Source organism: Cryobacterium aureum (genome assembly GCF_002954245.1).
Classification (GTDB): Bacteria; Actinomycetota; Actinomycetes; order Actinomycetales; family Microbacteriaceae; genus Cryobacterium; species Cryobacterium aureum.
This window is the reverse complement of record NZ_PPTG01000025.1, coordinates 114,150-276,908: the sequence shown is the minus strand read 5'-3', so window position 1 is coordinate 276,908 and position 162,759 is coordinate 114,150. Positions and strand designations below refer to the sequence as shown.

At 64.2% G+C, this 162,759-nt stretch carries 157 protein-coding genes, 2 tRNA genes and 5 pseudogenes; 80 read left to right on the top strand and 84 right to left on the bottom strand.

The annotated features are described in order from the left end of the window. Nucleotides 1-193: 193 nt before the first annotated feature. The 5 genes from CJ028_RS10215 to CJ028_RS20950 form a co-directional block, all read right to left on the bottom strand. On the bottom strand, nucleotides 194-1,651 hold the full coding sequence (locus CJ028_RS10215) for a DUF5719 family protein (protein WP_129590457.1): 1,458 nt from the start codon (nucleotides 1,649-1,651) through the stop codon (nucleotides 194-196). Continuing rightward, the gene (locus CJ028_RS10210; RefSeq protein WP_105035131.1) at nucleotides 1,641-4,697 is read right to left on the bottom strand and encodes a glycosyltransferase family 2 protein; all 3,057 of its coding nucleotides are present in this window, start codon (nucleotides 4,695-4,697) and stop codon (nucleotides 1,641-1,643) included. Before CJ028_RS10210 ends, CJ028_RS10215 begins: the two co-directional genes overlap by 11 nt. A 202-nt stretch (nucleotides 4,698-4,899) precedes the next feature. Continuing rightward, on the bottom strand, nucleotides 4,900-5,217 hold the full coding sequence (locus CJ028_RS10205) for a WhiB family transcriptional regulator (RefSeq protein ID WP_105035130.1): 318 nt from the start codon (nucleotides 5,215-5,217) through the stop codon (nucleotides 4,900-4,902). A gap of 216 nt (nucleotides 5,218-5,433) precedes the next feature. Continuing rightward, nucleotides 5,434-6,399 carry a UDP-glucose 4-epimerase GalE gene (gene galE / locus CJ028_RS10200; protein WP_105035129.1) on the bottom strand — a complete coding sequence of 322 codons (966 nt, stop codon included), beginning with the start codon at nucleotides 6,397-6,399 and terminating at the stop codon, nucleotides 5,434-5,436. A gap of 39 nt (nucleotides 6,400-6,438) precedes the next feature. Beyond that, a complete protein-coding gene (locus CJ028_RS20950; protein WP_161498956.1) occupies nucleotides 6,439-6,585 on the bottom strand; it encodes a hypothetical protein in 147 nt (48 codons plus the stop codon). 92 nt (nucleotides 6,586-6,677) lie between these two features. On the opposite strand from CJ028_RS20950, the gene CJ028_RS10195 reads away from it, so the two are divergent. Further along, on the top strand, nucleotides 6,678-7,634 hold the full coding sequence (locus CJ028_RS10195) for a GlxA family transcriptional regulator (protein ID WP_105035128.1): 957 nt from the start codon (nucleotides 6,678-6,680) through the stop codon (nucleotides 7,632-7,634). Between the two features lie 175 nt (nucleotides 7,635-7,809). Here CJ028_RS10195 and CJ028_RS10190 read toward each other — a convergent pair whose 3' ends face one another. Together CJ028_RS10190 and manA are read right to left on the bottom strand one after the other, a co-directional pair. Then, a complete protein-coding gene (locus CJ028_RS10190) occupies nucleotides 7,810-8,901 on the bottom strand; it encodes an FUSC family protein (protein ID WP_105035127.1) in 1,092 nt (363 codons plus the stop codon). Between the two features lie 94 nt (nucleotides 8,902-8,995). Next, entirely contained in the window at nucleotides 8,996-10,276 is a 1,281-nt protein-coding gene (gene manA / locus CJ028_RS10185; RefSeq protein ID WP_105035126.1) for a mannose-6-phosphate isomerase, class I, read from the bottom strand. 124 nt (nucleotides 10,277-10,400) lie between these two features. On the opposite strand from manA, the gene CJ028_RS10180 reads away from it, so the two are divergent. The 5 genes from CJ028_RS10180 (at nucleotide 10,401) to CJ028_RS10160 (ending at nucleotide 16,714) form a co-directional block, all read left to right on the top strand. Then, nucleotides 10,401-11,579 (top strand): acyl-CoA dehydrogenase family protein, encoded by a 1,179-nt coding sequence (locus CJ028_RS10180; protein WP_105035125.1) that lies wholly within the window; start codon nucleotides 10,401-10,403, stop codon nucleotides 11,577-11,579. A 234-nt stretch (nucleotides 11,580-11,813) separates the two neighbouring features. Further along, entirely contained in the window at nucleotides 11,814-13,277 is a 1,464-nt protein-coding gene (locus CJ028_RS10175; RefSeq protein WP_105035124.1) for a phytoene desaturase family protein, read from the top strand. 95 nt (nucleotides 13,278-13,372) lie between these two features. Next, entirely contained in the window at nucleotides 13,373-13,810 is a 438-nt protein-coding gene (locus CJ028_RS10170; protein ID WP_105035123.1) for an SRPBCC family protein, read from the top strand. 107 nt (nucleotides 13,811-13,917) lie between these two features. Continuing rightward, nucleotides 13,918-15,408, top strand: a complete 1,491-nt coding sequence (locus tag CJ028_RS10165; protein WP_105035122.1) for an O-antigen ligase family protein — start codon at nucleotides 13,918-13,920, stop codon at nucleotides 15,406-15,408. 22 nt (nucleotides 15,409-15,430) lie between these two features. Further along, a complete protein-coding gene (locus CJ028_RS10160; RefSeq protein WP_105035121.1) occupies nucleotides 15,431-16,714 on the top strand; it encodes an O-antigen ligase family protein in 1,284 nt (427 codons plus the stop codon). A gap of 455 nt (nucleotides 16,715-17,169) precedes the next feature. Here CJ028_RS10160 and CJ028_RS10155 read toward each other — a convergent pair whose 3' ends face one another. The 3 genes and pseudogenes from CJ028_RS10155 to CJ028_RS10145 all read right to left on the bottom strand — a co-directional run bounded on the left by CJ028_RS10155 (nucleotide 17,170) and on the right by CJ028_RS10145 (nucleotide 19,502). Next, nucleotides 17,170-17,586, bottom strand: coding sequence for a hypothetical protein (locus CJ028_RS10155; protein ID WP_105035120.1), 417 nt, complete (start codon nucleotides 17,584-17,586; stop codon nucleotides 17,170-17,172). A gap of 243 nt (nucleotides 17,587-17,829) precedes the next feature. Further along, nucleotides 17,830-18,567 (bottom strand): annotated as a pseudogene (locus tag CJ028_RS10150) (ABC transporter ATP-binding protein); the annotation flags it as partial. A 2-nt stretch (nucleotides 18,568-18,569) separates the two neighbouring features. Beyond that, the gene (locus tag CJ028_RS10145) at nucleotides 18,570-19,502 is read right to left on the bottom strand and encodes an ABC transporter permease (RefSeq protein ID WP_105035118.1); all 933 of its coding nucleotides are present in this window, start codon (nucleotides 19,500-19,502) and stop codon (nucleotides 18,570-18,572) included. A gap of 146 nt (nucleotides 19,503-19,648) precedes the next feature. Here CJ028_RS10145 and CJ028_RS10140 point away from each other — a divergent pair, with 146 nt between their 5' ends. Beyond that, entirely contained in the window at nucleotides 19,649-20,863 is a 1,215-nt protein-coding gene (locus tag CJ028_RS10140) for a glycosyltransferase family 2 protein (protein ID WP_105035117.1), read from the top strand. Here the strand turns inward: CJ028_RS10140 and CJ028_RS10135 are convergent. From CJ028_RS10135 to CJ028_RS21200, 4 genes are all read right to left on the bottom strand, one after another. Then, nucleotides 20,860-22,341, bottom strand: a complete 1,482-nt coding sequence (locus CJ028_RS10135) for a glycosyltransferase family 4 protein (RefSeq protein ID WP_161498954.1) — start codon at nucleotides 22,339-22,341, stop codon at nucleotides 20,860-20,862. The two genes, CJ028_RS10140 and CJ028_RS10135, sit on opposite strands and share 4 nt — an antisense overlap. Continuing rightward, entirely contained in the window at nucleotides 22,334-23,470 is a 1,137-nt protein-coding gene (locus CJ028_RS10130; RefSeq protein ID WP_161498953.1) for a glycosyltransferase family 4 protein, read from the bottom strand. Before CJ028_RS10130 ends, CJ028_RS10135 begins: the two co-directional genes overlap by 8 nt. Nucleotides 23,471-24,243: 773 nt before the next feature. Further along, nucleotides 24,244-26,052 carry a hypothetical protein gene (locus tag CJ028_RS10125; RefSeq protein WP_105035114.1) on the bottom strand — a complete coding sequence of 603 codons (1,809 nt, stop codon included), beginning with the start codon at nucleotides 26,050-26,052 and terminating at the stop codon, nucleotides 24,244-24,246. Between the two features lie 86 nt (nucleotides 26,053-26,138). Next, entirely contained in the window at nucleotides 26,139-28,475 is a 2,337-nt protein-coding gene (locus CJ028_RS21200) for a LasA N-terminal domain-containing protein (RefSeq protein WP_205683995.1), read from the bottom strand. 171 nt (nucleotides 28,476-28,646) lie between these two features. Here CJ028_RS21200 and CJ028_RS10115 point away from each other — a divergent pair, with 171 nt between their 5' ends. The 7 genes from CJ028_RS10115 to CJ028_RS10085 all read left to right on the top strand — a co-directional run bounded on the left by CJ028_RS10115 (nucleotide 28,647) and on the right by CJ028_RS10085 (nucleotide 36,379). Next, entirely contained in the window at nucleotides 28,647-29,786 is a 1,140-nt protein-coding gene (locus tag CJ028_RS10115; RefSeq protein ID WP_167395136.1) for a glycosyltransferase family 4 protein, read from the top strand. Next, entirely contained in the window at nucleotides 29,783-30,640 is an 858-nt protein-coding gene (locus CJ028_RS10110) for a glycosyltransferase family 2 protein (RefSeq protein WP_105035113.1), read from the top strand. The genes CJ028_RS10115 and CJ028_RS10110 overlap by 4 nt, the downstream gene beginning before the upstream one ends. Before the next feature lie 105 nt (nucleotides 30,641-30,745). Next, complete coding sequence (locus tag CJ028_RS10105; RefSeq protein WP_105035155.1) at nucleotides 30,746-31,198, top strand: GtrA family protein; 453 nt, start codon at nucleotides 30,746-30,748, stop codon at nucleotides 31,196-31,198. Beyond that, complete coding sequence (locus CJ028_RS10100) at nucleotides 31,195-32,031, top strand: glycosyltransferase family 2 protein (RefSeq protein WP_105035112.1); 837 nt, start codon at nucleotides 31,195-31,197, stop codon at nucleotides 32,029-32,031. The genes CJ028_RS10105 and CJ028_RS10100 overlap by 4 nt, the downstream gene beginning before the upstream one ends. Continuing rightward, a complete protein-coding gene (locus tag CJ028_RS10095) occupies nucleotides 32,031-34,322 on the top strand; it encodes a hypothetical protein (protein WP_105035111.1) in 2,292 nt (763 codons plus the stop codon). Before CJ028_RS10100 ends, CJ028_RS10095 begins: the two co-directional genes overlap by 1 nt. Nucleotides 34,323-34,418: 96 nt before the next feature. Continuing rightward, on the top strand, nucleotides 34,419-35,414 hold the full coding sequence (locus tag CJ028_RS10090; RefSeq protein WP_105035110.1) for a glycosyltransferase: 996 nt from the start codon (nucleotides 34,419-34,421) through the stop codon (nucleotides 35,412-35,414). Beyond that, nucleotides 35,411-36,379 carry an NAD-dependent epimerase/dehydratase family protein gene (locus CJ028_RS10085; protein ID WP_105035109.1) on the top strand — a complete coding sequence of 323 codons (969 nt, stop codon included), beginning with the start codon at nucleotides 35,411-35,413 and terminating at the stop codon, nucleotides 36,377-36,379. Before CJ028_RS10090 ends, CJ028_RS10085 begins: the two co-directional genes overlap by 4 nt. Before the next feature lie 14 nt (nucleotides 36,380-36,393). Here the strand turns inward: CJ028_RS10085 and CJ028_RS10080 are convergent, their stop codons facing one another. The 3 genes from CJ028_RS10080 to CJ028_RS10070 are packed head-to-tail and all read right to left on the bottom strand — an operon-like array spanning nucleotide 36,394 to nucleotide 39,173. Further along, nucleotides 36,394-37,647 carry an acyltransferase family protein gene (locus CJ028_RS10080; RefSeq protein WP_105035108.1) on the bottom strand — a complete coding sequence of 418 codons (1,254 nt, stop codon included), beginning with the start codon at nucleotides 37,645-37,647 and terminating at the stop codon, nucleotides 36,394-36,396. A gap of 50 nt (nucleotides 37,648-37,697) precedes the next feature. Further along, nucleotides 37,698-38,558 (bottom strand): glucose-1-phosphate thymidylyltransferase RfbA, encoded by an 861-nt coding sequence (gene rfbA / locus CJ028_RS10075; protein ID WP_105035107.1) that lies wholly within the window; start codon nucleotides 38,556-38,558, stop codon nucleotides 37,698-37,700. A 3-nt stretch (nucleotides 38,559-38,561) separates the two neighbouring features. Next, nucleotides 38,562-39,173, bottom strand: a complete 612-nt coding sequence (locus CJ028_RS10070) for a dTDP-4-dehydrorhamnose 3,5-epimerase family protein (RefSeq protein WP_105035106.1) — start codon at nucleotides 39,171-39,173, stop codon at nucleotides 38,562-38,564. A gap of 71 nt (nucleotides 39,174-39,244) precedes the next feature. Between CJ028_RS10070 and rfbB the strand changes: the two genes are divergently transcribed. The 9 genes from rfbB (at nucleotide 39,245) to CJ028_RS10025 (ending at nucleotide 46,497) form a co-directional block, all read left to right on the top strand. Further along, nucleotides 39,245-40,231 (top strand): dTDP-glucose 4,6-dehydratase, encoded by a 987-nt coding sequence (gene rfbB / locus CJ028_RS10065; protein ID WP_105035105.1) that lies wholly within the window; start codon nucleotides 39,245-39,247, stop codon nucleotides 40,229-40,231. 1 nt (nucleotide 40,232) lies between these two features. Then, complete coding sequence (gene rfbD / locus CJ028_RS10060; RefSeq protein WP_105035104.1) at nucleotides 40,233-41,081, top strand: dTDP-4-dehydrorhamnose reductase; 849 nt, start codon at nucleotides 40,233-40,235, stop codon at nucleotides 41,079-41,081. Between the two features lie 46 nt (nucleotides 41,082-41,127). Continuing rightward, nucleotides 41,128-42,327: a glycosyltransferase family 4 protein gene (locus tag CJ028_RS10055; RefSeq protein ID WP_338064136.1), complete on the top strand. Its 1,200-nt coding sequence runs from the start codon at nucleotides 41,128-41,130 to the stop codon at nucleotides 42,325-42,327. Nucleotides 42,328-42,446: 119 nt separating this feature from the next. Further along, nucleotides 42,447-43,589 carry a glycosyltransferase family 4 protein gene (locus CJ028_RS10050; protein ID WP_105035103.1) on the top strand — a complete coding sequence of 381 codons (1,143 nt, stop codon included), beginning with the start codon at nucleotides 42,447-42,449 and terminating at the stop codon, nucleotides 43,587-43,589. Nucleotides 43,590-43,592: 3 nt separating this feature from the next. Next, nucleotides 43,593-44,009, top strand: coding sequence for a GtrA family protein (locus tag CJ028_RS10045; RefSeq protein WP_105035102.1), 417 nt, complete (start codon nucleotides 43,593-43,595; stop codon nucleotides 44,007-44,009). 101 nt (nucleotides 44,010-44,110) lie between these two features. Then, nucleotides 44,111-44,422: a helix-turn-helix domain-containing protein gene (locus CJ028_RS10040; RefSeq protein WP_105035101.1), complete on the top strand. Its 312-nt coding sequence runs from the start codon at nucleotides 44,111-44,113 to the stop codon at nucleotides 44,420-44,422. 3 nt (nucleotides 44,423-44,425) lie between these two features. Beyond that, complete coding sequence (locus CJ028_RS10035) at nucleotides 44,426-45,694, top strand: HipA domain-containing protein (protein ID WP_105035100.1); 1,269 nt, start codon at nucleotides 44,426-44,428, stop codon at nucleotides 45,692-45,694. 147 nt (nucleotides 45,695-45,841) lie between these two features. Continuing rightward, nucleotides 45,842-46,099 (top strand): type II toxin-antitoxin system Phd/YefM family antitoxin, encoded by a 258-nt coding sequence (locus tag CJ028_RS10030; protein ID WP_161498952.1) that lies wholly within the window; start codon nucleotides 45,842-45,844, stop codon nucleotides 46,097-46,099. Further along, entirely contained in the window at nucleotides 46,096-46,497 is a 402-nt protein-coding gene (locus CJ028_RS10025) for a type II toxin-antitoxin system VapC family toxin (protein ID WP_161498951.1), read from the top strand. Before CJ028_RS10030 ends, CJ028_RS10025 begins: the two co-directional genes overlap by 4 nt. Before the next feature lie 175 nt (nucleotides 46,498-46,672). Here the strand turns inward: CJ028_RS10025 and CJ028_RS10020 are convergent, their stop codons facing one another. The 3 genes from CJ028_RS10020 to CJ028_RS10010 form a co-directional block, all read right to left on the bottom strand. Continuing rightward, on the bottom strand, nucleotides 46,673-48,040 hold the full coding sequence (locus CJ028_RS10020) for an LCP family protein (protein WP_240607182.1): 1,368 nt from the start codon (nucleotides 48,038-48,040) through the stop codon (nucleotides 46,673-46,675). Then, nucleotides 48,037-48,504, bottom strand: coding sequence for a 5-(carboxyamino)imidazole ribonucleotide mutase (purE, locus tag CJ028_RS10015; RefSeq protein WP_105035152.1), 468 nt, complete (start codon nucleotides 48,502-48,504; stop codon nucleotides 48,037-48,039). Before purE ends, CJ028_RS10020 begins: the two co-directional genes overlap by 4 nt. Nucleotides 48,505-48,587: 83 nt before the next feature. Then, the gene (locus CJ028_RS10010) at nucleotides 48,588-49,724 is read right to left on the bottom strand and encodes a 5-(carboxyamino)imidazole ribonucleotide synthase (protein WP_105035097.1); all 1,137 of its coding nucleotides are present in this window, start codon (nucleotides 49,722-49,724) and stop codon (nucleotides 48,588-48,590) included. 131 nt (nucleotides 49,725-49,855) lie between these two features. Between CJ028_RS10010 and CJ028_RS10005 the strand changes: the two genes are divergently transcribed. Continuing rightward, nucleotides 49,856-50,386: a GtrA family protein gene (locus CJ028_RS10005; protein WP_105035096.1), complete on the top strand. Its 531-nt coding sequence runs from the start codon at nucleotides 49,856-49,858 to the stop codon at nucleotides 50,384-50,386. On the opposite strand, the gene CJ028_RS10000 is transcribed toward CJ028_RS10005, so the two are convergent. Together CJ028_RS10000 and CJ028_RS09995 are read right to left on the bottom strand one after the other, a co-directional pair. Beyond that, nucleotides 50,363-50,941 carry a PH domain-containing protein gene (locus CJ028_RS10000; RefSeq protein ID WP_105035095.1) on the bottom strand — a complete coding sequence of 193 codons (579 nt, stop codon included), beginning with the start codon at nucleotides 50,939-50,941 and terminating at the stop codon, nucleotides 50,363-50,365. The two genes, CJ028_RS10005 and CJ028_RS10000, sit on opposite strands and share 24 nt — an antisense overlap. 8 nt (nucleotides 50,942-50,949) lie before the next feature. Then, nucleotides 50,950-51,771, bottom strand: coding sequence for a biotin--[acetyl-CoA-carboxylase] ligase (locus CJ028_RS09995; protein WP_105035094.1), 822 nt, complete (start codon nucleotides 51,769-51,771; stop codon nucleotides 50,950-50,952). 203 nt (nucleotides 51,772-51,974) lie between these two features. Between CJ028_RS09995 and CJ028_RS09990 the strand changes: the two genes are divergently transcribed. Next, nucleotides 51,975-53,579: an acyl-CoA carboxylase subunit beta gene (locus tag CJ028_RS09990; RefSeq protein ID WP_105035093.1), complete on the top strand. Its 1,605-nt coding sequence runs from the start codon at nucleotides 51,975-51,977 to the stop codon at nucleotides 53,577-53,579. Then, entirely contained in the window at nucleotides 53,579-53,818 is a 240-nt protein-coding gene (locus tag CJ028_RS09985; protein WP_105035092.1) for an acyl-CoA carboxylase epsilon subunit, read from the top strand. Before CJ028_RS09990 ends, CJ028_RS09985 begins: the two co-directional genes overlap by 1 nt. A 418-nt stretch (nucleotides 53,819-54,236) precedes the next feature. Here the strand turns inward: CJ028_RS09985 and CJ028_RS09980 are convergent, their stop codons facing one another. From CJ028_RS09980 to CJ028_RS09965, 4 genes are read right to left on the bottom strand one after another with little or no spacing between them, the layout of a single operon-like run. Next, a complete protein-coding gene (locus CJ028_RS09980; protein WP_105035091.1) occupies nucleotides 54,237-55,283 on the bottom strand; it encodes a DUF8320 family protein in 1,047 nt (348 codons plus the stop codon). Beyond that, nucleotides 55,283-56,662, bottom strand: a complete 1,380-nt coding sequence (locus CJ028_RS09975; protein ID WP_129590455.1) for a sensor histidine kinase — start codon at nucleotides 56,660-56,662, stop codon at nucleotides 55,283-55,285. The genes CJ028_RS09980 and CJ028_RS09975 overlap by 1 nt, the downstream gene beginning before the upstream one ends. Next, complete coding sequence (locus tag CJ028_RS09970; protein ID WP_105035089.1) at nucleotides 56,655-57,362, bottom strand: response regulator transcription factor; 708 nt, start codon at nucleotides 57,360-57,362, stop codon at nucleotides 56,655-56,657. Before CJ028_RS09970 ends, CJ028_RS09975 begins: the two co-directional genes overlap by 8 nt. Nucleotides 57,363-57,400: 38 nt before the next feature. Next, on the bottom strand, nucleotides 57,401-58,717 hold the full coding sequence (locus tag CJ028_RS09965) for a class I SAM-dependent RNA methyltransferase (protein WP_105035088.1): 1,317 nt from the start codon (nucleotides 58,715-58,717) through the stop codon (nucleotides 57,401-57,403). 84 nt (nucleotides 58,718-58,801) lie between these two features. Between CJ028_RS09965 and CJ028_RS09960 the strand changes: the two genes are divergently transcribed. Beyond that, a complete protein-coding gene (locus CJ028_RS09960) occupies nucleotides 58,802-59,452 on the top strand; it encodes a Maf family protein (RefSeq protein WP_105035087.1) in 651 nt (216 codons plus the stop codon). A gap of 85 nt (nucleotides 59,453-59,537) precedes the next feature. Further along, on the top strand, nucleotides 59,538-61,310 hold the full coding sequence (locus CJ028_RS09955) for an acetyl/propionyl/methylcrotonyl-CoA carboxylase subunit alpha (RefSeq protein ID WP_105035151.1): 1,773 nt from the start codon (nucleotides 59,538-59,540) through the stop codon (nucleotides 61,308-61,310). Between the two features lie 49 nt (nucleotides 61,311-61,359). Here CJ028_RS09955 and CJ028_RS09950 read toward each other — a convergent pair whose 3' ends face one another. Next, nucleotides 61,360-62,796: an NAD(P)H-quinone dehydrogenase gene (locus CJ028_RS09950; RefSeq protein ID WP_105035086.1), complete on the bottom strand. Its 1,437-nt coding sequence runs from the start codon at nucleotides 62,794-62,796 to the stop codon at nucleotides 61,360-61,362. Between the two features lie 182 nt (nucleotides 62,797-62,978). Here CJ028_RS09950 and CJ028_RS09945 point away from each other — a divergent pair, with 182 nt between their 5' ends. After that, the gene (locus CJ028_RS09945) at nucleotides 62,979-63,812 is read left to right on the top strand and encodes a purine-nucleoside phosphorylase (RefSeq protein WP_105035085.1); all 834 of its coding nucleotides are present in this window, start codon (nucleotides 62,979-62,981) and stop codon (nucleotides 63,810-63,812) included. Between the two features lie 446 nt (nucleotides 63,813-64,258). After that, entirely contained in the window at nucleotides 64,259-65,941 is a 1,683-nt protein-coding gene (locus CJ028_RS09940) for a phospho-sugar mutase (protein WP_105035150.1), read from the top strand. A gap of 119 nt (nucleotides 65,942-66,060) precedes the next feature. Here the strand turns inward: CJ028_RS09940 and CJ028_RS09935 are convergent, their stop codons facing one another. From CJ028_RS09935 to CJ028_RS09915, 5 genes are all read right to left on the bottom strand, one after another. Then, nucleotides 66,061-66,753: a hypothetical protein gene (locus tag CJ028_RS09935; RefSeq protein ID WP_105035084.1), complete on the bottom strand. Its 693-nt coding sequence runs from the start codon at nucleotides 66,751-66,753 to the stop codon at nucleotides 66,061-66,063. A 273-nt stretch (nucleotides 66,754-67,026) separates the two neighbouring features. Continuing rightward, nucleotides 67,027-68,079 carry an NAD(P)-dependent alcohol dehydrogenase gene (locus tag CJ028_RS09930; RefSeq protein ID WP_105035083.1) on the bottom strand — a complete coding sequence of 351 codons (1,053 nt, stop codon included), beginning with the start codon at nucleotides 68,077-68,079 and terminating at the stop codon, nucleotides 67,027-67,029. 124 nt (nucleotides 68,080-68,203) lie between these two features. After that, on the bottom strand, nucleotides 68,204-68,479 hold the full coding sequence (locus CJ028_RS09925; protein ID WP_105035082.1) for a PTS sugar transporter subunit IIB: 276 nt from the start codon (nucleotides 68,477-68,479) through the stop codon (nucleotides 68,204-68,206). Continuing rightward, a complete protein-coding gene (locus tag CJ028_RS09920) occupies nucleotides 68,476-68,916 on the bottom strand; it encodes a PTS sugar transporter subunit IIA (protein WP_105035081.1) in 441 nt (146 codons plus the stop codon). Before CJ028_RS09920 ends, CJ028_RS09925 begins: the two co-directional genes overlap by 4 nt. Nucleotides 68,917-68,987: 71 nt before the next feature. Next, the gene (locus CJ028_RS09915; protein WP_105035080.1) at nucleotides 68,988-70,106 is read right to left on the bottom strand and encodes an adenosine deaminase; all 1,119 of its coding nucleotides are present in this window, start codon (nucleotides 70,104-70,106) and stop codon (nucleotides 68,988-68,990) included. Between the two features lie 198 nt (nucleotides 70,107-70,304). Here CJ028_RS09915 and uriH point away from each other — a divergent pair, with 198 nt between their 5' ends. Next, nucleotides 70,305-71,276, top strand: coding sequence for a uridine-preferring nucleoside hydrolase UriH (gene uriH, locus CJ028_RS09910; protein WP_105035079.1), 972 nt, complete (start codon nucleotides 70,305-70,307; stop codon nucleotides 71,274-71,276). 176 nt (nucleotides 71,277-71,452) lie between these two features. On the opposite strand, the gene CJ028_RS09905 is transcribed toward uriH, so the two are convergent. Next, entirely contained in the window at nucleotides 71,453-72,292 is an 840-nt protein-coding gene (locus tag CJ028_RS09905) for an alpha/beta fold hydrolase (RefSeq protein ID WP_105035078.1), read from the bottom strand. 2 nt (nucleotides 72,293-72,294) lie between these two features. Beyond that, a complete protein-coding gene (locus CJ028_RS09900) occupies nucleotides 72,295-72,516 on the bottom strand; it encodes a hypothetical protein (RefSeq protein ID WP_105035077.1) in 222 nt (73 codons plus the stop codon). 222 nt (nucleotides 72,517-72,738) lie between these two features. Here CJ028_RS09900 and CJ028_RS09895 point away from each other — a divergent pair, with 222 nt between their 5' ends. The 3 genes from CJ028_RS09895 to CJ028_RS09885 are packed head-to-tail and all read left to right on the top strand — an operon-like array spanning nucleotide 72,739 to nucleotide 76,128. Continuing rightward, nucleotides 72,739-73,539 (top strand): DUF4349 domain-containing protein, encoded by an 801-nt coding sequence (locus CJ028_RS09895; RefSeq protein ID WP_161498950.1) that lies wholly within the window; start codon nucleotides 72,739-72,741, stop codon nucleotides 73,537-73,539. 37 nt (nucleotides 73,540-73,576) lie between these two features. Continuing rightward, a complete protein-coding gene (locus CJ028_RS09890; RefSeq protein ID WP_439099036.1) occupies nucleotides 73,577-74,785 on the top strand; it encodes an acyl-CoA dehydrogenase family protein in 1,209 nt (402 codons plus the stop codon). Beyond that, nucleotides 74,782-76,128 (top strand): threonine/serine exporter family protein, encoded by a 1,347-nt coding sequence (locus CJ028_RS09885; protein WP_105035075.1) that lies wholly within the window; start codon nucleotides 74,782-74,784, stop codon nucleotides 76,126-76,128. The genes CJ028_RS09890 and CJ028_RS09885 overlap by 4 nt, the downstream gene beginning before the upstream one ends. Nucleotides 76,129-76,189: 61 nt before the next feature. Here CJ028_RS09885 and CJ028_RS09880 read toward each other — a convergent pair whose 3' ends face one another. After that, nucleotides 76,190-76,435 (bottom strand): hypothetical protein, encoded by a 246-nt coding sequence (locus tag CJ028_RS09880; RefSeq protein ID WP_105035074.1) that lies wholly within the window; start codon nucleotides 76,433-76,435, stop codon nucleotides 76,190-76,192. A 180-nt stretch (nucleotides 76,436-76,615) separates the two neighbouring features. Here CJ028_RS09880 and CJ028_RS21720 point away from each other — a divergent pair, with 180 nt between their 5' ends. From CJ028_RS21720 to CJ028_RS09865, 3 genes are all read left to right on the top strand, one after another. Next, nucleotides 76,616-76,738 carry a hypothetical protein gene (locus CJ028_RS21720; RefSeq protein ID WP_255408738.1) on the top strand — a complete coding sequence of 41 codons (123 nt, stop codon included), beginning with the start codon at nucleotides 76,616-76,618 and terminating at the stop codon, nucleotides 76,736-76,738. Between the two features lie 77 nt (nucleotides 76,739-76,815). Further along, nucleotides 76,816-77,739 carry a metal-dependent hydrolase gene (locus tag CJ028_RS09870; RefSeq protein ID WP_240607181.1) on the top strand — a complete coding sequence of 308 codons (924 nt, stop codon included), beginning with the start codon at nucleotides 76,816-76,818 and terminating at the stop codon, nucleotides 77,737-77,739. A gap of 240 nt (nucleotides 77,740-77,979) precedes the next feature. Further along, nucleotides 77,980-79,242 (top strand): acyl-CoA dehydrogenase family protein, encoded by a 1,263-nt coding sequence (locus CJ028_RS09865; protein ID WP_105035071.1) that lies wholly within the window; start codon nucleotides 77,980-77,982, stop codon nucleotides 79,240-79,242. Nucleotides 79,243-79,348: 106 nt separating this feature from the next. Here the strand turns inward: CJ028_RS09865 and CJ028_RS09860 are convergent, their stop codons facing one another. The 9 genes from CJ028_RS09860 to CJ028_RS09820 form a co-directional block, all read right to left on the bottom strand. Further along, nucleotides 79,349-80,572 (bottom strand): acetyl-CoA C-acetyltransferase, encoded by a 1,224-nt coding sequence (locus CJ028_RS09860; protein WP_105035070.1) that lies wholly within the window; start codon nucleotides 80,570-80,572, stop codon nucleotides 79,349-79,351. Nucleotides 80,573-80,660: 88 nt separating this feature from the next. Next, nucleotides 80,661-81,335: a 3-oxoacid CoA-transferase subunit B gene (locus CJ028_RS09855; protein ID WP_105035069.1), complete on the bottom strand. Its 675-nt coding sequence runs from the start codon at nucleotides 81,333-81,335 to the stop codon at nucleotides 80,661-80,663. Continuing rightward, nucleotides 81,335-82,129, bottom strand: coding sequence for a CoA transferase subunit A (locus tag CJ028_RS09850; protein ID WP_105035068.1), 795 nt, complete (start codon nucleotides 82,127-82,129; stop codon nucleotides 81,335-81,337). Before CJ028_RS09850 ends, CJ028_RS09855 begins: the two co-directional genes overlap by 1 nt. Nucleotides 82,130-82,141: 12 nt before the next feature. Continuing rightward, nucleotides 82,142-83,449, bottom strand: coding sequence for a bifunctional 3-oxoadipate enol-lactonase/4-carboxymuconolactone decarboxylase PcaDC (gene pcaDC, locus CJ028_RS21815; protein WP_105035067.1), 1,308 nt, complete (start codon nucleotides 83,447-83,449; stop codon nucleotides 82,142-82,144). Then, a complete protein-coding gene (locus CJ028_RS09840) occupies nucleotides 83,446-84,981 on the bottom strand; it encodes a lyase family protein (protein ID WP_105035066.1) in 1,536 nt (511 codons plus the stop codon). Before CJ028_RS09840 ends, pcaDC begins: the two co-directional genes overlap by 4 nt. Continuing rightward, nucleotides 84,974-85,561, bottom strand: coding sequence for a protocatechuate 3,4-dioxygenase subunit alpha (gene pcaG, locus CJ028_RS09835; protein WP_105035065.1), 588 nt, complete (start codon nucleotides 85,559-85,561; stop codon nucleotides 84,974-84,976). The genes CJ028_RS09840 and pcaG overlap by 8 nt, the downstream gene beginning before the upstream one ends. Nucleotides 85,562-85,620: 59 nt before the next feature. Next, nucleotides 85,621-86,439, bottom strand: a complete 819-nt coding sequence (gene pcaH / locus CJ028_RS09830) for a protocatechuate 3,4-dioxygenase subunit beta (RefSeq protein ID WP_105035064.1) — start codon at nucleotides 86,437-86,439, stop codon at nucleotides 85,621-85,623. A 35-nt stretch (nucleotides 86,440-86,474) separates the two neighbouring features. Continuing rightward, nucleotides 86,475-87,656 carry a 4-hydroxybenzoate 3-monooxygenase gene (locus tag CJ028_RS09825; RefSeq protein WP_105035063.1) on the bottom strand — a complete coding sequence of 394 codons (1,182 nt, stop codon included), beginning with the start codon at nucleotides 87,654-87,656 and terminating at the stop codon, nucleotides 86,475-86,477. Nucleotides 87,657-87,768: 112 nt separating this feature from the next. Then, the gene (locus CJ028_RS09820) at nucleotides 87,769-88,533 is read right to left on the bottom strand and encodes an IclR family transcriptional regulator (protein ID WP_161498949.1); all 765 of its coding nucleotides are present in this window, start codon (nucleotides 88,531-88,533) and stop codon (nucleotides 87,769-87,771) included. Between the two features lie 212 nt (nucleotides 88,534-88,745). Between CJ028_RS09820 and CJ028_RS09815 the strand changes: the two genes are divergently transcribed. The 4 genes from CJ028_RS09815 to CJ028_RS09800 are packed head-to-tail and all read left to right on the top strand — an operon-like array spanning nucleotide 88,746 to nucleotide 92,183. Then, the gene (locus CJ028_RS09815; protein WP_105035061.1) at nucleotides 88,746-89,708 is read left to right on the top strand and encodes an ABC transporter substrate-binding protein; all 963 of its coding nucleotides are present in this window, start codon (nucleotides 88,746-88,748) and stop codon (nucleotides 89,706-89,708) included. 51 nt (nucleotides 89,709-89,759) lie between these two features. Further along, nucleotides 89,760-90,563 carry an ABC transporter permease gene (locus tag CJ028_RS09810; RefSeq protein WP_105035060.1) on the top strand — a complete coding sequence of 268 codons (804 nt, stop codon included), beginning with the start codon at nucleotides 89,760-89,762 and terminating at the stop codon, nucleotides 90,561-90,563. Next, a complete protein-coding gene (locus CJ028_RS09805; RefSeq protein WP_105035059.1) occupies nucleotides 90,560-91,333 on the top strand; it encodes an ABC transporter permease in 774 nt (257 codons plus the stop codon). Before CJ028_RS09810 ends, CJ028_RS09805 begins: the two co-directional genes overlap by 4 nt. Further along, nucleotides 91,323-92,183: an ABC transporter ATP-binding protein gene (locus tag CJ028_RS09800; RefSeq protein WP_240607180.1), complete on the top strand. Its 861-nt coding sequence runs from the start codon at nucleotides 91,323-91,325 to the stop codon at nucleotides 92,181-92,183. The genes CJ028_RS09805 and CJ028_RS09800 overlap by 11 nt, the downstream gene beginning before the upstream one ends. A 61-nt stretch (nucleotides 92,184-92,244) precedes the next feature. Here the strand turns inward: CJ028_RS09800 and CJ028_RS09795 are convergent, their stop codons facing one another. Together CJ028_RS09795 and CJ028_RS09790 are read right to left on the bottom strand one after the other, a co-directional pair. Then, nucleotides 92,245-93,255, bottom strand: coding sequence for a PDR/VanB family oxidoreductase (locus CJ028_RS09795; RefSeq protein WP_105035058.1), 1,011 nt, complete (start codon nucleotides 93,253-93,255; stop codon nucleotides 92,245-92,247). A gap of 12 nt (nucleotides 93,256-93,267) precedes the next feature. After that, nucleotides 93,268-94,389, bottom strand: coding sequence for an aromatic ring-hydroxylating dioxygenase subunit alpha (locus CJ028_RS09790; protein WP_105035057.1), 1,122 nt, complete (start codon nucleotides 94,387-94,389; stop codon nucleotides 93,268-93,270). Nucleotides 94,390-94,486: 97 nt separating this feature from the next. On the opposite strand from CJ028_RS09790, the gene CJ028_RS09785 reads away from it, so the two are divergent. Beyond that, nucleotides 94,487-95,089: a PadR family transcriptional regulator gene (locus CJ028_RS09785; RefSeq protein ID WP_105035056.1), complete on the top strand. Its 603-nt coding sequence runs from the start codon at nucleotides 94,487-94,489 to the stop codon at nucleotides 95,087-95,089. A 7-nt stretch (nucleotides 95,090-95,096) separates the two neighbouring features. On the opposite strand, the gene CJ028_RS09780 is transcribed toward CJ028_RS09785, so the two are convergent. From CJ028_RS09780 to CJ028_RS09755, 6 genes are all read right to left on the bottom strand, one after another. After that, a complete protein-coding gene (locus CJ028_RS09780; RefSeq protein WP_105035055.1) occupies nucleotides 95,097-96,650 on the bottom strand; it encodes an acyl-CoA synthetase in 1,554 nt (517 codons plus the stop codon). A 105-nt stretch (nucleotides 96,651-96,755) separates the two neighbouring features. Then, on the bottom strand, nucleotides 96,756-97,754 hold the full coding sequence (locus CJ028_RS09775) for an ABC transporter substrate-binding protein (protein ID WP_105035054.1): 999 nt from the start codon (nucleotides 97,752-97,754) through the stop codon (nucleotides 96,756-96,758). Nucleotides 97,755-97,804: 50 nt separating this feature from the next. Beyond that, on the bottom strand, nucleotides 97,805-98,260 hold the full coding sequence (locus tag CJ028_RS09770) for a MaoC family dehydratase (protein ID WP_105035053.1): 456 nt from the start codon (nucleotides 98,258-98,260) through the stop codon (nucleotides 97,805-97,807). A 25-nt stretch (nucleotides 98,261-98,285) separates the two neighbouring features. After that, nucleotides 98,286-99,437 (bottom strand): acyl-CoA dehydrogenase family protein, encoded by a 1,152-nt coding sequence (locus CJ028_RS09765; RefSeq protein WP_105035052.1) that lies wholly within the window; start codon nucleotides 99,435-99,437, stop codon nucleotides 98,286-98,288. After that, on the bottom strand, nucleotides 99,434-100,318 hold the full coding sequence (locus CJ028_RS09760; RefSeq protein ID WP_105035051.1) for an amidohydrolase family protein: 885 nt from the start codon (nucleotides 100,316-100,318) through the stop codon (nucleotides 99,434-99,436). The genes CJ028_RS09765 and CJ028_RS09760 overlap by 4 nt, the downstream gene beginning before the upstream one ends. Next, nucleotides 100,318-101,259 carry an SDR family NAD(P)-dependent oxidoreductase gene (locus CJ028_RS09755; RefSeq protein WP_276309378.1) on the bottom strand — a complete coding sequence of 314 codons (942 nt, stop codon included), beginning with the start codon at nucleotides 101,257-101,259 and terminating at the stop codon, nucleotides 100,318-100,320. Before CJ028_RS09755 ends, CJ028_RS09760 begins: the two co-directional genes overlap by 1 nt. A gap of 106 nt (nucleotides 101,260-101,365) precedes the next feature. Between CJ028_RS09755 and CJ028_RS09750 the strand changes: the two genes are divergently transcribed. The 3 genes from CJ028_RS09750 (at nucleotide 101,366) to CJ028_RS09740 (ending at nucleotide 103,069) form a co-directional block, all read left to right on the top strand. Then, on the top strand, nucleotides 101,366-101,968 hold the full coding sequence (locus CJ028_RS09750; RefSeq protein ID WP_240607179.1) for a MarR family winged helix-turn-helix transcriptional regulator: 603 nt from the start codon (nucleotides 101,366-101,368) through the stop codon (nucleotides 101,966-101,968). A 114-nt stretch (nucleotides 101,969-102,082) separates the two neighbouring features. Then, a complete protein-coding gene (locus tag CJ028_RS09745; RefSeq protein WP_129590454.1) occupies nucleotides 102,083-102,472 on the top strand; it encodes a hypothetical protein in 390 nt (129 codons plus the stop codon). Between the two features lie 126 nt (nucleotides 102,473-102,598). Continuing rightward, entirely contained in the window at nucleotides 102,599-103,069 is a 471-nt protein-coding gene (locus CJ028_RS09740; protein ID WP_105035049.1) for a hypothetical protein, read from the top strand. A 30-nt stretch (nucleotides 103,070-103,099) separates the two neighbouring features. Here the strand turns inward: CJ028_RS09740 and CJ028_RS09735 are convergent, their stop codons facing one another. The 4 genes from CJ028_RS09735 to CJ028_RS09720 form a co-directional block, all read right to left on the bottom strand. Continuing rightward, entirely contained in the window at nucleotides 103,100-103,756 is a 657-nt protein-coding gene (locus tag CJ028_RS09735; RefSeq protein WP_105035048.1) for a response regulator transcription factor, read from the bottom strand. Beyond that, nucleotides 103,753-105,207, bottom strand: a complete 1,455-nt coding sequence (locus CJ028_RS09730) for a sensor histidine kinase (RefSeq protein WP_105035145.1) — start codon at nucleotides 105,205-105,207, stop codon at nucleotides 103,753-103,755. The genes CJ028_RS09735 and CJ028_RS09730 overlap by 4 nt, the downstream gene beginning before the upstream one ends. Nucleotides 105,208-105,307: 100 nt before the next feature. Further along, nucleotides 105,308-105,958: a CoA transferase subunit B gene (locus tag CJ028_RS09725; protein ID WP_105035047.1), complete on the bottom strand. Its 651-nt coding sequence runs from the start codon at nucleotides 105,956-105,958 to the stop codon at nucleotides 105,308-105,310. A gap of 11 nt (nucleotides 105,959-105,969) precedes the next feature. Beyond that, nucleotides 105,970-106,686 (bottom strand): CoA transferase subunit A, encoded by a 717-nt coding sequence (locus CJ028_RS09720; RefSeq protein ID WP_105035046.1) that lies wholly within the window; start codon nucleotides 106,684-106,686, stop codon nucleotides 105,970-105,972. Between the two features lie 171 nt (nucleotides 106,687-106,857). On the opposite strand from CJ028_RS09720, the gene CJ028_RS09715 reads away from it, so the two are divergent. Both CJ028_RS09715 and CJ028_RS21970 read left to right on the top strand, forming a co-directional pair. Further along, nucleotides 106,858-107,697, top strand: coding sequence for an IclR family transcriptional regulator (locus tag CJ028_RS09715; protein WP_105035045.1), 840 nt, complete (start codon nucleotides 106,858-106,860; stop codon nucleotides 107,695-107,697). A 366-nt stretch (nucleotides 107,698-108,063) separates the two neighbouring features. Beyond that, nucleotides 108,064-108,219: pseudogene (locus CJ028_RS21970) on the top strand (helix-turn-helix domain-containing protein); the annotation flags it as partial. A gap of 89 nt (nucleotides 108,220-108,308) precedes the next feature. Here CJ028_RS21970 and CJ028_RS22085 read toward each other — a convergent pair. Further along, nucleotides 108,309-108,440: pseudogene (locus CJ028_RS22085) on the bottom strand (IS256 family transposase); the annotation flags it as partial. Further along, nucleotides 108,427-109,113: pseudogene (locus CJ028_RS21365) on the bottom strand (helix-turn-helix domain-containing protein); the annotation flags it as partial. The pseudogenes CJ028_RS21365 and CJ028_RS22085, both read right to left, overlap by 14 nt. A gap of 299 nt (nucleotides 109,114-109,412) precedes the next feature. On the opposite strand from CJ028_RS21365, the gene CJ028_RS09700 reads away from it, so the two are divergent. From CJ028_RS09700 to CJ028_RS09640, 13 genes are all read left to right on the top strand, one after another. Next, nucleotides 109,413-110,432, top strand: a complete 1,020-nt coding sequence (locus CJ028_RS09700; RefSeq protein ID WP_240607178.1) for an ABC transporter substrate-binding protein — start codon at nucleotides 109,413-109,415, stop codon at nucleotides 110,430-110,432. Beyond that, nucleotides 110,429-111,256 (top strand): ABC transporter ATP-binding protein, encoded by an 828-nt coding sequence (locus tag CJ028_RS09695; protein WP_105035042.1) that lies wholly within the window; start codon nucleotides 110,429-110,431, stop codon nucleotides 111,254-111,256. The genes CJ028_RS09700 and CJ028_RS09695 overlap by 4 nt, the downstream gene beginning before the upstream one ends. Beyond that, nucleotides 111,253-112,053 carry an ABC transporter permease gene (locus CJ028_RS09690; RefSeq protein ID WP_105035041.1) on the top strand — a complete coding sequence of 267 codons (801 nt, stop codon included), beginning with the start codon at nucleotides 111,253-111,255 and terminating at the stop codon, nucleotides 112,051-112,053. The genes CJ028_RS09695 and CJ028_RS09690 overlap by 4 nt, the downstream gene beginning before the upstream one ends. Then, nucleotides 112,050-112,850, top strand: a complete 801-nt coding sequence (locus CJ028_RS09685) for an ABC transporter permease (protein WP_105035040.1) — start codon at nucleotides 112,050-112,052, stop codon at nucleotides 112,848-112,850. Before CJ028_RS09690 ends, CJ028_RS09685 begins: the two co-directional genes overlap by 4 nt. A 55-nt stretch (nucleotides 112,851-112,905) precedes the next feature. Continuing rightward, nucleotides 112,906-113,577 carry an N-carbamoylsarcosine amidohydrolase gene (locus CJ028_RS09680; protein WP_105035039.1) on the top strand — a complete coding sequence of 224 codons (672 nt, stop codon included), beginning with the start codon at nucleotides 112,906-112,908 and terminating at the stop codon, nucleotides 113,575-113,577. Continuing rightward, nucleotides 113,574-114,422, top strand: a complete 849-nt coding sequence (locus CJ028_RS09675) for an aldo/keto reductase (protein WP_105035038.1) — start codon at nucleotides 113,574-113,576, stop codon at nucleotides 114,420-114,422. The genes CJ028_RS09680 and CJ028_RS09675 overlap by 4 nt, the downstream gene beginning before the upstream one ends. A gap of 165 nt (nucleotides 114,423-114,587) precedes the next feature. Beyond that, nucleotides 114,588-116,051, top strand: coding sequence for a Rieske 2Fe-2S domain-containing protein (locus CJ028_RS09670; protein WP_105035037.1), 1,464 nt, complete (start codon nucleotides 114,588-114,590; stop codon nucleotides 116,049-116,051). 2 nt (nucleotides 116,052-116,053) lie between these two features. Next, on the top strand, nucleotides 116,054-116,659 hold the full coding sequence (locus CJ028_RS09665) for a 3-phenylpropionate/cinnamic acid dioxygenase subunit beta (RefSeq protein WP_105035036.1): 606 nt from the start codon (nucleotides 116,054-116,056) through the stop codon (nucleotides 116,657-116,659). Further along, complete coding sequence (locus CJ028_RS09660; RefSeq protein ID WP_105035035.1) at nucleotides 116,656-116,961, top strand: hypothetical protein; 306 nt, start codon at nucleotides 116,656-116,658, stop codon at nucleotides 116,959-116,961. Before CJ028_RS09665 ends, CJ028_RS09660 begins: the two co-directional genes overlap by 4 nt. A gap of 75 nt (nucleotides 116,962-117,036) precedes the next feature. Next, on the top strand, nucleotides 117,037-117,231 hold the full coding sequence (locus CJ028_RS09655; protein WP_105035034.1) for a ferredoxin: 195 nt from the start codon (nucleotides 117,037-117,039) through the stop codon (nucleotides 117,229-117,231). Continuing rightward, nucleotides 117,228-118,460: an NAD(P)/FAD-dependent oxidoreductase gene (locus CJ028_RS09650; protein WP_105035033.1), complete on the top strand. Its 1,233-nt coding sequence runs from the start codon at nucleotides 117,228-117,230 to the stop codon at nucleotides 118,458-118,460. The genes CJ028_RS09655 and CJ028_RS09650 overlap by 4 nt, the downstream gene beginning before the upstream one ends. Beyond that, on the top strand, nucleotides 118,460-119,209 hold the full coding sequence (gene phtC / locus CJ028_RS09645; protein ID WP_105035032.1) for a 3,4-dihydroxyphthalate decarboxylase: 750 nt from the start codon (nucleotides 118,460-118,462) through the stop codon (nucleotides 119,207-119,209). Before CJ028_RS09650 ends, phtC begins: the two co-directional genes overlap by 1 nt. Further along, nucleotides 119,167-120,006 carry an IclR family transcriptional regulator gene (locus tag CJ028_RS09640; RefSeq protein ID WP_276309377.1) on the top strand — a complete coding sequence of 280 codons (840 nt, stop codon included), beginning with the start codon at nucleotides 119,167-119,169 and terminating at the stop codon, nucleotides 120,004-120,006. The genes phtC and CJ028_RS09640 overlap by 43 nt, the downstream gene beginning before the upstream one ends. A 349-nt stretch (nucleotides 120,007-120,355) precedes the next feature. Here CJ028_RS09640 and CJ028_RS09635 read toward each other — a convergent pair whose 3' ends face one another. Then, nucleotides 120,356-120,640: a hypothetical protein gene (locus tag CJ028_RS09635; RefSeq protein ID WP_105035031.1), complete on the bottom strand. Its 285-nt coding sequence runs from the start codon at nucleotides 120,638-120,640 to the stop codon at nucleotides 120,356-120,358. Between the two features lie 131 nt (nucleotides 120,641-120,771). Here CJ028_RS09635 and CJ028_RS09630 point away from each other — a divergent pair. From CJ028_RS09630 to CJ028_RS09620, 3 genes and pseudogenes are all read left to right on the top strand, one after another. Further along, nucleotides 120,772-121,010, top strand: a pseudogene (locus CJ028_RS09630) (recombinase family protein); the annotation flags it as partial. A gap of 42 nt (nucleotides 121,011-121,052) precedes the next feature. Next, nucleotides 121,053-121,382, top strand: coding sequence for a hypothetical protein (locus CJ028_RS09625; RefSeq protein WP_105035030.1), 330 nt, complete (start codon nucleotides 121,053-121,055; stop codon nucleotides 121,380-121,382). Continuing rightward, complete coding sequence (locus CJ028_RS09620) at nucleotides 121,382-122,734, top strand: MFS transporter (protein ID WP_105035029.1); 1,353 nt, start codon at nucleotides 121,382-121,384, stop codon at nucleotides 122,732-122,734. The genes CJ028_RS09625 and CJ028_RS09620 overlap by 1 nt, the downstream gene beginning before the upstream one ends. A 249-nt stretch (nucleotides 122,735-122,983) precedes the next feature. Here CJ028_RS09620 and CJ028_RS09615 read toward each other — a convergent pair whose 3' ends face one another. The 5 genes from CJ028_RS09615 to galU all read right to left on the bottom strand — a co-directional run bounded on the left by CJ028_RS09615 (nucleotide 122,984) and on the right by galU (nucleotide 126,096). Continuing rightward, complete coding sequence (locus CJ028_RS09615; protein WP_105035028.1) at nucleotides 122,984-123,265, bottom strand: hypothetical protein; 282 nt, start codon at nucleotides 123,263-123,265, stop codon at nucleotides 122,984-122,986. Nucleotides 123,266-123,326: 61 nt separating this feature from the next. Beyond that, a tRNA-Ala gene (locus CJ028_RS09610) sits at nucleotides 123,327-123,402 on the bottom strand. Nucleotides 123,403-123,467: 65 nt separating this feature from the next. Next, the gene (locus tag CJ028_RS09605) at nucleotides 123,468-124,397 is read right to left on the bottom strand and encodes a hypothetical protein (protein WP_105035027.1); all 930 of its coding nucleotides are present in this window, start codon (nucleotides 124,395-124,397) and stop codon (nucleotides 123,468-123,470) included. A 105-nt stretch (nucleotides 124,398-124,502) separates the two neighbouring features. Continuing rightward, nucleotides 124,503-125,162, bottom strand: coding sequence for a GNAT family N-acetyltransferase (locus CJ028_RS09600; protein WP_105035026.1), 660 nt, complete (start codon nucleotides 125,160-125,162; stop codon nucleotides 124,503-124,505). Nucleotides 125,163-125,202: 40 nt separating this feature from the next. Then, nucleotides 125,203-126,096, bottom strand: a complete 894-nt coding sequence (gene galU / locus CJ028_RS09595) for a UTP--glucose-1-phosphate uridylyltransferase GalU (RefSeq protein ID WP_105035025.1) — start codon at nucleotides 126,094-126,096, stop codon at nucleotides 125,203-125,205. Between the two features lie 34 nt (nucleotides 126,097-126,130). On the opposite strand from galU, the gene CJ028_RS09590 reads away from it, so the two are divergent. The 3 genes from CJ028_RS09590 (at nucleotide 126,131) to mscL (ending at nucleotide 127,681) form a co-directional block, all read left to right on the top strand. Beyond that, nucleotides 126,131-126,709 (top strand): 5-formyltetrahydrofolate cyclo-ligase, encoded by a 579-nt coding sequence (locus tag CJ028_RS09590; protein WP_105035024.1) that lies wholly within the window; start codon nucleotides 126,131-126,133, stop codon nucleotides 126,707-126,709. Between the two features lie 107 nt (nucleotides 126,710-126,816). After that, entirely contained in the window at nucleotides 126,817-127,194 is a 378-nt protein-coding gene (locus CJ028_RS09585; RefSeq protein WP_105035023.1) for an FmdB family zinc ribbon protein, read from the top strand. Between the two features lie 4 nt (nucleotides 127,195-127,198). Next, the gene (mscL, locus tag CJ028_RS09580; RefSeq protein ID WP_240607177.1) at nucleotides 127,199-127,681 is read left to right on the top strand and encodes a large conductance mechanosensitive channel protein MscL; all 483 of its coding nucleotides are present in this window, start codon (nucleotides 127,199-127,201) and stop codon (nucleotides 127,679-127,681) included. A gap of 3 nt (nucleotides 127,682-127,684) precedes the next feature. On the opposite strand, the gene CJ028_RS20665 is transcribed toward mscL, so the two are convergent. The 3 genes from CJ028_RS20665 to CJ028_RS09570 all read right to left on the bottom strand — a co-directional run bounded on the left by CJ028_RS20665 (nucleotide 127,685) and on the right by CJ028_RS09570 (nucleotide 132,781). Beyond that, nucleotides 127,685-127,918 (bottom strand): hypothetical protein, encoded by a 234-nt coding sequence (locus CJ028_RS20665; RefSeq protein ID WP_129590453.1) that lies wholly within the window; start codon nucleotides 127,916-127,918, stop codon nucleotides 127,685-127,687. Further along, a complete protein-coding gene (locus tag CJ028_RS09575; protein ID WP_105035022.1) occupies nucleotides 127,915-131,685 on the bottom strand; it encodes an ATP-binding protein in 3,771 nt (1,256 codons plus the stop codon). The genes CJ028_RS20665 and CJ028_RS09575 overlap by 4 nt, the downstream gene beginning before the upstream one ends. A 79-nt stretch (nucleotides 131,686-131,764) precedes the next feature. Next, nucleotides 131,765-132,781 (bottom strand): magnesium and cobalt transport protein CorA, encoded by a 1,017-nt coding sequence (locus CJ028_RS09570; protein ID WP_105035021.1) that lies wholly within the window; start codon nucleotides 132,779-132,781, stop codon nucleotides 131,765-131,767. A gap of 50 nt (nucleotides 132,782-132,831) precedes the next feature. On the opposite strand from CJ028_RS09570, the gene CJ028_RS09565 reads away from it, so the two are divergent. Next, nucleotides 132,832-133,518 (top strand): 4'-phosphopantetheinyl transferase family protein, encoded by a 687-nt coding sequence (locus CJ028_RS09565; RefSeq protein WP_105035020.1) that lies wholly within the window; start codon nucleotides 132,832-132,834, stop codon nucleotides 133,516-133,518. A 440-nt stretch (nucleotides 133,519-133,958) separates the two neighbouring features. On the opposite strand, the gene CJ028_RS09560 is transcribed toward CJ028_RS09565, so the two are convergent. Beyond that, complete coding sequence (locus tag CJ028_RS09560; protein WP_105035019.1) at nucleotides 133,959-135,284, bottom strand: M1 family metallopeptidase; 1,326 nt, start codon at nucleotides 135,282-135,284, stop codon at nucleotides 133,959-133,961. 18 nt (nucleotides 135,285-135,302) lie between these two features. Further along, nucleotides 135,303-139,250, bottom strand: a complete 3,948-nt coding sequence (locus CJ028_RS09555; RefSeq protein WP_105035018.1) for a Pls/PosA family non-ribosomal peptide synthetase — start codon at nucleotides 139,248-139,250, stop codon at nucleotides 135,303-135,305. Between the two features lie 145 nt (nucleotides 139,251-139,395). Here CJ028_RS09555 and CJ028_RS09550 point away from each other — a divergent pair, with 145 nt between their 5' ends. The 4 genes from CJ028_RS09550 to CJ028_RS20940 all read left to right on the top strand — a co-directional run bounded on the left by CJ028_RS09550 (nucleotide 139,396) and on the right by CJ028_RS20940 (nucleotide 140,657). After that, the gene (locus CJ028_RS09550; RefSeq protein ID WP_105035017.1) at nucleotides 139,396-139,656 is read left to right on the top strand and encodes a hypothetical protein; all 261 of its coding nucleotides are present in this window, start codon (nucleotides 139,396-139,398) and stop codon (nucleotides 139,654-139,656) included. Nucleotides 139,657-139,857: 201 nt separating this feature from the next. Beyond that, the gene (locus CJ028_RS20945; protein WP_161498946.1) at nucleotides 139,858-140,013 is read left to right on the top strand and encodes a hypothetical protein; all 156 of its coding nucleotides are present in this window, start codon (nucleotides 139,858-139,860) and stop codon (nucleotides 140,011-140,013) included. Nucleotides 140,014-140,138: 125 nt separating this feature from the next. Then, entirely contained in the window at nucleotides 140,139-140,324 is a 186-nt protein-coding gene (locus CJ028_RS09545) for a hypothetical protein (protein ID WP_129590452.1), read from the top strand. Continuing rightward, the gene (locus CJ028_RS20940; RefSeq protein WP_161498945.1) at nucleotides 140,325-140,657 is read left to right on the top strand and encodes a hypothetical protein; all 333 of its coding nucleotides are present in this window, start codon (nucleotides 140,325-140,327) and stop codon (nucleotides 140,655-140,657) included. A 690-nt stretch (nucleotides 140,658-141,347) separates the two neighbouring features. On the opposite strand, the gene CJ028_RS09535 is transcribed toward CJ028_RS20940, so the two are convergent. Next, nucleotides 141,348-142,154, bottom strand: coding sequence for a class I SAM-dependent methyltransferase (locus CJ028_RS09535; protein WP_205683994.1), 807 nt, complete (start codon nucleotides 142,152-142,154; stop codon nucleotides 141,348-141,350). Between the two features lie 124 nt (nucleotides 142,155-142,278). On the opposite strand from CJ028_RS09535, the gene CJ028_RS09530 reads away from it, so the two are divergent. Further along, on the top strand, nucleotides 142,279-143,052 hold the full coding sequence (locus CJ028_RS09530; RefSeq protein ID WP_105035014.1) for a helix-turn-helix transcriptional regulator: 774 nt from the start codon (nucleotides 142,279-142,281) through the stop codon (nucleotides 143,050-143,052). A gap of 64 nt (nucleotides 143,053-143,116) precedes the next feature. Continuing rightward, nucleotides 143,117-143,494 carry a site-specific integrase gene (locus tag CJ028_RS09525; RefSeq protein ID WP_161498944.1) on the top strand — a complete coding sequence of 126 codons (378 nt, stop codon included), beginning with the start codon at nucleotides 143,117-143,119 and terminating at the stop codon, nucleotides 143,492-143,494. A 129-nt stretch (nucleotides 143,495-143,623) separates the two neighbouring features. Here CJ028_RS09525 and CJ028_RS09520 read toward each other — a convergent pair. From CJ028_RS09520 to CJ028_RS09500, 5 genes are all read right to left on the bottom strand, one after another. Continuing rightward, nucleotides 143,624-143,698, bottom strand: a tRNA-Arg gene (locus tag CJ028_RS09520). 125 nt (nucleotides 143,699-143,823) lie between these two features. Beyond that, on the bottom strand, nucleotides 143,824-144,216 hold the full coding sequence (locus tag CJ028_RS09515) for a VOC family protein (RefSeq protein WP_105035012.1): 393 nt from the start codon (nucleotides 144,214-144,216) through the stop codon (nucleotides 143,824-143,826). Nucleotides 144,217-144,326: 110 nt separating this feature from the next. Beyond that, nucleotides 144,327-144,824: an HNH endonuclease gene (locus CJ028_RS09510; protein ID WP_092112504.1), complete on the bottom strand. Its 498-nt coding sequence runs from the start codon at nucleotides 144,822-144,824 to the stop codon at nucleotides 144,327-144,329. Nucleotides 144,825-145,171: 347 nt separating this feature from the next. Beyond that, entirely contained in the window at nucleotides 145,172-145,990 is an 819-nt protein-coding gene (locus tag CJ028_RS09505; RefSeq protein ID WP_240607176.1) for a C40 family peptidase, read from the bottom strand. 267 nt (nucleotides 145,991-146,257) lie between these two features. Beyond that, entirely contained in the window at nucleotides 146,258-146,977 is a 720-nt protein-coding gene (locus CJ028_RS09500) for an iron-dependent transcriptional repressor DtxR (protein WP_105035011.1), read from the bottom strand. Nucleotides 146,978-147,108: 131 nt separating this feature from the next. On the opposite strand from CJ028_RS09500, the gene serC reads away from it, so the two are divergent. After that, nucleotides 147,109-148,227: a phosphoserine transaminase gene (gene serC, locus CJ028_RS09495; protein ID WP_105035010.1), complete on the top strand. Its 1,119-nt coding sequence runs from the start codon at nucleotides 147,109-147,111 to the stop codon at nucleotides 148,225-148,227. A gap of 171 nt (nucleotides 148,228-148,398) precedes the next feature. On the opposite strand, the gene CJ028_RS09485 is transcribed toward serC, so the two are convergent. Together CJ028_RS09485 and CJ028_RS09480 are read right to left on the bottom strand one after the other, a co-directional pair. After that, on the bottom strand, nucleotides 148,399-148,980 hold the full coding sequence (locus CJ028_RS09485; RefSeq protein WP_240607175.1) for a DUF3027 domain-containing protein: 582 nt from the start codon (nucleotides 148,978-148,980) through the stop codon (nucleotides 148,399-148,401). After that, the gene (locus tag CJ028_RS09480) at nucleotides 148,973-149,353 is read right to left on the bottom strand and encodes a cold-shock protein (RefSeq protein WP_092112494.1); all 381 of its coding nucleotides are present in this window, start codon (nucleotides 149,351-149,353) and stop codon (nucleotides 148,973-148,975) included. Before CJ028_RS09480 ends, CJ028_RS09485 begins: the two co-directional genes overlap by 8 nt. A gap of 93 nt (nucleotides 149,354-149,446) precedes the next feature. Between CJ028_RS09480 and CJ028_RS09475 the strand changes: the two genes are divergently transcribed. The 3 genes from CJ028_RS09475 (at nucleotide 149,447) to CJ028_RS09465 (ending at nucleotide 153,386) form a co-directional block, all read left to right on the top strand. After that, a complete protein-coding gene (locus CJ028_RS09475; RefSeq protein ID WP_240607174.1) occupies nucleotides 149,447-149,722 on the top strand; it encodes a hypothetical protein in 276 nt (91 codons plus the stop codon). A gap of 29 nt (nucleotides 149,723-149,751) precedes the next feature. Continuing rightward, entirely contained in the window at nucleotides 149,752-151,614 is a 1,863-nt protein-coding gene (locus CJ028_RS09470) for a helicase-associated domain-containing protein (protein WP_129590451.1), read from the top strand. 116 nt (nucleotides 151,615-151,730) lie between these two features. After that, nucleotides 151,731-153,386, top strand: a complete 1,656-nt coding sequence (locus CJ028_RS09465) for a DNA repair helicase XPB (RefSeq protein WP_105035005.1) — start codon at nucleotides 151,731-151,733, stop codon at nucleotides 153,384-153,386. A gap of 99 nt (nucleotides 153,387-153,485) precedes the next feature. Here the strand turns inward: CJ028_RS09465 and CJ028_RS09460 are convergent, their stop codons facing one another. Both CJ028_RS09460 and folP read right to left on the bottom strand, forming a co-directional pair. After that, complete coding sequence (locus CJ028_RS09460) at nucleotides 153,486-154,208, bottom strand: pyrimidine reductase family protein (protein ID WP_105035004.1); 723 nt, start codon at nucleotides 154,206-154,208, stop codon at nucleotides 153,486-153,488. Further along, nucleotides 154,208-155,122, bottom strand: a complete 915-nt coding sequence (gene folP / locus CJ028_RS09455; RefSeq protein WP_105035003.1) for a dihydropteroate synthase — start codon at nucleotides 155,120-155,122, stop codon at nucleotides 154,208-154,210. The genes CJ028_RS09460 and folP overlap by 1 nt, the downstream gene beginning before the upstream one ends. A gap of 140 nt (nucleotides 155,123-155,262) precedes the next feature. On the opposite strand from folP, the gene CJ028_RS09450 reads away from it, so the two are divergent. The 3 genes from CJ028_RS09450 to CJ028_RS09440 all read left to right on the top strand — a co-directional run bounded on the left by CJ028_RS09450 (nucleotide 155,263) and on the right by CJ028_RS09440 (nucleotide 158,150). Then, nucleotides 155,263-155,955, top strand: coding sequence for a response regulator transcription factor (locus CJ028_RS09450; protein WP_092112483.1), 693 nt, complete (start codon nucleotides 155,263-155,265; stop codon nucleotides 155,953-155,955). Between the two features lie 46 nt (nucleotides 155,956-156,001). After that, nucleotides 156,002-157,735 carry a sensor histidine kinase gene (locus tag CJ028_RS09445; RefSeq protein ID WP_105035002.1) on the top strand — a complete coding sequence of 578 codons (1,734 nt, stop codon included), beginning with the start codon at nucleotides 156,002-156,004 and terminating at the stop codon, nucleotides 157,733-157,735. Between the two features lie 124 nt (nucleotides 157,736-157,859). After that, nucleotides 157,860-158,150, top strand: a complete 291-nt coding sequence (locus CJ028_RS09440; protein WP_105035001.1) for a WXG100 family type VII secretion target — start codon at nucleotides 157,860-157,862, stop codon at nucleotides 158,148-158,150. 232 nt (nucleotides 158,151-158,382) lie between these two features. Here CJ028_RS09440 and groL read toward each other — a convergent pair whose 3' ends face one another. From groL to CJ028_RS09415, 5 genes are all read right to left on the bottom strand, one after another. Beyond that, nucleotides 158,383-160,011, bottom strand: coding sequence for a chaperonin GroEL (groL, locus tag CJ028_RS09435; protein WP_092341848.1), 1,629 nt, complete (start codon nucleotides 160,009-160,011; stop codon nucleotides 158,383-158,385). Nucleotides 160,012-160,153: 142 nt separating this feature from the next. Further along, nucleotides 160,154-161,209, bottom strand: a complete 1,056-nt coding sequence (locus tag CJ028_RS09430) for a DUF3048 domain-containing protein (RefSeq protein ID WP_105035000.1) — start codon at nucleotides 161,207-161,209, stop codon at nucleotides 160,154-160,156. Between the two features lie 71 nt (nucleotides 161,210-161,280). Further along, entirely contained in the window at nucleotides 161,281-161,484 is a 204-nt protein-coding gene (locus CJ028_RS09425; protein ID WP_035834941.1) for a cold-shock protein, read from the bottom strand. A 283-nt stretch (nucleotides 161,485-161,767) separates the two neighbouring features. Continuing rightward, entirely contained in the window at nucleotides 161,768-162,331 is a 564-nt protein-coding gene (locus tag CJ028_RS09420; RefSeq protein ID WP_105034999.1) for a LytR C-terminal domain-containing protein, read from the bottom strand. Nucleotides 162,332-162,413: 82 nt separating this feature from the next. Beyond that, nucleotides 162,414-162,731 (bottom strand): DUF3263 domain-containing protein, encoded by a 318-nt coding sequence (locus tag CJ028_RS09415; protein WP_105034998.1) that lies wholly within the window; start codon nucleotides 162,729-162,731, stop codon nucleotides 162,414-162,416. Between the last annotated feature and the right edge of the window lie 28 nt (nucleotides 162,732-162,759).

Genomic DNA, 162,759 nt, shown 5'->3' with positions numbered 1-162,759 from the left:
GAGCCGATGCCCCGCCCCGCCCGCGCAGGCCGCATACCCGGTCGGGGCCCGGGCCCCGACCGCGGGCCCAGTTTATAAACTGGGCCCAGGGACGGGGCCCGGGCCCCAACCCTGAGGTGGGGCCCGACACGACCTCCGAAGTCGGCCCGAGGTCCAAATCTGGTTTCAGGGCCTGCGCCCGGTTGTAAGAGGACTAGTGCGTGTACACGCGGATCGACGACGCCAGCGGTCCGGGCGGATTCAGCGCGAACGACGACAGCATCCCGTCGCCGGAGTAATTTACGAGCGCCCAGAGTTCAGACCCACCGCTCACCACGTAGCGCTCTCCGTTCAGAAGCGGCACCGTGGCGCTGCCCCCGGCGTCCACCGTGAGGTCTGCCGGAGTGCCTGCGGAGGGGGTGAGGGTGAGTGCGGCATCCGCTGCCCCACTGTTGACGAGGTGCAGCGTTGGCGAAGGGCCCTCGGCGACGGCCACCACGAAGGAACCCTCGAGCGGTGACGAGGCCGAGAACCAGCCGAAGTCCTTGCCGCCGGTGCTGTCGGTGGCGGTGCGGGCGGCCGCGACGATCGGCTCATCAGAGCGCAGTTGCACCGAGAAGCTGCCAACGGCCAGCGGTGCGAGCGGAATCTCGGTGGCGATGCCGGGCTCGACGTCCACCTGGGTCGACGTGCCGGCACCAGACCCGTCGGCGCTCGTCACGCCGATCTGCACCGTCGCCGCGACAGTTCCCGGCACGAACACCCGAATCGACGGGGTGTCGGCGTTGAAGCCCTCACCCGTCGTCACGGTCTCATCACTGACGGCGGCCATGACGCGCACTCCGGCAATGATCTGGTTGGTGGCCGGGGTCGCCGTGGTGCCGATGATCTCGACTCCACCCGGCTCGATCCCGCGAATGCTGCTCTGCTCCAGTGACGCAGCAACCTGCCCGCCGCGCGAGGAGACGTGCAGAACAGGCGATTTCACGTTCGGCGCGAGGCCGGCCAGCGAGATGACCCGCTGCTCGCCCGGCTGCACCAGAATGCCGGTGGCGCCGGGTGCGTCGACGAGTCCGCTCTCGCCGGAAACCGTCACGTCGACGGTCGCGAGTACGGGGGTCGGGTTGCTCAGCAGCAGCAGGCTGGTGCGCCCGATGTCGGTCGACCCGCCCACGATCCAGCTGTCGCTGGCCGCCTCGGCACAGGCAGCGACGGCGAGCCCGCCGATCGTGTCGGTGGCGGCAACCTGCGACTGGCTGCCGGCCATGAGCGGCGGCACGGTGATGCCATCCTGCACGGGAACGGTCAGCAGCAACGGCGGCTGCCGACTGTTCGAATCGTCGACGGCGGTGATCTCGGTCACCTGCGGGCGAATCTGCTCCAGCGACGAAGCCTCAAACGCTCCATACACAGCGGATGCCGCCCCCACACTCGACGCGGACTGCGCCTGGGTTGAGTCCTCGGCGAGGGTCAGCAGCGGGCCGGGGCAGACCCGCTGCTGCTCACTGGGCAGCGGCGCGATCTCGCTGGACTGCGGGCTTCGTTCAACGGTCGGCGGGGTCAGGAGGGTGGCCGCGCCGAGAGTCGCAACGACCACGCCGATGCCGACGAGGCCGAGCACACCGCGTCCGGCCCGGCCGCCGATACGGGCGAGTTGGCTTTTATCGGGCATTGTCGTTCTCCGGTCGGTCGGCGGCAGCTGGTTGGACTGCGGGTTCGGTGCCTGCATCATCCTCGGAGAACCCATCGTCTGATTCCAGGCCGGTTCCGACGCCGGTCTCCCGGTCCATCGCAAGGTCGGCTTCGAGGTCGGTGCCGAGCGGCACGTCCAGTTCCTCGTCACGATCAGAAGCCACAGCACCCTTCACCCGCCGCACCCGCTTGGGCTTCTGTTTGGCGTTGGCGCGCGCTGCCCGGCGAATCGCATCGCGGTTGGCTTGGCGCACGGCTTCGCGGCCGGCCCCGATCGGCAGCGACAGCAGCACCGCGCTGCCCACCACGGCGAGGGCGATTAGCAGGGTTACCAGACCGAAAACGCCGCCGGCGCGCGCCGGTATGGGGGTCGAGGCGGCAGCATCCGTCTCGCCGAACTGCCACAGGCGACCGAACTCGGTATCGCCGACCGGGGCCAGGCTCGAGTTGCCGTCGAGGGCGGTTTCGGTGCGCAGCGCGGTGTCGGCCGCGTCGACGCCGGCGCCGCCGGGCTGCAGCACAATAAAGCGGATGCCGAAATCGGCTAGGTCAGCATTAGTGTCGAGTCCGCTGTGCGAGGCCAGGTTTCCGGCGAGCTCCGCGAGCGCTTTCGCCCGGTCGCTGAGGGTCGCATCGGTGCTGTCCAGGGTAGATTGCTGGTTGAGGGTCGCGCCGACACCGCGCTCAATCGTGGCGAGCAGCCCGCCATCGGCCTGCGGGGTGAGCTTGAGCGTGCCGACCCTGTTGTCGATCTGGGCTTCGGCGGCGACGAAGGCGGGCTGGGTCTGCCCGGTTCCCTCGCGCACGGCGGCGGTGTCGAGGTGCAGCGAGGCGACGAGAGGCAGGACGACCACGGCCAGGGCGAGCGCGGCGACCACACCGGGCGTCGATGCGAAGCGGCGCAGCGAGCGCAGGCCGATCACGAGGGCGCCGACCAATCCGAGCCAGTACAGGCTGAGGCCGTTGCCGGTCCAGACGCGCACCGGTTCGGAACCGATCGCGGCGAGCACGAGCTGGTTGGCGGCGAGCGCGGTGCCGAATCCGAGCAGCGCCACGAGCCAGGCGCCGCCGGCGAGGCGCGCGCCGGGCAGTAACAGTGCGAGCAGGGCGAGCACGGCGAGGGGTGCGAGCAGAATCGGCACGAACAGCTGCGGGTCCAGGCCCACCACCCCGAACCGGTCGAGTGCGCCGGCCCAGCCGTCGCTGCTGGGCAGTCCGAGCAAGAGTTGCAGGGTGGGGGCTTGGCCGCTCGGCACGGGCAGGCCCGGGTCGGCGACCAGGTTCAGCCAGTCACCGCGCAGTCCTTGGTTGACCAGCAGGGGCAGCGCCAGCGCGAGCGCCGGCAGCGGAATACCAATGAAGCGCATCACCCGGCGGCCGGCCAGGGCCACGCTGAGGGCCCAGACCACGAGCAGGGCCGGGGAGAGCGAGGGCGCGCAGGCGACCACGGCCGCGAACAATAGGGCGGCGGAGGCCGAAGCCGACCAGGTGCGCGCCGCGGCGAACCAGGCGAAGAACAGCCATGGCAGCAGCAAGTGCACCAAAATGGCCGCCGGCCGGCCGTCGGCGAGGGCGATCAGAAAGGTCGGAGCCAGCACCCAGAGCGCGGCGGCCAGGGCACGCAGGCTGCCGCGGTCGGTCAACCGGGTCGCGGCCATCCAGGCCCCGACGGCGGCCAGCGGAAAGGCGAGCGCATAGACCAGTACGAGGGCGAACGACGGCGACCAGAAAGCGATCGATCCGAGCACGGCCACCACCGCGGCGAACGGGTCGGCAGCGCCGACGAAACCGAGTCCCAGGTCGCGCCAGCCATAGCCGACGCTCGCCCACAATTCGGGCAGGGTCGGGGACAGCTGCAGCAGCCCGCCGCCGGTGAGAGTGTCGGCTCCGAGCAGCGGCACCATCATAATGATGCCGACAACCGCAGCAGCGAGCATGGTCCAGGCGCCACCGCCGGAGAAGAATCGAATCTCAGGGCGTTCGCCGTGCAGGCCGAACAGGCTCGCCTCGCGCTTGAGCGAGTGGCGCCTGCGCACCTCAGCCGAGGGAACCCGCAGCGTGGAGATGGCATCCCAGCCGAGCGTGCGGGTTCTCGCAAAGGAGCGCCGGGCGTTGCCGACGCGCATCCCGTTGAACGCTGCGCCGAACGCCGCTGCGAATTCGCCCACGATCGCGCCGGGTTCCTTGCGCAATAGTTGGCCGAGCGAGCGCAGAAAGGCCAGCGGCAGCAGCGACAGCCAGTGAAAAACCAGGGCGCCGGCGGGCGCGTAGACCAGGCGGCGGTGCAGCTGAGCCGAGCGTTCGGCGCGCACGCGGCGTCGACGGAGGCGACCGCGGGATGACTGGTTCGGCCCGGCGACGCCGTCACCGGCCGAAGCCACGCGGGCCGCCGGAACGACCGACACCCGGTACCCGGCGAGCCGCACCCGCACGCAGAAGTCGAGGGAATCATCCACTGTGGGCAGGGCCGGATCGAACCCGCCGAGCTGTTCCCACACCGTGTGGCGCACGAGCAGGCCGCCGGCACTGACGGCGAGCACGTCGCTCAGGCCGTCGTGCTGGCCCTGATCGAGTTCACTCTCAACCAGGGTGACGGTGGCTCCAGTCGGCGTCATCGACTCACCAAAGTTGTGGATATATTCGCCGGCGATCCATTCCATCACCTTCGGCCCGGCGACGGCCACCGAGGGGGCGATTTCGAGGGCGTCGACGAGCACCTCGAGGGCGGTCGGGTCGGGCGCGCTGTCCTGGGCGAGCAGCCAGAGCAGCTCGCGATCGTGCGTGGGCGGCGGGCTCACGCGCACGGCGGCAGCGATCGCCTGCCCGAAGTTCAGATCGTCGTCGGCGGCGATGAACTGCGTCGGCCCGAATTCGGCGAGCATCTTCGCGGACGCATCGGTCGAGCCGCAGTCCACGGTGATGACAATGTCGGGTTTACGGGTCTGCAGCGACAGCGCCTTGAGAGTTCGCTCAAGGTGTTTCGCGCCGTTTCGGGCGACAAGGATGGCGGTGACTCTCGGTTGCATAACAAAACCAGCCTAGGTCGGGATCGGCCAGTGGCCCTGAACCGAGAGGGCGCGCCTCAAATATTAGCGAGGCAATAACCGAGTGGATGCGGCGGCACCGTCTCAGAGATAACGTCGCGTTGGTCCTCGCGCGGGGCTCGTCTGCCGGCCAAGGCACGCGCGCGGTGCCGCCAGCGCGGCGCTGGCATCCGTTCGCGAAGAGTTACGCGCGCTTTCGCAGTTTGCGGCGTTCGCGCTCGGAGAGTCCGCCCCAGATGCCGAACCGCTCGTCGTTGCCAAGCGCGTATTCGAGGCACTGGTTGCGCACCTCGCAGCCGGAGCAGATTTTCTTGGCGTCGCGGGTGGAGCCGCCCTTTTCGGGAAAGAACGCCTCGGGGTCGGTCTGGGCGCAGAGCGAGTCGGCTTGCCAGGCCAGAAGGTTCTCGTCGCCGAGATCTTGTCGTACTCCCGGAACACCGAGGGTGACGGGGTCAACGAACCAGTCCTCTGGTACTCCGGAACGATAGTCGGGTATAGCCATATCGTCTCCCAGCGCTCGCTACGCACCATTTAGTGCTGCACCTAATTACACCGGTGTAATTCGCTAACGTCAAGTCGCAGATCGTAAACCCTCAATACGGGCTGGAGGGTTGCGACGCGCCGATGACGGCGAACTCGGGCATTCGGGGGGTACGCAGCCTCGAAACAACGTTGCGAACGTAGCACGATCGGACGCGTAGTCGGCGTGTCGTAACCCTCAGTGCGTGGCGGCGCGCGACGAATCCCAGGCGCTTTGCACCATCTTCTCGAGGGTGTGGCGCATGCTCCAGCGCAGGTCGCGGGCGGCGAGCGCGCCGGAAGCCACGATGCGGTCGGGGTCGCCGACACGGCGCGGGCCAATCTCGGGCGTGAAATCGATGCCGGTGACCCGGCGCACGGTCGCCATGATCTCGCCGACCGAGACGCCGTCGCCGCTGCCGAGATTGTAGACCGGTTCGATGGCCTCTCCCGCGTCCAGGCGGCGGGCCGCGACCAGATGGGAGAGCGCCAGGTCGGCCACGTGAATATAGTCGCGCACGCAGGTGCCGTCGGCCGTGGCATAGTCGTCGCCGTTGATGCGCGGGGTGCGACCATCCAGCAGCGCCGCGAAGACTAGGGGAAAGAGGTTGTGCGGGCTGGTGTCACTCAACGAGATGTCGCCGGAGCCGACCACGTTGAAGTAACGCAGCGAGGTGTGACGCAGGCCGGTTGCAACGGCCTGGTCACGCAGCAGCCATTCGCCGATCAGCTTGGATTCGCCGTACGGCGATTCCGGGCTCTTCGGTGTTTCTTCGGTGACCAGGTCGGTGTGCGGCGTTCCGTAGACGGCGGCGCTCGAGGAGAACACGATGCGGTCGATCTCGGCGGAGCTCATGGCGGCGAGCAGTGTGGCCGTTGCCGTCACGTTCTGTTCGTAGGTGTGCAGCGGGCGCTTCACCGAGACGCCGGCGTACTTGAAGCCGGCTACATGTACGACGCCGTGCACGTGGTGCTCGTGGAAGGCGTGCAGCAGTGTGCCGCCGTCGAGCACATTGGCCCGAATGAATGGAACCTCGGCCGGTACGAACGATTCGTGCCCGCTCGAGAGATTATCGAGCACGACCACGTCGAGGCCTTCAGCCTGGAACGCGCGCACCACATGCGAGCCGATGTAGCCCGCCCCGCCGGTTACCAACCACGCCATGAAGCCCCGCTCGCTCGTGCGGCACTCGCTGCGCCACCGCTACAGGCTAGCGCCAACGAACGGAGCCTCGTATTGGTCAGTGACGTGAGGATTTTTCCGGCCGTAGCCGTCGAGTAGAACGGAGCGGATCGTGGCAACAATTCCGGCGACCGCGAGGACGATGAGAAGGAAGATAAAGATGAACATGGCAGAAACTCTATGTATTGTGCTTATCTGCCGCGAGTGGCAGACTCTACATCCTTCGGCACATTCCTGCCAAGTTTCACGAATGGATGCCCATGCTCCAGAAAATCGTCTGCGTCACCCTCCCCGGTCTGGCGCCGTTCGAATTCGGCGTGATCTGCGAGGTGTTTGGCATCGACCGCAGCGCCCAGGGCGGGCCAGCATTCGACTTTCACGTCGTCGCAGCTGAGCCAGGACCGATCCGCACCAAGATCGGCTTTGACATCGTCGTGCACGACGACCTGGCAGCCGCCGCCGACGCCGACCTCATCGCTATCCCCGGCTACGAGTCCGGCGGGCCCATCGACCCCCGCGTCCTGCAGGTCGTGCGCGACGCCGAGGCCCGCGGCGCCTGGGTGCTCAGCGTGTGCAGCGGGGCCTTCGTGCTCGCCCACGCCGGCATTCTCGACGGACGCCGCAGCACCACCCACTGGATGTACACCGACGCCCTCGCCCGATCCTTCCCGCAGACCACCGTCGACCCCGACGTGCTCTTCGTCGACGACAACCACGTCGTCACCGGGGCCGGCACCGCCGCCGGCATCGACGCCGCCCTGCACATCGTGCGCACCGAGCTCGGCGTGACCGCCGCGAACGTCATCGCCCGCCGCATGGTCGTGCCGCCGCAGCGCGACGGCGGCCAATCGCAGTATATCGAAGCGCCGGTCGTGGACTGCCAGGACGAATCCTTCGCCGCCGTCACCGAGTGGATGCTGCGCCACCTCGACCAGGAATTGCCGGTCGGTCTGCTCGCCCGCAAGTCGCTCATGTCGCCGCGAACCTTCGCCCGCCGGTTTCGGGCCGAGCTCGGCACAACGCCCACCCGCTGGCTCAACCGGCAGCGGCTGCTGCGGGCGCAGGAACTGCTCGAAGACTCTTCGCGCAGCCTCGAGGCGATCGCCGTCGACACCGGCTTTGGCGGGGCCGCCGTGATGCGCCACCACTTTTTGCAGGTTCTGCAGACCACCCCCACCGCCTACCGCCGGGCCTTCGGCCCGCGCAAGGCAGGCTAGCCGCCGCTTCCGTTCGGCTGCGCACACGCCGCGCGCCACTCGGGAGTTGCGCCAGTACGCGGGAGCTCCGCCAGTACGCGGGACATCGAGCAGCAGGCATCCGTTCGGCTGCAGCGCTCTGCGCACCCGGAAACACCTGCGAAACGGCTGCGAAACGGCTGCGAAACGGCGAAACTCAACCGGCGGTGGCAGGAGCAGGGTCGCGGTCTGCTTTCGGGCTCAGGGCCACCAGAATACGCTTCAGATCGATCACGATGGCAGCCGTTGGACTCAGCGATGCCGCTCCCGCACCGATCTCCTGCTGCATCTTGCCTAGGATCAGGTCCACCGCCGCATCGGCATGAACCAGCAGCTCGGTATCGTCGACCTCGGTGCCGACGGCCGCCGCAACGGCGTGCAGGGCATCGCTGAGAACCGGGCGAAGTTCCAGCGGCAGCTCGAAGGAGATCGGCTTGCCCCAGACCATGCCGGCCAAAACCTCGGTGAGATCTCGAAGATGGAATGTGACGATTTCCAGCGCGACCAGAGCGTCATACTCGGCGTCGACGCTGGTGCGATTAAACCTCGCCCGTGGGTTTCCCCTCCGGCTCTCGTCGGCCGTCTGTACGGCGGTGCGCACCTGCCGTGCCGCCGTATTGAGCGTCTCCCCCCGCGTGGCCCAGTCATCGCGGGCCGGGGGCCAACTCCCGACCAAGGCGTTGCCGATCTCGGTGAGGTGCGTCGCCAGCGTTCTCCGCAATCCCGACAGGCGTTCCCGCGCCGGGCCGATGGCGAGGGGAGGCAGAATCAGCAGATTGACCATCAGGCCGACGACGATTCCCAGGCAGATCTGGGTGGCATAGCCGATCGAGTAGCCGTCAGCGTCAGGGCCGCCGATGATCAGTACGAACAAGGCGGTGATCGGCACGTGTTCGCCGCCCACACCCATCCATTTCATGCCGCCGATCAGGGTGCCAAGGCCGACCACGAACGAGAGGGTCCAGACATTGGGTTCACTCACGACGAGCACGATGCCGGCCAGGCCGATGCCGATGACCACCCCGGCCACGGTCTGGGCTGCACTGCGCAGTGATCGCATGAGCGTGGGGTGCATGCTCAGCAGAGCACCCAACGGCGCGTAGTACGGAAACTCCTTGGCGGTCCCCGGCATGAGCGGAGCCAGCGACCAGGCGATGGCCACGGCGACACAGATCTTGGCGACCTGCAGTGCTCGGGGGCGCATGAGGTGTTTGGTGACCCAGGTGCGCGGCATCGTTATGGTTCCCATCAGTTGCGGAGGCCCTCCAGCGTTCGTCTCCGGCTGGAGGCTAGGCGAGGAGCCTGATGAGATTCTGGGAAGCCGCCCGGCATCGCCGAGCAGGCTAGGCGCCGGGCATCGCCAGAAACACCTCGCCGGTGCCCGCAAACGTCAGGGTTCCCTCGTCGGGCGTCACGTACACAGCCTGGCCGCGCTTCAGAGCACGAGACGCCCCCGCCCCAGCGACCAGAAACCCGCCCGCCGTGCAGATCGCAATGGCCGGGCCGGTGAGGGTGATCTGTCGCATGGTGACCGGCGTCGCCGACGCGGCCGCAGCATCCGCTTCTATGTGCACGAGCGCGAAATCAGGCACCCCGGGGCGATAGACCGAGACGCCGTCGCCGAGCACGACCGGAGCGAGGTACGGCGCCGGGCCCTCCCCGAAGTCGAGCACCGCGAGCAGCTCCTCGATGTCGATGTGCTTCGGAGTGAGCCCGCCGCGCAGCACGTTGTCGGAGGCCGCCATCAGCTCCACGCCGAGCCCCGACAGATACGCGTGGATGTTGCCGACCGGCAGATACAACACCTCGCCGCGTTTCAGGGACACCCGGTTGAGCAGCAGGGCCAGCACGATGCCGGGATCGCCCGGGTATTCGGCGGCGAGCGCGCGCACCGTCGCCAGCTCGCGCGCATAGCCGATGATCGCTCCCCCGCCCGCCAGAAACTCGGCGTGCGTAGCGAGCGCGACCACCCGTTCGACCAGCCACTCCACCTCGCCGGAATCGCCGCCGCGCCCGTCGCGCAGCAGCCAGTCGACCGTGTCGCGCAGTCCCCCGGCGAGGTGATTCTCGAGAGAGTCGATGGCCGCGGCCTGCGGGTTCTCGGTCGCGAGATCCAGCAGGCGCAGCTCGGCGATGATGCCGCGCACCTCGGGCAGCGGGCGGAATCCGCAGAGCGCTTCGAACGTGTCACTCAGGGCAAAGATGAGTTCGGGCTTGTGGAACGGGTCCCGAAAGTTGCGATTGCCGGCGTCGACGGCGATGCCGGCCTCGTTCTCCAGCTCGAATCCGGCGCGGGCCTGCTCCGTCGTCGGGTGTGCCTGCAGCGACAGCGGGCGTCCGGCGGCCAGGATTTTCAGCAGAAAGGGCAGGCGCGGGACATCCGCTTGCCGCGTCGCCCACCCAGCGCCGAGCGCCACCTCTGGCGCAGAAGCAATCCACTCGGCGAGGTTCGAAAAACCGCCGACCTGCGACGGATCCTCGATCAGCGAGGGCGAACCGGCGTGGGCCCCTAGCCACAATTCGGCCTCAGGCGAACCCGATGGCGTGCGGCCGAGCAGATCGGCGATCGCGTGCGTGGACCCCCAGGCGTAATTGCGCGGCTCGTTGGTGATGCCCACAAACATGTTCGGCTCCTTCTGACAGTGTTTAGACCAAACTACCAACCGACTTCGAGCATTCAGCCAGCGACCCTAGGCTGACCACCAGCCTCGGTCGCGCGTCGACCGCCCATCTTGCAACGGAGCATCCATGACCTTTGAGCTACTCGGCAGCGACTTCTTCGGCTACGAAAACCTTCTCACCGCGCCCGAGCAGGAGGCCATCGTGAAACTGCGCGCCTACCTCGAGAAAGAAGTTCGTCCGATCGCAAACGGATGCTGGGACCGCGCTGAATTCCCCACCCAGGTTATCAAGCCGCTCGCCGAGCTCGGCCTGTACTCCTTCGGCTGGGACGAGACCAAACCGTTCGCGAATTCGGCCGTGTTCCGTGGCTTTGCGGCGCTGGAACTGGCGCGAGTGGACGCATCCGTTGCCACCTTCGTTGGAGTTCAGAACGGCCTGTCAGCCGGGTCGCTCGCGGCCTGCGGCTCGGCCAAGCAGCGCGCCGAGTGGATTCCGCGTCTCGCCTCGGGCGAGATCGTGGGAGCATTCGGGCTCACCGAACCGCTGAGCGGCTCCGACGCGGCGCAGGGCCTGCAGACAACGGCCACCCGCACGGGCGACAGCTGGACCCTGAACGGCGCCAAGCGCTGGATCGGCAACGCCACCTTCAGCGACGTGACCATCATCTGGGCCAAGGACACCGCCGACAGCAGGGTGAAGGGGTTCATCGTTCCCACCGACACGCCCGGCTACGCGGCCACCAAGATCGAGGGCAAGATCAGCCTGCGCGCCGTGCAGAACGCGGACATCACCCTGACCGACGTGGTGGTGCCGGAGCGTCTGCGCCTGCAGAACGCCAACTCGTTCAAGGACACAGCGAAGGTGCTGCGGGCTACCCGCGCCGAGGTGTCCTGGGCGGCAGTCGGCAACGCAATCGGGGCCTACGACGCGGCCGTCGCCTATGCGCACGAGCGCGAGCAGTTCGGTAAGCCGATCGGCGGGCACCAGCTGGTGCAGGACCTCTTGGTCAAGAGCCTCGGCAACATCACCGCGAGCCTCGGCATGGTCGTGCGGGTATCGCAGCTGCAAGACGAAGGCGTGCAGCGCGACGAGCACTCCGCGCTCACCAAGGCCTACACGACCAGCCGTATGCGGGAGAGCGTGGCGTGGTGCCGCGAGCTGTTCGGCGGCAACGGAGTCACCCTCGAATACAACGTGGCCCGGCACTTCGCCGACGCCGAGGCCATCTACTCCTACGAGGGCACCCAGGAGATGAACACCCTCATCGTTGGGCGCACCATCACCGGGCAGGCCGCCTTCGTCTGACCCCCGCATCGGCCGGCGCCCCGGCCGCACGCTATGCCGGTAGATTTCGCGACACGCCGCGCGGGGCATCCGTTTTGCGCGGCGTGTCGCACATTTACCGGCGTCACGTACCAAAGCGGATGCCCGCGCCGCCGAATAACGCCGCACCCCTGAAAGTGCCGCGCAAGCTGCGCAGAACCGCACCCCGGGCTACGGTGGCGGAATGAGATCACACCAGTCCGGCCCGGACCCGAGGTGACGACCGACCAGGGGCTCGACGCGATCGTCGTCGGATCCGGCCCGAACGGACTCGCCGCCGCCGTCACCCTCGCCCGCGCCGGCCTCAAGGTGCGCGTCTACGAGCGCAACGCGCAGATCGGCGGCGGCGCAGCGACCGCCGAACTCACTCTGCCCGGGTTCCACCACGATGTCGGCAGCGCCGTGCATCCGCTCGCCCTCGCCTCCGAGTTCTTTCAGAAGTTCGCACTCAAAGACCGCATCGACCTGAAAGTACCCGAGATCTCCTACGGACATCCGCTGCCCGGCGGCCGCGCCGGCGTGGCCTGGCACGACATCGAACGCACCGCAGCGGGGCTCGGCCGCGACGGCCCGGCCTGGCTGCAACTGCTCGGGCCGCTCGTGCAGAACGTGCACGCCATCGCCGAACTCACCGGGGATGCGCTGCTGCGCGTGCCGCGGCATCCGTTCACGCTGGCGCGGTTCGGGCTGCGCACCCTGGAGCAGGGCGGCCCGGCCTGGAACTGGCGCTTCACCGGCGAGACCGCCCCGGCGCTGCTCACCGGAACGTTCGCGCACTCCATCGGACGGCTGCCTAGCCCCTCGACTGCCGGTGCCGGCCTCGTTCTGGCCGCGCACGCGCACGCCGGGGGCTGGCCGATTCCGACCGGAGGCAGCGGCGCCATCGTGCGGGCCCTCGCCGATGACCTGCTCGCCCACGGCGGCGAGATCATCACCAATGCGGAGATCACCAGATTGAAAGAGCTGCCGCCAGCACGCGTGACGCTACTCGACGTGACGCCCCGGGCGCTCGTCGAGCTCGCCGCCGGGGCCCTGCCCGACCGGTACACCACCACGCTCAGCCGGTTTCGGTACGGCAACGCCGTCGCCAAGGTGGATTTTGCACTGAGTGAACCGGTGCCCTGGACCGCCACAGACCTGCGGCGAGCGCCGACCCTGCACGTGGGTGGCACCCGCGCCGACCAGGCCCGCGCCGAGAACCTGGTCGCCCATGGGCGGCACTCCGACTCCCCCTACGTGCTCGCTGCGCAGCCGAGCATTCTCGATTCCACCCGCGCTCCCGCCGGAAGGCACGTGCTCTGGGCGTACACGCACGTCCCGGCCGGGTCAACCCGCGACCAGACCGAGCAGATCACCCGGCAGATCGAACGCTTCGCTCCGGGCTTTCGCGACACGATTCTGGCCTCCGCCAGCCAGACCGCCGCGCAGATGCAGAACAACAATCCCAATCACATCGGTGGAGACATCGCGTCCGGAGCCATCAGCATGGCCCAGCTCGTGCGTCGCCCGGTGCTCTCCGCAGACCCGTGGCGAACCCCTCTCGATGGCGTCTACCTGTGCTCCTCGTCGACGTCGCCCGGCCCCGGCGTGCACGGAATGTGCGGCTACCGCGCCGCCCTCAGCGCCCTGGCTCACGAATACAACATCACGACGCCTCCCACCCTCTCTCCCCCTCAATGACCCCTCCATTCCGCGAGAGCGGGAAAAGTGCTGCTTCAGCCACCGCGAAGTAACACTTTTTCCGCTCTCGCGATCAGGACTGATAAGGAGCTCCCATGGCCGTGAACCACCGAACGTTCGACTGCACTCCCGAGCAGGTCTTCGCGGTGCTCGAAAACGGATGGCTCTACCCCACCTGGGTCGTCGGCGCGAGCCGCATGCGCGACGTCGATGCCAGCTGGCCCGCCGTCGGCAGCCGCCTGCACCACTCGGTCGGAGTCTGGCCAGCCCTGCTCGACGACAGCACCTCCGTGCTCGAATGGCAGGCGCCCCGTCACGTCATGCTCAAGGCGCGGGGCTGGCCGATCGGTGAGGCGCACGTGTCGATCGACATTCAAACCCGCGAGAACGGATGCCTAGTGCGCATCACCGAAGACGTCGTCGCCGGCCCAGCCCGCCTCGTCCCCACCCCCCTGAGCGACCTGGCCATCAGCTACCGCAACACCGAGACCCTGCGCCGCCTCGCCTACCTGGCCGAGGGCCACGCCGAGTAGCCCCACGTCTCGCGAGAGCGGGAAAAACGTTGCTTCAGCTACCCCGAAGCAGCAATTTTCCCGCTCTCGCGTGAAGGATGGGGAAGGGAGAACGGTAATCTGAAGCCATGCCCACCGTGCAGAGCCGCCTCGTCATTCGACTCTTCGCGACCTTCGTCTGGTTCACCGTTCTGGCCGGCCAGTTCTGGCGCAACCTCGGCGGCTGGTGGGGATTCGGCACCATCGCGCTCATCGTGATCGTCGGCAGCGTGATCGGTCTCAGCACCCAGCGCACCAACGCCCGCAACCGAGTCGCCGCACAGGCCGTGGCCGCTGAAGTGGCCGTGACCACATCCTCGAACGCGACGGCCGTCTCAGTTTCGGCGCGCGTCGGCACCGCAGCAGCAAAAACAGCCCTCGATGACACCCCCACGCCCCGCGACATCGCCCGCGGCCACACCTACCAGGCCGCCCTCGCCCCACCCCTGAACTGGCGCAAGTTTCCCAAGACCATCACCGCGTTCCTGCTGCTGGTGACCCTGTCCATCGCGTGGTCGTATTACCCGGGGGCATCCGCTCTGGGCGTCTCCCTGCAGCTCGTCACCACCTTCGCTGCCCTGTTCCTGGCCGTCACCCTCACCTGGCCAGAACTGCTGCGCACCCTGGCCGGTGCCCTGCACTGGGTGCTCGCACTCAGCCTCGTGTTTGAGCTGTTCGTGGCCCTTGTCCTACAACACGAAGTCCTCCCATTTTTCGTCGACTATGGCACCGAAAAAGTACCGAACGCCTTCTATTGGAGCCGCGGCCTGCTGCTGGCCGGCGGCCCCATCGAGGGCATCGTCGCCAACCGCAACCTGCTCGGATTCATCGCGCTCACCGCCATCATCGTCTTCACTGTGCAGCTGCGAGCCCACACGATCAAGCGCAACGCCGGCCGGCTCTGGCTCGCTCTGGCCGTCGGGATGCTGCTGCTCACCCGCTCCGCCACGGTCACCGTCTCGCTCGTCGCCGTCGTCGCCGCCCTGCTGTTCGCACTCTGGGCGCGCACCCTGCACGACGAGCACCGCAGGCCGCTGTATGTGGTGGCGGCGGCATCCGTTGTGGCGGTGGCAGCGGCCCTCGCGCTGTTCTCGGGGCAGCTGTTTGGCCTGCTCGGTCGCAGCGACGACCTCACCGGTCGCTTCGACATTTGGGCCAGCGTCACCCAGCTCGCCCTCGAACGACCGGTGTTCGGCTGGGGCTGGGTGAGCTACTGGGTGCCGTGGGTGGAACCGTTCAACGACCTCGCTGTGCGCAAGGGCGTCACCTACCTGCAGGCGCACAACGCCTGGCTCGACGTGTGGCTGCAGCTCGGCTTTGTCGGCGTTATTCTGTTCGCTGCCCTGGTCTTCTCCACCCTGTGGCGGGCCTGGTTTCTGGCCGTCGACCGGCCGCGCCTCGGCGTGAAAGACACCGAACCGTTCGCCGTCTCGGCCCTGCTTCCACTTCTACTGCTCGCCGCGCTGATCGCGCAGAGCGTGGCTGAAAGTCGGCTGCTGATCGAGAGCGGCTGGGTGATTCTCATCGTGCTCGCCGTCGTCACCAAACGGCAGCAGCACGCGCCAAGACCAATGCCCTAACTCCGGCGCGGTAAATTAGAGGATGCCCACCCTGCCCGATACTCTGCGTCGCGTTCTCGCGTCGCCGAAGTTCGCGGCCGCGCTCACGCTCATCATTCTGGCCACGGCCTTCAGCACCCACCTGCTCAGATCAGTCATGGGCTGGCCGGGCCTCATCGGCATTCTCGGCGGCCTCGTCGTGCTGGCCATCTTCTCGCTCATCGCCCGCCGCCCCATCGTGGAGTGGCACGGCCTGCTGCCCATCTCGATCATCGTGTTCGTGGCCTGGTGCGCGCTCTCCGGCCTGTGGAGCGGCTACGTCTCCGACACCATCATCGGCGTCAGCTACCAGGTCACCGTGGGGTTCCTCGCCATCTACGTAGCGCTCGTGCGTGACACCTTCCAAATCGTGCGGGCCACCGGTGACGTGTTGCGCGTGCTGCTCGGGCTCTCCATCGTGCTCGAGGTGCTCTCGGGACTACTGCTCGACCTGCCGATCGCCTTTCTCGGCGTCGCCGGCGACATCGACCGGCTCGGCCCCATCCAGGGCATCTTCGGATCCCGCAACGTCTTCGGCCTCATCGCCCTCATCGCCGCGGTCACCTTCTACGTGGAGCTGCGCGCCCGGTCCATTCCGCGCGGGCTCGGCATCGGCTCGATGTGGCTCGCCGGTATCTGCGTCGTGCTCACCCGCTCCCCCGTCATCGTGATCGTCGCCGTCTGCGTGACCGTCGCCGCGCTCGCCCTCTACCGGTTGCGCCGAACCCCCGTCACCAGCAGACGGATGCTGCAGCTCGGCCTCCTGGCAGCGGCTCTCGTCGCCGCCGGCGCGGCCTGGCTCGGCCGCACCAACATTGTCGGCGCCCTCAACGCCGGCAGCGAATTCGAAGCCCGCTACTCACTCTGGAGCGAGATGTGGCGACTGGTGGAGCTGCATCCGCTCGAGGGGTGGGGCTGGGCCGGATTCTGGCCACAAGACATCACCCCCTACGGCTGGCTGGAATTCACCACCGGACGCGTGCATGCCACCGGCCTCAACGCCTACCTCGACGTGTACTTTCAGGTGGGACTGATCGGCTTTCTCGCTTTTCTCGCCCTCGTGCTGCTGGCCTTCGTGCGCTCCTGGCTGCTCGCCTCGAACAAGCGCTCGCTGGCGTATGTCTGGGCGCCGCTCATTCTGGTGACCCTGCTCGTGACCAGCGCGGCGGAGAGCACGATTCTGTTCGAGTTCGGCTGGTTGCTGCTCGTGATCTGTGCGGTCAAGGCCGCGCAGGGGCTGAGCTGGCGCAGCGCCCTGCCGCACAAGCCGCACCCCGACGCTCCGTAGCGTCTGGCCTGGCTCCCGGACCCTGGTTTGGCCACGTCGCGCCAGCGCCGTGCGTCAACAGGCCCAGCTACGCGGGGGCTGCGCCAGTGAGCGGGACTTGCGCTCATTCGCGGGGAGTGCCCGCCGCCAGCGTGCCCGAGGCCAGGCCGCGCTGCGCGGGACCTGCGCCAGTACGCGGGAGCTGCTGCGTCGGAGCGATGCCAGCCAATTGCCCTGCGCGGGGGCTGTGGCGAGTAGCGCTTAATGGTAGCGCCAGTCCACTCACTTGGCAGCAAAGTTCTGACGAGGTGGTAGCGGAGGTCGTTGTGCTGCTGGCGCATGTCGATCTGGCCGAGCTTCATGATCCGGGCGTCGTTGGCGAGGCGACTCACGATCGAGTCAGCGGCGACTCGGTCGGGCAGTTCGGCGACCCACCTCACACGCCAACAGCCGTGTCGCAATCAGCGGACAGTGCATTAGACACCTGCGAGTTCCGGAACCGACTGAGTCAAGGCCGGATAGCTCACGTAGAACAGGGTGCCGTCGCGGTAAGCGAAACCGCCATCGATGTAGTTGGGGTCAGTGTCAGGTTCGTTGAAATAGCCCGCGACCGGAGCGGTCTCTTCTACAAAGCCAGTGGTGAGGAGTTCCGCCTTCTTAGATTCCCATTCAGCGGCGGTCAGAGCGAGTTGGCCAAAGATGACCACCACGTCCCCATCACCCTGCCACGCGCAGGCGATCCCGCCACCGTCTTCCATGAACTGGATATCCGTTCGCCAGCCCTGGTACTCCCGCAATTCCAGCCCGGAGCCTTCGAAATCTGTGTAAGCCGCGGCTGTCAAGGCCGTCGTGCACTCCGGCGCCTTCGCGAAAGGTCCGGCCGCTTCAGTCACTAAAGGCGAAGTCTACGACGCCGTCGGCGGATCGCTCGCGATCAGCTCGGCCGGCTCTGCGGCGCAACTAGTCAACGCCAGAGCGAGCACCAAAACTGAGCCAATTCGAACAGAAATACTCATTTTTCTCTGTATCCCCATATACCGATGGTACCGACTGGGGACGACGGGAGCCCAATTCAGCACGGGAGGCAAACGCCTCGATCCGCGTCAGACCGGCCACATTAGCTAGTGACTTCCGAAGGAGTCCCTCAGCGCGGCAATCCCCGGTTCTGTTTCACCGTCGAAAATGATATTCCCGTGCGACAGAACGACCACGCGATCGCACAATTCAGCAATCTGCGATGCAGCGTGGGACACAAAGACGATGGTTCGTCCCTCACGCTGAAATTCTCGGATTTTCGCCATGCACTTCTCTTGGAATGGTTCATCGCCCACGGCGAGAACTTCGTCGACGAGCAGAATATCCGGATCAACGTGTACTGCAATCGCGAAGGCGAGACGCACGTACATTCCCGAAGAGTAGAACTTTACCTGGGTGTCGATGAACTCACTGATCTCGGAGAAGTCGACAATCGACTGAAAATATTCATCAGTCTCTTGCTTGGAAAGTCCCAGAATAGACGCATTGAGGTACACATTCTCGCGCCCCGTGAGGTCAGGATGAAACCCCGCGCCCAGTTCCAACAACGCGGCGAGACGCCCACGCCGTTCAACAAATCCACTGCTCGGCTCGATGATCCCTCCGATCACCTTCAGGAGAGTGCTTTTTCCCGAACCGTTCGCTCCCAGCAACCCAATGGTCGTGCCAGCCGTTATCGAAATCGAGACGTCGCGCAAGGCCCAGAAATCATCCTTGTGCATGTTGGAACGGCGAAAATTCACGATCCGCTCTTTGAGAGACTTATCCTTGCGGATAACAAAGCGCTTGGACACGTCATTGATGTGAATTACATCAGGCGCTGCAGATACTGTCGACATTTCTAGATCTCCTGGGCGAAATTGCCTTGCAAACGCGAGAAAACGCGCTGGGCGCCCCACACGCACAAAAGTCCAACAATGATCATCACAACGAGCCTGAGGCCGAGATGCTCAGGGTAAATAGCCCCCGCTTCGGGGGTGCTGCCAGCGATCCAAAATGCTTTTTGAAAAGCGAGAATAGCGATCGTAATTGGATTGGCGAGGTAAATCTCGGTAACCCACCCCGGTAAGCCTGCTCGCCCCAAGGCATCAACAACGAAACCAAAGGAATAGACGATAGGCGAGATCCAGAACCCGATGAGCAACGACACCTCAACTAAGTATTGAACGTCGCGAAGATAGACATTTACAGCTGAGAGAAACAGGCTGAAAGCAATTCCAAATACTGCGACAACGAGGATCGCCAATGGCGCATACAATATCTCTATCTGCCACGGTATTTGCAGGAGAACCACTGTGGCGAAAATGAGCACGACAAGCTGAACGGCGAAATTGAACATCGCGGAACCTGTCGAAGCCAGAGGAAATATCTCTCGAGGGAGGTAAACCTTCTTAATAAGTCCGGCATTGCTCAGGATAGACATCGTGCCGCCTGAGATGATCTCGCTGAACAACCCCCAGAGGGTTAACCCGCTAAAAACGAAAATAGCGAACTGAGGAATTCCGCGCTCGGCGCCAAGTATCTTCCCAATAGCGAAGTAATAGATCGCCAACATTACGAGAGGGCGGATCAGGCTCCAGAGAAATCCTAATGAGCTGTCTTTGTAACGAGCCTTGAGCTCGCGCCTGATCAACAAGTCGAGGAGTTCACGGTGACTCCACGCCTCACGCACGGCCGAAGCAAAACCCGATACGGCTGAGCCGTTTGCAGACCCGGCTCGCTCGAATGGAAGTGAAGCGAGTCTCGATGCTCGCCTCCGTGCTTCGGTACCCATGCATCTCCATCGCACCATCCACGGAGATGTCCAGTGGATGAGATCGGTTATGTACTGTCACGTCAAGCATTTGACCGTGAAGTCACATCGGACGGCAACAATTGCCCATGCTAGCCTACTACGGTGGTTCAAACTGAAAGACTTGGATGGAAAAGACACCGCTGTCTGGCGTACCAACCTGGGGGCACCCACTAGTGTCGCAGGTCGTTTTCAAGCCCGAATCCAACCCTGTCGTGAGTGTTGTCGTCCTAGCGTGGCGACTATCCGGTCCCCTGCGACAAGCACTTGCGTCTGTCGCTAACTCGCGAAATCCACCGCCTTTCGAAGTGATCGTGGTCCTCAACGGGGCCAGTCCCGACGTACGCCAAACAGTCGCGACCGACATCGTCGGAGTACATCTGGTCGACGTTCCGGTAAACACCGGATTTGGCGACGGATGTAACCGCGGATCGGCCATCGCCCGAGGTCGTTTTCTGCTCTTTCTCAACGATGACGCCGTCGCGGACCTGGACATGATCCGTGCTCTTGTGGATGCAGCGGATGCGCCACTTGCACCAGATGCAAAACTCATCGGGGCAGTTGCTGCTGTTCTGCTTAATCCCGACGGGACCCTGCAAGAGGCCGGGTCGCGAATGTTGGGCACGGCCGGGACAGTGCAACTCGGCGCAGGCCTCTCACCGTCTTCGTCAACCGCAATCCCGTTTCTGCGACGACGGTCAATTGACTATGGTTCCGGAGCGGCGGTATTGGTTAGGCATGAGGTCTTCTCTGCTATGGGCGGATATGACAAGCGCTATCGACCAGCGTATTTTGAAGATGCCGATCTTTCCTTCCGCTTCAAGTCCCTTGGGTTCGACGTCATCGTTGAACCGAAAGCGAGGGCCACTCACCTGTCCGGAGCTTCGACTGATCGCGACCTGCGCTTTCGTCGGTTTGCGTCGGACCATGCGGGGCTGGCATTTATTGAAAGATGGAAGCACGTATTGGCAGCAGCTCCCGCCGCCGACAGCCCCCTCGAAGACACGTGCCAGATTCCGCTGGCGGATCTTGAATCCGTGCCCGATGACGCGTTGAGCACCGAGAATCCCTTGAAGATCGCGGTTACCATCGCACACGATTTCGCCGGATGGCTCAATGCCTCCCTCGACTCGGCTGAAGCAGAGATCTCATCGCTGCGGAGTCAACTCGACCAAGCCACTGATGCCGCAAGGACCGTGGAGGACGAGCTCCGCCCGCTGGCTACTCGTGCAGGCGAGTTAGGCGCTCGCCTGCACGAGCTCGAGCACCGAGGGGCATACGGTCTCGTCAAATGGAGGCTCGGAGCCGCTCTGCTGCACCGTTCGGAGAAGCGTTCGCGCTAAGTGACTCGCGGGGCGTAACTGGACGCGACCTGGGGGTCGAAATAGTGCCACAGGTCGTCTGCATATTGCGCCCAGGTCCGCTGAGTGCGTGCAACGGCCTCCAACCGTAGTCGATCTCTAAGCTCGGAATCCGTCAGGAACTCCCGAATGGCCTCGGCCAGGGTGGCATCGTCTCTGGGGTCCACCAGTAATGCCCCACCGCCGGCATCCGCGATTTCCTTCATGCTGCCGAAGTTGCTCGTGACTACTGGCGTACCCACCGCGAGAGATTCAGCGACGGGTAGGCCAAATCCCTCGTTTACAGATGGGAAAAGAGTCAACGTGGCCTCACGATAGGCCTGCCAGAGTTGGCGGTCACTCAACCCGCGCGCAACCCGAACAGGTCGGCCAAACGCGATCATTTGATCCAGTTGCTGCTCGAATCCGTCGCTGTTCCATGAATTGCCCCCGACGAAGAGCAACTCAAAGTCTTGCCCCTCTCGCCACAAGAGCTCACAGGCATGCAGAACTGCGAGGTGATTCTTTCGCGGTTCATGGCTCCCCACACACAGCAACAGTGGCGGACGCCTATCGGTACCTTCGGAACCGGAACCGGAACCGGAACCGGAATCGGAATCGGAATCGGCGAATTCTGCTGCAGTGGGCAGCATGATCTCCTGAATTTCCGGGCCGACTACGCCGATACTACCCAGCATGGTGCGCCATCCGCGGTACTCGGCTGTCGACGCGGTTGACGTCGTTGCGACCCTAGTTGCTCGCGCGACCGCACTGAGATTCTTGGCAAATGCGCCCCCCATTCCGGGGCCCACAGTTTCCGCTGTAGTGAGTGGAACGCAGTCGTGTCCAACGACGTGCAGTCTGTTGTTCGAGAATTGCGCCAGCGCCTGAATACGAGCAGTGCGGTCCGGTTCCGTCGCCAGCTCCGGAAGAATGTAGTCACAGTTCCACGGGATCGTTACCGTCGGACGCGGCGCCTGTCGCGCGTTTGGCCGAGATCCGTAGAGTGCGTTCTCACGCTCGTCGACGTCCAACATTCGTAATCGCGTGTAGTCCGCGTCCCACCCGACAAGATTGATCGTGTGGCTGGCTTCCCACTCCACGATTGTCTTGCGAACAACCTTCTGAATGCCTGTCGCAAGTTCGGAGCGGGCCGTGTGATGGGCATCAACGACTGTTTTCTCCTGCAGAATTCGTACCTCGTTACCCAAACGTCCAATAAAGCGCGTTCGAGCCAGGCGTCGCACGTGCTGAAACGCCGCCTGCGACCCTCTGAGGCGAGACATCCGAACCAGGTAGACAACCTCGTCCTGCACGGGCAACGTAGCTGTCATCACCGCGAAGAGGAGCCACAGCCGTTCTGCACTAGTTCCGATGGCAGCAGCGACCGTCTGCTCAAGCTGAGACTTCGACAACGAAGTGCTACCACCGGAAAGCAGAATTCCTGCGAGCAACTCTGTCCGTGCAGTGAGGTTATTCATTCTTCTTTTCCAGGATAGGGAGGACGAGCTCGGCCCACAGTTCTCTGGAAAAGTCGTCCCATGTTCGCCGAGGCCGGGCCAAAGCCTCTGAACGCAGTCGGGCCAGGCACGCCGGGTCTGTGAGTAACGTTCGCATGGCGCTTGCGATCGCAAGATCATCACGTGGGTCAACGAGTAGGCAACCGCCGTCTGACGCGATTTCAGCTGTGCTACCGAAATTGGATGTGATCACAGGCAGTCCAAGCGCTAAGGACTCGCCGACAGGCAACCCGAAACCTTCGTGGAGAGACGGAAAGACCGAAAACGAGGCCTCTGCATAGGAGCTCAACAAGATGTCGTCGCCGACATTACGGAGCACCTCGATCGTGTGACCGGCCCGCCGTAGGTTTTTCACGTCCCGATCAAAAGCGTAGATGAAGGACGCGCTCCCGCCTCCGATGAATCGCATTCGGAATCGCAGTCCCTCACGCCAGAGCACTTCGGCAGCAAAGAGGATCGCGTGGTGATTCTTCCGTGGCTCTTCACTGCCGACGCAGAGAATTAGCGGATCTTCGTTCGCGCTGACGTCCGGACGAGAAATTGCCCCTGGGGTGTCGATCGGAAGGGGGACCGACGTCACCACTGGGCCCGTCAGACCCTGTGATGAGAGCGAGTCGATGAATCCTTGAAACTCGGAGGCTGCCGACGCGCTCACACCCGAAATGCGATCGGCATGCTTGACAACGGCAAGAAATTCCACGAACCGGTCGGATTCGGCGAATGACACCATGTCGCCACTCACTACCGGGATCATGTCGTGAACAACGAGTGCAAGCTGGTTGCCTGAGAACTCAGCCAAAGCACTCAGTGACGCACACTCCTCGCGCTGAGGAACCTCGATCATGGTCAGAACGCAATCAACGGGAACAATAATTTCCCTTGTGGCGGTACTCGGTCGACCGTCAACAATCGGTCCCTCGGCGAGAAGACGATCGGATTCTGCCGTCGTCAGGTCTCGGAACGAACGGTCATTGTCAGTCCAGACCACGAATTGCGGCTTAAAATCACCGCTCCACCGACGGGCTGTTTCACGGACGACACGCTGGACGCCGCTATTGTGCCCCGTACGAGCAGAAAAATTGACGTCCACTAAGACCTGCTCTCGGACCACCCGAATAGTGGTGAGGTGCGATCGGTACCGAATCGCTGAGTCGCGACAGGCGCTCAGAACTACTCGGTGCACCTGCGCTGTCGCTACGAGTTCGAGTTGGCGTCGCAGGGACCGGACCTCGTCGGGCTCAGGGAACAACCCGGCAACGCCGACGAAAAGCAACCAGACCCGGTCGCTCGTCAAGTCCGCCTTCACCAGACGGCAAATTTCCCAAAGGAGCGGTCCTGCCCCCTCTGTTTGAAGTCTCTTGAGTGACGCCGCACTCAGCCCGAGATCTGGCGCGATCGCGCCAAGCCGCTGAGAAAGCGCTAATTCCATGGCGGTCTTTTGAGAACGCACTTCCGGCGGAAGCAGCGAATTCAATGTGTACGACCGCGCGCCAGTCGGCGACGAGCACGGGATGCAACAATACCGACCGCCGGTCGGAGTCCAACCTGAGAGACTTTCAATTGGAAGGTTCGGACAAGCCGAAGCGGACGCGTGACGCGCCAGGAGACGGTGTTGTGTACATCCGGTACAACCGTCGCGTAGGCCACAACCGATACGAGCCAGTCCGTCACCGTGTCATTCAGATCGGCATTTACACGAGCCCTGAGCTCGTCGCGCTCCGCTTCTGCAGCAGCCAACCGTTTCCGCAATTCTTCAATGGGTTCATACTCCACGGTATTAACGTCCGTTCTACAATGCCGATGTGCGATTCAACAGGTGAGAGTCAGGTCGGATGTCGCGCCAGTCCGATCAAACAGGGGTTACTACTGAATTTTCCACATTTGGATCTTTTCCTGCTCGCCGACCTCGTTTTCATAGTAGACAACGGAACTGACCGCTTTCAGATCATCCGCGTAGGTTGCCGCCCAGTCCACCGCACAGGCTGTGTCCGAAATGACCCATTCCACTCCTGCAGCGTGCGCGTGCTCAATGGAGAGTATATTTTCCCCACGCTCGACCATAACGGTATGCACTGCTTCGTGATCGGCTGGCCAAGCCATACCGACGTTGTAATCCGCGACCGGGGCACCGGACGTGATCTTCATTGCGAGTACGTCCACGCACGGGTCTACGACGATGAGACCACCCGTTTGCTCCGCGACGGCCTCTTTTCCAAGTTGGCCAACGGCATTGTCCCGGGGAGTGTCGTAGCTCCAGAGCGAGTGGTAAGTGGTGTCTATGGTGAACCGGGCGAAGTCCACGGCGGACACTGCCGCCGCCGAAACGCAGAGAGCGAGAACCCATGTCGCAACGAGGGTCGTCTTGCTCCGGGCGCCAGGAGCCAAGTCAGACTCCGACTCCGACTCCGATATCGGCCTCTCCGGTCGGGGATGGAAGTAGCTGAGAGCTGCCAAGACGAAGATCGGCAGTGCGGAGATGGAAATGAGGACGAACAGATCGAGCCAGAACCGATACGGTTCCTGATTTGCTCCCCACACGTCGTTCGTTGCTCCGAGAATCCACGCCGCCAGCGCGCCCACCGGATAAGCGATCCACAGCATATTCTTCCGATGAAGGCCAGCGGCGAGCGTCGCGAGTAAAGGAATTGAAAGACCGAGTGATCCGACGATGCCACGCCAATCGACTCCCAAGTTCTTACTGGACGCTACGCGGTAGGTCAGGAATGGATCATCACCGAGAATGCCCTGGGCCGTACCCAGCAGCTGGGGTATTGCTGCGAGCCCTGCTAACAGGATGAACCCAGCCACCAAGCCTCTGGACCTCGTGATTAGCGCGATCCAGCCTGGCACTGTCGGAATCAGCCCCATTACCAAAGTGACGAGTGGTCCGGCCTCCGCAGCAATGAGAGGACCAACGACAAACAGCCCCGCTACCAAGACCAGCGATATTCCCGCAAGGAGACGTGGACGGCGCGCTGTGACTATGACATACGCCGCCACGACGTAAGACAGAAGGTAGACCACGGTCAAGAACGCGTAGGTCTGAACGTTGGCCAAGAGGCCGACCGTCAGGCTCGCAATGCAGACCAGAAGGATCCGAGCCCAAGGCCGGCGCACCCGGAGGAAGGCAATGAGGATCAGAAGCATGGCCGCCGCCCCCATGCAGAGTCCGACCGATTCGCCGTTGAGTGTAAAGAGCACGCCGAAGGGACCCCACAGTACCGCGTGGGAGTCCATCGCAGTGAACCAACTGTCAGACAGAAAAACAGAAAATGTCCCAAGAATAAACGGGATTGGCGCAAGCAGCGCAGCCCACCACCGGCGGCTGAGCAGCACGAGTGCGGTGGCAAGCACCGCCACAAGAATCATCTGCGATATCAGCCCACCGACGGCCCATGCCTGAAGCGGGCTAATGCCGACAATCCGCGACACCGTGCCTAGAAAATAGTAGTACAGATGCGGGTAGCTATTCGTGCCGGTCTGCGTAAACGGCTCGACATTTGCGAGCTCACCCTGCGAGGCATTAACTACCATGGACATATAGGAAAGTTGATCGCCAGCAAAGTAGGCGCGGAAAGAACTAAACGAGAAATCAGATCGAGCGAACAGTGCCCCCCACTGCAAAGCTACATGGACGATAACCGCGATAAGGATCGAGGCGGAAATGAGCACACGGTTGTGCCTTTTAGTAGCTGACATGTTCACTTTCTGTAGGCTCCGTGGAGCGTTTCGACGATTCGTACCGTGCAGAAACTGCACTATGCGGATGGACCCGTCGGAATGGTCGCCAAAGGACCACCACTAACCGTCACGATCGTTGGTTCAGTACTCCCGCTCAACGCAATCAGCCGTCCCCAAGATTCGACGGGCCGCTTCTGACCACCGGACAGCTGATACACCGTAGAACCGGCAGGATCCTTCACGAAGAAATTGCCCGCAACTATGATCGGCGAGTGCGGTATGACATCACAGGTGATGGTGCTGAGCGTGGTAGCGGCCAGACCGAATCCGTCTGGTGACGATAGCTTCCACAGTTTGCCGTGACCTCCAATGTAGAAGGCATCGCCACATTTGACCACGATCTTCAATGGCGTGGTATCGGTGGCATAGGTCGCCAACCGTGCGTCTGATGGCGTTGTGTATCCAGCGATGCCGAGTTCACTCGTGATTCCAAATGAGTCCACGGCCACTTTTCGCGCGAGTCCGTCTACGAGGAACACTGACGGATTGCTTGCTGCCTTCACGAGAGTGCCGGGAGCCAACATTTCGGCACCGCGCGGTAGGGAGTTGAATGCAAAACGGCTGATCTTCACGATGGTCGGTCCGCGGTTGCCATTGAGAGCGGCCACGGTAGACCAACTGTCGATCCCTCGAGACTTACCCCCATCGATTAGATAAACCGTCGCGTCGGAAACAGTCGTTACAAACAGCAACCCGTCAACCGTCTGGCCGGTCTTTGGGAGCGCATCGCACGTGATCGGACTCACTGCGGTGACAGGAAGCGCCGCAACTTCATTCGATGTCAGGGCAGTCAGTCGACCACTCCCGCCAATGTAGCGACGTTCCCCGCACTGAATCACGTTGGTCAGCGGCTGTGACGCTGTTGGATACGCGGCTATTAATTCTTCAGATTGCGTACTCCAGCCATTTATTCCGAGATCAGCGGCCGTATCAAACGAGGACACCGGAATTTTTGCGCCTGTTCCGTCGATCATGTAGATATCTGGAGTTGACGCACCCTTGACGAGAGTTCCGGGAGCCAAAAGGGCTGGGCCCGCTGGGTAGGAGTTCATGAGGGCATCGGAGGCGGTATAGATGAACGGGGCCTGCTGCCCGTAGAGTGCGGCGACTATCGACCACGTCGAAATCGACCGTTTCTTTCCCGAATCGAGATAGTAAACCGTCGGGTTTGAGGCTGATTTCACGAACGGCGCCACTTCGCCACCCGTGGGGAACTTGGCTAGCTGCGACGGCAAGAGATCAACGGTATTTCCACAGCTCATTCCGAGCAGAGACACCAGTTCGCAGGTGGCGAAGCGGTGCTTAACCCCGTTTTCGAAGAGAAAAATATCCCCCGTGCCCGGGTCGCGGAACAGTGCGCCAACGGTGTTTCCTGTTGGCAAGGCATTCAAGTACGAGGCAGCTACGGTTCGATAGGGATACAGCGGACGCAAACTTTCGAGCACTGCCTGCGAAGGCACGTGATGTTTGGTCGATCCCACGATGAGAAAAATGCTCGGAGAGTCGGCACTCTTCACGAGGTCACCGCTTGCCTGAGTACTTCCGAACCAAGATGTGAATATCCGCCAGAAGTTGCGATTCCCATAGGACGAGCACGAATCGCCCAAGCCGTACAGATTGCCGAGGGCCGCTGCGTTTGGCCGGTAGGGCGTATAGATATAGAGAGCAGCCGTTGCCTGATTTTCGATGTAGACGCTCGACGTACCGCATGCAGCATTAGGATGCCACTGGATCGTGTTCGCGCGACCAGCACGGTAGGACCAGTTATTTGGGTTGGCTTGGTAGTTCTTGTACTGATGGGCAGCGTTGTAGACCTGGTTGTAGAAGCCGTAGTACGCAGCATCGCAATCGGCGGTGTCAGGGCAGCCATAACCCGTTGCGCTGCGATATTGGCGGTCCGTGGGCCAGGAATCAGTCACGAGGCCCTGTTCCTTCTCGAGAAGAACGAGGAGAACTTGCGGATTTATGCCGCAGGCTTGGCTGACGGCGTAGATAATCGCAGCGCCGCTCTGTCGCGCACCCTGATAGGCGCCGCACCGGCTGTCGGCCGGGTGCGAGGTAGTTACTTCGGAGTAATTCTTCAAACAGGTGTACCCGGAACGGCACACTGGCACCTGAGAATTCAAGAATCCCTGTATCTGGGATTCAGACATCGAACCTTGGTCGTAGAAGACTCCGTCGCTAATAATGTTTCCGGCGTTGAAACCTGATCCATCGAGCGCTTCGGCCGGCGCAGGCGGAGTGAGCGCGACCAGCAGACTCGCAGCCGTCACAAGCGTGATTACGATTGCAACTAGGCGTTGCAGGTGGCCCCGCCGCGGCTTTCTGGCACTACCGTCGGTGTGGAGAGGCATTGATTTACTCGTTTCCGCGTCTACTTCGAAAATCAAAGATCTGCGAGCTTATTATCACATAGGGAAGGGGCAAGCTGAAGTAATCCCCGCTCGTTCGGCGCTTAAGTAACTCGCTCGAAGGTACACAATTAGACTAGGACGGTCCCGGCTGTCGTCTAGAGGAAAATACACGTGCCTGAAGAAAGTATTCTGTTCGATGCCACCGCGCTCCCGGAGGCACGAGGCGGAGTGGGACGCTACGTCGAGGGCCTGCTTGGTGGTTTGACCGCAACGGGTGCGCGCGTGACCATTGTCTGTCAGAGTCGAGATGCTGCGTTCTTCCGGGAATCTTTCCCCGGATTCGCGCTCGTGGAGTTGCCACGCGCGTGTCAATCCCGTGCGGCGCGGTTCCTCTGGGAGCAGAGTGGCTTACCGCTTCTTGCACGTCGGATCGGTGCGACCGTCGTGCACTCTCCGCATTACACGATGCCGCTCGTTGGCTCGTTCCGCCGAGTTGTCACAATTCACGACGCCACTTTCTTCAGCGACCCGCAGGTTCATTCCCGGCTGAAGGGTGCTTTCTTTCGGTTCTGGACCAAGCGGGCTGTTAATAGCGCGGACGCCGTCGTCGTGCCCAGTGCGGCTACTGCGCGCGAGCTTTCCCACTACATACCGGGCTTTCCTGCTCAGGTCTTGGTCGCTCACCACGGCGTGGATACGTCGATTTTTCACACACCCTCTGCGGCCGAGCGTTCCACCGCTCGCGCCAGTATCGGGCTCGGGGACGAACCGTACATTGCTTTCCTCGGAACCCTGGAACCACGCAAGAACATTCCGGCACTCATCCGGGCAATGGCTCTAGTTGCTACTAGACATCCAGCTCCTGTATTGGTTCTCGCCGGCGGAGCCGGTTGGGACACAGCGATAGCCGCGGAGGTCATCGCAGCACAGGGCACGGTGCGGATAATCCAGCCCGGTTACCTCCCGATCGACGCGCTCCCGTCCTTTCTCCATGGGGCGCTCGCCGTCGTCTATCCAAGCCTCGGTGAAGGTTTCGGGTTGCCCGTACTGGAAGCAATGGCGAGTGGTGCGTTGGTGATCACCACACGTCGGCTAGCTCTGCCCGAGGTGGGAGGGGATGCCGTTGTCTATACGGAGATCGACGATGTTTCGATAGCGGCCGCTATCGTACGCGTGATTGAACATCCCGAAGACTCAGCATCATTGCGCGACGAGGCGCTGCACCGCTCACTCGGCTTTACTTGGGTTCGCAGCGCCCGGATACACCTCGCAGCATATGTCGGGCATGAATCAACGGTGGTGCAGGGATGATCGCTGTTATCACCGTGACCTTCAGGTCGTCCGGAATCATCTCCAACCTTCTCAACTCCGTTCCGGCTGCCGTATCGCAGCCCTATGAGATCCACATTGCGGACAACAGCCTCGGTAGTGATGTGAATCTTCAGCCTGTCTTGGTAGGATATCCCTCCGTGCTCTTGCACGAGATGAGCGAAAACGTCGGCTATGGTGCCGCGATCAATGCGGTGACGAGCACGCTGAACCACGACATCGAGTGGATTGTCGTGGTCAATCCTGACGTGACTTTTGAGCCAGACAGCATCGATCGCCTCCTTGCCTCAGCTCGACTGATCCCGACTGGTGCGGCTTTTGGTCCGCGAATCGTCGGTGCTAACGGCGAGGTTTATCCGTCGGCACGTCGGCAACCCTCGCTTCGCACCGGCATTGGCCACGCTCTTCTCCATAAAACCTGGGCCGGAAATCCCTGGTCGCAACGGTATCTCGATGACGCATCCAGCTACCAGCTCGAACGTGCCACCGGTTGGCTATCCGGGGCGTGTTTGCTGCTTTCTCGCGAAGTTTTCGACACTTTAAACGGTTTCGACGAGCGGTTCTTCATGTACTTTGAGGACGTCGACCTGGGCCGGCGCATCGCACTAACCGGGCGTGAGAATATCTTCGTACCGTCCGCGACCGTCGTTCATACCGGGGCTCATTCAACGGAGCAGGCGCGAACACGCATGGTTCGTGCGCATCACAACAGCGCCTATCTCTATTTAGAGAACCGCTATTCCGGTTGGCACCTCTGGCCGCTCCGTATGATTCTGAAAGCCGCGCTGTACCTCCGCGCACGCGTCATCGGCGGCAGGCAACGCAATGGAATGTAGACTCCAGAGGGCACTGGTCCTCATCGGTGCCCGATCATCCAGGAAACTCTCGAGGATATGAATTCGACACTGCCCGCCGACGAGCTTCCAGAGCCCCCCGCGGGCATGCAGGGCGCGCCCGGCTTTTTACTACGAGTCGTCAAAGACTATCGAGTCGCGTTCCTGCTTGTCGGAGCCGTGAACACCATCGTTGGCTTTGCCTGGTTTGCGATCTTTCAACTCACGGTGGGAAGCGCTTTCGGCTACATGGCCGCTCTCGGCTGTGCTCACGTCGCGAGCGTGCTCTGCGCATTCGTCCTCTACCGGCGCTTCGTGTTCCGTGTACGAGGGCATGTCTGGCGCGACCTCGCGCGATTCGAGATGGTGTATCTGGTCGCGCTCGGCATCAACGCAATACTTCTCCCAATCTTGGTCGAACTGTTCGGACTTGAACCGATTGTCGCTCAAGCACTAATCGTCTTTGTCACCACAATGGTCAGCTTCGTCGGCCACCGCAATTTTTCCTTTCGGCGCCCCAGAACGCCGCAGTCAGACGTACCAGAAATGAGCTCCGAGTGACCACGGTTTCCGTCGTTATCCCCGCCTACAACAATGCCGAGTACCTTGAGGAAACCCTCACTTCGGTTTTTGCGCAGACGTTCGAAGATTTCGAAGTCATCGTTTCTGACCACTCCTCCACAGACTCGACAAAAGCCGTCATAGAGAAGTTCCGGCACGAACCGCGCCTGGTCATCCTGGACACGGAAGCCGGTGGAGGTGCACTGCGAAATTGGAACCGTGTTAGCCAAGCCGCGACCGGAACCTACCTCAAGCTTGTCTGCGGCGACGATCTCATCCACCCCGATATCCTGGCCAAACAGGTTGCAGCGATGCAGTCAGCCTCCAACGTTGTCCTGGTCGCCTCGCCGCGATCAATCGTGGATGCACGCAGCCAGCCCGTAATTGCCCGCCGCGGCCTGGCCGGCCTCCGCGGACAGATGGCCGGTGTACGAGCCGCACGGGCAACAGTGCGATCCGGAACCAATATCTTTGGCGAGCCCGCCTGCGTCCTAATCCGCCGGGACGTACTTGAACGAGTTGGCTGGTGGGATTCGCGCTTTCCGTACCTCATTGACGAGGCCACCTATGTTCGAGTTCTTTTGGAAGGCAACTTCGTCGCCGTGCCAGAGGTGCTGGCCGGATTCAGAATAAGCGATTCCCAGTGGAGTGTGCGCCTCGCCGGTCAGCAGGCTCAACAAGCGAGTGATTTTCACCGTTGGCTGAAGCTCGATCATCCCAACGTCGTTAATCGCGGCGATGTCCTCCTCGGCAATGCTCGTGCTTATGCCATGTCCTTTGCGAGGCGACTTGCCTACATACTGCTGCGTCGACGAATGAACCGAGCCATTTGATGGCGAACGAGGTCGCTGAACGCACGGGCACTCTGCAACGACTGTGGACACACACAGACGCTTTCCTGTATTTCGTCACCGCGGTTGTTTCATCGATCGTCACCTGGTTGGCCATTGATCTCAAGGGCACACGCCTGGATGCGCCGTTCGAATACAACGGTGATGCTCTAGCTACGGGCGCGCATTTCAAGACGGTATTGCAAACCGGCTGGTACGAGTATCAGGGCCTGCTCGGCGCTCCGTACGGCCAGACATACAACGATTTCCCCACGGCCGACAACCTCCACCTGGTCGTTGCCAACGTCATTGGGCTGTTCACCGATCAATGGCCCGTTGCGTTGAACGTCTACTACATCATCGGTTTCCCCTTGGCTGCGCTCGGTGCCGTCTGGTTCCTCCGCACCGTCGGCGTGTCCAGAGCCCTGACCGTAGCTCTCGCCACAGCGTTTGCCGTGGCGCCGTACCACTTCATGCGCGGCGAGGGGCATCTGTGGCTTGCCTCCTACTACGCGGTACCGCTCGGCGCCGGTTTGTTGGTGATTTTGCTTTCAGGCGCGCGTCTGTGGGGTCGCGGCCGGTCGCACAACAAATGGTTGGCTGTGATCTTCAGTCCGACCAGCCGCAGCCTCCTCTTCACCACGCTTCTTGCGTCATCTGGGTCATATTATGGGATCTTTTTTCTGGTTCTCCTCGCCTTCGCCGGTATTGCAGTCCTCATTCGTGACGGTTCCTGGGCGCGCTTCTGGGGAGCTGCGGGATTGGGTGCGTTCACGGCCGGCGTCATGTTTCTCAACATGCTGCCGGACATTCTGTACGGCATATTCAACGGTGCGAATGCTGCGGGGCTCGCTCGTTCTGCCCCTGAGGCTGAAATCTATGCTCTGAAGCTGACCCAACTCATCATGCCGTGGTCTGGCCACCGCATTCCCATACTTAAACATTTTCGGGAACTCTACGACAATTACTACCCGCTACTGTCCGAGCGACCAGCGCTGGGAGCACTCGGTGCCCTGGGCCTCGTGATCGGATTCCTGACGATTGCCTATTTCGCAATCGCCCGGCGGCGAACACGTCGTGAGGCCAAGGCCGGGCGCGGTGAACATCAGCAGCTATTACTCGACCGAGTTGGTGACCTCGGCGGGCTCCTGTTCGTAGCCTTTCTCTTCGCCACGGTCGGTGGCCTTTCGACGGTGATCTCATTTTTCACCAGCAGCCTCCGTGGGTGGAACCGGATGTCAATTGTCATGTTGATCCTGGCGCTCGGTATTGTCGGTCTCGTGCTGGATGGGTTGATCGCGAGAGTCGCCACCAGATTCAATTGGCGGGTGTCGCTTCGCGCCGTTGTCGCTGCAGGGATGGCCTGCCTTCTGCTCGTGGTGGCCTTCGTCGATCAGACTCCGAGCGATGTTACGGCCGGTCGAATAGCCGCAGCGAAAGCCTTCGATGCGGACACAGTGTGGATTGACACCGCGCTTAAGGGTGTCCCCTCCGGATCCGCAATTTTGCAGTTGCCCTATGTTCCATTCCCCGAAAGTTCTTCGGTCACAGGCGTTCTCGGCTCGGAAGGGTTGATCCCCTACCTTCTCTCCGAGAACATCTCCTGGTCCGCTGGCGGCATTAAGGGACGGCCGAGATCTGACTACCCCCTGGCTCTTGAGCAGTACCCTCCCGAGGACGTCGCTATTCTGGCCGCGGCCTCAGGCTTTGCTGGAATAATGGTGGACAGGAATGCGCTGCCGGATCACGCTGCACGCCTCGAAGCAGGATTGACGTCTCTCCTTGGCCACGCGCCTCTGGTGAGCGAGTCCGAGCGGTTTACGTTCTTTAATTTGCGGGATCTGGCGACAACAATCAGCGAATCGAGTTCTCCAACTGAGCTTGAATCCATCACTCGCGTCATTACCCAACCCGTTACGGGATACTTCGAACCTGACTTCGAGGCGCTGTCCAGTGCCGATGGCCTTCCCGAGTGGGGAACTGCCCTCTCCAATGCGAAAATTCGCCTCACGAATACCACGACTGATTCCGTCTCACTTGAAGCCCAGCTCACTATCACCGCTGACCCCGAAGCGAACCTCAAAGTGTGGGTAGACGGACAAGGATCCAAGGTACCCGTTACCCTGAACGACGGCGTGGGTACGGTTCGCCTCCCGGTTTCCGCAGCTCCTGGCACGACGAACCTTCACATTTCTGGACTCACCGGACCAATAACGGTGTCGCACCTGCGTCTCGTGCCCGATGAGGTAGTCCAGTTTCTCGGCGCGCTCAGCAGTTCGGGAGCCGAACAATGACCTGGCCGCTGAGAGCAATCCCCTTACCCAAGACGCCTGAACTTCAAACGGATGCTGCGACGAGATCAGTCGTAATAGCGGATAGGAAAACCAAGCGTGGACACTAAACCGCACACAGTCTCAATCGTTGTACCGGTCTATCAAGGCGAGAAGACCCTCGCGGAAATCGTCGCGGAAATCACGCCACTGACGGTCGAAACTGCCTCCGCTGACGGACATCATTTCGTAGTCAGCGAGGTGATCCTCGTACACGATCACGGACCAGACCAGTCTGACCGTGTCATGCGCGAGTTGGCTGCGAAGTACGATTTCGTGCGCGCAATCTGGTTGAGCAAGAATTACGGCCAGCACGCAGCGACGCTCGCGGGCATGGCCTCAAGTGGAAGCGAATGGATCGTAACTCTTGACGAGGACGGCCAGCACAATCCCCTGGAGATTGGCGGGCTCCTGGATACCGCCCTGCGTGAGCAAGCCGATGTCGTTTACGCCAAGCCGCTGAATCCGGCGCCACACGGAGTTGTGCGAAATGCTGCTTCCAAGGGAGCCAAGTGGATCTTGACGCGATTCTTCGGGAGTGCCAATGCTGCCGACTACCAAAGTTACCGTCTCATGCTTGGGACTATCGGCCGCAGCATTGCCGCCTACTCAGGGTCCGGTGTGTACCTGGACGTTGCAATGAGCTGGGTTGCGACGAAGGTCGTGACCTCGCCCGTTACCCTGCGAGATGAAGGTGACCGTCGGTCCGGGTACTCCGCACGTCGTTTGTTCTCGCATTTCTTGAGAATGATCATATCCAGTGGCACGCGCGGCCTCAGGCTGGTCAGCGTGCTTGGCGTCCTGTTTGCCGCGATAGGAATCGTCGTAGCGATCGTTATCCTCATAGCACGCATCACGGGCGGCGTTGATACTCAGGGTTGGGCATCGATGATTGTTGTTCAACTGCTCACGTCTGGGGCGGTCCTATTCTCGCTGGGCATCATCGCCGAGTACATCGGTGTCAATGTCAATATGGCGATGGGCAAGCCGCCGTACCTCATTACGTCTGACCCGAAAAACGGTCCGATGGGCCGCGCGGCCCAAGGTCGCCAATGACCCCTCTGGTCTGGGTTATTGGTTCACGGGGTCTACTGGGCAGCGCAATTGTCTCGGCCGTCGAGGACCGTCCGGGGTGGGCACTTCTCGACGTGCCATCGCTTCCGTGGACGGACAACGCACACATGGTTGCCGCCGTGAACCGAGCAACGTACCAACTTCTTGACCAGTCCCGGACCTCCCAATCCCGGTGGGCGATCGTGTGGGCTGCAGGTGCCGTAGTGACGTCCAGTAGTGCAGAACAGATTGAACGCGAACTGGAACAATTCCGCCTCATCCTGAGCACTATTGCTTCGACCGTTGCGTCAGCCGTTGGCCCACAATCGGGAGCTTTCTTCTATGCTTCCTCTGCCGGAGGTATCTATGCCGGCTCGCCCGAGCCTCCCTTCTCCGAGCTGACCGAGCCACATCCGCTTTCCGGTTACGGGCAGTTCAAACTCGACGCAGAGGAGGCGATGATCGGCGCGCTCTCTCCCGCACACATTTCGACCCTGGCGGGTCGAATCTCGAACATCTACGGTCCTGGCCAGCGCCTCACAAAAATGCAAGGACTCATCTCGCACATTGCCAAAGCACAATTTGGCACCCAGCCCGCGTCGATCTTCGTGCCCCTAGAGACGTCCCGCGATTACATTTACGTTCGCGATTGCGCTGAGTTAATTCTGGATGGACTTGAGCGGACGCTCCTCCTGAGCGATGCCGGAGAGACTGTTCACACGATGAAAAATCTGGTTTCAGGGCAATCCGTGACAATCAGCACCCTACTGGGATTGTTTCGTTCGATCTCCAAGAATCATCCTCATGTCATGCTGGGATACTCGGCAGCTGGAGCACTTCAGGCGGTCGACCTGAGGCTGAAGTCCGTCGTCTGGACCGATCTCGATCAGCGAAATCTAACGCCACTTCCCGTTGGTATCCGCAACACCATGCAGGATATTATTCTGCGATTGCAAATCGGTAGCTGACTTTTCACTCGCAACTAGGCACGCATGGTCGTTGAACTCCGACCTTTCGTCGAGACCAATAGTTCGTCATCCGCGCCTGCGAACTTAGTCATACGTTGAGAGAAAGCCGCACCGAGGCGCTTTGACAAAAGATGCGAGGGGACATCAACAAATCTGTTGAAAACGACAGCCAGTGCAATTCCGAGAGTTACGGTCAGCATTGTGGCGAGCGGCCACAACTTTGCCCCGAGCAAATTGATGAGTGCGAAAGCAATCGGGACGTGCACCAAATAGAGGCTGAATGAAATCCGACCAAGCCACTGCAGAAGTCGAGAATTGAGAATCTGGATCGCTGGAAGCCAAAACATGCAAACCAGCACGAAGCCAACGGCGCCGAGGACTCCCCCAGCTGACGTGAGCGCGACAAGTGTCAAAGTCCCGTCCACCATCGGACGCAGGAGCCAGTAAGCGATGACCAGCGCGAGGGCACAGACAGCCGAGAGTGCACCCACCAAATTCGACCATCGGGATCGAGCGAATTTGGTCAGAACAGAGTTCAGACGCGGAAGACTGACAGCAATTATTGCGCCGATTAGGAATAAAGGCAGGTAGCGCATCGGTGTGGAGTTCCAAAACACACCGAGCCCCACGACAACGCAGGCAAAGAGAATCCAGACCCACGCTCGCCGCGCGAAGATGATTCCCGCACCGACGAATATTGGCAGCAGCAGTGAGAACAGCAACTCCCAGTGCAACGACCAAATCGGGCTGTTCATTATGGCGTTTCCGCCAAAGAGGTCGGCCGTGGTAAGCCAGTTGCCAAAGGTTACCGTCACAGGATTGAAGACGTTTACCCAGTAGCCAAAATCTTCGGATGGACCCTTCGGAACGAAGTACCAACATAGCGCTGCGACCACGACTGCGGCCAACGTCGGCAACCACAAGCGAACAATGCGGCGTGGAAAGTATGCCCAGAAGTCGAAATTTCGAAAGTGATCGAGAACAGGGAGTGTAAGAACTATTCCGCTCAGGACAAAGAACACGAGCACTGCTTCACCTCCAGCAGTGAAGAGTTTCAGAGGCGTCGCGGTCAACCACCAGGTAATCGAAAAAGTTACGGGCATCTGGCCGTTCGCCATATATGTCGCCGCAAAAGCCGGGCTGAGGAGCAGACTATGATGCAACAATACAACGACTGAGGCGACCCCCCGAAGTCCATCAAGCTGTCGCATTCTCCCGATAGGCTGCGAACGAATGGCGTCATCCCCAAGCTTCTTCATCAGCACCATTCCGGCCTGTGCAGGCCCTTGTTCTCTTGCTTGACTCGCAGATCTGGAAGCTAGGAAAGCAGCTTAGCTAAGTATTGCCCATAACCACTCTTGTTTAATGGAGCCGCGAGTATCGCGAGTTGCTCGTCGGTGATCCATCCGGCACGCCATGCGATTTCCTCTATGCAGCCGATCTTGAAACCCTGACGGTCCTCGATGACCTTCACATATTCGCTAGCCTGCATCATCGATTCGAACGTGCCAGTGTCCAGCCACGCGGTTCCCCGGTCGAGAACCTGCACGGTCAGAGTTCCCCGGTTTAGATACACCTCATTAATTGTTGAGATTTCGAGCTCACCGCGTGCGCTCGGCTGGATCGATTTGGCGATCTCGATGACATCATTGTCGTAGAAGTAGAGACCGGGTACTGCGTAATTACTACGCGGGATTTCCGGCTTCTCTTCGATAGACACGGCCCGAAAATCGTCGTCGAATTCCACCACTCCATACGAAGTTGGGTTTGACACGTGATAGGCGAAAATCGTTGCGCCCACAATTGTTTCGTTCTGACGCAGGGCAGTACCGAGCTTGGAACCGTGAAATATATTGTCACCCAGGACCAGAGCAACGCTGTCGTCGCCGATGAATTCTTCACCGATAATGAACGCCTGCGCCAAGCCATCGGGAGAGTCCTGCACGGCATAGCTGATGCTCACCCCGAGCTGCGATCCGTCACCCAAGAGGGCACGGAACTGACCGTTATATTCCGGTGTTGTAATGATCAGAATCTCGTTGATCCCCGCCATCATCAACGTCGATAGCGGGTAGTAAATCATTGGCTTGTCGTAAATGGGCATGAGTTGCTTGGAAATTCCCTTGGTGATGGGCCAGAGACGAGTGCCCGACCCCCCTGCCAAAATGATGCCGCGCATGTGCTAGTTACTTTCCGTGTTGAGGGAAGCGTAAAAGGCCTGTGAAGCCTCCCACGTTGGGAGAAGTCCCAATTCCAGGGCCTCCCCGAGGCTCGGCGCCAACTCGTCCTTTTCCGACACGAGTGGACTTCCCAACTCGGCCGGAAAAATAAGTCCAATGTCGGGATCGAGCGGATTGATGCCGTGCTCGCGTCCAGCGTTGAACACGCTGGTTACCAGATAACTCACCGTAGCGTCGTCGGTGAGTGCTACAAAAGCGTGACCAACACCTTCGGGAATGTAGACCGCGCGACGATCCTGCTCATCAAGGCGAACCGAATCCCAGGTGCCGAAGGCTGGCGAACCTACACGCAGGTCTACAACGAAGTCCAGTACCGCGCCGTGGGTCACGGTGACGTGCTTGGCTTGTCCCGGCGGTATATCGGCAAAGTGGATACCTCGCACCACCCCTCGCTTCGACACTGAAGTGTTGGCCTGGGCGAGTTTGAGCGGGTGCCCAATAGCCTCGCCTAAATGATCGAATCGGTACCATTCGAGGAACACTCCCCGATCATCACCAAACTGCCTCGGGGTGACTTCGTAGGAACCGGGGATCGAGAGCTCGCGAATTTGCACGTTCGGAGTCTACCAATCGCTGTCCGATACAATCACAAGGCCATGTCTACGAACGGAACGGTTACTCCTATATGAAGATCCTCGTCACCGGCGGCGCCGGTTTTATCGGCTCCAACTTTGTGCGACGCACGATTGAAGACAAGTACCCGGGCCTTGAAGGCGCCGAAGTTGTCGTGCTCGACGCACTGACCTACTCGGGCAACCTCGAAAACCTTGCCCCGATCGCCGATTCTCCGCGCTACAGCTTTGTGCACGGCGACATTCGCGACGGCAAACTGCTCGACACGCTCTTTCCCGGGCTTGACGCGGTGGTGCACTTCGCCGCCGAATCGCACGTCGACCGCTCCGTGATGGATTCGACGATCTTCGTCGAGACCAACGTGCTCGGCACCCAGCAGCTGCTCGACGCCGCGCTGCGCCACAAGCTGGCCCGGTTTGTGCACGTCTCCACCGACGAGGTCTACGGCTCCATCGCGGAAGGCTCCTGGAACGAGGAGCGGGCGCTCGAGCCGAACTCCCCTTACAGCGCGTCGAAGGCCGGCAGCGACCTGCTCGCCCGCAGCTACCACCGCACCCACGGCCTCAACGTCTCGATCACGCGATGCTCGAACAACTACGGCCCATACCACTTTCCCGAAAAGGTCATTCCGCTCTTCGTCAGCAACCTGATTGACGACCTGCACGTTCCCCTCTACGGCGAGGGCAACAACATTCGTGACTGGCTGCACGTGGACGACCACACCCGCGCCATCGCGATGGTGCTCGTCGGCGGTCGCGCTGGCGAGATCTACAACATTGGCGGCGGCACGGAGCTCACCAACAAGGAGCTCACCCAGCTGCTGCTCGACTCGACCGGCAAGGACTGGTCGTATGTTGACCGCGTCGCCGACCGTCTCGGCCACGACCTGCGCTACTCGGTAGACATCAGCAAGATTCAGGCGGAACTCGGCTATGCCCCCGAGGTTCCGTTCGAACAGGGCCTTGCCGACGTGGTGCAGTGGTACCGCGACAACCGCCAATGGTGGGAACCGCTCAAGGCTCGCGCGGCGCTGAACTGATATGACCCGCTACCTGATCACCGGGGCCACCGGCATGCTGGGCCGTGACCTGCAGACGGCTCTCGCCGGACGCGACGTGACGGCTCTCGGCCGGAGTGACCTCGACGTGACCGATCTCGATGCGGTCAAGGCCGCTGTCGCCGGGCACGACGTCATCATCAACGCCGCCGCGTATACCAAGGTTGACGACGCCGAAACGCACGAAGACGAGGCCTACGCCGTGAACGCGGTGGGACCTTACAATCTGGCGGTGGCGGCATCCGCTCGGCAAGCGAAGCTCGTGCAGATTTCAACGGACTACGTCTTTGATGGCAGCGCCACCACGCCCTACGCCGAGAACACGCCGCACAGCCCCATCTCGGCCTACGGCCGTACCAAGGCGGCCGGTGAGGATTTCGTGCAGGTGGAAAACGGTTCGCGCAGCTACATCGTGCGCACGGCCTGGCTGTACGGCAAGAACGGCCCAAACTTCGCCAAGACCATGCTCAAGGCCGCCGGTACGCGCGACACCTTGAACGTCGTCACCGATCAGGTCGGCCAGCCCACCTGGACGGTCGACCTCGCCGCGCAAATCGTGCTGCTGCTCGACTCCGACGCGCCCGCCGGCATCTACCACGGCACGAACTCCGGGGTCGCCTCGAAGTTCGAGCAGGCCCGCGACGTGTTCGCGCTGGCCGGACTTGACCCCGAGCGCGTGCTGCCGACGGACAGCTCGGCTTTTGTGCTGCCGGCACCGCGGCCGGCTTATTCGGTGCTTGGTCACGACGCCTGGGCGATAGCAGGTATCGAGCCGATGCGCGATTGGAGACAAGCGCTCGAAGCGGCCACGGTCGCCGGAGCGCTGCGATAGTGGAAGCCCACGAGACGTTCAGTACGCCGGCGCTTGGAACGGTATCGTGGCGACTGACCCGACCCTTGCGTTTCGTACGCTCGAAATTCCACCCGAGAGCCAAGTAACGATGACAACTCTTCGAGTGATTGTGGACCAGATGATTTCGCCAGTTCCGGGCGGAATCGGCCGATACACCGAGGATCTCACTCGACAGCTGATTCTCACATCACCCGACGACTGCGACGTGGAAGGTGTGGTGTGTGCGTCAACCCCCGAGAAATACGCATCGGTTATTGACCGGCTGCCGGGCCTTTCCGCCCTCTACAAGACGACTCTCCCCCGACGCGAGCTCGCCGCAGCTTGGCAATTAGGGTTGACTTCACTCCCAGGCGGGGGGATGGTCCATGCGACGAGTTTGTTGGCCCCATTGAAGCGGCACGATCGCTCCACGAATCAGAATCAGGTCGCCGTAACCATTCACGACGTCGTGCCGTGGACGCACCCTGAGACGCTGACGCCCCACGGTGTGACCTGGCATAAAGCGATGGTCATACGGGCCAGAAAGCATGCAGACGCGATCATCGTGCCCACACACGCTGTGGCGCGTGCCCTTTCAGAGATCATGGACTTCGGCGACCGCGTTCGTGTGATCGGCGGGGCCGTCAGCAGCGAACTCCGCTTGCCTACGAACGCGGATGCGCGAGCTGCCGAGCTAGAACTGCCGAGAGAGTTCATTCTGACCGTCGGCACACTTGAGCCGCGCAAAGGGTTGACTGCTCTCATTAGCGGGCTGGGCCTGCCCGGCGCGCCAGACCTGCCTTTGCTGATCGTCGGGCCGCAAGGCTGGGGCGAATTGGACGTCGCAGCAGTTGCCGACGAGGCCGGGCTTGCGGAGGGTCGCGTTCGTGCGCTGGGCTTCGTCAGCGACAGCGATCTCGCGCTCATTTTGTCGCGAGCAACGGTGTTCGTGTACCCGAGCCAGGCCGAGGGGTTCGGACTTCCGCTGCTGGAGGCCATGAGTTTCGGCACCCCTGTGGTGCACAGCGACGCTCCCGCCCTCGTCGAGGTTGCTGGGGATGCAGGGCACGTTGTGGCGCTGAACGACGCTGCTGGGTATCCGGAACGACTGACTGCGGCCATCTCTCGAGTATTAAGCGACACGTCTCTGAACTCCACTCTTCGGCTGCGCGGCCTGGACCGGGCCAGAGCGTTTAGCTGGCGGGACTCCGCGGAGCGGGTCTGGCAATTACATGCGGACCTGTAGCCCATGCGCATATTAGTTGGATACTTGAGAGTTTCAGTCCGGACTCACCTCCGCCCACGATTTTCCATTCGAACATTGCCGCGCGCCCCCGCTTTCGGAGCAGGGGCCTTGGAGGCAGCATGATCACTCTGCGGGTAGTCGTCGACCAGATGGTCGCCCCGGTTCCGGGCGGTGTCGGGCGTTACACCGAGGAACTCACGCGCGCGCTGATTGCCACCGCGCCGGCCGAGTGCGACGTTGAGGGCATCGTTTCGTCGTCGCCACCCGCACAGTATGAACTCATTGAGGCCGCACTGCCCGGCCTGGCCAATCTGCACAAGACGGCGCTGGCCCGCCGGGAGCTGGCCACGGCCTGGGCGCTCGGCGTGACCGCAGCGTCGGGCACCGGCCTCATTCACGCGCCTGGACTGCTCGCGCCGCTGCGCCGCCACAATCGCGCCGACGACGGCACCCAGATTGCCGTGACCCTGCACGACGTGCTGGCGTGGACGCATCCATCGTCGCTGACCCCGACGACCGTCGCCTGGACCAAGGGCATGCTCAAGCGAGCCCGCAAGCACGCCGACGCAATCGTGGTGCCGAGCCACGCCGTCGCGCGGCAACTGACCGAGATCATGGATCTGGGCGACCGGGTGCGCGTGATCGGCGGCGCCGTGGGACGCGGGCTCGTGCTGCCAGCTATTCCCCTGGTGGAAGAGCGCCTGCAGGCGCTGGAGCTACCATCACAGTACATTCTGACCTCCGGGTCGCTCGACCCGCGCAAGGCTGTCACCGCGCTGATTACGGCGCTCGGGCTGCCGGGCGCACCCGACCTGCCCCTGATCGTGCTGGGACCGGACACCTGGGGCGAACTGGACCTCGCCTCGGTCGCCGATGAAGCCGGGCTGGCTCCGGGGTGCGTGCGCGCGCTGTCGGGGCTGAGTGACTCCGACCTGGCCGTGGTGATTGCGCGGGCGAGCGTGTTCGTCTATCCCAGCCTGGAAGAAGGGTTCGCGCTGCCGATCATTGAGGCGTTCCACCTAGGGACCCCGGTCGTGCACTCCGATGCCCCGGCACTGCTCGAAGCGGCCGGCGATGCCGGCGTCGCGGTCGAGCGGTCAGACCCCAAGGAATATCCGGCCCGACTCGTGGATGCGATCAACCGAGTGCTTGGCGACAGCGTGCTGCAGAACCGCATGACCATCTTCGGCGGCGACCGTTCGCGGGCCTTCAGCTGGCGCGACTCGGCCGAGCGGGTTTGGCAGCTGCACGCGGACCTGTAGCCCATGCGGAGGATTCTGCGAGACCAGCGTGTGCGGTTTCTCGCGGTCGGCGCCACGAACACGGCAGTCAATTATCTGGTCTTCTCCTTTTTCACCGTGTGGGTGTTCGCGGATGTCTACCTCGGCTATCTGAACAGTCTCGCGCTCTCCTACGTGGTCGGCATCACCCTGGCTTTCGTGCTGTACCGGCGATTCGTCTTCGTGGTGCACGGGCACGTGCCGCGGGACTTCGCCCGGTTCGTCAGCGTGTACCTGGTGGCAATCGGCATCAACGCGGCCGCGCTGCCCCTGCTGGTTGAGGTGCTTCTGGTGCCGCCGCTGCTCGCCCAGCTGGTCATTCTTCTGGTCACGACGTTGCTGAGCTTCTTCGGGCACAAGAAGTTCTCGTTTCGCCGCAGTAGCGAGCAAAGCGAGGGTTAGCCGCCGATCGCCGACGGGTGAGCCACTCGTCGGTGGCCGCTTTGCGATGTGGCCGCTGTTCCGGAGAGCATGTGCACGATCATGCACTTGCTAGATTGTGGATGATCATCCATAATGGTAAACGTGGACGATCATCCACCGTGGAGGCTGAAATGTATACACGTTCCGCACAGGATCTTGGTGCGCTGGCGCGGGCGAAACGCGAGGCCTTGGGACTTACCCAACAGCAAGTAGCCGACCGCGCGAAAGTCTCTCGGGAATGGCTCGTCAACTTCGAATCCGCGAAGGTGGGCGTGTCACTCTTTCGGGTTTTCGACGTGCTTCAGGTGCTGCAGCTCGCCCTGGATGTCAGCGATCGAGCCCCGGACCCGCACAATGTGCTTGACGATGTCTTTGCCGAACTGGGGCGATGACCGGTGAACTCCGAACTCTACGTATACCTCGATGGCGAGCGCGTTGGCACGCTCGCCCAAACCAAACAGGGCAATACCACCTTTGCCTACGACGAACGATACCGGCTGGATAGTCGGTCGACTCCCCTATCGCTTTCCATGCCGCTGGCGAGGCGCGAGCACCCCTCGCGGGTCGTCACAGCCTTCCTGCAAGGCCTTTTGACCGACAGCCCAACCAAGCTTGCTGAGCTAGCTGCCACGTATCAAACATCCGCTCGAAACGCTTTCGGGCTGCTGGCCCACGTCGGCCGGGATGCCGCGGGAGCCGTACAGATTCTGCCGCCCGATGAGGCCTCGACCGATGCCGCCACTCGACAGGGAGACGTCGAAAGACTCTCCGATGGTGACTTCAGTGGCCTCATCAACGACATCGTTCAGCACTCCGATACCTGGGGACAGCGCGGCGACGACGCGCGGTGGAGTTTGCCTGGCGCGCAGCCCAAGGTTGCCCTATTCCGATTCGATGATGGTGGGTGGGGCGTGCCCAACGATTCCACGCCGACCACGCACATTCTAAAACCGGCCATCGCGCCGTATTCCAATCATGACGTGAACGAGTACGTGACGATGCGCGCGGCCCGCCTTCTGGGGCTCAACGTCGCCGACCACGAGCTCACGACAACGCAGCAGGGGGATCACGTCTTTGTCTCACGCCGATACGACCGACGACAATTAGACGGACGATGGGCGCGGCTGCATCAAGAAGACCTCTGCCAGGCTCTGAGCGTTCCACCAGATCTCAAGTACCAGCAGGACGGCGGTCCGGGCGTTGGCACCATCGCTCAATTGCTTGGCCGATTGCCCCTAAGCGATCGGGAGGCAAGCCAGAAGCGGTTCTTCGATTCCCTCGTGTTCAACGTTTCGGCCGCTTGCACGGACGCGCATGCAAAGAACATTTCGATTCTCTTGCGTGGCGACCGCGCTGTGCTCGCCCCGCTTTATGACCTCGGAACGCATGCGCCGTATCCGGCGACGGCTGCGCTTCGCTCGGCGATGAAGGTCGGTGACGAGTACCGCATAGACGCCATCGGCCTGAGTGATTTTCTCTCGGTGGCTGCGAAATTGCACATCACCGTGGGCTACGCCGAGGAGCGCGTGAGGTATATCCGCGGCGGCCTCGCTGGCGCGTTCGCGGATGCCGCAGCAGGCATTGGAGGCACCTCAGGCGAACAGGAATTTGCAACAAAGGTTTCAAACTCGATATTCAGCCTCGTGCACGAGCACGGATGGTAATTCAGCCGCGGAATCGGGCGCGTATCGACACTTCGCGTTGCTCCGTCGGTCAGTCGGGTCTCGACTCGGCGCTTGCACTCGTAGGCATCCGCATTCATGCCGGGGCGATGCTTGCTACAGCGTGCTACTCCCGGCTACACTCAGCGCATGAGCTTGGTTCCTGTTCGAGAATTGCGCAATCACACCGCCGATGTGATCGAGCGCGCGCGACAGGGTGAAGAAGTAACGATTACCAGCAACGGCGTTCCAATCGCGACGCTGGTGCCGATCCGTTCAGGCAAGCAGGCGTTTCTCACGAAAGCCGATATGCAACGTCTGGTGCGACGTCCCGGCGATCCGATCGCGGAATTCTACGACGACGAGGAACCCGACGAGACAACGGACGATCTGGGTCCTATCCAGTGAACCCCTCACGGGGCCTGATTGATTCCAGCGTCTTCGTGGGGCTAGAGACAAATCGTGCAATACAGTTCGACAGATTGCCAGAAGAACAGTTTGTCAGCGCCGTGACGCTCGGTGAGCTGTACGCCGGAGTACATGCAGCGCGGGACGCCGACACACGGGGAGCCCGACTGCAGACCCTTGACACAGTGTCAATCGCAACGGTGCTCCATATCGATGAGGCAGTGGCCGCGCATTGGGCTCGATTACGGCAAAAGCTTCGCGAGAGCGAACGTCGGCTCAACGTCAACGACCTGTGGATTGCCTCCACGGCACTCGCGCATTCGCTCACCGTCTACACCCAGGACACCGATTTCCAGGTCTTGTCAGACCTTGGTGGCCCCGAAGTGATCGTCATTTAGCGCACGTTGGCATCCGCTTTCGCAATGCGCGCATTGGTAGGGGCGGTCGCGCGGTTGAAAGCTGAAGGAGCGGTCAGCGGATGCTGGCAGTAGCAGCGTGCCACGCGCGCGCGCAACGTTTGGACGCGCATGCAGGATCCGGCGAGCACACCGGCGTGCAGGCGTTGCCTCAGGGTTAGGGGGCGGGGGTGGCGGTTGGCGCGGGGGCCAGCGCCGTTGCGATCATGGCCTGAATGGCGGCGTAGTCGGGGTCTTCGGGGTCGACGCCATTCTCGGGAATCAGGGGCACCGAGACGACCGGCAGCTCCTTGGTCTTGGAGGCGAGGTTCACGAAATAGGGGAGCATACCCTGCGGCACATCCGTTTTGATCACCTCAGAGCCTGCGGCGGCGATGCCCTGAAACTTAGTCAGCACATTTGCCGGATTGAACTGGGCGAGCAGCGCTTCTTGCAACTGAGTCTGGCGCCCCATGCGATCGTAGTCGCTGGTCGTGTGCCGGGACCGCGCGTACCAAGTGGCGGTCCTGCCATCCATGTGTTGGGGGCCGACCTCGATCCAGCCCTCAACCTCTTTAAGCTGCTCGTCACCGCCGATCGGAAGCCGCTCGGAAACCGTGATGTCAACGCCGCCGAGGGCGTCGATGAGTTCGGAGAAGCCCTGCATGTCGATGAGTACGTAGTACTGAATCGTCAGTCCGGTGATGCCCTGCGCCGCCTCGATCGTGGCCTGAACACCGGGGGAACTGCCCTCGGCCACCGCGTTCGGGTAGTACTCGGGGCGTTTCAGCTCGGCCTCGGTGAAGATGGCGTTGAGCATGCAGCGACCCGACACGTCGCATCCGTCGATGGAACCGTAGCCCTCTGGGTAGAGCGCTCCGAGCGAAGACCCGGCCGAGAACGGCACGTCCTCAAGGTTGCGCGGCATGCTAATGGTGGTGGCCTGGCCGGTCGTGGCGTCGATGCTGACCACCGACATACTGTCGGGGCGCAGGCCGTCGCGGTCGGCGCCGGCGTCACCGCCGAGCAGCAGGATGTTGTAGCGGCCATCGACCGGCGGTTCGCTCGGGCCGGCGACGAACACGGAGGAGAGGAATCCGCTCGCCGAGGTGGCAAAGAAGGCGCCGTAGCCGGCGGTTCCACAGACGACGACCATGAGCGCCGCCGAGAACGCGGCAATGATCGGGCGAGCGCCCGGCGCGGCACGACCCAGGTTGATCAGGCCGAGGGTGTTGACGGTGAGCACGAGCCAGGTGAGCGCGTAGAACGCGAGTACAGCGGCGGCCACCCACAGGCCGATGGTGCTCGTGAAGACGGTGAGTACCACCTCGGGCCAGAGCAGGTAGACCGCACCGGCGATAATAGCGACGGCGACCAGCGTGAGGGTGGAGCGAAGGCCGAACCGGCCGAGCCGGCGGTTGCCGGCGAGCACCTGCGCCGAACCGGGAAGCACGAAATTGAGTACGACGAGCCACCACGCACGCGTCGTCATGATGCGCGTGGAGCCGGAATTCGGGTGCCGGATCGGGTCAGTCACACTACTCATAATCGGGTTTGGAGGTCCCTGTTCTTCTGCTCGACCAACTCTGCGAGCGCTACGGCATAATCTTCGAGCTTCACGCGCAGCGCGTCATCGCTCGTGGCAAGAATCTTGATCGCGATCAGAGCGGCGTTCTTCGCCCCGCCGATCGACACGGTTGCGACCGGCACGCCGGCCGGCATCTGCACGATCGACAGAAGCGAATCGAGGCCGTCGAGCAGCCCGAGCGGAACGGGCACGCCCACCACGGGCAGCGTGGTCATAGCGGCGAGCATGCCGGGCAGGTGCGCCGCTCCCCCGGCCCCGGCAATGATCACCTTAAGACCGCGAGCCTGCGCGGTGCGGCCATAGGAGAGCATCCGCTCTGGGGTGCGGTGTGCCGAGACAACCTGTACCTCGTGCGCGACCCCGAAGTCCTTCAGGGTTTGCGCTGCAGCGCTCATGACGGTGAAGTCGGAGTCGCTGCCCATGACCAGGCCGACGATAGGCGCGACTAGGCTCGTGGGCACAGTGGATGTCTCGGTGTTCTCTGGCACGCAGATGATCCTATTGCTCAGGCCTGAAAGATTTGTGCAGTGGCGCGCGCTTGGTAGGCAACTTCGTCGAGATCGTCGCCGCACGCCGTGACATGGCCCACCTTGCGGCCGGGCCTCGATGCCTTGCCGTAGTTGTGCACTTTCACGAGCGGATGCTGCGCCAGGCCCTCCCCATAGCGGTCACCGAGCGAGCCTGACGCTGGTCCGCCAAAGATGTTCACCATCACCGTCCACTGGTCTCTGGCGCCGGTCGCACCGAGCGGCAGATCGAGAACCGCGCGGAGGTGCTGCTCGAACTGGCTCGTCGTGGAGCCCTCAATCGACCAGTGACCGCTGTTGTGCGGGCGCATCGCCAGCTCGTTGATGAGGAGACGCTCATCCGTGGTCTGGAACAGCTCGACGGCCAACACCCCGGTGACACCGATGCCCTCGGCCACGGCCACGGCGATGTCGGTGGCGACGTCGGCGAGCCGGCCCATGGACTGAGGCGCCGGCGCGATGACCTCGGCGCAGACGCCGTCTTTCTGCACGGTCTCCACGACCGGCCAGACGGCGATCTCACCGCTGGGGCGGCGGGCGACCACCTGGGCCAGCTCGCGGCTGAAGTGCACGAGTTCTTCGACCAGCAGGGCGCCGCCGTTGCCGTCTTCGGCGAGCGCCTGGAACCAGTCATCGACGTCGTGTTCGTGGCTGACCACTCGCACGCCCTTGCCGTCGTACCCGCCGCGGGCGGTCTTGACGACGGCGCGGCCGCCGTGATCCTTCAAGAAGTCGGCGAGGCCGGCCGCATCAACGATGCGGGCCCAGTCCGGCACGGGCAGGCCCAGCTCGGCGAGCTTTTCGCGCATGAGCAGCTTGTCTTGCGCGTAGAGCAGGGCGTCGGGGCCGGGGTGCACTTTTACGCCTTCGCGCACGAGTTCGCGCAGAATCTCCTGCGGCACGTGTTCGTGGTCGAAGGTGATGACATCGACGGTCTTGGCGAAGGCGAGCACGGTGGCCAGGTCGCGGTAGTCGCCAACGCTTACTGCGGCGAGCTCGGCGGACATACCATCGGCTTCAGCGAGAACCTTCAACTCGATGCCGAGGTTCACGGCCGCGGGGATCATCATGCGGGCCAGCTGACCTGCGCCAATCACACCGACGGTCAAAGCCATTTGTTCACCATTCTCTATGCAAGCGTTCAGCTAAACGCACGTGAATCTCCAGCCCGGCAATTTGAACACGCCGTAGACTGCGAGACTTCAGTGCTTTCCTAGTGCCACTTTACCGAACGTCGGACGGACGCATGTCGATCACCCTGAAGCAGCGCCTGCTCAGCTTCCTGAGTCAGGGCCTCAAGTTCGGCGCCGTCGGTGCGCTGGGCTTCGTGGTGGACTTCACGGTGTTCAACCTGCTGCGCACCACCGTGCTGGATTCGGCCGACGTACACGCCGGCCCCATCTACGCCAAGGTGATCTCGACCGTGCTGGCCATTCTGGTGAACTGGCTCGGCAATCGCTATTGGACTTTCAGCAAGAACCGCCAGAACCACACGGCGCGCGAGGGCCTGGAGTTTCTGGCGGTGAGCCTCGTGGGCATGGGCATCGGCATCGGCTGCCTGTGGTTCAGCCACTACGTGCTCGGTTACACGAGCGTTCTCGCCGACAACATCGCGGGCAACGTCGTTGGTCTCATTCTCGGGGCGGTGTTTCGCTTCGCGCTGTACCGCTACTGGGTGTTCGCGCCGGGACGGAGTGGGGCGCCGGCATCCGTTGGTATCGGTGTGGTGACTACCCGCACCGGAGCTATTCGGCTAGCGGCGACCCCAGAACGCTGACTCGTCGGCGAGGGCCGACTGCTCCTGTCGGCGTGAACCCATGACGGTGCTGGCCTTCTCCATGAGGTCGTGCAGCGTACTCTGCACGAGGTCGACGTTGGGCACGTCTTTCAACACGAGCGGATGCTCCAGCCCCGAATTAATGAGCACCGTGCCCGAGTGGAACCCTGCCTGCAGCCAATTCTGCCGCACGCTCACGTCGTAGCCGCGGCTGTGCAGCAGCTCTTGCCGGGTGCGCACGAAGAATCCGTGCCGGAAAATGATGCGACGGGTCGTGATCGTGTAGCGCTTGGTGAGCCAGGCGGCGAGCGGCAGCAGCCAGCCGAGTACGGCCAGCAGGATGGCGCCGCCGAGCACGGCGGCGTTCTGCCAGGGCTCGGGCAGGTTGCCGAAGAAGTAGCCGGTGCCGCCGGCCAAAATGAACAGAAGCAGGGTGGGCCAGGCCAGCACCCGGGCATGCGGGCGCAGGCGTGCGACGACCTTCTCGGGCCGGCTCTCGCGGGCGTAGCCGGAGGGTTCGGTCTCGTGGGTCTCTTCGAGCGCTTTCTTCTTCATTACTTCTATTAATACCTCAGGTGGGTGACATCGCCAGCGGCGACAGACCGTTCCTCGCCATCGGCCTGATTGACGACTCGCAGCCGCCCCTCGACGTCGATGCCGGTTGCGGCCCCCACGAGGTCGGCGCCGCCGGGCAGTTCGACCCGCACGACGCTGCCGAGGGTGCCGCAGAGTTCGGTGACGGCGGCGTGCAGGCCTTGCTGCGCGTCGCCGTTTGCATGCACGAAAGCTTTGTAAAGCGTGCCGAGCTCGTGCAAGTAGGCGGCGAGTACTTTATCGGGATCGGGCATAGTGCGGGTGACCAGCAGCAGCGAGGTGGACGTGAGGGTGGGCAAGTCGTGTTCGTCCAGCGAGAGGTTGAGGCCGGCACCAATGATGATTCCTGTGCCGTCGGGCAGCAACTCGCACAGGATGCCGCACACCTTGTAGCCGTCGATCAGTACGTCATTGGGCCATTTCAGGGTTGTTTCGTGGCGGGGGTCCTCGGCTTCTTTGACCCCTTCGACCGGCTTCATGCTCGCTTCGACGACTGTTTTCACGGCGCGGGTCATGGCGGCGCCGGCCAGGAGCGGGAACCACCCGAGACTCGCCGGCGGTAACTGGGGTCGGATCAGCACCGAGATGGCCAAGGCTTTGCCGGTCGGGGCCAGCCAGACGCGACCGAGCCGGCCACGCCCCTGAGTCTGGTTGTCGGTAACCAGGGCCGAGAGGTCAGGCCAGGCGGCGGCATCCGTTGTGGCGAGGTCTTTGAGCACATCATTGGTGGAGGTGGCCTCGGAACGGTACTCGAACCGGCTCACCTCGGTGCGGCTGAGCGAAAACTCCATGGTGGCGACCCTCTCGTGTGCATAACTCCTGCAATTCTGTCGAATCTGGCCTCAAAACACCTATTCTTGGCGATTTCTGAGCAAATTACAGGAGTTATGAACGGCGACGGTGGGCAGTAGAGGGGAAATGTGCAGTGTTGCACTGCAAAGTTGTGGAATATCGTCAACGGGGAGCGTGCGGGGGGTGCCGGTAGAGTGAAACGGTGACTGACAAGACGCCCGCCGCGGCACCCGACCTGTATACGACGGCGGGAAAACTCGCCGACCTCAAGCTGCGCTATCACGAAGCCGTGACCGCCAGCGGGGCCACCGCCATCGAAAAGCAGCACGCCAAGGGCAAGATGACCGCCCGCGAGCGCGTGGACCTGCTGCTCGACCAGGGTTCCTTCGTGGAGCTCGACGAGTTCGTGCGGCACCGCACCGTGGCCTTCGGCATGGAAAAGAAGCGGCCCTATGGCGACGCCGTCGTCACCGGAACCGGCACCATCCACGGCCGCCAGGTGGCCGTGTACTCGCAGGACTTCACCATCTTCGGCGGCTCGCTCGGCGAGGTAGCCGGGGAGAAGATCATCAAGGTGATGGACCTCGCCCTGAAGACCGGGGTGCCCATCATCGGCATTCTCGACTCCGGCGGAGCGCGCATTCAGGAGGGCGTCGTGGCCCTCGGCAAGTACGGCGAGATCTTTCGGCGCAACACGGCCGCCTCCGGTGTCATTCCGCAGATCTCGATCATCTGCGGCCCGGCCGCCGGTGGCGCGGTCTACTCCCCCGCTCTGACCGACTTTGTGATCATGGTCGACAAGACCAGCCAGATGTTCGTCACCGGCCCCGACGTGATCAAGACCGTCACCGGCGAAGACGTCGGCATGGAAGAGCTCGGCGGAGCCCTCACCCACAACAAGATCTCCGGCGTCTCGCATTATCTCGCCAGCGATGAACCCGACGCGCTCGACTTCGCCCGCGCCCTGCTGAGCTACCTGCCCGACAACAACCTGGCTGAACTGCCGGTGTTCGACAGCGAGGTGGAGCTCGAAACAACGGATGCCGACCGTCGCCTCAACACGATCATCCCCGATTCGCCTAACCAGCCCTACGACGTGAAAACCGTCATCGAGCACATCGTCGACAACGGCGACTTTCTCGAGACGCAGCCGTTGTACGCGCCGAACATCGTCGTGGGGTTCGCTCGGGTCGAGGGGCGCTCGATCGGCATCGTCGCCAACCAGCCCAATGCCATGGCCGGCACGCTGAACATCGAGGCCGGCGAGAAGGCTTCCCGCTTCGTGCGGTTCTGCGATGCGTTCTCCATTCCGATTCTCACCCTCGTCGACGTACCCGGCTTTCTGCCGGGCACCGATCAGGAATGGACCGGCATCATCCGTCGTGGGGCGAAACTGCTGTACGCCTACGCCGAGGCCACCGTGCCGCTGGTCACCGTCATTCTCCGCAAGGCCTACGGCGGCGCGTACATCGTGATGGGATCCAAGCAGCTCGGCGCCGACACCAACCTGGCCTGGCCAACCGCGGAGATCGCTGTCATGGGCGGCCAGGGTGCTGTGAACATTCTGTACCGCGCCGAGATCAAGGCGGCCGAGCAGGCCGGTGAAGACGTCGCTGCCGTGCGCACGCGACTGGCCAACGAGTACACCTATAACGTGGCGAGCCCGTTCCTGGCCGCTGAGCGCGGCGAGCTCGACGGCATCATCGAGCCGGCCGCCACCCGGGTATCGGTCATCAAGGCGCTGCGGGCCCTGCGCACCAAACGGGCCACGCTGCCCGCCAAGAAGCACGGGAACATTCCGCTCTAATGTCATCTTCTGTGAAGCCATCGGAGTTCGACCCGTCGGAGCTGGTTTTCGTAACCACGCACGTGAGTGAGGTCGAGGTGTCGGCGGTGAGCGCCGTCATCCGCGGTCTGTTGCGAGAAGAGTCCGACGAGCGCCGGGCCGCGCCGGAACTCGGCCAGAGCGCCTGGCAGCAGAACCAGCGCGCCATTCGCCGGCCGGTGTACCCCGGCTCCGGCCGCTGGCGCGGCTTCACCGGCTAACTCCCCCGTTCGCCCGGCCCGTTTGCCCTGCCCATTTGCCCTGCCCATTTTGGTCGGGGCCCGGGCCCGGACCGTGGGCCCAGTCTATAAACTGGGCCCAGGGACGGGGCCCGGGCCCCGAACGGGGTGGAGCGGGGTTCGAGGTGCGCGGGATGCTCGGGTGGGGCAACCACCGGTACGTCTGTCCTCCTAAATGCCGACTGTGCGGGCAACGGGGATAGTACAGACTGAAGGTGCTCGGTGACGCTCCTGGAGTTTCACCACCAATCATTCGCTGACTAGGGTAAGCGAGCGAATGTGTTGGGGGCGAGAACGGATGGCATTCGGGTTGTCGTCCTTTCTCGAATAGTCGTTAGGGGATCAGCTTCGGCTGATCCCCTTTCGCGTTCCCACCGTCACGCGCCTGTCACACGCCCTGTCAGACAGCGGCAGTCGCTGCCCGCCGGGGTATTTCCATCCACAGGTCGACTTCTTCCTCATCGGATGCGTCAGGTCCGAGGGCGCTCACGGCCGGGTCGGGGCTCAAGAGGCCCACCACGGTGACCGCGATAGTCGCGCTGTCGGCCGACGTGCGGGCAATGATCTTGTCGGCGTTCGTGCGGCCGATGGCGGTCGCGAGGGCGTTGAGCACGATCTCCAGCTCGGAACCGCTGAGGTCGTCGATCCCGCCTTCATCGAGCAGGGTGACGCTCGCCCCGCGCCGCCTGGCCGCCATGACCTGCTCGCGCACGGCGTGGTTCAGCAAGCGCCGCCCACGGATTTCGTCACGAATTGCCGCTTCGAGCAGCCGGCACTCCTGTCGGTCGGCCTCGCTGAGATCGCCGTCGCTCTCGCTGATGCGGCGCAGCATGGGCATGGCCAGACGTATCGTCTGGGTCAGCCGCACCTGGCGCTCGTAGAGATGAGCCTCCTGGGCGGCGTGCCATCCGCTCGCCTCACGCTCGGCCCGCGCGTACTGGCGCGCATCGCGGCTGGCCTTCACGAGGGCCCGCGACAGCAGCCCGGCAGCGACCACCCAGACCACGCTGCCGATGACGCCCATGTGCCCGAGCTCGCCAACGCCCGCCCAGATGACGCTGTGCACCACGAGCACGCCGACGCCCAGCAGGGCCAACTGCGGGCGCTTGCGGGTGGCTGTGATCGTCATCAGGGTGCCGATCGCGGCTACGTACCAGGTGGCGTACCCGAGCTTGCCGGTGGATCCATCGAGCTGGCTGCCCACGATCAGTGGAATCGCCACCGAGACGCCCACGTTGAACAGGGCCAGCGGCAGCGACATGCGCATGGGGCTGAAGGGCCAGAGACTCGCGATGGTCGCCACGATGTACAGACCCATGGCCGCAAAAATCGGAGCCGCGGAGTCTGGTTGGCCTAGCGAATACAGGCCGAGCAGTACATGGTAGCCCGAGAAGAAGGCCGCCACGATGAGGGCCAGGGCGCGGGAGACGACTACGACGCCGGTCATCATTTTCCGCCCGCGTCGCGCCCGGACAGCGCGCCCATCGCCTCGGCCGCCGAGACGGCGATCGGCTCGTCGGCCTCATCGGCCCGCGGCCAGGTGATGGTGATCGTCGTGCCGCGGCCGATGCTCGTGCGCAGCACGGCCACGCCGCCGGCGGCGGCCACCCGATCATGTATCGACACTCGCAAGCCCAGACGGGCGCTGGCGACGCTGGACACGTCGAACCCGCGGCCGGTATCGCTGATCTCGATGGTGCATCCGCTCTGGTCGTTACCGCTCACTGTGACGTTGCGCGATTGTGCGGGACCTGCGTGCTGCACGCTGTTGACCATGGCCTGCACACTGGCCGAGTAGAGGGCCTCGGCGGCATGCTCCGGAATGCTGAGGCCATCCAGGCACAGCTCGGTCACGGTGAATACTCCGGTCGAGGCGGCAGCAGAGCGGATGCGCGCGGCCAGCTTGGCAACGGAGACGGTGGCATCGTCGAGATTGCGCTCGCCATTGGCTTCCTGCAAGCGGATGATGGCGCTTCGAGCCATCGCCGCCGCCAGTTCGGCGCCCCTGGCGTTGCGCACGCCCGCCGCTGAGAGCAATGTCGCGAGCACAGTGTCGTGCACGATGGAATCAACCTCGACCCGCTCCACCTCGGTGGCGTGATGGCGCACCGCCACGGAGTACTTCGCGAGTGCATTGGACTGGGCAGTGTCGACCTTAGCTGTGGCCTCCCGCAGTACATAGATAATAATGAGCACCGTGCCGCCGAGCAGCATGGCGTAGCAGGTGTCGAGCACGGCGAGCAGGTTCTCGGCCTCGCCGCCGGAGGGGAGCACCCGAAGGAGCCCGAAGGTGATCGGCGCGACCACCGTATAGGCAGCGGCCCAGAACAACGGCAGGGCGATGGCGGCGCACGAGGTAGCGACACTGCACAGATACCACAGCCAGGGCTTGCTCTCGAGCACGGCCGTGGGATCGATCATGAGCAGGGGCCACACAAAAAGTGCGGCGAGATAGACGGCAGCCACGGCGGCTGCGGCCGTACGGATACCCCGCCGAATTAGCGTCGCAACGACGAAAATCACAATCGTCAGCCCCAGAAGGATCGCAATCGGCACGCCAAACGCGGCTTTACGGCTCTCCAACTGCTCAAGCATCAACGGCGCGCTCTGCATGGCGAAGATCACCGCGACGCCGGCCACCGATCGCGATAGCACGATTTCGATCTGGGCGTGGCTGATCGGGTTGAGCGGATGCCGGACGCGGCCAAGCAGGCTGCCATCGGCCTCGTGCGCGTCGTCACCGACAGCCGTGAACGGCTGCGTTGTCGTGGAGACCATCGTCCCCTGGCTGTGTTGGTCGCCCTGGCGGGCGGCCCGTTTAGACACCGCGGTCAGCTTCGGTGGCGTCGAGCCCTGGCAGGATTCCATCTTCGACGGCACGACGCAGCAGGTCGACCTTGGTCGGCGCCGGACGCCCGACCTCGACGTACTTCACGCGAATGCGATCGAGGTATTCGCGGGCGGTGGAGTGCGCGATCCCCAGCTGCATGGCGACCATCTTGAGCGGCAGACCCGAGGCGTAGAGGTGCAGCACATCGCGTTCGCGACGGCCGAGCTGCGCCTTGGCGAAGTCCCGGTCGGCGTCGATGGCGGTGGCCCACTCCAGGTTGTTGAGCACGTCACCGCGGGCAACGGATGCGACGGCGGCCATTACCGTCGTGGTCGGCGACGACTTGGGGATAACCCCGGCTGCACCGGCGGCGAGGGCTTCCCGCACCGAGGCGACCCGGTCGGCGATGCTGTGCACGAGCACCGCGGAGCCTGTGGTCGCCACCAGGCGCACGTTGTCGGTGACGAGTGACCCGTCGCCGAGCGAGAGATCGAGCACGATCACGTCACATTTGCGGCCGGCCAGGCCGTCGATGAGCGCCTGCGCGGTTGCCGCCGCGAACAAGACTTCGTAGCCGGCGTTCTCGCAGGCGGCCTGCAAGCCCAGTCGTACCGACTCGTGGTCGTCGACAATACCGACGCGAACGGGCGCGTCGGTGGGAACGGATGGTGCGGGATCAGTTGCTGCGTGGCTCACGGTAGGGCTGCCTTCGGGTTGTCTAGTCTCAACGATAGCTATTTGCAGAGCAGTGCGACGGCTTCGACGTGGTGGGTATTGGGAAAAAGGTCGAAGGCGCGCAGGGTCCTCAGCTGATAGCCCTGCTTCGCAAACAGCGCCACGTCGCGGGCGAGCGCCACCGGGTCGCAGGCCACATAGACGATTTGTTGCGGTGCAAGAGCGACGAGCTGGTCGACGACGGCCTTGCCCGCCCCGGAGCGCGGCGGGTCGAGAACCACGGTGGCGGCGGCGAGACGGGCCCGTTCGGCGGCATCCGCTTCGCGCAAGAGGCGCTGCAGGAAGCGGTCGACGCGGTCGGCGACGGCCGTGGCACCGGCCCATTCCTTGAGGTTGCGGGCGGCGAACGCGACCGCTTCGGGGTCACTCTCGACCGAGGTGATGCGGGTGGCCTTGCCGAATTTGTCGCCGAGCGCTGCGGCGAGCAGTCCGACCCCGCCGTAGAGGTCGAGGTTGGAGGCTCGCGGGTCGAACGTGTTCGGATCGATGATGCTCTGCACCGCGTGGTACAGCGTGTCGGCGGCCATGGAGTGAACCTGCCAGAAGCCGGAACGGTCCAGCTCGAACTCACGGTCGGCGACTACCTCGTGAATCAGGCCGTGCGGAACGCGTTTGGGCTTACCGTTGGCGTCTTTGGCCGAGACCAGCACCTGCACGTCGCCCTTGCTCGGCGCGACCAGGTCCACCTGAGCTGCGTTGTGAAACAGGGTGTCGAGGGGGGCGCGCAGTTCGAGCTCGTGCTCGGCGAGCGGCAGGTCGTCGACCGGGATGACCCGGTGGCTGCGGGCGGCGTAGGGGCCGATGGTGCCGTCGACGGCCACGTGCAGGCTCACTCGGGTGCGCCATCCGGTGCCGTCCATCGCGTCGCCGGGGCTGGCTTTTGCGCTGACCGCGACCGGCTCAACCACGACGCCGGTTTCGAGTCCGGCCATGCGCTGCAGGGCGTCGGCGAGTACCTGACGCTTGAGTTCCCGTTGGAAGCCGAGTTCGATATGGCCGAACTCGGCGCCGCCGGCCCGGTCTTCGGGGGCGCGATCGATGGATGCCGCGCTCCAGATGTGCGGCTGCCGTTCGGAGGCGGCGTTGACGACGGCGACGGTTTCGGCCCGCCAGAAGCTCTTGTGGTTGGCCTCGGTGAGGCGGGCGCGCACCCGTTCGCCTGGCAGGGTGTCGCTGACGAAGATCACGCGGCCCTCGTGGCGGGCGATGAAGATTCCGCCGTGGGCGACGTTGGTGATGTTCAGTTCAAGCTCGTCGCCGACACTCGCAGACGGTGTCGGCTGGGAGGCCTGGGGCTGATGACTCGTGTTGCTCATCTAACGATGATCCCACACCCCTTGCCGGGCCGTCGGTTGCCGCCTGCTTGAATGGATGCTGCCCCTCCCGTTTGAAAGGACACCATGCGTCTGTACCTGGCTTCCACGTCTCCGGCCCGCCTCGCCCTGCTACGCGCGGCCGGCATCGAACCGGTGCTGATCAACCCCAAGGTCGACGAAGCTCGACTCGTCGCCGAGACCGAAGCCGCGGCGGGCTCGGCACTCGAACCGCGGGTACTCGTGGAGCTGCTGGCGCGGGCGAAAGCGGAGGCGGCAACATCCGCTCGGCTGACTGAGCCATTGACCGGGCTATTGCTCGGCTGCGACTCGGTGTTCGTGCTGGACGGTGTGATCTACGGCAAGCCTCACACAGCGGATGCCGCCCGCGAACGTTGGCAACGCCAGCGCGGGCGCACCGGAACACTGTATTCGGGACACTGGCTGATCGAGGTCGAAGACGGCGCGCCTGGCCGGGCGATTGGCGCGGTCGCGGTCGCCGAGGTGACCTTTGCCGACGACCTCGACGATGCCGAGCTCGACGCCTATATCGCCACCGGGGAACCTTTGTTCGTGGCGGGGGCGTTCACTATTGACAGCCTCGGTGCTCCCTTTATTACGAGCATCGTCGGGGATCCGTCGACCGTGGTGGGGCTGTCGCTGCCCACGCTGCGGCGGCTGGTGCGCGCCCTCGGACACGAGTGGCCGACCCTGTGGAATCGCCCCGGAGCGCTGTAATTGTAGGCATCCGCAAGAATCTGCCGGGTCTTTTTGTGGGACAGAACCAAAAGGGATGTGGCGGCGGGCAATAGGCTAAGTGATTGTGTCACTCATAACGAAGGTCCTCATCGCCAACCGAGGCGAGATCGCCGTTCGGGTCATCCGTGCCGCGAAAGACAGTGGAATTCTCTCTGTCGCCGTCTACGCCGACCAGGATCGCGACGCTCTGCACGCCCGTCTGGCCGACGAGGCGTACGGTCTCGACGGCACCACCGGCGCCGAAACGTACCTCGTCATCGACAAGATTCTGTCGATCGCCCGCCGGAGCGGCGCTGACGCCGTTCACCCCGGCTATGGCTTTCTGGCCGAGAACGCCGACTTCGCCCGCGCCGTGATCGGCGCCGGTCTCATCTGGATCGGGCCGTCACCCGAGGCCATCGAGCAGCTGGGCGACAAGGTCTCGGCCCGCAAAATCGCCGAAAAGGTAAACGCACCGATGGCGCCGGGCACCCTGAACCCCTGCAGCGACGCCGCCGAGGTGCTCGCCTTCGTGGACGTGCACGGCCTGCCCGTCGCGATCAAGGCCGCTTTCGGTGGCGGCGGACGAGGCCTCAAAGTGGCCCGCACGCGCGACGAGGTCGCCGAGATGTTCGATTCAGCCACCCGGGAGGCCATTACAGCCTTCGGCCGCGGCGAATGCTTCGTGGAGAAGTACCTCGACTCCCCCCGCCACGTTGAGACCCAGTGCCTCGCCGACATGCACGGCAATGTCGTCGTCGTCTCGACCCGCGACTGCTCACTGCAGCGCCGGCACCAGAAGCTTGTCGAAGAGGCCCCTGCACCCTTTCTCACCGAGGCGCAGACGACCGAGATGTATCGGGCGTCCAAGGCAATTTTGAAAGAGGTCGGCTACCTCGGTGCCGGCACCTGCGAGTTTCTCATCGGCCAAGATGGAACGGTGTCGTTCCTCGAGGTCAACACGCGACTGCAGGTGGAACACACCGTCTCCGAAGAGGTCACCGGCATCGACCTGGTGCGTGAACAGTTCCGCCTCGCCGAGGGTGGCGAGCTGACCTATGGTGACCCCGTCGCATCCGCTCACTCCTTTGAATTTCGCATCAACGGAGAGGATGCCGGCCGCGGCTTTCTGCCCGCGCCCGGCCCGGTTCACGTGTTCAAGCCCGCTGGCGGCCCCGGTGTGCGTGTCGACACCGGCGTGCAGTCTGGCGATGTGATCAGCGGGTCGTTCGACTCGCTCATCGCTAAGCTCGTCGTCACCGGCGCGACCCGCGAGGAAGCGCTTGAGCGTTCTCGTCGCGCTCTCGACGAGTTTGAGGTGGCCGGCCTGCCGACCGTGCTGCCCTTTCACCGTAAGGTCGTGCGGGATCCGGCTTTCGCGCCGACCGACGGCAAACCCTTCACCGTCTTTACTCGTTGGATCGAGACGGAGTTCGAGAACGACATCGAACCGTGGAGCGGCAGCATGGAAGACGCCCCCGGCGAGCAGAAGCGACACAGCATCGTCGTGGAGGTGGAGGGACGCCGCATCGAGGTCACCCTGCCCACCCGTCTGCTGCCCGGAGGCGCGAGCGCCCGCTCGGTGGGACCAGCGCCCAAGCGTCGCGGCGGCCTGCACTCCGTCGACACCGCCACCGGGGACGCCATCAAGGCACCGATGCAGGCGACCATCGTGAAGCTCCTCGTCGCCGAGGGTGACACGGTCGTCAAGGGCGATCTGCTGCTCGTGCTCGAGGCCATGAAAATGGAGCAGCCGCTCGTGGCGCATCGTGACGGTACCGTCGGTAACGTCGCAGCGGTCGTCGGCGAGACGGTCTCCTCCGGCAGCGTCCTGCTGACGGTCTCCGACGCCGCCTAGCGGCCAGTCCCCGCGCCGCGTTTTCGAGCAGGCGCGGGGGCGTTTAGGGCTAGAGGACTACGTGCATCGCTCGCGCGGCATCCGTTATGGAGCCGGTGAGAGAAGGGTAGACGGGGAAGGTGCGAGCTACCTCGTCGACCGTGAGCCGGTGCTCGACGGCGAGGGCCAGCGGGAAGATGAGTTCGCTGGCCTTCGGGGCCACAATGACGCCGCCGATGACCGTGCCGCTGCCGGTGCGGGCGAAGAGTTTGACGAAGCCGTCCTTGATTCCCATCATTTTGGCCCGAGGGTTCTGCGACAGCGGCAGCTTGTAGATGTCGCCCTGGGCGAGTCCGTCTTCGATCTGCTTCTGGGTGTAGCCGACGGTCGCGATCTCGGGCTGGGTGAAGATGTTCGCGGCGACGTTGCGAATCTCGATCGGGTTGACGGTGTCCCCCATGGCGTGGAAGACGGCGGTGCGGCCCATCATGGAAGCCACGGATGCCAGCGGAATCTCGGTCGTGCAGTCGCCGGCCGCGTAGATGTTCGGAATCGAGGTGCGGGCGACCCGGTTGACCTGGATATGTCCGGATTCGGTGACCTGCACGCCGGCCTGCTCGAGGCCGATGTTGGCGGTGTTGGGAATGGAGCCGACGGCGATGAGGCAGTGGCTGCCCTCGACCGTGCGTCCGTCTTCGAGCACCGCGACGACACCGGTCTTGGTGCGCTCGACCGAGGAGGCCCTCGACTTGGAGAGCACGGTCATGCCGTTGCGCTTGAAGACGTTCTCGATGACGTTGGCGGCGTCGGCGTCTTCACCAGGCAGCACCTGGTCGCGGCTGGAGATCAGAGTGACCTTCGCGCCGAGGGCGCGGTAGGCCGAGGCGAACTCGGCGCCGGTGACGCCAGAGCCGACCACGATCAGGTGTTCGGGAATGGCCTTGAGGTTGTAAAGCTGGGTCCAGGTGAGGATGCGCTCACCATCTGGCAACGCTGATGACAGCACGCGCGGGCTGGCGCCCACGGAGACGACGAGGGTGTCGGCATCGATGCGGTCGAAGTCGGTGGCGGTTGAGTCGCCGGACGTGGCGACGATGATGCCGGTGGTGCCATCGAGACGGCCGTGGCCCTGCACGTAGCGCACACCGGCGCGAATGAGGGTGGCCTTCATGTCTTCGGACTGCTGGCGGGCGAGGCCGAGCAGTCGCTTGTTCACGGCGGCCAGGTTGATGGCCACCTCGGGGCGCAGGGGCTTGCCGGTTTCGCCGCGCACGAAGAACTGCACACCGAGGTCAGTCGCCTCGCCGATCGAGTTCGACGCCTCCGCAGTGGCGATGAGGGACTTGGAGGGAACAACATCCGTTATCACGGCGGAACCGCCGACACCGACGCTTTCAATGAGGGTGACATCGGCACCCTGTTGTGCTCCGGCGATGGCCGCTTCGTATCCGCCGGGCCCACCGCCTAGTACTGCAATGCGCTGCTTGCGTTCAAACTCATAGGCCATGTACTCCATTCTCTCAAAGCGCCGAGCCCGCGCAAAACCGCTTCAGGGGCTGCAGGGCGCGGCTTGTCCCTCGAAGAGGGCGAAAAGACGCCGAATGGCCGTCTCAGCGACCGTTCGGCGCGCCGATGAGCAGAATTCGCGCAGAATCTCCGTGCCCAAGGCTGGGGTTCTAGAGTAGTGAAATGTTCACGAACGAGATCAACCCGTTAGACCTGCCCGAAACAGATCCGTTTGAGGCAGCACGCTCGGCCGCCGCGGAGATCGCGGGCATCACGGGAGTGCCCCGGCACGACATCGCGCTCACCCTCGGCAGCGGCTGGGCCAAGGCCGCCGACCTGATCGGCGAAACCACGCACACCGTGACCGCCGCAGACATCACCGGGTTCAGCGCTCCAGCCCTGGTCGGCCACGCCGGCACGCTGCGCTCGATTCTGCTGCCCGGCGGCAAGCGCGCGCTCGTGATCGGCGCTCGCACGCACTACTACGAGGGCCACGGCGTGCGCCGGGTCGTGCACAGTGTGCGCACGGCGGCGGCGACCGGAGCGAAAACGATGATTTTGACCAACGGGGCCGGCGGTATCCGTGAATCGTGGAAGCCCGGAACCGCAGTCCTGATCAGCGACCACATCAACCTGACTTCTGAATCCCCGATCGAGGGCGCGAACTTCGTCGATCTGACCGACCTGTACTCGAAGCGACTGCGCGATGTCGCGCGCGGCATCGACCCTTCCATCGACGAGGGCGTGTACTGCCAGTTCCGCGGCCCGCAGTACGAGACGCCCGCCGAGGTGCAGATGGCCAAGGCGATCGGCGGCCACATCGTGGGCATGTCGACCGCGCTCGAGGCCATCGCGGCCCGGCAGGCCGGCATGGAGGTGCTCGGGCTCTCGCTCATCACCAACCTCGCCGCCGGCATTCAGACGACGCCTCTCAGTCACGGCGAAGTGATCGAGGCCGGTGCCCTGGCCGAACCGGTGATCAGCGCGCTCCTCGCCCGGATCGTGGCCGCGCTGTGACCGGTACCGAGCATGGCGACGCGGCCCGTGGCGATTTTGAAAACGGCGAGTCAACGGTTTCGCGCAGCGGCGGTCGCCATTCCGGCCCGCCAGCGGATGCCGCAGCCGGCGTGACCCCTACGGCCCCGCCGGTCACCGCTCCCGTCACTCCGCCAGCCGTGCCGCATGTCACCGACGCGGATGCGACCGACGAGGTCCGCACCCCGACCCGCGCCCTGCCGATCGTGCAGGACGGCGACGATGCTGGATCCGAGCCGACAGTCGCCATCCAGACCATCGTGCAGAGCAGCGACGATGCCGGCTCTGAACCGACCGTCGCCATTTCGACCGTCAGTCCCGATAGCGCCGCGAATGACGATCTCGACGACCTCGCAACCGCTCCGGTCGCGCACGAGACCTCCGAGACCCCCGAGACCCCCGAGACTCCGAGCGATCGCACCGCAGCACTGCTGCAGGCGGCTCGGGCCTGGCTGAACCAGGATCCCGACCCGGAAACCCAGGCGCAGCTTCGCGCGCTCATCAATGCCGTCGACGATGGCGACACCGTGGCCCTGTCCAACCTGCACTCGCGGTTCGACACCCGCCTCGCTTTCGGAACGGCCGGGTTGCGCGGCGAAATCTCCGCCGGACCGAACCGAATGAACCGCGTGCTCGTCTCGCAGGCTGCGGCCGGCCTGGCCACGTACCTGCGCCGGCATGCAGCGCCCGGGGTGACGCCCTCGGTGGTCATCGGCTACGACGGACGCAAGAATTCCCACGTTTTCGCGACCGACACGGCGGCGATCATGGCGGGCGCGGGGGTGCGCGCCATCCTCTTGCCGCGTTTGCTGCCGACACCCGTTCTCGCCTTCGCGGTGCGGCACCTCGACGCAAGCTGCGGCGTGATGGTGACCGCCTCGCACAACCCGCCGAACGACAACGGTTACAAGGTGTATCTGGGCGGCGCCAACAACGGCGCGCAGATCGTCTCGCCCGACGACAAGGCGATCTCGGATGAGATTCTGCGCGTCGCCGCCGACGAGCACGTGCCGCACCTGCCGCGTGGCGCGTATGAGACCGCCGAGGAAGACGTCGTACTCGCCTACATCGCGGCGACGGCCAGCATCGCGCACACGCCGCGCGCGCAGGTGAACGCCGTGTACACCGCCATGCACGGGGTCGGCTGGGACACCACCCGCCGGGTGCTCGTGCAGGCCGGATTCGACCTGCCGACCCTGGTCGACGCGCAAATCGCCCCCGACGCGGCCTTTCCGACCGTGGCATTTCCCAACCCGGAGGAGCCCGGCGCGCTGGACCTCTCTTACGAGACCGCGCGCGAGGTGAGCGCCGAGCTGATCATCGCCAACGATCCGGATGCCGACCGTCTCGCCGTGGCCATCCCCGATCTGTCCAGCGCGAGCGGATACCGCAGGTTGAGCGGCAACGAGGTCGGTGCGATTCTCGGCTGGCGGGCGGCGGCGCTCGCGTCCCCCGATCTGGACTCTGTTGCCACTGTCGATACCGGCGCGCTGGCCTGCTCGATCGTGTCGTCGCCGGCACTGCACGCGGTAGCGGATGCCTACGGCCTGCGTTTCGTAGAAACCCTCACCGGGTTCAAGTGGGTGTCCCGTGTGCCGGGGCTGGTCTACGGCTTCGAAGAGGCGCTCGGGTATCTGGTCAACCCGGACACCGTGCGCGACAAGGATGGCATCTCGGCCGCGATCGCGTTGCTCTCGCTGGTGAGTGACCTCAAGTCCGAGGGGACCACGCTCGCCGGCTACCTCGACCTGTTCAGCGAGAAATTCGGACACTTCGCGTCGGGTCAGATCTCCGTGCGGGTGTCGGAGCTGTCCACGATCGCGCTCGTCATGACGCGTCTGCGGGAATCGCCGCCGACCCACGTCGGCCGCATTCGGGTCGACGAGATCGACGACTTTCGGTGGGGGCTGGGTGACTTTCCGCCGAGTGACGTGTTGCGCATCCGCTTGACCGACGGGTCGCGCGTGATGGTGCGCCCGAGCGGTACCGAGCCGAAACTCAAGGTGTACATCGACACCCGCAGCACGGTCGGCACGCTGGTGGAGCGGCGAGCGGCTGCTCAGGCCGCCCTCGATGAGCTCGATCGGGGCATGCGCGCGCTGATCGCCTAGGGCGCGGTGGGTGGCGCCATCACTGGACGGGGCCCGGGCCCCGTCCACGGGCCCAGGATATAAACTGGGCCCACGGCTCGGGCCCGGGCCCCGTCCAGTGTGGGGTGGTTCGCGGGCGGCTAGCCGAGCAGGGAGACCGCTCGGGCGATCACCAGGGCGAGCAGCACGAAACCCCCGAACGATTCGAGGGCCATAAGTGCCTTGGCCCGCAGCGAGAGCGGCATCGAGTCGGTCGGGCTGAACGCCATGGAATTGGACAGCGAAAAATACACGTAGTCGAAGAACGAGGCGACCCAGCCGATGCGCAGCGACGACCGGGCGGCGACCTCCTCGATGGCGTCGTGGTCCTCGTCCTGCGGAAAACGAAAATCGGCCGGCGGAAAGTCTTTGCGGTCTGCATGCCGGCGCGAAACCGGGCCGCCGCGATCGAGTTCCCAGTAGACCAGGGCGAAGGCGATGACGTTGGTCACCCAGACCTGCAGGGCCGCGAGCAGCAGGGTCGGTCCGTCATCCTTGCTGCCCGAGGTGAGCTGGATCACGAGCTGCACGAGCGCGACCTCGTTGGCCACGACCAGCAAAAAAGCCTGGCCGGTGGCGACATATCTCGACCAGCTGGTCTCCCGGTGCAGCCGGTACGGGTTCAGGGCGATGAGCGGGATCAGCAGGGCGAGTCCGATGGCGACGACCGTGTAGCGCAGACCCGGCAGGAACGTGCTCGGCAGCGTGGCGTACAGCGCGAGCGCAACCAACAGCCCGAGTACGGCCGGCCAGCGATGTTCGGCCCTGGCCCCCTGCTTCACACTGTCGCTCATGCGCTGAGCATAGGCCCAACGCGCGGTACGTTCCGGATCACCGCGGATCAGGTGCGGGGCTCAGAGACGTGGTCTCGTGGCTGACCGCCAGAAACCGGGTCACGCGCAAGTGCCTCTGGCACGGGTTCGAGTCGCGGAGCGGGCGGAGCGCCATCCGCTTCGCCGAGCCGTGAGTTTGGGCCCGTTTTTCGCGAAAAATCGCTCAAAATTCACGGCTCGGCAACTGCGTCGACCGAAAACTCACGGGTCGGCGAACGGATGCGGCGCGGCGGCCTACCGCGCGAGGTGCGGCACGACGACCGCGCGGCCGGTGAGCTCTCCGGCTTCGAGCTTGCGGTAGGCCTCGAGGGCGTCTTCCATGGCGAAGACCTCAACGTCGGGCGTGATCTGCCCGGCCTTGTACATGGCGACGACCTCGTAGAGGTCCTCGATGGTTCCCCAGTAGGTGTTCGTCAGGGTGGACTCATAGGGCGTGGTGAAGAAGGACCACTCGTACTTTCCTCCGGCGATGCCCACGACGGTCAGGCGTGACTTCGTGGCCATGACGGCTGAGGCGAGGGCGATGGTCGGGGCGATTCCCACGAAATCGAAGGCGGCGTCGACGCCGCGACCACCGGTGATTTCCCGGATCTTCGCGGCCTGGTCTGGGCCGCTGGCCACGGTGATGGCACCGTGTGCTTCTGCGCGAGTCATGGCATCCGCTTTGGAATCGGTCGCGATGACAGTGGCACCGGTGAGCGCGGTGAGGATCTGCACGGCAACCTGGCCGAGGCCGCCGAGGCCCACGACGAGGGCGAACTTTCCGCCGCCGGCGAGGTTGGGAAGGGAGTTCTTGATGGCGTGATAGGGCGTGAGGCCGGCGTCTGACAGAGGCGCGGCCGCAATCGGATCGGCATCCCCGAGCGGCACCAGGTTGCGAGCGGGAACCACGATGTACTCGGCCATTCCGCCATCGCGGCCCAGACCGGAGGCCAGGTAGGGCATCGTGGCGGCGTTGGAGCAGTAGGTGTCTTCACCACGGGAACAGGCCACGCAGTGTCCGCAGCCGATCGGGCCGTATACGAGGAAGGCGTCGCCGACGGTGATGCCCTCGACTCCCTCTCCGAGTTCTTCGGCCCAGCCGGAGTTTTCGTGACCGAGCACATAGCTGGGGGCAAGTTGTGGGGGCGCTGTGGCGGCCTCGAAATCCTTGTACACGGCGACATCGGAGTGGCAAGCGCCGGCACCGGCCACCTTCAGGAGCACTTCACCCGGGCCCGGCGTCGGCTTCTCGATGTCCTTCAGGATGGGGAAGGTCTTCCAGGCTTCGAATACGACGGCGCGCATGTTCTCTTCTTTCCAATGCTTCAGGCAGTTAGATCAGTACATGTATACGCATACAACAGTACTCCCGCATCAGTGCGCGACAGCCGTGTGAGCGGATGCAACGGCCCGGGTGACGGCAGTGGGGTCAGGAACCCAGGGCGATCTCGAGCTTGGCGACGAGTTCGTCGACGTCGAAGTAATTGTTGATGACGATCACGTCGGCGTTGGTCTTGCCGATCACCGGGGCGAGCTCCGACGACGTCAGAATGACCTGGGCGTCGGCCGCGGCCGCCCGCACGCCGGCGACATCCGTGGCCTGCACGCTCGCCTCGATGTCGAGGCGTTCCAGGGCGCGCTCGGCATTGACCTTGAGGATGGCCGAGGTACCGAGGCCAATGCCGCACATCACGACGATCTTCATGGGGCGAACACGCTCTGCACGAACTCGGCTGAAGTCGCGCCGGCCAGCGCCGGAATCACCTTCGGGTCGTTGAACACGTTGGCGAGTTCGGCGACGAACTGCAGGTGGTCGTCGGCGCCGGTCACGGCCAGTCCCACGATCACGCTGACCGGGTCGTTGTGCGGGTGACCGAAGGAGACCGGTTCGGCCAGGGTGACGACGCAGAGTCCGTCGGTGAGAACATCCGCTCCCGGACGGGCATGCGCGAGCGCCAGCCCCGGCGCGATCACAATGTACGCGCCGAATTCGCGAATCACCGCGATCATGCGCTCGGTATAAGCGGATGTCGCGGCGCCGGAACGCACGAGGGCGTCACCAGCGGCCGTGATGGCGGCTGGCCAGTCGTCAGCGTGCGCGCCGATGGTGATGGCGTCAAGCGGAAGGTGCGGGAGTGGCATGATTTCTTTCGGGTAAACGGGTGGAGCCGGGTGAACCTGCTCGGAGAGCCGATCGGGCTCGCCGGCCGGTCTCAAGCGTCGCCGAAGCCGGCTTCGATGGCTTCGACGAGCTCTTCGCGATCTTCCAGCGGCAGGAAAGCGGCGTGGGCCGCGTTGAGCTGGAAGGTCTCGAGGTCGCTGAGGTCGTAGCCGAAGGCGTCGGACAGCAGGGCGAGCTCCTGGGTGAGGGTGGTGTCGCTCATCAGGCGGTTGTCGGTGTTGACGGTGACCTTGAAGCCGAGCTGATAGAGCAGGTCGAACGGGTGGTCGAAGAGTTCCTCGCCCCAGGCGGCGACCGCTCCGGTCTGCAGGTTCGAGGAGGGGCTGAGCTCGAGCGTGATCTCGCGGTCGCGCACCCACTGGGCGACCGGGCCGAGGGTGACGAAGGTGTTATCGTCGTCCTGGCGTTCGATGGTGACGTCTTCGGCCAGGCGAACACCGTGACCGAGGCGCAGCGCGCGGCCGTCGAACAGGGCGCCGCGAATGCTGTCCAGCCCGTCGGCCTCGCCGGCGTGCACGGTAACCGGCATGAATTCGCGGGCCAGCAGGTCGAAGGCGCCGCGATGGTTGCCGGCCGGGAAGCCGGCCTCGGCGCCGGCGATGTCGAACCCGACGACGCCGTCGAAGCGGTAACGCACGGCGAGTTCGGCGATCTCGAGGCTGCGGTTAGCGTGGCGCATGGCGGTGATGAGCTGGCCGATACGGATGCTGCGGCCGGACTGTTCGACGTTCTCGATGCCGGCTTCGATGCCGTCCTGCACGGCTTCGACGACCTCGTTCAGTGTGAGTCCGCGGGCCAGGTGCTGTTCGGGAGCCCAGCGAATCTCGCCGTAGATGACGCCGTCGTCGGCGAGGTCCTCGACGAATTCGCGGGCGACGCGACTGAGGCCCTCGCGGGTTTGCATGACGGCGGTCGTGACGTCGAAGGTCTTCAGGTATTCCACGAGCGAGCCAGCGTTGGACTGGTCGGAGAACCACTCGCCGAGGGCATCGGCATCCGTTGTGGGAAGCACGAATCCGATGGAGTCGGCCAGCTCGATGATGGACTGCGGGCGCAAGCCGCCGTCGAGGTGGTCGTGCAGCGAAACCTTGGGCAGGGTGTTAATGCTCGTGCCGCCGCCGGGCATGAGGAATTCCTCGATCAAAGTCATACGAACAAGCTCCTCGGTACCGGGGCGGGTGTGAACTACAACCGCGCGCCCAGCTTATCGGAGCACCTCTGGACGGACCATGAGAAATGCGGCGAGCGAATGCGCGTGATCCCGCCTCTTTGGTCGCCCGCTCTCGCTGCGTCTTGCAGACTGCACGGGGCCCGGGCCCGGAAAGCGCAAGACCACGTACCCTGAGCTGTGCCCACCAAAATCATTCTCGACTGCGACCCCGGCCACGACGACGCGGTCGCGATGCTGCTCGCGCACGGCAATCCGAACATCGAGCTCGTCGCCGTGACCACCGTGATGGGCAACCAGACCCTCGCCAAGGTCACCCGCAACGCCCTGTCTGTGGCCCGCGTGGCCGGAATAACCGGGGTGCCCTTTGCTGCCGGATGCCCACGCCCACTGGTTCGGCAGATTGAGACGGCGCCGTCCATTCACGGCGAGTCGGGCCTCGACGGCCCGGTGCTGCCCGAACCCACCCTCGAGCTCGACCAACGGCACGCCGTCGACCTCATCATCGACACGATCATGGCGCACGAGCCGGGCGAGATCACGCTCGTGCCGACCGGCGCCCTGACCAACATCGCCCTCGCCGTCCGCAAGGAGCCGCGCATCGTCGAGCGGGTCAAGCAGGTCGTGCTGATGGGCGGCGGCTACCACGTGGGTAATTGGTCGGCCACGGCCGAGTTCAACATCGTCATCGACCCCGAAGCCGCCCACATCGTCTTCAACGAGAAGTGGCCGCTGACCATGATCGGGCTGGATCTGACCCACCAAGCCCTCGCCACCCCCGACATCGTCGCCCGGATCGCGGCCGTCGACACGGCACCAGCCCGGTTCGTCGGCGAGCTGCTGGCGTTCTTCGCCGAGACCTACAAGTATGCCCAGGGATTCGACTATCCACCGGTGCACGACCCGTGCGCGGTCGCCTATGTGATCGACCCGAGCGTGATCACCGTGCGCAAGGCTCCGCTCGACGTGGAACTGGCCGGAACCCTCACGCTCGGCATGACCGTGGCCGACTTTCGGGCGCCAGCCCCGGCCGACTGCACCACGCAGGTCGCCGTCGACCTCGACCACGAGAAGTTCTGGGCACTCATCGTCGACGCCCTCGAACGCATCGGCGACCCGCCGCAGTGCGAGGGCCCCGACCTGCCGCGGTGAGTGGGACTTCAGGGATCGGGCATCCGTTCGGTCATGGCACGGACGGAGTGAAATCGCCCCCGGAGCCCGCATCGGCTACCAGTGACGCACTCGCAGCCGTCGGCAGCATGGCGACGAGTCCGGCGGCGGCCGTCGGCAACCCGGATGCTCACCAGCTCCCAGGCACCCACACCCGGTCAGCCGTCGATGACCTTCACGAGCACCCGGGCCAGACGCTTCCGAATAATGTGGTCGTTGGCCTCGACGCGGTGCATCGTGACGTGGCGCATCCGCTCGATCACGGTCAGGCTGCCCTGCGCGATGAACGCGTCGAGCGCTCCGTAGATGACGTCGACCGGCACCCGGAGGCTCGCGATGTCGCTCACCACGGTCTGCGATTCGATGCAGTGCTCCATCGACTTGATGAACGGCGTCCAGGTTTTCTCGGTCAGTTCGAAGATGCCCTTGGGCAGCAGCCGCGACATGATGGCGGCGTTGGCGAGCGTGAACTCCTTGTTGGCGCGCAGAAAATCGTAGGCCCGCAGGTAGGCGCTCACCCGTGCCCGCACCCGCGGATCGCCGATATCACTCGGTGACAGATACACCGGCGGCCCCACCAGCAGCAGGCGCGAGACCGGTCCGCGTCCGGCCAGCCGACGCCACGCCGCCCAGAACCGACCGTGCCGTTCCATGGCCGCGTAACGGGTGCTGATCAGGCTGCCGAGCGAGTGCCCGACCAGCACAAATGGTTCCTTGAGCTTCAACGAGCTGATGGTCGCAGCCAGGGCCCCGACGTGATCCTCCAGCCGGTATTCACATCCGTCCGGGGCCGGCGACTGCCCGAACCCGAGAATGTCGACCGCAATCACCCGATGATGCGGGGTCAGCATCGGAATCACCTCATAGAAGGTGACCGATGACGACGCGATGCCGTGCACGAGAACGACGACCGGGCCACTGCCGGCATCCGTTGCGACGTGCAAAAGCGGCGGGCGGCGCCGACGCGCTCTGCGCATCCGCTCCACCCGCCAGGTCATATCTAATTATTGTCGCGGAGCGTGGCCTTGAAGTCATTCTTGGCTTCGGTGGCGCCGCGCTCGGCTTCGGCGTGCTTCACCTCACCCTCGGCTTTCTTCACCTTGGCGTCGGCCTTGGCCTCGTCGGCCTTGTCTTCGATGCGGTCCTTGGCGTCATCCACCGTCCGGCCGATCTTCTTGCCCGTGGCGTCGAGCGCATCCTTGGCATTGTCAATGAATCCCATGTCGTCCTCCTGGTCGTTGCGAGTCGGGCTGAACCGCCGACCCCACGACCATACTTCGGGGGACAGACATCGAGTCCCAATTGTGATCCGACTCCCAGACTGCCTCCAGTCCCGGGCATCGGCGCGCCAATACAGTAAGGCATGAGACGAACTTGGGGTGCGATCGCGGTTCTTCTGACGGCTCTATTGCTGGCGGGATGCACGACGAACAGCGGTAGTTCGGTGAGCACTGAGGGGAGCGCAGAGGGGAGCGCAGACTCGTCCGGGAGCGTCTTAGGCGGCGCCGCGCCCGCCGAGGGCGACAGGGCATCCGGCCTGGTCACCGGCACCACCGGCGACGTGAACACCTCCAGCCGCGATGTCATCACCACCGGATCCCTCTCGATCACCGCCACCGACCCGGTGAAAGCGAGCGAATCGGCCGTCACGATCACCGAACAGGCCGGCGGTCGCGTCGACAGCCGCAGCGAGAACCCTGCCACCGACGTGCAGCCGGCCAGCGCCAACCTGACTCTGCGCATTCCGTCCGACGAACTCGACCGCACCCTCAAAGAGCTGAAAAAGCTCGGCACCCTCAACTTCGTCACGCTCACTGCCCAGGACGTGACCCAGCAGAGCCAGGATCTCGACGCCCGCATCACCGCGCTCACCACCTCGGTCGACCGGCTGCTCGCGCTGATGGCTTCGGCCACCACCACGGCCGACCTGATCAGCATCGAAAGCGCCCTGTCGAGCCGGCAGAGTGAGCTCGAAAGCCTGCAGTCCCAGCGCGACTATCTCGCCGACCAGATCGACTACTCCACAGTGCAGCTCGAACTGGTCGCGGAGGGCACCGTCGCGGCAAGCGGCCCCGACACGTTTTGGAGCGGAATTATCACCGGCTGGACCGCCCTCGTGACCGCTCTCGGCGGCCTGTTGGTCGGCCTTGGAGTGGCCCTCCCCTGGCTGGTCATGCTGGCGATCTTGGGGGTAATTGTGCTTGTGATCGTGCGCATGTTCGCGCGGCGTCGCAAGGCTGCATAGGCTTGTCTGTGTGACCGAGTTTCTCCCTGCTCCAGCCCTGCCCGAAACACCCCCGGCGGCGGCCGTTTTTGTACCGTCCAGCGACGAACCGCTGCTGTCTGCCGAGCTCCTGGCGGGCATCCGCTCGCGGGCGGCCGGGTATGACCAGGCCAACGCGTTCTTCACCGAAGACCTCGAGGAGCTCGTCGCCGCCGGGTACCTGGGCGCCTTGGTGCCGACAAAGTTCGGCGGGCTCGGACGCACCCTGCAGCAGACCGTGCGCGAGCAGACCCGGCTCGCCGCGCACGCCCCGGCCACAGCCCTCGCGGTGAATATGCACCTGATCTGGACCGGCGTGGCCCGCGGCCTGCACGCCCAGGGCGACCACTCGCTCGACTTTCTGCTCGAAGAGGCCGGGCGGGGCGAGATCTTCGGCTTCGGCGTGAGCGAACCCGGCAATGACCTCGTTCTGTTCGGCTCCCAAACGGATGCCCGCCCCGCGCCCGACGGCGGCTACCGGTTCACCGGCACCAAGGTTTTCACCTCGCTTTCCCCCGCCTGGACCCGGCTCGGCACCCTGGGGCTCGACTCGACCGACCCCGAAGCACCCGCGATCGTCTGGGCTTTTCTCGAGAAGGCGGATGCCGGCATCCGCTCCAAAGATGACTGGAACACCCTCGGCATGCGCGCCAGCCAGAGCCAAAGCACCGTGCTCGACGGCGCGCTCGCCCGCCCGGACCGCGTCGTGCGGCGACTGCCGGTCGGCCCGAACGGCGACCCGCTCGTGGCCGGTATCTTCGCCAACTTCGAGATTTTGCTCTCCGCGGTCTATACGGGTATCGGCCAGCGCGCTCTCGAACTCGCCGTCGACGGCGCACACCGGCGTACCTCGCTGAAGAACGACGGGCGCTCGCACGCACAGGATCCGGTGGCGCGCTGGCGGGTCGGCGACCTCGTCATCGCGATGGACGGCATCTACCCGCAGATAGACGCCCTCGCCCGAGCGGTCGACGAGCGGTCGTTCATGGTTGGGCCGGCCTGGTTCGCCCAGCTGTCCGGGCTCAAATACCGGGCCACGCAGAACGCCAAGTTCGTCGTCGACACCGCCGTGCAGGTCGCCGGTGGCCAGGCCTACACCGCGTCCTCCGAACTCGCCCGGCTCTACCGCGATGTGCTCGCCGGTTTCTTCCACCCCTCCGACGCGGATTCCGCACACGCGACCGCCGCCGCATCCGTTCTCGGCCCAATAGATATGCGCACCCCATGAGTTTTAGCAAGACCACAGCAATCACCCTCGACCACTCCGGCTATACCCGCGCCGTTCTTGACCTCACCATGCGCCTTGCCGAGGTCATCTTCACCGCCGGAGCCGGCGCCGAAGACGCGACCGCCGCCATGATCGCGCTCACCCGCGCCTACGGGCTCAAGGGCACCGACGCGAACATTACGCATACGACCATCACACTCACGCAGGAAGATGCGGTGACGCACGAGTCGATCATTCGCAGCCGCAACGTGAAGTACCGCACGCTCGACTATTCCAAGCTCACGGCAACGTCGGAGCTCATTGCCGACATCATCGAGAAGCCGATCGAGGTCGCCGAAGCCCGTAAAATTCTCGCGACGATCGTCAGCTCCAAGCCGCAAGTACCCAAACAGTGGCGGCGCATCGGCTGGAGCCTCGTCGGCACCGGTGCCGCCGTGCTGATCGGCGCCGGGCCCACCGTGATCATCGCAGCCTTCATCGCCACCTGGATCATCGACTGGATCACCTCGGTGCTTGACCACCGCCAGGTTCCGTTGTTCTACCAGACCGTCGTCGGCGGCGCGATCGGCCCGATTGTCGCAGCGATCGTACGGGTGATCGATCCCACGGCGAACCCCTCACTCGTGGTGGTCGCGACCATCATCATGCTCCTCGCCGGTGTCACCACCTTCGGCGCCGTGCATGACACTCTCTCCGGGTTCTACCTCACCGGCACAGCCCGAATGGTGGAGGCACTGCTGATCACGGCCGGTCTGGTCACTGGGGTGTCCGGTTCGGCGCTGTTCTTGGCCCGGTTCGGCCTGGTTCTCGAAATCGACTCGAACCCCATCGTGACACTGGCCGTTCTGCCGGTGCTGCTCGTGGCCGCCGTGGTGATTGTGATCGGGTTTGCCCTCGCCGTTCAAGTACCGTGGCGGGCGATCTGGGTAGTCTGCGTGCTCGGTGCCCTCGCCGAGTTCCTGTTCGTCGCTGCCATGGCCGGCGGATTCGGCCTGGTCTGGGGGTCAGCAGCAAGCGCTCTCGGCGTGGGCCTGCTCGCCGCGGTCGCAGCGCGCATGGTGCGCACTCCCCCGCTCGTGATCATGGTGACGGCCCTGGTGCCGCTCGTTCCCGGGCTCACGCTGTTTCGCGGGCTGCTCATGCTGTCGGAGGGCGACATCAATGGGTTGCTCTCGCTGCTCACCGCGGCGGGAATCGCCATGGCCCTCGCGGCCGGAGCGCTGCTGTCGCAGTACATCGTGCAGATCGTCTGGGGTCCGGCCCGCCGCCTGCAGCGCCGTTTCGTCGGACCGCTCATGGCCCTGCCGGTGCGGCTCGGCCGAGACGCCACCAAGCGCATTTAGCCGCAATGCCATTCAGCGGGGCTGCGGCATCCGTTGGTAGACGGATGCCGCAGCATCGGGGTCAGTTGGGAACGTCGGCCTCGCCGTCGGCTTCGGCGACGTCTTCTTCGACGAACCGGTACGGGATGGGTTCCTCGGTCTCCCGACCGCGCTGGTAGGTGCGGGTGATCGTTTCGGTGTCTTCGACCGCCTCGAGCACCACGACGTCCTGGTAGGTACCGTCGATGTATTCCAGCTCCACTTCGGTTCCGGCGGCGATCGGGTTCGGTCCAAAGAGAACTGCCCGGTAGGTGGCGCTATGGCTCATGACGGTGACCTTTCGACGGGAGAGGGGTTGGATACAGCGCCAGCATACGACAGACCGACAGTCGTGCACAGGGCTGGCGGTGGGTTGGCCGATTCGACCGTGCCGCAAGATGACGTTTGGCTCAAACCCGCGTATTCTCAAGGTGACGGGGCCCCACGGCTCGGCGCGAAGGAGTACACAATGGCTGACAAATCACCGAAAAAGGATGCAACCAAGAAGGTTGCCGACAAGTCCCTCAAGGAAAAGAGGGCCGACAAGAAGGCGAAGTCTGAAGAGACCGCTTCTCGGGCCCGCAAGAGCTAGGTTCTGCATCTTCTCGGTGCCAGGTTTTCTGGTACCACGCGCTGCAGTAGCAAGCGCAGTGAGGTGCCGCCACGATCGTGGCGGCACCTTTTTTCTCGCTGCTCGGCAGCATCCGCTTGAAAGGACCAGCCATGACCCTGCCCACCGAAGACACCCGGGTGCTCTACCCGGGCGGCGCCGTCGAAACCCAGGCGACCGTGTTGCACTCCGAGCAGCTGCCGGGCGGCGGGTTTGCGGTTCTGCTCGACGTGACAACCGTGCATCCGGTCGATGCGGGCTGGCCCGACCAGGGCCCAGACCTGGCCCTGCTGCACCACGGCGCCGCGTTCTGGCCGGTCGAGGACTGCATCGTGGGAGCCACCGACGGGTCGGCGCTGTATGTCGGCGAGGACATTCCGGTGGGCAAGGGAACGCCGGGCTGGGCATTCGTCGTAGTGCACGTGGTCGACGCGGACGGGCTCTCTACCGGCGACACGGTCACCGTCGAGGTCGACGAGGGTCTGCGCGACAATACGAGTGCCGGGCACACGAGCTGCCACCTCGCCTCGCTCGCGCTCAATCTCGCGCTGGCCGACCGTTGGAAAAAGGCGGTGCGGCCCGACGCCCTGGGCCATCCCGATTTCGACGGGCTCGCCATTGACGAGTCGCTGATCGGCCAGAATGCCTCGGTCGACACCTACCGGCTCGGCAAGTCGCTGCGCAAGAAGGGTTTCTCGGTGGACGGGTTCGCCGAGGCGCTGCCCCGGATCGAGGCGGCCACCAATGCAACTCTCCTACACTGGACATCAACGGATGCCGCGGTGCGCATCGACCGCGACGGCGACCTGCTGACGGATCGCCGCTACTGGGTCTGCGAGCTGCCGGGCGCGAGCGTGCGGATTCCCTGCGGCGGCACCCACGTCACCTCGCTTGGCACCCTCGGTGTCGTGACCGTGACGCTGGGACTGCACGACCTGGATGGCACCGACGTGCTGACCATGAATACGTCCGCCACGCGCTAGCTGCGAGTTCAAGGGGTTTAATCGTTCAAATCGGGCCGAGAGTCGCACCTCGGCACTGGGGCGTGCGGCAGCCGCCACGTGAACGTGCGATTTAGGGTTTGGTCCACTCGCGCAGAGAGGGCAATCTGGCGAGCCTAGTCCGCCAACTCTTTCGCACTATGCACGGTCTAAAGACGATAGATTGCGCAATTGGGCTCTTTGGCGCACAATTCAGGTGTACCAGGTCAGAGAGGACCAGCCATGAGCATTGTCATTGTCAGCACCGAAAACGACGCCAAGAGCGGCGGGGACGACGCACCGACCACTGCCGAGAGCGGCTCCACCGAGCAGGCCAGCCCCGCTTTCTACACCGGCCCGACCGCCGACTTCTTCTCTTATCAGGACCTGCTCACCCCCGAAGAGCAGCAGCTCGTGGCCGAGTCCCGCGAAGTATTCGAGCGAGAGATCCGCCCGGTCGTGGCCGAACACTGGAACAACGCCACTTTTCCCTTCGAAATCATTCCTGTGCTCACCTCCCTCAACCTCGTTGAGCTGTGCGCCCGTGGCAACAATTTCTTGCTGCACGGGTTCATGACCCTCGAGCTTTCCCGCGTGGATGCCTCCATCTCCACCTTCGTCGGCGTGCACAGCGGACTGTTCGCGGCCGCCATTGCCCAGCTCGGCACCGACGACCAGCGCGAACGTTACCTGGCCGACGCCGTCTCGCTGCGCAAGATCGGAGCGTTCGCCCTCACCGAGCCCGAGCACGGCTCCGATGTCTCGCGCAATATGGAGACGACCGCCACCCGCAGTGGCTCCAACTGGACCCTGAACGGCATCAAACGCTGGATCGGCAGCGGAACCTTCGCAGCCAACGTGCTGGTCTGGGCCCGCGACACCGCCGACGACCAGATCAAGGGCTTCATCGTCGACGCCACCCTGCCCGGCTTTAAGGCCGAGGCCATCGAGAACAAGATCGCCCTGCGCATCGTGCAGAACGCCACGATCACCCTCGACAACGTCGTAGTCGCCGAGCGCGACCGGCTTCCGGGAGCCACGAGCTTTCGCGACACCAACCGGCTGCTCACCAACTCCCGCGTCTGGGTCGGCTGGCAGACCGTCGGACTGCAATTCGCCGCCTACGACCACGCCCTGCGCTACGCCCTCGAACGCCAGCAGTTCGGCAAGCCGATCGCGTCGTTCCAGCTCGTGCAGGAGAAGCTCGTGCGCATTCTCGAGAACGCGACGACGTCGCTCGGCACGATGGTACGCATCGCCCAGCTGCAGCAGGCCGGCACCCTTCGCCCCGAGCACGCCGCGCTGGCCAAGGCATCCTCCAGCGCCCGAATGCGCGAATCCGTGGCGCTCGGCCGCGCGGTGTTCGGCGGCAACGGAATTTCCACCGACTTCGGCATGGCCCGCGTCTTCGCCGACGCCGAAGCGCTCTATACCTACGAGGGCAGCTACGAAATCAACACCCTCCTGGTCGGCCGGGCCATCACGGGCATCTCCGCGTTCCAGTAGCGCTCTAAGTTCTCGGTCGTCGGGCGCCGAGCCGTGAGTTTCAGAACCATTTGACTTTGCCCGCGATTTTCGGGCCGAAACTCACGGATCGGCAAAGCGGATGCTGTTACGCGCGCTCGAAGATGGCCGCCAGGCCCTGGCCGCCTCCGATGCACATGGTTTCGAGGAGGTAGTGGCCCTCCGTGCGCTGCAAGTGGCGGGCGGCCGTGGCCAGGATGCGAGCGCCGGTCGCGCCGACCGGGTGGCCGAGACTGATGCCCGAGCCGTTAACGTTGGTGCGGGCCCAGTCGTCGGGGGTGAAGTTCCATTCCCGGCTGACGGCGAGCACCTGGGCGGCGAACGCCTCGTTGAGTTCGATCAGGTCGATGTCGGCGAGGGTCAGCCCGGCACGCTCAAGCGCGAGTTTTGTCGCGGGTACCGGGCCGAGGCCCATACGGGAGGGCTCGACTCCGGCGCGCGCCCAGGACTTGAGGCGCACCAGCGGGGTCAGTCCGAGTTCGGCCGCTCGCTCCGGGGTGGTCACGATGCACGCGGCAGCGGCGTCGTTCTGGCCGCTGGCGTTGCCGGCGGTGACGGTGGCGTCGGCATCCGCTTTGCCCATGATGGGCTTCAGGCCGGCGAGGGCCTCGAGGGTTGTTTCGCGCGGGGTCTCGTCGACGGAGACAACGACGGGGCCCTTGCGGCCGGGCACGGTGATCGGCACGATCTCGTCGACAAAGCGGCCGTCGGCGACGGCGGCGAGGGCGCGGCGCTGGGATTCCACGGCGAGTTCGTCTTGTTCGACCCGGTCGAGGGAATAATCGCGGCGCAGATTCTCGGCGGTTTCGAGCATGCCGCCGGGGACTGGATAGTTGCGGCCACCGGCGGTTTCGCGACCGCGGCCGAGGGCATCGCGCAGCAGCACTCCGGCCGTTCCGGCCAGGCCCCAGCGGGAATCGACCGTGTAGAGCGGGGCCTGGCTCATGACGTCGACGCCGCCGGCAATGAGCAGATCGCTCACGCCGGTTTGCACCTGCATGGCGGCGTCGAGGATGGCCTGCAGGCCGCTGCCGCAGCGGCGGTCGACCTGCACGCCGCCGACGGTGACGGGCAAACCGGCGTTGAGCGCGGCGACCCGGGCGACGGGCGCGGCCTCGGCCGAGGGATACGCCTGGCCGAAGATGACGTCGTCAACGAGGGCGCCATCAAGGCCGGTTCGTTCCAGGAGCGCGACGATCACCGCCGCGGCGAGGTCGGCCGGGGCGACGGTCTTGAACGCGCCGCCGAAGCGACCGATCGGGGTGCGTAGAGGTTCGCAGATGACGACCTGGCGAAGGGTGGTGCTGGTCATACGGAGGCTCCGTTGCTGAGGATGACGGTACGGGCGTTGCGGATGCGCAGGGCACCCCGGGCGAGCGTGGAAGCCGCGGAGCGCACGATCATTCGGCAGCCCCGAGCAGGGTCGTGATCGTGGTCGGCGGGGTCGGCAGGAGCAGGGTCGCCTCGGTGGCGGCCTGCACGTCATCGACGGTGACGCCGGGTGCGACCTCGCGCAACACGAGCCCCTCGGGGGTAACGTCGATCACGGCGAGGTCGGTAATGATGCGGGTGACGACGGCCTTACCGGTGAGCGGCAGGTCACAGACCTTCTTGATCTTGAACTCACCGGTCTTGGTCACGTGTTCCATGACAACGATGACGGTTTCGGCGCCGTGCACGAGGTCCATCGCACCGCCCATGCCCTTGATCATCTTGCCCGGCACCGCCCAGTTGGCGATGTCACCAACCACCGACACCTGCATGGCGCCGAGCACGGCCACGTCGATCAGGCCGCCGCGGATCATGCCGAAGCTCTGCGCCGAGTCGAAGTACGCGGCTCCCGGGTTGACCGTGACGGTTTCCTTGCCGGCGTTGATGAGCTTGGGGTCGGCCTCGCCCTCCCACGGATAGGGGCCGACACCGAGCACGCCGTTTTCGGAGTGCAGCACGACGTGCACGCCCTCGGGCAGAAAGTTCGGAATGAGCGTCGGCAGACCTATTCCCAAATTGACATATGAGTCGGGGGCGAGTTCCTGGGCGGCACGGGCCGCCATTTCGTTGCGCGTGAGGGCCATCAGTTTGTTCCTTCCAAAGATGACGGACGCGGCCGCGTCGTCGTCTTCTCGATCGGCAGATCGGCGGCGTCGACCGCTCCGAGCTGCACGATGCGGTTCACATAAATGCCGGCGAGGTGCACCTCGTCGGGGTCAATCTGGCCGGGTTCGACGAGTTCGTCGACCTCGGCGATGGTGATGCGGCCGGCCATACCGGCCACCGGGTTGAAGTTGCGAGCCGATTTCTCGAACACCAGGTTGCCGTGCCGGTCACCCTTGGCGGCACGCACCAGAGCGTAGTCGGTGACGATGGCCTCTTCGAGCACGTACTCCTTCTCGCTGCCGAGCGACGAGAACAACCGGGTCTCCTTCGGCGGCGACGACACCGTCACCGCACCGTCGGGGCCGTAGCGCCAGGGCAGTCCGCCGTCGGCAACCATCGTGCCGACACCGCTCGCGGTGAAGAACGCCGGAATTCCGGTACCACCAGCCCGCAACCGCTCGGCCAGGGTTCCCTGCGGTGTGAGCTCGACCTCCAGTTCACCGCCGAGGTAACGACGGGCGAAGTCCTTGTTCTCACCGATATACGACGCGATGACCCGGGCTATGCGACCCTCGCGCAGCAACTCGCCGAGCCCCCAACCGTCGACGCCGCAGTTGTTCGACGCGACGTGCAGGTTGGTGCTGCCGAGCGCCAGCAGCGCACGGATGAGCACGATCGGCACGCCAACCAAGCCGAACCCGCCGACGGCGAGTGAGGCGCCATCGGGAATGTCGGCGACGGCAGCCGCGGCGGAGGGATAGGTCTTGTCCATAGTTCGAGGTCCTTAGCTGGGCCGAATGGTGGTGTCGTCGGAGGAGTTTTCAGCAGCCGCATCGAGCCCGGCGAAAGCCTCCCGGGCCACGGCGAACGCGGCGTTGGCGGCCGGCACGCCCGCATAGATCGCGGTGTGCAGAATCGCCTCGCTGATCTCGGCACGGGTAAGCCCGTTGGTCAGGGCTGCGCGCACATGCATCGCGAGCTCACCCTCATGCCCGCCGGTGACGAGAGCGGCGATGGTGAGGAAGCTGCGGGTACGCCGATCGAGGCCTGGCCGCGTCCAGATCTCGCCCCAGGCATAGCGGGTGATGAAGTCCTGGAACACCGCGGTTTCGGGGGTGATCGCGGCGGTAGCTGCGTCGACATGCTTGTCGCCGAGTACCGCGCGGCGCACCACCATGCCGTCGGCATAAGCGGATGCCGCGGTACGACCGGCCGGCAGCGGTGCGGCCGCGTCGGTCGGTCGCGGCGCCGCAGACCCGACGTCGAGACCAGCGCCAGCAGCACCGGTGCCGACGTGGACGGACACAGCCGAGACCCTGGCCAGCCACTCCGCCAGAATTGCGCCGACCTCGGCCGGGCGCTCGAGCGACGGCAGGTGCGCGGCCCCGGCGATCACGGCCGAAGCAGCCCCCGGGATGCGGGCCGCCAACTCCTGAAGCTGCGTGGTCGGCGTCACCGCATCGAACTCTCCCGAGACGCACAGCACGGGCGTGCGAATCGTGCCCAGGGCATCCGTTTGGTCGAAGACCGCGAGCGCCTCGCAGGCGAGTGCGTAGGATTCGTCGTCGATGTCGAGCAGCTGGTTGAGCGCGTGCGCGCCGGCCTTGGGGTCGCGGCCGAGAAAGTCGGGTGCGAACCAGCGGGACGCGCTGCCGGCGATGAGCGAGGGGGTGCCGCTCGCCCGCACCCCGGCGGCCCGGTCGGTCCACGCATCGAACGTTCCGATTTTCGCCCCGGAGCACAACACGGCGAGGCTCGCGAGGCGGCCCGGGTGCTTCACGGCGAGGGCGAGGCCGATGGCGCCGCCGAGGGAGATTCCGGCGTAATGAAACGTGTCGACGTCAATCGAGTCGACCAGCCCGACAACGGCGTCGGCGACCTCTTCGAGGGTGAAGGCTGCCGAGGTCTTCGGGCTGAACCCGTGTCCGGGCAGGTTGAAACAGAGCACCCGGTGGGACTGGGCGAGAGCCGGTACAACGCTGGCCCAGAGGTCGGTGGTCGTGCCGAGCGAGGGGCCGAGCACGATGAGCGGTGCGTTGGCGTCTCCGTTTCGCGCCGACTCGATGGTGCAGAGAATGACGGGCTGGGTCATGCGATCCTCACGTCATTGTTGGAGCGAGCAGGGTCGTCCGCGGCAGCGCCAGGGGCGGCCGCCTTCGCGGAGTCTCCTTCGACCATATCGGTAGAGTTGGCCGGTGCGGCACGCTGCGCGGCGGCATCCGCTCGGTGGCGAAAGGCGCGCACGACGCGATCGATGCCGGCCGCCGATTGGCCAGGCTCTCCCTCATAGTCGAAGGCCGCCCAGATTTGAGCACGCAGCGCATCGGAACAGCCCTCGGCGATCAGGATGCTCGCGAGCACCACCTGCAGCGGTCGGTTGGTGACGAAGGCTTCTTGCGAGGCACGTTCGACCAGCGCGAACGCCGTGGTCTTGCCGACGGTCTCGGCCAGGATCGTGGTGACCCGTTCGCTGAAGACGAGTCCGTCGGTGAGGTCGAGATTCGCGCGCATACGATCCGGGTCGACATCGAGGCGGGCGGCGAGCGACGCGGCGCCGGTCACCGCCGAAATCGTGAGCCGTTCGAGCACCCGCAGCGACTGCCATTCGGCATGCCAGGCGCCGCTCGGACGCTGGTCTTCGGCTAGCATGCTGCCATAGAGAGTGGATGCGAGACCCGGCGTCTGCAGCGCCGCCGCCGTGATCAGCACGGCTGATACCGGGTTTCGTTTGTGCGGCATGGCGCTGGATCCGCCCTGGCCGGGAGCAAGTCGTTCGCTGACCTCGGCGATTTCGGTGCGGGAGAGCACCGATACGTCGAGGGCGAAGGTGCCGGCGACACCGGTTGCGGCGGCGAGCACCGAGGCCAGTTCGGAGATGACGACGCGGTTAGTGTGCCAGCTGAGGCGCGGCACGTCCAGGCCGGTGTGGTGGGCAAACCGGTCCAGTACTGTGTCAAGAATGTCGGCGGTGACCGATTCGCTGCGCCTTGCCCTGGCGATCTCAGTGATCACAGAAAGGTTGCCGACGGCGCCGCCGAGTTGCACTGGCAGAGTGTCCCGAATGCCGTTGAGGCGGGTGAGGATGAGCAGCACGGCGTCGAGCCAGCCGGCCGCTACGAAGCCGAAGCTGGTCGGCGAGGCCTGCTGGCCGAGGGTGCGGCCACTCATCACGGTGCCGCGGTGTTCGTCGGCGAGGTCGGCGAGGGTCGCGCCGAGGGAATCGAGCTGGTGGATCAGCTCGCAGGTCACCCGGCGAGCCACGATCATCGCGGCCGTGTCGAGAATGTCCTGGCTGGTCGCGCCGACATGGATGTGGTCGGAGGCTCCAGCCTTGATCTTCTCGGCCGCCCGACCGAGGTGCTTTACGAACGGAATCACCGGATTGCCGCCGCCGCGCGCCTCGAGCGCAATCGCGCCGAGGTCGAACTGGCTCGCATCGGCGAGCGCGTCGCAGACCTTGAGCATCCACTCGGGGGCTAGTCCCGCGTCGACGAGCGCGTGGGTGAGCGCGAGCTCAGCGTCGACCATCGCCTGCAGCCACGCCTGGTCGCTGGTCAGCTCTGACTCCCGGGTGCCGTGGCTGAGCGGGTTGAGCAGCCCGGCGTCAAACGTGAAGTTAGGCATCGAAGTCCAGAAAGACGGTCTCGTTTTCGCCCTGAACGCGGATGTCGAAGCGGTACGATTCGGCTCCCCCGACGACTCCCTCTGACACGCAGATGAGCGTGCCGCGGCGGTCTGCTGGCACGGCACTGAGCACGGCGTCGGTAGCGTGCAGGGCGGAATCTTCGGCGAAGTAAGCCCGGGTGAACAGGTGATGGGTGACTCCGCGGGCGAACACGGTCACCAGAATGTAGGGCGCTGCCGCCCCGGCGGCCCCTGGCTTGAGCGTTGTGAAGGTGTAGTGGCCGGCGATCGTAGTGGCGCAGCGGCCGAAGCCGGTGAAGGTGAAGCCGTCGCGGTCGATGCTGCCGAGTTCTCGGCTGAGCGCGCCGCTCTCGTCGGCCTGCCAGATCTCGAGCAGGGCGTCGAGGATCGGCTCACCGGCTCCGTCGGTGACGGTGCCGTGGAAGCGGATGGCGCGGGGATGGTACCCGGGAACCAGCTCAGGCCCGCCCACATAGGGCAGGGCGTAGCCGTAGAACGGGCCAACCGTCTGCGAAGGGGTTTGCAGGGTGGGTGACTGCGCGGTTGTGGGCTCAGTCATGGTCTTCTTCGCTTTCCATCCAGGTGGACTCTCTCGGGATCAGTCCGGTGCGCACGAGGTTAGTCATGGTCTTCTTCGCTTTCCATCCAGGTGGACTTGGGTCCGGTGAGCACGATGTCCCAGTTGTAGCCCAGCGAGAACTCGGGCACGCTCAGGCTGTGGTCGTACTGCCCGACCAGGCGGGCGCGGGCGTCTGCGTCGGCGATCGATTGGTAGATCGGGTCGAGCGCGAACAGGGGGTCACCGGGAAAATACATCTGCGTGATCAGACGCTGCGTGAACGCGGTGCCGAACAGGGAAAAGTGGATGTGCGCTGGTCGCCACGCATTCATGTGGTTCTTCCACGGATAGGGGCCAGGCTTGATGGTGGTGAAGGAGTACTCACCGTTCTCGCCGGTGATGGCGCGGCCGACCCCGGTGAAGTTGGGGTCGAGCGGCGCGGGGTGCTGATCGCGTTTGTGCACGTAGCGTCCGCCAGCGTTGGCCTGCCACAGTTCGATCAGCTGGTGCCGCACAGGGCGGCCCTCACCATCGAGCACGCGACCGCTCACGGTTATCCGTTCGCCGATCGGCTCACCGGTGTGCTGGATGGTGAGGTCGCTTTCGAGCACGTTCACATCGGTGTGGCCGAAGGCGGGTGAGACCCGTTCGACCTCTTCCGGGTCGACGCGCACGAGTTCGTGGGTGGGATGGCGCAATAGGGAACTGCGATACGGAGCGTAGTCGCGGCGAGGCTGCAGCTCGGGCGAGCCGCCGGCGGCGACGCGGGCGGCGGCATCCGCTTCGATCGCTTCGATCTCGGCCGTGATTTCGTTTTGGCTCGCCGGGCCGGTGCCTGGCCGAATGCCGCTGTGCGACGGAACTGGTGTCTGGGTCATGATCTGTCCTCGATTGATTAGAGCAGTTCGGCGGGTTAGAGCAGGAGGCCGGTGTACTGCTCGGCGAGCATGCGCTGGGCGAGCGGCGAATGGGTGACGTAGTCGAGCTGGCCGAGCTGGCTGCGGTAGTCGAAGGCGCCGGTCTGTAGGTCGCCAGGGCTGGTGTGCAGCATCTCGGTCATCCAGCGGGAGAACTGCTGTACCCTCCATTGCCGGGCCAGCGCACTTTCGCTGTAACCATTGAGGAGGATTTCGTCGTTGGCGTAGAACGCGGTGAGTGCCGCCGCGAGTTCTGTAACGTCGGAGATGGCGGAGTTGAGGCCCTTCGCTCCGGTGGGCGGCACGATGTGGCCCGCGTCGCCGACCAAAAACAGGTTGCCGTAGGCGAGGCGCGAGGTGACAAAACTGCGCATCGGGGTGATTGATTTGTCGGTGATCGGCCCTTCGTTCAAGGTCCACCCTGGGGTGCCGAGCCGAGTGTGCAGCGCTTCCCAGATGCGCTGGTCTGACCAATTCTTGATATCGTCGGCCGGGTCGACCTGCAGGTACAGGCGGGAGACCACCGGAGAACGCATCGAGAGCATCGCGAAGCCGTCTTCGTGCAGCGCGTAAACAAGCTCGTCGGAGGACGGCGCCACGTCGGCGAGGATTCCGAGCCAGGCGTAGGGGTAGCTGCGGTCGAACAGGGTGATTTCTTCGGTGGGGATCGACGCGCGGCAAATGCCGTGAAAGCCGTCGGCCCCCACGACGAAGTCGGCGTTGATGGTGTGTTGCTCGCCATCGTGCACGAACGTCACGCTCGGGTTCTTGGTCAACAGGCCATCGACGGCGACGTCGGACGCTTCGTAGTAGATCGTCGACCCGGCGTCGGCGTGCGCGGTGACGAGGTCTTTCACGACCTCCTGCTGGCCGTACACGGTAACGGTGCGACCAATCAGCTCGTTGAAGTTCACGTTGTGGCGCTCTCCGGCGTACTGCAGGTAGATTCCGTCGTGATGCAGACCCTCGGATGCGAGGCGGTCGCCCAGTCCGAGACGGGTCAGGGTTTCGACCGAACCCTGTTCCAGTACGCCGGCTCGGATGCGGCCGAGCACGTAGTCCTGCGAGCGGTTTTCGACGACGATCGAGTCGATGCCGGCGCTCTGCAGAGCCCAGCTGAGGAGAAGACCGGCGGGACCGGCGCCGATTATGGCGACGCGGGTGGTTTCGTGGGGCACAGGTTCTCCTAGCGACGATGACAGGGGGTGTTGTGATCAGTGTGCTGCGCCGCTCAGCTCAACGGGCGACTTCTTCCACCCAGTGAAAGTGTTGACAATCAATCAATTTCGATCATTGTTGGGCGCGGCGATAGCCGAGCGCCCGACTCACGCCCTGGGCCGCCACCCGCACGGCCCGCTCCTGCTCAGGGTCGATGGTATCGGTGGTGCGAGTCACGATCGAGACCGCCGCTACAACCTGGCCGGTACGGTCCCTGATGGGCGCGGCGATCGAACTCGAGCCCGCGGTCATCTCCTCGGACATGCGGGCCAGGCCGAGCAATCGAATCTCGGCGAGCCGTTTGCGTACGGCTTCGGGTTCGGTGACCGTGCGCGGCAGAAAGCGCTGCAGGTTGGTCGCGAGGTACTGCTGCACCACGTCGGACGGAGCGTAGGCCAGCAGCACCAGGCCGACCCCGGTGGAGTGCAGAGGCAGGCGCGCGCCGACCCGGGAGATCAGGCGCACCGCGTGGTGGCCAGACAGCTTCTCTAGGTAGAGGGCGTCGCGGCCGTCGAGAATAGCGAGGTGCACGTGCTCGCGCGTCGTCTCATAGAGGTCTTCGAGGTACGGCAGCGCGATAGTGCGCAGATTGCGGGCCGTCGGAGTCTGCACGCCGAGTTCCCACAATTTCATGCCGAGCGAATACTGGCCGTTCTCGTGCTTGCTCAGGCCACCCCAGCTGACCCACTCGGCGACGAGCCGGTGCGTGGTTGACAGCGGCAGGTTGGCCCGCTGGGCGATGGCCGTGAGAGTCAGGGTGAGCGAGGTCGCCCCGGCGGGAGCCGCGAAGGCGTCGAGAATGGCGAAGAGTCGGGCCGCGACGGAACGATCGTCCACGGCTATATCGTCGCCGCTCGCCCTTTTCTGTGCCGGTTTTCCACTCATTACACGTCACGCTACCGCGATCCGCCGAGAACTTCCACTGAATGGAAGCGTAGGTTTGAGCGGCGAAATCCGTGGCTAGTCTCCAATCAGAGCCGATCATCAGGCTCGCAGCGCCCCGCGTACCCACAGCAGCACGACCCGCACCACCACACAATGGAGTGAACATGAAGAAACTGCACCTGATCGGACTTGCCGCGGCATCTGTTCTCGCCCTCAGTGCCTGCTCGGCCGGCGCCGACAGCACTGCCCCCGCCGGGAGTGACGCCCTCACGCCCGTCACGGTGGGTGTCATCCCGATCGCCGATACCGCTCCCCTCTACCTAGGCCTCGACCAGGGCTTCTTCAAAGACGAAGGCCTTGACCTCACCATCGAGACCGCGACCGGCGGCGCCGCGATCGTGCCGGCCGTCGTCAGCGGCGACTACCAGTTCGGCTTCAGCAACCTGGTCTCGCTCATGGTCGCCAACGACAAGGGTCTGCCGCTGAAGGTCGTCAACTCGGCCGTCGCCTCGACCGGCGATGTTACGAGCGACTTCGGCGCCGTGATCGTCAAGGGCGACTCCCCCGTCGAAACGCTCGCCGACCTCGACGGCAAGACCGTCTCGGGCAACAGCCTGAACAACATCGTCGACACGGTCATGCGAGCCTCAATCGACCGCCTCGGCGGCGACTCCTCGTCGATCTCCTTCGTCGAAATTCCGTTCCCGGACGCCAGCGCGGCCGTCGAAAACGGTCAGGTCGATGCGGCGTTCGTCGTTGAACCGTTCGTCACCGCCGCCATTGAAAGCGGCCAGCGCGTCATCTCCTACGGCTACGCCGACTTCGATGTGAACCTCGACGTCGCCGCGTACTTCTCCTCTGCCGCAACCGTTGAGGGCGACCCGGAGCTCGTAACCAAGTTCCAGTCCGCGATGAAGAAGTCGCTCGAATACGCAGAGGCTAACCCCGACGCCGTGCGCGCGATCATCGCGACCTACACCAAGACCCCGCCCGAAGTGCTCGCGAAAATCGTGCTCCCGAAGTTCCCGACCGAATTCAACGTGGATGCCGTCACTGCGCTCGGCGAAGCTGCCCTCAAGTACGGCGTGGTCGAGACCGCGCCCGACGTGAGCACCTTCCTGCCGTAATTCGCAGCATCCGTTTCAATCGCACCGACCACGAGGAAGTGGCTTGCCAGAATGAGAAAACAACGTAGCGCTGCTGCCGGGCCGAAAGCGAAAGCTTTGGGCCTGGGCATCAGCGGAATTATCCTGTTCTTCCTGATCTGGGAAGCCGCTCCCCGCCTCGGACTGGTCAGCGACCGCTACCTGCCGCCGGCCAGCGAGGTGCTCGTGCGCCTCGGCCAGTACCTGACCGAGGCCGCATTCTGGAACGACGTCGCCGACACCATGACGAGCTGGGCGCTTGGCCTGTTCATTGCCACGGTCGCTGCGATCGTCGTCGGCCTCATCATCGGCTCCAGTCGGTTCCTCCGCCGCGCCACCCACACCACGATCGAGTTCCTGCGCCCGATCCCCTCGGTCGCCCTCATCCCCCTCGCCGTGCTGATCTTCGGCACCAGCATCGAGTCGACCCTGCTGCTGGTGGTCTATGCCTCCTTCTGGCAGGTGCTGCTACAGCTGCTCTACGGCATCGCCGACGTGGATGCCGTCGCCAACGACACCGCGAAAAGTTACGGCCTCGGCCGGCTCGCCCGGGTGCGCTACGTGATCTGGCCCACCGCCCTGCCGTATCTGATGACCGGGCTGCGCCTGGCCGCAGCCGTCGCCCTGATTCTGGCGATCACCGCCGAACTCATCATCGGCACCCCCGGCCTCGGCAAGCAGATCGCCCTCACCCAAGCGGGCGGCGCAATCTCGTCGATGTATGCCCTCGTACTGGCGACCGGCATGATCGGCGTGCTCATCAACCTCGCCGCCCGCATCGTTGAAAAACGCGTGCTGTCCTGGCATCCCTCCGTGAGAGGAGAAGTCGTCCTGTGAGTCCCCTCAAACGCGTCACCTACTTCGTCGGCCTTCCCATTCTGCTCATCGTGCTCTGGTACGCGCTGTCCTTCGGCTCCACGAACTTCTTCGTACCCAAGCCCATCGAACTCGCCCAGACCCTGTGGACCACCTGGATCGGCGACCGCTTCTTCGACGACGTGCTACCGAGCCTCGGTCGCCTCGCGGTCGGACTATTCTTTGCGATCGCCCTCGGCATCGTGCTCGGCCTGCTTATCGGCTCCACCCGCTGGCTGCGCAACCTGCTCGAACCACTGCTCGAATTCTTTCGCGCCATCCCACCGCCGGTGCTGGTGCCGCTGCTCATGCTGCTCATCGGCGTCAACGACAGCATGAAGGTGGCCGTCATCATCTCCGGCGCCATCTGGCCGGTGCTGCTCAACACCGTCGAGGGTGTTCGCGCCGTCGACTCCGTACTCAACGACAGCTGCCGCAGCTACGGTATTGCCGGCTTCGCACGCATCCGCTATTTCGTGCTCCCCGCAGTGACACCACAGATCATGGCCGGTGTGCGGCAGTCGCTGTCGATCGGCCTGATTCTCATGGTGATCAGCGAGATGTTCGCCTCGTCGTCGGGCCTCGGCTTCACGATCGTTCAGTTCCAACGCAACTTCGCCATCCCCGAAATGTGGAGCGGCATCGTCGTACTCGGCCTGATCGGCCTGGGCCTGGCCATCATCTTCCAATTCGTCGAACGACGGGTACTGCACTGGTACCACGGTCTGAAGGAAATCACTCATGACAGTTAGCGAGACCACCATGAACCAGCCCGTCCAGGCCGTGCCGATGCTTTCGGTGCGCGGCCTGCAGAAAATCTACAAGGTGCCGGGCGGCGAGGTCGAGGCCGTGCGCGACCTCACCTTCGACCTCGCCGAGGGCGAACTGGTCTGCCTCGTCGGGCCCTCCGGATCGGGCAAGACCACTTTGCTCAAGTGCATCTCCGGCCTCATGGAACAGACCAGCGGCACCGTCGAACTCAATGGCAGCAAGGTCACCGGCCCGCCCAAGTCGATGGCCGTCGTCTTTCAGGAATACGGCCGCAGCCTGTTCCCCTGGATGACCGTGCGCGCCAACGTGGAACTGCCCCTGAAGAACCAGAAGGTGCCCAAGAACGAACGCGCCGCGCTGGTGGATGCCGCCCTGAAGTCGGTCGGGCTGGACCACGTGCCGAAAAGCTACCCCTGGCAGCTGTCCGGCGGCATGCAGCAGCGTGTGGCGATCGCCCGCGCCGTCGCCTACCGCCCGCAGGTGCTGCTGATGGACGAGCCGTTCGCCGCCGTCGACGCGCAGACCCGCGCCGACCTCGAAGACCTCATCCGCACCATCTGGAAGCAGCTCGGCGTGACGATTCTGTTCGTCACCCACGACATCGACGAGTCCGTCTACCTCGGAGAGCGCGTCATCGTGCTCTCGAGCTCCCCCACCGTCGTGCAGGAAGACCTCAAAATCGACCTGCCCGCCGAACGCGACCAGCTCAACACCCGCGCCCTCCCACGCTTCATGGAGCTGCGTTCGCACGTCTACGCCGAGATCCAGCGCGCCAAGCTGGGCCCGGTCACCGAGCAGATCACCGCGCAGCGCAGAGCGTCGCTCAAGTAGAAGCCCACACAAAGCGGATGCCCCGGCGACAATCACCGGGGCATCCGCTTTTCTGTGACCGCTAGGAGACGGCGATCGTGACGATCGCGGGGCCGCCGCGCGCGGCATCCGCTTGCAGGCCGGTGGGCGAGGTGACAGCGCGGGAGACGCAGCAGCACATTGTGGCGGCGGCGTGCTGCTGGCGTTCGCTGTAGAACACGTCGCGGTGGTCGATGGCTCCCTCCAGGGCGAGCACCTTGACCTCGCACAGGCCACATTCCCCCTTGCGGCAGTCGAACATCATCTCGACGCCGGCATCTTCGAGGGCTTCGAGCATTGACCGACCAGCCGGCACGCGCGCTTCGACGCCGAGACGCGGCACCCGCACGATGAACTCCTCCGGGTCGTACCAACCGCTGTTCCCGAAGGTTTCGAACCGCAGGTTGGGGTCGTTGAGCTCGCGTTCGCGCCAGGCGCGACGCACCGCATCCATCAGGCGGATCGGCCCGCACATGTAGAGCTCCGCTTGCGAGTCAACACTGCCGACCAACTCGGCCACCGACAATTCGGTGCCCTCGTCGTCGATGTGTACCCGCAGGTTGTCGCCGTGCAGCGCGAGCAGTTCGGGCAGGTAGGCCATGCGCTCGCGGCTGCGCGCCGCGTAGACGAGCGTGTAATTGGCCCCGAGATTTCTCAGTACCCGCGCCATATTGACGATCGCGGTCACACCGATGCCGCCGGCCAGCAGCACGTAGTTGGGCGCGCCGACCCGCAGCGGAAAGTTCTGCAGCGGCTGGGTGATCTCGAGAGTGTCGCCCGGCTGCAAGGAGTGCATGAAGATCGAGCCGCCGCGGGACAGCGGCACCTGCAGCACGCTGATCCCCACCCGGGACCCGTCTTCGGTGGAGTCGACGACGGAGTAGGAGCGCTTGTGCCGCTCCCCGTTGATCGTGACAAACAGGTCGAGGTGCGAACCTGGTTCGGCCCGTTTCGGTGAGGCCGGCGCCAGCACGATGCGTTGGATGTTGGTGGCGACGGCCATGGTCTCGATGACCGTCGCCTGCTGCCACACCTCAATATTGGTTGCTGCCATGCTTCGGCCCGCCTAGTTGGCGCCGCGAACGCGGCCGGCGCGGCCAGCGGAGACCGTGCGGCCCTCGGCCTCGAGCATCCGCTCGATGAGGCGGCGTACCCACAGACCGCCGGCGTCAATGTTGAGGTTGTAGAACTCGTAGTCGGGGTTGGCGTCGATGGCGGTCTGCTGGGCCAGGAGCATGTCTTCATCTTCCTTGAACACGCCGGAGACTCCGGCGCGCAGCTGTGAGGTGATCAGCTGGCTTTCCAGGCGGTAGTTGCGCATGAAGGCCCAGAAGTAGTGGGCGCTCCGGGCTGTTTCCGGGGTGATCGTGTTCATCACGTAGCCGTTGACGCCCTGGCTGCGATCACCTTCGGGCGCTCCGGTGCCGGCCTTGGCAACTCCGACATCGATGTTGATGGTCGAGGGCGCTTCAAAGTGGATTATCTGCCACCGGTCGACCTTGCCGGTGAAACCCGGAAACTTGTCGCGCATGTTCTTCAGCCAGAACGGCGGGGCATCAATGTTATGCATCCAGCGCGAGACGGTGACGGTCGTGTCGTCGTGGGTAACCTCGAAGTCGGAATCGCTCAGCTCGGCCTGGCCGATGCTCGAGCCGTGCACAAATTCTTCGTGGGTGAGATCCATCAGGTTGTCGAGCACGAGCTGGTAGTTGCAGGTGACCGGAATAGTGAGGCCGTCGCCGGCCCACTCGGGGTGGTCCATCTGGTGCATGTCTGGAATGGTGTCCGGGTTGGCGAGGGTCGCGTCCCCGAGCCAGACCCAGAGAAAGCGGTGGCGTTCGACGACCGGGTACGAGGGCACGGTCGCGCTCGGGTTGATGGTCTCCTGGGCCGGCATCGACACGCAGCGGCCGGCCGAGTTGTAGACGATGCCGTGATACGGGCATTGGATTTCGTCCTTGGCGAGCAGTTTGCCCTGCGACAGCGGGGCGAGGCGGTGCCAGCAGGCATCGGCGAGTGCCACCGGTCGGCCGTCTTCGGTGCGGTAGATGGCGAGCGGCTTGTCGGCGACCTTGCGGGAGATCAGCTTGCGGGTGACCTCGTGGTCCCAGGCGGCGACGTACCAGGCGTTCAGGGGGTAGTTGAGCACCTTGTTCGTGGTCGAACTCTTGGTCTGGATAATCGTCATTGAAAACCTCCGGTCAGCTATCTATCCCCATAGATAGTTAGCGCAGGTCCAGACTATCTATGCTGGTAGGTACTTACAAGACTGAAAGGGGAACGCCGTGAGCCTTCGACACGCGCTGCTGGCGCTACTCACCGTGGAGCGGATGACCGGCTACGACCTGTCGAAAGCGTTCCAGGCATCCGTTTCACATGTCTGGCATGCCCCCGACTCGCAGATCTACCCGGAACTGCGCCGAATGGAGGCCGACGGGCTGCTCGTCGGCACCGAGGTTCCGTGGGGGCCGCGCGGCATGAAGCGCGAATATCACGTGACCGAGGCCGGCCGAGGTGCCTTTCGCGCCTGGATGAACGAGCCACTCAGCTATACCCGGGAGCGCGACCCGGCCCACCTCAAGGCCGCCTACCTTGAGTGGGCCGAGCCCGACGCGGCCCGCGCGCAGCTGCGCGCGCACATCGCGAACTTCGAGGAACAGCGCACCGAGTGGCTCGAGAAGGTGCGCGAGATCGATACCGGAACGAGCACCATGCTTGAAAAACGCCTCGCCCACGCGCCGGCGAGCGAGCACGCCGCCATCCGCGCCTATAAGCGCTACACCTATGAGGGGTTGATCGCGCGGGCCGAGCACGAGATCCAGTGGGCCGAGCGGGGTCTCACGCTCATCGATGAGCTCAATAGAACGGATGCCCCGCCACCAGCCTGATCGGTGCTCACGAAACCGCGTGAGCCTTGCGCAGGTCGGCCTTACGGATTTTACCGCTCGCGGTGCGCGGCATCTCGGCGACGATCACGACGCGTTTGGGAATCTTGTAGCGGGCGAGCCGGTCGCTCAGGTGCGCCTGGATGTCGTCTGGCTCGAGGGTGAAGCCATCGCGCACGGTGACGACGGCGCAGGGCACCTCGCCCCACTTCTCGTCGGGTACCCCGATCACGGCGACGCTGGAGACCGCTTCGAGTTCGGAGATGGCCAGCTCGATCTCGGCCGGGTAGATGTTCTCGCCGCCGGAGATGATCATGTCTTTCAGCCGGTCAGAGATGAACAGGTAGCCGTTTTCGTCGGTGTAGCCCATGTCGCCGGAGCGAAACCAGACGTTGCCGGCGTAGCTGTCGGCGGTGGCCTCTGCGCGGTTCCAGTACTCACGAATGACGTTCGGGCCGGAGATCTGAATCTCGCCGACCTCGCCGTCTGGCACTTCGGCGCCGGTCTCGTCGACGATGCGCACGTCGGTGAAGAAGTGCGGTAGCCCGGCCGACCCGGCCTTCTCGCGGGATTTGTGCGGGGCGAGACTCGTCGCCCCCGGCGCCGTCTCGGTGAGGCCGTAGCCGCCCGAGAAGGACAGCCCGCGTTTCTCGTAGGCCTCGAGCACCCGCACCGGCACCGCCGAACCACCACAGGTCAGTTTTTGCAGCGAGCTAATGTCGGTGCTCTCCCAATCGGGGTGCTCGCACAGAAGCTGGTAGGTGGTGGGCACGCCGCTGATCACGGTGGCTTTGTGCTGCTCGATCAGGTGCAGGGTACGGCCAGGCTCGAACCTGGGCTCGAGCACGACGGAGCCGCCCTTCAGCAGGGTCGGCAGCACCCCCATGCCGAGCGACGCGACGTGGAACATGGGTGCGATCATGAGGGCGACGTCGCTGCTGACGAAGTCGTAGTCGACGAGCACATTGAAACTGTTCCAGGTCATGTTGCCGTGGGTGAGCAAGGCTCCCTTGGGCTGGCCGGTCGTGCCAGAGGTATACAGAATCAGCGCGGGGTCGTCGAGGCTGACGTTCTCGTCGCGGTGCGTGGCTGGGGCGCCGGCGATGACCTCCTCGAGGTTCTCGACCAGAAGGCCGGCGGGGCCGGTCTCGGCGGCTGGGGCGGCGGCATCCGCTACCCGAATGCGCTGCACGACCTGCGTGCCGCGGGAACCGCGCACGGCCAGGTCGGTCAGGCTCGCCGCATGAACGAGGATGCGGCTGCCCGAATCCGTCAGGGCGAAGGAGATCTCGGGAGCGGCCAGGCGGGTGTTGAGCGGCACAAAGATGGCGCCGAGCACACCGCAGGCGAAGAGCGTCTCAAGAAACGCCGGATGATTCTCGCCGAGATAGGCCACGCGATCACCCGAACGGATGCCGCGCGCATCGAATGCGTTCGCCAGCCGGTCAACCCGCTCGGCGAACTCGCCGTAGCTGAGGCGATCGTCGCCGCTGATCAGCGCCGTCTGGTCGGCCGACTTCACGCGTCGGCGGTGGATCCAGGAACCGAGACCTTGGTTATGCATCGTTGCATGTACCTTTCACACGTCTCCGCAGGCGGAGACACTGACACGGAATGGGTCAGGGGCGTGCTCACCGTACTACAGAGCACACCCCTGATTGACTGCTGACTAACTGGCGATCATGGCAGAGACGTCGGGGGCCGTGGCGACGATCTGATACTTCTGCATGAGGTCTCCAAGGTCGGCCAGCACGTCGGCGGGCACCTCACCGTCGAAGGTCTCCATTTTCATATTCTCGGCGACTCCCGCGTCCATACCCATGAAAGCGGGGAGAGTGGCGCGCACGTCATCGAGGTTCGCTTCGGCCGCGGCGAGGGTCTCGTCGACGGCGTCCCGAAATTTAACCAGGGTGTCGGCGTTGGCGGTGGCGTACTTGGCGCTCGTGAAGGTGACCATGGTGGGCAGGCCGGGGAGGGCCTGCTGGTTCGGATAGCCGATGAGCTTGAAGTCGCTGCTCGCGAGGGCCTTGCTCAGGAACGGCTCCGGCAGCCAGATGGCGTCGGTGTTCCCGGCTGCGAGCTGGGCTTCCATGTCGGGGAACGGCATCTCGTTGAACTTGATCAGGGACGAGTCTGCGCCGTCGATCTCGGCGCTCTCCTTGATGGTGAGATCGCCCTGGGTGCTCACCGCGTTGACGGAGACGGTCTGGTTTTCGAGGTCGGCGAAGCTGTCGATGCCCGAGTCGGTGCGCACGACGACACCGTTGATGTCGTCGCCCTCGGCCTTCGAGTTGCTGTACCCGGTGACGATTTGCATCTCGAGGCCCTTGTCGACGGCGACCATGACCGAGAGCGGGTTGCCGATGGCGAAGTCCATGCTGCCGGCGTAGACGGCGGGCAGCATCGCGGCGCCGCCCTGGCCGGTCTGCAGTTGCACGTCGAGGCCGTGGCTCTCGAAGATACCCTCGTCGATGCCGTACTGCATCGCGACGGAAGGGGCGATCGCGAGCACGCCCACGGTCACGCTGGTCAGGGCGCCGTCGGCGGCGTCGGCCGTCACGTCGGCTGCCGGGGCCTCGGCGGCACAGCCGGTGAGGGCCAGGGCGGCGACCAAGAGACCGGTCAGGCCCGTGACGGTGCGAACGCGGGTCAGGTTGCTGTGAAACATGGTTCCTCTTCCTTGAGGGTTAGGTGTTGCCCAGTCGAGCGGATGTGCGGTCAAACGTAAAAGCGGTACAGCGAGTGCGCGACGACGGCAGGTTTGGTGCCGCCCTCGATCTCGATGGTCTGGTCGACGCCGAGCTGCACGCCTCCGGCGATCTCGGTGACCGTCGCGATGGTGGCGCGCATGCGAATCTTCGAGCCGACGGTGACGGGCGCTGGGAAGCGCACCTTGTCGAGGCCGTAGTTGACCTTGGTGGTCACATCGGTCACGTCGAGCAGTTCGGTCCAGAACGGAATCGCGAGCGACAGGGTGAGAAAACCGTGCGCGACGGTAGTACCGAACGGGCCGTCCTTCGCCTTGACCGGGTCGGTGTGCAGCCACTGGTGGTCATCGGTGGCGTCGGCAAAAGTGTCGATCTGGGTCTGGTCGACCTCGATGTAGTCGGTATAACCGAGGTCGGTGCCGGCCAGGCCGGGCAGTTCGGCGAAGGTGGTGACAGTGGTACTCATGGTGCTCCTTATATATATGGGTCGCTTAGAGAAAGGCGCTGTGCCCGGTGACGGCTCGGCCGACGATGAGGCTGTTGATCTCGTGGGTGCCTTCGTAGGAGTACACGGCCTCGGCATCGGCGTGAAACCGGGCGACGTCGGTGTCGAGGGTGATGCCGTTACCGCCAACAACCTCGCGGGCCAACGCGACGGTGTGGCGCATCCGCTCGCAGCAGAACATCTTGGCCAGCGCCGAATTCTCCTCGGTGAACAGGCCGGCCTCTTGCTGCTGGGTGAGCCGCACGACGAGGCCGAGCGAGGCAGTGACGTTGCCGAGCATGGTGGCGAGTTTCTGTTGGGTGAGCGCAAACGCGGCGAGCGGCTTGCCGAACTGCTCGCGGGTTTTCACGTAGCGCAGGGCCGCTTCGTAGGCTCCGGCCTGCAGGCCGGTCGCGATCCAGGCCACATCGGACCGCATCGACCGCAGCAGGGCGGCGACATCCTTGAACGAGTTGATGCGCTGCAGCCGGTCACTTTCTTGAACCTGCACGTCGACGAGGTCGATGTCGGCGTTCTGCATGATGCGCAGGCTGGTCTTGCGCTCGATCTTCTGCAGCGTGACGCCGGGGGCATCCGTCGGCACCAAAAAAGCCTTGACACAGCCGTCGGCCTCGTCGCGGGCGAAGACGGCGAGCACGTCGGCACTCGTGGCGCCGCCGATCCAGCGCTTCTGCCCGTTGATCACCCAGCTGTCGCCGGTGCGACGGGCGGTGGTGGCGAGCCCTCCGGCGATATCGGAGCCGTGTTCCGGTTCGGTCAGCGCGAACACACCGGTGTACTCGAAGCTCGCAATTTTCGCATCGAGCGCGGCAGCCTGTTCCGGGCTGCCGCCCAGGTTGACTGTGGTGCGGAACAGTCCGGATTGCGCGTTGTAGAAGGTGGCGACGGATGCGTCGGTGCGGGCCAGTTCAAAATTGCGAAAGCCGCCGTAGAGCGCGCTTGCGCCCTGGTTCATGAGGTTTAGGTCGACAAGCTTCGGCACGATCTCGAACGGAAACTCGCCCGCCTCCCAGTGGTCGGCGAGAAGCGGCTGCACGTCGCTGTCGAGGACGGCGCGCAGTCGGGCGAGCACCTCGAGTTCGCTATCGGTGAGCAGCGTCGAAAAACCGAACTGGTCGCTCGGGTAGAAGTCGGTCATGCGAGAAGTCCAAGCAGACGCACGGCGTTGTCCTTGAGAATTTTCGGGCGCACGCTGTCTTTGAAGTTGAGGTCGGCGAAGTCTTTCAGCCAGCGGTCCGGGCTGATCAGGGGAAAGTCGCTTCCGAACAGAACCTTGTCTTGCAGGACAGAGTTGGCTTGGCGCACGAGGTTCTCGGGGAAATACTTGGGAGACCAGCCAGAGAGGTCGATGTAGACGTTCTGTTTGTGGGTAGCGACGGCGAGGGCTTCGTCCTGCCACGGCACACTCGGGTGCGCCATGATGATCGCCAGTTCGGGAAAGTCGGCGGCGACGTTGTCGAGCAGCATCGGGTTCGACAGGCCGAGTTTGAGGCCGAAGCCGCCGGGCAGGCCAGAGCCGATCCCGGTCTGCCCGGTGTGGAACAGGGCGGGCAGACCGAGGTCCTGCAGCGCGGCCCAGAGCGGGTAGAACTGCTCGTCGCTCGGGTTGAAGTTCTGCACGGTCGGGTGAAATTTGAAGCCCCGCACCCCGAAATCATTGGCCAGGCGCTCGGCCTGGGTGATCGCACCCGTTCCCCGAGTGGGGTCGACCGAGCCGAACGGAATCAGCACGTCGTTGTTGCGGGTGGCGCCGCGTGCGATCTCCTCGCTGCTGTTCGGGCGGTGGTTCAGGTTTCTGGAGGCGTCGACGGTGAACACGACCGCGGCCATGCTGCGTTCGCGGTACATGTCGGCGATCTCGTCGAGGCCGGGGCGCGGGGCATCCGTCTTGAAATATTTGCTCGCGGCATCGACGAGTGGCTGTGGAAGGGCGTTGTGCCCGTCGTCGCCGACCTCGATGTGCACGTGCGTGTCGATGGCCGTGAGCGCGTCAACGTCGAGGCCGAGTTCGTAGACCATTACGGTGCGACGGTCTGGAGTTCGGCGGGCAGCTCCGGCAGCTTCTCGCCGACGCTCTGCAACTTGTCACCGAACAGGGAGGAGAAATCTTCGCTGAGGGTTTCGACGGTCCAGCCGCCGGTTTCGAACGCGGTCGCGACGACCTCGGGGTGCGACCAGAGCTGGATGCGATCGCCGCCGGACCCGACGACCTGGCCGGTGATGTTGGCCGCAGCATCGGAGGCGAGAAAGCCGACGACTCCGGCGACGTCCTGCGCGGTGCCGTAGCCGAGCACCCGGCGGGCGAAGGGCGGCATGGTCTCGCCGCGGGCGGCAGCGTCGTTGAAGGCTTTGAAGAAGGGAACGGTGTCGGTCATCGCGGTCGCGGCGACGGGAACGACGGCGTTGACGGTGACGTTGGCCCGAGCCAGTTCCATCGCCCAGGTGCGCACCATGCCGACGATGCCGGCCTTGGCTGCGGCGTAGTTGGTCTGGCCGAAGTTGCCGCGCTGGCCGGTCGGCGAGCCGATGCAGATGATGCGGCCGCCCTCGTCCTGTTCGCGAAAGCGGATGGCCGCCTCACGCACACAGGTGAACGTACCGCGCAGATGCACGTTGATGACGGTGTCGAAGTCGTCGTCGGTCATCTTCCAAACCACGGTGTCACGCAGCACGCCGGCGTTGGTGACGAGGATGTCGAGGCGGCCGAAGCTCGCGACGGCTTGGGCGACGAGCTGCTGCGCGGTGGCGGTCGAACCGACCGGGGCGACGACGGCGACGGCCCGGCCCCCCGCACTGACGATGCTCGCCACGGCGTCATCGGCGATCAGCTGGTCGACATCGTTGATCACCACGGATGCCCCCTGCCGCGCCAATTCCTGCGCGTAGGCCAGTCCGAGGCCGCGACCGCTGCCGGTCACGATTGCTACTTTGCCGGTCAACGTCTTGCTGGTCAACATCATTGTGACTCCTCGCTGGTGTGGCGTCAGCGCCACGGGGTTGGTCTCGGTAAAACCAATGAAAACCTATACCGTTGAAAATGTCAACTAATTCGGTATGGTTTATTCTATGGAAATGACAGAGTCCGTTCCGGCCGCGACAGTGCCCGCGGTTTCTCACCCCGATGCGTCGGAAAGCGCGCCCCCTGACCCGGCCACGGGTTCCCCTGCGGGAATTGGCGGCGGCGCTGCCGTCGCGGCGGCCCGCCAAGCCACTGAGCGCATACGCGACCCCGACCGACTGCGGGACACCGACCTGGCTAATGAGATCGAGTTCATGACCGCGCGTGCTCGCTCGGTCGGTTCAGGTCGGGCGAACACGATGCTTGCCGAGCTCGATTTGCGCGTGCGATCGTATTCGGTGTTGTCCCTCGCCTGCAGCGGGCAGAACCCCTCCCAGCGTGAACTCGCCGGTTTTCTGAGCCTCGACCCGAGCCAGATCGTGGCCTTGGTAGACCACTTGGAGGATCTCGGCGCGGTCACCCGCGAGCAGGATCCGCGCGATCGCCGTTCCAAAGTAATCGTGGCCACCTTGGCCGGTCGGGTCCTCTTTCGGCAGGCTGCCGCGGTAATTCAGCAGGCCGAGGACCGTTCGTTGCAAGCCCTGAACCCCGCCGAGCGCGAGCAGCTGCGCTCCTTGCTCCGCCGCATCGCCTTTGAACCGTCCCCCTGAGTAGTTCACCGTGCCTGGCTCGGTGCGAATCTAAGAGAATTCTCACGCAGATCGTACTCGAGGCTCACGCGTGGGGCCCACACTAAGAGCACGGATTGTCGATCGGGAGGCATCATGAACGTGCGCAGCCGCTGGAGACGACCGTTGCTCGGGGTCGTCGGCGCCGGAGTGGGGGCGGTTCTGCTCATCGCCCTTACGGGTGCTCTGGCCGATTCGCTCGCCATCGCCGAACAGCCGGGGCGATCCGCTGGGGTTCCGGCCGTGTCGGTGCAGCCGACCGGGGAATCCACCGGAGCATCCACCGAGGCGGCGACACCGGCACCAGCACCGAGCCCTGAACCGACGCTGGCCGACCGGACCACCCCGAGCAGCACCCCGGAGGTCGTTCCCGCCCAGGATCCCATCGTCGTCGACGATCATGGCGGAGACAACCCGGGTCACGATGACGATTCCGGCCCTGACGATTCGGGCGGCAGCACGGGATCAGGCAGCAGCGACGGCTGATCCCCATGAGAGTGCTCTCATGCACCTCTCGTGTCTGTCTTACCGGCGTGCGGTTGATTGATCTTGTGGCGATAGACACCACGGAATCCATCCGCCGTTTGCTCGGCGCAGACGAAAGGTCACCCCATGTTTCAGACGACGAAGAAGCGCACCCTCACCCTCGCAGCCCTCGGCCTCGCCGGATTGATGTCGGTGGGCGTGATCGCCGCCCAAGCGAACACCGCCCCGACCCTCCTGACTCCGACCAGCACATCGAGCAGCACTCCCGCCGCCACCGACTCGCCCGATGCCCCCGACGACAGCGACGGTCGCGTCGGTTCGGGTAACGGGATCGACGACCTGGTCGATGACTCGATCAGCAACGACGTGAACGATGCCTCCGACGACAGCGACGGCCGTCTCGGCTCCGGCCATGGTGCCGACGACGTGAACGATGCGCCCGACGACAGCGATGGCCGTGTCGACAGCAATTCCGGCCCCGGTAGCGCGGCCACGGTCGACGAGTCCAGCAACTCCGGACACGACGACGCAGACAACACCAACTCCGGCAGCGACGACGGCAGTGACGAATCGGGCCACGGCAGCGATCACGAGTAGCCTGCCCGCCGCGACGAATAGGCTATCGACTCAGGTGAGTCGGTAGCCCATTCCGCGTACCGTTTCAATGCGTTCCGCACCGAACTTGGCGCGTAGATACCCCACGTAGACGTCGACGATGTTCGATCCAGGGTCCCAGGAGTAGCCCCAGACCCGGCTGAGCAATTGTTCCCGGCTCAGCACCTGGTCGGGGTGGCGCAGAAATTCTTCGGCGAGCGCGAACTCCCGGGCCGAGAGATCAACCTGGCGATCCGCGACGGTGGCGCGTCGGGTGCGCAGGTCGAGTTGTAGTCCGTCGACGCCGAGCACGGCGTTCGTCTCGCGCGGGGTTTCCGCCATGCGCAGACGCACCCGGGCCAGCAGTTCGTCAAACCGGAACGGCTTGGACATGTAGTCGTTAGCGCCGCCCTCGAGGCTCGCGAGGGTGTCTTCGGCCGAATCCCGGGCCGTCAACACGATCACCGGCAGCTTCGACCCATCGGCCCGCAGCTGCCGCAACACCTCATAGCCGTCGATCCCGGGCAGCCCGATGTCGAGGATCAGCAGGTCGAACCCGCCGGTGATGGCGTAGTCGAGGGCATCCGTTCCGGTGCGCACCAGCACGGTGGAGAAACCGGCGGCAACGAGTCCCTTCTCGACAAAACTGGCAATGCGATCTTCATCTTCGGCGATCAGAATGCGGCTCACGAGCGGATTTCCTTCGGGTCGAGTTCCTGATCAGCAGGGAGGTCGATGGTGAACGTGGCGCCGCCGCCCGGCGTCGCGGCGACCCGGGCCGTGCCGCCATGGGCCTGCGCAATGGCCGCCACGATCGCCAGGCCGAGGCCGGAACCGGCGGGCCCGCGGCCGCGGGTACCGCGCTGAAACCGGTCGAAGATGCGCGGCAGCAGCTCGTCACTAATGCCCGGGCCGTGATCGCGCACCCACAACTGCAGGCGGGGCCGGCCGGCTGCATCCGCTGTGACGGCACTGCCGAGTTCGATCACTCCGGTCGGTGGGCCGTGGGTCACCGCGTTCGCGGCGAGTTGCAGCAGTGCCTGGGTCAGCTTGTCGGCGTCAACGGGCACCACGACATCGGCCGTCGCTGTCGTGACCCAGCTGTGCTCCGACAGCGCAGCCGCCTTCTGGCGCACCCGTTCGATGAGCGCGGCGATGTCGGTGGGGCGACGGTTCGCGAGGACGGACCGTTCGACCTGGGCGAGCGCCGAGATGTCGCGCACGAGACCGCCCATGCGGTCGAGTTCATCGATCGTGAGGTCGCGGGTGGCCTCCACGTCCGCCGCGCTGTCGGGGTTCATGAGCTCGAGGTGCCCGCGCACGATCGTGATCGGCGTCTTCAACTCGTGACCGACATCGTCGAGCAGCTGGCGCTGCCCGGTGAGCGCGCCCTGCAGGCGGTCGAGCATCTCATTCACGGTCGCCGTCAACGCCGACACGTCGTCGTGACCGACGACCGGAATGCGCTCGCTCACATCCGACGCCGTGATGCGCGCGGCAGCCTCACGCAGACCGCGAATCGGGCGCAGCAGGCGCCCGGCCACGACCCAGCCGACCAGCCCGACCACCATCAGGGTCGCCAAGCCCACGAGCAGGTAGGTGCGGGACGCATCCGACACCGGCTGCAGTTCGGCGTTGAGATCGAACGCGGCGATGAAGGTTCCCGTGGCGGGGTCGCCGTCGACAGAGACCGGTACGAAGACGTAACGCAGCAGCCGGCCCGACGCCGTGACGGTGCCGAGCACGACCTCACCCGAGGCTGTCTCGGTCACGCTGCGCGCCACGAGCTCGTCGTCGGCCAATCGAAAATCAACCGACCGCGGTTCCAGCGCCGCCGCACCGTCGATGACGGCTAGGGTGCTCTCGTTGGTCGCCGGGCGCACGCCAGCGATGACGGCACGCAGTGCGCCGCGCAAATCGACGGCTGACGAGTCCGCGGCGACGATACGCACGTCGTCAACGGTGTCGGTAAGCACCGCATTGATCTCACTCAGCGTGCGTTCCCGCTGCACCACATAGGCTGTGGTTCCGGCGATCGCCAGTCCGGCCGCCGTCACGAGCAAAATTGCGGCCAGAATACGCACGCGCACCGACAACGCCGGGCTTCGTCGCCACGCGCGCACACTGATCGGGTCCAACATGAACTCAGTATGGCGGGTGCCACCGACAGTCGAGCGCACCAGCACAGCGGTGTTGCCGCCCGGCCCGGCTGGTCTGCCCGGGCCGGGTGCAGCATCCTCTTTAGTCGGTCGGAGCCAGCTCCTCGACCGTGAACGCAGGCTCGGTGGTGTCCTCGATGTCCTGCAGGCTCACGCCAGGGGCTCGCTGGCGCAGGACCAGGCCGGCCGGCGTCACGTCGAAGACGGCCACGTCGGTGATGATGCGATCCACAACACGCACGCCGGTCAGCGGCAGGGTGCACTCGGTGACGATCTTCGGCGTACCGTCTTTCGCGACGTGTTCGGTGAGCACGACCACGCGCGGGGTACCAGCGACGAGGTCCATCGCGCCGCCCATGCCCTTGACCATTTTGCCGGGGATAGTCCAGTTGGCGAGGTCGCCCGCGCCTGACACCTGCATGGCGCCGAGAATAGCAACCTTCACGTGGCCGCCGCGGATCATGCCGAACGAGGTCGCCGAGTCGAAAATCGACGCTCCGGGCAGTACCGTGACGGTCTGCTTGCCGGCGTTGATGAGGTCGGCGTCTTCTTCGCCCTCCCACGGGAACGGCCCCATGCCGAGCAGCCCGTTCTCACTCTGCAGCGTCACCTGGATTCCCCCGGGCAGGTTGTTAGCCACGAGCGTCGGAATGCCGATCCCGAGGTTCACGTAGTCACCGTCGCTCAGTTCCTGCGCCGCGATCGCGGCCATTTCGTCTCTGCTCCAAGCCATGGTCATTCTCCTTAAGCGGATGCCAGCACGGGCCGGCTGCGCACCGTGCGCTGTTCGATGTCTTTGACCCGGGCTGAGGCCTGGATCAGGCGCTGCACGTACACCCCAGGGGTGATCACGTGATTAGGATCGATGTCACCGGGCTCGACGATCAGCTCGGCCTCGGCGATCGTCACGAGGCCCGCGGTAGCGACGACCGGGTTGAAGTTGCGGGCGGTGAAGCGGTACTCGAGATTACCCAGGGTGTCGGCGCGCCAGGCTTTGACCAGTGCGACGTCGGCCACGATGCCGCGCTCTTGCAGATAGGTCTCACCGTCGAAGTCGGCGAGCGGCTTGCCCTCAGCGATGAGTGTGCCGACGCCGGTCTTGGTATAAAACGCGGGAATGCCTGCGCCGCCGGCCCGCAGCCGCTCCGCCAGGGTGCCCTGGGGGCTGAACTCCACTTCGAGCACGCCGGCCAGAAACTGCTCGGCAAAGAGCCTGTTCTCGCCGACATACGACGCGATCACCTTGCGCACCTGGCCGGCTTCGAGCAGAACGCCCAGGCCCTTGCCGTCAACGCCCATGTTGTTCGACACGACGGTGAGATCCTTCACACCGGATGCTCGCACCGCGTCGATGAGATCGGCCGGGATTCCGCTGAGGCCAAATCCGCCGACCGCGAGCACCATCCCGTCCCGCAGAACATCGTGCAGCGCCTCGCTCGCGCTGGTCTGAACTTTGGACATGCTGTCTCCTCGTTGAGTGGGGGTCGGGTCAGCCTTGTCCACCTTGTGGACATCAGGTCGTTACGTCATGGTATTCAGGCCCGGAGTGGCCTGTCAATCGTCATTCTCTTGAGATTCCACAGCGTGAACAGTAGGCTCTGGTTCATCCACATTATGGACAGAAGGTGTGAAATGATCGGTCGTCGAGCCATCACTGGGGCCCAGAAGCCACCTGGCACCCAACCGGTTCCGCTGGCACAGCCCGTGCAGGGCGCCCAGGTCGTCGCCCGCATCGCCCTGCTGTTGCGCCTGGTCGGCCGCAATCCGGCCGGCACACCCCTGGCCGAGATTGTGCGCGACTCCGGACTGACCCGGCCCACCGTGCACCGATTGCTCACATCGCTCGCCGCCGAGGGCCTGCTCGACCACGACGCAGTGCGGCACACCTGGCACTACGGTCCCGAAATCTTTGTTATGGGAACCGTCGCCGCCGCTCGCTATCCGATCGAAGAGCTCGCCCGGCCGAGCCTCGTGCGCCTCGCCGAGGAGACCGGCGAGAGCGCGTTCCTGTCGATCCGGCGCGGCGTCGAAGCCGTGTGCCTGCTCCGCGAGGAGGGCAGCTTTCCCATCCGCTCTTTCGTGCTTCACGAGGGGGTGCGCTTTCCGTTGGGGGTCGCATCCGCTGGACTGGCCATTCTGGCCTACCTGCCCGACGCCGAAGTGGATGCTCTCCTCGGCGACACCGGGACCATCGCGGCGCGCTGGGGCCCACAGCACTCCCCCGCCAGCATCCGTGCCAATCTCGAGCGCACTCGAGAAACCGGCTACGCCGTGAACCCCGGGCTGATCCTGGAGGGCAGCTGGGGCATGGGCGCCGCGATCTTCGACCGCAACGGCCGACCGGGCTGGGCGCTCTCACTCACCGGCATCGAACCGCGGTTCAAGCCCGAGCGGCAGAAGGTGCTCGGCCAGCTGCTGCTCGACGAAGCCAGCCGCATCACCCAGACCCTGCAGCGCCCGCCGATCGTCTAACCGCCGGAACGGGAACGAAAAAGCCCCGACCGAGGCCGGGGCTTTTCTGGGTGGAGCTAAGGAGATTCGACCTCCTGACCTTCTCATTGCGAACGAGACAGATGGTGGCTGAATGCCGTTCGATCCTTGTAAAACATTGAATCTGATAAACCTCGACAGGCCTTGAAAGCACTGGAGATTGTGTAAGAATTGTGCGGTTCAAAGTGTGCATTAGCGTCATTCTGACGAGGATTCCTTTACCGCACTGGCTTCCTCAGAGATCACGCGCCAGCAAGCTTCCAGCCGATTTCAGGGTTACCGTATAGAACCCCCTATGGACACCAACACTAAAACCAACCGCCTCGCGTACCCCCCGCAGAAGTCGCTACGAAGCTCGGGCTCAGCGAACAGACAATTCGACGTGCAACTCGTTCAGCCTCGCTGAACTGCATACGCTTCGGCCGCGCAATCCGATACACCGACTCACACATCGCCGCGTACATTGCACTGCACGAAGATGTGGGCTACGTCTCGGCTGACTAATTGCGGTCTCACCGCGAAGTCAAACCGGCGCGGTCACGTCCCGCTGGGTGGTGTAACTCATCGTCACCGTGCGGGTCAGGTGGTTTAGTTCAGGCGGCGGCAAGTTCTGGAAGGATCACCGCCTCGTCGATGACCTCGATTGGGTTGTTCATGGTAGTCAGCTCAAGCATCGAGGCTTCGGAGAAGTAGCGGCGTTCGCCGGCTTCCCATTCGTCGTGTCTTGGGAATGCCGCAGCTGGCGAAGAACGCGGCTGCGCGGAGGAGGACGCCGGCGGCGGTGGCGCCGTTTTCGTCGGGGTGGACCTCGGCATAAGCGAGACGGGTGCGGTCGTCGATGACGGCGTGCACGTAGTCGTAGCCGACCCGAATGTGACCGGCGGTGTGGTTGGTGCGAGTTGGGCCGGCCTGGGCTCGCCAGCTGCCGCCGTCGGGGATGCGTCCGAGCTTCTTGACGTCGATGTGCACCACATTGCCGGGGCGGGCGCGTTTATACCGGGTCGCTGTGGCACGGGTAGCTCGGATCTTTTCGCCGGTCGGCGGGTCGCATTCCTAGAGCGCCGGGACGTGATGCCGTGCCAGCACCCGGGAGACCGTGCGTGCGGGAACGCCGGTGTCGGCGGCGATCCGTGCCGGGCCGGTGCATAAGTGGATGCGGGCCTCCAGACCGACCGCTTCGCGTCCCGGGCTGGTTGGGGATGGCATCGAGTGTGGCCGCGACGACCGGTCGCTGAGACCGGCTTCACCCTCGGCTCGATAGCGACGCACACACCGGTAGGCGCACTGCCGGGAGATGCCGAGTTTCTTGGCGACGTGCGCCGCCGGTCGACCGCCGAGAACCCTTTCGACCAGCAGGGTCCTTCCGCGAACGTTCAATCTCGCTTTTATGTGTGACATGAGGACCTTTGTTGTGAAGTGAGACGTTGAACATCTCCACCAAGCACCGGAGGTCCTCCCTTTTCAAGGCCTCACGTCACTAACGTTATGGCCGGGTAGAGCCAGCGCCACGTGCATGGCTTCCCGCTGCAGCGACCACATCCCACGACGTCGATCAACTCGGACGTGCGCGACGCACGTGCTCCTACGATCAATTTACCCGTCTGGTCGCGCGGTTATTTCTGCGTAACAGAACAAGTATCTGCACAGCAGTAGCTATAATGTGATTTATTCAGACAAACGCCCATAAGGGGCACTCAATGGCGAGGGAGAACTTGATGGAATTTAAATTAAGCCGTATGGACCGGCGAGGATTTATGAGGCTGTCTGCCGCTGCGGGAGGTCTGGCTCTCTTGGGGGCCACAACATCGTGCGCGCCGAGCGGGAGCACGGGGAAGGCCGGATTTTCCGGTGACGTTGCGGTCACCGGGCTGGCGAGCCTAATTCATTCGGCCCCGTTTTTCATCGCACAAGCGGCCGGATATTACGAAGAGGAGGGGCTCTCCCTTGAGCACATCCAATTCCCTGGCGGCCTCGATACGGTGCGCGGGATTGACTCCGGTATCGGTTTTGGCACGTCCTCCACAATTCCGGTCTTTATCGCGGCCGAGAAGGGTATGGACGTCAAAATATTTGGCAACGTCTACACCTCCCCGTCGGTAGATTTCATCGCACCCTCCGGTTCGTCCATTACATCCATTGAGGATGTTCGCGGCAAGAAGGTAGCCGTCAGTACTCCCGGTTCGAACTCGACCTACTTTGCGGAGCGAACGCTGCGGGAAGCCGGAATCATCCCCGGCAAAGACGTAGAACTAGTCAGCGTCGGGTCGGCCAGCGATTCCTGGACTGTCTTGTCTCAGGGAGTTGTCGATGTAGCTTGGACGGCCTCACCCTTGTCAGAGAAAATTGCCAGTGAGAGTGAGTCGAAGATCATCTGGCGCTCGCGCGACTATGTCACCGACTGGTCAGATACCTGCCTGTGCGCTACCGGTGCCTTCATCGACCAGAACGCAGAGGTTCTCAAAGGATGGGGTAGGGCACTCAAGAAGGGCATTGGCCTCATCACGACCGATCTAGAGAAGGCCGCAGCCATTTATGCCAAGGCGATCGATTACGAACCGGAAGTCGCCTTTGAGGCCTTGAAGAATTCCCAAAGTTTTTACAGTCTCGATTTCACGGATGCACAGTTGCAGTCCGTTGTCGCTGCGGGTCTCGACCAGGGCCAACTAACTCGGGAGCCCGATATGGACGCCATCGTCCTGAAAAACGTCCTGTCATGAGCGACGTACTGGGCACGAGTACGACCGAACAGAACAACAATGTTGTTTTCGACCGCATCGGTATGACTTTTCAAACCGATGCCGGGGCTACCCAGGCGGTGGCCAACGTTTCGGGGACAATTCCCGATGGCAAATTCGTCTCCGTAATAGGTCCGAGCGGCTGTGGGAAGAGCACTCTGTTAGACATGGTCGGCGGGATTCTGAAACCCACGCAGGGCTCCGTCAGCATTGACGGCGAGCTCGTCACCGGTCCCCGCCGGGACACCGCAATGGTGTTTCAGGAAGACTCCACTCTGCATTGGCGCAGCGTCCTCGACAACGTCGCCTTTGGCCTGGAGATCCAAGGCGTTTCCAAAGTCGACCGCAACGACCGCGCACGCCGCATGATCGATCTTGTAGGGTTGCGAGGATTTGAAGATCACCGCCCCGGGCAGCTGTCGGGGGGGATGAAGCAGCGTGTGGCTATTGCGCGAGCGCTGGCCGTCGAGCCTCGAGTTCTGCTCATGGACGAACCGTTCGGTGCGCTTGACCAGCAAACTCGCCAATTTATTGGTCGGGAGCTCTTGCGCATCTGGGAGAGGACCCAAAATCGGGTGCTTTTCATTACCCATGATATTCAGGAGGCCGTTTACCTCTCGGATGAGGTGTGGGTCATGTCGGCTCGACCGTCAATCGTCAAAGAGATCGTCAATATTGATCTGCCACGTCCCCGGCCGGAAGGTACTCACGCACTTCCACGCTTCAGGGAACTGGAAGAGCACCTATGGAACCTAGTGAAGGTCGAAGCCGAGAAAACACTGGGCCCTGGGGCGCTGCTTGCATGAGCACACCACAAATTGCGGTCAAAACGAAGCATCTCGGTGCGGGCTCGGTTTGGCGTAGGCCGACTTTCGTCCAATGGTTCATCATCGTGGCTCTCCTCGTCGTCCTCGAAGCGGCCACCAGGACGGGGCTCATTGTGCCCACGTTGATGGTACCGCCATCTGAAATTCTGACCCGGCTCGCATCCATCGTTCCGACCAGCGAGTTTGCGGAGGATGCGACTCGAACCCTGACCACGATTCTTTTCGCGTTCGCGATCGGCGTCGCCGTGGGAATTCCACTGGGCGTGTTCTTGTGGCGTATCCCGGCTGCCGGGCGAATCCTGGAGCCATTCATCGTCACGGGCTACGCCATGCCCACGCTGTTGTTCTATCCCATACTTCTGGCCGTGATGGGACTCAACGCGGGGCCAATTATTTTGATCGCGGCAACGATGTCTCTGATTCCGATCGCGCTGACCACGATGATCGCGCTGAACTCAATCAAGCCCATTCTTCACAAGCTCGCAAACTCCGTGAATGCCTCTCCAGCACAGTATTACCTGAAGGTATTATTTCCTGCCGCCACACCGCTGGTCTTCCCCGGTATCCGGCTCGGTTTCATCTATGCCGTAATCGGCACCATCGCCATGGAATTCATTCTGGCGGCACAAGGAATCGGCTTTCGCGCCGGCCTGTATTACCGGGAACTCAATGTATCGGACATGTGGGCTTACATTGTCGTCGTCGTTGTCGTCAGCGTTGTCGTCAACGGCGTGCTCACGTGGCTCGAGAAGCGCATCAGAAGGGACATGTTGTGAGCACCGATGTCACAATTCTTGCCGTGCCCAAGAACAGCGACCGGTCGGGAGGGAAGAAATCCTCCGCCCTCATCGACAACGTGTGGCGCGCTGTCGTCCTCGTGGCTGTCTTCCTCATCTGGGGTTTCTTGTCGGCCATCAGCGATCTGGTTTCCTCCCCCGTCGCATCCTTCCTGGCGCTGGCGGAGGCCTTTGCGGACGGGTCGATCTATAGGCACCTGTGGAGCACGCTGAACGCGGTAGTCATTGGTTTTCTGATTGCCGCCGTTGTGGGCTTTCCTCTTGGCTACTACATCGGAAGGAGCAAATTTCTGGGAGCCGTGTTCGATCCGATCGTGGCGGGCGCGTTCGCCACGCCACGCGTCATCTTCTTTCCGATCTTGCTGCAGATTTTCGGCGTGGGAGTAGGAGCCCAGGCCGCCATGGCTGCTCTCGCGGCCGTATTCCCGATCATGGTTTCCACCGCAGCCGGTGTCCGCGCCATCAATCCACTCCTGCCGAAGCTGGCACGGTCCCTCAGCCTGAACCCGCTGCAGACCGTGACGAAAATATATATACCGGCGATGGCCCCATCACTGATGGTCGGTATCCGAATCGGATTCAGCATCGCCTTCATCAACGTCATCATCGCGGAGTTCTTTGCCGCGCGCGCCGGCCTAGGACTACTGGCGCTGCGCGCCTACGGGCAGCTGGATTTGCCCATGATGTATGGCCTCATCACGTTGCTCACCCTAATCGCGCTCGTTGGCAATCTGGTGCTCTGGGCTATCGAGGGACATTTGCGTAAAACCACCTAAGCCGCGCTGCGGTCGAGTGTCCGTTCATGGAACGGATCCTTCGAGAAAGGAAATCATGTCATCCAGCACCATCATCGTTGATGCGTATGAGAAGCTCCGGTCCGAATTCAGGCAAAAGGGTCTGGGCAGCCGCACCGGCTTCGGCACACGTCCGGCTCTTCTTATCGTCGACTTCATCCGTGGTTTCACCGATGCACGATCGCCCCTAGCCGGGGATCTCGATCGGCAGTTAGAAGCCACGATGAAATTACTGGCGAGTGCCCGGGCAGCAGCTATCCCGATAATTTTCTCTACCGTCGCTTATGACTCCAATCTTCAGGACGCCGGTAAGTGGATCCGCAAAATACCGTCCAACAGCTGGCTCGTGGAGGGTAGCGAATGGGTCGAACTCGACGCAAGGCTGCAGCGCCAGAGCAATGAAATGCTCCTGGTCAAGAAATACGCATCCTGCTTCTTTAGCACGGACTTGGCGACGCGTCTGATATCGAAGGGCGTGGACACGCTGATCATGGTCGGATGCACCACCAGCGGGTGCATCCGCGCCACGGCCGTTGATGCCTGCTCATATGGTTTCCACACCGTCGTTGTTGAGGAAGGCGTCGGTGACCGAGCCGAGCTGCCCCATCTAGCCAGCCTGTTCGACATCGATAGCAAATACGGTGACGTTGTCACTCTGGACGACACCCTCACCTATCTCGAGGACGTACGACGTCCGGAGCAAACATGATCAGCGAAACCGGAGTCGCGCGTCGACGAAAGATGCTCCATGGGCACAGCATTCCGTTGTTGGGTCTGGGCACGTGGCCGCTTCTGGACAAAGAATGTGAAGCTGCTGTCGGTTATGCACTTCGGGTGGGGTACCGATTGCTGGATACCGCGTTCCAGTATCGGAACGAAGCAGCGGTCGGACGAGCAATCAGATCCTCGGACATCGACCGGGATGATCTTTTTGTTTCCAGCAAATTCAACAAGGAATCCCACAGCATCGATGGCGTGCAGCGCGCCTACGACGAGAGCCTGCGCGCGCTCAACGTCGACTACCTCGACCTGTTCCTGTGCCACTGGCCCGTGCCCGCACAGGGCAGCTACGTCGAGGCATGGAAAGGCCTGGTTAAGCTCCTAGAGGAGGGTCGGGTTAAAGCAATCGGCGTCTCCAATTTCAAGCCGAGTCATTTGGAAAAAATTATTGATGCCACCGGCGTGGTCCCCGATGTCAATCAAATCCAATTGAGTGTTGACCTGGCCCGCGGTGAAGCGCGGGCGGTCCACGATGAGCTGGGAATCCTGACCGAATCCTGGAGCCCGATCGGCCGAGCCTCCGGCCTGCGGGACATGCCCATCGTCAAAGCGATCGCGGAACGGGTGCAGAGAACTCCCGCGCAGGTCCTGCTCCGTTGGCACGTCCAACAGGGCCTCATACCGATCCCCCAGTCATCCAACCCCCTGTATTTGGCCGAAAACCTCGCGGTCTTCGATTTCGCGCTCAGTGCCACCGACATGCAGGCCCTGCACGAGTTGGATCGAGGGGAAGCGGCCGCTCGCGACTCAGACAACCCGGAAAACGGGCACTGAATCTGCGTACCGGCTCGGCGCTCACCCGCACTCAGTGGGCCAGCCGGAAAGAGCCGGGCAACCGGTGCTTGACGAACCATCAGTAGTGCGACATTCTCTTTAGTACAGAACTAATCTCTGACTAGCAGAATAAAAGTCCCACGCCCCATCAAACAAGGAGTTCCCATGACAGACCAGAGTGGTGTTCTGAACGACGTACGCCAGGGCATGATTCCGGCACACATCTACAACGACAAAGAACTGTTCGATCTTGAGAAAGAGCGTCTTTTTAGTCGGAGTTGGTTGTTTGTCGCGCATGAGTCCGAAGTGCCGCAGGCCGGTGACTATGTCGTCCGCCACGTCCTCGAGGACTCCTTTATTATTTCGCGCGACGAGAAAGGCGAGGTCCGAGCTTTGTTCAACATGTGCCTGCACCGTGGCATGCAGGTCTGCCGGGCGGAAATGGGCAACGCATCACACTTCCGCTGCCCCTACCACGGCTGGTCCTACCGAAATGATGGCCGACTCATCGGCCTGCCGTTCCACGAGGAAGCGTTCGGCGGCGAAGAGGGCTTCAAGAAAAAGGGCCAGACTCTTCTCCCCGCACCGTCCCTTGGTGTGTACAACGGGCTCATCTTCATCAGCCTGGATCCGAATGCGGAGCCACTCGAGGACTTCCTCGGCGATTTCAAGTTCTACTTGGATTACTACACGAAGCAGAGCGCGGGCGGCATTGAACTGCGGGGACCGCAGCGTTGGCGCATCAAAGCCAACTGGAAAATTGGTGCCGAAAACTTTGCCGGTGACATGTATCACACCCCTCAGACGCACGCCTCCGTGGTCGAAATCGGTCTGTTCCGCGAGCCCAAGGCGGAAAAACGCAAGGATGGCACCACGTATTGGGCCGGCAACGGTGGCGGCACGACCTACAAGCTTCCCGAGGGAAGCCTCGAAGACCGTCTGCGTTATGTCGGCTACCCGGACGACATGATCGAAAGGATGAAGGGGCAGTGGAGCCAGGCGCAACTGGATGTCATCGGCCAGGACGGCTTCATGATATCCGCAGCGTCCCTGTTCCCCAACATGAGCTTCGTCCACAACTGGCCGCGGGTGGAGGAAGACTCCGACGACGTGCACCCCTTCATCTCTATCCGTCAGTGGCAGCCGATCAGCGAAAATGAGACCGAGGTCCTGTCCTGGTTCGCTGTAGACAAAAACGCGACCGACGAATACAAGGAACTCTCCTATAAGGCTTATCTCATGTGCTTCGGCAGTGGCGGCATGTTCGAGCAGGATGACGTTGAAAATTGGGTATCGCTGACCAACACGGCCGCCGGTTCCATGGCTCGTCGGCTTCTCCTCAACGGCCGGATGGGCCTTTTGGAAGACGGTGGGAACGTTGTGGAGCCGCTGACGAACGAGCAGTATTCGGGCCCGGGATCCACTCGCGTGGGCTACAGCGAATACAACCAGCGGGAGCTGCTGACTCGCTGGGCCGACCACCTGGAACGCCCAATTGAGGCCGCGGCACAGCTGAAGGTCGGAATGACCGCCGTCAGGAAGACGTCCAAGAGTGGCAGCGCTTCATCCTGTGTCGCAGCAGAGGCCCCCATCGACGAAGCCGCCGAGACCGTATTGCTGGGCGCCTAGCCATGAGTGTAGAAACGGCAAACGTGCGCACCGACCGCACATTATCGGAGCAGTCTCCCTTGGGAGCCCACGCCCCCCGCACCCAGCGAACGGGTGAATCTCTGGCGTTCAATGACGAGCTGCACCTCCAGGCCCACCGGTGGCTGGTCGACGAGTCCTACCTTCTGGATGCCCAGGATTACGAGGCCTGGCTATCGACACTCGCATCAGATATTCACTATCTGATGCCGGTGCGCGTCACCACCGCCCTCGGCGCCGGTTATACGACTGCTCCGGGAATGGCCCATCTCGACGAAAACATGTACTCGCTCAGTCGCCGCGTGGCCCGCTTCGCGACCGAACACGCCTGGACCGAAGACCCGCCCTCACGCCTGCGCCACTACATCACCAATGTCCGCACTTTTCGGACCAAGAATCCAGACGAAATCGTCGTGGACTCCGCCGTACTGCTGTTCAGAAGTCGCGGGGACATCAACGAGGCCGCTACCATTTCGGCCGGCCGTGAAGATCTACTGCGGCGAACTGCAACGGGTTGGGAACTTGCTCGCCGAACGATCATGGTCGACGAGTCCGTGATTCGCATGCAGAACTTAGCGATATTCCTGTGAAGCTCGAATGGGAAGGTGAGGCAGAAGACCGTCAGACGGCGCGTCACGCGAGCGAAGAACGAGCCCAGCTCGAGGCACACACCACGGGTACCCCGATCGTTCTTGGTAACGAGTTTTCCGAGATACGGGTCAGCCGTGTCGAGACCCGCAATGGTTCACGGCTCATGATCCACTCCCCGCGTTCGGGCCAATGGGTGGCGCTCTGTCCGTTCGAACTCGAAGCCCTGACCTGGCAGTCGCCGGCTACTTTCTCGGCCATGATCGGCCATCCCTTCGGACCACTGGTCACCGAGGACGCCTAACCGTCGAAACGTCGGCTGACGACGTTGCCGTAGCACCCAACAACACATGAATAATTAAAGCAGAGGAGCTTGACCATGCCGGTTGTAACCGCTGATCTAAAGGCCTGTCAGGGCTATGCCAACTGCGTCATGGCCGCACCGGATTACTTCGACCTCGACGATGATGGCAACGTGGTCATGATCAAGAGAGAGTTTCCGGAGTCGGAGCGATCCCGTGTCACCGAAGCGGCCCGCAGCTGCCCGGTTTCGGCCCTCACGGTGAGCGAATGAGCTCGACCACCGTGATCGTGGGCTCGTCCATCGGCGGGGTGCGCACCGCACAGTCTCTTCGGCTGGAGGGATACCAAGGCGACATCGTTCTCGTTGGTGCAGAATCAGAGCTTCCCTATGACAAGCCGCCACTGTCCAAGTCCGTTCTGGCCGGCACAGCACAGGCATCGTCTATCTGCCTCCTCACGCAGGAAGAGGCCGATGAAGCGCGAATCCAGTTAGTGCTTGGGCACACCGCGACCGGTGTCGACATCAACAACGGTCTCCTCGAATTAGAGGGTCACGAGCCCATTCACTTCGACAACCTGGTCATCGCGACCGGAGCGGCCGCGCGCCCGTCTCCCTGGGGCGAGCGTGCGGGCATCCACGTGCTTCGCTCCCTAGACGACGCCCACCGGCTGCGCGCTAGCCTCCTCGGCGGCGGTGACCTGGTCGTCATCGGCGCCGGTTTCATTGGCGCCGAGGCGGCAGCAACCGCGCGGTCGTTGGGCCTCACAGTCACGGTCATCGATCCGCAGACGATTCCTATGAGCCGCATCTTCAATCCCGAGATCGGCCACTGGTTCGGCGCTCTGCATCGAGATAACGGCGTCACGACGATTTTCGGTACCGGCGTCGACGCAATCGACGGCGACCAGGGCGCCTTCAGCGTGCACCTGACCGACGGCCGCGTTCTGTCGGCAGCAACAGTCCTCGTTGGCATCGGCGCCGTTCCCAATGACGCCTGGCTTTCGTCCTCCGGGTTGCTCGTAGACAACGGGGTCGTGCTGGACAAATATTGCCGCGCCGTGCACGCACCATCCATCTACGCCGTCGGAGATGTGGCACGCTGGCATCACCCGCGGCACGGTGAAGACATCCGAATCGAGCATTGGACCAATGCGGTTGAGCAAGCCATCTGCGTCGCATACAACATCACCCATCCGGCCGAGCCACGTGAATATAGTCCCGTCGAGTATGTCTGGAGTGACCAGTACAACTGGAAAATCCAGATTGTCGGTCGGGTGGGAAACAATGCGAAGCACATCGTGATCGGGCACCCCGAGACCCACGGCAGGTTCGCGGCCCTTTACACGAAAGACGGGATCAACCTGCATGGGGCAGCGACAGTCAACTGGCCGAAGGCGCTCATCGCCTGCCGCCGCGGAATGGGAACGGGCATTACTGTCGCCGAGCTGCGCGACGCGCTTGAGACTCAACTGACCTCACAAGCGATGCCGGTACCGTGATGCGGCAGACTCTCGATACCGTGTCATTCGGTGCCAGCAGGGAGGCCGTGGCGATGGCCTGCAGAGTATTGGCAAACCGGGGCTTGGCCGACGGCGTTCTAGGGCACATCAGTCTGCTGGTCGAAAAGAATGCACTGCTGATCCGCTGCCGTGGGCACCGGGAGCGCGGCCTTGCCTTCACCGAGGCCGAAGACATCCGTCTGGTCGACCTCGACGGTAATCCCGCCGCCGATGGCGAGCTCGACGGCGGGTACACAGTACCCAATGAGCTGCCCCTCCATACCGAAATCCTTCGTTCTCGCCTTGATGTGAGGGCCGTCGTCCACGCCCATCCCCCTCACGTTGTTGCGGCAGATCTCGCCGGACTGTCGATACGACCTATTGTTGGAGCTTTCGACATTCCCGGTACACGCCTGGCCGCCGGTGGAGTGCCCGTCTACCCTCGTGGAGTATTGGTCCGAAACCGCCGGCTGGCCAAGGAAATGGTCACGGCCATGGGCGAACGCCCCGTCCTAGTACTTCGCGGGCATGGACTTACCAGCACAGCAACGACAGTCGAGCAGGCAGTGCTCCAAGCCATCAGCGTCGACAACTTGGCTCGGCTTTCACTGCAGATACGTGCCGCCGGAGGCGAACTCGTCGACCTTCCCGAAAGCGACATGGTGGAACTGCCCGACTTGGGCGGATCCTTTAATACGGCTACGGCTTGGCGGCACGAGCTCGCGAGACTGGGCCAAGGGATAGGATAAGTGGCATCAGCACTGTAGAGCCAGAACCCCAGTCCAGGTACGGTCCGCCGCCGCAATATCGCATCGAATCTGTTGACAGTGCCTTGCGCCTGTTGTTGTTATTCGAGACGCGACCAAGTATCAGACTAACTGACGCTAGTAACTACCTCGGCGTGGCGTCGTCCACGGCCCACCGGCTCATGGGGATGCTTCTTTACCGCGGATTTGTCCGGCAAAATCCGTCCACCCGAGCCTATGAGCCCGGTCAGGCGCTAAGCTCCATTGCCTTCGCCATCAGACGTCAAGTCGATATTCGATCCTTGACTCGCCCCATATTAGAGCAACTGTCAAATGAAACAGGCGAAACGGTTCACTTCGCCAAGCTGGAAGGGGCCCAGACCTGCTTCATTGATGCCATCGAAAGCTCACGGGCCGTACGCGTCGGTTCCCGCCAGGGCCTCACGCTGCCCGCCAACTGTACTGCCACAGGAAAAGCAATGATGAGCCGTCTCACCACAGATGAACTGCGGACCCTGTACCCCCAAGAAGAGCTCACCGGTCTCACTCAAGGCTCAATTACATCCCGAACGGCGTTGGAGCAAGCCCTGGAATCCATCCGGGACACCGGCTACGCGACCAGCCGAGAGGAGAGCGAAGACGGTGTCATGTCGGTCGCCGTCGCGGTATCCAGCCCCAGCGGCGAGATCTTCGGCATGAATGTTTCGGTGCCGGCCCACCGGATGTCAGACAAACTGCGTGCCGAGCTCGGAGCCCTGCTCCAAGCCGCCGCGGAAAAACTTCATGGCATGCTGGTGTGATTATGTCAAGGTATTTGGGACCCACCAGGGCAATCTAAGCCGGATCCGTGGGTGACGATGAGGCGGGGGTTGCGCGTCGCGGTCGGTGACGATGGGGTTGTCGATATCTGCGGCATCATCGTGACGAGCAGCAATGGTCGCGGACGAATGTCCGGACCGCAGTCATCGCGTTGATCTTGGCCGGGTAGGTCGGCACGGTGACGGTGACCGCGACTTTCTTAACACGAGGCGGCCTCTTCCCTGGCCGGGTGTGGTGGTCAAGAGTTACCGGCATGACCTTGTGGCAGCAGAGTCGCCTCGCCAGAACAGCCCGAGGTCCTGCTCGACGCGGGGCAGCTGAGCTGAGTTGTCAACGGGAAAGGCCGCCGTGGTCCCGCTGTTGCACACCGTTCTTGTTACTGCGGTGTGGCCTGGCGGTCTTCCCCGACTGGGACATGACTGCTTTGCGCGGGTGCTTGGCATTTTCACCGTCGGCGAGGATTCGCGCGTTGATCGTCTTCTGATCTCCCTTGCCTTCAAGACTCGCGGCGAACCTTGCGCGACGCTCTGAACTGTCGTATTCCAGTTCCCCCGAGCCACGCTCGACGCCCGCGTGGCTCAGGGGCTTCGGCGACCTTCTTTCGGTCCACGTCACCGGTCCGCCACCTGAGCTTCCTCAGAGTCACCGGAATCTTGCGGCGCGCCGATTTTCATAACTACGTCGCATAACCGCATGCTTATAACTGTGGTACTCGCCGTTGGTTATGAGACACCCCAAGAGCAGAAATGACGAAACTGATCGGCGACGCGCGTGTATCCACGCGGCAGCAGTCCACCGACCACCAACAGATCGACATCCTCGCCGCTGGCGTCCGGCGTGACGACCTCTACGTCGACCACGGCATCTCCGGTGCTCGAGCATCACGCCCCAGTTCGACCGTGCACTCGACGCACTCCAAGACAGCGACACCCTCGTGATCACGACCCCGGATCGGCTGGGTCGATCGACGCAGAACATGCTCGCCTGACACATTCGTGGGTTACTTTCGGATGGAGAGGGAGAATTCGTGGCCGTCGAGTTGAGGAAGGCCAGGGCGATGGGACTTTCGGTGGCGGCATCCGATGGTGACCAGAGCGATGAACCTGACTTCGTGCTCACGGATTCGACGCGCCCGCGTTGCGGCGCGACGAACCTTGTTTTCCAGATCTGGGTGCTGGGTGGACACACCCAGTTCGGTGCGATCCCTGGGGAAATCTACCTGGCCCGCACCGCCCCGCGAGGGCGTAACGCCGCCGCGCGGCAGGCGAGGGAGGGGCGTGCAATAGAGTTCGGTTATCCGGTGGACGCTTTACCCTCAGTTTGCCGTATTGCCGCCAACGCTGAAGTGGACACTTGATGGCTGAAGTTCGCGCACGTTCCAGTCGATCTGAGCGATTGGACGCGCTTCCGTTTACCCGGGAGCACCGCAGCGTGCTCGTGGGTTCCGGCCTGGGCTGGGCCCTGGATGCGATGGACATTGGACTCATCTCCTTCGTCCTTGCCCAATTGGCGGTGCAATGGAATACCACAGACGCAGAACTGTCCTGGATCGCGTCCGCCGGGTTCATCGGCATGGCCGTTGGCGCCGTCCTCGGCGGTTTGCTGGCAGACCGCATCGGTCGACGCCAGGTTTTCGCACTCACCCTGCTCGTCTACGGACTCGCGACGGGAGCGTCGGCATTGTCCGGTTCCGTGGCCGTACTCATCGCCTGGCGATTCGTCGTTGGGCTCGGTCTCGGCGGTGAGCTTCCGGTCGCCTCGACGCTCGTGAGCGAATTCGCGCCGCCACGAATTCGTGGCCGCATCATCGTCTTCCTCGAATCCTTCTGGGCCATCGGCTGGACCCTTTCCGCCGTGATCGGGTTTCTCGTTGTACCGTCTTCGGCCGACGGTTGGCGCTGGGCGCTGGCTATTGGAGCGGCTCCGGCCCTGTACGCGGTGGTCGTGCGGCTGCGGCTGCCGGAGTCGGTTCGCTTCCTCGAATCGCGCAACCGCTTCCAGGACGCGGAGTCGACCGTCCGACGCTTCGAAAAGTCCGCCGGAGTCACCGCTGCACCCGATGATTTGGCACTGCCTGCGGCGACGAGTCCAGGGCCGACTATTCCCGCCGCCAAGCCACGCGTCACCGCGCTGTGGTCGCGCGGCCTGCGTCGCCGAACCGGTGCGTTGTGGCTGGTCTGGTTCTGCGTGAACTTCTCCTACTATGGTGCCTTTATCTGGCTTCCGACCATCCTGGTCGCGTCGGGACTCTCCCTTGTTCGCTCCTTCGCGTACACGCTCATTATCACCGTGGCCCAACTGCCGGGATATGCTGCCTCGGCGTACCTGATCGAACGGTGGGGGCGGCGCCGGACCCTCGCAGTGTTCCTCACCGGCTCGGCACTCTCGGCGGCGCTTTTCGGGGTCGCCGGCGACGCCACCCAGGTGATCGGTGCTGGCATGCTGCTCTCCTTCTTCAACCTCGGCGCGTGGGGAGCGCTGTATGCCGTGACCCCCGAGCTCTACCCCACCCGCATTCGAGCCACCGGAGCCGGATGGGCGGCCGGCATCGGGCGGATCGCCGCAATCCTGGCGCCGCTGGCCGTACCGATGCTGCGCGAAACGGGCGGGACCGGCCTCCTATTCACGGTCTTCGCCGTGTTCTTTGTGGTTGCGGCCCTCGGCGCTTTCGGGCTCCCCGAGAAACAGGGCGAAGCGCTGGAGGACTGAAACAGTATTCACGCCGGCCATCTGGTCGCTTCGGGCGCGGCGGCGGGCCTGATCTAGAATCGGCGTGACTTAAACGGTGTCATCGCTCGTTTTTTGTAACGAATGCGTTATCGCTCGAACGTGGGTCAATCGCTCCGAGCCAATTCTGCAGACAGCTCGTGGAGCTGGCGGGCCGAGTCCGCGGCGTGCTCAGCCGAGTTGTCTGAATAACGCTTCGTCAAGCGTTCGTTGCGCCGTACTGCCTTCTCGTCAACTCGACGTCCAGAGGACCGCAGCACGCTGCGGGCCGCCGATGGCACCCACCTTCGCATTATTGACGCTCAGGAAACCAAGCTGCACCATATTCGCCTTGACAGGCACCGAGTAGATCGTCTTGTACTTCTTCATACTCCATTCGACGCCGTACACGACCTCGGGGTCACTCTTCACCTCGGCCTCTTCGTCGGCTTTGTCGGCTTTGTCGGATTGAGACAGACCCCGAGAGACTGAAAAGCGGCCAAATGTAGGCAGGTTGTGCAAGAAATTGTGCACGCCGCCGAAAACCGAAAAATACCCGGTCGAACCGAAAATGGTTCTGACCGGGTATCTAGTGTGGTGGAGCTAAGGAGATTCGAACTCCTGACCTTCTCATTGCGAACGAGACGCGCTACCAACTGCGCCATAGCCCCAAACTGCCTTTGAAGAATATCACGGGCTGGCCGACAGTTTTGCCGTTTTGAGCGCGGTGCGTCAATTAGACCGCGCGACGGCGACGCAGCACGGCGTCGAGGTCGGTCATGCCCGGTTCTGTCTCGCCGACGATGCCCATCGACGCAAATCGACTCGGCACCGCAGCAACAGCAGGTCGGGCGATCGGCGTGACCGCCCGATTGGCTTCCTCGGCAAGCGCGGCGGCACGACGGGCAACCTCCGCCTCGGCGGCGGCCTTGCGTAGCTGGTTGGCCGCTTCAACGGATGCCATCGCCGTTTGCGCGATGGATCCGCGGGAGAGGTGCAGCGCTCGTGGCAGCGGTTGCGGAGTCCAGGTCGCCGCGACGGCCGGACTTTCTTCCAACTGAACGGGTTCGAAGGTCTGACCGATCAACACGGGCAGCTCCACCGGGGCTTCCAGTCGCACGATGCGGGCCGAGCGGGCGACCGTCGCCAGTCGGCCCAGGATGCCGAACGCGGCGACCATGACGACTCCGCCGCTGACCAGGGTGGTGAATGAGCCGGCCAGCGCGGGTGCAATCCCAGACCCGGCCAACACGAGGCCGGCCAGCAGAATCAGCGACACCATGCTCCGAAAGCGACGAAGACGCCGAAGTTTCTTCCCCGGCGACTCCGGCAGGCGCGGCGTGGACGCGGCGGCTACCGCGGCGGCGGCGCGGCGAACGTCGCGGGCGGCATCCGCTATCGTCTGCGCTTCAGCCCGCTCGGACTGTTCGACCCGCGCCAGCACGCGCTGCTGCTCGGCCACGGTGCGGGCCGTCGCTTCGAGCCGCACTTGCTGCGGAACCTCGGCTGTTTCCGCCAGAATACGCAGTGTTTGCTGCAATCGCACCGCATTTCGTTCGGTCGCCTGGTACTGCTTGCGACGCGACCAGGTGGGCATCAGGTAGGCGACCCAGAGCACAGCAGCCACCGCCACCATGACCCCGCCACCCAATGCCTCATTACTCATGTTGACAACGGTAAGAGGCGCGGGCGCATCCGCCGAGGATTACTCTCGGTGTGTCACCCAACTTAATGCACTGATTCTGCCCCCGAACAGGCAAATCCTTCAATGTCATCGGGTGATGACACGCACCGGATGCGCGGCCGACTCGAGATCTGCCGCGGTGACGCTCGCGGCATCCGCTGGTACCAGGCCGTCTTGCCAGCGGCGCATAACGCCCTGGCTGAGTTCCTCGGCAACCAGACCGAAGCAAAAGTGATCGCGCCAGTCACCGTTGATGTGGATGTAGCGGCGGCGCAGACCTTCATATCGAAAGCCGAGTTTCTCAACGACGCGAAGGCTGGCCTTGTTCTCGGGGCGGATGCAAATTTCCATGCGGTGCAGGCCCAACTGGTAAAAGCAATAATCGGTGGCGAGCGCCACTGCCGTTGGAGTGACCGACTGGCCGGCGAACTTCTCACTCACCCAATATCCAATCGTCGCCGACGACAGCGACCCCCAGGTGATCGACGACACGTTGAGCTGACCGGCCAGTTCACCGTTCTGTTCCACGATGAACGGGAGACCGTTGCCCGACCGCGAGTGGGTCAGCAGGCTTCGGATGCTCGCGCGCGTGTCAAAGGACATCGGCGCGTAAGGATTCGTCGCCTCCCATTTACGCAGCCAGGACCGGTTGGCCAGCAATTCGCCCTCGAGGGTGCGCGCATCGCGCAAGCGGATGGGGCGCAGAGAGACGGCGCCCTCACGAAGGGTCGGAATTGCGATCGGCACGGTTCGCCTGTCTGTTATTGAATGGAAGCTGGGTGATGATCTATTCGAGCGTGGCGACGAATTCGCGCAGCCACGGTTTGAGGTCGGCTCCGAGATCTTCACGATCGACGGCGAGCTGCACGATGGCCTTGATGTAGTCGAGCCGGTCACCGGTGTCGTAACGCCGACCGCGAAAGATCAGACCATACACACCGCCCGTCGCCTCGGGATTGACGGCCATCTCCTGCAGGGCGTCGGTGAGCTGAATCTCATTGCCCTTGCCGGGCGCCGTGTGTTCCAGAATATCGAAGACTTCGGGGCGCAGCACGTAGCGGCCGATGATGGCAAGGTTCGAGGGGGCATCGGCGGTGCTGGGCTTCTCGACCAGACCGGTGATGCGTACGACGTCGGGGTCGTCGGTGGTTTCCACCGCGGCCGCACCGTACATGTGGATCTGCGAGGGATCGACCTCGAGGAGGGCAACGATGCTGGCGCCGCGCTTCACCTGTTCCTCGAGCATCCGGGTCAGCAGGGGGTCTCGGGCGTCGATGATGTCGTCACCGAGTAGCACAGCAAACGGCTCGTTACCCACGTGCATGCGTGCGCGCAGCACGGCGTGGCCGAGTCCGCGCGGGTCGCCCTGGCGCACATAGTGGATGTCGGCGAGTTCGTTGGATTCGCGCACCTTGGCGAGCCGGGTCTGGTCGCCCTTGCGTTCGAGCATCGCCTCCAGCTCGGTCATGCGGTCGAAGTGGTTCTCCAGGGCATTCTTATTGCGTCCGGTGACCATCAGCACGTCGCTGAGGCCGGCCGCGACGGCTTCCTCGACGACATATTGAATCGCCGGCTTGTCAACGACCGGCAACATCTCCTTCGGCATGGCCTTGGTCGCTGGGAGGAAGCGTGTGCCCAGTCCAGCTGCGGGAATGACGGCTTTAGTTATCGGGGTACCCATGGGCACTAGGTTAGTGGCAAGTAGGATGCCTTATATGGACTCCGACACAGGTCATCACAAGCGTGCGCTGAGAGCGGAATTGCGCGAACGTCGCCAGAACATGACCTCATCGGAACGCGAGGCGGCCACGGCCGGCTTCACCGAAAACTTGCAAAGTCTCGTGCTCGACCTGTCGGCACGGTCGATCTCCTGCTATTTATCGGCCCGCAATGAACCCGATACCCGACCCTTTCTCAATTGGGCCACGGCAGAAGGCATCCGTATTCTGTTTCCGATTTCGCGCGAAGACGGCCTGCTCGATTGGACCGTCGGCGACGGTGACGAGGAATTTACCGGAATTTCCGGGGTACCGGAGGCCGTGGGTACCTTGCTCGGCCCGATAGCCATCAACGATGTCGACCTCATCATCGTGCCAGCGGCAGCGGTCGGCGGTGATGGCCTGCGCATGGGCTGGGGTCGCGGCTATTTCGACAAGACCCTCGGATCGATGGAGAAGTGCCCGCCGGTCTACGCCGTGGTGTTCGACAGTGAATATCTGCAGGAAGTTCCCCGGGAAGTGCACGATCAGCCGGTCAACGGCCTCGTAACGCCGACCCGAATCATCGCTTTCTGACCGTTTTCATCGCTCAAGTCCAGCATTCTGAACGTGCAGGCCCTTGGGCGCGCATAACCTTAGTACTGGCAGGCGTTTGCCTGTCGGCTCAACCAGCTGGAGATGCAGTGCCTACCTACTCTTACCGTTGCACCGAGTGCGACACCGCTTTCGATATCCAGCAGGCCTTCACCGACCACTCGCTCACGGTGTGCCCGACCTGCCAGGGAAAGCTGCGCAAGGTGTTTTCGTCGATCGGCGTGACCTTCAGTGGCTCCGGTTTCTATAGCAACGACTCCAAGTCCGATGCAAAGCGGTCCAACCCGAATCTCGACCGCAAGCCGGCCGAGAAATCAGCCGACAAGTCCGATTCTGCGGCGAGCAAACCCGCCGAAACCAAGTCCGAGAAGAAGTCCGACAGTACACCGGCGAGGAAAGTCAGCTCGGCGTCTTCTTCTTCCTCCTCCTCCTCCTCCTCCTCCGTCCCGGCCGCGAAGGCGTCCTAGATAGATGGCGCTGACAAAGACGGTCGCCCAAGTCATCCGTTTGGAGCACCCCGTGATCAACGGTTTCAAAGAATTCATCATGCGCGGCAACGTCATCGACCTTGCGGTCGCCGTCGTCATCGGTACAGCGTTCACCGCGCTCGTCACCGCCATCGTCACGAGTATCTTCAACCCGCTCATCGCCGGTATCTTCAAGGCCGAGTCGCTCGCCGAAACCCTCCGTGTACCGCTTCCCGGCGGCGACTTCATCCTGTTCGGTGCCGTCATCGGCGCGCTCATAAACTTTCTGCTGATCGCCGCGGTCGTCTATTTCGTGATCGTGCTGCCGCTGAACAAGCTGAAGGAAGCCCAGGACCGTCGCCGCTCCGCCGGAGTGCCGTCCGAGGTCGTGGCCGACCCAACGACCGAGCTCGACCTGCTCACCGAGATCCGCGACCTGCTGGCCAAGAACGCCGCCCCAGCGCCCGACCAGGGCACCAAACAGTAGCAACTACCAGTGCGGCGGACGATCCTGCCGCAATTGCGCCTCGTTCGCGCTGGGCGCGCTTCCGGTGTGCGCGACGCCACCCTCTTCGCGCAGCACCGGCGGGTGCGGGTTCGGATCCGTGTCCGGCGCCGGCAATAGCCGGGCGCGCCGCGCCTTGCCCGCCACCTTCACTATGGGCTGACGCTCGGTACCTAAGCGGTCCGCGCCCTGGCGGGACTCGCCGTCAGGGCTGCTCACGCGCCGGGACGCTTCGGAGCGATGGGTTCTCCGGTGGAGAAGGGTGAGGCATCCGTTTTGGGCACACCGGCGATGGCGGCGACGCGCGCCGCGACCGCGTCGGGATTGCTGAACAGCTCGAAGCTGTGCACGCGCAGGTAGTGCCAGCCGAGGCGGCGCAGCACCTCGGGCCGCAGCCGCAGGGACTCGCGCAGGCTTGCACGATTGACAACGGCATCCGTTTCGACGACGATCGCGCGGGTGCCGTATGAGGCGGCGAGGGCGAGCTTGCTGCGGTGGCCGAGGCGCACGCTGAGTCCGAGCTTCTCGAGGCGGCCGCCAAGGTCGACCAGCATGGCCTCGCTCGCGTCGGGAACCTGCACTTCGTCGCGGCGAGCTTCGGTTTCGCTGAGCACCTGCGACAGCGCGAGGATGCCGTGGCGCTGGCGGTCCTCGTCAATGTCGGCGGGGCGGAAGCAGGAGACGATGTCGAGTGCGCGGCGGGCGCGAGTCATGCCAATCGCGAGCAGGCGTTCGCCGCCGGGCTCGCCGAGCGAACCGAAGTTCGACAGCAGTCGTCCGTGCGGGGTACGGCCGTAACCGATCGAGAAGATGACCCGGTCGCGGCTTTGTGCAACGGCCTGCTCCAGCGTGAGCACGGTGAACGGTTCGCTGCGGTCCTTCAGAATGAAGTCCGACAGGTCGGTGCGTTTGGCGAAGGCGGCGAGTACGGCCTGCTGAACGCGCACGGCGTGCCGGGTACTCGCGGTGATCACCATGAGCGATTCGCGCGGGCGTTTGGAGGCGTGGTCGAGCACCAGGTCGACGACCTTCACGACCTCCGCGTCAACGCTCTCGATGGCGCCGCTGTCGGCGTCTGGCATGCCGCGGCCGCCGGCCACATAGTTGATGGTGAGGCTGCCATGGCCGAGAAAACTGCCGGCCCAGGGCAGGGAGTCGATGCGTCCGCCGTAGAAACGGTGATTGACCAGCTCGGCGAGGTCTTCGCCGCCGGCCCGGTAGCTGCGGGTAAGGGTGAGGGTCGGCAGTAGCTCGCCGAGGCGGGCCAGGGCGGAGTCGGCGTGCAGGGCGTCGACGGAGACCTCGGGCGCGGCCACCTCGCCCGATGCGGCGATACCGGTCTCGAAGGCCGACGGGGTTTGGGTGACCGGGTCGCCGAACGCCACGATCTGACGGCCGCGACGAATCGCGCCGACGTTTTCAGCGAGGGTCGTCGCTCCGGCGTCGACGAGCAGAACGGTGTCGAAGGTGATCTGGTCGCTGATCCCGGCGATCTCATAGGGCGAGGCCAGCCAGACCGGGGCGAGCACGCGGCCGAGGTGCGGGGCGACCTCGTTGAGTCGTGCAGGGGTGGCGCGGTCGGCGCGCAGCAGCCGGCGCAGCTGGTCGGCTTCCTCGGGAAAGTCGACGACGCCGATCTTCCACGTTTCGGCCAGCAGCCAGGCCAGCAGCTTGCCGGTAGCGGATGCGTGCGCCTCGTCGACGAGTTTGAAATCGGCCTCGAGGCGGTCAAGTACCCCCGTGTTGGCGCCGAGCAACGCCCGGTCGCTCGCGAGCATGATCTCGAGCACGGACTGCCACCAGGCCAGCTCGAGCTCGGCGGCGACGTTCTCTTCCGACACGTGCCGCTGGGACAGGTCGGTCATCAGCGGGTCGAGGTTGTGCTCGCGCAGGGTCGCCAGCAGTGCGGTGCGCTCGTGCAGGTTCGCGAGCACCTCGCTTTCGGCGGCGAGGCCGGAGATCATCGACACGAGCTCATTGATCTGACGCCCGGCGAGAGCGCGCGTCGTGCCAATCGTGCCGAGCGGCACGTCAAGCAGACCGAGATCTTCAGAAACACGCTGAAAGGCGACGTGCACATCATTGATGCCGACCGGCACCTCCGGGGTGACACCGGCAGCCGCATAACGCTGCCAGAGCGTGCGCTGGCTTTGGATGCGGCGCAGGCTCTCGTTCATGTCGGTGACCCGCACGCCCGGTCGCTGGTATTCCTCCGCGAGCTTCCGCAGTCTCCTACGGCTGGCCGAGCTCATCTCGGATGATTCGCGGCGCGACGATGTGGCGGATATCAGCTCGGTCAGTGACCGGTCGTAGACGCCGGGCTGAAACTTGTCGAGGGTTTCGCGAATGTCCAGCAGCAGGCGCAGGTAGATGCCGAGTTCGTTGATCGTCTCGAATGGGCGCAGCCGGGTCTGGCCGATGAGGCCGTTGGCTCGTTCGAGCAGCCGCGGCAGTTCAATCTGGTTGATGCGTTTGGCGAGTTGGTGGCTGTTGGAGGCATCCGCTGTGGAGGTGAACGAGGCGCCGTACCAGGGCGAGTCGCCGGGGCCGTAGCGGAATTCGCCGAGCACGGCGGCCTTGATCAGGGTGTTGGCGGCGGCCGACCGGGAGTGCGCGAGCAGTTCGAGGGCGTGCCGGTCGAGGCGGGCCGTGGTCGAGGGCGGCTCGGGCAGCTGGGCGAGGCGGGCCAGTTCGCCGAGCGCGTCGAGTACGGAGACGCCGAGTGCCGAGTCGCGGCGGGTGAGCGCCGATCGGTAGTCGAGCAGCACCTTGCGCAGGCGCACGAGGGCGTCATCGACGTCGCCGACCCGCGGCTGGGCGGCTTTCTCGTTGCGGGTGATTGACTGGATCAGGTCGCGGCGCAGGGTGCGCGGGGTGACCGCGATGCCGGGTAGGCCCACCTGCACCAGGCGACCGTGGATACCGTCGAGGCTCGAACGGCGGGCGCTCACCACGAGCACCCGCTTGTGCTGCGCCACGAGTGAGCCGATCGCATTCACGATCGTCTGGGTGCCGCCGGTACCGGGCAGGGTTTTCACAACGAGGGAATTGCCGGCCGCGATCTGCGCGACGACGTTCTCCTGCTCCGAGTCGGCGTCGCCGAGCAGCGTGTCGGTGGCCGGCGGGCGGGCATCCTGTCCGATCGGAACCACTGGGTTGTAGGCGGTCTCGATGTTGCGGCGGGCAGTCTTGTTGCCGGCGACGGCGTCGAGCAGCGGATGGTCGAGGTTCGACGCATCGGCGGCGAGCGCCCGACCCACGTCGGCGAAGCTCGAGACCACCAGACGCGGCACGACGTTGAACCAGGGCAGGTGCGAGGTCAGCCCGCGCAGGCGGTCGATCACCGGTTGAGGTTTGAACGCGCCGTTGGTCACGGCGAGCGCCACGAATGCGTCGGCGTCGAGCACGATCTGAAACTGGTCTTTCAGGGCGCGAGCGAGCTCGGGGTTGAGAAAGGGCTGACCCTTGAGCTTGAGTTCGTAATCGCGCCCGTACCGGCGAATGGCGAGGGGACGCAGCAGCACCGGAGCGCTGTAATCCACATCCTGATAGCGCCATTCGGCGAGACCGATAGCGAGGTTGACCGATTCGAGGCCGCGCATGGAGCGCAGTTCGATGCCCTTCTGGGTGATCTCGTTCGCGGCCAGGCGGGCGTTACGCAGCGCAAGTTCATCGCGAATGAGGTTGGACAGCAGGGTGGTCTTGCCGATGATGAACTGAGGCAGGCCGCCGGGATGCGTGGCGCTCAGCTCGATGCGGGTGCGGGCTTCGTCGGTGAAGTGCAGCAGGGGCGAGCGTCCGCCGAGGGCTGCCAGTTCGTCGCGCCAGCGCTGCCAGACCGGCTCGGCGATGTTGCCGGCGATGAAGGCCGGGTCGCCCAGACTGAGGTTGTGTGGGCTGGTCACGTTTTGCGGGTCGACAGGGACGGCGCCCAGGTACTTGGAAAGCACGTCGTCGTCATCTTGTTTCTTATCGAGGTGCCACACAGGGATACCCTAATTGGCAAATCACCGGTTTGCCCTGAGGCGGTCGGGGTTTCGCGGGTTTCTGCTGCAATCTGCAGGCTCACAACCAGCCCCGTCGTTTGAAAACGGCGTAAAGGCTGATTCCCATGGCCAGCATCAGGGTGATCGCAAACGGGTAGCCCAGCGGCCAATGCAACTCGGGCATGTGGTCGAAGTTCATGCCGTAGATAGTTCCCACCAGGGTTGGCGCAAACAGAATGGCCGCCCAGCTGGAGATCTTCTTCACTTCCTCGCTCTGCGCGAGGCTTGTCTCCGACAGGTGCCGCATCTCATCGTTCTGGCGTTGGCCCACCAGGGTGCTGTGCACGGTGAGGGCGTTCTGCAGCAGCTGCCGAAACGCGTCGCCGCGCTCCACGATGCGCAGGGTGTGGTCGAGCACGTCGCGCAGGTGCCGGTGCAGTTCGAGGTCCACGTTGTATTTGTCGAAGCCTCGCTGCATCGCCTCGAACATGCTCACGAGCGGTTGGGTGGCCCGCTGAAACTCAATCACCTCACGGGAGAGGGCGTAGATGCGCCGGCTCACCTCCGGGTCGCCGTCGAACAGCTGGTCTTCGATCTCGTCGATGTCATTCTCGAGCCCGGCCACGACAGGCCCATATTCGTCGACGACCTGGTCGAGAATGGCGTAGAGCACGGCCTCCGGGCCGAGGGCGAGCAGATGAGGGGTGCTCTCCATCCGTTCGCGCACCAGAGCGAGGTCGGGCGACTCGGCGTGGCGAATGGTCACCACGAAATCGGGGCCGACGAACACGTGCAGTTCGCCGAATTCTACGCGTTCTTCGTCGTCCATGTAGCGCGCCGGGCGCAGCACGATAAACAGAATGTCGGCGTACCGCTCGATCTTTGAGCGTTGGTGGCCCTTGAGGGCGTCTTCCACGGCCAGGTGGTGCAGGCTGAACTCGGTCGCGACGGCCCGCACTTCTTCCTCGCTCGGCCGGTACAGCCCGATCCAGCCGAAACCCTCCTTCTCTTTCATCACTTCGAAGGTCTCGTCGAGGCTCGGCGGCGTGGCAACCCGGTGCCCGTCCACGTAGACCGCGTTGTCCACCAGCGCCATTGGCTCTCCTTGCTCGATGTTCCAGTGTGCCACCCGGGTACGGTTAGGTCGTGCCGCAAACGGATGTTTCCCTCTTTTTACAACCGCGCGCGCCGCTTCCCGAGACCGACCGTGCACTGCTCGCCGCCGCTGTTGCCCGGGTCTGCGACGTTGACCTGGCGGCGGTCACCATCGAGCAGCGCTGCTCACGCTGCGGCGGCGCACATGGGCGTCCGCGGGTACTTCGGCCGCGGGGCGCTTTCGTGAGCCTGAGCCGCGCCGGCGATGCCGTGGTCGTCGCGGTGTCACTCGCCGGGCCGATCGGGGTCGACATCGAGAGCCTGGCGGCCGTGGCCCGGGCGGGGTTCGACGGTGTCGCCTTCAATGCCGACGAGCGCTTTGCACTGCAGCGGATGCCATCCGCCGAGCGCGACCGGACCCGCGCCCGGCTCTGGACCACGAAGGAGGCACTGCTGAAGCTCTCGGGCCAGGGCCTGACGGTGGACCCTCAGGAGCTGACGGTCGGGCTGGGCGAGGCGGGCGCCTCCGCGGGAGCCGGGGCGTCCGCCGGAGCCGAAGCCTCTGGCTCTGGCTCTGCCTCTGCCGGAACCGGAGCCGAGGCATCCGCTCTGCTGAGTTGGCCGACCGCAACCCTCGATTTGAGCCGGGTGCACGTTGTGGGCTTCGACGCTGGCCCCGGGCTGGTGGGCACCCTGGCCGTGCTCGGCCCGCGACCCCCGAGCCTTTCGGTGCTCTAAAACTCGGTGTGACCGCTCGCAGCCGTCCAGTTCACGCCGTGCGGGAGGCACGCCGCTGCGTGGGAGGCGGAAACACCCGCGCACTGGCGCAGGTCCAGCCCGTCACATCACGCGGGAGTACTGACCAGGCACGAAGTCCCGCGCATTGGCGCAACTCCTGCGTAGCCGAGGCCGCCGGAGCCACCGCCTCCCCCGAACTCCCGCGCACTGGCTCAATACCCGCGCAGCACCTCTGGGCGGCTCCGAGCGGCCCGACGGCGAACTCCCCCGCACTGGCGCACGTCTCGCGCACTGGCTCAATACCCGCGCACCAGACCTCGCCAGCACGAAGCGGGCCGACATCGAACTGCCGCGTATTGGCGCACGTCACGCGCCGCGCCGCCGGGCAGCCGGGCAGCCGGGCAGCCGAGTGGCCCAACGTCGAGCTCCCCTAGGCTCGGCTAAAGGCTCGGCAGCGCTCTCTGCTGCACCCAGCGGGCCACGAACCCGCCAATCGCCCGGCTGCCGGTGTGTTCGGAGAAGAACTCCACGAAGTCGTCGGTGGAGACCTGCCCGTGCCGCCTGGCCGCGGTGTAGGCACGCAGGGCCGAGAAGAACGCCTCGTCGCCGAGCGATTTGCGAATGGCGTGGAGGGCGAGCGCGCCCCGCTTGTAGACGCGGTCGTCGAACATGGCGTGTGGACCGGGATCGCCGACGACGATGTCGCAGGGCAGGGCCGCCACCTTGCCGCGGTGCAGCACGGCGAGGGCGTCTGCCGTACGACCGCCGCGCTGCTCCTCCCAGAGCCATTCCGCATAGCAGGCGAAACCCTCCTGCAGCCAGATGTCCTGCCAGCGGGCCACGGTGAGGCTGTTGCCGTACCACTGGTGCGCCAGTTCGTGGGCGATCAGGCGGTCGCTGCCGTGCTCCCCGTCGACGTGGTTGCTGCCGAACACGGCCAGGCCGTGCGCCTCGAGCGGAATCTCCAGTTCATCATCGGTCACGACCACCGAGTACGACGCGAACGGGTACGGGCCGAACCGGTCGGTGAAGAACGCGATCATCTCGGTGAGGCTGGCAAAGTCAGTGCCGACCCGGCTCGCAAGCCGGGTCGGAAAGTACAGGCTGTGCGCGACCGGAGCGGCGACCAGGTCGCGGCGGCGGTAGCGGCCGATCAGCACCGTGGCGAGGTAGGTCGCCATCGGCTCGCGCACATCGAAGGTCCAGCTGGTGCGGCCCGACCGGCTCGACCGCGCCGACAACACCCCGTTCGACACCACGGTGTAGCCGGATTCGCAGGCGATCTCAATCCGATAGGTGGCCTTGTTGCTCGGGTGATCGTTGCAGGGAAACCAGGACGCGGCCCCGCAGGGCTGCCCGGAGACGAGCACGCCGTCGTCAAGTTCTTCCCAGCCGACATCGCCCCAGGCACTGCGCACCGGGTGTGGCGCCCCGCGATAGCGCACCGTCACCGCGAACACCGCCCCGGCCTCAATCGTGGTGGCGAGGCTGATCACGAGTTTGCGCGAAGAATGCGTGACCTTGGTCGGCCGCTCGCCGTTGACCGTGACCTTTTCCACGCTCAGCCCGGCGAAGTCGAGGCTGAACCGGTCCAGACGGGTCAGGGCCTGCGCGGTGATGACGGCGGTCGCGTTCAGCCGGTTGGTCGCCACCCGGTAGGACAAGTTCAGATCGTAGTGTTCGGCAACGTAGCCGCCGTTGCCGCCGGTGGGAATGTAGGGGTCGCCAGCGCTGGCCGAGCCGTGGGTCGTCTGCACAGTGGCCATCGTTCAACTATTCCACGTTCACCGCTGCCACGGCGGCTGGAGCCAGGGCGTGATCGGGTTGCCCGACCAGAGAGCCCCCGCGGGCACCTGTTCGCCGCGCATCACGAGCGAGCCCGGGCCAACGGTCGCGCCAGCATCGATCGATGCGGCCGGCAAAATGACACCGTTGGGTCCGAGTGTTGCGCCCTCGGCGAGTTTGACCGTGTCGAGCTGCATGACGCGATCGTGAAAGAGGTGGGTTTGCACGACACAGCCGCGGTTCACGGTGCTGCCGTCGCCGAGCCGCACCAGATCTGCTTCGGGCAGCCAGTACGTCTCGCACCAGACGCCGCGCCCCACCGATGCGCCCAGCGTGCGCAGCCACACGGCGAGCGCCGGCGTGCCGGAGGCCTTTTCGGCGAACCAGGGGCGCGCGACCATCTCGACGAAACTGTCTGACACCTCGTTGCGCCAGATGAACGATGACCAGAGCGGATGCTCCGACGCATCGATTCGCCCCACCAGCGTCCACTTGACCACCGTCGTCACCCCGGCGGCCACCGCACCGACGGCGAGCATGACCACACCCGACACGGCGATCGCCGCGCCGAGGCCGAGCTGCAGCCAGAGCAGGTCGAGCAGGGCGAGCACGAGCAGCGCGATCCAGGCGGTGGTGAAGCCGGCCACGATGCGCAGCAGCTCCCACAGCGATCTGGCGACTTTCAGGCGAACGGGAGGGTGGAACGTGCGCGAGTCGTCAGCATCCGTTTGTTTGCGGCGCAGTCGCGAGGGCGGGTTGCCGAGCCAGCTCGACCCGCGCTTAGCCTTGCGCGGCGTCGACGAAAGCACCGCGACCAGCCCGTTGCGCGGCACGGTGCGACCGGGGCCGGCCATGCTGCTGTTACCGAGAAAGGCCTTGCGGCCGATCTTGGCCGGGCCGATGTGCATCCAGCCACCGCCGAGTTCATAGCAGGCGACCATGGTGTCGTCGGCGAGAAACGCGGCGGGCGCGATGGTCGTTAGCGAGGGCAGCAAGAGCACGGTCGACGCCTCGACGTCGACGCCCACCCTGGCGCCCAGCAGTCGCAGCCAGGTGGGTGTGAGCAGGCTCGCGTACAGCGGGAACAGCACGGTGCGGGCTCCGTCAAGGATGCGTTCGGTCATCCAGACCTGCCAGCCGATGCGGCTGCGCACCGGGTAATAGCCCTCGCGCAAACCCAATCCGAGGGCGCGCACGAAGCCGATCACGAGCAGCGCGTAGGCGAGGCCGCCCGCAACGACGGCGACCGGCATGATTAGGGCGGCGCGCAGCACGGCCGCGCCGAGGGTGTCGGCGTGCCCGACGACGGCGCCCACGATGATCGCGCCAAGCACGAGGGCGATCGTGGGGATGGCGGTCATCGCGACCGACCCGGCAGCGAAGGCGCCGAGCCAGCGGCTGGCTCTTGCAGGGCGTTCGGCCGGCCACGGTCGGCGAGCTGACCCGACCCGGCGCGCCGGGGAACCGGCCCACCGCTCCCCCGCCGGCACCCGCGACGAGACGGCGGCACCAGGTTCAATCTCGGAGCCGTTGCCCACGTGGGCGCCGCCGAGCAGGGTGCTGCGGGACCCGATGCGGGCATCCGCACCAATGTGCAGGTGGCCGATGCGCAGCACGTCGCCGTCGATCCAGTGCCCGGCCAGGTCGACCTCGGGTTCAATCGAGGCCTGGGCGCCGATGGTCATCAATCCGGTCACCGGCGGCAGCGAGTGCAGGTCGACGTCGGGGCCGATCTCCGCGCCGAGGGCCCGGGCGTAATAGCTGATCCAGGGCGCGCCGGCGAGGCTCGCGGCGTCGACGAGCAGCGCGATCTGCTCGGCCAGCCACAGCCGCAGGTGCACCGAACCGCCGCGCGGATAGTTGCCCGGCATCACGTCGTGCAGCAGCAGCCTTGAGGCAATCACGGCGATGAGCATCTTGCCGGGCGGGGTCACGAACAGCACAAACCCGAGCGCCACCCACCACCACGACAGCGTCGGGGCGAAGCTGGCACCATTCAGGCCCAGCAGATTGTTAATGATGGCCAGATAGACCAGCCAGCGGGCGCCGCTCAGCACGTGCAACGGAATGCCGAGCACCGTCTGGGCAAACTGACTGCGGGCCGGTGTCGGCAGCACCTGCCGCACCACGGTGGGCGTGGCGGGTGTTCGCGCATCGAGCTCCTCGGCGAGCGATCCGATGCGAGGGTGGTCATAGAGGTCGGCGACGGTGGTTTCGGGGTGTCGGGCGCGCACGGCCGACACGAACTGCGCCGCCGAGAGCGAGCCGCCGCCCTGGGCAAAGAAATCGTCGTCGGGACCGGTCACCGGCACCCCCAAAATGGATGCCCACGCCTCAGCCAGCCACGCTGCCGTCGTGGACAGCGCGGCCGCGTCGTCGTCCGAGGCGGGAAGCGGCCACGGCAGCGCTGCACGGTCGACCTTGCCGGAGGTGCGGGTGGGCAGCGCGTCAACGATCGCGAGCAGTGGCACGAGCGCGGCGGGGAGTACTTCGCGCAGCCGGATTAGAGCGGTCGGCCGGTCGAACGGAGCGTTCGCGTTGGACAGCGCGATGTAGCCGACCAGAACATGATTGCCGGCGGGGGTGGTCTGCACCACGGCGGCGCCGCCGGCCACTCCGGGAAGAGCGCTGAGGGCGGCATCCACTTCGCCGAGTTCGATGCGTCGGCCGCCGAGTTTCACCTGGTCGTCGGCGCGGCCGGCGAACACCAGCCCGGCCCGGTCGAAGCGTACGAGGTCGCCGCTGCGGTAGGCGCGTGCCCAGCCGAGCTGCGGGTGCGGCGCGTACTTTTCGGCGTCTTTCGCGGCGTCGAGGTAGCGGGCCAGGCCGACGCCGCCGATGATGAGTTCGCCGGTCTCGCCCTCGGCGACGCGACGGCCGGCGGGGTCGACGACTGCGAGGTCCCAGCCGTCGAGCGGCAGGCCGATGCGCATCTCGCCGACGCCGTCGACGAGGGCGCCGCAGGCGACGACGGTGGCCTCGGTCGGGCCGTAGGTGTTCCAGACTTCACGACCGCGGGTGGCGATGCGGGCGACGAGTTCGGGCGGGCAGGCTTCGCCGCCGAAGATGAGAAGTCGCACGGCTTCGAGCGATTCTTCCGGCCACAGGGCGGCGAGGGTCGGCACGGTCGACACGACGGTGATGCCATGAGTGATCAGCCACGGGCCCAGGTCGGCGCCGCTGCGCACCAGCGAGCGTGGCGCCGGAACCAGGCAGGCGCCGTTACGCCAGGCCAGCCACATCTCCTCACAGCTCGCGTCAAAAGCTACCGACAGACCGGCGAGCACCCGGTCTCCCGTTCCGATCGGCTCGCCCTGCAGAAACAAGCCGGCCTCGGCGTCGACGAAGGCGGCCGCTGAGCGGTGCGTGACGGCAACGCCCTTGGGCACGCCGGTCGAGCCGGAGGTGAAGATGACCCAGGCGTCGTCGTCGGATGTCGGAATGTTCTCGTTCGGAAAAACCAGGGCCGGGTCGTCAAATTGTTCAATGCGGCGAGAGCGCAGCGACTGCACGTCGAGCCCCTCACGCGGCGCGAACACGCTGCTCTCGCCGATGATACCGACCACGTGGGCCTCGGCGAAGACCAGCCGGGCGCGTTCCTCGGGGTCGTCGGCGTCAACCGGAACATAGGCGGCCCCCACGAACAGGGTGGCCAGAATGGACACGTACAGGTCGCGGGTGCCCGAGGGAATGCGGATGCCCACGGTGTCGCCGCGGCGCACACCGGCCAGGCTCAGCGCGTTGGCCTGCGCCTGCACGCGCCGCAGCAGACCGCGGTAGCTGATCGTGCCGGCCGCGTCTTCGAGGGCCAAAGCATCCGGATGCTGCGCCGCGGTTACCGCAAGGATGTCGGCCAGGGTACGGGCTGGCCTGGCCCGGTGGCCCGCCGCGAGCACAGATTGGGCGTACCCGCTGGCGCCCGCTTGGCTATGCTGGTGCTCGCTCACACGACTCCTCGTTCAGGTCGTGGCAGTACCGCACGCCGCGAAAGTACCAGTCTAGAACTCGCGGGTAACGCGCGGGTGAACGGTGCAGCAGGGTCACCCCGCGCATCGGCCCCGCAGGGGCGTAGCATTTGGGTGCGAAGCCTTCATGAAACGCGCATTCGCATTCGCTGCCCTGCTGGCGGTGCTGTGCGTTGGCCTCTTCGCCGGCCAGCCGCAGGCCGCGTTCGACACGACTCCGCCGCGACCCGCCCACGTCGTGATCGTTGTGCTCGAGAACCATTCCTACGGCCAGGTCTCCAACGAGCCGTATCTCACGAGCCTGCGCGCGAAGTCGGCGGTCATGACCAATTCGCACGGCGTCACGCATCGGTCCCAGCCGAATTATCTTGCGCTGCGGATCGGGTGACTATGCGCGCAAACACAATCCTCTCGCCAATTTCCCCTCCACCCGGATCAGCAGTTGCAACAAACCCTTTTCGGCCTTTCCGAGCGATTTCACTAAGCTTCCACGCGCGGCGCTGGTCGTCTGTGACGTGCTCAATCCCCGTTGCCGGGCCACAGGATAATAGGCGTTGATCCCGTCGGGACACGAACGGAGCGCTAAACCATGAAACACGTATCCAACTCCACCTGGGAGCGCCTGAAAGAAGAGTCGGCCGTTCACCTCTATGACGAGTTGCATCACGTTGCGCAGGACGCCTGCGCAGCCGTGGCCGATCCGGAGACGTCACCGATCACGGTGCAACGCCCCGTGGATTCCTGACCCCGCGATCGGTGCCGGGCAGGCCTCTGCAGCCTCGCCCCGGTCTGGTCGCCGGTCGCACATAGAATCGAAAGACGATCAGAAATATTGTGCGGTCGTGGGTCGGTTCTCTCACAATCCTTCTCGTGATTTCCGGTTGCGCGACACCCGGCGCCGTGGTGTCCAGCGCTGAACCCACCGTCGCCAGCACAGCAAGGGTCGCTGCCGAAACAGAGGCTGCAGCGCTCCTCACGGAAGCCGGAGTGGTCGGCGATTTGGCGGGCGCGGAGACCCTGCGCCGCGCCGCCGCCCCTCTGACGACCGGCGTGTAGGTGCTGATTCTTCGTGCCAGCAGCATTTACACGGTGGAATCACCCGAGGCGACGGCCGAACTGATCGTCATCGAGCGAAGACTATCAATGTGGTCTCCCGCAGGAGTCGACGATGTCAGTCCCGCGTGGAAGACGTCCACGCAAACTTCCTTATTCGGTGCCGACGAATGCAAGCTCATCCGTGATCTGGTTGTAGCCCCCTCATCCAACGCGGAAGACCAAACCGAGGCGCAGGATCAGGCAAAGTTGGTCGTTTCGGGAGCCGCACAAACGCAGGACCGTTGGGATTCCATGGAAGACACTCTCAACGAGTCGGAACAAAACTGCAGATAAACAGGGGTCCAGCCACGACTGCTCTCGCTTGGGCGACCGTGGACAACGTTCGTTCCGTCCGGCGTCATCCAGAAAAGGTTGCGACTCCCTGAAGGGATAGAGATAGCCCGTGAGCCGGTAGTACGCGACGGCTCGCAGCAACCCGCGGAAGCTCTCGCAGGTCCCCACCTCAACGCCACGGGCCTTGAGCTTAACTACCTGCTCGTCGACCGATAACCACTTCTTCATGTACTCCGCCATGAGTCTCCCCAGCAAAGAAAATCAGCCCGAGCCGTGAGGCGAGCGGGCTGATCGTGATGAAGTTGGCGTACCACAACCGGTCTTCCGCACCTTGAATCACAGCAGCGCCCCTCCCCTTCGGCGGATGGGCCTTCGAATTTCGAGCAAATTTAATCGGACCCACGACTCCGTCAAGCGGGTGTTATGTCTCATATCCCATGGGTTACAAGACATCGAGGTTACGCGACACGTCAGGTCTGCGCCGCGGTCGCAGGGCTGGCTGAACTTTTCCTTATCCGGGTGTCTCTGCGCACGGTGGTGCCCTCTAGGACAGGAACGGACGCCAGTGCGGAAATTGTCTTGCAACCCATCTGAGAATCGCCGCAATATCTGGCCGTTTCGCTCAGCGCTGAATGTCACCTCGCGGCGCGCGACGATGATTTTGGAATCAAAGGGTCGCGGTGCGACGGCTCAGTATGCGGTGGGGATCACACGGTAGATCAGTTCGCCGTGGAGGATAGAGATCCAGCCGTCTTTGCTTGCGGCCCACTCTTTCCACGCGTCGCTGATCTCCTGGAGATCTTCTGACGTCGCTAGTCCCGATTCGATGAGTTGCCCTGCAATCGCCGAGTCGAGGATGCGGTCGGCCCACATGCCTCCCCACCAGGCTCTCTCTGCGGGAGTGGAGTAGCACCAGGTGCTCGAGGTAGCGGTGACTTCCTCGAGCCCAGCGGCGTGAGCCCACGAAAGTAAGCGGCGTCCAGCGTCTGGCTCACCACCGTTGGCTCGCGCGGCGGCGCGATACAGCTCAAGCCACGTATCTAGGGCCGGGATCTGCGGCCACCAGCAGAAGCCGGCGTAATCGCTGTCGCGCACCGCCACGATGCCGCCAGGCTTGGTCACCCGCGCCATCTCGCGCAATGCTTGCACGGGGTCGGCGACGTGCTGCAGCACTTGATGCGCGTGGGCTACGTTGAAGGTGGCGTTGTCGAACTCAAGAGCGTGGATGTTTGCTGGCGAAAAATCGATATTGGTCACGCCTCGCTCGTTCGCTGTCACCCGGGTCAGATCGAGCTCGTCGGTGCCGATCTCGGTCGCGGTGACGCGCGCGACCAAGCCGGCGAGATCGGCCGTGATCGTTCCGGCCCCGGCGCCGATGTCAAGCAGATGGTCCGTGGGCTTGAGCAGCGGGAGCAGGTAAGCGGCGGAGTTCTCTGCCGTGCGAGAACGGTGCGATCGGAGAACGGAATCGTGGTAACCATGCGTGTAGATCGTCATGGAAGCTCCTTCAGCTTGTCGGGTCTCATCAGTCTCAGCTTGGCCAGCCAACCGGGGAGAGAGAAGGCCGTAATCTTCCTAGGAGCGCCGCACCCTTGTTGGCGAATGCAGAGGAGACCGACTGATGCACAATGAGCTTGGCGAATTCCTTCGGGCACGGCGAAGCGACGCAGAACTGGAGCCTCTGACGAACGCCGGTGCGAACCGCCGCCGGGTAGCCGGATTGCGCCGCGAAGAAGTGGCGACCGCGTCGGGCATCAGCGTCGACTATTACACGCGCCTTGAGCAAGGACGAGAAACACGTCCCAGTGACGCGGTGCTAGATGCGCTCGCGCGCGCGCTCCAGCTAGGCGTCGATGCCAGCGAGCATCTCTACCGTCTCCGCGCGGCTACCTCGCCTCCCCGGAGCGCGCGCGGAGATGAGTTCATACTCGGCCAACGCATGGCGGCTCTGGTCGAGGCCGTCCGGCCGAACCCCGCCTACGCACTCGACCGGCTGAGCAACATGGTCGCGGCGAATCCTGAGGGCCTGGCGCTCTACGACGGATTTGCCGATCTCCCGCCCGGGGAGCGAAATACCTGTCGGTACCTCATGACTGAAGATCGGGCGCGCGAGATCTTCGTCGAATGGGAGGAAGTTGCGCGCGGAGCCGTCGCCCACCTCCGCGGGGCCAACGCCGACAACCTTCACGACACCGAGTTGCAGGCGCTTGTCGCTGAGCTACGCGAGCAGAGCCCGCTATTCGGGGAGTGGTGGGACGGGCACATCGTCGAGCGCCGACGAGCCTCGCTCAAGCACCTACGCACCCAAGACGGCGGGACCATTGCCCGCCGCTACGAAGTGCTGCATCTCCCCGACGAAGGGGTACGCGTAACCATTTGGCTTCCAGAAACCTGACGGGATCGGAAAACGTCCGAGCCCCTGTCGCGCCACAGGCGACCGCTTCGCTCCGCCTCGGGCCGTGACCTGTGACTTTCGGTATTATGTGGCGGCGTTCGTACGCGACCGCCGGCTACCGTCCAACCCGGCGCGCGGCGTAAACCTACCCCGCAAGGTCGGTAAACAGCGGCATGACCTCACTCACGCGCAGGTGCAGATTCTGGCCGACGAATCCCGCCACAATGCAACGCTGGTGCTTCTGCTCGCCTACACCGGCCTGCGCTGGGGCGAAGCGGTCGGACTGCACGTGAACAGCCTCGACCTGGCGCAACGGCGGGTGCTCGTGCAAACGAATGCCGTGCGCGTCGGCCGCCACATCGTCATCGGCTCCCCCAAGGGCTACGCGGCCTCCAAACCACTGGCGCGGCGTCGCCTTGGCAAGCTGAAATGCCAGAATTGAGCCGTTTCAGCTGCTTCAGATCACACCGAAATTTTTTGAAGTGTGGGCAAAATGTGGGCAAACGGCCATTCCTGAGAAGACAAAAACCCTACAGCCCAGTGTTTACAAGGGATGCAGGGCCTTATAGTATGGTGCCCCTGGAGGGATTCGAACCCCCGGCCATTTCCTTAGGACGGAATTGCTCTTCCACTGAGCTACAGAGGCTGGTCCCGCAAGTTTAGCCGGTCCCGCCGGTCGGCTCGCCCGACCAGCGCGATCGCCGACAGCGCACTGCGGTCCCCTCACCTCGCGAAGGCACACTCCACCCGGCCAGTTCCCCTTCGACTTCGCTACCTGGCCATGTGCACAATCTGAATGAGGTTGCCGCAGGTGTCATCAAGAACCGCAGTGGTCACCGGGCCCATGACAGTGGGCTCCTGGGCGAAGCGCACGCCATGGCCGAGAAGCCGCTCGTACTCCGTCTCAACGTCGTCGACAGCAAACTGCGTGAACGGGATTCCGTCAGCAAATAGGGCGTCTGTGAACGACTTGGCAGCCGGGTGACCGCTGGGCTCGAGCAGCAGCTCGATGCCGTCCGGGGATTCTGGGGACACAACGGTCAGCCACCGATCGGTGCCGCCGAGCGGCACGTCGTGCTTCTTCACAAAGCCCAGCACCTCCGTGTAGAACCGCAGCGCCTTCGCCTGGTCGTCCACGAACACGCTCGTAATCGCGATTCTCATGTCGGTCCTCCTTCTGTAGTGCCCCGCGGCGGCTGGGCGCGAGTTTGCTCGCTGGACGCATCATCGATCATGCGCCCAGGCCGATCGCCAGCCAAGAAACAGACGCGCAGCTACGCGGCCGGAGCTAGGTAGGCGTCCCATTCCTGCTCGGGCCGTTCGACGCCGCGCACGATCCAGGTCGTGCCCTGCGGCATCCGTGGGGTGAATCGCAGCTCCCAGCCCATTTCGGCCGGGGTGTGGTCGCTTTTGAGGTTATTGCAGCGCAGGCAGCAGGCGGCGAGATTGTCCCAGGTGTCGCGGCCACCGCGCGACCGCGGCAGCACGTGGTCGATCGTGGCAGCCGACTTGCCGCAGTAGCAACACCGGTGCTCGTCGCGGCGCAAAACCCCGCGGCGACTCACCGGAACCAGGCGCGACATGGGGATGCGCACGTATCGGGTGAGCAGAATGACGCTCGGGCGATCCCACGAGCCCGAGGCCGCAAAGACGGGGTGGTTTTGATCGGACTGTACGATCGTCGCCTTCTGGTTCATCACCAGAATGAGCGCTCGTTTGAACGAGACGACGGCGAGGGGCTCATACCCCGCATTGAGTACCAGTGTGCGCATGCGCTCCCTTTCGAAGGAGGCTGGACGGCTTCCAGCCATTCGAACTACATCCGATGCGTAAAGAACAGGAGCGTGGCAGGGCGAAAAATATTACAAAAAAAGGCGCCGTCACAATGACAACGCCTTCTGGCTGCTCACGCAGCTCTTCTCGCTCTGACAACTATGCCGAAAGCACTCGCGACCGCGCACATCCATGGTGTGGATAGTGCGTCGCTCATGCATTGGCTCTCCTTACGGCCCTACAAACTACATCAGGGCACTAGGTTAACCCACAAATGGCGCATCAGGTGAACCTGAATGCGCCATTTGTGTGAGCTGTTACCGAGTGTTCACCGCCGGGAGGCGAATCAGATGCCAATCCGCACGATGTAGTAGTCGCTGGTCCAGATGGGCTGGATCCGTACAGATTGGCCGGTGTACGGCGCGTGCAGAATGTTTCCGTTGCCCGCGTAGAAGCCGTCGTGGCCGTCCATGATCACGAGGTCGCCGGGTACGGCGTCTTCGATGGAGATCTTCGTTCCGGCTGCTGCCTGGCCCACCGAGGAGTGCGGCAGGCTGATGCCGAACTGCGCGTAGACGTACATAATGAAGCCGGAGCAGTCGAAGCCGGCCGGGGTGGCTCCACCGTAAACATACGGTGTGCCCTGATACTGCGAGGCCACATTGAAAACGGATGCGAGATCAAAATTCGGGTAGGTCGGGTCAGCCAGGAAGTCGGCAACGCTCGGTCCGGAGTAGCTCGCGGCGTAGGAGGTCATCTGCGCGGCGACCTCAACACGGCGGGTTTCCGCGGCGGCGGCAGCAACGGCTGCGGCAAGTTCTTCGGGGGTGGTCGCGGTGAATCCTTCGCGAGCGACGCTCACTGTGGCGGCTTGGGCATCCACTTCAACGGCCTGCGCCTGCGCCTTGGACATCTCCGTGGACTCGGTGGCTTTGAAGGAGGCGTCCTTCGAACCGGGAGCGAAGGCATATGCAGGGAGAGCCATTGTGGCAACCAGGCCGGTAGCGAGGGTCATGACAACGATGTTGGCGATGCCGCCACGGCGCTTCTTCGGGGTCGCGCGCGGCAGTGCCCGGTGGGAGTGTGCCGACGATTCCACTTTTTCCAGGGAATCGGATGCTCGGCTCAGCCCGCGTTTGGACCTTCTCGTTCCTAATGCAGCCAAAGTTTCAACCTCCGGCGCCTCGACAACACTAGGTCGTTGTCCCGTCCACTTCGCTAATCGCGGGTGTGTTCCTAGTCAAGAGACGGGCGAGCAGGCGTCTTGACAAGAGTCCTTCGACCGTTTCTGGTCTGTGGGACATCCCCGAGGCTACAAGACGCTTGCCCATTTGTCACCCTGAAACGGCACTTTTCTAACGGATTGGTAACGGACCGGCCAACAGGTCGAGACGACTGGCTTGATTCGCCGAGCTGCGAACCCCGCGCGATGTCAGTGAGCGACCGGGCTATAGCCGGTCGGCGTGGTCACGAAAACGTGTCCGGCAACCTCGTTGGGCAGTTCTAATCCGGCACCAAAACCTTCGACCTGTACTAGAACGTACGATCCGGCGGTCGAAAACACCCCGGTCGCGCCGGGCATCACGCCGCTCTGCTTGAGCTGCAGCAGCAACTCCGGATCGAACTGCACGGGTTCACCGAGACGACGGATGACCGCGGTCACCGGCACGGTCGAACTCGCCACCACCGACAGCACGTTGGTCACGCCCGCCATGAAGGCGACCGCCGGGGAATCACCGAGTTCGTCGAGGCCCGGAATCGGGTTGCCGTATGGGGACTCGGTCGGATGACCCAGCATTTCCAGAATCTTGCGTTCGACCTGCTCGCTCATCACGTGTTCCCAGCGGCAGGCTTCGTCGTGCACGAACTCCCACTCGAGTCCGATCACGTCGCTGAGTAGGCGTTCGGCCAGGCGATGCTTGCGCATCACGTGCACCGCCTTGCTGCGGCCGGTCGGGGTCAGTTCGAGGTGCCGATCGCCGGACACGATGACGAGGCCGTCACGTTCCATGCGCGCGACGGTCTGCGACACGGTCGGGCCGGAGTGTCCGAGACGCTCGGAGATGCGTGCCCGCAGGGGCACGATCTGTTCTTCCTCCAGGTCGAGGATCGTGCGGAGATACATTTCGGTGGTGTCGATCAGATCGCTCATCCGCAGCCCTTCATTCGGCTCGTGCGCGCACCGTTCATCAAGAAGTGAAAGGTGCTTCGTTGGCGGCCCCGGCCGGACCCACACAGCGTCACAAGCCTACCCGCCCGCGGCTGGGCAACTAGAATCGCCGTATGGCCGACCTACTAATACCCACCGATCTGCTCCCCCTCGACGGACGATTCGGCTGCGGTCCATCGAAAATCCGTCGCGAACAGCTGGATCACCTGCTCGGATTCGGCACCGGAGTGCTCGGCACCTCGCACCGCCAGGCACCCGTGAAAGACCTCGTCGGTCGCGTGCGCGGCGGCCTCGGCGAATTGTTCCGCATTCCCGACGGCTATGAAGTTGTGCTCGGCAACGGCGGCTCGACCGCCTTTTGGGACGCCGCAGCCTTCTCCCTCATCGAAAACCGCGCGCAAAACCTGGTCTTCGGGGAATTCGGCGGCAAGTTCGCCAAAGCCGCCGCTGCCCCGTGGCTCGAAGCCCCCGACGTGATCAAGGCCGGTACCGGTTCACGCAGCGACTTCGTCGTGCGCGATGGCATCGACGTCTACGCCTGGCCCCAGAATGAAACCTCAACCGGCGTCATGGCCTCGGTTACCCGGGTCGACGGCGATGCCGGCGCCCTCACCGTCATCGACGCCACGAGCGCCGCCGCCGGCATCGACTTCGACGCGAGCCAAGCGGATGTCTACTACTTCGCCCCGCAGAAAAACCTCGCCTCCGACGGTGGCCTGTGGATTGCCCTGTTCTCCCCCGCCGCCCTCGAGCGCGTTGAACGCATCAATGCGAGCGGCCGGTACATTCCCGAGTTCCTCAGCCTCAAGAACGCCGTCGACAACTCGCGCCTGAACCAGACGCTGAACACGCCGGCCCTCAGCACGCTGCTGCTGATGGAAAACCAGATCGACTGGATCAACCAGAGCGGCGGACTGACGTGGGCGTCGGCACGAACGCAGGCATCGTCGTCCGTTTTGTATGACTGGGCAGCCGGCGTCGACTACGCGACCCCGTTCGTGGCCGACCCGACACACCGCTCACAGGTTGTCGTCACGATCGACTTCGACGACGCCATCGACGCGTCAGCCATCAGCAAGACGTTGCGCGCCAACGGCATCGTCGACACCGAGCCGTACCGCAAACTCGGCCGCAACCAGCTGCGCATCGCGACCTTCACTGCGATCGACCCTGAGGACGTCAAGAAGCTCGTGGCGTCCATCGAGCACGTCGTCGGACACCTCGAGAACTAGCGAAGGGAAGGATCGGGCATGCGTCTCTGGTTGAAAGACAGCGAGCGTCGGCCCGATCCGCTGCCCGCCCGAACGGATGCCCGCAAGGCGCTGTTCGTCGGTACCCTGCTGTGGCTGGTCGCGCTCGGCGCCGCCCTCGTCGTTGAGGTAACGGCGCCGACAGCGTCAGACTCAGGGTCGGCGAGCGCGCCGGGAGCGGGTTGGTGGCTGTGGTGCACTGTGATCGGTGTCGGCCTCGGCCTCGTCGGTCTCGCCTGGGTTCAGTTCCGCCGCCGCTAGCGCCTCGTCGAAGTCGATGCCGTCGAGCGCGTCGAGGGAATCATCCGCGTCGTCGTCGAGCGCCTCTGCGTCCTCGTCCGAGTCGTCATCCGACTCGTCTTCGTCATCGTCAGACTCGTCGTCGTCGGTGTCGTCAGCATCCGCGTCATCGTCGAGGAGGCGATCCGACCACGGCACCCACTCGGGCGCGAGCAGCGAGTCATCGCCGGGCGTGAGCTCCGTTTCGAGCACCTTCGGCTCAGAGTTCTCGTCGACCCGCGCGAGGCTGACGGTCCAGCGCCAGCCCGGGTAGCCGGTCATCAGGCAGTCGAACAGCAACGACACCACGAGGTCACCCTCGTCAATGTGGCCGATGACCTCGCCAATGGTGTCGTCGGTGGTGATCTCCAGCAGCGCCGCGCGCGCCAGCTCAACGGCCGCGAGCAGGGTGGCGTCGGTCGGCCGGGTGGGCTGTGCGTCGGTCAGCTCAGGCATCCAGTTCCTCGGCAACCTTGCGCAGCATCGCCGCGATCTTCTTGCTGTGGCTCGACTCGGGGTAGCGTCCGCGCTTGAGGTTGGTGCCGATACCATCGAGCAGCTTCACGAGGTCTTCCACGATGATGGCCATATCGTCGGCCGGCTTGCGGTTGAACTTGCTCAGGCTCGGCGGTGCCTCGATCACTCGTACCGAGAGCGCCTGGGCGCCGCGTTTGCCGTCGGCGATACCGAATTCGAGCTTCGCGCCGGCCTTGACGGTTACGCCGGAGGGCAGGGCGGAAGCGTGGAGAAAGACCTCTTGACCGTCATCGGATGTGATGAAGCCAAAGCCTTTCTCTTCGTCGTAAAACTTGACCTTGCCGGTGGGCATCTGAACCTCACTGAGTTTTGGGCGCACAAAAGAGCGCGGGGTGTGAACCCAGCATATTCGGTTGTGGCACCGGCGTGCCCGTATCCTTAGTGGGTGACCAATCAAACTCCACATCCCGTCAGCCGGCTTGAGCGGGTTCTCGCCTATATGGTGGCGAGCGTGGTGGGGCTGTCAATTCTGGCGTTCCTCGCGGTGATCATCGCGACCGCCATGGGCGTCGGCGCCAATGACGGATTCAGCCGTGGTATTTGGCCGCCGATCTTCATTCTGCTGCGCTTCGGTCTGCCGGTCGGGTTCGTGCTCATCATCGCGCTCATGATTTCTGTGGGAGTGCGCCGCAGTCGCGAAGCTCGACGAGACCGCGAGTAATGCTCGGCCTCGCATCGAGACTTCGGGCCATGCCCGATGCCGAGCTGCGGCATGTTATCGGGGTGCGCGGCGTTTCTGCGAGCGGCATCCGTGACTTCTTCGATCTGGCCGAAGCCCTGCTTGACCCGGGCAATGTGCAACTAGCCTTGGGCCACCTCGACCGAGGGACGCTCGCTGTTCTGGCCGTGGCCGCACAGCTCACGAGCAGCAATTCCGTACCCACCCTGCAGGCCGTGACCAGCCGACTGGGCGAATTGGGTTCGACCGAGGTCACGCTGACCGACGTCACCCGCCGGGTCGACGCCCTGCACGCCCTGCTCCTCGCCGATCACACCGACGGATGCTGCATTCCTTACGACGCCGTCGCGTCTCATCTGGCGCACTGGCCGGCCCAGGGTCTACCTGCTGCCGCCGACCTCGCCGTCGCCCTGCCTCCGGCGTCCCTCGCCGCAATGCCAGACAGCGAGCTCGCCTTCATTGACCAGCTCGCCGCCGAACGCGCCTTCGCGGTCGTGTCATCGATCGCCGAGCTGGTCAACGAGCTGAGCCGCGAGCCCGCCCGGCAGCTCAGCCGGGGCGGCCTCGGCCTGCCCGACACCAAACGCCTGGCCGCCGTAATGACGGTCGACGTCGATCTGGTGGCCCCCATCCTGGCCTTGGCATCCCGGGCCGACCTGCTCGCCCGCTCGAACGGTTATTGGATGGAGACAGAGGCCGGCGAAGCCTGGCTGCTCGAGCGTACGACCGCACGCTGGGCGGCTCTGGCCGCGGCCTGGCAGGCGGCGCTCCCGCCGATCGTAGCCGATATCCTGCCGCGTCAGGCCGGGCTGCTCTGGGGTGACGGCCTCACCGCGTTCATCGTTTGGCTGTATCCGGCCGGTGGCGAGTGGATGCTCGCCCAGCTCACCGAGTTCGCCCGCGACGCCGAGTTGCTCGGCATCACCGCCCATGACACCACCAGTACGGCCGGCGCGAGCGTGCTGCGCGGCGACCTCCAGGCGGCCGTGGACACCATGGCGACCGCACTGCCAGCCGAGGTCGGCGCCGTCTATCTGCAGCACGACCTCTCGATCGTCGCGCCGGGTCCGCTCGCACCGTCCATCGACTCCCGGCTGCGCGGGATGGCCGACGTGGAAAGCCGAGAGCTGGCGTCGAGTTACCGCATCACCGCGGCATCCGTCAATCGCGCCCTGGCCGCAGGCGAGAACGCCGACTCGCTGCTGGCCTTTCTCGCGGCGATATCGCTCACCGGCATTCCCCAGCCGGTCGACTACCTCATCAACGAGTCGGCCTCGCGGTACGGTCGGGTGCGAGTCGGAGACCTTAGTGGCGTGCCGAACGCCCCGGTCGCTGCGCCCGGAGATGAGACAGTTTTTCTGAGCTATGTCAGGTCAGCGGATGCCGCGCTGCTCGGCACCATCGCCGTCGACCAGACTCTCGCGCCGCTCGCGCTCGTGCGCGCCGGAGACAACGAACACTTGCTCAGTCGCTTCGCCGGTGACGCCGTGTTCTGGGCGCTCAGCGACGCGCGGTATCCGGTCGCCGCCGAAGATGACCTCGGCGAGATCGTGCACCTTCGCCGCCACCAGATCGCGCACGTCACGCTGACGCCAACTGTCGATGCTGCCCTCAACCTGGTCCAGAAACTGCGGCTCGGCGCCGAAAGCGGCGTGTCCGTAGCGGATGCCTGGCTCGCCCGCCAACTCGACACCGCCATCAAGGCCAAGCAGACCATCCTGGTCAGCATTGCGATGCCGGGTGGCGCGGTGGTGGACTACCTGCTCGAACCGGCTAGCGTCAGCAACGGACGCTTTCGGGCTAGGGACCGCCGCGCCGATATCGAGCGCACCTTGCCGCTGAAGAGCATCCTCAGCATTACCCCTGCCCCCTGACGGCCGCGCTGCTGCTGGCCGCTGGACAGGACCACAGACAGACGAGAGTCATGAGTGCGTGCGCGATGGCATCCACTGGACAGGACCGCGGAAGGACGAGAGTAGGATTGAGCGCTATGTCTGATGGCCCCCTGATTGTCCAAAGTGACCGCACGGTGTTGCTCGAAGTCGCCCACCCTCTTGCCGAGGATGCTCGTCACGACCTCGCCGTTTTCGCCGAGCTGGAACGCGCGCCCGAACACATCCACACCTACCGCATTACGCGGCTCGGCCTGTGGAATGCCCGTGCAGCCGGGCACGATGCGTCCGACATGCTCGCGACGCTCGAGAAATATTCCAAATTCGCCATACCGCAGACAGTCAGCGTGGACATCACCGAGACCGTCGGGCGCTACGGCCGACTCGTCATCGAGCGCGACTCTGAGGGCGCGCTCGTGCTGCACAGCAGTGACCAGGCAGTGCTCACCGAAATCGCCGGAGCCAAGCGAATCGCGCCACTGTTGATCGGGCATCCGTCACCGGAGTCGTACCTGGTTGGGCCGTGGGCTCGCGGCCAGCTCAAGCAGGAGCTGGTGAAACTCGGCTGGCCCGCCGAGGACCTCGCCGGATACACCCCAGGGACCCCGCACGACATCGCTTTGAAGGAGGACGGCTGGGCGCTGCGCGACTATCAGAACAAGGCCGTCGCGAGCTTCTTCGACGGCGGCAGCGGCGTGGTCGTACTGCCGTGCGGCGCCGGCAAGACCCTCGTCGGCGCGGGAGCCATGGCCACCGCGAAGACGAACACGCTCATTCTCGTGACCAACACGGTGTCAGCCCGCCAGTGGCGTGACGAGTTGCTCAAGCGCACCACCCTCACCGCCGACGAGATCGGCGAGTACTCCGGCCAGGTGAAAGAGGTCAAGCCGGTCACCATTGCGACCTACCAAATCCTCACCGCGAAGCGTAAGGGCGAGTACGCCCACCTCGAGCTGCTCGACGCTATGGACTGGGGACTGGTGATCTACGACGAGGTGCACCTGCTGCCCGCGCCGGTGTTCAAGCTCACCGCCGAGCTGCAGGCCCGCCGCCGCCTCGGCCTCACCGCCACGCTCGTGCGTGAGGACGGCCGCGAGGGCGACGTGTTCAGCCTGATCGGCCCGAAGCGCTTCGACGCCCCGTGGAAGGAGATCGAGGCCCAGGGCTTCATCTCCCCGGCCAACTGCTACGAGGTACGCATCGACCTGCCGCAGTCCGAGCGGCTCAGTTACGCCGCTGCGGCCGACGATGAGCGTTATCGCATGGCCGCGACCGCACCGGCCAAACTCGGCGTGGTGCAGGCGCTGATCAAAAAGCACGAGGGCGAACGCATCCTGGTGATCGGCCAGTACCTCGACCAGATCGACGAACTCGCCGAGGTCTTGAACGCCCCGCAGCTCACCGGCGCCACGCCGATCGACGAACGCGAACGGCTGTACCAGGCGTTCCGGGTGGGCGAGGTCAAGGTGCTCGTGGTGTCGAAGGTTGCCAATTTCTCGGTCGACCTGCCCGAGGCGACCGTGGCCATCCAGGTGTCGGGTTCGTTCGGCTCCCGCCAGGAGGAGGCCCAGCGACTCGGCCGCTTGCTGCGCCCGAAGGAGTCCGGCCTGTCGGCGAACTTCTACACCCTCGTCGCCCGCGACACCGTCGACCAGGATTTCGCCCAGAACCGCCAGCGTTTCCTGGCCGAGCAGGGCTACAGCTACACGATCCTCGACGCCCAGAGCCTCGAAGCCCAGTCCGTGGCAATCTGACCCCGTCACTACGGACGGGGCCCGGGCCCCGTCCCTGGGCGCAGCTTATAAACTGGGCCCAGGGACGTAAGGTGGCCCAGCGGATACCGCCGGCCTGAGTCAGGATTGTCGGCGGGCGTAGCGCAGAAAGAGCATGTCGCCGGCGCGCAGCACGTGCCCCAGCTCCATGGCGCGGGTTGCAGCAGTGGCGCCGATGGCGATGCGCCCGGCGAGACCGCCCTCAAGCACCGGGCTGAGGCTCAGGCACAGCTCGTCGACGCAGTCCGCCGCGATGAGCGAGGCGAACAGGTGCGGACCGCCCTCGCACAGGATCTGGGGCAGGCCGCGCTCGGCGAGCGCGACCACAACCCGGCGCGGGTCTACCTGCTCGTCGCCACAGACGATCACGTCGGCCACCTCGGCGAGCGCGGCCCGCCGGCCGGCCGGCGAGGCGCCATGGGTCAGCACAATGGGTCGGGTCGCCGCTTCCGTGAAAAGCGGATGCGCCGGGTCCAGAGCCAGCCGCCCCGACAGGACGGCCAGCGGGGGCTGGGCGGCCAGGCCCGCCTGCACGCGCCAAGCCGCGTCATCCGCTGAAAATTGAATAGCACCATAACCCTCGGCGCGCACCGTTCCGGCGCCGACCAGGATCACATCGGTGAGCAGCCGCAGGGTGTCGAAGACCAGCTTGTCGTCCGCATTGCCCAGGCCGCCACTGAGGCCGTCAACCGTGGCGGCACCGTCAAGGCTCGTGATGAAATTCATCCGCACTCGCGGATGGGACCGATCGGTCACCCGGTAGTGCTCGAGGAGTTCGGCCCGTGGCGGCAGTTTGGCGCGCATCAGACGAGGTTGTGACGCTCGTAGGCGGGCTGGCGAAACCCGAGGATCGCCTCGGTCATGCGCACGGCGTCGACGGCGGCCCGCACGTTGTGCATGCGCACGATCCGTGCACCCTGCAAAATGCAGACCGTCATGGCCGCCAGCGATCCCTCGACCCGCTCGCCGCGCGCACGGTCGAGGCTCTCCCCCACGAAGTCCTTGTTGGAGACGGCAACGAGGGTGGGCAGACCGAGCCCGGTGATCTCACCGAGCCGCCGGGTCAGTTCGAGCGAATGCCGGGTGGTCTTGTTGAGGTCGTGGCCCGGGTCGATGATGATCCGCTCTTGCGGTACCCCGCGCCCGATGGCCCGCTCCACCCGAGCGAGCAGAAACGCACTGACCTCGGCCACGACATCGTCGTAGTGCGGCGCCGGGTAGGGCATCCGCGGGGCGGCCAGGCTGTGCGTGATCACCAGGGTGGCAGTACTGGAGGCGACGACGTCGGCCATGGCCGGGTCGTGCACACCGGTCGTGTCGTTGATCACGTGGGCACCGGCGGCGATGCTTGCGGCGGCGACGGCTGGGTGAAAAGTATCTACCGAGATCACGACGCCGGAGCCGCGCAGTGCTTCGACGACCGGAACCACCCGGTCGATCTCCTGCTCGATTGGCACCGCCGGCCCGGGCGCGAACTTGGCACCGCCGATATCGATCCAGTCGGCCCCGTCTGCAATAGCCTGATGGGCCGCCACAACGGATGCGTCGAGAGCGAACGTTGCGCCCTGGTCATAGAACGAGTCCGGGGTGCGATTGATGATGGCCATCACGGCCACCTCGCGATCGAAGTCGAAGGTGCGGCCGCCGATAAATCGGCGCGGGGCATCCAGCTGAGGCATCGCCACGTCTGTGCCGGAGCCGATTCTCGTGCGGGTCATAGCGGTCCTCAGATTGAAACAGTCGACTGGTTCTTCCATCATGTCGGTAATTCGGGCTGCACACCTGTTATCGGCGGCCGATCCCAACACGCACCGTTCACTTTCAGCAAAGCCCCAGCTAACGCGCAGATACTAGGGGCATGACTGACGGCCCCCGCATCCTTATCGTCGATGACGAACCCAATATCCGCGACCTCCTCACCACCAGCCTCCGTTTCGCCGGCTTCGCCGTGCGCGCCGTTGGCAATGGGGCGCAGGCCATCTCCGCCGTGCTTGAGGAGGAACCAGACCTCATCATTCTCGACGTCATGCTCCCCGACATGAACGGTTTCGGGGTCACCAAGCGTCTGCGTTCGGCCGGTTACACCGCCCCGATCCTCTTTCTCACTGCCAAAGACGACACCGAGGACAAGATCACCGGTCTCACCGTCGGCGGCGATGACTACGTGACCAAGCCGTTCAGCCTCGACGAGATTGTCGCCCGCATCAAGGCCATCCTGCGTCGCACCATGCACGCCGACGAAGATGCCGTGATTCGCGCCGGGGAGCTCACCATGGACCAGGACACCCACGAGGTTCTCGTGGGCACCGAGGCCATCGAGCTGAGCCCAACCGAGTTCAAGCTGCTGCGCTACCTCATGCTCAACCCCAACCGGGTGCTGTCGAAGGCGCAGATCCTCGACCACGTCTGGGAGTACGACTTCAACGGTGACGCCGGGATCGTGGAGAGCTATATCTCCTACCTGCGTCGCAAGGTCGACGTGCACTCCAGCGAACCGCTGATCCAGACCAAGCGCGGCTTCGGTTACATGCTGAAGGCTGCCAAGGCATGATCCATGGGGCTTAGGCACAGCGAGCTTTCGTAGACTACAGCTACTAATGCACGAAACCCTGTCGAGACGGTGGAGCAGCATCTCCCTCCGTTCCAAGATCACCGGTGTCACGGTGCTGATGCTCACGCTCGGCCTGCTCGTTTCGGGTATCGGCACCATGGCCATGCTCAAACAGTATGTGGTGACCCAGGTCGACACGCAGCTGCAGGTCGACACGCAGACCGCGCTCAGTGGCTATTCGTCGAGCGTGTTCTCGCAGGGGGACACCGAGGGCGTCGCCTCGGACTACTTCGTGGCCTTGTACGACCAGGACGGCGCCCTGATCACCCGCACGTGGCAGGAACGCGACCACGCTGAACTGCCGGTGGTCGGCATGCCGCTCGACCTGAAACGGGTGTCGCAGCTCGACGGACAGATCCAGACCCTGTGGGACGCCGCCCACGACACCGAGTTCCACGCCATTATGGTTCCCGTCGTGATCAGCCCCACGGGAACCTACGGCACCCTCGTCATGGCCGTATCACTGCGGCCGACTGAGAACACCATGGCCACCTACCTCACGATCTTTCTGGGCTTCGGCGCCGGGGTCGTGTTGATCGGGGCCATGCTCACTCGGGTGCTCGTCACGACCACCTTCGTGCCGCTGCGTGAGGCGGAACAAACCGCCGCGGCCATCGCTGACGGCGATTTCAGCCAGCGACTCGGCGGCGCCACCCCGAATACCGAGGTCGGGCGACTCAATCGCTCACTCAACATCATGCTCAGCCGCATCGACCGCGCCTTCAAAGACCGCGCCCGCACCATCGACCAGATGCGCCGCTTCGTCGGCGACGCGAGCCACGAGCTGCGTACCCCGCTGGTCTCGGTGCGCGGCTACGCCGAGCTGTACCGCATGGGCGCGTTGCAAACCCCCGAAGATGTCGCCCAGGCCATGGAACGCATCGAAAAAGAGGCCATCCGCATGGGCGGCCTGGTCGAAGACCTGCTCGAACTGGCCCGCCTCGACGAGACCAAGCCGCTCGCGCTGACCCCGGTCAACCTCGTGCCGCTCGCCCGCGACGCCGCGCTCGACGCCATGGCGAGCTCCCCGGGTCGCCAGGTCACCGTGCTCACTCCCCCGGCTGTTCTCGGGCCGCTCGATGGCGACCTCGACGGGCAGGTTGACGGCGACTCCGGCGAAATTGTGCCGCTCGAAAACGACTCGTTGGAGAGCCTCACCACCGGCGGCATCACCCGGCCGTCGGGAACCGGCACGCCGACCGGAGCCATCGCCTTCGCCGGCGCCACCCTGGCCCGGCTGCGCACCCGCAAACCGCGTCGGGGAGCAGTCGTTCTGCCCGAGGCCGACCTGACGGTACTGCCGGTGGAGCCGCAACTGCCGCCGGTCGTCATGGCCGAAGAGAACAAGATTCGCCAGGTCATCACCAACCTGATGGGCAATGCGATGCGCTTCACCGCCTCGGACAGCCCGATCGAGCTGGAAGTGATGGTCGCCCCGCACACCCAGCGGGCCTCCATCGCCGTAATCGACCACGGCGAGGGCATTCCGCCGCAGATTCGGGAGAAGATCTTCCAGCGCTTCTGGCGTGCCGATTCGTCTCGCGCCCGCGAAACCGGCGGCAGCGGCCTCGGCCTCGCGATCGTCGCCGCGATCGTCGCGAGCCACAACGGCACCGTCGACGTCGTCGAAACCCCCGGCGGCGGCGCCACCTTCCGCGTCTCGCTCCCGCTCGCCGGCACACCAAGCGCCCCGCAGCACGCCCAGCCCGTCATCCCCTAGCGACTCCTCCCCCGGGCGCGGGTGGCGGCATCCGCTCACAGATCCGCGATCGTCAAACGGATGCTGCCGCCCGTCTTCTACGCTCACAGTCATCAACCACTGTTATGTAGGAGAAGGGCACACCATGACGAGCTTCCAGGTCGACAGCGATGCGGTGCAGAGCACCGCGAGCACCGCCCGCGGCACCATCGCGCGAGTGCAGGCAGACGTGGGCGATCTCAACGCCCAGCTGACCAGTCTCGAGGGGTTCTGGACCGGCCAGGCCTCCGCCGCCTTTCAGGGGGCGTTCGCCGAGTGGCGCGGCATGCACCAGCAGCTGGAGGAGAGCCTGACCGTGCTCAACCAGGCGCTCAGCGTAGCCGGGCAGCAGTACGCCGAGACGGAGCAGGCCAACACCCGCCTGTTCGCGCGGTAGCTGCTGGTCGCGGGACGTCCGTCGAGATCGGGGTGCCTGGCATCCGTTAGCTGCTCGAGAGCGAGCCGTGAGTTTCCACGCTGCGTGAGCGCCGAGCCGTGAGTCTTGCACGTATTTTCGCGAAAATTGGCCTGACACTCACGGCTCGGCGGCGGGAGACATAGAAAGTGGGCGCCTCCCGAAGGAGACGCCCACTTTCTATGTCGTGCTGATGTTACGTAGCTGGCTGGACTTAGAAGTCCATGCCACCCGAGGGGTCGCCGGCCGGAGCCGAGTTCTTCTCGGGCTTGTCGGCAACGACGGCCTCGGTGGTGAGGAACAGTCCGGCGATCGACGATGCGTTCAGCAGCGCGGAACGGGTGACCTTCACCGGGTCATTGATTCCGGCAGCGATCATGTCGACGTACTCGCCGGTGGCGGCGTTGAGGCCCCATCCGACGGGCAGGTTGCGCACCTTGTCGGCGACAACGCCCGGCTCCATGCCGGCGTTGAGTGCGATCTGCTTGAGCGGAGCGTCGATGGCAACGCGAACGATGTTCGCGCCGGTTGCCTCGTCGCCAACGAGGTCAAGAATTGCCTTGCCCTCGAATGCGGTCTTGCCGGCCTGGATGAGTGCAACGCCACCACCGGCGACGATGCCCTCTTCGACGGCAGCCTTAGCGTTACGCACTGCGTCTTCGATGCGGTGCTTGCGCTCCTTGAGCTCAACCTCCGTTGCGGCTCCGGCCTTGATGACAGCAACGCCGCCAGCAAGCTTGGCGAGGCGCTCCTGAAGCTTCTCGCGGTCGTAGTCGCTGTCGGTGTTCTCGATCTCGGCACGGATCTGCGAAACGCGACCGGCGATGGCTTCGACGTCGCCGGCACCCTCAACGATCGTGGTCTCGTCCTTGGTAATGACGACCTTGCGGGCGCTACCAAGCAGGTCGAGGGTGACGTTCTCGAGCTTGAGGCCAACCTCTTCCGAGATGACCTGTCCACCGGTGAGGATGGCGATGTCCTGCAGCTGAGCCTTGCGACGGTCGCCGAAGCCCGGAGCCTTGACGGCGACGGACTTGAAGATGCCACGGATCTTGTTCACAACGAGCGTGGCCAGGGCCTCGCCGTCGACGTCTTCAGCGATGATGAGGAGCTGCTTGCCGGTCTGGATGACCTTGTCCACGATGGGGAGCAGGTCCTTGATGTTGGAGACCTTGGAGTTGACGATCAGGATGTAGGGGTCTTCGAAGACCGCTTCCTGACGGTCGGGGTCGGTGACGAAGTACGCCGACAGGAAGCCCTTGTCGAAGCGCATGCCCTCGGTGAGCTCGAGCTCGGTGCCGAAGGTGTTCGACTCCTCAACGGTGACAACACCTTCCTTGCCGACCTTGTCGATGGCCTCGGCGATGATCGCGCCGATTTCGGTGTCGCCGGCAGAGATGGACGCGGTAGCGGCGATCTCTTCCTTGGTTTCGATTTCCTTGGCGCTGGCGACGAGCTCGGCGATCACAGCGGCCGTGGCCTTCTCGATGCCGCGCTTGAGGCTGATCGGGTCGGCACCGGCTGCGACGTTGCGCAGGCCTTCGCGAACCAGGGCCTGGGCGAGAACGGTTGCGGTGGTCGTGCCGTCGCCGGCTACGTCATCCGTCTTCTTGGCGACCTCTTTGACGAGCTCCGCACCGATCTTCTCGTACGGGTCGTCGAGCTCGATCTCCTTGGCGATGGACACGCCGTCGTTGGTGATCGTGGGGGCGCCCCACTTCTTCTCCAGAACGACGTTGCGGCCGCGCGGGCCGAGGGTGACCTTGACGGTGTCGGCCAGAATGTTCAGGCCGCGCTCAAGCCCACGACGGGCCTCTTCATTGAATGCAATGATTTTTGCCATATGTGTAACTCGTCCCTCCCGGACGTTCCAAACGATGATGGGGTTAGCACTCAGATGACGAGAGTGCTAAGACGATTCTGGCACTCTGGGGTCGAGAGTGCAAGCGAGCATTGGGGGTGACCTGCGGGCTATCTGCAGACGGTCAGGGAACGAGGTCGACCGAGCCGGCACCGTTGGGTACGAGCTGAAACCAGGTATTGCCCGGTGCCAGCCGAATTGTCACTCCGTTGGCATCGACGAGGCGGATCGGCATGCTCTGGGAGTCCTTGCTCCAGGTGGCCGCGATGGTCTTTCCGCCGCTGGAGATCGACGCTTCACCCGACGCGATGAGCTCGGTCTTGGGGATGCTCTGGTCGACGGTCACGTTCACCCGCAGCACGACGACGTTCGTCGCCCCCAGCTGCGCGCCCTCCGGGGTCAGGTCGGGCGCGCCGTCCTGCGCGCGCAGGTACGCCGCGGCCTCGGCGTTCCAAGTCCAGCTGCGGGCACTGGAGTTGGAGAACCGGGTGTTGATCACCGAGATCGGAGTGCCGTCTGCGACAGCGGATGCCCCGGCCAGCGCGGCCGCATAGGCGTATTGCTGGGCGGGCGGCGCGACCGTGGCGTTGCGGTTGACGAACTCCGCAGCGGTGAGGATGACGTTGTGCGGGGCCGCTGTGGCCTTGGAGCGGGAAAACAGCCCGGTCGTGTCGTAGTCGAAGATGGCACTGATCTGACCGGTCGCGTTCATCGCGTCGACGAATCGTTGCTGCCCGCCCGAAAAGGCCACGAGGCCACCGAACGGCGCAATGATGTCGGGGTCCATCGGGCGAATCGAGCGCACCGGGCCGACCTGGTCGGGAATGCCGGACTGCCACACGGCGACGTATCGGGTGATACCGCCCTCGACCAACTCTTCGAACACCAGGTCGGTACGGTCGATCGCGACCTGCGGGCGGGCGGCGACGTGGTTGTCGATCTTGGCCGCGAGTGAGGGATGTGCCGACGACCCGACTGCCACGGTCACGCCGGTGAGCGGGGCGATCTCCGTGGCGGCCGGGGTGACATAGCTCGACGACCACGCAGCGGCCGTCGGCGTCTTGGTCGGCGTCGCGCTGCTGCCGGTGCATCCGCTCAGCAACAGGGCCGGCAGTACGAGAGCGAGCAGACCCGCGGTCTGGAGGGATCGGGCGGCGCGGGCTGTCTTTTTCTTGGTCACCGCTAAACACTAACGCCGCCCGTTGCAGCGGGCGGCGTTAGGTGGGGGACAGACCCCGTTTAGGCGGTGGGTCAGGCCGGTCGAACCGATTCAGCCTGGGGGCCTTTCGCTCCGGCACCGACCTCGAAGACGACCTGCTGGCCTTCTTCGAGAACCTTGTACCCGCTCATGTCAATGGCGGAGTAGTGGACGAAGACGTCTTGCCCTCCCCCGTCGACGGTGATGAAGCCGAAACCCTTTTCAGCGTTGAACCATTTAACGGTTCCGTTCGCCATGTGTTACTCCTTGCTCAGTTTTCAACGGCAACCGCCCATTGGCTGTTCCGGGCCCTGCCGCAGAGACTGCGTTCATTCTGAACGAGCAGCAAATCCCCGAGAGCAAGTCCTCTGTTGCAAGTTACCTACTGGTGCAAGTTACCTTGGGCGAGCGTTCTTGATCCGGGCGGGTATTGCCCGCACAAAATGTGTGACCAAAACCAGATAATACTGAAGTGGCCGCAGAAGAAAAGGGGCTTGACGAATCAGGCAATTCCCAGTAAGTCTGAAGGTTCGCTGTCGATCAGCCCGCCGGCAGCACATAGTCGTTGCCGACGACGACGGTCAGGGCCGCGCCCGAGTCGACGAAGCTGGTCGAAACGACGATCGTCGAGCCCGGGAGTGACGCGGCGATGCCGCGAGCGGCGCCTTCCAAACCGGCATCGGCGTAGTAGACCACGGTGGTCGGTTCGGTGTCTGTGCTCGCGTTGCCGGTGGCGCTGACCACCCAGCCGGCGGCGGTGAGCGTGTCACTGACGGATGCTGCGACTCCGTTCGTCGCGGAGCCGTTCAGCACGTTCACTGTGAGCGCCGGGTCGACGGTCGCTTCAGCGGTCGGAATGACGGTCTCGGTGGGGATCGGAGTCGAGCTGGCCGAGGACAGCCCCGGGATATTGGAGAAGTCGAGGCGATTGTTGATCGCGAAGATTCCAACCACGCCAACCGCGATCAAGAGCACGGTGGCACCCAGCGCCCACCAGAACCCGATCCAGCCGCGGCCCTTTTTACCGGGGGCACGGTGAGCACCCACTCGGTCGAGGGCATGAGTGTGCGTGTCGAAACGGTCTTTCGCAAATTTTCGCGCCATGGTGATTGAATCCTTGGTTGGCCAGTCGGGCCGGAATCAAGCGATGCGCACGGGCCCGGTGCTGGCGGAAAGCGGTCAGGTATTAGTCGTGGGTGGGCAGCGAACGACTGGCGCGCGCCTCGGATCGTGCGGAACGCATCCGCTGCAGTCGGTTCACGAGCATCGGGTCGAAAGCCAGTGCCAAAGGTGAATCGACCAGCGCCCCCAATAGCTGATAATACCGGGCGGCCGAGAGGCCGAACGTGGCGCGAATGGCCTCTTCCTTGGCGCCGACGTGCCGCCACCATTGCCGTTCAAAGCCGAGTACAGCTTCGTCGCGCTCGCTGAGTTGGGTCGAAACCGGGGTACTTCCGGCCGGCAGAGTGGTACTTTGCACGGGGGTCGATGTACTCTCGCTCATTGATGTATCTCTCCCCCAGGGCAGTTTC

Coding starts and splice junctions, on each gene's coding strand:
- CJ028_RS09905 (WP_105035078.1), bottom strand. CDS start 72,292: ATGACCTGGCGGGTGGAGCGGATGCGCAGAGCGCGTCGGCGCCGCCCG.
- CJ028_RS09815 (WP_105035061.1), top strand. CDS start 88,746: ATGAAGAAACTGCACCTGATCGGACTTGCCGCGGCATCTGTTCTCGCC.
- CJ028_RS10160 (WP_105035121.1), top strand. CDS start 15,431: ATGCCCACCCTGCCCGATACTCTGCGTCGCGTTCTCGCGTCGCCGAAG.
- CJ028_RS09560 (WP_105035019.1), bottom strand. CDS start 135,284: ATGGCCACTGTGCAGACGACCCACGGCTCGGCCAGCGCTGGCGACCCC.
- CJ028_RS09850 (WP_105035068.1), bottom strand. CDS start 82,129: ATGGACAAGACCTATCCCTCCGCCGCGGCTGCCGTCGCCGACATTCCC.
- serC (WP_105035010.1), top strand. CDS start 147,109: ATGGCCGACCTACTAATACCCACCGATCTGCTCCCCCTCGACGGACGA.
- rfbD (WP_105035104.1), top strand. CDS start 40,233: ATGACCCGCTACCTGATCACCGGGGCCACCGGCATGCTGGGCCGTGAC.
- CJ028_RS10045 (WP_105035102.1), top strand. CDS start 43,593: ATGCGGAGGATTCTGCGAGACCAGCGTGTGCGGTTTCTCGCGGTCGGC.
- CJ028_RS09425 (WP_035834941.1), bottom strand. CDS start 161,484: ATGGCGAACGGAACCGTTAAATGGTTCAACGCTGAAAAGGGTTTCGGC.
- CJ028_RS09470 (WP_129590451.1), top strand. CDS start 149,752: ATGCCCGATGCCGAGCTGCGGCATGTTATCGGGGTGCGCGGCGTTTCT.
- CJ028_RS09415 (WP_105034998.1), bottom strand. CDS start 162,731: ATGAGCGAGAGTACATCGACCCCCGTGCAAAGTACCACTCTGCCGGCC.
- CJ028_RS09755 (WP_276309378.1), bottom strand. CDS start 101,259: ATGATGTTGACCAGCAAGACGTTGACCGGCAAAGTAGCAATCGTGACC.
- CJ028_RS09745 (WP_129590454.1), top strand. CDS start 102,083: ATGAACGTGCGCAGCCGCTGGAGACGACCGTTGCTCGGGGTCGTCGGC.
- CJ028_RS09500 (WP_105035011.1), bottom strand. CDS start 146,977: ATGAGCGATCTGATCGACACCACCGAAATGTATCTCCGCACGATCCTC.
- CJ028_RS09665 (WP_105035036.1), top strand. CDS start 116,054: ATGAGTGTAGAAACGGCAAACGTGCGCACCGACCGCACATTATCGGAG.
- folP (WP_105035003.1), bottom strand. CDS start 155,122: ATGACCCGCACGAGAATCGGCTCCGGCACAGACGTGGCGATGCCTCAG.
- CJ028_RS09795 (WP_105035058.1), bottom strand. CDS start 93,255: ATGGCAGCAACCAATATTGAGGTGTGGCAGCAGGCGACGGTCATCGAG.
- CJ028_RS10050 (WP_105035103.1), top strand. CDS start 42,447: ATGATCACTCTGCGGGTAGTCGTCGACCAGATGGTCGCCCCGGTTCCG.
- CJ028_RS09950 (WP_105035086.1), bottom strand. CDS start 62,796: ATGGCCTATGAGTTTGAACGCAAGCAGCGCATTGCAGTACTAGGCGGT.
- CJ028_RS10005 (WP_105035096.1), top strand. CDS start 49,856: ATGTCGATCACCCTGAAGCAGCGCCTGCTCAGCTTCCTGAGTCAGGGC.
- CJ028_RS10095 (WP_105035111.1), top strand. CDS start 32,031: ATGGCGAACGAGGTCGCTGAACGCACGGGCACTCTGCAACGACTGTGG.
- CJ028_RS09840 (WP_105035066.1), bottom strand. CDS start 84,981: ATGCCTAACTTCACGTTTGACGCCGGGCTGCTCAACCCGCTCAGCCAC.
- CJ028_RS09800 (WP_240607180.1), top strand. CDS start 91,323: ATGACAGTTAGCGAGACCACCATGAACCAGCCCGTCCAGGCCGTGCCG.
- CJ028_RS10030 (WP_161498952.1), top strand. CDS start 45,842: ATGAGCTTGGTTCCTGTTCGAGAATTGCGCAATCACACCGCCGATGTG.
- galU (WP_105035025.1), bottom strand. CDS start 126,096: ATGGGTACCCCGATAACTAAAGCCGTCATTCCCGCAGCTGGACTGGGC.
- CJ028_RS09535 (WP_205683994.1), bottom strand. CDS start 142,154: ATGACGATCTACACGCATGGTTACCACGATTCCGTTCTCCGATCGCAC.
- CJ028_RS10190 (WP_105035127.1), bottom strand. CDS start 8,901: ATGGGAACCATAACGATGCCGCGCACCTGGGTCACCAAACACCTCATG.
- rfbA (WP_105035107.1), bottom strand. CDS start 38,558: ATGCGCGGCATCATTTTGGCAGGGGGGTCGGGCACTCGTCTCTGGCCC.
- CJ028_RS09880 (WP_105035074.1), bottom strand. CDS start 76,435: ATGAGCCATAGCGCCACCTACCGGGCAGTTCTCTTTGGACCGAACCCG.
- CJ028_RS09530 (WP_105035014.1), top strand. CDS start 142,279: ATGCACAATGAGCTTGGCGAATTCCTTCGGGCACGGCGAAGCGACGCA.
- CJ028_RS09450 (WP_092112483.1), top strand. CDS start 155,263: ATGACTGACGGCCCCCGCATCCTTATCGTCGATGACGAACCCAATATC.
- CJ028_RS09960 (WP_105035087.1), top strand. CDS start 58,802: ATGCGTCTGTACCTGGCTTCCACGTCTCCGGCCCGCCTCGCCCTGCTA.
- CJ028_RS09605 (WP_105035027.1), bottom strand. CDS start 124,397: ATGAGTAATGAGGCATTGGGTGGCGGGGTCATGGTGGCGGTGGCTGCT.
- CJ028_RS10135 (WP_161498954.1), bottom strand. CDS start 22,341: ATGAATAACCTCACTGCACGGACAGAGTTGCTCGCAGGAATTCTGCTT.
- pcaG (WP_105035065.1), bottom strand. CDS start 85,561: ATGACTGAGCCCACAACCGCGCAGTCACCCACCCTGCAAACCCCTTCG.
- CJ028_RS09465 (WP_105035005.1), top strand. CDS start 151,731: ATGTCTGATGGCCCCCTGATTGTCCAAAGTGACCGCACGGTGTTGCTC.
- CJ028_RS20950 (WP_161498956.1), bottom strand. CDS start 6,585: ATGTTCATCTTTATCTTCCTTCTCATCGTCCTCGCGGTCGCCGGAATT.
- CJ028_RS09885 (WP_105035075.1), top strand. CDS start 74,782: ATGAGTTTTAGCAAGACCACAGCAATCACCCTCGACCACTCCGGCTAT.
- CJ028_RS09715 (WP_105035045.1), top strand. CDS start 106,858: ATGATCGGTCGTCGAGCCATCACTGGGGCCCAGAAGCCACCTGGCACC.
- CJ028_RS10180 (WP_105035125.1), top strand. CDS start 10,401: ATGACCTTTGAGCTACTCGGCAGCGACTTCTTCGGCTACGAAAACCTT.
- phtC (WP_105035032.1), top strand. CDS start 118,460: ATGCGGCAGACTCTCGATACCGTGTCATTCGGTGCCAGCAGGGAGGCC.
- CJ028_RS21200 (WP_205683995.1), bottom strand. CDS start 28,475: ATGCCTCTCCACACCGACGGTAGTGCCAGAAAGCCGCGGCGGGGCCAC.
- CJ028_RS09680 (WP_105035039.1), top strand. CDS start 112,906: ATGTCATCCAGCACCATCATCGTTGATGCGTATGAGAAGCTCCGGTCC.
- CJ028_RS09900 (WP_105035077.1), bottom strand. CDS start 72,516: ATGGGATTCATTGACAATGCCAAGGATGCGCTCGACGCCACGGGCAAG.
- CJ028_RS09985 (WP_105035092.1), top strand. CDS start 53,579: ATGTCATCTTCTGTGAAGCCATCGGAGTTCGACCCGTCGGAGCTGGTT.
- rfbB (WP_105035105.1), top strand. CDS start 39,245: ATGAAGATCCTCGTCACCGGCGGCGCCGGTTTTATCGGCTCCAACTTT.
- CJ028_RS10165 (WP_105035122.1), top strand. CDS start 13,918: ATGCCCACCGTGCAGAGCCGCCTCGTCATTCGACTCTTCGCGACCTTC.
- CJ028_RS10020 (WP_240607182.1), bottom strand. CDS start 48,040: ATGAGTAGTGTGACTGACCCGATCCGGCACCCGAATTCCGGCTCCACG.
- CJ028_RS10000 (WP_105035095.1), bottom strand. CDS start 50,941: ATGAAGAAGAAAGCGCTCGAAGAGACCCACGAGACCGAACCCTCCGGC.
- CJ028_RS10080 (WP_105035108.1), bottom strand. CDS start 37,647: ATGGTGCTGATGAAGAAGCTTGGGGATGACGCCATTCGTTCGCAGCCT.
- CJ028_RS09920 (WP_105035081.1), bottom strand. CDS start 68,916: ATGCCACTCCCGCACCTTCCGCTTGACGCCATCACCATCGGCGCGCAC.
- CJ028_RS09725 (WP_105035047.1), bottom strand. CDS start 105,958: ATGGCTTGGAGCAGAGACGAAATGGCCGCGATCGCGGCGCAGGAACTG.
- CJ028_RS09995 (WP_105035094.1), bottom strand. CDS start 51,771: ATGGAGTTTTCGCTCAGCCGCACCGAGGTGAGCCGGTTCGAGTACCGT.
- groL (WP_092341848.1), bottom strand. CDS start 160,011: ATGGCAAAAATCATTGCATTCAATGAAGAGGCCCGTCGTGGGCTTGAG.
- CJ028_RS10195 (WP_105035128.1), top strand. CDS start 6,678: ATGCTCCAGAAAATCGTCTGCGTCACCCTCCCCGGTCTGGCGCCGTTC.
- CJ028_RS09945 (WP_105035085.1), top strand. CDS start 62,979: ATGTTCACGAACGAGATCAACCCGTTAGACCTGCCCGAAACAGATCCG.
- CJ028_RS09760 (WP_105035051.1), bottom strand. CDS start 100,318: ATGGTCTACGAACTCGGCCTCGACGTTGACGCGCTCACGGCCATCGAC.
- CJ028_RS09930 (WP_105035083.1), bottom strand. CDS start 68,079: ATGCGCGCCGTCGTATTCGAAGCCTGGAAGACCTTCCCCATCCTGAAG.
- CJ028_RS09590 (WP_105035024.1), top strand. CDS start 126,131: ATGGACTCCGACACAGGTCATCACAAGCGTGCGCTGAGAGCGGAATTG.
- CJ028_RS21720 (WP_255408738.1), top strand. CDS start 76,616: ATGGCTGACAAATCACCGAAAAAGGATGCAACCAAGAAGGTTGCCGAC.
- CJ028_RS09810 (WP_105035060.1), top strand. CDS start 89,760: ATGAGAAAACAACGTAGCGCTGCTGCCGGGCCGAAAGCGAAAGCTTTG.
- CJ028_RS10110 (WP_105035113.1), top strand. CDS start 29,783: ATGATCGCTGTTATCACCGTGACCTTCAGGTCGTCCGGAATCATCTCC.
- CJ028_RS09770 (WP_105035053.1), bottom strand. CDS start 98,260: ATGAGTACCACTGTCACCACCTTCGCCGAACTGCCCGGCCTGGCCGGC.
- CJ028_RS09510 (WP_092112504.1), bottom strand. CDS start 144,824: ATGCGCACACTGGTACTCAATGCGGGGTATGAGCCCCTCGCCGTCGTC.
- CJ028_RS09570 (WP_105035021.1), bottom strand. CDS start 132,781: ATGGCGCTGGTGGACAACGCGGTCTACGTGGACGGGCACCGGGTTGCC.
- CJ028_RS09515 (WP_105035012.1), bottom strand. CDS start 144,216: ATGAGAATCGCGATTACGAGCGTGTTCGTGGACGACCAGGCGAAGGCG.
- CJ028_RS09650 (WP_105035033.1), top strand. CDS start 117,228: ATGAGCTCGACCACCGTGATCGTGGGCTCGTCCATCGGCGGGGTGCGC.
- CJ028_RS09550 (WP_105035017.1), top strand. CDS start 139,396: ATGAAACGCGCATTCGCATTCGCTGCCCTGCTGGCGGTGCTGTGCGTT.
- CJ028_RS10215 (WP_129590457.1), bottom strand. CDS start 1,651: ATGCCCGATAAAAGCCAACTCGCCCGTATCGGCGGCCGGGCCGGACGC.
- CJ028_RS09620 (WP_105035029.1), top strand. CDS start 121,382: ATGGCTGAAGTTCGCGCACGTTCCAGTCGATCTGAGCGATTGGACGCG.
- CJ028_RS09690 (WP_105035041.1), top strand. CDS start 111,253: ATGAGCACACCACAAATTGCGGTCAAAACGAAGCATCTCGGTGCGGGC.
- CJ028_RS10040 (WP_105035101.1), top strand. CDS start 44,111: ATGATCATCCATAATGGTAAACGTGGACGATCATCCACCGTGGAGGCT.
- CJ028_RS09655 (WP_105035034.1), top strand. CDS start 117,037: ATGCCGGTTGTAACCGCTGATCTAAAGGCCTGTCAGGGCTATGCCAAC.
- CJ028_RS09865 (WP_105035071.1), top strand. CDS start 77,980: ATGAGCATTGTCATTGTCAGCACCGAAAACGACGCCAAGAGCGGCGGG.
- CJ028_RS09935 (WP_105035084.1), bottom strand. CDS start 66,753: ATGAGCGACAGTGTGAAGCAGGGGGCCAGGGCCGAACATCGCTGGCCG.
- pcaH (WP_105035064.1), bottom strand. CDS start 86,439: ATGACCCAGACACCAGTTCCGTCGCACAGCGGCATTCGGCCAGGCACC.
- CJ028_RS09775 (WP_105035054.1), bottom strand. CDS start 97,754: ATGTTTCACAGCAACCTGACCCGCGTTCGCACCGTCACGGGCCTGACC.
- CJ028_RS09670 (WP_105035037.1), top strand. CDS start 114,588: ATGACAGACCAGAGTGGTGTTCTGAACGACGTACGCCAGGGCATGATT.
- CJ028_RS09445 (WP_105035002.1), top strand. CDS start 156,002: ATGCACGAAACCCTGTCGAGACGGTGGAGCAGCATCTCCCTCCGTTCC.
- CJ028_RS09750 (WP_240607179.1), top strand. CDS start 101,366: ATGGAAATGACAGAGTCCGTTCCGGCCGCGACAGTGCCCGCGGTTTCT.
- CJ028_RS10145 (WP_105035118.1), bottom strand. CDS start 19,502: ATGGGTACCGAAGCACGGAGGCGAGCATCGAGACTCGCTTCACTTCCA.
- CJ028_RS10170 (WP_105035123.1), top strand. CDS start 13,373: ATGGCCGTGAACCACCGAACGTTCGACTGCACTCCCGAGCAGGTCTTC.
- CJ028_RS09480 (WP_092112494.1), bottom strand. CDS start 149,353: ATGCCCACCGGCAAGGTCAAGTTTTACGACGAAGAGAAAGGCTTTGGC.
- CJ028_RS10140 (WP_105035117.1), top strand. CDS start 19,649: ATGGAAAAGACACCGCTGTCTGGCGTACCAACCTGGGGGCACCCACTA.
- CJ028_RS10010 (WP_105035097.1), bottom strand. CDS start 49,724: ATGGCTTTGACCGTCGGTGTGATTGGCGCAGGTCAGCTGGCCCGCATG.
- CJ028_RS09780 (WP_105035055.1), bottom strand. CDS start 96,650: ATGCATAACCAAGGTCTCGGTTCCTGGATCCACCGCCGACGCGTGAAG.
- CJ028_RS09965 (WP_105035088.1), bottom strand. CDS start 58,717: ATGAGCAACACGAGTCATCAGCCCCAGGCCTCCCAGCCGACACCGTCT.
- CJ028_RS09675 (WP_105035038.1), top strand. CDS start 113,574: ATGATCAGCGAAACCGGAGTCGCGCGTCGACGAAAGATGCTCCATGGG.
- CJ028_RS10085 (WP_105035109.1), top strand. CDS start 35,411: ATGACCCCTCTGGTCTGGGTTATTGGTTCACGGGGTCTACTGGGCAGC.
- purE (WP_105035152.1), bottom strand. CDS start 48,504: ATGGGCAGCGACTCCGACTTCACCGTCATGAGCGCTGCAGCGCAAACC.
- CJ028_RS10205 (WP_105035130.1), bottom strand. CDS start 5,217: ATGGCTATACCCGACTATCGTTCCGGAGTACCAGAGGACTGGTTCGTT.
- CJ028_RS20945 (WP_161498946.1), top strand. CDS start 139,858: ATGAAACACGTATCCAACTCCACCTGGGAGCGCCTGAAAGAAGAGTCG.
- CJ028_RS09765 (WP_105035052.1), bottom strand. CDS start 99,437: ATGACCGACTTCTACCCGAGCGACCAGTTCGGTTTTTCGACGCTGCTC.
- CJ028_RS10210 (WP_105035131.1), bottom strand. CDS start 4,697: ATGCAACCGAGAGTCACCGCCATCCTTGTCGCCCGAAACGGCGCGAAA.
- CJ028_RS09460 (WP_105035004.1), bottom strand. CDS start 154,208: ATGCGCGCCAAACTGCCGCCACGGGCCGAACTCCTCGAGCACTACCGG.
- manA (WP_105035126.1), bottom strand. CDS start 10,276: ATGTTTGTGGGCATCACCAACGAGCCGCGCAATTACGCCTGGGGGTCC.
- CJ028_RS09855 (WP_105035069.1), bottom strand. CDS start 81,335: ATGGCCCTCACGCGCAACGAAATGGCGGCCCGTGCCGCCCAGGAACTC.
- galE (WP_105035129.1), bottom strand. CDS start 6,399: ATGGCGTGGTTGGTAACCGGCGGGGCGGGCTACATCGGCTCGCATGTG.
- CJ028_RS10105 (WP_105035155.1), top strand. CDS start 30,746: ATGCAGGGCGCGCCCGGCTTTTTACTACGAGTCGTCAAAGACTATCGA.
- CJ028_RS09915 (WP_105035080.1), bottom strand. CDS start 70,106: ATGACTTTGATCGAGGAATTCCTCATGCCCGGCGGCGGCACGAGCATT.
- pcaDC (WP_105035067.1), bottom strand. CDS start 83,449: ATGACCCAGCCCGTCATTCTCTGCACCATCGAGTCGGCGCGAAACGGA.
- CJ028_RS09700 (WP_240607178.1), top strand. CDS start 109,413: ATGGCGAGGGAGAACTTGATGGAATTTAAATTAAGCCGTATGGACCGG.
- mscL (WP_240607177.1), top strand. CDS start 127,199: ATGGCGCTGACAAAGACGGTCGCCCAAGTCATCCGTTTGGAGCACCCC.
- CJ028_RS09720 (WP_105035046.1), bottom strand. CDS start 106,686: ATGTCCAAAGTTCAGACCAGCGCGAGCGAGGCGCTGCACGATGTTCTG.
- CJ028_RS09440 (WP_105035001.1), top strand. CDS start 157,860: ATGACGAGCTTCCAGGTCGACAGCGATGCGGTGCAGAGCACCGCGAGC.
- CJ028_RS09695 (WP_105035042.1), top strand. CDS start 110,429: ATGAGCGACGTACTGGGCACGAGTACGACCGAACAGAACAACAATGTT.
- CJ028_RS09925 (WP_105035082.1), bottom strand. CDS start 68,479: ATGAAGATCGTCGTGATGTGCGGCATTGGCCTCGGTACCTCGGCCATC.
- CJ028_RS09790 (WP_105035057.1), bottom strand. CDS start 94,389: ATGACGATTATCCAGACCAAGAGTTCGACCACGAACAAGGTGCTCAAC.
- CJ028_RS09485 (WP_240607175.1), bottom strand. CDS start 148,980: ATGCCTGAGCTGACCGACGCACAGCCCACCCGGCCGACCGACGCCACC.
- CJ028_RS09860 (WP_105035070.1), bottom strand. CDS start 80,572: ATGACCAGCACCACCCTTCGCCAGGTCGTCATCTGCGAACCTCTACGC.
- CJ028_RS09740 (WP_105035049.1), top strand. CDS start 102,599: ATGTTTCAGACGACGAAGAAGCGCACCCTCACCCTCGCAGCCCTCGGC.
- CJ028_RS09420 (WP_105034999.1), bottom strand. CDS start 162,331: ATGGCGCGAAAATTTGCGAAAGACCGTTTCGACACGCACACTCATGCC.
- CJ028_RS09730 (WP_105035145.1), bottom strand. CDS start 105,207: ATGTTGGACCCGATCAGTGTGCGCGCGTGGCGACGAAGCCCGGCGTTG.
- CJ028_RS09980 (WP_105035091.1), bottom strand. CDS start 55,283: ATGACCGGCGTCGTAGTCGTCTCCCGCGCCCTGGCCCTCATCGTGGCG.